The 226168-nt window shown below is 70.8% G+C and carries 212 protein-coding genes (2 of these 212 cut by a window edge); 105 read left to right on the plus strand and 107 right to left on the minus strand.

Going from position 1 to position 226168, the window contains the following annotated elements; all coding sequences use genetic code 11:
* Positions 1-116, plus strand: the 3' portion of a protein-coding gene (locus tag BLS95_RS08100; RefSeq protein ID WP_218135648.1) for a transglycosylase SLT domain-containing protein. The gene continues 976 nt to the left of window position 1, outside the view; the window shows 116 of its 1092 coding nt (coding positions 977-1092); its start codon lies off the left edge, out of view; its stop codon occupies positions 114-116.
* 25 nt (positions 117-141) lie between these two features.
* Here the strand turns inward: BLS95_RS08100 and BLS95_RS55480 are convergent, their stop codons facing one another.
* Positions 142-474: a hypothetical protein gene (locus BLS95_RS55480; protein WP_176993069.1), complete on the minus strand. Its 333-nt coding sequence runs from the start codon at positions 472-474 to the stop codon at positions 142-144.
* Between BLS95_RS55480 and BLS95_RS55485 the strand changes: the two genes are divergently transcribed.
* Genes BLS95_RS55485 through BLS95_RS08120 form a run of 4 tightly spaced genes read left to right on the plus strand, consistent with a single transcriptional unit; the run spans position 473 to position 2458 of the window.
* Positions 473-910 (plus strand): hypothetical protein, encoded by a 438-nt coding sequence (locus BLS95_RS55485; RefSeq protein WP_176993070.1) that lies wholly within the window; start codon positions 473-475, stop codon positions 908-910. The genes BLS95_RS55480 and BLS95_RS55485 overlap by 2 nt on opposite strands.
* A gap of 11 nt (positions 911-921) precedes the next feature.
* The gene (locus tag BLS95_RS08110) at positions 922-1767 is read left to right on the plus strand and encodes a hypothetical protein (RefSeq protein WP_090930250.1); all 846 of its coding nucleotides are present in this window, start codon (positions 922-924) and stop codon (positions 1765-1767) included.
* Entirely contained in the window at positions 1767-2156 is a 390-nt protein-coding gene (locus BLS95_RS08115) for a YbaB/EbfC family nucleoid-associated protein (RefSeq protein ID WP_143043632.1), read from the plus strand. Before BLS95_RS08110 ends, BLS95_RS08115 begins: the two co-directional genes overlap by 1 nt.
* A 2-nt stretch (positions 2157-2158) precedes the next feature.
* The gene (locus BLS95_RS08120; RefSeq protein ID WP_090930252.1) at positions 2159-2458 is read left to right on the plus strand and encodes a YbaB/EbfC family nucleoid-associated protein; all 300 of its coding nucleotides are present in this window, start codon (positions 2159-2161) and stop codon (positions 2456-2458) included.
* Between the two features lie 79 nt (positions 2459-2537).
* On the opposite strand, the gene BLS95_RS08125 is transcribed toward BLS95_RS08120, so the two are convergent.
* From BLS95_RS08125 to BLS95_RS08135, 3 genes are all read right to left on the minus strand, one after another.
* Positions 2538-4718: a serine/threonine protein kinase gene (locus tag BLS95_RS08125; protein WP_176993071.1), complete on the minus strand. Its 2181-nt coding sequence runs from the start codon at positions 4716-4718 to the stop codon at positions 2538-2540.
* Between the two features lie 168 nt (positions 4719-4886).
* The gene (locus BLS95_RS08130) at positions 4887-6032 is read right to left on the minus strand and encodes a S8 family serine peptidase (protein ID WP_090930254.1); all 1146 of its coding nucleotides are present in this window, start codon (positions 6030-6032) and stop codon (positions 4887-4889) included.
* An 89-nt stretch (positions 6033-6121) separates the two neighbouring features.
* The gene (locus BLS95_RS08135; protein WP_176993072.1) at positions 6122-6394 is read right to left on the minus strand and encodes a WXG100 family type VII secretion target; all 273 of its coding nucleotides are present in this window, start codon (positions 6392-6394) and stop codon (positions 6122-6124) included.
* Between the two features lie 127 nt (positions 6395-6521).
* Here BLS95_RS08135 and BLS95_RS08140 point away from each other — a divergent pair, with 127 nt between their 5' ends.
* The 4 genes from BLS95_RS08140 (at position 6522) to BLS95_RS08155 (ending at position 11363) form a co-directional block, all read left to right on the plus strand.
* Positions 6522-7241 (plus strand): SDR family NAD(P)-dependent oxidoreductase, encoded by a 720-nt coding sequence (locus tag BLS95_RS08140; protein WP_090930256.1) that lies wholly within the window; start codon positions 6522-6524, stop codon positions 7239-7241.
* Between the two features lie 39 nt (positions 7242-7280).
* Positions 7281-9029 carry an acetyl/propionyl/methylcrotonyl-CoA carboxylase subunit alpha gene (locus BLS95_RS08145; RefSeq protein ID WP_090930257.1) on the plus strand — a complete coding sequence of 583 codons (1749 nt, stop codon included), beginning with the start codon at positions 7281-7283 and terminating at the stop codon, positions 9027-9029.
* 178 nt (positions 9030-9207) lie between these two features.
* Entirely contained in the window at positions 9208-10548 is a 1341-nt protein-coding gene (locus BLS95_RS08150; protein ID WP_245764920.1) for a hypothetical protein, read from the plus strand.
* Between the two features lie 212 nt (positions 10549-10760).
* The gene (locus tag BLS95_RS08155) at positions 10761-11363 is read left to right on the plus strand and encodes a histidine phosphatase family protein (RefSeq protein ID WP_218135649.1); all 603 of its coding nucleotides are present in this window, start codon (positions 10761-10763) and stop codon (positions 11361-11363) included.
* A gap of 38 nt (positions 11364-11401) precedes the next feature.
* Here the strand turns inward: BLS95_RS08155 and BLS95_RS08160 are convergent, their stop codons facing one another.
* The 11 genes from BLS95_RS08160 to BLS95_RS08210 form a co-directional block, all read right to left on the minus strand.
* A complete protein-coding gene (locus BLS95_RS08160) occupies positions 11402-11692 on the minus strand; it encodes a gas vesicle protein K (RefSeq protein WP_090930259.1) in 291 nt (96 codons plus the stop codon).
* Positions 11692-11886, minus strand: coding sequence for a gas vesicle protein (locus tag BLS95_RS59780; RefSeq protein ID WP_425434704.1), 195 nt, complete (start codon positions 11884-11886; stop codon positions 11692-11694). The genes BLS95_RS08160 and BLS95_RS59780 overlap by 1 nt, the downstream gene beginning before the upstream one ends.
* On the minus strand, positions 11883-12635 hold the full coding sequence (locus tag BLS95_RS08170; protein WP_090930260.1) for a GvpL/GvpF family gas vesicle protein: 753 nt from the start codon (positions 12633-12635) through the stop codon (positions 11883-11885). The genes BLS95_RS59780 and BLS95_RS08170 overlap by 4 nt, the downstream gene beginning before the upstream one ends.
* A complete protein-coding gene (gene gvpJ, locus BLS95_RS08175) occupies positions 12628-12990 on the minus strand; it encodes a gas vesicle protein GvpJ (protein ID WP_090930261.1) in 363 nt (120 codons plus the stop codon). Before gvpJ (BLS95_RS08175) ends, BLS95_RS08170 begins: the two co-directional genes overlap by 8 nt.
* 11 nt (positions 12991-13001) lie before the next feature.
* A complete protein-coding gene (gene gvpO, locus BLS95_RS58940) occupies positions 13002-13529 on the minus strand; it encodes a gas vesicle protein GvpO (RefSeq protein ID WP_281249961.1) in 528 nt (175 codons plus the stop codon).
* A gap of 4 nt (positions 13530-13533) precedes the next feature.
* Entirely contained in the window at positions 13534-13770 is a 237-nt protein-coding gene (locus BLS95_RS08185; protein ID WP_090930262.1) for a gas vesicle protein GvpG, read from the minus strand.
* 4 nt (positions 13771-13774) lie between these two features.
* A complete protein-coding gene (locus BLS95_RS08190) occupies positions 13775-14584 on the minus strand; it encodes a GvpL/GvpF family gas vesicle protein (RefSeq protein ID WP_090930263.1) in 810 nt (269 codons plus the stop codon).
* Between the two features lie 4 nt (positions 14585-14588).
* Positions 14589-15032, minus strand: coding sequence for a gas vesicle protein GvpJ (gene gvpJ / locus BLS95_RS59785; RefSeq protein ID WP_090930264.1), 444 nt, complete (start codon positions 15030-15032; stop codon positions 14589-14591).
* Between the two features lie 133 nt (positions 15033-15165).
* Complete coding sequence (locus BLS95_RS08200; RefSeq protein ID WP_090930265.1) at positions 15166-16170, minus strand: LacI family DNA-binding transcriptional regulator; 1005 nt, start codon at positions 16168-16170, stop codon at positions 15166-15168.
* Positions 16167-18941 carry a glycoside hydrolase family 3 protein gene (locus tag BLS95_RS08205; protein WP_090930503.1) on the minus strand — a complete coding sequence of 925 codons (2775 nt, stop codon included), beginning with the start codon at positions 18939-18941 and terminating at the stop codon, positions 16167-16169. The genes BLS95_RS08200 and BLS95_RS08205 overlap by 4 nt, the downstream gene beginning before the upstream one ends.
* 104 nt (positions 18942-19045) lie before the next feature.
* Positions 19046-20257 carry an ROK family transcriptional regulator gene (locus BLS95_RS08210; RefSeq protein ID WP_090930266.1) on the minus strand — a complete coding sequence of 404 codons (1212 nt, stop codon included), beginning with the start codon at positions 20255-20257 and terminating at the stop codon, positions 19046-19048.
* A gap of 172 nt (positions 20258-20429) precedes the next feature.
* On the opposite strand from BLS95_RS08210, the gene BLS95_RS08215 reads away from it, so the two are divergent.
* From BLS95_RS08215 to BLS95_RS08255, 9 genes are all read left to right on the plus strand, one after another.
* Positions 20430-22070, plus strand: coding sequence for an extracellular solute-binding protein (locus BLS95_RS08215; RefSeq protein ID WP_090930267.1), 1641 nt, complete (start codon positions 20430-20432; stop codon positions 22068-22070).
* A gap of 1 nt (position 22071) precedes the next feature.
* Complete coding sequence (locus BLS95_RS08220) at positions 22072-23061, plus strand: ABC transporter permease (protein WP_090930268.1); 990 nt, start codon at positions 22072-22074, stop codon at positions 23059-23061.
* A complete protein-coding gene (locus BLS95_RS08225; RefSeq protein WP_090930269.1) occupies positions 23058-24008 on the plus strand; it encodes a carbohydrate ABC transporter permease in 951 nt (316 codons plus the stop codon). Before BLS95_RS08220 ends, BLS95_RS08225 begins: the two co-directional genes overlap by 4 nt.
* Positions 24009-24093: 85 nt before the next feature.
* Positions 24094-24864, plus strand: a complete 771-nt coding sequence (locus BLS95_RS08230) for a hypothetical protein (RefSeq protein WP_143043633.1) — start codon at positions 24094-24096, stop codon at positions 24862-24864.
* Between the two features lie 116 nt (positions 24865-24980).
* Positions 24981-25553 carry an RNA polymerase sigma factor gene (locus BLS95_RS08235; protein WP_090930271.1) on the plus strand — a complete coding sequence of 191 codons (573 nt, stop codon included), beginning with the start codon at positions 24981-24983 and terminating at the stop codon, positions 25551-25553.
* The gene (locus BLS95_RS08240; protein ID WP_090930272.1) at positions 25550-26338 is read left to right on the plus strand and encodes a zf-HC2 domain-containing protein; all 789 of its coding nucleotides are present in this window, start codon (positions 25550-25552) and stop codon (positions 26336-26338) included. The genes BLS95_RS08235 and BLS95_RS08240 overlap by 4 nt, the downstream gene beginning before the upstream one ends.
* Positions 26335-27171 carry an ABC transporter ATP-binding protein gene (locus BLS95_RS08245; protein WP_090930273.1) on the plus strand — a complete coding sequence of 279 codons (837 nt, stop codon included), beginning with the start codon at positions 26335-26337 and terminating at the stop codon, positions 27169-27171. The genes BLS95_RS08240 and BLS95_RS08245 overlap by 4 nt, the downstream gene beginning before the upstream one ends.
* 29 nt (positions 27172-27200) lie before the next feature.
* The gene (locus tag BLS95_RS08250) at positions 27201-28643 is read left to right on the plus strand and encodes a hypothetical protein (RefSeq protein WP_090930274.1); all 1443 of its coding nucleotides are present in this window, start codon (positions 27201-27203) and stop codon (positions 28641-28643) included.
* On the plus strand, positions 28634-29365 hold the full coding sequence (locus BLS95_RS08255) for a hypothetical protein (RefSeq protein WP_143043634.1): 732 nt from the start codon (positions 28634-28636) through the stop codon (positions 29363-29365). The genes BLS95_RS08250 and BLS95_RS08255 overlap by 10 nt, the downstream gene beginning before the upstream one ends.
* A 149-nt stretch (positions 29366-29514) precedes the next feature.
* Here the strand turns inward: BLS95_RS08255 and BLS95_RS08260 are convergent, their stop codons facing one another.
* Together BLS95_RS08260 and BLS95_RS08265 are read right to left on the minus strand one after the other, a co-directional pair.
* Complete coding sequence (locus BLS95_RS08260; protein ID WP_090930276.1) at positions 29515-30525, minus strand: nucleotidyl transferase AbiEii/AbiGii toxin family protein; 1011 nt, start codon at positions 30523-30525, stop codon at positions 29515-29517.
* Complete coding sequence (locus BLS95_RS08265) at positions 30522-31214, minus strand: hypothetical protein (RefSeq protein WP_218135650.1); 693 nt, start codon at positions 31212-31214, stop codon at positions 30522-30524. Before BLS95_RS08265 ends, BLS95_RS08260 begins: the two co-directional genes overlap by 4 nt.
* A gap of 122 nt (positions 31215-31336) precedes the next feature.
* On the opposite strand from BLS95_RS08265, the gene BLS95_RS08270 reads away from it, so the two are divergent.
* From BLS95_RS08270 to BLS95_RS08280, 3 genes are all read left to right on the plus strand, one after another.
* Positions 31337-31789 (plus strand): hypothetical protein, encoded by a 453-nt coding sequence (locus BLS95_RS08270; RefSeq protein WP_090930277.1) that lies wholly within the window; start codon positions 31337-31339, stop codon positions 31787-31789.
* Between the two features lie 57 nt (positions 31790-31846).
* Complete coding sequence (locus tag BLS95_RS08275; protein WP_090930278.1) at positions 31847-32959, plus strand: acetamidase/formamidase family protein; 1113 nt, start codon at positions 31847-31849, stop codon at positions 32957-32959.
* 79 nt (positions 32960-33038) lie between these two features.
* A complete protein-coding gene (locus BLS95_RS08280; RefSeq protein ID WP_176993073.1) occupies positions 33039-33608 on the plus strand; it encodes a hypothetical protein in 570 nt (189 codons plus the stop codon).
* 91 nt (positions 33609-33699) lie between these two features.
* Here the strand turns inward: BLS95_RS08280 and BLS95_RS08285 are convergent, their stop codons facing one another.
* Positions 33700-34221, minus strand: a complete 522-nt coding sequence (locus tag BLS95_RS08285; RefSeq protein ID WP_090930279.1) for a TetR/AcrR family transcriptional regulator — start codon at positions 34219-34221, stop codon at positions 33700-33702.
* Between the two features lie 12 nt (positions 34222-34233).
* Between BLS95_RS08285 and BLS95_RS08290 the strand changes: the two genes are divergently transcribed.
* The gene (locus BLS95_RS08290) at positions 34234-35637 is read left to right on the plus strand and encodes an ABC transporter ATP-binding protein (protein ID WP_342742680.1); all 1404 of its coding nucleotides are present in this window, start codon (positions 34234-34236) and stop codon (positions 35635-35637) included.
* A gap of 99 nt (positions 35638-35736) precedes the next feature.
* Here the strand turns inward: BLS95_RS08290 and BLS95_RS08295 are convergent, their stop codons facing one another.
* Positions 35737-38400 (minus strand): cellulose binding domain-containing protein, encoded by a 2664-nt coding sequence (locus BLS95_RS08295; protein ID WP_090930280.1) that lies wholly within the window; start codon positions 38398-38400, stop codon positions 35737-35739.
* Positions 38401-38591: 191 nt separating this feature from the next.
* Between BLS95_RS08295 and BLS95_RS08300 the strand changes: the two genes are divergently transcribed.
* Positions 38592-39362, plus strand: coding sequence for an SDR family NAD(P)-dependent oxidoreductase (locus BLS95_RS08300; protein ID WP_090930281.1), 771 nt, complete (start codon positions 38592-38594; stop codon positions 39360-39362).
* Between the two features lie 6 nt (positions 39363-39368).
* Here BLS95_RS08300 and BLS95_RS08305 read toward each other — a convergent pair whose 3' ends face one another.
* The 6 genes from BLS95_RS08305 to BLS95_RS08330 all read right to left on the minus strand — a co-directional run bounded on the left by BLS95_RS08305 (position 39369) and on the right by BLS95_RS08330 (position 49115).
* A complete protein-coding gene (locus BLS95_RS08305; protein ID WP_245764943.1) occupies positions 39369-42224 on the minus strand; it encodes a glycoside hydrolase family 3 protein in 2856 nt (951 codons plus the stop codon).
* A 37-nt stretch (positions 42225-42261) separates the two neighbouring features.
* Positions 42262-43083 (minus strand): carbohydrate ABC transporter permease, encoded by an 822-nt coding sequence (locus BLS95_RS08310; RefSeq protein ID WP_090930283.1) that lies wholly within the window; start codon positions 43081-43083, stop codon positions 42262-42264.
* The gene (locus tag BLS95_RS08315) at positions 43080-43943 is read right to left on the minus strand and encodes a carbohydrate ABC transporter permease (RefSeq protein WP_090930284.1); all 864 of its coding nucleotides are present in this window, start codon (positions 43941-43943) and stop codon (positions 43080-43082) included. The genes BLS95_RS08310 and BLS95_RS08315 overlap by 4 nt, the downstream gene beginning before the upstream one ends.
* A gap of 4 nt (positions 43944-43947) precedes the next feature.
* Entirely contained in the window at positions 43948-45252 is a 1305-nt protein-coding gene (locus tag BLS95_RS08320) for an ABC transporter substrate-binding protein (protein WP_090930285.1), read from the minus strand.
* Positions 45253-45269: 17 nt separating this feature from the next.
* Complete coding sequence (locus BLS95_RS08325) at positions 45270-47567, minus strand: TIM-barrel domain-containing protein (protein ID WP_090930286.1); 2298 nt, start codon at positions 47565-47567, stop codon at positions 45270-45272.
* A gap of 159 nt (positions 47568-47726) precedes the next feature.
* Positions 47727-49115 carry an NAD(P)H-quinone dehydrogenase gene (locus tag BLS95_RS08330; RefSeq protein ID WP_090930505.1) on the minus strand — a complete coding sequence of 463 codons (1389 nt, stop codon included), beginning with the start codon at positions 49113-49115 and terminating at the stop codon, positions 47727-47729.
* 206 nt (positions 49116-49321) lie between these two features.
* Here BLS95_RS08330 and BLS95_RS08335 point away from each other — a divergent pair, with 206 nt between their 5' ends.
* Positions 49322-49807 carry a gamma-glutamylcyclotransferase family protein gene (locus BLS95_RS08335; RefSeq protein WP_281249962.1) on the plus strand — a complete coding sequence of 162 codons (486 nt, stop codon included), beginning with the start codon at positions 49322-49324 and terminating at the stop codon, positions 49805-49807.
* Here the strand turns inward: BLS95_RS08335 and BLS95_RS08340 are convergent.
* Positions 49804-51108 (minus strand): MFS transporter, encoded by a 1305-nt coding sequence (locus tag BLS95_RS08340; protein WP_090930288.1) that lies wholly within the window; start codon positions 51106-51108, stop codon positions 49804-49806. The two genes, BLS95_RS08335 and BLS95_RS08340, sit on opposite strands and share 4 nt — an antisense overlap.
* A 111-nt stretch (positions 51109-51219) precedes the next feature.
* On the opposite strand from BLS95_RS08340, the gene BLS95_RS08345 reads away from it, so the two are divergent.
* Genes BLS95_RS08345 through BLS95_RS08360 form a run of 4 tightly spaced genes read left to right on the plus strand, consistent with a single transcriptional unit; the run spans position 51220 to position 55993 of the window.
* Complete coding sequence (locus BLS95_RS08345) at positions 51220-52212, plus strand: Lrp/AsnC family transcriptional regulator (RefSeq protein ID WP_090930289.1); 993 nt, start codon at positions 51220-51222, stop codon at positions 52210-52212.
* The gene (locus BLS95_RS08350; protein ID WP_090930290.1) at positions 52209-53513 is read left to right on the plus strand and encodes a M20/M25/M40 family metallo-hydrolase; all 1305 of its coding nucleotides are present in this window, start codon (positions 52209-52211) and stop codon (positions 53511-53513) included. Before BLS95_RS08345 ends, BLS95_RS08350 begins: the two co-directional genes overlap by 4 nt.
* Before the next feature lie 3 nt (positions 53514-53516).
* Positions 53517-54320 (plus strand): purine-nucleoside phosphorylase, encoded by an 804-nt coding sequence (locus BLS95_RS08355; protein ID WP_090930291.1) that lies wholly within the window; start codon positions 53517-53519, stop codon positions 54318-54320.
* The gene (locus BLS95_RS08360) at positions 54317-55993 is read left to right on the plus strand and encodes a phospho-sugar mutase (RefSeq protein ID WP_090930292.1); all 1677 of its coding nucleotides are present in this window, start codon (positions 54317-54319) and stop codon (positions 55991-55993) included. The genes BLS95_RS08355 and BLS95_RS08360 overlap by 4 nt, the downstream gene beginning before the upstream one ends.
* Before the next feature lie 110 nt (positions 55994-56103).
* Here the strand turns inward: BLS95_RS08360 and BLS95_RS08365 are convergent, their stop codons facing one another.
* From BLS95_RS08365 to BLS95_RS08375, 3 genes are read right to left on the minus strand one after another with little or no spacing between them, the layout of a single operon-like run.
* Positions 56104-56589 carry a GyrI-like domain-containing protein gene (locus tag BLS95_RS08365; RefSeq protein ID WP_090930293.1) on the minus strand — a complete coding sequence of 162 codons (486 nt, stop codon included), beginning with the start codon at positions 56587-56589 and terminating at the stop codon, positions 56104-56106.
* 21 nt (positions 56590-56610) lie between these two features.
* The gene (locus BLS95_RS08370) at positions 56611-57540 is read right to left on the minus strand and encodes a sigma-70 family RNA polymerase sigma factor (RefSeq protein WP_090930294.1); all 930 of its coding nucleotides are present in this window, start codon (positions 57538-57540) and stop codon (positions 56611-56613) included.
* The gene (locus BLS95_RS08375) at positions 57537-58358 is read right to left on the minus strand and encodes a MerR family transcriptional regulator (RefSeq protein ID WP_090930295.1); all 822 of its coding nucleotides are present in this window, start codon (positions 58356-58358) and stop codon (positions 57537-57539) included. Before BLS95_RS08375 ends, BLS95_RS08370 begins: the two co-directional genes overlap by 4 nt.
* A gap of 107 nt (positions 58359-58465) precedes the next feature.
* Here BLS95_RS08375 and BLS95_RS08380 point away from each other — a divergent pair, with 107 nt between their 5' ends.
* Together BLS95_RS08380 and BLS95_RS08385 are read left to right on the plus strand one after the other, a co-directional pair.
* Positions 58466-59959: a class I adenylate-forming enzyme family protein gene (locus BLS95_RS08380; protein ID WP_090930296.1), complete on the plus strand. Its 1494-nt coding sequence runs from the start codon at positions 58466-58468 to the stop codon at positions 59957-59959.
* Complete coding sequence (locus tag BLS95_RS08385) at positions 59956-60696, plus strand: enoyl-CoA hydratase/isomerase family protein (protein WP_090930297.1); 741 nt, start codon at positions 59956-59958, stop codon at positions 60694-60696. Before BLS95_RS08380 ends, BLS95_RS08385 begins: the two co-directional genes overlap by 4 nt.
* Here the strand turns inward: BLS95_RS08385 and BLS95_RS08390 are convergent.
* The 5 genes from BLS95_RS08390 to BLS95_RS08410 all read right to left on the minus strand — a co-directional run bounded on the left by BLS95_RS08390 (position 60693) and on the right by BLS95_RS08410 (position 65090).
* Positions 60693-61463: a PH domain-containing protein gene (locus BLS95_RS08390; RefSeq protein WP_176993076.1), complete on the minus strand. Its 771-nt coding sequence runs from the start codon at positions 61461-61463 to the stop codon at positions 60693-60695. The two genes, BLS95_RS08385 and BLS95_RS08390, sit on opposite strands and share 4 nt — an antisense overlap.
* On the minus strand, positions 61460-62536 hold the full coding sequence (locus BLS95_RS08395) for an adenosine deaminase (protein ID WP_090930299.1): 1077 nt from the start codon (positions 62534-62536) through the stop codon (positions 61460-61462). Before BLS95_RS08395 ends, BLS95_RS08390 begins: the two co-directional genes overlap by 4 nt.
* A 34-nt stretch (positions 62537-62570) precedes the next feature.
* Complete coding sequence (locus BLS95_RS08400) at positions 62571-62924, minus strand: cupin domain-containing protein (RefSeq protein WP_090930300.1); 354 nt, start codon at positions 62922-62924, stop codon at positions 62571-62573.
* 5 nt (positions 62925-62929) lie between these two features.
* Positions 62930-63562, minus strand: a complete 633-nt coding sequence (locus tag BLS95_RS08405) for an AMIN-like domain-containing (lipo)protein (RefSeq protein ID WP_090930301.1) — start codon at positions 63560-63562, stop codon at positions 62930-62932.
* Positions 63563-63674: 112 nt separating this feature from the next.
* Positions 63675-65090 carry an MFS transporter gene (locus BLS95_RS08410; RefSeq protein ID WP_090930302.1) on the minus strand — a complete coding sequence of 472 codons (1416 nt, stop codon included), beginning with the start codon at positions 65088-65090 and terminating at the stop codon, positions 63675-63677.
* An 86-nt stretch (positions 65091-65176) separates the two neighbouring features.
* On the opposite strand from BLS95_RS08410, the gene BLS95_RS08415 reads away from it, so the two are divergent.
* Positions 65177-65566: a MarR family winged helix-turn-helix transcriptional regulator gene (locus tag BLS95_RS08415; protein ID WP_090930303.1), complete on the plus strand. Its 390-nt coding sequence runs from the start codon at positions 65177-65179 to the stop codon at positions 65564-65566.
* Positions 65567-65714: 148 nt separating this feature from the next.
* On the opposite strand, the gene BLS95_RS08420 is transcribed toward BLS95_RS08415, so the two are convergent.
* The 6 genes from BLS95_RS08420 to BLS95_RS08445 form a co-directional block, all read right to left on the minus strand.
* Positions 65715-66992 (minus strand): thymidine phosphorylase, encoded by a 1278-nt coding sequence (locus BLS95_RS08420; protein WP_090930304.1) that lies wholly within the window; start codon positions 66990-66992, stop codon positions 65715-65717.
* The gene (locus tag BLS95_RS08425) at positions 66992-67399 is read right to left on the minus strand and encodes a cytidine deaminase (RefSeq protein WP_090930305.1); all 408 of its coding nucleotides are present in this window, start codon (positions 67397-67399) and stop codon (positions 66992-66994) included. Before BLS95_RS08425 ends, BLS95_RS08420 begins: the two co-directional genes overlap by 1 nt.
* Entirely contained in the window at positions 67396-68676 is a 1281-nt protein-coding gene (locus BLS95_RS08430; protein ID WP_090930306.1) for an ABC transporter permease, read from the minus strand. The genes BLS95_RS08425 and BLS95_RS08430 overlap by 4 nt, the downstream gene beginning before the upstream one ends.
* Positions 68673-69815, minus strand: a complete 1143-nt coding sequence (locus BLS95_RS08435) for an ABC transporter permease (RefSeq protein WP_090930307.1) — start codon at positions 69813-69815, stop codon at positions 68673-68675. Before BLS95_RS08435 ends, BLS95_RS08430 begins: the two co-directional genes overlap by 4 nt.
* A complete protein-coding gene (locus BLS95_RS08440) occupies positions 69815-71413 on the minus strand; it encodes an ABC transporter ATP-binding protein (RefSeq protein ID WP_090930308.1) in 1599 nt (532 codons plus the stop codon). The genes BLS95_RS08435 and BLS95_RS08440 overlap by 1 nt, the downstream gene beginning before the upstream one ends.
* An 81-nt stretch (positions 71414-71494) precedes the next feature.
* Entirely contained in the window at positions 71495-72565 is a 1071-nt protein-coding gene (locus BLS95_RS08445) for a BMP family lipoprotein (RefSeq protein WP_090930309.1), read from the minus strand.
* Between the two features lie 305 nt (positions 72566-72870).
* Between BLS95_RS08445 and BLS95_RS08450 the strand changes: the two genes are divergently transcribed.
* Positions 72871-74751 (plus strand): Xaa-Pro dipeptidyl-peptidase, encoded by a 1881-nt coding sequence (locus tag BLS95_RS08450; protein WP_090930310.1) that lies wholly within the window; start codon positions 72871-72873, stop codon positions 74749-74751.
* A 52-nt stretch (positions 74752-74803) separates the two neighbouring features.
* Here BLS95_RS08450 and BLS95_RS08455 read toward each other — a convergent pair whose 3' ends face one another.
* Positions 74804-76027, minus strand: a complete 1224-nt coding sequence (locus BLS95_RS08455) for a M20 family metallopeptidase (protein ID WP_090930311.1) — start codon at positions 76025-76027, stop codon at positions 74804-74806.
* Between the two features lie 489 nt (positions 76028-76516).
* Here BLS95_RS08455 and BLS95_RS08460 point away from each other — a divergent pair, with 489 nt between their 5' ends.
* Positions 76517-77908 carry a peptide ligase PGM1-related protein gene (locus BLS95_RS08460; protein ID WP_245764922.1) on the plus strand — a complete coding sequence of 464 codons (1392 nt, stop codon included), beginning with the start codon at positions 76517-76519 and terminating at the stop codon, positions 77906-77908.
* On the opposite strand, the gene BLS95_RS57700 is transcribed toward BLS95_RS08460, so the two are convergent.
* Positions 77880-78164 (minus strand): SCO4848 family membrane protein, encoded by a 285-nt coding sequence (locus BLS95_RS57700; protein WP_245764923.1) that lies wholly within the window; start codon positions 78162-78164, stop codon positions 77880-77882. The genes BLS95_RS08460 and BLS95_RS57700 overlap by 29 nt on opposite strands.
* Positions 78165-78262: 98 nt before the next feature.
* On the opposite strand from BLS95_RS57700, the gene BLS95_RS08470 reads away from it, so the two are divergent.
* Positions 78263-79366 carry a D-alanyl-D-alanine carboxypeptidase family protein gene (locus tag BLS95_RS08470; RefSeq protein WP_245764924.1) on the plus strand — a complete coding sequence of 368 codons (1104 nt, stop codon included), beginning with the start codon at positions 78263-78265 and terminating at the stop codon, positions 79364-79366.
* On the opposite strand, the gene BLS95_RS08475 is transcribed toward BLS95_RS08470, so the two are convergent.
* The gene (locus BLS95_RS08475) at positions 79355-80407 is read right to left on the minus strand and encodes a YihY/virulence factor BrkB family protein (protein WP_090930314.1); all 1053 of its coding nucleotides are present in this window, start codon (positions 80405-80407) and stop codon (positions 79355-79357) included. The genes BLS95_RS08470 and BLS95_RS08475 overlap by 12 nt on opposite strands.
* 46 nt (positions 80408-80453) lie before the next feature.
* Complete coding sequence (locus tag BLS95_RS08480; RefSeq protein ID WP_218135651.1) at positions 80454-81737, minus strand: amidohydrolase family protein; 1284 nt, start codon at positions 81735-81737, stop codon at positions 80454-80456.
* Positions 81738-81798: 61 nt separating this feature from the next.
* Between BLS95_RS08480 and BLS95_RS08485 the strand changes: the two genes are divergently transcribed.
* Entirely contained in the window at positions 81799-82305 is a 507-nt protein-coding gene (locus BLS95_RS08485; protein WP_176993077.1) for a MarR family winged helix-turn-helix transcriptional regulator, read from the plus strand.
* Between the two features lie 56 nt (positions 82306-82361).
* Here the strand turns inward: BLS95_RS08485 and BLS95_RS08490 are convergent, their stop codons facing one another.
* Positions 82362-83222 (minus strand): haloalkane dehalogenase, encoded by an 861-nt coding sequence (locus BLS95_RS08490; protein ID WP_090930317.1) that lies wholly within the window; start codon positions 83220-83222, stop codon positions 82362-82364.
* Positions 83223-83321: 99 nt separating this feature from the next.
* On the opposite strand from BLS95_RS08490, the gene BLS95_RS08495 reads away from it, so the two are divergent.
* From BLS95_RS08495 to BLS95_RS55495, 7 genes are all read left to right on the plus strand, one after another.
* A complete protein-coding gene (locus tag BLS95_RS08495; RefSeq protein ID WP_090930318.1) occupies positions 83322-83816 on the plus strand; it encodes a MarR family winged helix-turn-helix transcriptional regulator in 495 nt (164 codons plus the stop codon).
* 143 nt (positions 83817-83959) lie between these two features.
* Positions 83960-85150: a helix-turn-helix domain-containing protein gene (locus BLS95_RS08500; protein ID WP_176993078.1), complete on the plus strand. Its 1191-nt coding sequence runs from the start codon at positions 83960-83962 to the stop codon at positions 85148-85150.
* Between the two features lie 89 nt (positions 85151-85239).
* Entirely contained in the window at positions 85240-85434 is a 195-nt protein-coding gene (locus tag BLS95_RS53990; protein WP_143043636.1) for a hypothetical protein, read from the plus strand.
* 5 nt (positions 85435-85439) lie between these two features.
* Positions 85440-85727 carry a hypothetical protein gene (locus tag BLS95_RS08505; protein WP_143043637.1) on the plus strand — a complete coding sequence of 96 codons (288 nt, stop codon included), beginning with the start codon at positions 85440-85442 and terminating at the stop codon, positions 85725-85727.
* Positions 85728-85889: 162 nt separating this feature from the next.
* A complete protein-coding gene (locus tag BLS95_RS08510) occupies positions 85890-86975 on the plus strand; it encodes a sensor histidine kinase (RefSeq protein WP_176993079.1) in 1086 nt (361 codons plus the stop codon).
* A complete protein-coding gene (locus BLS95_RS08515) occupies positions 86972-87646 on the plus strand; it encodes a response regulator (RefSeq protein WP_090930322.1) in 675 nt (224 codons plus the stop codon). The genes BLS95_RS08510 and BLS95_RS08515 overlap by 4 nt, the downstream gene beginning before the upstream one ends.
* 449 nt (positions 87647-88095) lie before the next feature.
* Positions 88096-88899 carry a hypothetical protein gene (locus BLS95_RS55495; protein ID WP_176993080.1) on the plus strand — a complete coding sequence of 268 codons (804 nt, stop codon included), beginning with the start codon at positions 88096-88098 and terminating at the stop codon, positions 88897-88899.
* Positions 88900-88956: 57 nt separating this feature from the next.
* Here the strand turns inward: BLS95_RS55495 and trpS are convergent, their stop codons facing one another.
* Both trpS and BLS95_RS08530 read right to left on the minus strand, forming a co-directional pair.
* A complete protein-coding gene (gene trpS / locus BLS95_RS08525; protein WP_176993081.1) occupies positions 88957-89961 on the minus strand; it encodes a tryptophan--tRNA ligase in 1005 nt (334 codons plus the stop codon).
* A 14-nt stretch (positions 89962-89975) separates the two neighbouring features.
* Complete coding sequence (locus tag BLS95_RS08530; protein WP_090930325.1) at positions 89976-91289, minus strand: hemolysin family protein; 1314 nt, start codon at positions 91287-91289, stop codon at positions 89976-89978.
* A gap of 86 nt (positions 91290-91375) precedes the next feature.
* Between BLS95_RS08530 and galE (BLS95_RS08535) the strand changes: the two genes are divergently transcribed.
* Positions 91376-92326 (plus strand): UDP-glucose 4-epimerase GalE, encoded by a 951-nt coding sequence (galE, locus tag BLS95_RS08535; RefSeq protein WP_090930326.1) that lies wholly within the window; start codon positions 91376-91378, stop codon positions 92324-92326.
* 34 nt (positions 92327-92360) lie between these two features.
* Positions 92361-92546 carry a hypothetical protein gene (locus BLS95_RS08540; RefSeq protein WP_090930327.1) on the plus strand — a complete coding sequence of 62 codons (186 nt, stop codon included), beginning with the start codon at positions 92361-92363 and terminating at the stop codon, positions 92544-92546.
* 258 nt (positions 92547-92804) lie between these two features.
* On the opposite strand, the gene BLS95_RS08545 is transcribed toward BLS95_RS08540, so the two are convergent.
* The 6 genes from BLS95_RS08545 to BLS95_RS08570 all read right to left on the minus strand — a co-directional run bounded on the left by BLS95_RS08545 (position 92805) and on the right by BLS95_RS08570 (position 100263).
* Positions 92805-93791: a malate dehydrogenase gene (locus tag BLS95_RS08545; protein WP_090930328.1), complete on the minus strand. Its 987-nt coding sequence runs from the start codon at positions 93789-93791 to the stop codon at positions 92805-92807.
* A gap of 58 nt (positions 93792-93849) precedes the next feature.
* Complete coding sequence (locus BLS95_RS08550) at positions 93850-95991, minus strand: serine/threonine-protein kinase (RefSeq protein ID WP_090930329.1); 2142 nt, start codon at positions 95989-95991, stop codon at positions 93850-93852.
* 136 nt (positions 95992-96127) lie between these two features.
* Positions 96128-97159 (minus strand): polysaccharide deacetylase family protein, encoded by a 1032-nt coding sequence (locus BLS95_RS08555; protein WP_176993082.1) that lies wholly within the window; start codon positions 97157-97159, stop codon positions 96128-96130.
* A 347-nt stretch (positions 97160-97506) separates the two neighbouring features.
* A complete protein-coding gene (locus tag BLS95_RS08560) occupies positions 97507-98724 on the minus strand; it encodes an NADP-dependent isocitrate dehydrogenase (protein WP_090930330.1) in 1218 nt (405 codons plus the stop codon).
* 53 nt (positions 98725-98777) lie between these two features.
* The gene (locus BLS95_RS08565) at positions 98778-99077 is read right to left on the minus strand and encodes a DUF3017 domain-containing protein (protein ID WP_176993083.1); all 300 of its coding nucleotides are present in this window, start codon (positions 99075-99077) and stop codon (positions 98778-98780) included.
* 64 nt (positions 99078-99141) lie between these two features.
* Positions 99142-100263 carry a citrate/2-methylcitrate synthase gene (locus BLS95_RS08570; protein ID WP_090930332.1) on the minus strand — a complete coding sequence of 374 codons (1122 nt, stop codon included), beginning with the start codon at positions 100261-100263 and terminating at the stop codon, positions 99142-99144.
* A gap of 181 nt (positions 100264-100444) precedes the next feature.
* Between BLS95_RS08570 and BLS95_RS08575 the strand changes: the two genes are divergently transcribed.
* The gene (locus BLS95_RS08575; protein WP_090930333.1) at positions 100445-101092 is read left to right on the plus strand and encodes an FHA domain-containing protein; all 648 of its coding nucleotides are present in this window, start codon (positions 100445-100447) and stop codon (positions 101090-101092) included.
* A 334-nt stretch (positions 101093-101426) separates the two neighbouring features.
* Here the strand turns inward: BLS95_RS08575 and BLS95_RS08580 are convergent, their stop codons facing one another.
* A complete protein-coding gene (locus tag BLS95_RS08580) occupies positions 101427-102962 on the minus strand; it encodes a glycoside hydrolase family 10-like protein (protein ID WP_176993084.1) in 1536 nt (511 codons plus the stop codon).
* A gap of 88 nt (positions 102963-103050) precedes the next feature.
* On the opposite strand from BLS95_RS08580, the gene BLS95_RS08585 reads away from it, so the two are divergent.
* Positions 103051-104487 carry a glycoside hydrolase family 3 protein gene (locus BLS95_RS08585; protein WP_090930334.1) on the plus strand — a complete coding sequence of 479 codons (1437 nt, stop codon included), beginning with the start codon at positions 103051-103053 and terminating at the stop codon, positions 104485-104487.
* Entirely contained in the window at positions 104484-105344 is an 861-nt protein-coding gene (locus BLS95_RS08590; RefSeq protein ID WP_245764925.1) for a MurR/RpiR family transcriptional regulator, read from the plus strand. The genes BLS95_RS08585 and BLS95_RS08590 overlap by 4 nt, the downstream gene beginning before the upstream one ends.
* Positions 105345-105423: 79 nt before the next feature.
* Here the strand turns inward: BLS95_RS08590 and BLS95_RS08595 are convergent, their stop codons facing one another.
* Positions 105424-106194, minus strand: coding sequence for an IclR family transcriptional regulator domain-containing protein (locus BLS95_RS08595; protein WP_090930336.1), 771 nt, complete (start codon positions 106192-106194; stop codon positions 105424-105426).
* Between the two features lie 101 nt (positions 106195-106295).
* Here BLS95_RS08595 and BLS95_RS08600 point away from each other — a divergent pair, with 101 nt between their 5' ends.
* The 6 genes from BLS95_RS08600 to BLS95_RS08625 are packed head-to-tail and all read left to right on the plus strand — an operon-like array spanning position 106296 to position 112617.
* Positions 106296-107237, plus strand: a complete 942-nt coding sequence (locus tag BLS95_RS08600; RefSeq protein WP_090930337.1) for an ABC transporter substrate-binding protein — start codon at positions 106296-106298, stop codon at positions 107235-107237.
* Complete coding sequence (locus BLS95_RS08605; protein WP_245764926.1) at positions 107234-108019, plus strand: ABC transporter permease; 786 nt, start codon at positions 107234-107236, stop codon at positions 108017-108019. The genes BLS95_RS08600 and BLS95_RS08605 overlap by 4 nt, the downstream gene beginning before the upstream one ends.
* A complete protein-coding gene (locus BLS95_RS08610) occupies positions 108016-108765 on the plus strand; it encodes an ABC transporter permease (RefSeq protein WP_090930338.1) in 750 nt (249 codons plus the stop codon). The genes BLS95_RS08605 and BLS95_RS08610 overlap by 4 nt, the downstream gene beginning before the upstream one ends.
* On the plus strand, positions 108758-109528 hold the full coding sequence (locus BLS95_RS08615) for an ABC transporter ATP-binding protein (protein ID WP_090930509.1): 771 nt from the start codon (positions 108758-108760) through the stop codon (positions 109526-109528). The genes BLS95_RS08610 and BLS95_RS08615 overlap by 8 nt, the downstream gene beginning before the upstream one ends.
* Positions 109529-109559: 31 nt before the next feature.
* A complete protein-coding gene (locus tag BLS95_RS08620; protein WP_090930339.1) occupies positions 109560-111146 on the plus strand; it encodes a thiamine pyrophosphate-dependent enzyme in 1587 nt (528 codons plus the stop codon).
* A gap of 10 nt (positions 111147-111156) precedes the next feature.
* A complete protein-coding gene (locus BLS95_RS08625; RefSeq protein WP_090930340.1) occupies positions 111157-112617 on the plus strand; it encodes a benzaldehyde dehydrogenase in 1461 nt (486 codons plus the stop codon).
* On the opposite strand, the gene BLS95_RS08630 is transcribed toward BLS95_RS08625, so the two are convergent.
* The 3 genes from BLS95_RS08630 to BLS95_RS08640 form a co-directional block, all read right to left on the minus strand.
* Positions 112614-112844, minus strand: coding sequence for a hypothetical protein (locus tag BLS95_RS08630; RefSeq protein WP_090930341.1), 231 nt, complete (start codon positions 112842-112844; stop codon positions 112614-112616). The genes BLS95_RS08625 and BLS95_RS08630 overlap by 4 nt on opposite strands.
* A gap of 79 nt (positions 112845-112923) precedes the next feature.
* Complete coding sequence (locus BLS95_RS08635) at positions 112924-113781, minus strand: bifunctional methylenetetrahydrofolate dehydrogenase/methenyltetrahydrofolate cyclohydrolase (RefSeq protein ID WP_090930342.1); 858 nt, start codon at positions 113779-113781, stop codon at positions 112924-112926.
* 93 nt (positions 113782-113874) lie between these two features.
* Complete coding sequence (locus BLS95_RS08640; protein WP_090930343.1) at positions 113875-115233, minus strand: helix-turn-helix domain-containing protein; 1359 nt, start codon at positions 115231-115233, stop codon at positions 113875-113877.
* 87 nt (positions 115234-115320) lie between these two features.
* Here BLS95_RS08640 and BLS95_RS08645 point away from each other — a divergent pair, with 87 nt between their 5' ends.
* Both BLS95_RS08645 and BLS95_RS08650 read left to right on the plus strand, forming a co-directional pair.
* On the plus strand, positions 115321-115524 hold the full coding sequence (locus BLS95_RS08645; protein WP_090930344.1) for a hypothetical protein: 204 nt from the start codon (positions 115321-115323) through the stop codon (positions 115522-115524).
* 34 nt (positions 115525-115558) lie between these two features.
* The gene (locus tag BLS95_RS08650) at positions 115559-116362 is read left to right on the plus strand and encodes an isocitrate lyase/PEP mutase family protein (RefSeq protein WP_090930345.1); all 804 of its coding nucleotides are present in this window, start codon (positions 115559-115561) and stop codon (positions 116360-116362) included.
* A gap of 24 nt (positions 116363-116386) precedes the next feature.
* On the opposite strand, the gene BLS95_RS08655 is transcribed toward BLS95_RS08650, so the two are convergent.
* The 3 genes from BLS95_RS08655 to purN all read right to left on the minus strand — a co-directional run bounded on the left by BLS95_RS08655 (position 116387) and on the right by purN (position 118929).
* Complete coding sequence (locus tag BLS95_RS08655; protein ID WP_090930346.1) at positions 116387-116566, minus strand: hypothetical protein; 180 nt, start codon at positions 116564-116566, stop codon at positions 116387-116389.
* A 171-nt stretch (positions 116567-116737) separates the two neighbouring features.
* Positions 116738-118279 carry a bifunctional phosphoribosylaminoimidazolecarboxamide formyltransferase/IMP cyclohydrolase gene (purH, locus tag BLS95_RS08660; RefSeq protein WP_090930347.1) on the minus strand — a complete coding sequence of 514 codons (1542 nt, stop codon included), beginning with the start codon at positions 118277-118279 and terminating at the stop codon, positions 116738-116740.
* The gene (purN, locus tag BLS95_RS08665; RefSeq protein ID WP_218135652.1) at positions 118276-118929 is read right to left on the minus strand and encodes a phosphoribosylglycinamide formyltransferase; all 654 of its coding nucleotides are present in this window, start codon (positions 118927-118929) and stop codon (positions 118276-118278) included. Before purN ends, purH begins: the two co-directional genes overlap by 4 nt.
* Before the next feature lie 77 nt (positions 118930-119006).
* On the opposite strand from purN, the gene BLS95_RS08670 reads away from it, so the two are divergent.
* Positions 119007-119426, plus strand: a complete 420-nt coding sequence (locus BLS95_RS08670) for a hypothetical protein (protein WP_245764927.1) — start codon at positions 119007-119009, stop codon at positions 119424-119426.
* A 52-nt stretch (positions 119427-119478) separates the two neighbouring features.
* Here the strand turns inward: BLS95_RS08670 and BLS95_RS08675 are convergent, their stop codons facing one another.
* The 3 genes from BLS95_RS08675 to sucC form a co-directional block, all read right to left on the minus strand.
* Positions 119479-121110, minus strand: coding sequence for a cell division protein PerM (locus BLS95_RS08675; protein ID WP_090930350.1), 1632 nt, complete (start codon positions 121108-121110; stop codon positions 119479-119481).
* Between the two features lie 310 nt (positions 121111-121420).
* Entirely contained in the window at positions 121421-122296 is an 876-nt protein-coding gene (sucD, locus tag BLS95_RS08680; protein WP_090930351.1) for a succinate--CoA ligase subunit alpha, read from the minus strand.
* A gap of 3 nt (positions 122297-122299) precedes the next feature.
* The gene (gene sucC, locus BLS95_RS08685) at positions 122300-123481 is read right to left on the minus strand and encodes an ADP-forming succinate--CoA ligase subunit beta (protein ID WP_090930352.1); all 1182 of its coding nucleotides are present in this window, start codon (positions 123479-123481) and stop codon (positions 122300-122302) included.
* Positions 123482-123845: 364 nt separating this feature from the next.
* On the opposite strand from sucC, the gene BLS95_RS08690 reads away from it, so the two are divergent.
* Together BLS95_RS08690 and BLS95_RS08695 are read left to right on the plus strand one after the other, a co-directional pair.
* Complete coding sequence (locus tag BLS95_RS08690) at positions 123846-124661, plus strand: hypothetical protein (protein ID WP_143043638.1); 816 nt, start codon at positions 123846-123848, stop codon at positions 124659-124661.
* Positions 124662-124776: 115 nt separating this feature from the next.
* Positions 124777-125628 carry a hypothetical protein gene (locus BLS95_RS08695; protein ID WP_090930354.1) on the plus strand — a complete coding sequence of 284 codons (852 nt, stop codon included), beginning with the start codon at positions 124777-124779 and terminating at the stop codon, positions 125626-125628.
* Between the two features lie 106 nt (positions 125629-125734).
* Here BLS95_RS08695 and galE (BLS95_RS08700) read toward each other — a convergent pair whose 3' ends face one another.
* Positions 125735-126715 (minus strand): UDP-glucose 4-epimerase GalE, encoded by a 981-nt coding sequence (gene galE / locus BLS95_RS08700; RefSeq protein WP_090930355.1) that lies wholly within the window; start codon positions 126713-126715, stop codon positions 125735-125737.
* A gap of 9 nt (positions 126716-126724) precedes the next feature.
* Positions 126725-127831 carry an acyltransferase family protein gene (locus BLS95_RS08705; RefSeq protein ID WP_218135653.1) on the minus strand — a complete coding sequence of 369 codons (1107 nt, stop codon included), beginning with the start codon at positions 127829-127831 and terminating at the stop codon, positions 126725-126727.
* 203 nt (positions 127832-128034) lie between these two features.
* On the opposite strand from BLS95_RS08705, the gene BLS95_RS08710 reads away from it, so the two are divergent.
* From BLS95_RS08710 to BLS95_RS08735, 6 genes are all read left to right on the plus strand, one after another.
* Positions 128035-129486 carry a glutamate-cysteine ligase family protein gene (locus BLS95_RS08710; RefSeq protein ID WP_245764928.1) on the plus strand — a complete coding sequence of 484 codons (1452 nt, stop codon included), beginning with the start codon at positions 128035-128037 and terminating at the stop codon, positions 129484-129486.
* A 5-nt stretch (positions 129487-129491) separates the two neighbouring features.
* Positions 129492-130130: a neutral zinc metallopeptidase gene (locus tag BLS95_RS08715; RefSeq protein WP_245764929.1), complete on the plus strand. Its 639-nt coding sequence runs from the start codon at positions 129492-129494 to the stop codon at positions 130128-130130.
* Positions 130131-130227: 97 nt separating this feature from the next.
* Entirely contained in the window at positions 130228-130485 is a 258-nt protein-coding gene (locus BLS95_RS08720) for a WhiB family transcriptional regulator (protein ID WP_090930511.1), read from the plus strand.
* 639 nt (positions 130486-131124) lie between these two features.
* Complete coding sequence (locus BLS95_RS08725) at positions 131125-131808, plus strand: CPBP family intramembrane glutamic endopeptidase (RefSeq protein ID WP_090930358.1); 684 nt, start codon at positions 131125-131127, stop codon at positions 131806-131808.
* 343 nt (positions 131809-132151) lie between these two features.
* Positions 132152-132352: a type II toxin-antitoxin system VapB family antitoxin gene (locus BLS95_RS08730; protein WP_090930359.1), complete on the plus strand. Its 201-nt coding sequence runs from the start codon at positions 132152-132154 to the stop codon at positions 132350-132352.
* A complete protein-coding gene (locus tag BLS95_RS08735) occupies positions 132346-132777 on the plus strand; it encodes a PIN domain nuclease (protein WP_090930360.1) in 432 nt (143 codons plus the stop codon). The genes BLS95_RS08730 and BLS95_RS08735 overlap by 7 nt, the downstream gene beginning before the upstream one ends.
* Before the next feature lie 319 nt (positions 132778-133096).
* Here BLS95_RS08735 and BLS95_RS08740 read toward each other — a convergent pair whose 3' ends face one another.
* The gene (locus BLS95_RS08740; RefSeq protein WP_090930361.1) at positions 133097-133816 is read right to left on the minus strand and encodes a PIG-L deacetylase family protein; all 720 of its coding nucleotides are present in this window, start codon (positions 133814-133816) and stop codon (positions 133097-133099) included.
* A gap of 96 nt (positions 133817-133912) precedes the next feature.
* On the opposite strand from BLS95_RS08740, the gene pcrA reads away from it, so the two are divergent.
* On the plus strand, positions 133913-136171 hold the full coding sequence (gene pcrA, locus BLS95_RS08745) for a DNA helicase PcrA (protein WP_425434705.1): 2259 nt from the start codon (positions 133913-133915) through the stop codon (positions 136169-136171).
* Positions 136172-136595: 424 nt separating this feature from the next.
* Here pcrA and BLS95_RS08750 read toward each other — a convergent pair whose 3' ends face one another.
* The 3 genes from BLS95_RS08750 to BLS95_RS08760 form a co-directional block, all read right to left on the minus strand.
* Positions 136596-137588, minus strand: coding sequence for a L,D-transpeptidase (locus tag BLS95_RS08750; RefSeq protein ID WP_143043639.1), 993 nt, complete (start codon positions 137586-137588; stop codon positions 136596-136598).
* 135 nt (positions 137589-137723) lie between these two features.
* Positions 137724-138356 (minus strand): response regulator, encoded by a 633-nt coding sequence (locus BLS95_RS08755; RefSeq protein WP_090930363.1) that lies wholly within the window; start codon positions 138354-138356, stop codon positions 137724-137726.
* Positions 138353-139561, minus strand: coding sequence for an ATP-binding protein (locus BLS95_RS08760; protein ID WP_090930364.1), 1209 nt, complete (start codon positions 139559-139561; stop codon positions 138353-138355). Before BLS95_RS08760 ends, BLS95_RS08755 begins: the two co-directional genes overlap by 4 nt.
* Before the next feature lie 113 nt (positions 139562-139674).
* Here BLS95_RS08760 and BLS95_RS08765 point away from each other — a divergent pair, with 113 nt between their 5' ends.
* The 8 genes from BLS95_RS08765 (at position 139675) to BLS95_RS08800 (ending at position 149991) form a co-directional block, all read left to right on the plus strand.
* A complete protein-coding gene (locus tag BLS95_RS08765; protein ID WP_176993085.1) occupies positions 139675-141411 on the plus strand; it encodes a PspC domain-containing protein in 1737 nt (578 codons plus the stop codon).
* Positions 141401-141604 (plus strand): hypothetical protein, encoded by a 204-nt coding sequence (locus BLS95_RS08770; RefSeq protein WP_090930366.1) that lies wholly within the window; start codon positions 141401-141403, stop codon positions 141602-141604. Before BLS95_RS08765 ends, BLS95_RS08770 begins: the two co-directional genes overlap by 11 nt.
* A 71-nt stretch (positions 141605-141675) precedes the next feature.
* On the plus strand, positions 141676-142158 hold the full coding sequence (locus tag BLS95_RS08775; protein ID WP_090930367.1) for a (2Fe-2S)-binding protein: 483 nt from the start codon (positions 141676-141678) through the stop codon (positions 142156-142158).
* Positions 142155-144512, plus strand: a complete 2358-nt coding sequence (locus BLS95_RS08780; protein ID WP_090930368.1) for a xanthine dehydrogenase family protein molybdopterin-binding subunit — start codon at positions 142155-142157, stop codon at positions 144510-144512. The genes BLS95_RS08775 and BLS95_RS08780 overlap by 4 nt, the downstream gene beginning before the upstream one ends.
* Positions 144509-145363, plus strand: a complete 855-nt coding sequence (locus BLS95_RS08785; protein WP_090930369.1) for an FAD binding domain-containing protein — start codon at positions 144509-144511, stop codon at positions 145361-145363. Before BLS95_RS08780 ends, BLS95_RS08785 begins: the two co-directional genes overlap by 4 nt.
* Before the next feature lie 75 nt (positions 145364-145438).
* The gene (locus BLS95_RS08790) at positions 145439-146167 is read left to right on the plus strand and encodes an SRPBCC family protein (protein WP_090930370.1); all 729 of its coding nucleotides are present in this window, start codon (positions 145439-145441) and stop codon (positions 146165-146167) included.
* Positions 146168-146299: 132 nt separating this feature from the next.
* Positions 146300-148930: a bifunctional glycosyltransferase/CDP-glycerol:glycerophosphate glycerophosphotransferase gene (locus BLS95_RS08795; RefSeq protein WP_090930371.1), complete on the plus strand. Its 2631-nt coding sequence runs from the start codon at positions 146300-146302 to the stop codon at positions 148928-148930.
* The gene (locus BLS95_RS08800) at positions 148927-149991 is read left to right on the plus strand and encodes a glycosyltransferase (protein WP_090930372.1); all 1065 of its coding nucleotides are present in this window, start codon (positions 148927-148929) and stop codon (positions 149989-149991) included. Before BLS95_RS08795 ends, BLS95_RS08800 begins: the two co-directional genes overlap by 4 nt.
* 10 nt (positions 149992-150001) lie before the next feature.
* Here BLS95_RS08800 and BLS95_RS08805 read toward each other — a convergent pair whose 3' ends face one another.
* The 3 genes from BLS95_RS08805 to BLS95_RS08815 are packed head-to-tail and all read right to left on the minus strand — an operon-like array spanning position 150002 to position 153407.
* Positions 150002-151042: a sulfotransferase family protein gene (locus tag BLS95_RS08805; protein WP_090930373.1), complete on the minus strand. Its 1041-nt coding sequence runs from the start codon at positions 151040-151042 to the stop codon at positions 150002-150004.
* Positions 151043-151064: 22 nt separating this feature from the next.
* Entirely contained in the window at positions 151065-151913 is an 849-nt protein-coding gene (locus tag BLS95_RS08810) for a CDP-alcohol phosphatidyltransferase family protein (protein ID WP_245764930.1), read from the minus strand.
* A gap of 48 nt (positions 151914-151961) precedes the next feature.
* The gene (locus tag BLS95_RS08815; protein ID WP_176993087.1) at positions 151962-153407 is read right to left on the minus strand and encodes a glycosyltransferase family 2 protein; all 1446 of its coding nucleotides are present in this window, start codon (positions 153405-153407) and stop codon (positions 151962-151964) included.
* Positions 153408-153572: 165 nt separating this feature from the next.
* On the opposite strand from BLS95_RS08815, the gene BLS95_RS08820 reads away from it, so the two are divergent.
* Both BLS95_RS08820 and pseI read left to right on the plus strand, forming a co-directional pair.
* Positions 153573-154064, plus strand: a complete 492-nt coding sequence (locus tag BLS95_RS08820) for a GNAT family N-acetyltransferase (protein WP_218135654.1) — start codon at positions 153573-153575, stop codon at positions 154062-154064.
* Positions 154061-155104, plus strand: a complete 1044-nt coding sequence (gene pseI / locus BLS95_RS08825) for a pseudaminic acid synthase (RefSeq protein WP_090930376.1) — start codon at positions 154061-154063, stop codon at positions 155102-155104. The genes BLS95_RS08820 and pseI overlap by 4 nt, the downstream gene beginning before the upstream one ends.
* A gap of 4 nt (positions 155105-155108) precedes the next feature.
* On the opposite strand, the gene BLS95_RS08830 is transcribed toward pseI, so the two are convergent.
* Both BLS95_RS08830 and BLS95_RS08835 read right to left on the minus strand, forming a co-directional pair.
* Positions 155109-156083 carry a PseG/SpsG family protein gene (locus tag BLS95_RS08830; protein WP_090930377.1) on the minus strand — a complete coding sequence of 325 codons (975 nt, stop codon included), beginning with the start codon at positions 156081-156083 and terminating at the stop codon, positions 155109-155111.
* Entirely contained in the window at positions 156080-156808 is a 729-nt protein-coding gene (locus tag BLS95_RS08835; RefSeq protein WP_281249963.1) for a cytidylyltransferase domain-containing protein, read from the minus strand. The genes BLS95_RS08830 and BLS95_RS08835 overlap by 4 nt, the downstream gene beginning before the upstream one ends.
* Before the next feature lie 102 nt (positions 156809-156910).
* Between BLS95_RS08835 and pseB the strand changes: the two genes are divergently transcribed.
* A complete protein-coding gene (gene pseB, locus BLS95_RS08840) occupies positions 156911-157888 on the plus strand; it encodes a UDP-N-acetylglucosamine 4,6-dehydratase (inverting) (protein WP_090930379.1) in 978 nt (325 codons plus the stop codon).
* The gene (locus BLS95_RS08845) at positions 157888-159012 is read left to right on the plus strand and encodes an aminotransferase class V-fold PLP-dependent enzyme (protein WP_090930380.1); all 1125 of its coding nucleotides are present in this window, start codon (positions 157888-157890) and stop codon (positions 159010-159012) included. Before pseB ends, BLS95_RS08845 begins: the two co-directional genes overlap by 1 nt.
* A 3-nt stretch (positions 159013-159015) precedes the next feature.
* Here BLS95_RS08845 and BLS95_RS08850 read toward each other — a convergent pair whose 3' ends face one another.
* The 3 genes from BLS95_RS08850 to BLS95_RS08860 are packed head-to-tail and all read right to left on the minus strand — an operon-like array spanning position 159016 to position 163363.
* Complete coding sequence (locus BLS95_RS08850; protein ID WP_176993088.1) at positions 159016-160950, minus strand: glycosyltransferase family 2 protein; 1935 nt, start codon at positions 160948-160950, stop codon at positions 159016-159018.
* 35 nt (positions 160951-160985) lie between these two features.
* The gene (locus BLS95_RS08855; RefSeq protein ID WP_090930382.1) at positions 160986-162611 is read right to left on the minus strand and encodes a class I SAM-dependent methyltransferase; all 1626 of its coding nucleotides are present in this window, start codon (positions 162609-162611) and stop codon (positions 160986-160988) included.
* Positions 162608-163363 (minus strand): hypothetical protein, encoded by a 756-nt coding sequence (locus tag BLS95_RS08860; protein WP_245764931.1) that lies wholly within the window; start codon positions 163361-163363, stop codon positions 162608-162610. The genes BLS95_RS08855 and BLS95_RS08860 overlap by 4 nt, the downstream gene beginning before the upstream one ends.
* 343 nt (positions 163364-163706) lie before the next feature.
* Between BLS95_RS08860 and BLS95_RS08865 the strand changes: the two genes are divergently transcribed.
* The 10 genes from BLS95_RS08865 to BLS95_RS08910 all read left to right on the plus strand — a co-directional run bounded on the left by BLS95_RS08865 (position 163707) and on the right by BLS95_RS08910 (position 174658).
* Complete coding sequence (locus BLS95_RS08865; protein WP_090930514.1) at positions 163707-163955, plus strand: acyl carrier protein; 249 nt, start codon at positions 163707-163709, stop codon at positions 163953-163955.
* Complete coding sequence (locus tag BLS95_RS08870) at positions 163930-164688, plus strand: SDR family NAD(P)-dependent oxidoreductase (RefSeq protein WP_090930383.1); 759 nt, start codon at positions 163930-163932, stop codon at positions 164686-164688. The genes BLS95_RS08865 and BLS95_RS08870 overlap by 26 nt, the downstream gene beginning before the upstream one ends.
* Positions 164688-165998, plus strand: a complete 1311-nt coding sequence (locus BLS95_RS08875) for an AMP-binding protein (RefSeq protein WP_090930384.1) — start codon at positions 164688-164690, stop codon at positions 165996-165998. The genes BLS95_RS08870 and BLS95_RS08875 overlap by 1 nt, the downstream gene beginning before the upstream one ends.
* Complete coding sequence (locus BLS95_RS08880; RefSeq protein WP_090930385.1) at positions 165995-167020, plus strand: LuxE/PaaK family acyltransferase; 1026 nt, start codon at positions 165995-165997, stop codon at positions 167018-167020. The genes BLS95_RS08875 and BLS95_RS08880 overlap by 4 nt, the downstream gene beginning before the upstream one ends.
* The gene (locus BLS95_RS08885; protein ID WP_090930386.1) at positions 167020-168246 is read left to right on the plus strand and encodes an acyl-CoA reductase; all 1227 of its coding nucleotides are present in this window, start codon (positions 167020-167022) and stop codon (positions 168244-168246) included. The genes BLS95_RS08880 and BLS95_RS08885 overlap by 1 nt, the downstream gene beginning before the upstream one ends.
* A gap of 19 nt (positions 168247-168265) precedes the next feature.
* The gene (locus BLS95_RS08890) at positions 168266-170395 is read left to right on the plus strand and encodes a hypothetical protein (RefSeq protein WP_090930387.1); all 2130 of its coding nucleotides are present in this window, start codon (positions 168266-168268) and stop codon (positions 170393-170395) included.
* A 108-nt stretch (positions 170396-170503) separates the two neighbouring features.
* Positions 170504-171715 (plus strand): glycosyltransferase, encoded by a 1212-nt coding sequence (locus BLS95_RS08895; protein WP_090930388.1) that lies wholly within the window; start codon positions 170504-170506, stop codon positions 171713-171715.
* A gap of 5 nt (positions 171716-171720) precedes the next feature.
* Positions 171721-172419, plus strand: a complete 699-nt coding sequence (locus BLS95_RS08900) for a class I SAM-dependent methyltransferase (protein WP_090930389.1) — start codon at positions 171721-171723, stop codon at positions 172417-172419.
* A 65-nt stretch (positions 172420-172484) separates the two neighbouring features.
* Positions 172485-173168: a polysaccharide deacetylase family protein gene (locus BLS95_RS08905; protein WP_143043640.1), complete on the plus strand. Its 684-nt coding sequence runs from the start codon at positions 172485-172487 to the stop codon at positions 173166-173168.
* A 32-nt stretch (positions 173169-173200) separates the two neighbouring features.
* Complete coding sequence (locus BLS95_RS08910; protein WP_090930391.1) at positions 173201-174658, plus strand: hypothetical protein; 1458 nt, start codon at positions 173201-173203, stop codon at positions 174656-174658.
* Positions 174659-175046: 388 nt separating this feature from the next.
* Here BLS95_RS08910 and guaA read toward each other — a convergent pair whose 3' ends face one another.
* Complete coding sequence (gene guaA / locus BLS95_RS08915) at positions 175047-176594, minus strand: glutamine-hydrolyzing GMP synthase (protein ID WP_090930392.1); 1548 nt, start codon at positions 176592-176594, stop codon at positions 175047-175049.
* Positions 176595-176691: 97 nt separating this feature from the next.
* Here guaA and BLS95_RS08920 point away from each other — a divergent pair, with 97 nt between their 5' ends.
* Entirely contained in the window at positions 176692-177675 is a 984-nt protein-coding gene (locus tag BLS95_RS08920; protein ID WP_090930393.1) for a DUF2207 domain-containing protein, read from the plus strand.
* Here BLS95_RS08920 and BLS95_RS08925 read toward each other — a convergent pair.
* Together BLS95_RS08925 and BLS95_RS08930 are read right to left on the minus strand one after the other, a co-directional pair.
* Entirely contained in the window at positions 177666-178487 is an 822-nt protein-coding gene (locus BLS95_RS08925; protein ID WP_090930394.1) for an SDR family NAD(P)-dependent oxidoreductase, read from the minus strand. The genes BLS95_RS08920 and BLS95_RS08925 overlap by 10 nt on opposite strands.
* A gap of 45 nt (positions 178488-178532) precedes the next feature.
* A complete protein-coding gene (locus BLS95_RS08930) occupies positions 178533-180026 on the minus strand; it encodes a DUF885 family protein (protein WP_090930395.1) in 1494 nt (497 codons plus the stop codon).
* 75 nt (positions 180027-180101) lie between these two features.
* On the opposite strand from BLS95_RS08930, the gene BLS95_RS08935 reads away from it, so the two are divergent.
* Positions 180102-180845, plus strand: coding sequence for an N-acetyltransferase (locus tag BLS95_RS08935; protein ID WP_245764932.1), 744 nt, complete (start codon positions 180102-180104; stop codon positions 180843-180845).
* Positions 180846-180858: 13 nt separating this feature from the next.
* Here the strand turns inward: BLS95_RS08935 and BLS95_RS08940 are convergent, their stop codons facing one another.
* Positions 180859-182364 carry a succinic semialdehyde dehydrogenase gene (locus tag BLS95_RS08940; RefSeq protein WP_090930397.1) on the minus strand — a complete coding sequence of 502 codons (1506 nt, stop codon included), beginning with the start codon at positions 182362-182364 and terminating at the stop codon, positions 180859-180861.
* 73 nt (positions 182365-182437) lie between these two features.
* Here BLS95_RS08940 and BLS95_RS08945 point away from each other — a divergent pair, with 73 nt between their 5' ends.
* From BLS95_RS08945 to BLS95_RS58945, 4 genes are all read left to right on the plus strand, one after another.
* A complete protein-coding gene (locus BLS95_RS08945; RefSeq protein ID WP_090930398.1) occupies positions 182438-184636 on the plus strand; it encodes a WD40 repeat domain-containing serine/threonine protein kinase in 2199 nt (732 codons plus the stop codon).
* Positions 184637-184667: 31 nt separating this feature from the next.
* Entirely contained in the window at positions 184668-186656 is a 1989-nt protein-coding gene (locus tag BLS95_RS08950; protein ID WP_245764933.1) for a beta-propeller domain-containing protein, read from the plus strand.
* A 109-nt stretch (positions 186657-186765) separates the two neighbouring features.
* The gene (locus BLS95_RS08955) at positions 186766-187950 is read left to right on the plus strand and encodes a helix-turn-helix transcriptional regulator (protein ID WP_090930399.1); all 1185 of its coding nucleotides are present in this window, start codon (positions 186766-186768) and stop codon (positions 187948-187950) included.
* A 93-nt stretch (positions 187951-188043) separates the two neighbouring features.
* Positions 188044-189288 carry a S8 family peptidase gene (locus BLS95_RS58945; RefSeq protein ID WP_090930400.1) on the plus strand — a complete coding sequence of 415 codons (1245 nt, stop codon included), beginning with the start codon at positions 188044-188046 and terminating at the stop codon, positions 189286-189288.
* Positions 189289-189459: 171 nt separating this feature from the next.
* Here BLS95_RS58945 and BLS95_RS08965 read toward each other — a convergent pair whose 3' ends face one another.
* Together BLS95_RS08965 and BLS95_RS08970 are read right to left on the minus strand one after the other, a co-directional pair.
* Positions 189460-191196: a glycerol-3-phosphate dehydrogenase/oxidase gene (locus BLS95_RS08965; protein WP_090930401.1), complete on the minus strand. Its 1737-nt coding sequence runs from the start codon at positions 191194-191196 to the stop codon at positions 189460-189462.
* A 69-nt stretch (positions 191197-191265) separates the two neighbouring features.
* Entirely contained in the window at positions 191266-192036 is a 771-nt protein-coding gene (locus BLS95_RS08970) for a DeoR/GlpR family DNA-binding transcription regulator (RefSeq protein WP_090930516.1), read from the minus strand.
* Positions 192037-192162: 126 nt separating this feature from the next.
* On the opposite strand from BLS95_RS08970, the gene BLS95_RS08975 reads away from it, so the two are divergent.
* The 4 genes from BLS95_RS08975 to BLS95_RS08990 are packed head-to-tail and all read left to right on the plus strand — an operon-like array spanning position 192163 to position 195976.
* Positions 192163-193038, plus strand: coding sequence for an SIS domain-containing protein (locus BLS95_RS08975; RefSeq protein ID WP_090930517.1), 876 nt, complete (start codon positions 192163-192165; stop codon positions 193036-193038).
* The gene (nagA, locus tag BLS95_RS08980; RefSeq protein WP_090930402.1) at positions 193035-194171 is read left to right on the plus strand and encodes an N-acetylglucosamine-6-phosphate deacetylase; all 1137 of its coding nucleotides are present in this window, start codon (positions 193035-193037) and stop codon (positions 194169-194171) included. The genes BLS95_RS08975 and nagA overlap by 4 nt, the downstream gene beginning before the upstream one ends.
* On the plus strand, positions 194168-195139 hold the full coding sequence (locus tag BLS95_RS08985) for a 1-phosphofructokinase family hexose kinase (RefSeq protein WP_090930403.1): 972 nt from the start codon (positions 194168-194170) through the stop codon (positions 195137-195139). The genes nagA and BLS95_RS08985 overlap by 4 nt, the downstream gene beginning before the upstream one ends.
* 12 nt (positions 195140-195151) lie before the next feature.
* Positions 195152-195976 carry a class II fructose-bisphosphate aldolase gene (locus BLS95_RS08990; RefSeq protein WP_090930404.1) on the plus strand — a complete coding sequence of 275 codons (825 nt, stop codon included), beginning with the start codon at positions 195152-195154 and terminating at the stop codon, positions 195974-195976.
* On the opposite strand, the gene BLS95_RS56760 is transcribed toward BLS95_RS08990, so the two are convergent.
* From BLS95_RS56760 to BLS95_RS09000, 3 genes are all read right to left on the minus strand, one after another.
* Positions 195966-196400 carry a GNAT family N-acetyltransferase gene (locus BLS95_RS56760; RefSeq protein WP_218135657.1) on the minus strand — a complete coding sequence of 145 codons (435 nt, stop codon included), beginning with the start codon at positions 196398-196400 and terminating at the stop codon, positions 195966-195968. The two genes, BLS95_RS08990 and BLS95_RS56760, sit on opposite strands and share 11 nt — an antisense overlap.
* Positions 196397-197173, minus strand: coding sequence for a phosphotransferase family protein (locus BLS95_RS56765; protein WP_218135658.1), 777 nt, complete (start codon positions 197171-197173; stop codon positions 196397-196399). Before BLS95_RS56765 ends, BLS95_RS56760 begins: the two co-directional genes overlap by 4 nt.
* Positions 197174-197266: 93 nt before the next feature.
* Positions 197267-197686 carry a nuclear transport factor 2 family protein gene (locus BLS95_RS09000; RefSeq protein WP_090930405.1) on the minus strand — a complete coding sequence of 140 codons (420 nt, stop codon included), beginning with the start codon at positions 197684-197686 and terminating at the stop codon, positions 197267-197269.
* Between the two features lie 92 nt (positions 197687-197778).
* Here BLS95_RS09000 and BLS95_RS09005 point away from each other — a divergent pair, with 92 nt between their 5' ends.
* The gene (locus tag BLS95_RS09005) at positions 197779-198474 is read left to right on the plus strand and encodes a TetR/AcrR family transcriptional regulator (protein WP_090930406.1); all 696 of its coding nucleotides are present in this window, start codon (positions 197779-197781) and stop codon (positions 198472-198474) included.
* Positions 198475-198515: 41 nt separating this feature from the next.
* On the opposite strand, the gene BLS95_RS09010 is transcribed toward BLS95_RS09005, so the two are convergent.
* The 4 genes from BLS95_RS09010 to guaB all read right to left on the minus strand — a co-directional run bounded on the left by BLS95_RS09010 (position 198516) and on the right by guaB (position 202712).
* Positions 198516-199793 carry an RNA polymerase sigma factor gene (locus BLS95_RS09010; protein WP_090930407.1) on the minus strand — a complete coding sequence of 426 codons (1278 nt, stop codon included), beginning with the start codon at positions 199791-199793 and terminating at the stop codon, positions 198516-198518.
* Complete coding sequence (locus tag BLS95_RS09015) at positions 199793-200041, minus strand: hypothetical protein (RefSeq protein ID WP_090930408.1); 249 nt, start codon at positions 200039-200041, stop codon at positions 199793-199795. Before BLS95_RS09015 ends, BLS95_RS09010 begins: the two co-directional genes overlap by 1 nt.
* Before the next feature lie 63 nt (positions 200042-200104).
* The gene (locus BLS95_RS09020; RefSeq protein ID WP_245764934.1) at positions 200105-201226 is read right to left on the minus strand and encodes a GuaB3 family IMP dehydrogenase-related protein; all 1122 of its coding nucleotides are present in this window, start codon (positions 201224-201226) and stop codon (positions 200105-200107) included.
* 4 nt (positions 201227-201230) lie between these two features.
* The gene (gene guaB / locus BLS95_RS09025) at positions 201231-202712 is read right to left on the minus strand and encodes an IMP dehydrogenase (RefSeq protein WP_090930409.1); all 1482 of its coding nucleotides are present in this window, start codon (positions 202710-202712) and stop codon (positions 201231-201233) included.
* Between the two features lie 489 nt (positions 202713-203201).
* Here guaB and BLS95_RS09030 point away from each other — a divergent pair, with 489 nt between their 5' ends.
* Positions 203202-204191 (plus strand): helix-turn-helix transcriptional regulator, encoded by a 990-nt coding sequence (locus BLS95_RS09030; RefSeq protein WP_245764935.1) that lies wholly within the window; start codon positions 203202-203204, stop codon positions 204189-204191.
* Between the two features lie 142 nt (positions 204192-204333).
* Entirely contained in the window at positions 204334-204711 is a 378-nt protein-coding gene (locus BLS95_RS09035; protein WP_090930411.1) for a DUF5319 domain-containing protein, read from the plus strand.
* A 109-nt stretch (positions 204712-204820) separates the two neighbouring features.
* Here BLS95_RS09035 and BLS95_RS09040 read toward each other — a convergent pair whose 3' ends face one another.
* The 4 genes from BLS95_RS09040 to groES all read right to left on the minus strand — a co-directional run bounded on the left by BLS95_RS09040 (position 204821) and on the right by groES (position 209173).
* The gene (locus BLS95_RS09040; RefSeq protein ID WP_090930520.1) at positions 204821-205456 is read right to left on the minus strand and encodes a sigma-70 family RNA polymerase sigma factor; all 636 of its coding nucleotides are present in this window, start codon (positions 205454-205456) and stop codon (positions 204821-204823) included.
* Positions 205457-205864: 408 nt separating this feature from the next.
* Positions 205865-206452, minus strand: a complete 588-nt coding sequence (locus tag BLS95_RS09045; RefSeq protein ID WP_143043642.1) for a DUF7711 family protein — start codon at positions 206450-206452, stop codon at positions 205865-205867.
* 711 nt (positions 206453-207163) lie between these two features.
* Positions 207164-208789, minus strand: coding sequence for a chaperonin GroEL (groL, locus tag BLS95_RS09050; RefSeq protein WP_090930413.1), 1626 nt, complete (start codon positions 208787-208789; stop codon positions 207164-207166).
* A 72-nt stretch (positions 208790-208861) separates the two neighbouring features.
* Complete coding sequence (groES, locus tag BLS95_RS09055; RefSeq protein WP_043623565.1) at positions 208862-209173, minus strand: co-chaperone GroES; 312 nt, start codon at positions 209171-209173, stop codon at positions 208862-208864.
* Between the two features lie 262 nt (positions 209174-209435).
* Between groES and BLS95_RS56770 the strand changes: the two genes are divergently transcribed.
* Entirely contained in the window at positions 209436-210758 is a 1323-nt protein-coding gene (locus BLS95_RS56770) for a class I SAM-dependent methyltransferase (protein ID WP_218135659.1), read from the plus strand.
* A 195-nt stretch (positions 210759-210953) separates the two neighbouring features.
* On the plus strand, positions 210954-212741 hold the full coding sequence (locus tag BLS95_RS09065; RefSeq protein WP_090930414.1) for an apolipoprotein A1/A4/E domain-containing protein: 1788 nt from the start codon (positions 210954-210956) through the stop codon (positions 212739-212741).
* A gap of 118 nt (positions 212742-212859) precedes the next feature.
* On the opposite strand, the gene tsaD is transcribed toward BLS95_RS09065, so the two are convergent.
* From tsaD to BLS95_RS09125, 12 genes are all read right to left on the minus strand, one after another.
* The gene (gene tsaD, locus BLS95_RS09070; protein ID WP_090930415.1) at positions 212860-213891 is read right to left on the minus strand and encodes a tRNA (adenosine(37)-N6)-threonylcarbamoyltransferase complex transferase subunit TsaD; all 1032 of its coding nucleotides are present in this window, start codon (positions 213889-213891) and stop codon (positions 212860-212862) included.
* On the minus strand, positions 213884-214315 hold the full coding sequence (gene rimI, locus BLS95_RS09075) for a ribosomal protein S18-alanine N-acetyltransferase (RefSeq protein ID WP_090930416.1): 432 nt from the start codon (positions 214313-214315) through the stop codon (positions 213884-213886). The genes tsaD and rimI overlap by 8 nt, the downstream gene beginning before the upstream one ends.
* A gap of 11 nt (positions 214316-214326) precedes the next feature.
* Positions 214327-214974, minus strand: a complete 648-nt coding sequence (gene tsaB / locus BLS95_RS09080) for a tRNA (adenosine(37)-N6)-threonylcarbamoyltransferase complex dimerization subunit type 1 TsaB (protein ID WP_090930417.1) — start codon at positions 214972-214974, stop codon at positions 214327-214329.
* A 27-nt stretch (positions 214975-215001) separates the two neighbouring features.
* Positions 215002-215931 carry an aminoglycoside phosphotransferase family protein gene (locus tag BLS95_RS09085; protein ID WP_090930418.1) on the minus strand — a complete coding sequence of 310 codons (930 nt, stop codon included), beginning with the start codon at positions 215929-215931 and terminating at the stop codon, positions 215002-215004.
* Between the two features lie 33 nt (positions 215932-215964).
* Positions 215965-216504, minus strand: coding sequence for a class F sortase (locus BLS95_RS09090; protein WP_090930419.1), 540 nt, complete (start codon positions 216502-216504; stop codon positions 215965-215967).
* Between the two features lie 3 nt (positions 216505-216507).
* Positions 216508-217170 (minus strand): hypothetical protein, encoded by a 663-nt coding sequence (locus BLS95_RS09095; protein ID WP_143043643.1) that lies wholly within the window; start codon positions 217168-217170, stop codon positions 216508-216510.
* A gap of 167 nt (positions 217171-217337) precedes the next feature.
* Entirely contained in the window at positions 217338-217796 is a 459-nt protein-coding gene (gene tsaE, locus BLS95_RS09100; protein WP_090930421.1) for a tRNA (adenosine(37)-N6)-threonylcarbamoyltransferase complex ATPase subunit type 1 TsaE, read from the minus strand.
* Positions 217793-218911 (minus strand): alpha/beta fold hydrolase, encoded by a 1119-nt coding sequence (locus BLS95_RS09105; protein ID WP_090930422.1) that lies wholly within the window; start codon positions 218909-218911, stop codon positions 217793-217795. The genes tsaE and BLS95_RS09105 overlap by 4 nt, the downstream gene beginning before the upstream one ends.
* 46 nt (positions 218912-218957) lie before the next feature.
* The gene (gene alr, locus BLS95_RS09110) at positions 218958-220091 is read right to left on the minus strand and encodes an alanine racemase (RefSeq protein WP_090930423.1); all 1134 of its coding nucleotides are present in this window, start codon (positions 220089-220091) and stop codon (positions 218958-218960) included.
* Positions 220092-220223: 132 nt separating this feature from the next.
* On the minus strand, positions 220224-221675 hold the full coding sequence (locus BLS95_RS09115) for an NAD(P)H-hydrate dehydratase (protein WP_090930424.1): 1452 nt from the start codon (positions 221673-221675) through the stop codon (positions 220224-220226).
* Between the two features lie 9 nt (positions 221676-221684).
* Positions 221685-222035 carry a holo-ACP synthase gene (locus BLS95_RS09120; protein WP_090930425.1) on the minus strand — a complete coding sequence of 117 codons (351 nt, stop codon included), beginning with the start codon at positions 222033-222035 and terminating at the stop codon, positions 221685-221687.
* A 15-nt stretch (positions 222036-222050) separates the two neighbouring features.
* Positions 222051-223460, minus strand: a complete 1410-nt coding sequence (locus BLS95_RS09125) for a PhoX family protein (protein WP_090930426.1) — start codon at positions 223458-223460, stop codon at positions 222051-222053.
* Between the two features lie 131 nt (positions 223461-223591).
* Between BLS95_RS09125 and coaA the strand changes: the two genes are divergently transcribed.
* The 3 genes from coaA to BLS95_RS09140 form a co-directional block, all read left to right on the plus strand.
* The gene (gene coaA / locus BLS95_RS09130) at positions 223592-224545 is read left to right on the plus strand and encodes a type I pantothenate kinase (protein WP_176993091.1); all 954 of its coding nucleotides are present in this window, start codon (positions 223592-223594) and stop codon (positions 224543-224545) included.
* 319 nt (positions 224546-224864) lie between these two features.
* The gene (locus BLS95_RS09135; RefSeq protein WP_090930427.1) at positions 224865-225773 is read left to right on the plus strand and encodes an ABC transporter ATP-binding protein; all 909 of its coding nucleotides are present in this window, start codon (positions 224865-224867) and stop codon (positions 225771-225773) included.
* Positions 225766-226168 carry the beginning of an ABC-2 transporter permease gene (locus BLS95_RS09140; protein ID WP_090930428.1) on the plus strand. It continues 458 nt past the right edge of the window, so 403 of the gene's 861 nt are visible here — the first part of the coding sequence; it begins with the start codon at positions 225766-225768; its stop codon lies off the right edge, out of view. Before BLS95_RS09135 ends, BLS95_RS09140 begins: the two co-directional genes overlap by 8 nt.

Here is a 226168-nt window from a genome sequence, read left to right on the forward strand (position 1 = left end):
AGCCGGTGGACAACATCATCGCCGGCGTCCTGTACACCTACAGCCGCTACGGCGACCTGGCCCACCACCCGGGCATCCGCTCACTCGACAACGGGGGCGGCTACAAGCCCTACTGAGCCGTCGCCCCAGAAGAACTTTTGGTTACCAAAAACCCAAAAGTACCGGCACACTCACTGTCACCACCGGAAACATACGGATCTTTACGACACACCATTGGTACAAAGATCGCGTGTCGACCGATCCAACCACCAGCGCCTCCCCCTCGGGCAGCACGTCGCAGAGCCCTTCGACGTCCGTGCCGAGCGCGTCGCCGACCGGCACACCGACCACGTCAGCGTCGCCGACCGGCTCGCCCAGCACCTCGCCGTCACCGACCGGCTCGCCCACGACGTCACCTTCACCGACCGGCTCGCCGACGGCGTCGCCGTCCGCCACCGCGAACCCGTCAACGACGGCCAGTCCGCTGCCGAGCATGGTCAGCCCGTGCCCGCACACTCCCAAGTGCCCGCCGCCCGCGTGCCTTCCGCCGTCGCTGCGGCCCACGCCGACCACCACGACCAGCGCCCCGCCGAAACCCGGCGGCAACAACGGCAATTCCAGCGGCAGGTCGAACCTCCAGGGCTACGAGACCGAGCTGAAATATCTGGAGGGCTTCGCCGGGGTCATGGACGGCGCGGGCCAGGGCGTACACCAGGTCAACCAGCGGACGCCGCGTTTCGAGGGCTGGAACCTGGCGCCGCTCGTCGGTGTGCCGATCGTCGGCCTGTGGTTCGTCGGCCGCTACAACAACATCGCCGACACCTATCGCGACAGCGCCACCATCCTGGGCAACCTCCTCAAGAACGACAGCACCAAGCTCATCACGTCGGCGGCGAACTACCGGGCTGCGAACCCCGGCGGAACCAACTGAGAAGGACACGGATGTCGAACCCCTCGGACCCGCCGAAGCTGATCGTGCCCGGCCAGACCGCTCCTTCCCAGGTCCCCCAGCAGCTCCACATCGCCAACCGCGCCGGCGCCGTCCAGAAGACCGTGCAGGTGGCGCCCGCCGTCACCCGTACCGATCCCGGATTCTTCAAGCGCCTGGTCACCGGGCTCAACCCGCTGCGGCAGACCACCAGAGGGGCGATCATGATGTCCGGGCTCGGTGTCGCCGCGCTCGGTGTGGACATGCTGGCCACCCTCAACCTCGGCAACCCGTTCCTGTTCTACGACCGGCGGGAGACGTGGAAGGAGATGTCGGGCGCCCTGGAGGGCAACAGGTCGAACCTGTGGCGCGGGTACTTCGACGACATCTCGCCGCACTGGCAGGGCCAGGCGGCCGAGATGTTGCAGCAGTACGTCCGCTTCAACGTCAACGGCCTGTTCAGCCAGCTCGGCGGCATCGGCAAGGACATGAGCGGCGCCATGCACAGCCAGTACAAGGAGGTGCTGGAGTACGACCTGTCGGTGTTCGGCATGTACGCCACCACCGCGCCGATCCTGCGCACCCTGGCGAGCATGAGCGCTCACCCCATCGCCCGGGCCGCGCTGATGACCCAGGTCGGCCTCTTCATGACCGCGGGCGGCAACCTGGTCAAGCAGTTCGCCGACATCTACAACTCCTACGAGGGCGAGCTCAACAAGCTGGAGCTGAAGCTCAACGACCTGAAGGGCGCCTTCTACCAGTCCGGCGACCCCAACCAGGGACCGCGCGATCTGCAACTGTCGCCCACCATCTCCGACCCGCAGAGGTTGAGCAACATGTGGGTCCCGGCGGCGAAGTGATGAAGAACGTCAGAGACTTCGCGGAAGGCAGGGAAGGCGACGTCAACGGCCTGCTGCGCGAGGTGAACGAGTGGACGGGCGCGCTGGCCGGTGCGATGGAGGGCCTCTCCCGGGAGGAGCTGGAAGGGGTGGACGAGACAGGCGTCGTACACGTCAAGGTCTCCGGCGAGGGCCGCCTGCTCCGGCTGAACATCGATCCGCGCGGCCTGCGCGACCTGGACCACGTCCAGCTGGCCGCGGCCGTCAAGCAGGCGATCGGCGCGGCCCACACCGCGATGGGCGACCGGCTGACGGAGCTGACGGCCCATCTGACCGGTCCGCAGACGTCCGTGCCGGACGGCGGGGACCCGCTGGCGCCGCACATCGAGCGCCTGCTGCGGGAGGGGTGAGCATGCAGGAGATGTACGAGGCGATGGCGCGCCTGGACCAGCTGGTCGCGGCGGCCGGGCGGGCCGAGGAGATGGTGGCCGAGTGGAGCGCCCGCCAGTTCGTCGGCCGGGCCGACGAGGGCAGGATCGTGGCCACGACCGACGCCCTCGGCGCGCTGCTCACGCTGGAGATCAGCCCGCTGAGCAGGAAACGCCTGGACGCCCGGCGCCTGGCCGACGAGATCCTGGCGGCCGTCGTCAGGGCGGAGCAGGCCGCGGCGGCGTCCAAGGACGAGCTGATGACCGGCCTCCACCACCCCTGACCCCTACCGCTCGACCGGTCCCACCCGACGAGAAAACCCCCTCCGGACCACGTCCGGAGGGGGTTTCGTGCTTACCGGATCAGCCGCAGTTGGACCAGTTGGAGCTGGTCGAGCCCGAGCCGACGCTTCCGCGGAAGCGTACGCACTTGCCCTTGGCGGGCAGCTTGACCGGTCCCGCGTAGAACTCGTACGAGGCGCTGTCGGTCCGGCTCTCGCCACCCTGCACTTCGAGCGTGGCGCTGACCGGAGTGGACTTGCCCACGTCCACGGTCTTCATGGTGACGACGCAGTTCTCACCGGTGGAGCCGTTGTAGAGCAGGAACGTCTCACCACCGCGGAACGCCTGCTGACGCTGCACGGTGAAGCCCGGACCGCAGACCGCGACCGGATTCTTCGGGTTGCGCATCTCCGTCGGCGGGGTGCCGTTGGTGGGCTTGGCCGACGGCGTCAGCCCGAACGACGGCGTCGGCTTCGGCCTCGCGGTCGGCTTGACCGTCACCGTCACCGTCGGCTTGGCCGTCACGGTCACCGGCGGCTTGGCGGTCACCGTCACCGGCGGCTTCGCCGTCGCCGTCGGAGAGGGGGACACCGTCACCGTCGGCGTCGGGGTGTGCCTGTGCCTGTGCCGGGTCCTCGTCTCCGAGGGCGTGGGCGTGGCGGTCTCAGACGGAGTCGGGGTCCCGGTCTCCGTCGAGGTCTCCGTCGGCGTCGGCGTCTGCGTCGGGGGCGGCGACGGAGTGGGGGTGGTCTGTGTCGGCGTCACCGTCACCGTCGGGGTCGGCGTCACCGTCACCGTGGCCGGCACGGTGGCCGGCACCGCGGTCGGCTGCGCGGGAGGCGGCGTGACCGGCTGGTTGGGGATCTGCAGCGGCGTCGGCACGGTGCTCAGCTCCGGCGGCGTCGGCGACGTCCAGTCGGTCGGCAGCACCATCGGGCCGACGTCGTTCGGGTCGGCACTCGGCGTGGCCGCCCACGGCACGGTCACCTGGGGCTGGCCCTGCGCGGGCTGCTCGGGCTGCCCGCCCGAGTCGCCCGTTCCGCCGACCCCCGCGGCACCACCCTCGCTCGGGGGAGCGTCCACCGCCGCGGCGACCGGCTCGAAGCGCTGCGTGGTGGCGTAGTGGTTGGCTCCCCACAGCCCCACGCCGGACAGCAACGCCAGCGCCCCCACAGCCGCGGCAAGCCCCATCGGGAACGACTTACGCGGCGCGCGGGAGGACACCGTCTGCCCGGGGACCGACTGCAGCACCTGCGGCTGCGGCTGGTCCTGCGGCGGCCCCCACACAGGCGCGGGAGGCTGCATCGGCACGCCCTGCATGGGCCCGGGACCACCCGGCACCGGCGGCACGGGACCGATCTGCGGGGGACCGGGCGGCACCGGAGCGCCACCCTGCGGCATCGGCCCGGGCGGCACGGGTCCGCCCGGCACGGGCTCCTGCGGAACCTGCGGCCCCCACTGCGGCGGCCCGGCCACCGGAGACACGCCCTGGCCCGGCGCCCCCTGCACCGGCACGCCCTCGATCGGCGCGCCCGGCATGGACGGGACCTTCTGCGTCGCGATGGCGGCGGCCTCACCGCGCTTGTCACCGAGGAGCTGCAACAGCGCCGTGTACGTGGTCGGACGCTTGCCGACGTCCTTGGACAGCGCCAGCAGCACCACCCGGCGCAGGCGGTCGGGCAGGTCGCCGACCTCGGGCTCGCCGTCCAGCACCGCCTCGGGCGCCTGGCCGAACGGGGCCTTCCCGGTCGCGGCGAACACCACGATCGCGCCCCAGGCGAAGATGTCGGCGGACGGCCCGTAGCCCAGCCCTCTGATCTGCTCGGGCGCGCGGTACCCCACCTCGCCGGCGGGCTCGCCCAGGTCGACGTCGGTCACTCGGGGGCCGTCGGAAGCGACGATCACATTGTTCGGAGTGAGGCTCCGATGCGTGATCCCCGCCAGGTGCACCGCGGTCAACGCGGTGAGCACGCCCGTCGCCAGGCGCTCCAGCGAGTCGCCGTCGAGCGGGCCGTCCTCCGCCACGATCTCGGCGAGGCTCCGCCCCTCGACGTGCTCGCGCACCACGTACGGCTGGTCGCCGTGCATGCCATGCGCCAGCGTCCTGGCCACGTGCGAACTGGAGACGCTCTGCACCCGGGCGAACCGAGCGCTGTCGTCGCCGCCCGTCGCCGGGTCAGGGCGCAACAACTTGATCACTCTCAGCGGCAGGTCATCGGACTCCTTGCCGAGGTAGGCCACGCCACGCGGGCCCTCGGTCAAACGTCCAGAGATGACATGCGCACCCACATTCTCGGGATCACCCGGCTGCAGGGGGTGCATCTCCATCCCTTCACTTAAAGCATGATCTCGAAGGGACATTCAACCAAATCCGCCACATTTGCATCAGTGGTTTCAGTAGTGAATTGACATTTCATCATAAGGTCACATTCAGGACACGCGTCCGGCGCGCCAGCCGCGCCGCCGGCCCAGCGGAATGAGCAACGCGAACGCGCCCGCGACCATGATCACGATCAGCGTCCCTGCGGCCACCGCCAGGGAGACGCCGATGGCGGTCTCGTCACGCGGCGGGACCTTCGCGATGGCGCCGACCGGCAGCGGGGAGGGAGGGGGCTCGGCGACCACGGGCGCGTTCGCGGCCTCGTAGGGCAGCACGGCCGTGAGAGCGAGCATGGGGTTGACCATGCCCGCGCCGGTGCCGGCGCCGACCGTGCCGTCCGCCGTGGCGATGATGCGCTGGCGTACCTGCTCCCTGGTGAGGTCGGGGAAGCGGGCCCGTACCAGGGCGGCGGTGCCGGCCACGTACGGTGCGGCGAAGCTCGTGCCCTGCAGGCCCCGCATGTAGCTGCGCCCCGGCCAGGGCGCGGTGATGTCCGTGCCGGGGCCGAGCACGCTCACGGGCGTGGCGGCGTTGGAGGAGTCGGCGCGGCGCCCGTCGGGGGTGGCGGCGCCCACCGCCAGCACGCCCTCGTACGCGGCCGGATAGGCGGGCACGTCCTGGTCGTCGGGACCGGTGACGTTCCCGGCGGCGGCGACCACGAGGATGTCCTGATCCAGCGCCCGCTGGACGGCCGCCCTCAGCCCGGGGGTGTCGGAGGCGCGGACGGAGACGTTGATCACATCCGCCTTGGCCGCGACGGCGTCCTCGATCCCGCTGATCAGCTTGGCGACGTCGCCCTCGGACTTGTTGCTCTGCTTGATCATCACGAGCCTGGCGTCCGGCGCGACCCCGTGGAAGGGGACCCCCTCGATGTAGTGGGCGCCGATGATGCCCGAGACGGCGGTGCCGTGGCCCACGCAGTCGCGGTAACCGGTGTGCGTCTCGTCAATGATCTTGGAAAGCTGCACCTGCGGGTGGAGGTCCGCGCCGCTGTCGACGACGGCGACCGTGACCCCCGCGCCCATGGTGAGGCGCCAGGCGTTCTTGATGTCGAGCCGTTTCTGCGCCCACGGCTCGCTGGCGGGCAACTGCACCGTGCCCTTCTTCGGATTGCAGTCGTCGTCGGCCGCGGCCACCGCAGGCGCCGCGAGGGTGTGCAGGGCGAGCCCGCTCGCCAGTAAAACGCGACCGATCATGGGGAAAAGCGTAGCCTGCCCCGATTTGGCGACCTGCCCGGTTCAACAGAAGAAGCCCCGGCGCCCTTGCCAGGGCTTCCGTCCGTTGATCATTTGGTGGCGGACTCGATGTTCTGACGATAGGTGCCGATGACCCGCGAAGCCTCCTGCAGTTCTTCCGTCATCCGCTGGAAGGCGGTGCGGTAGTTCTGCCAGGCCTGCTGGAAACGCTGCGCTCCAGGACCGGTCCACGCGGTGCCGACCTTGGCGGCCTCGCGGTCGAGCGCGGTCATGGTCGTGCGCACCGCCTCGGACTGCTGATTGAACTGCGTGGACATTTGCTGCATTTCCGCGGGGTCGCCGCCGAGCATACTCTGGCTCATGCATCCTCCCTGAACCGTGTGAAAGCGCCCTCACCCTAAGGGGACCCACCGGCCGTCGCCCCCGTTATGCCGAGCGGCTATGGTCTATCCGGAGGATTGTTCGGCTTCAACCAGGAGCTTTCCGCCCATGCGCGAGGTTGTGATCACTGGCGGCGGCACAGGCATCGGCTATGCCGTGGCCGCGGCGTTCGTCTCGCTCGGCGACCACGTCACGATCACCGGCCGCCGCGAGCACGTGCTGAAGGAGGCCGCCTCCAAGCTCGGCTCGGACTGCGCGGCCTTCAACGCCGCCAGTCCGGTCGCCGTGAAGGAGGCCGTCGACGGCCTGCCGCCACGGGTGGACGTGCTGGTCAACAACGCGGGCGGCAACACCAACCTGGAGCGCAGGCAGTCGGACGACCTGATGGACGTGGCCGAGGCGTGGTGGGCCAACCTCAACGCCAACCTGATGTCCGCGGTGCTCGTCACGACCGCGCTGGCGCCCCGCATGGGCAGGGGCGGCCGGATCGTCACGATCGGCTCGCTCGCCGCCCGCGGCACGGGCTCCGGCTCGTACGGCGCCGCCAAGGCCGCCCTGGAGTCCTGGACCGCCGACCTGGCCGCCGAGCTGGGCCCCCAGGGCATCACCGCGAACGTCGTCTCCCCCGGGGTCGTCGTGGACACCGAGTTCTTCCGCGGCCGCCTGACGGAGGAGGGGATCAGGGCACGGGTGGAGAACACCCGCAACGGCCGCCCTGGCACTCCCTCTGACGTGGCGGATACCGTTCTCTTTCTGGCATCCGCGGGAGCCAGGCACATCACCGGGCAGGTGCTCCATGTGAACGGCGGCGCCTACTTGGGCCGCTGAGACAGGCCGCCGGTAAACAAGACAAGGAAGGACGGGCAGGTGCGGAAGGTTCTGATCGCCAACCGCGGCGAGATCGCCGTGCGGGTGGCCCGCGCGTGCAAGGATGCCGGGATCGGCAGCGTGGCCGTCTACGCCGACCAGGACCTCGACGCCCTGCACGTCAAGGTGGCGGACGAGGCCTACGCACTGGGCGGCCAGTCCCCCGCCGAGACCTATCTCGACATCGGGAAACTGCTCGACATCGCCGGGCGGGCCGGGGCGGACGCCGTGCATCCCGGCTACGGCTTCCTCGCCGAGAACGCCGCCTTCGCCCAGGCCGTCATCGACGCCGGCCTGGTCTGGATCGGGCCCCCACCGGCCGCCATCGCGGCGCTCGGGGACAAGGTGCAGGCCAGGCACATCGCCCAGAAGGTCGGCGCGCCGCTGGTCCCCGGCACCAAGGACCCGGTCTCCGGGGTCGCCGAGGTGGTGGCGTTCGCGGAGGAGCACGGGCTGCCCATCGCGATCAAGGCCGCGTACGGGGGCGGCGGGCGCGGCATCAAGGTGGCGCGCCGCATGGAGGAGGTCGCCGAGCTGTACGAGTCGGCGGTGCGCGAGGCGGTCGCGGCGTTCGGGCGCGGTGAGTGCTTCGTCGAGCGCTACCTCGACCGGCCGCGCCACGTCGAGACGCAGTGCCTGGCCGACCAGGCGGGCAACGTGGTCGTGGTGAGCACCCGTGACTGCTCGCTCCAGCGCCGCCACCAGAAGCTGGTGGAGGAGGCGCCGGCGCCGTTCCTGTCGCCCGAGCAGGTCGAGGTCCTGTACGCCAGCTCCAAGGCCATCCTCAAGGAGGCCGGCTACACCGGGGCGGGCACGTGCGAGTTCCTCGTCGGCCAGGACGGGACGATCTCCTTCCTGGAGGTCAACACCCGGCTGCAGGTCGAGCACCCGGTCACCGAGGAGGTGTCGGGGATCGACCTGGTGCGGGAGATGTTCCGGATCGCCGACGGGGAGACCCTCGGCTACGGCGACCCGGTGCTGCGCGGCCACTCGATCGAGTTCCGGATCAACGCCGAGGACGCGGGCCGCAACTTCCTGCCCGCGCCCGGCACGCTGACCGTCATGCGCGCACCCTCGGGGCCCGGGGTGCGGCTGGACGCCGGTTACGAGGCCGGGATGACGGTGCCGCAGACGTTCGACTCGCTGGTGGCCAAGCTGATCGTGACCGGGCGCACCCGGCAGGAGGCGCTGGAGCGCTCGGCGCGGGCGCTGGCGGAGTTCGAGATCTCGGGCATGCCGACCGTGCTGCCGTTCCACCGGGCCGTCGTCGCCGATCCCGCCTTCGCCTCCGCGCCGTTCGCCGTGCACACGCGGTGGATCGAGACCGAATGGGACAACACGGTCGCCCCGTACTCCGCGGAGCTCGCCGCGGACGAGGCCGGCGCGCGGGAGACGGTGACCGTCGAGGTCGGCGGCAAGCGCCTGGAGGTGGTCCTGCCCGCCGGGCTCGGCACCCCCACCGCTACGCCCAACGCGAACACCAAGGGGCCCCGGCGCCGCGGCGGCGGCTCGAAGAAGTCGGCGGCCGGCGGCGACGCGCTCGTCAGCCCGATGCAGGGCACGATCGTCAAGGTCGTGGCCTCGGACGGGGACGTGGTGAGCGAGGGCGACACGGTCGTCGTGCTGGAGGCCATGAAGATGGAGCAGCCGCTGACCGCCCACAAGTCGGGCACGATCACCGGACTGACCGCGGCGGTGGGCCAGACCGTGACGTCCGGGGCGACGATCTGCGAGATCAAGGACAGCTGACGACCCTCGGGCGGGCGTCGTGGGCCATTCCACGACCAGGATCTTCGGTGACACTACGCGCTCGCCCGGCCCTGGGCGGGTACCGTGCGCAGTGAGGAACTTTCCCGACCGCCCGTTCGTCCTCAAGGGCGAAGGAGGCTTGCTGCCAATGACCCAATCGCTGCGCCGAGCAGGGGCCGTGATTTCGGCTCTGATCGCCGGTCTAATCGTCGTTCTTGCGCTGTCCCCTGCCGCCCACGCGGCGGCTCCACCGGATCCGACCACGGTGGTGTCGAGCTGGCACAAGGGAGATCCACTGTTCGTGGTGTCCGGTTCCCCGCTGACGTCGGACCAGCAGAGTGAGATCCGTGACGCCTTGAAGGGGGCCGACAGCAAGATCTTCGCTGTGGCGCTTCCCGACGGCACCGTGAATGACTCCTCCATCGGGTCCTTCATGAACAGTCTGCACTCCACGATGGTCAGCCAGAGCGCCCCCTCGTCCACGATGGCGGTGCTGGACGGCACGACTCTTTACGCGGCCTCGACCTCGATCCGCCAGAGCGGGCTGGCGGGCCAGCTGTCCCGGCTCTCCACCACCGCCAACCCCGGTGACGTGGTGGCCGGGATGAAGGACTTCGCCAACCGGGTGGACAACGCCGTGGCGGGCAAGACCCGTACGTCGCTCGACCCCGGCAGCCAGGCCAACCCCGGCGCGGGCGGCACCGCCGCGCTGATCGGCCTGGGCGTGCTCGTGCTGGTCGGCGGCGGCGGCTACTTCCTCTACTCCAGCAACAAGAAGAAGAAGCGGGCCATCCAGGAGGCCAAGGACCTGGCCGCGGTCAAGCAGACCGTGGACGAGGACGTCACCAAGCTCGGCGAGGAGATCACCGCTCTCGACACCGACGTGACCCTCGCCGGCCAGGGCGGCACGCACATCGACGAGTGGCAGACGGCCCTCGACTCCTACGAGAAGGCCAAGACCCAGCTCGCCGCGGTGCAGCGCCCCGACCAGGTGCGCGAGGTCACCCAGACCCTTGAGGACGGCCGCTACGCGCTGGCCGTGGTGAAGGCCAAGGTCAACAACGACCCGGTCCCCGAGCGGCGCGCACCCTGCTTCTTCAACCCGCAGCACGGCCCCTCCGTCCGTGACGTGCGCTGGGCCCCGCAGGGTGGCGCGGTCCGCGACGTTCCCGCCTGCAAGATGGACGCCGAGGCCGTCGAGCGCGGCTTCGACCCGCAGATGCGCGAGGTCATGGTCGACGGCCAGCGCCGCCCCTACTACGACGCCGGCCCCGCCTACCAGCCGTACGCCTACGGCTACTACGGCGGTTTCGGCGACATCATGACCGGCATGTTCATCGGCACCATGATGGGCAGCATGATCGGCGGCTTCGGCTACGGCGGCTACGGCGCCGGCTACGCGGAGGGCTACGCCGACGGTGGCGGCGGCGACTTCGGCGGCGGTGACGCCGGTGGCTGGGGCGACTTCGGCGGCGGCGGTGACTTCGGCGGCGGCGATTTCGGCGGCGGTGACTGGTAAATCACCCGGCAGCCGGTAGTTCGCCTGGCGGCTGCCAGATCACCCGAAGCCAGGAGCGCTCCCCGGGAGGCCACAAAGACGGGCCTTCGCAGGGGAGCGCTCCGCGTTTGTCAGCAATGTCCGCCTCGGCTTTACGGCGGGATTCCACCACCTTTCGCCTGATCCCGGGGGTGGTGAGCCTTTCTGATCCGGGAGACTCGTAGGGTCCGAGTATGAGCGATCACGTTCGCCTGTTGTGCCTGCGCCATGCCGAGTCCGCGAACGCCGTCTCCTCGGCCACCGGGGCGCTCCCCCTGGCCCAGCTGACGGGGAGGGGGCGGGTGCAGGCAGGGCAGGCGGCACGGCGGCTGATCGGGGAGGGCATCACCAGGGTCTACGCCGGCGCCGCCGTCCCGCCGCGGCAGACCGCCCAGATCATCGCCCGTACGATCGGCCTCGACGGGGTCGCGACCCTGCCGGAGCTGGCCGAGTTCGGCATCGGCGGGCTGGAGGGCACGAGCGATCCGGCGGTGCGGGCGCGGGCCACCGAGGTGCTCCGCTCATGGGTCGTGGACGGGAAGCTGGACGAGGCGGTGGGGGACGGCGAGGACGGGCACGCGGTGACCGCGCGGGTGGTGGACGCGCTGACCTCGATCGCCGCGGCGCATCCCGGCGAGACCGTCGCCGTGGTGGGACACATCGGGAGCCTGACGGTGGGGCTCAGCGCCCTGTGCGGGCTGGGCGGGCGGGTGTGGGGAGCGCCGTTACCGCACGCCGTGCCGTTCGAGGTGGAGTGGGACGGGGACGCCTGGCGGTGCGAGACCTGGCCGGGTTGAGCGCCCTTCGCCTGGCGGTTCCCCGCGTGCGCGGGGTCTCACTCCGTGGGCAGCAGGGTGCCCAGCGGGCCGAGGTCGAGGTTGAGGTCCTCCGGGGTCAGGCCGAAGCGCTCGCACAGGTCCGTCATGGCCTCCTCGAGGCGCATCAGCGTGACCCCCAGCACCTCGATCTGCTCCTCCGTCAGGTCGCCCTGGTCCATCCGGCGTACGCACTGGCGCTCCACGAGCTGGCGGACCAGCTCGACCAGGGTGAGCACGAGGCGGGTCAGGTCGCGCTCGACCGTCTCGGAGTCGGCCTTGATCCGCCAGGCGGGCGATTCGGTCGCCATCACGGGCCCTCGAAGGGGCCGTCCACGGACGCGATGAGGGCCCGGAGCGAGATGCGTACGAGGTCCACGTCCGCGATGGTCAGGACCAGGTCGCCAGTCACCACGACGCCGCCCGCCAGCAGCCGGTCCAGCAGGTCCACCAGGGCCACCCGCTGGGCGGGCAGGCGATCGTCGGACAGTACGTCGCGTCTCAACCGGGCTCCAGCACCGTGAACGAGTAGGGCGCCCAGGGGCCGGTCAGGCGCACGTCCACGCCGTCGCCGCCGAGGCTGCCGACCAGGGCGGCGAACTCCTCGTCCCGGCCCACGTCGACGAGGTAGGCGCCGTTCAGCAGCATCCACTCGTCGTGGCCGGACAGCCGCGGGTCCTGGGCGCGGTGGCGGCGGCTGGCGACGGCCAGCCGCGACAGGCTGGCGTGGATGTGTTCCGCGCGAGTGACGGCGAGCCGGCGGGCCTGCTCCCGGCCGCGCAGGCTCTCCCGGCGGCGGCTCAGGTAGGAGGTCCCCGGTCTGCCGGGGTCGCCGCCGTTCACCGGGGTCGCCGCCGGGCCGGCCGCCTGCCCCGCGTACGCCTTGACACCCCACTCCCTGCGCCCGGTGACGTGGAACAGCACCGCCAGGAACTCCTCGCCGCGCCGGTCCAGCAGCTCGTGCACCTGGTCGTCATCCGCGTACACGGTGACGAGCCGGACCGGGGCCACCGGGACCCGCGCCGCCTCCTCCACGACGCGGTGGTGGGCGCGGGCGGTCTCGGCCAGCCAGTCCAGGTCCTCCAGGGAGTGGCGCAGCGGCTCCTCGCCGAACTCCGCCAGGGGCACGGTGCTCACGTAGGCGACGAGGGCGCCGCGGGTGAGCGTGCGTACGGGGGTGCCCGCCACGCCGGGCACGTCGACGGGCACGGACTCGCTCGCGACCGCGTACAGGTAGGTGCCGGAATCAGACATCGCGGTGCCCGGCCTCGCGGTGCCCGATATCGAGGTCCGCCGGTCCTTCCACGGCGGCCAGGCGGCGGCGCAGCCGGCGGTTCTCCTCCACCAGCTCGCGGTCCCGGCCGGAGAGCCAGGGGTCGTGCTCCCACCAGTCGATGCCCAGCTCCCTGGCCGTGTCCACCGACGCGATGAGCAGGCGTAGCTTGATCGTGAGCAGCTCGATGTCGAGCAGGTTCACCCGGATGTCGCCGGCGATCACGACGCCGCGGTCGAGCACCCGTTCCAGGATGTCGCCGAGGTTGGCGGGCTCGCGGCCGCCCGGGGGCGCCACCCCGTACGGCTGGCGGACGACGGGGCCGGACTGTGTCATTCGTTCCATGTCTACGCCTGTCCGAGGTCGGTGTTGGCCCGCCGATAGCGCCGGACCCGTCGATATGAGCGCAGGCTTCCGTCCCGGGCGAGCTGCACCTCGTAGATGGCGAGGATGTCGCCCGAGGACGGGACGCGGCGGTCCTCGACGACCTCGACGTCGACGACCCAGCCGTCCTCCGCCGGCTCCACGGACGTGACCCCCTCGATGGCCTTCGAGGTCAGCTCGTCGATGTGCCGGATCCCGGACTCCCCGGCCGTGGCCGCGTCCAGCCCGGCCGGCCGCGTCCGCTCCAGACGTGATCGCTCCTCACCGCGGAGCTCACCGCGGGGCTCACTGCGGGGCTCACTGCGGGGCCGCTCCTCGCCGCGGAGTCGCTCCTCGCCGCGGGATCGCTCCTCGCCCCGGAGTCGCTCCTCGCCGCGGGATCGCTCCTCGCCCCGGGGCCGGTCGTCGTAGGGCCGGTCGTCGCGGGGGCGTGGTTGGTCGACGTCGCTGCGTGGACGCCTTTCCGGCACGACGTGGCGTTTGACGGGCACAGGGTCACCTCCGGGTGGTCGCGGTCATGAGTTGCAGCACGCGCTCGACCGCCCGGTTCTGCTCCTCCTCGGAAATCTCCCCCGCCTCCCTGGCGGCCTCGATCTCCTCCAGGTGACGCCGGACCGAGGCGGGGTTGCGGGTCTCCATCTCGATCTGGTCCTGGAAGAGCTCGCCGAGCCAGATCAGCCCGCGCACCGGCACGACGAGCGGCCAGGCCAGGATCGTGGTCAGCAGGCCCACGCCCTCACACCTCCGCCTGCGCCGTGACGAAGTCGTAGGGGGCGAGCGGGCCCAGCAACCGCAGGTCGACGCGTCCCTCCCAGTCGTCGCCGACCTTGGTCAGGGCCCGCTCCAGGGCTCGCTGGTCGCCGGTCCTGACGAGCAGGGCCACGTGTACGGCGTCCTGCTCGTGCGTCGGCTCCCGGACGAGCGCCGTCGAGTAGATCGAGGAGAGGGCGTCGAGGACCAGGTTCGTGTCGTAGTCCCGTTTGGCCTCGATGGAGGCGGCGATGATCTCGCCGAGCCTGATGCGCTCGTTCCTGGTGGCCTCCGGCGGCAGGCCGCGGATGGCCTGCCGGAGCCCGGCGGCCTCGGGGTTCTCCGCGAGCACCTCGCCGAGCACCGTCGCCTCGACATAGCGGCCTCGGACGATGTATTCGGCCTGGTCGCCCAGGTCGTCCAGGGCGTCGAGGAAGTCGTCGTGGTGCGGTTCGAGCAGCTCGGTCACGACCGCGTCGGGGTCGGACAGCACCGCGCCGAACCGGAACGGGAGCACGGGCGAGCGGGCGGCCACGGAGTCCAGCAGCCGTTCGTAGGCCAGGTAGTCGCCGGGGCGGCCCAGCGGCTGGTCAGCGTCGATGTCGCTGGCCAGGGCGCCGATCTCGCCGTGCCGGATGATCTCGACCCGGCCGGCCGGCTCGCCCACCCCGAGCTCGTCCTGGTCGAGCTCCATGTCCGCGGGCACGATGCCGTAGACGTACGTGGCGAGGTTCTCGGTCAGGCGGGGCCGCTGCCTGGGTACGGAGGCCCTGGATTCCCTGGTCGATCGTGCCATCTCGTCACTCTTCCTCTGGCCGGCGCCGGCGGGGCGCTCTCTCGCGCCGCCTCGGCTCGGCGGCCTCGTCGGTGAAGTCGGTCAGCTCGTCCGCCCGTTCCACTTGCCCCTGGATCACGTCCTTCTCCGGCTCCAGGCCGGCCGCCTGCTTCTGTCCCAGGCCGCTCGCGCCCTTCGCCTGCGCCAGCACGTCGGGCAGGCCCTTCTCCCCGGTCTGTGCCATGTCGAGCCGGTTCGCGGCCTCGGCGAACCGGAGGTAGGTGTCGACGCTCGCCACGACGATGCGGGTGTCGATGGTCAGGATCTCGATGCCGACGAGCGAGACCCGGACGTAGGCGTCGATCACGAGCCCCTTGTCGAGGATCGTGTCGATCACGTCGGCCAGCCCCGTCGGTGACGGGCGTCCGGCCATCTGACCGGTTGCCGCCGGTTGCACAGACGTGCTCATAAGGATTCCCCCCTCGCCTAGGCGACCCTGCCCGATAAACCAGACACAGAATCACATAGGGGGAGAAATATCCCCAGACTTGACGTACGCAACTGGCCACCACCGGAAACTTTGGCCCCGGCGGCGTTTGCTCTCAGGTGCTCGCGCGGATCACCAGGAGCGGGCCAAGGAGGGTGGACGCGGGCACCGGGCGGCCCTCCAGCTTCTCCATCACCAGGCGTACGGCCTCCCTGCCGACCTCCTCGGCGGGGATCGGCACCGAGGTGAGGGGCGGGCTGGCCCGCTCGGCCACGTCGTCGGGGCAGATCGCCACCACGGCCACGTCGTGCGGCACCCGCCGGTCGAGCTGGCGCAGCGCGGCCAGCACGTGGCCGACCGCCGCCTCGTTGTGCACGACCAGGCCGGACAGGCCGGGGCGGTCGAGGAGCAGGTCGCGGACGGTCTCGTACACCTCGTCGAAGGTCTCCTCGCAGGGCAGCGCCACTCCCGTGAGCCCGTGGGCGTCCAGCGCCGCCACGAATCCCTCGCGGGTACGGTCGGCGAAACCGGTGCCCCGCTCGTACACCACCGAGGGCGCCCCGAGCAGGGCGATCTCCTCGTGGCCACGCTCGGCCAGGTGCTCGACGCAGCGCGCGCCCGCGGCGGCGAAGTCCAGGTCCACGCAGGTCAGGCCGGCCGGCGAGGCCGGGAAGCCGATGAGCACGCTCGGCTCGGCCAGCTCGCGCAGCAGCGGCACGCGCCGGTCGTCCAGCTCGACGTCCATCAGCACCAGCGCGTCCACCAGCGCGCTCGCGGCCACCCGCCGGATGCCCGCCGTGCCCTCGTCGGCGGTCAGCAGCAGCACGTCGTGGTCGAAGCGGCGGGCGGCCGTGACGACGGCGCTGGCGAAGCGCATCAGCACGGGCACGTGCATGCCCGCCCGCAGCGGCAGCACCAGCGCGATCACGTTGGAACGCTTGCTGGCCAGGGCGCGAGCGCCGGCGTTGGGGTGGTAGCCGAGCGCCGAGATGCTGTCGAGCACCCGCCGCCGGGTGTCGGCCGAGATCGTCCGCTTGCCGCTGAGCACGTAGGAGACCGTGCTGACGGCCACGCCCGCGTGCTTGGCGACCTCGGAGATCGTCACCGTCCGCCCGGTCAAGCCCCGGCTCCGAAGTCCAGCCTGGTCAGCGTCACGCCATCGTTCTCGAACACGACATAAAGATCGTGCACCCCGGTCACGGCCGCAAGCGGCGCCGTGACGGCGTGATAGGCGTGGCGATCCGTCCTCGGCACCGGGAACGTGGCCAGCGCCGGGCCGTAGAGAGGATCGCCGCGGCGGATGGTGATCATGCCGCCCTCCGCGCCACCCGCCGTGGCCACGCACCTCGTGCTGCCGGTGAGGTCCACCTGCCGGAACACGATCCAGGCGCCCTCCGCGTCCGACCTGACGGCCTCGCCGTCCGTCCTGGTCTCGTCCACGAGGGTGACCGCGTCGTACTCGTCGTGGTCGGCCGCGCGCAGCGGCCCGGACTGGGGCGGGATCGTCTCGCCCACGACCTCGAAGCGGGCGCTCAGGCGCACGTCGGTGGCGCTGCGGCCGACCATGAGCCGGTGCGGCGCGCTCTCCACGACGAACCTGCCCCGCGTCACGTCCCAGAACGCCAGCTCGGCGACGGGCAACCGCAGCGTGGCGGTACGGCTCTCGCCGGGCGCGAGGCGTACCTTCTCGAACCCGCGCAGGCGGCGCAGCGGCTGCTTGACCCGGGAACGCTGCTGGTGGGTGTAGAACTGCACGACCTCCACGCCCGGTCGCGGGCCGGTGTTCGTCACGGTGACCTCGGCCGTGACGGAGTCGCCGGTCACGTGCACGCGCAGGTTCGCGTACTCGAACGTGGTGTAGCTGAGGCCGTGCCCGAACGGATGCAGCGGCACGCCCCTGAAGTACAGGTACGTGGCGTCCGAGGCGATGATGTCGTAGTCGAGCAGGTCGGGCAGCTCCTGCTCGGAGCGGTACCAGGTCTGGGTCAGGCGGCCCTCCGGGTCGGCGTCGCCGAAGAGCACCTCGGCCAGGGCGTGGCCGTACTCCTGGCCGCCGTGCGCCGACCACAGCACCGCGGGCACCGCGTCGTCGGTCCAGGTCAGCGGGTAGCCGCTGGTGAGCACCAGGACCGTACGCGGGTTCGCCGCCCGTACGGCCGCGACCACGGCGTCCTGGGCGGGGGCCAGGGCCAGCGTCATGCGGTCCTCGGTCTCGCGGCCGTTCACCAGGGGGTGGTCGCCGGCCACCACGACCGCCACGTCCGCGGCGGCGGCGGCCCTGGCCGCCTGCTCGGTGCCGCTCCTGATCACCTCCATGGCCAGCCACACGGCCTGGTCGGCGTCGTCCACCAGGCGCAGCACGCCGTCGTCGGCCACGCCGACGTAGCAGCCGGTGGCGATGTGGCGCAGGGCGAGCGTGCCGCGCGGGCGCTCCTCCATCCGGAACGTCTGGCGCACCTCCCACCCGTTCGGCCCCGGCTGGTCGTTCACCAGGGTGAGGCCGTCCGCCGACACGAACCGGCCGGTGGCCACGGCCCGCAGCGCGTACGCGCCGCCACCCCAGTCGAACAGGTCGAACGCGCTCACCGCGGCCTGCCCGGACGGACCGCCCACGCTCAGCGGCCCGCCCGCGAGGTCGGCGGTCACCGGTCCGGCCTCGGCGGTGAGCGTCACCCGGTCCACAGCCTCGCAGAACACCGTCTCGCAGCGCTCGGCCAGCCCGGTGCGGGCGGTCACGGCGTAGGGCAGGGTGCCGCTGTACCAGTCCTCCAGCAGCGTGTCGCCGAGCTGGCCGATCACCGCGACCCGCCGCACCCCGGTCAGCGGCAGCAGCCCGTCGTTGCGCAGCAGCACGAACGCGCGCCGCGCCGCCTCCCTGGCCAGCGCCTGGTGCTCGGGGCAGTTGACCACGCTGTCGGTGACGTCGTCGTACGGCGTCGCCGGGTCGAACTCGCCGAGCCGGAACCTGATCGACAACGTGTGCCGTACCGCCCGGTCGATGTCGGCCTCGGCCAGCAGGCCCCGCTCCAGCGCCGCCCGCAGGTGGTCGAGGGTGTCCTGCGATCGGTCGTCGTCCTGGGTGAAGCTGTCGATCCCGGCCCTGACCGCGTGCGCGTACGCCTCGGGCAACGTGTCGTGGTAGCCCTGCAGGGCGGTGAGGTTGCCCGGCGCGTAGGCGTCGCTGACCACCAGCAGGTCGTCCGGCGCCCAGGCCCGCAGCACCTGTTCGATCAGCGGGCTGAGGTGCGCCGGGCGGCCGTTGACCAGGTTGTAGGAGGGCATCACGGCCACCGCCACGCCCTGCTCGACGGCCGGGCGGAAGGCGGGCAGCTCGTACTCGCGCAACACCCGGGGCGGCACGTTGCTGGAGGTCGTGCAGCGGTCGGTCTCGTGGTTGTAGGCGAGGAAGTGCTTGAGCGTGGGCGCGGTCTTGAGAATTTCGGGAGCGCTCCCACACAGGCCACGCGCATAGGCCGTGGCGATGACGCCGGTCAACCACGGATCTTCGGAGTAGCCCTCCTCGTTGCGGCCCCAGCGGGGGTCGCGCAGCGGGTTCACCACGGGGGCCCACACGTTGCGGCCCGCGCCGGCCGGGTCCTTGTGATGGAAGGCCAGCACCTCGTCGCCTGTCGCCTCCCCCACCCTGCGCACGAGGTCCGCGTCCCAGCTCGACGCCAGTCCCAGGGCCTGCGGGAACACGGTGGCCGGGCCGAGCCAGGCCAGGCCGTGCAGCGCCTCGGTGCCCGTGCGGAACGCGCCGACGCCCAGCCGCTCGACCGGGGCCTGGTACTGGTGCAGCAGGCCCACCTTCTCCTCCAGGGTGAGCCTGCGCAGCAGGTCGCCGATCCGGTCGGAGAGCGGGAGCGCAGGGTCGCGGAAGGGTTCGTGCATGATCATCCCTCTGAGAGTGTCGAAGCGCTTCGACGACCGGCCTGGGGAAGTTACGCGGACATTTCGGTGGGTTGACTGAAGGGTGCACGCCCCCGTGACCAAGGTCAAGGGATTCGCGCCAATCCTCCCGGCAATCTTCCCGAATCCACGGAATCGAGGATCCGCGCCGCGCCCCCGAGCGCCGCCGCGTCGTGGCCCAGCGTCGAGGCCACGACCTGGCATCCGCCGCCCTCCGCGGCGACGACCCGGTCGCGCAACTCCTCCTCCACCGCGGGCAGCAGCCAGGGCGCCAGCGGGACGTAGTAGCCGCCCAGCACCACCACCTCGGGATTGAGCAGGTTGGCCAGGATGGACACGCCTCTGCCCAGGCTCCGGCCCGCCGACTCCAGCGTGGCCAGAGTGCCGGGGTCGCCCGCCCGGGCCAGGCGCAGCGACTCCTCGATCTCGACCTGGATCTCCGCGGGCGAGGGGTCCTTGCGCAGCACGGCGCCGATGCCCGCCATGGCCTCCAGGCAGCCGCGCCGGCCGCAGTGGCACGCCGGGCCGTCGGGGTCGAGCTGGACGTGGCCGATCTCGCCGCTGTAGCCGAGCCCGCCGCGGCGCAGCCGCCCGTCCAGGATGATGCCCGCGCCCACACCCACCTCGCCGGTGAGGTAGACCAGGTCGGCGGCCCCCGCGTGCGCGCCGAAGCGCTGCTCGGCCAGGGCGGCGAGGTTGGCGTCGTTGTCGACCTGGATGGGGAAGCCGGGGTCGCGCAGCGCCTTGGCCAGGTCGCCGCCGATGTCGGCGTCGCGCCAGCCCAGGTTGGGCGCCAGGCGCACGGTGCCCTGCACGTCGACCAGCCCCGGCACGGCCACCGCCAGCCCCAGGATCTGGCGCTCCTCCTTGGCCATGCGGTTGACCACCCGCCGTACGATCGCGCCGACGGCGGCCACGCCCTGGTTGACGGAGTCGCCGGCGGAGAACGAGCGCCGCCACGTCAGCAGCCGCTCCCCCGCGAGATCGACGGCCACGGCCGACACGAAGTCCACGTTGATCTCGACCCCGATGGCCGCGTACGGCGAGCCGTCCAGGACGAGCATCGTGGCCGGCCGGCCCACCCGGTTTTCCGTCAATCCGGTCTCGCGCACCAGCCGCCGGTCGATGAGGTCGGCGACCAGGCTGGACACCGTCGCCTTGTTCAGCCCGGTGGAGGCCGCGATGTCGGCCCGCGAGCAGGGCGCGTGCTCGCGGACGAACCGCAGCACGACCGCCAGGTTGGTGGCCCGTACGTCGGCGAAGTCGGCCGGCTGCGGGCCGGTCGTAGAAGTGATCAAATCAGCCCCGTTCCCGCCAAGAGATGACCCCAGCATGCCGCATCGTGGCTTCCCTTCACCATTCTGTGACCGTTGCGATCCCTTGTGGCTGCGGTCACAGTCTACTAATTTGTTTGGTCGGAATACCAACTAATTTTGCTAGGCCATCCCCACTCGGAGAAGGGAGCGAGCCATGCCGGACAACACGACTCGTCGCGCATTCCTCGGCCTGGTCGGCGCGAGCGTTCTGGTGGCGGGCTGTGCCGAGAAGAAGGAGCTGTCCAGGGGCACGGCCGTGGCGGCCGACAAGCTCAAGGGCCTGGTGCCGGCGCGGATTCCGTTCGACATCCCCGGGCTCAAGCCGGACTTGCCCGGCGGCGAGTTCGTGGCGCCCGGTTTCCTGACCCGGCCCGCCTCCATGGTGCAGGCGGTCACCACCAAGCCGCTGACCAGCGGCAAGGAGGTCACCGCGATGACGCCGTTGTGGAACACGGTGCCGCCCGGGCTGGGTAGCAACTCCTACTACGACTCCGTCAACGAGCGGCTCGGTGGCGTCGTACGGTTCAACATCTCCGACGGCAACACCTACGGGCAGAAGATGAGCACCCTGCTGGCCAGCGGCGACGTGCCGGAGATGGTGCAGATCCCGAACTGGGAGATCGTCAAGCTCGCCCGCTTCACCGAGGCGGCCAACAAGCTGTTCGCCGACCTGTCCCCCTACCTGGCCGGGGACCGGGCCAAGGACTTCCCGCTGCTGGCCAACTACGACACCGCCGCCTGGCAGTACGGCGTCTTCGGCGGCATCCTGCAGGGCATCCCCTGGCAGAACGACCCGTTCCCGTTCGCCACCTTCGTCCGCCAGGACATCCTGGACGAGCTGGGCCTGCAGCAGCCAAGGAGCGGCGACGACCTGGTCGCGCTCGGCAAGGCGATCACCGACGCGAAGAAGAAGCGCTGGGCCTTCGGCGGCGGCATGGAGCAGGAGATGCAGCGCGCCTTCGGCGCTCCGCGCGAGTGGCGCAAGAAGAGCGACGGCACCCTTGAGTACAAGTACGAGACCGCCGAGTTCGCCGCCTCGATCGATTTCATGACCAAGCTCTTCGCGGCCGGCCAGGTGCACCCCGACATCGTGGCCAACCAGGACGCCGACAACAAGGGCATCTTCGGCAGCGGACAGCTGGTCATCTACCGGGACGGGCTCGGCGCCTGGCACGAGAACCTGGGCCGCTTCCAGCCCGACAACCCCAAGTTCGACCAGCAGATCGTCGCCCCGTACCCGGCGCGGCCCGGCGGCACGGCCATCATGTGGCGCAACGAGCCCGCCAGCATGTTCTGCTTCATCAGGAAGGGGCTCGGCGAGGCCCGCACGCGCGAGCTGCTGGCGCTGGCCAACTGGTGCTCGGCGCCGTTCGGCACGCAGGAGTACGAGCTGGTCAACAACGGCGTCGAGGGCAAGCACTACACGGTCGAGGACGGCAAGGTCCAGCAGACCGCGCTCGGGCGCAAGGAGGTCGCGCCGACGTACATGTTCCTGTCCGGGCGGCCGAACGCGAACGCGATGAGCCAGTACGAGGGACTCGTCCAGGGTCTGTACGACTGGTCGACGGGGGCCGCGAAGCTCCTGGAGAAGGACCCGTTCGTGGGGATCCGGGTGGAGGTGCCGTCGAAGATGGCGGGCCTGGCGAAGCCGACCGAGGACAAGATGCAGGAGATCTTCCGCGGCAAGCGGCCCGTCTCCGAGTGGCCGCGGATCCTCAAGGAGTGGCAGGAGCAGGGCGGGAACGAGGCGCGCGAGTTCTACATGAAGGTCGCCCGCGAGAACGGCCGGCTGTGACATGGGGGTGGTGACGGCGAAGCGGGGCGTGGACCGGCGCGGCGCTTCCCCGCCCGGCCGGGCCACGCCCCCTCCCCCGCTCCCCTGGCGGGCCAAGCTGCGCAGGGACTGGCCGCTGCTGGTGATGAACCTGCCGATGCTGGCGCTGGTCACGGTCTTCTGGTGGCTGCCCGCGCTGGGCAACGTCATCGCCTTCCAGGACTACAACCCCTTCACCGGCGGCATCCTGGGCAGTCCCGTCATCGGCTTCACCAACTTCGCGCTGCTCTTCCAGGACGCTCAGTTCCTGCGCGCGTTGCTGAACACGCTGTCGATCACGGCCTTCCAGCTCGTCTTCTACTTCCCCGTGCCGATCATGCTGGCGCTGCTGCTCAACAGCATCGTCTCGGCCCGGCTGCGGGCCTTCGTCCAGGGCGTGGTCTACCTGCCGTTCTTCTTCTCGTGGGTGCTGGTGGTGGCCATCTTCCAGCAGATGTTCGGCGGGGCGGGGCTGGTGGCGCAGATCCTGCGGGACAACGGCCGCGAAGCCATCGACTGGATGACGAACTCGGACACGTTCCTGCTGCTGATCACGTCCCAGACGATCTGGAAGGACGCGGGCTGGGGCGCGATCATCTTCCTGGCCGCGCTCAGCACCATCGACCCGAACCTGTACGAGGCCGCGGCCGTGGACGGTGCCCGCCGCTGGCGGCGCATGTGGCACATCACGTTGCCCGGGCTGCGGCCGGTGATCGTGCTGCTGCTGATCCTGCGCCTCGGCGACGCGCTCAACGTCGGCTTCGAGCAGTTCATGCTGCAACGGAGCGCGGTCGGCAGCGAGGCGTCCGAGGTGTTCGACACGTTCGTCTACTGGTCGGGGCTGCGTACCGGGGACCTCGGCTACGGGGCGGCGGCCGGGCTGTTCAAGGGCCTGGTCGGGCTGCTGCTCATCCTGGCGGCCAACCGGGTGGCGCACGCGCTCGGCGAGCGGGGGGTGTATTCGCGATCATGACGGCTCTGACCTCCGGAGACCAGCGGCGGAAGACCCGTAGAACGAGGCCGCGGCGCTCCCCGGCCGGGCTGGCGCCCTGGGAGGAACGTCCGTCGCCGGCCGGCCGCCTGGGCAAGGGCACGCTGCTGACGCTGATCGTGCTGATCGTGCTCGGCCCGCTCTACACGATCGTGCTGACCAGCCTGAGCTCCTCCGAGACGGTCAACCGGGTCGGAGGGCTGGTGCTGGTGCCCGACGGGATCACGTTCGAGGCCTACCGGCAGATCTTCTCCGACACCGTGGTCAGCCGGGCGGTGCTGGTCAGCACGCTGGTGACGCTCGCCGGAACGGCGGTCAGCACGGCGGTGAGCGTGCTGGGGGCGTATTCGCTGTCGCGGACCGGGTCGTTCCTGCACCGGCCGCTGCTGTTCAGCATTCTGCTGATGTTCGTCTTCTTCCCCGGCATCATCCCGGTGTACCTGATGGTGAGCGGCCTGGGCCTGAAGGACACCTACTGGTCGCTGATCCTGCCGACGGCGGTCTCGGCGTTCAACGTGGTGGTGCTGAGGTCGTTCTTCATGAACGTCCCCGGCGAGATCCTGGACAGCGCCCGCATCGACGGGGCCGGGGAGTTCCGCATCCTGTTCCGCATCGTGCTGCCGATGTCGAAAGCGGTCACCGCCGTAGTGGCGATGTTCTACGCGGTCGGCTACTGGAACGCCTGGTTCAACGCCATGCTCTACATCGACGACACCCGCAAGTGGCCCTTGGCCCTGATCCTGCGCCAGTACGTGGTGGACTCCAACCCACTCCCGAGCGCCACGGCCGGCGTGACAGGCGACGCACCCCCGACCCTCGCCATCAAAATGGCCATCGTCGTGATCGCCGTGATCCCCGCCCTCATCCTCTACCCCTTCGTCCAACGCCACTTCACCAAGGGCGTGATCGTGGGCGCCATCAAGGGCTGAAAAGCGCTTCGCCTTGAGCAGCGTTTCACCCACCCCCGGCCCAAGATCACCGATAGGGTTCGCCAGAAGCAAAGGAGCCCCTGGCGTGTCACCCTCAGCCCCTTTAGCCTGGATGGCGGCCCTCGCCGCGGCGGCCTACCCCACCTGGGACACCTGGAAGAGCTCGTTCGACTGGTCCTCCCTGTTCACGGCGTCCAGCCTGTCCGACGGGTACTACGCGAGGAGCTACGAGGGCTTCACCGAGGGCACCGTGCGCTGCGTACGCTTGTACGACTCGATCGACCGCTCGCCGTTCCTGCCGTTGCGCGACGACCTCACCACACTCACCGAACTCGCGACGACCTGGGCCGTGCCTGTACTGGCCGTGCTGGTCGCCCTCGTGCGGCGGCATTCGGCGACGGCGGGACCGCGTGCCGCCTGGGTGCTGGCGCTGATCGCGCTCGTCCGGCCGCTCTCGGCGGACTACCAGGGGGACGGCATCTGCTCCGGCTCGCTGCCCATGTTCAGCCCGGACTGGTTCGAGGCTCTGTCCGGCGGCTGGGGACTCTGGGAGCTGTGCCTGCTGGCGGCCGCCCTGCTGGTGCTGCTCGCGTCCGGCTCCCCGGCGCCACCGATCTCTGGGCGGCGCGCGCTGACGGCGGCCATGGACGCCCTGGTGGTGTACGGGCTGGTGGCCCTCGCCCCGCTCCTCACCGGGGACGAATCCCTGGGCGTCGGCCTGCTGCGTCAGCTCCGGTTCGACGACCTCCGCGACGACCCCGCCCAGCTACTGGTGCTCGTGCTGCCGATCGGCTACCTCCTGTTGAGACACCCTCCGCGGCCGCGGGATCGTTCCCCGTATCGCCCAACCGAGTAAGGGGAGTCCGGTCCGCGGGGTCGGGGCTCCACAAGCCTCCCCGTAGCTCTCCATCATGGACAGCCGTCCGGCTGGTCCGGAGAACCGATCAGTGGGGATCGTGCGATAGATACACCGTGAGACCGTTTCTCTTTCGGCGGCGCGCGGCGCCCGACGTCACCACGGAAAGCACCGACGTCGAGCTCGTCGCCGCCGTGGCCGCGCGGAGCACCGCCGCCCTGCGCATCCTCCACCAGCGCCACGCTCCCTGGCTGCGGGCCCGGCTGGCCCGCCGATGCGCCGACATGGACGTCGTCGACGACGCGCTGCAGGAGACGTTTCTGGCCGTCTGGCGTTCGGCGGGCGGCTTTCGCGGCGACAACCCGGCCGGCTGGTTGTGGACGATCGCCGTCCGCCGCCTGATCTCCGCTCTGCGCGGACGCGGCTCGCGCTGGATCGGCTCCGGCACCGAACCGGGCGACAGCTCGCCGATCGCCTCGGCCGAGGACGTGGTGCTGCTGAACGTGGAGCATGGCGACCTCGGCGCCGCCCTGACCAGGCTCTCCCCCGAGCTGCGGGCGGTCATCGAGGCGACCGTACTCGACGGCCTCACCACCAAGGAGGCCGCCGGCCTCCTTGGTATTCCGGAAGGCACGGTCAAAACCCGCGCGATGCGGGCCAGGGCCCGGTTGCGCGAGGAGCTGTCATGACCAGCTGGCACATCCCTGACGACCTGCGCGGGAGCTACCTGGAAGGCACGCTGGAACCGGCGCTGGCCATGTCCGTGGACGCGCATCTCGACCGTTGCGCTGAGTGCCGGGCAGCGGTGCCGTACGACAAGGACTGGCTCGAAGCGTCCTGGGCACGGCTGGAAACCAAGCTGGTCACGCCGCGCCCCGGCCTGTCCGAGCGGTTCCTATGGCACGTCGGAGTGCCCGACCATCTGGCCAGGCTGCTGTCGGCCACGCCGACGATGAGCCGGGCCTGGTTGGCCGCGGTGGTGGCGGTGCTGGCGTTCGCGGTGCTGGCGGCACGCGAGCAGGCCGAGTTCCTGCCCGCTTTCCTGATCGCCGCGCCGGTTCTGCCGCTGGCGGGCATCGCGCTCGCCTACGGGCCGCGCGTCGATCCCGTCCACGAACTGGTGGCCGCCACGCCCATGTCCGGACCGCGGCTGCTGCTGGCCCGGGCCACGGCGGTGCTCACGGTGTCGGTCGTGCTGGCCGGGATCGCCTCGCCGCTACTGCCCGCGCCGCCCGGGATGAGCGCCGCCTGGCTGCTGCCCGCGCTGGCCGCCGGCGCGGGCTGCCTGGCCCTGTCGAACCGGCTGCCCGTGCCGATCGCCGCCCTCGCCGTGGGCGGGGTGTGGCTGGCCATCGTCGGCGCGGGCCGCCTCTTCGGCGACTGGCCGGCCGTCTTCGGCCCCGCACCGCAGATCGGGTACGCCGCGGCCGCCCTCCTACTGATCTACCGCTTCCACAGATTGAGCACCAGATGATCCGGATCAAGCAACTGACCAAGACCTACGGCGCCAAGCGGGCGCTCGACGGCCTGGACCTGACGCTCGGCGCCGGCGTGACCGGCCTGCTCGGCCCGAACGGCGCCGGCAAGACCACCCTGCTCCGCTGTCTGGCCACCACCCTCGCTCCCGACGGCGGCGCGGTCGACGCCTTCGGCCTGGACCCCGCCGATCGCGAGCAGCGGACCACGCTGCGGCGCAGGCTCGGCTACCTCCCGCAGAACCCCGGCGCCTATCCGCATTTCACCGCCTTCGATCTCGTGGACTATGTGGCGATCCTCAAGGAGTTGACCGACCGCGAGCATCGGCACGCCGAGGTGCGCCGGGTGCTGGCCGAGGTGGGCCTCACCGATCAGGCCGCGACGAAGGTGCGCAGGCTGTCGGGCGGCATGCGCCAGCGGCTCGCGCTGGCCCAGGCCCTGCTGGGGGAGCCGGACCTGCTCATTCTCGACGAGCCGACCGTGGGACTCGATCCGGAGCAGCGGATGGTGTTCCGGGCGCTGGTCTCGCGGCTCGGCGAGAGCCGTACCGTCGTGTTGTCCACGCACCAGACCGAAGACGTCGCCGCCCTGTGCGAGCGGGTGGTTGTCATGCGGGACGGCCGGGCGGTCTTCGACGGCACGCCCGGCGAGCTCGCGGCCGTCGCGGACGGCCGGGTGTGGCTGTCCGACACGCCGCCCGCCACCTCGGAGCTGTTCTGGCGGACGGCCGACGGGCGTTATCGCACGCTCGGCGCGCCGCCACCGTCAGCGGACCCGACGGCGCCCGGCGTCGAGGACGGCTACCTCATGCTGCTCGGGGAGGCGGCGTGACGCGGACTCACGTTACTCGGGGAGGCGGCGTGACGCGGCGGCTGTTCCTGTTCGAGACGCGCAGGCTGGTGCGGCACCCGCTCGTGTGGGGCGCGACCGTCCTGGTGCTGGCGCTGCAGACCTTTCTCAGCTGGGACCAGCAGCCCGACCTTGCGATGGATCCGATCAACGCCACCGGGCTGGCCACCTGCCTGGCCGCGGCGGTCCTGGTCGTGGCGAGCCTGGCCGCCTCGCGCGACGGGCGGCACGGCATGCCCGAGAGCCTCGCGGGCCTGCCCGGGCGGGCTGAGCACCGGACGCGGGCCCTTTTGCTGGCCACACCACTGGTCGCGGGGCTCGCGGCGGCGGTGGCCGTGGGCGGCTACCTGGCGATCCGGCTGCTGAGCGGCCCCGCCGGAGGGCGGCTGGACGTGTGGGAGCCGCTGACGGCGGTGGCCGCCGCGGTCCTCGCCGCGACGCTCGGGGTGGCCGTCGGCCGCTGGTCACCGTGGCTCATCGCTGGGCCGCTGGTGGTGGCGGTGCTCGGCTTTCTCATTTACCAGAACCCGTTGAACGGGCAGGCTCGCTGGCTGCTGCCGGTGATGCAGGACCACCAGCCGGACTGGCCCGACCGCCCCTCGGCGGTCCACCTGGTGTACGTGCTCGCCGTCGCGGCGGCCTTCGGCGGGATCGCGCTGCTCAGGCACCGGGTACGGCCGGCGCCCGCTGTGGCGGTGGCGGCGGCGCTGGCCGTGGCGGTGCCCACGGGGGCCACCACCGCGTCCACCCGGCCACCGGTGGCGTTGCCCACGAACGTGGAGCTGACCGCCGGCCACGTGGACTCGCGTGTGCGCGAGCGCTACCTGGGTCCGGACGCCTACCGCTGCACGGTGCGGCAGGGCCTCACCTACTGCGCCTTTCCGGGCTACGAACCGTGGATCCCGCTCTGGGAACAGGCGATCCAGCCGGTCGTGGCGATGCTGCCCGCCGCGCTCCGAACCCGGGCGCCCCAGGTGCGGCAGATCAGCCCGACCTGGGGCTTCGCCGCCTGGGATACCCGCATGATCCGGACGCCCATGAGCTGGGGGCATCCCGACCAGCGCAGGATGCTGGCCGAGGACATGGCCTTCCTGGCGACCGGCCTGTACGACTCGGCCGCGGAGCACCACGACGCGCGCCGCGAAGTGCTCTGCGACGTGCGCGGCCAGGCCCGCACGGTGGTGGCGCACTGGCTCATCGGCCAGGTCTCCCCTCCCGGGCCCCGGCGCGAGCTCTACACCGACCGTAACCAGGGGCGCCTGATCGGCCTGGACTGGGGCCCGGCCGAGATCGGCTACGCCAAGCTGCTGCTGGCCTCCCCCGGCGCCCGGGAGAGAATTCAGGCCCACTGGGACACGCTCATGAAGCCCACCACCACGATCGACCAGGCCTTGCCTCTGCTCGGGCTGGAACGCAAGTTCAACGCACCCATGGGAGCCACCCCATGCATGTGACGCCGCCCGCCCGCCAAGTGTCCGTCGTTCCCGCCGCCGTCAGGTCCGCCGCGCCACCGTCCCGCCTGCGGGTGGCTCTCCTGCTGGCGCGCCCCCTCTCCCGGGCCATCGACTGGGCGCCGCTGGTCGTGGTCGCCGTGTTCGTCACGGGGGTCGTGAGCCTGGTGCGGTACGGGGAGGAACTGTCCGGGAGCAACGCGCTCGTACTCATGCGTATCTGTGGCACCCTGCTCGGCGCGGCGGCGGCCTTCGGGCTGGTCGACGCCATGGCCGCCGACCTCGGAGCCGCCGCCGTCCCCCGATGGGTACGGCAGGCGCTGCGTTGCCTGCTGCCCGGTGGCGCCGCGATCGCGATCTGGCTGGCCGCCTTCTCCTACATCCTGACCCGGCTGCCGGAAGGCTCCCTGTTCCCGGTCGGCGACCTGCTCATCGAGGTGGGCGTCTGCCTCGGCATCGCGCTGGCGGCCGCTGCGACCGCTGTGCGGTTCACGCCCGGCCGGCAGGCCGCCATGGCCGCCGTAGTGGTCCAGCTGGCGATGGTGCTGGGGACCATCCTGCTTCCGCAGCAACTCCGGCTCTGGCCGCCGACCTGCGGGTTCGGGTACTGGGACCAGGCACACCTGTTCTGGCTGGCGATGCTGCCCCTGCCCTACCTCTGGCTGATCCTCGCGGGTCTCGACCTGCGGCGGAGCAGGTGGCGGCGGGCTACCCGGACCAGGTAGCACGGATACCCCGCCGGATCGGCATACGGTGATCGGTGACAGCGCCCAACGCCCTGTCGCCACTGGTCGGGCAGTGGCCAGAGGCGAACTGCCCACCACGACAGGACGGGAGCTGCTCGCGGAGGCACCGGCGGGAGAATGTCAGGCCGTCACGATCCCGATCCGAGCACCGGGCGGAGGGCCTTGGCGAGTCGTTCCTTCCAGGTCCGCCCGTCTCCTTCGATCTGCGGATATTCCGCCTGGAACTCGGGCCAGTCGACCTCCAGCAACCGTAACTTGTCCTCGTCGAACGCGGCCCCGTATCCGTCGCCCAGTTCCTTGTCCAGCACCTGGTGCAGGAGCTCCCGTGGCGGGGTGACCCGTTCGGCGAGCAGGACCGCGTCGTAGAGGTCCTTGCCCATGGGATAGGCGTCGGAGGCCAGCCAGAGGATCTTCCAGACCAGGGACAGCTCGGGGGTGGCGGCCTGAACGAGTGTGGGGTCGCCGCCGCCGGCGCGCGGGATGAGCGCGGTTGTCGGCGGCATCGGCATCTCCTCGTTGAAGACGAAGTCGAGTTGCACGGTTCCCGGCGGTAGGCCCTCGGTGCGCCAGGGGAAGACCAGGCGGCGGCCGGGGGCGCGTTCGTAGGTCCAGATGTCGTCGACGGCGATGTCGCCGGCATCGACCAGCACCGGGGCGTCGATGCCGGCGACGGTTCCGGTGGTCTCGGGCACGGCCGCCACGGTGGCGATGATGCCCCTGAACATCGCCACCGTCGGCGGACGCTCCAGCTTGAGGCTCGCCGGCACCACCACCCAGTCCAGGTCGCCGGGGTCGCGGGCTTGCTCGCCGATCCAGGACTCCAGCAGCAGGCTGCCACGCAGTACGAGGTTCTCGGCCCACGGGGATTCCGCGACGATGCGGACCAGGTGGTCCATGGCCATCCGGCGGGCCCGCCGCCAGCGCCGTCCCACGTCCAGGTCCTCGAAGAGCGGCTCGCCCGCCCGGAAGGCGTGGGGGATGTGTTTCAGGGCGGGATCGAAGATCGGCGGTTGGTGCATTCCGTCGCCGCGCACCTCCGGCACGTACGTCGACGGGAAGTCGACGGCCCCGCGCTCGGGGAACTTCGATCGCCGCCGCGGCCCCTGCCACTCCTGGTACTGCTCCCAGGCCGTTGTCATCGCTCCTCGATCCAGCCCTTGTCGATCTGCGGATTGCTGTCGTACACCACGAACTCCCGCTCGGTCTCCAGCACGGCGAAGCCGCACGATCGCAACTCCGTCACGAGCGCGTCGAAACGCCGTCCTGCCTCGGACAGCCCGATGTCCCGGCAGCGCTGCGTGACGAACCGCTCCGCCGAGCCGTCGTCACACTCGCGCCTGGCGTTGCGCGACACGTGCGCCGAGTGCCGCTGGGCGATCTCGGCCAACTGCGCGATCCCGGCCGGCGGGGTCACGTCGTCGCGGACGACGACCTTGACGTGATGCTCGAAGTAACACCCGGTCAGCGCTACCGCCGCGGCGGCACTCCGCGGTACGTCCTCGTTCCACGGGGCCGCCTCGATCTTGACGCGTACGACGTCGAAGCCCTCGTCGCGCAGCCGGTCTACACAGGTGGCGGCGACGGCCCGCTGCCGGGTCAGGGTGCCGCGGCCGGCGAGCGTGAGCATCGGCTGCGAGCGCACCGCGCCCCGGGCGAGCACGATGTGCGTGAGCTTCACCGCGTTGCCCGTCGCCCAGCGGGCGAGACGCCCGACGCCGTCATCGGCGGCAGCGGTGGTATCGGTCGCGGTGATGGTCGCGTCCATGGCGACGGTCACGTGTATGTCGAAGACGCCCGCGAACTCCGGCCCGTCCCGCCTGTCCGCCATGCCAGGACCCTCTTCCCCATGACATGGAGATGGTTCCAGCTATCGGCAGGCGTTTCGACCGAATATCGCCCTTTCGGCTGAGGGCGGGCGTGCGTTGGGGTTGTGAGGGTAGCGGTCGGCCTATGCACAGACTCGCAGCAGGGCTGGTCGCGGGTGCGGTCGGGACCAGTGCGCTCAACGTCGCTACCTATCTCGACATGGTGATACGGGCTCGCGGGGCCAGCAGCACGCCGGAGCAGGCCGTGGAGAAGATGACGAACCTCGCGGACGTCGATCTCGGGGACGGTGAGCGGGCCGAGAACCGCAAGCAGGCGCTGGGAGCGCTGCTCGGGTACGCCACCGGCGCCGGAGCGGCCCTCACCTACGGGCTGTTGTCCGGTCGGCGGCGGCCGTCGTGGCCGGTGGGGGTGCTGGCGCTGACGGCTATGGCCATGGCGGGCTCCGACGCGCCGCTGACGTTGGCGGGCGTCACGGATCCGCGGCGGTGGTCGGTGACCGACTGGGTCTCGGACGTCGTTCCGCACCTGGCGTATGGGATCACGGCTTATGCGGCGTACGAGCTGTTGAGGTCTTGACAGGTCGGATGGGCGGGCGAACCGTGGCGATCACAACGCGTACGCGAGGAGATCGCCATGGCCTTGCACGAGATCCGCATCGATCCGACCCTCCCCCTTCGCGAGCAGCCCGGAACCGGACACAATCGCTGGCACCCCGACATCCCACCCGTCGTACGGTGTGATCCCGGCGACGAGGTCGTCATGGAGACCCGGGACGCGTTCGACGGCCAGATGGGCCCGAACGCCACCCTCAAGACCGTCGAGGCGCCCGACCTGGACGTCGTACACCCGCTGACCGGCCCCGTGCACGTCGAAGGGGCGCAGCCGGGTGACCTGCTGGAGATCGAGATCCTGGAGATCGTGCCCGACAGTTACGGGTTCACCGTGCAGGTGCCCGGGTTCGGTTTCCTGCGGGACGTGTTCCCGGAGCCGTTCATCGTGCGCTGGCAGTTGGCCGACGGGTGGGCGACCTCCGACGACCTGCCGGGGGTGCGGATTCCGGCGGCGCCGTTCATGGGGACCATCGGGTTGTCGCCGGGGCACGAGTCACTGGCCAGGATCACGGCCAGGGAGCAGGCGGCGCTGGAGCGCGGCGGGTTCGTGCTGCCGCCGTCGCCGGACGGCGCGGTGCCGGGCGGCGTGGCCGGCGCCACCGGCTTACGTACGATCCCGCCCAGGGAGCAGGCGGGGAACGTGGACATCAAGCAACTCGGGGCCGGAACGCGGCTGTACATCCCGGTGGACACGCCGGGTGCGCTGTTCTCGGCCGGGGACGCGCACTTCGCCCAGGGTGACTGCGAGGCCTGCGGGACGGCGATCGAGATGGCCGCCACGCTGCGGGTGCGCTTCACCGTGCACCCTGGCGAGGCCGCGGAGAAGGGGATCAGGGCACCGCGCTTCGCGCGTTCCGACTACTGGGTGGCGGCGCCGTTCGCGGCCCCCCGCAGGTTCTACGCGACGACCGGGATGTCGGTGAGCCGGGACGGCGAGGTGGCGGCCGAGGACGCCACCCTGGCGGCGCGCAACGCGCTGCTCGACATGATCGACCACCTCGGGGAGCGCGGGTGGAGCCCGCAGCAGGCGTACGCGATCTGCAGCGTCGCCGTGGACCTCAAGGTGAGCCAGCTGGTGGACGTGCCCAGCTTCCTGGTGTCGGCGTTCCTGCCGGAGGACATCTTCACCGGGTAGCGGGCCCGGGCGCCCGAGGTTGAAGTCCTCGCATGGCTCGCTCATCACGCTTCGGGGTCGGGTGAGTAAATTACGCGCTATGCAACGTATGACCGGTCTGTTGGTCGGTGCACTGTTTGGGGCGGTCTTTGTGATCGCCAATGCCCATGATCCGCTCAATCCGGTGGCCGTCACCATCGCGCGCGCCGCCGCCGCGCTCGGGCTGTGCGGGGTCGTCGTGCTGGGAAGGCGGGCACGAGCCGCCGCCACCGGACAGGCTCGACCGGCCGCCGGGCGGGGTCCGAGGAACATGTTCGGCCGGGGTTACTGGCTGGTCGTGGCCGCTGAGGCCATCCTCCTCTTTGGCGGGATCGCACTGTTGCGCGCCTGGGGACAGCCGGAGGAGGCGAACGTCGCCTGGATCGCGGTCATCGTCGGCATCCACTTCGTCGTGCTGGCCCCGGTGTGGAGGCAGCCGAGCATCGCCGTGCCGGGCGTGCTGCTCACCGTGGTCGGGGTCGCCGGGCTCGTGATGGCCCAGACCTCCGCCGTCGCGTGGACGCCTGTCGTCGCCGGCGTCCTGTCCGGTGTGACGCTGCTGGTGTCGTGCATCGCCGCGGCCTGGTCGGGGTCACGGAGCGGCAGCGCCTCCCCGAAGCGCGCCGCCTGAGCCGAGGAGCGCCGCCTGAGCCGAGGGGCGCCGTGTCCGTCCGCCCGTCCGTCCAGTGAGTCGGCGTGGGGGCAGTGGGCTTGGGGGTGCGTCAGGGTGTGCGTGGGTGGCTGTCGGTCATCACGGCTCGTCTGAGGGAGTGCAGGCACAGGTTGAGTGACGTGTGCTTGGACGCGGCGTTCGCGTGGACGTGCTGCCAGGCGGCGTAGAGCATCGCCCACAGCACCTCCGCCACCCACGCCACCGGTTGCTCAGGATCGAGGGTGCCGTCGGCGTGGCCCCGCTCGACGAGCCGGGTCAGTGCCCGGTCGGCCGCCGTCTCGGTCTCCCAGTCGACCCAGCTCGAAATCTGCGGGTTGTCGTAGGCGAACCGGAGAGCGTCACCGAGCTCGAAGTATTCCTGGCAGACCCGCTCCAGCGCCTCCGCCGCCGTGCCCTCGTCCAGGCGGGCGCGTTCGGTCGCCAACTCGATCTGCTCCAGCAGGTGGTTCCCGATCCCGGTCAGCAGGTCGGAGCGCTCGGGGAAGTAGCGATGGATGGTGGTGCGCCCCACCCCGGCCGCGGCCGCGATCTCCGTCAGCGACGCGCCTGAGTTCTTCGAGAGCACCACCACGGCGTCACCAGGGTGACCTCCGACACGGTGCTGCTGCGCGAGGCGGCGACCTCCAGCGTGATCGGCCTCATCAACGGGGTCGTCATGCTGGTCGGGACGCTGGTGCTGATGAGCGTGCTGGACCTGGTCCTCACGGGCGTGACCGTGGCCGCCGTGCTGGTGGTCATTGCCCTGTTCGGCTGGCTCATGCCCGGGATCGCCACGGCCCAGGCGCGGGCTCAGGAGCAGGTCGGGCGGCTCGGCGGAGTGCTGGAGGGCGCGCTGCGGGCGATCAGGACCGTGAAGGTGAGCCGCGCCGAGGACCGCCAGGCCGAGCGCGTCCTCGTCCACGCACGCTCCTCGGCCGAGCACGGGATCAGCGCGGTACGGGCCGAGGCGACGGCCTGGACCATCGCGTGGTCGGGCATCCAGCTCGCGATCATCCTGATCCTGGGCATCGGGGCCTGGCGGGTGAGCCTCCAACAACTGGAGGTGTCCAGCCTCATCGCGTTCCTGCTGTACGCGTTCGGCCTGATGGATCCCATCACCGAGCTCTCCCAGAACCTCACCGCCCTGCAGTCGGGCGTCGCCGCCGCCGAACGCATCCGCGAGGTCGACGCCATGGAGGCCGAGCCCGCCGGGAGCCGCACCTCCGCCGCGAGCGGTCCCGGCGGCGGCCGGAGCAGCGGCCCGGTCATCGAGTTGCGGGGCGTCACGGCCTCCTACCGGCCATCGGCCGCGCCCGCGGTGCGTGGCATCGACCTGGCGATCCCACGGCGAGGCCACCTCGCGATCGTCGGCCCCTCGGGGGCGGGCAAGACGACCTTGTACTCGCTCATCCTGGGCTTCCTGGAGCCCCAGCACGGCACCTTGTTCCTGGACGGCCGCCCCTACCGGCAGCACACCCGTGACGAGATCAGGGCACGGCTGGCGTACGTGGAGCAGGACACGCCGATCGTGCCCGGTACGATCCGCGACAACCTGCTCTTCTCCCACCCGGACGCCTCGGAGGAGGAGCTGGCCCGGGTGCTCGACGAGGTTCAGCTGGCCGAGAAGGTCGCCATGCTGGAGGAGGGACTGGACACATCGCTGTCCTCCAGCCAGATCTCCGGCGGGGAGCGGCAACGCATCGCGCTGGGCCGGGCGCTGCTCGGCACGCCGGACGTCCTGCTGCTCGACGAGGCCACCGCGCAGCTCGACGCGCTGACGGAGGCCGCCGTCCACAACTGCCTCCGTGACCGGGCCGCCGCCGGGGCGGTCGTCACGATCGCGCACCGGCTGTCCACCGTGATCGACGCGGACGACATCGTCGTCATGGAGAACGGCCTGATCCGGGCCCGGGGCGATCACGAGAGCCTGCTGGAGACCGACCGGCTCTACCGCGAACTCGTCGCCGCCCTGCGGATCGCCCACGACACCGCCCCTGCCGGCCGCTGAGAACGCGGGGCGTTGGAAGAGCGCGGGGGCCGGGCGGGATCGGACCGCGGGCCCGGGGAGGGGCCGGGGCGTGGGTGGCGCCCTCCCCGGGAGGGTGGGTCAGGTCGGGGTGCAGGTGAGGGTGGCGGGTGGGGTGTTGGTGCCGGAGTAGCCGCCGTTGAAGCCGAACGACGTCGTCGCGCCGGGTGCCAGGTTGCCGTTGTAGCCGGCGTTCGCGACGCTCACGTTGGCGCCCGTCTGGGTGGGGGTGCCGCCCCACATCTGGGTGATCCGCTGGTCACCCGCCCAGGTCCAGGTGACGCGCCAGCCCGTGATGGCCGAGCTCCCGGTGTTGCTGACCGTGACGTCCGCCTGGAAGCCGCCCGGCCACCCGTTTCCGGGGCGGTAGGCCGCCGAGCAGCCACTACCCGCGGTGGGGGTCACGGTCGGGGTCACCGTGGGGGTGATCGTGGGAGTGGCCGTGGAGGTCACCGTGGGGGGAACCGAGCCGCCCGTGCGGTCGCCGTACAGGATGCCGCGGCCGTTGGTGCCGACGTACACCCGGCCGTACACGCGCGGGTCGCCCGTGAGCGCCTCGCCCATGTTGCCCCACTGGTGCTTGTCGTCGTTGATGCGCAGCCAGCTCGCCCCGGCGTTGTCCGAGCGGTACAGGCCGGTGACCCCGTCGATCGTGGCGACCGTGAACAGGGCCATGTACGTCTGCCCTGGCGCCGCCCGGCCGAAGCCCACGTTGACCGCGTTCGTGATGCCCGCGACCTTGGTGAACGACGTGCCGCTGTTCGTCGAGTGCCACAGGCCGCCCTGGCCGGCCAGCCAGAGGTCGCCCTCCCGGCCGGGCATGGCCTTGAACTTGCCGGTGGTGGGCAGGCCGGTGGCGGCGGTGGCGGTGAAGGACTGGCCGCCGTTCGTGCTGACGTAGAGGCGGCCGCCGCTCAGGCCGTAGAACTTCGCCGGGTTGACCCGGTCGGACTCCACGATCGCCTCGGTGGGCAGGCCGGAGACCTGCTGCCAGGAGTTGCCGTAGCCGACCGAGTAGACCGGCGTCACGCCGCGCGGCGCCCAGACGAAGCGGGAGCCGTCGGCCGCCGCGGCCACTGTGCCGCCCTCGTTGACGCCGCCGGGCTCCGTGCCCTGGAACCAGTTGGCGCCACCGTCGGTGGAGAAGGCCACGTGGCTGTCGTTGGGGCGGTCGGCGTCGGTGAAGTTGCCGGCCCTCACCATGATCGACGGTGTCCGCTCCGCGTAGTCGAGGCTGGTGGTGGAGGTGAAGGCGGGCGAGGTGAACATCATCGGCGGCACGTTGTCCAGATTCGCGTGCCGGAAGCCGGCGATGTCGCCCAGGCCGCTGACCAGGGGCGCGCCGCTGGGCGGGCTGATCAGGTCGAGTACGGCCGTCTCCTCCAGCCCCCTGGCCATGGGCCGGATGGTGAACTGGCCGCCCGAGTCCCACTGGGTCAGGTTCTCGGTGCCGTAGATCGTGGCGCCGGTGCCGTACATCATCCGGTTGGAGTCGAACGGGTCGATCTCCAGCGACTCGGTCATCCAGCCGAGCTTGGGCGTGACCTCGGGAGGCTGCGGGTTGCCGCCGAAGGTCAGCCACGGGTTCTCGGTGATGTCCATCCGGTAGCGGAAGCCGCGGTTCGGGTACGACGTCCAGTCCCAGACCCGGGTCCAGGTGGCGCCGGAGTCCGTGGACCTGAAGAAGATCACGTCCGGCCACCAGGAGATCTGGGTGGCCACCATGAGCGTGCCCGGCCGCTGCCGGTCGATGGTCAGGCCGCTGTAGCCGAAATAGTCGTCGGCGCTGGACGACGGGATGGGGCTGATCTGGGTCCAGGTGCCGGTCGCGGTGGCGTAGCGCCACACGTCGCCCTTGGCGCCGTCGTAGGGGCCGCCGGTGTCGCTCGTGGCGATGTAGAGGTAGCCGTTGACCGTGTCGAGCACGCCCTTGTGCGGCAGGTAGCCGGTCGGCTGCCCGGCCAGGCGGGTCCAGGTGGCGCCCGCGTCCGTGCTGCGGTAGATGCTGTTCTGTTTGTCGGCCACGCCCACGTAGATGGTCCTGGTGGTGGTGCCCCTGGTGGACGAGCGCGGGTCGTAGGTCACCCAGAGCACGCCGGGCCGGTGGCTGAGGTAGCCGTTGGGGTCGTTCGGGTCCTGGGCGTAGTTGCCGGCGTTGGGGAAGCTCGCCACCCTGGCCCAGGTCGCGCCGAAGTCGGTGCTGCGCCACAGCCCGTTGCCGTTGGGCGCGCCGAAGTACAGGACGCCGTTGTTGTTCGGGTCCACGGAGAGCGCCTCGCCCATGCCCCGGCCGGGCATGTTGCCGCCCAGCTTGAACGGCAGCGGCGTGACCTGCCAGTTGGCGCCCCGGTCGGTCGAACGCAGGATCGCGCCGTTGTTGGGGTCCCAGCTGTTGGTGTACATGCCGACGGCGGCGTACACCCGGTTGGTCTGCACCGGGTCGGTGGCCAGGCTGATGACGCCGTTGTAGCCCCACCTGTCCCAGCCGACCCAGTCGAGCAGCGGGGCCCACGACCTGGTGGACTGGTTCCACCGGTACGCGCCGCCGATGTCGGTACGGGCGTAGATGAGGTTACGTTCGGTGGGGTTGAAGATGATGCCTGGCACGAAGCCGCCGCCGTCGATCCGTACGTTCTTGTACAGGTACGGATCCGAGGCCACGGCCGACACCGGCGTCATCCGCACGACCGCCACCGCGAGCAGGACGGTGGCGACCGAGAGCATCACCAATAATCTTTTTCGCATGCGCGGCTCTTCCTTTCCAGGTGCGCCGGCGGGCGCCCCAAAGGCTTCAGGTGACCGCCATGCACGAGCAGAGTGCAGGACCCTGACCGTCGCCGCGCCTTCGCGCATGAGCTCACCAGCAGGCTCACACACCGCGTATCGGCGGTCAATAGTTTGGATAGACAACGAATTAATAGGCCCAGGAGGCTGATGTGACACCCTTTCCCGAATTCCGGGTGGACGGCAAGATCGCCCTGGTCACGGGCGCGGCCCGAGGGCTGGGCCAGGCGATCTCGCTGGCCCTGGCGCATGCCGGCGCCGACGTCGCACTGGGCCTACGGGACGTCAAGGCCGACGCGGGGCTGGCCGACGAGATCGCCGCGCTCGGCCGGACCGCGCTGCCGTTGCAGATGGACATGACCGATCCCGGGCAGATCGCCCGGTCGGTGCAGGACGTGCTGGACCGGTTCGGCCGGATCGACATCCTGGTGAACAACGCGGGGATCGCCCCGGGCAGCCCGGCCGAGGACTTCCCGGAGGACGACTTCGACCGCACGCTGCAGATCAACCTGAAGGGCACGTTCCTGGCCAGTCAGGCGGCGGGACGAGCCATGATCAAGCAGGGGCGGGGCACGATCGTCAACCTGGGCTCGCAGGCGGGCGAGGTGGCCCTGCCCGGCGAATCCGTCTATTGCATGACCAAGGCCGCGATCGCCCACCTCACCCGCTGCCTCGCCGTCGAATGGGGCCCGCACGGCGTCACCGTGAACAACGTCGCCCCCACCTTCATCCGCACGCCGGGCACCTCCGAGGTGTTGGCGGACCCGGCGTTCGAGGCGGACGTGGTCGAGCGGATCGCGGCCCTGCACCGCATCGGCGAGCCCATGGACGTCGCCGGTGCGGTGCTCTTCCTGGTCTCACCGGCCGCCTCGCTGGTCACCGGCCACACCCTGGTGGTGGACGGCGGCTGGACGGTCCGGTGAGTCCCGCTACCTGGCCAGGGCGAAGTCCCTGATCCGCAGGTCGCCCTTGAAGACGAGGTAGAGGTCGCCCTTGCCCGCCTTCAGCGTCGCGCCCGCCGTACCCCACTGGTAGATCCCGCCGGTGGCGGGCACCTGAAGGGTGGTCAGCAGCGCGCCGGTCGGCGAGCCGGCGCGCACCTCGACGGCGCCACCGCTCACCGAGGACACCCCGGCGGTGAGGCGGGAGCCGTAGGAGGCGTCGGTGAAGGAGATCCACCCGCCCGCCGTCCCGGCCACGACCTCGCCACCGGCCTTCGTCTCGTCCGCGAACTGGACGCCCGAGTAACCGTCGAAGTCCATCGCCCGCGTGGTCCTGGTCAGGTCGCGTACGGGGATGGTCTCGCCGGAGACCCGCAGGGTGGTGGACAGGCGGATCCGGTCGGAGGCCGAGCCGAGGAGGACGTCGTGGGTGGCGTTCTCGACGGCCCACCTGCCGCGGGTGTGGTCCCAGACGGCCAGGTCCGACTTCTTCAGGGTGAACGTGACCGTGCGCGACTCGCCCGGGTTCAGGGTGACGCGCTGGAAGCCACGCAGTTGCTTGACCGGCTGCTGGAAGCGGGAGTCGCGCTGGTGGGTGTAGAGCTGGACCACCTCGTCGCCCCTGACCCTGCCGGTGTTGGTGACCTTCACGCTCACCGTCTCGCCCCGCACGGTCAGCCCCTGGTAGCCGAACGAGGTGTAGCTCAGCCCGTGGCCGAAGGCGTAGAGCGGCTTGGTCCTCCCGTACAGGTACGTCATCCCGGTCCTGGCCAGGTCGTAGTCCAGGATGCTGGGCAGCGCGTCGGTGCCCGGCCAGGTCTGGGTGAGCCGGCCGGCCGGGTTGACGTCGCCGAAGAGCACGTCGGCCACGGCGTGCCCAGTCTCCGCGCCCGCGTGCGTGGTCCACAGCAGCGTCGGGGCGTCCACGATCACCGGATAGCCGGTCTCCAGGACCACGACGGTACGCGGGTTCGCCTTGCGCACGGCCTCGATCAGCCGCCGCTGGCCCGCGCCGAGCTGCAGATCGTCCCGGTCGTGGAACTCGCGCCCGGCCACGAACGGGTGGCTGCCCACCACCACGACCGCGACCTCGGCCCGGGCCGCCTGCGCGGCGGCCGCGGCCACGCCGTCCACGACGATCTCCTTGCCGAACCTGGACGCCTGCGCCTTGGGCGCCAGGCCGAGCGTGCCGTCGGCGGCGACGCTCACGTACGGGTCGGGCAGGGCGAACCAGCTCTCGACGGCCTCGTAGCCGGCGTACCTGATGAGGTGACTGCCGTCGGGCTGGCGTTCCAGGGCGAACTGCTGGGAGACGTACCAGCCGTCGGGGTCGGCGTCGTCGGTGTCGAGCGAGCGCCAGTCGCCGCCGAGCAGCCGGCCGTTGCCCGCGTTGCGCAGCGTGGACACCCCGCCGGTCCAGTCGGTCAGGTCCCACTGGGAGGCCGCGGTGGGAGCCGTGTCGAGGAGGGCCGCGTTGTCGTCCGGGCCGGTGCCGGTGGCGGTGAGGTATTTGCCGGAGTCCAGGTGCTTGAGCGCGATCCGTTCCAGCCCCTGGCCGGTGGTCACGTCGCTCACCCGCTCCTTGATCCCGTCGAGCGGCGTCACCTGGTACGGCAGCTGCCCCGAGTACCAGTCCCGGTACAACTTCCCGGCCAGCGGCCCCACCACGGCCGCCGACCTCGGCCCGGCCAGCGGCAGCACCCCGGAGTTACGCAGCAGCACGGCCGCCTTGCCCGCGGTCTCGCGGTTGAGCCGCTGGTGGGCCGGGCTGTTGATGACGTCCTTGGTGATCTTCTTGTACGGCCCGCCGTCGGGGTCGAAGTGCCCCAGCCGGGTACGGATGGTCAGCGCGCCGCGCACCGCCTCGTCCACGTCGGCCTCGGTGATGAGCCCCCGGTCCAGCGCGGCGGTGAGGTGCTGCGTCATCGGCCCGCCGTCGCTGTTGTCGATGGTGTAGCTGTCCAGCCCCGCCTTGAGCACGGCGGCGAACGCCTCGGGCTTGTTGTCGTAGTACCTCTCCAGGTCGGTGAGCGCGTGCGGCCCCCAGGCGTCGCTGACGTTGTAGAGCCGCTTGCCGGTCCACGACCTGACCTCGGCGTCCAGGTCGGGGTTGACGTGGTTCGGCCGCCCGTTGACCAGGTTGTACGACGCCATGACCCCGGTCGCGGCGTCCGCCGAGATGGCCGCCCTGAAGGCGGGCTCGTAGTACTCGTGCTTGAGCTTGGGCGTCAGGTTGGAGGAGGTGAGGCTGCGATCGACCTCGTTGTTGTAGGCCAGGTAGTGCTTCAGCACGGGCGCCGTCTTCAGGTAGGAGGGGTCGTCGCCCTGCAGCCCCTTGCCGTAGGCGGTCGAGATCGCCCCGGTCAGGTGCGGGTCCTCGGAGTAGCCCTCCTCGTTACGGCCGGCCCGCGGATCGCGCAGCAGGTCCACCACCGGGGACCACACCTGGAGCCCCCACAGGATCGGGTCCACGGCGTTGTAACCGCGTACCTCGTCGCCCACGGCGGAGCCGACCTTCTTGATCAGCTCCGGGTCCCAGGTGCTGGCCAGCCCCACGGCCTGCGGGAACACCGTCCCGCTGGCGAACTTCTGGTTCCAGTTGTCGTTGAGGTGGTTGGACCAGGCGACGCCGTGCAGGGCCTCGGTGCCGTTCTTGTGGTAGGCGATGCCCAGCCGGGGGATGGCCGGTTGCGACTGGTGCAGCAGGCTGAGCTTCTCCTGCAGGGTGAGCCGCCCGAGCAGGTCCTCGACCCGCCGCTCCACCGGCAGCCGGGGATTCTGGAACGGATGATCGGCGGCCTGCGCGGCAGGAGCGGCGAGCGCGGAGGCCGCCAGCGTTAACACAGCCAATAACGGGATTTTTCGCATAAGGGGGTCTCCATCACTTGATGGCGCCGACCGTCACACCTCGGGTCAGCGTGCGCTGGAAGATCAGGAAGAACGCGACCGCCGGCACGATGCCGAGCAGGGCCGAGGCGCTGGACGTGGTGGCGTCCATGAACTTCTCGCCCTGCAGGACCCCGAGCGCGACGGGCACCGTCTGGGTGTCGTTCGAGATCAGGAAGATCAGCGGCAGGAAGAACTCGTTCCAGGTCCAGATGAAGAAGAAGATCAGCAGGACGTTGAGCGTGGGCCGGCTGATCGGCACCACGATCCGCCACAACGAGCGCAGCCGCCCCGCGCCGTCGATCGCCGCCGCCTCCAGGATCTCCTTCGGGAACTGGCCCAGGACCGCGCTCAGCAGGTACGTGCCGAACGCCGCCTGGATCACCGTCATGACGATGATCACCGCGAGCTGGGTGTCGTACAGCCCGACGGCCTTGGCCAGGTAATAGAGCGGGTAGGCCAGTGCCTCCTGCGGCAGCGTGTTGGCCACCAGGAACAGCACGAGGATCGACAGCCGGCCGCGCACCCTGCCGATGCCCAGCGCGTACGCGTTGAGCACCGACAGCACCACGGCGAGCACCGACACGGAAGCGCTGATCAGGAAGCTGTTCCAGAGCTTCGTGCCGAACTCGACCCGGTTCCAGAAGTCGACCATCCCCTGCAGATAGAGCCCGTCGGGCAGGCTCAGCGGCCCGTGCGAGCCGTAGTCGGCCGGCGACTTGACCGCGTTGATCGCCACGATCACGAACGGGAACACCATCACGACCGCCAGCACGACCAGCGCGAGCAGCACCGCCCAGCGTCCTGGCCCTCTCATGACTCACGCTCCTGCACCCGCAGGAACAGGAACGTCACCACGATGATGATCAGCGCCAGCACCGTGGCGACGGCCGAGCCGTACCCGACGTTGCTCTTCTGGAAGAAGTTCAGGTACGAGAAGTACGACGGGACCATCGTGGCGTTCCCCGGCCCGCCCCGGGTCAGTACGAAGATCGGCCCGAACACCTTCAACGCGGCGATCGTGCATGTCAGCATGACCACGAAGATCTCCGGCCGGATCTGCGGGATCGTGATGTGCCAGAACTTCCGCCACCAGGAGGCCCCGTCGATCTCGGCCGCCTCGTAGTAGGCCGGGTCCACCCGCTGCAGCCCCGCCATGAAGATCACCACCGGGTAGCCGAGCTGGAACCACACCATGACCGCCATGACGGTGGCCAGCGCCAGGTCGGGATCGCCCAGCCAGTCCAGGTCCAGCCCGAGGATCTGGTTGACCGCCCCGTAGGACGGGTGCAGCATCCAGCCCCACACCACGCCGGCCACCGCCACCGGCAGCACCTGCGGCAGGTAGTACATGGCCCGCAGCGCGGAGGCCGTACGCGCCCCGAACCGCCGGCCGATGTAGTCGAACAGGGCCGCCGCCAGCACGAGGCCGATCGCGGTCGGCACCACGGCCATGGCCACGATCAGGCCCACGTTGTGCTGGAACGACTCCCAGAACCGCTCGTCGACCAGCAGCCTGCGGTAGTTCTCCAGCCCGATCCAGCGCGGCGTGCCGACTCCCGACCAGCGGGTGAAGCTCGCTCCGACGTTCATCAGGAACGGCACCACGATGACGCCCAGGAACAACAGCAGGCTGGGGAGCAGGTAGAGCCAGTATCCCTTCGTCCGTGCTCTCATTTAGTCAGTTGCCGATGTCGGCGAGGTTGTCCTCGTACGGCCCGGCGATCTCGTCCAGCACCTGCGTGGGTGTCTTGCTGCCGTTGATGAGGTTCTGGACCCCGGCCACCAGCACGTCGTAGTAGCCGGGGGCGGGCCAGTCGGGGTAGAAGGCCAGGCCGTCGGCGGTGGTCAGCTTGTTGAAGGTCTCGATGAGCTCCTTGGCCTTGGGATCGGTGATCGCGGCCGGGTCGGCGGCCACGGGCACGCCGCCGGAGTTGCCCAGCAGGTTCTGGACGTCCTTGCTCATCGTGAGGTCGATGAAGTCGTAGGCCAGGTCCTTGTTCCGCGACCTCTCCGGTACGACCCAGATGTTCCCGCTGGAACCGGGCGCCATCGTGGCGCCGGGGAAGAGGAAGTGGCCCCACTCGAAGTCCTTGACCGTCGAGGCGACGCGGCCGTACCACCAGCTGCCGCTGATCATCATGGGGAACTCGCCGTTCATGAACGCCACGCCCATGTCCTCGGCCTTGAGCCCGGCCGAGTTCTTGGCCAGGTAGCCCTTCTTCACCCAGTCGGCGAACGTGTCGGCGCCGTAGGTGAACTCGGGGCCGTGGAAGTCGACCTTGCCCTGGTAGGACTGGAACGCCTGCAACCACGGCTTCTGCGCCTTGGTCAGCGCGAGCTGGTAGAAGATCTGCTGGGCCGGGTATTCGGCGCCCGCGTTGGCGATCGGGGTCACGCCGGCCTTGACGAAGGTGTCGAGCGCCGCCGTGAGCTCCTCGTACGTGGTCGGGACCTTGACCTTGTGCTGGTCGAACAGGTCCTTGTTGTAGTAGACCATCACGAACTCGCCGTAGTTCGGCACGCCGTACCACTTGCCGGAGCCCATGACGCCCCGGTCGTCATATTTGGCGGTGGTCTGCAGGCCGCCCGGTAACAGCTTGTCCCAGCCGCGCCTCGCGGCCTCCTCGCTGAGGTCGGTGAGCAGGCCCTGCTTGGACAGCAGCCCCGCGGTGGCGTTGCCCTTGTTGTACTCCATGAGGTCGGGCGCCTCGTCGGAGTTGAGCACCATGCCGGCCGTCTTCTGGATCTGCTCGAAGCCCTTCTCCTCGAACTTGACGGTCACGTTCGGGTGCGACGCCTCGAACTTCTTGATCGCCTCGGCCCACGCCTTGCCCATGGCGCTGTCGGCGGTCTCGTAGTGCCACAGCTTGAGCACGCGCGGCTGGTCACCCTGGGCGCTGGGCGGGCTCTCCCCTCCCGAACCGCAGGCCGACAGGGCGAGCGCGGCGGCGGCCAGCACCGCCACGCCTCTCATTCTGACCATGATCCCTCCATGGGGTGTTACGAGATGACGGCCCGCGCGGGAGCTCCGGCCACCGGGGCGATCTCGACCCCCGTGACCCGCTTCGGGCCGGTGACGGCGACACGCAGCACGTCGCCGTCCCTGCTGGCGACGGCGACCGTCACGCCGTCGGCGTCGTGGATCTCCACGGTCCCGTCGCCACCCCCGAAGGCGACGAGGGCGATCTCGGCCGGCACGTCCACCGTGTCCAGCTGGTGCCCGGCCGGAGTGACCGGGATGAGCGCGCCGTACCGGACGAAGAGGGGGATCTGGTCGAGCGGCTTGGCGACCTCCACGTAGCAGGGGCCGGCGAGCACCTCGCCGGTCCAGTAGTCGGCCCACTCGCCGCGCGGCAGGTAGACCCGGCGCACGCCCTCGGGTGCCGTCATGGGGGCGACGAGCAGATCGCGGCCGAGCAGGTACTGCAGGTCGGCCTGCCAGGCCACGGGGTCGTCCGGGTGGTCCACGCACAGCGCCCGCAGCATCGGCGCGCCGGTGCGCGCGGCCTCGACGGCCGCCGAGTAGAGGTAGGGCATCAGCCGGTAGCGCAGCCGTAACGCCTGGACGGCCATCTCCTCGACGGCCGGGAACTCCCAGGGCTCGCGGGTCGTGGTGCCGTGCAGGCGCAGCAGCGGGGAGAGCGCGCCGAACTGGGTCCAGCGCACGTACAGGTCGTCGGTGGGCCGGCCGGTGAACCCGCCGGCGTCGTGGCTCCAGAACGGCACGCCGGACAGGCCGTGCGCGAGCCCGCCCCTGAGCGTGCTGCCCATGGCGGCGTAGCTGGTGTAGGTGTCGCCGCTCCACTGGGCGCTGTGGCGCTGGCCGCCCAGGAACGACGAGCGCGCCCAGACCAGGTCGTGCCCGTTGACCTCGCGGGTGACGGCGGCGACCGCGTCGTTGAACAGCAGCGTGTAGACGTTGTGCAGGTCGGTGCCGGTCATGCCGTTGGACGCGACCGCGTCGCTCGGCACGCCCTCGGCGAAGTCGGTCTTGAACGCGGCCACGCCCTGCCGTAGCAGCCCGCGCAGCAGGCCCTGGAACCATTCGACGGCGGCCGGATTGGTGAGGTCGACGATGCCGCAGGGCGGGAAGGAGCCGTGCCAGCAGTCGGCGACGTAGGTCTCCCCCGCCTTATTTTTCAAGAAATATCCGGCATCGGCGGCCGCGCCGAAGTCGGGGCTCAGATGGGAGACGTACGGGTTCATCCACAGGCAGACCTGGAAGCCCATCCCCGCCAGCTCGGCCAGCATGCCCTCCGGGTCGGGGAAGTTCACCGGATCCCAGCGCAGGTCCGACCAGTGCCCGGCCGTCTGCCAGTAGGTGTCCAGATGCAGCACGTCGCACGGGATGCCGCGCTCCCTGATCGTGCGCGCCCTGGCCAGCACCCGCTCCTGGCTGTCCACGCAGAACCCGGAGGAGATCCAGGTCCCGAACGCCCATTTCGGCGGCAGCGCGGGCCGGCAGGTCAGCCGGTCATAACGGTCCAGTACGGCGGCGGGCCCGGGCCCGGCGATCACGTAGTAGTCCAGGACGTCGTCGGGCACCACGATCTGCACGGCGCTGTGCGTGGACTGGCACACGTCGAACTCCGTCGGGGCCCCGCTGTCGACCAGGACCCCGTACCCCTTGCTGGACACGTACAGGGGCACGTTCTTGTAGGCGCGCTGGGACTCGGCCCCGAAGGCGTCGTAGTTCCACATCACGGGCCGCTGGCCGCGTTTGTCCAGCCGGGTGCACGACTCGCCGAAACCGGCGAAGGCCTCGTCGGGGGCGGCGGCGAAGCTCTCGTGGTAGGCCACGGCCTGGCCGGACGCGCTGGAGCGGCCGAACGGCAGCGTACGCAGCCGCCCGGAGATGTCGGTGTGCCCGCGATCCTGCTCGACCAGGGTGAGGCCGGCGGCGTCGGTGAAGCGCAGATGCCACGGCGCGAGCGTGATCTCGGCCCGCAGCGAGCCGGCGTCGATCACGATCGGCTCCCCCGGGGCCGCCCCGGCACGTGCCCCGCGATACGCGCCGGAGGGCGACACCAGCGAGATGGCCGCCGCCGAGCGCGGCCTGGCGTTCGGGTCCTCCGACAGCCGCACCCGGATGACCCCCTCGCCCGCCACCCCGATCTGGACGACCAGCGTCTCCTCCGCCGTGGTGAGCGCCTTGAGCATCACCTCGGCGCCGTCGGCCGCGACGAACTCGGCAGCGGTCACCGCCGACAGGCCACCCTCGCCGCGCGCGCGAACCGGCAGCTCGGGCGGATCCGCGACGAAGTACTCGTGCGCGACCAGTGGGGGGCGGTAGGGCATGGAAGCTCCTTCGAACGGCTGCGCCAACTCCTGAATTAGTTTGGTTGGCATACCAACAAAGGTCAACCATGGATGTGCCACTGCGACGGCCCACGACCGTGATGAGGACGCGCGGAAGGGGACCAAGGCCCCGCGCGGGGCCGTGGTCAGAGGGGTGCGCTAGATGGCCATGCCCGGCTGCATGAGGCGGCGGGCGGCCTCCGTGATGGAGCCCGACAACGACGGGTAGACCGCGAACGTGTGCGCGAGCTGGTCGACCGTCAGCCGCTGCTGCACCGCCACCGACACCGCCAGGATCAGCTCCGAGGCCCGCGGCGCCACCACGACCCCGCCCAGCACGATCTGGGTGTGCGGGCGGCAGAACAGCTTGACGAACCCGTCGTTGAAGCCCTGCATCTTGGCCCGGGCGTTGGTGGCCAGCGGCAGCTTGACGACGTTGGCCTCGATCTCGCCGGCCTCGATGGCCTGCTGCGAGACGCCGACCGCGGCGATCTCCGGGTCGGTGAAGATGTTGGAGGCCACCGTGGACAGCCGCAGCGGCTGCACGGCCTCCCCGAGCGCGTGCCAGACCGCGATCCTGCCCTGCATGGCCGCGACCGAGGCGAGCATGAGCACTCCGGTGCAGTCACCGGCCGCGTAGACGCCGGGCGCGGAGGTGCGCGAGACCTTGTCGACCTTGACGAAACCGCCCTGGTCGACCTGGACCCCGGCCTCCTCCAGGCCGATGCCGGAGGTGTTGGGGATCATGCCGACGGTCATCAGCGCGTGCGACCCCTCGGCCGTGCGGCCGTCCTCCAGGGTCACCACCACGCCGTCGGAGGTGCGCTTGACGGAGGCGGCCCGGGAGCGGCCCATGACGTTCATCCCGCGGCGGCGGTAGACCTCTTCGAGCACCTCGGCGCCGTCGGCGTCCTCGTTGGGCATCATCCTGGCGCGGCTGGAGACCAGCGTGACCTCCGACCCGAGCGAGCGGTAGGCGCCGGCGAACTCGGCCCCGGTCACCCCCGAGCCGATCACGATCAGGTGCTCGGGCAACTCGTCCAGGTCGTAGAGCTGGCGCCAGTTGAGGATGCGCTCGCCGTCGGGCTCGGCGCCGGGCAGCACCCGCGGCGTCGCGCCGGTGGCCACGAGCACGACGTCGGCCCGGATCGTACGGTCGCCCGCCCGCACCACCTGCGGATCCACCAGCCGCCCGCGCGCCTTGACGATCTCGACGCCCTCGGCCGCCACCCGCGTGGCGATGTCCGCGGACTGGGCCTGGGCCAGCTCCTTGACCCGCTTGTTGACCAGCGGCAGATCGACGCCCACCACGCCGACGTCACCGTCGGGACCCCCGGTGAACGACACGCCCAGCGACGGGGCGTCGAGCAGGGCCTGCTTGCGGACGGAGGTCGCGATCAGCGTCTTGGACGGCACGCAGTCGGTCAGCACGCAGGCGCCCCCCGGGCCGTCCTGCTCCACCATCGTGACCTGCGCGCCGAGCTGGGCGGCCACCAGCGCAGCCTCATAGCCACCGGGTCCGCCACCAATGATCACGATCCTCGTCACGTGTCCCATTGTCCCGCATCCCAGCAGCAAGACCGCAACCGGGCCACTGCTCACGCCCTCCTCGTGCCCGTCGAAGGGTCGTCGTCCGCACCCTGCCGGGACACGTCCGACCCGCAGTGCGGCCTGTTGGACCGGCGGGGCCACTCAGCGTGGCAGGATGGCGCGGTAGCTGGATGTTGAGCGGCACCCGGCGAGAGGGGTGGATCGTGGCGTGGCTCTCAGATCAGTCAGGGAAGCCGAGTGAGCTCAGGCTCTACGGCGCCTACGGCTCCAACATGGACCCTGAGCAGATGGCCATGCGCGCCCCGCACTCCCCGGTCTGGGGGGTGGGCTGGCTGCCCGGCTGGCGGCTCACGTTCGGGGGCATGGACCTGGCCTGGGAGGGCGCGGTCGCCACGATCGTGGAGGATCCCGACGAGCACGTGTTCGTCGTGCTCTACGACGTGCCCGACTGGGAGGAGACCTCGCTCGACCAGTGGGAGGGCGCGGTCCGCGGCGCCTACCACAAGGTGCGGCTGCGGGTGCAGACGCTCCAGGGGGAGACCGTGGCCTGGTTCTACGTGCTCGACGGTTACGAGGGCGGCCTGCCGTCGGCCCGCTATCTCGGCAGCCTGGCCGACGCGGCCGAGCGCGCGGGCGCTCCCGACGACTACGTCAAGGAGTTGCGGGAGCGCCCCTGCAACACGGTCTAACTCAGCGGCTGGTCCTTGGTCTCGCGCAGCACGAAGACGTAGACCAGCGTGGAGATGAGCGCCAGCGCCGACATGTAGTAGGGAAAGAACCCGACGTTGCCCGCGTCCTGCAGCGCGGTGCCGATGAGCGGGGCGGTGCCGCCGAACAGGGCCACGGTCAGCGAATACGGGAAGCCCGCGCCGGCCGCCCGCACCCTGGTCGGGAAGAGCTCGGAGTTCACCGCGGCGGAGATCGAGGTGAAGCAGCCGAGGAACACCATGCCGACCAACTGCACGGCCAGCAGGCTGCCGAACGAGTCGGAGATCAGGCTGAGCAGCGGCACCGGCAGGATCAGGAAGCCGAGCCCGAAGGCGATCAGCATCGGCTTGCGCCCCACGCGGTCCGACAGCATGCCGAGCAGCGGCTGCAGGATCATGAAGAAGAACAGCGCCACCGTGCCGGCCTGCAGCGACGTCGCCGGGTCGAGGTCGACGGTGATCTGCGCGTAGATCGGCAGGAAGCTCGTCCAGGTGTAGTACGCCACGGTGCCCGCGAGCGTGACGCCGACGATCGTGGCCGACGCCCTCGGATGCCGCTGCAGGAACTCGAACATCCCCGGCCGCTGGACCTCACCGCGCTGGATCTCCTCCGCCACGGCCGAGGTCTCGTCGGCGCCCTTGCGGATCCACAGGCCCACGAGGCTGATCACCGCGCCCACGATGAACGGGATGCGCCAGCCGTAGGAGTCCATGTCCGCCTTGGCCAGGCCGGAGGCGAGCAGCGCGGCCAGTCCGGAGGCGATGAGCTGGCCGATGGTGGTGCTGACGTACTGGAAACTGGAGAACAGGCCGCGGCGGCCGGGCGGGGCCGACTCCACCAGGAAGGTGGTCGCGGCGGCGAACTCGCCGCCCACGGACAGCCCCTGGACCAGCCTGGCCAGGGTCAGGATGATCGGCGACAGGATGCCCACGGCCTCATAGGTCGGCGTCAGGCCCAGCAACAACGACCCGGCACCCATCAGCACGATCGTGAACGTCATAGCGGCCTTGCGCCCGAACCTGTCGGCGAACGCGCCGACCAGCAGACCGCCCAGGGGGCGCATGAAGAAGCCGACGGCGAACACTCCGTAGGTGCTCAACAGCGGCACCAGGCTGTTGCCCGTGTCACTGGGGAAGACCTGCGCGGAGAAGTAGGTCGCCAGAAAGGTGTAGGCATACCAGTCGTACCATTCGACCACGTTGCCGATGCTGGCCGCCATGAGCTGGCGGACCCGGCTCTTGGGGATGCCGAGGGGGGATTCAGCTACAGGAGAGGTCGCCACCGGGGACTCCTTTGCTGGGAGGTGTGGTGATGGCTTACTGTGCAGCTGTAAGACTTAAACAGTCAAATGTCTCGGCGTATATTTACAAACCCGACACAGAAACGGCTCCAGGTGGATGTTCTCGACCGGCGCCTCGTCGCCGCGCTGCAAGTCAGCCCGCGGGCGTCGTGGGGTGAGCTCGGCAGAGCCGTGGGCGAGCACGAGCGCACGGTCGCGCGCCGGTTGCAGCGGCTGTTCGCCGAGGGCATGGTGCGGGTCACCGCCATCTACGACGATCTGCGCACCGGGCACGGGCGCCCGGCCCACGTGCACGTCCAGGTGCGGCCCGGCACGGCCGGCGAGGTGGCGCTGGCGCTGGCCGGCCGGCGCGACACCCGCTCGGTCTACGCCCTGACCGGCGCCGCCGACCTCGCCTGCGAGCTGGTCTCCCCGTCCAGGGAGGACCTGCACCGGGTCCTCACCGCCGATCTCACGGCCATCGACGGGGTCCTGCAGACGCAGACCCAGGTGGTGCTGCACACGTTCAGGACCGTGGCCGAGTGGCACGCCCCCTACCTCGGCGAGACGGAGCTGGCCGAGCTGCGGCCGACGCCGCTCCCCGGGGGCCTGCCCGACGAGGAAGGGCTGTCGCCGCTGGAGGAGGAGATCGCCGAGTTGCTGGTCGCCGACGGCAGGATCGCCTTCACCGCGGTCGCCGAGCGGCTGGACATCTCCGTGCCCACCGCCCGCCGGCGGGTGACCTCGCTGATCGAGCGGCGCCTGCTGCTCCCGCGCGCCGAGGTCGAGCCCGCGCTGCTCGGGCTGGAGGTTGAGGCCGTGCTCTGCCTGAAGGTCCGCCCGTACGGGCTCGACCTGGTCGGCCAGCGGCTGGCCGCGCACCCGTCCGTCCGCTACTGCGCCGCCACCTCGGGCACCTATTCGCTGAACGTGCAGGTCGTGACGGCGAACGAGGCCGACCTGTACCGGTTCATGACCCAGGTCGTCGGCGGCTACGACGAGATCACCGACGTGGACCTCACCCTGATCACCCGTGCCTACAAGCGCGGTCACCTGCACAAGTCCGGATTGCTGACGCTGGATCACCGTTGGGAGAAAACGCCATGACACCCGCCGAGAAAGAAGTCGCCGACCTTTGCGTGGAGCTGATCCGCGCCGACAGCAGCAACTACGGGGACGGCACCGGCACCGGTGAGCGGGCCGCCGCCGAGGTCGTCATGTCCAGGCTGGCCGAGGTCGGGATCGACTACGAGTACATCGAGAGCGAGCCGGGGCGCGGCAACGTGATCACCCGGGTGGCGGGCAGCGACCCGTCGCTGCCCGCGCTGCTGGTGCACGGTCACCTCGACGTGGTGCCCGCCAACGCCGCCGACTGGTCGGTGGACCCGTTCGCGGGCGAGGTGCGCGACGGCTACATCTGGGGCCGCGGCGCGGTGGACATGAAGGACATGGACGCGATGATGCTGGCCCTGATCCGCCAGCTCAAGCGCGAGGGGCGGCAGCCGCGCCGGGACCTCGTCTTCGCGTGGGTGGCCGACGAGGAGGCCGGCGGCGTCTATGGCGCCAAATACCTCACCGCCCACCACCGCGACCTGTTCGAGGGCGTGACCGAGGCGATCAGCGAGGTCGGCGGCTACTCGCTGGAGGTGGACCCGTCGCTGCGCCTCTACCTGATCGAGACGGCGCAGAAGGGCCTGGCCTGGATGAAGCTGACCGCCGACGGCACGGCGGGTCACGGCTCGATGCTCAACTCCGACAACGCGGTCACCGAGATCGCCAGGGCGGTGGCCAGGATCGGCGAGCACGACTGGCCGCTGACGTACACGCCGACCGTGCGGCGGTTCCTCACCGAGGTCGCGAGCGCGTTCGAGATCGAGTTCGACGAGGACGACCCGCAGCCGGTGCTGGACCGGATCGGGCCGCTCGTCCGCTTCGTCGGCGCGACACTGCGGCACACCACGAACCCCACCCAGCTCGGCGCCGGCTACAAGTCGAACGTCATCCCCGGCCAGGCCACGGCGGTGATCGACGGGCGGTTCCTGCCCGGGTTCGAGGAGGACTTCTTCAAGACCGTCGACTCGCTGCTCGGGCCGAAGGTGCGGCGCGAGTTCGTGCACCACGACATCGCGCTGGAGACCTCGTTCGACGGTGACCTGGTGGAGTCGATGATCGCGGCGATCAAGGCCGAGGACCCGGCCGCTCGGGCGATCCCGTACTGCATGTCCGGTGGCACCGACAACAAGACGTTCTTCGCGGACATGGGGGTGCGCGGGTTCGGGTTCGTGCCGCTGCGGCTGCCCGGGGACATGGACTTCGCGTCGATGTTCCACGGCGTGGACGAGCGGGTGCCGGTCGACGCCCTGCACTTCGGCGTGCGGGTGCTGGAGAGGCTGCTCGTAAACTACTGAGGCGTGACCAAAGACGCATACACCCTCGCCCGCGAGGCCGCCACGGCCTTGCGGGCCGCGGCCGGCATCGACAACTTCGACGTGGCGCTCGTCATGGGGTCGGGGTGGGTGCCCGCCGCCGACGCGATCGGCGCGGCGGTCCGCGAAATACCGTTCACCGACCTGCCCGGCTTCCAGGCTCCCGCGGTGGCCGGGCACGGCGGCAGGATCCGCGTCGTGCGCACGGCGGCGGGGCGGCACGCGCTGGTGTTCCTCGGGCGTACGCACCTCTACGAGGGGCTCGGGGTGGACACCGTCGTGCACGGCGTACGGACGGCGGCCGCGGCCGGGGTCCGCACCCTCGTGCTCACCAACGCGGCCGGCGGCCTGCGCCCCGAGACGCAGAGCGTCGGCGACCCGGTCCTGATCAGCGACCACATCAACCTGACCGGGGCCAACCCGATCACCGGGACCACGTTCCTGGACCTCACGGAGGTCTACTCGGGCCGCCTGCGCGCCCTGGCCCGCGAGGTCGACCCGAGCCTGGCCGAGGGGGTGTACGTCGCCTTCCGCGGGCCGACGTACGAGACGCCGGCCGAGATCCGCATGCTCCGGGCGCTGGGCGGCGACATGGTCGGCATGTCCACCGTGCTGGAGGCCATCGCCGCCCGCGAGGCGGGTCTCGACGTGCTGGGCCTGTCCCTGGTCACCAACCCCGGCGCGGGCCTGTCGGGCGAGCCGCTCAACCACGAGGAGGTCCTGGAGGTCGGCCGCACCACGGCCGCCCGCATGGGCGTCCTCCTGGCCAAGGTGGTGGACCGGCTGTGACCGGGACCGGCGGAGGGCAGGGCGGCGGTGACCTCCTGGCGGAGGCCCGCGGGTGGCTGGCCCAGGACCCCGACCCCGACACCCGTGCCGAGCTGTCCGAGCTGATCGACCGCGGTGACCTGGCCGCGCTCGAAGACCGCTTCCGTACCAAGCTGGAGTTCGGCACGGCGGGCCTGCGCGGCGAGTTGGGCGCGGGCCCCAACCGGATGAACCGCGTCACCGTCATGCGCGCCGCCGCGGGCCTCGCCGCGGTGCTCGGGCCGGGCCGGCACGTGGTCATCGGCTACGACGCCCGCTACAAGTCCGACGTCTTCGCCCGGGACACGGCCGCCGTCCTGACCGGCGCGGGCCTGCACGCCTCGCTGCTGCCGCATCCGCTGCCGACGCCCGTACTGGCCTTCGCCGTACGCCACCTCGGCGCGGACGCCGGGGTGACCGTCACCGCCAGCCACAACCCGCCGCGCGACAACGGCTACAAGGTCTACTGGGGCGACGGCTCGCAGATCGTGCCGCCGGTCGACGCCGAGATCTCGGCCGCGATCGACGCCGTCGGTCCCGTGGACCGGCTCCCGCTGCACGCCCCCGGCACGCTGACGGAGCTGGGCGAGGAGGTCGTCGCCGCCTACCTCGCCGCCGTGACGTCGCTCCCCCTGGGCGAGGCACGTGACCTGCGGGTGGCCTACACGCCGCTGCACGGGGTGGGCGCCGCCACGCTGGACGCCGCGTTCCGGGCGGCCGGGTTCGAGCCCCCGGTGGCCGTCGTCGAGCAGCGCGATCCCGATCCCCGCTTCCCCACGGTGTCCTTCCCCAACCCGGAGGAGCCGGGCGCGATGGACCTGGCCGTCGCCCTGGCCGCCAAGCTGCGGGCGGACCTGGTGCTGGCCAACGACCCTGACGCCGACCGGTGCGCGGTGGGCGTACCGCTGCCTGACGGCACGTGCCGCATGCTGACCGGCGACGAGGTCGGGGGCCTGCTGGCCGAGCACGTGATCACGCACACCACCGGGGACCGCATGGTGGCCACCACCATCGTCTCCTCGACCCTGCTCGGCAAGATCGCCCAGGCGCACGGCGTCCGCTACGGCGAGACGCTGACCGGCTTCAAGTGGATCATCAGAGCCGGCCCCGGCCTGGTCTTCGGCTACGAGGAGGCCATCGGCTACAGCATCGGCGCCGACGCAGGCGCTGGCGCTGACGCCAGGCTCCCGGTCCGGGACAAGGACGGCATCGGTGCGGCGCTGACGGTGGCGGCCATCGCGGCGACCGCCAAGCGCACCGGCCGTACCCTGCTGGACCTGCTCGACGACCAGGCCCGCCGCTACGGCCTGCACGCCACCTCCCAGCTCTCCTTCCGGGTGGCCGACCTCTCCCTGATCACCGCCGCCATGTCGCGCCTGCGCGCCACCCCGCCCACCACCCTCGGCGGCCGGGCGGTGACCCGGGCGGACGACCTGGCCAGAGGCGACGGCGGCCTGCCCACGACCGACGGCCTGCGCTACCACCTGGCAGGCGACGCCCGCGTGGTGATCCGCCCCTCGGGCACCGAACCCAAACTCAAGTGCTACCTGGAGGTCGTGATACCGGCCCCGGACGACGTCCCCACGGCCCGCACTAACGCCACCGCAACCCTCGACACCCTGAAAACCGACCTGACGACCCTCCTGGCCCTGTAGAAGACAACCGAATTCGGTTGCTTCCGGGGAGCCGAGAGCTGGTTCCGTGAAGTGGCTTGAGAACGGCGCTAGGGACCTCGCCGCGGGTTGGGCGAGGTCCCGGTTGGCGGTCAGGCCAGGCGGAACTGCAGGTCGATGTCCCAGTCGTTGGGGTCGGGGGCATCCAGCGGGTTCGTCGGGTAGAGCTCCAGGCGGCAGCCCCAGTGCTCCGTCCCGTCCTTGCGCGTCATGTCCCACTCCAGGCCCTGCGCCTCGGCCCACTTCAGCATCGTGTCGATGACGCCGGGGAGCTGGTCCGGGTGGCCGTGGTGGGTGGTGGTGACGAAGCGGCCGGCCGGGAGCACGTCGGTGAACATGTCGCCGTCGGGCTCCACGGGCACGCCGATCGGCACGCCCACCTGCACCACCAGCCGGTCCGCCGCCATGTCGATGGAGTCGTACCGGAAGAACGGGGCGCCGGTGAGGGCCACGCCGCGTTCGGCGAGCCAGCCGATCATCCCGGCGATACGGTCTCCGACCACGCCGAAGGTGGTCATGGTGATGGTCTTGCGAATCCCGAGGTAGGGACGCTCGGGGAATTCGACGATCTGTGGCATGTGGATTTCCTCCTTCACCCCTCAGTACGCAGCGCGGGCCTCGAACTCATCGGCGGGGCGCGCTTTTGATCCGTCGATGCCGAAGAGCGGGAACAACTCGGGGTCCAGGTAGGTGGTGACGTTCGTGATGCGGTCGCCGCCCTCGATGACGACCAGGGCGAACGGCTCGCCGTTCAGGTACTGAGCGAAGGCCGGGCAGCCGTTGGCCCGCGTCGGCACCAGCCGGGAGCCCGCGCACGGCGCGTCGGCCGCCCGCATGACCGCGTGGATGCTCTCCCGCCCGCGCAGCCACCACGCGAAGGGCGGCATGGACTCCGTCGCGTCCTCGTGCAGCAGCGACACCAACGCATCGACGTCGTAGCACTCGAAAGCGGCCACGTACTGGCTCAGCAGGTCCTCGTCCACCTCACCGGCGGGCGGGTCGGTGGCGGGGAGTTTGGCCCTGGCGCGTTGCAGGGTGCTGTTGACCGACGTGACGGTGGTGGACAGCAGGGTCGCCGTCTCGGCGGCGGTCCACTTCAGCACGTCGCGCAGGATGAGGACGGCCCGCTGCCGGGGCGCCAGGTGCTGCAGGGCCGCGATGAAGGCCAGGCGGACGGTCTCCTTCGCCACCGCCAGCTCCGCGGGGTCGAGGCGGTCGTCCGGGATGGGGTAGACCCAGCGCTCGCGCGGGAGCGGGGCGCCGAGGCCGGCGCCGGGGGTCACGGCGGGGCCGAGGTCCATGGCGCGGGCGCGGCGCTGGGGGCCGCGCAGCATGTCGAGGCAGACGTTCGTGGCCAGGTGGAACAGCCACGGCCGCAGCGGGCCGCGTGCGGCGTCGTACGTACGCCACGCCCGCACGAACGTCTCCTGCACCGCGTCCTCGGCCTCGAACCCCGAGCCCAGCATGCGGTAGCAGTAGCCCGTCAGCTCGGCCCGGTGGGGTTCGAGGTGCTCGTGGAGCTCGGTCACTGGGCCGGGACCACTTCCATCTGGAGCTCGGTCACCCATTCGTCCAGGTTCTCCGGGCAGTGCAGGGAGATCTCCCTGGCCAGGGCGCGCGAGTGGTAGCCGTTCTCCTCGATCCAGTGGGCCAGCGCCTGGAACGTAGGCCCCACCTGCTCCATCGACCCGTGGTGGATGATCGTGGCCGCCGTATCGATGGCGGGCAGGTCGACCACCGCGAAGTCGTGGCCCTCCCGGGACTCCAGGGCGGCCGGCATGCAGGCGTGCACCATGACCGAGCCGTCGTCCTCCGCCACGTAGTAGGCCAGGCCGGGCCCGGTGATCCGGGCGGAGGCCGCTTCCAGCCGCCGGCAGAGCTCGGTGAAGAGCGGCTGGATGACGGGGCCGATGTCCTCGCCGTCGTAGCTGGCCGCCCGGGCGCTGAGCTCGGCGACCCTGACCGGCTCCACCCTCTTGAGCACGACCTCGGCAGTACGCATGTAACCCTCCTTCTCGATCGTCCGCAGACGCGCCTCGACGCTCCGCAGCCTGGCGAGGTCGGCGCTGATCCGGGCCTCCAACTGGGCGCGGCGCAGGCGTACCATGCCGTGCAGTTCCTCCGTGCTCACCTTCTCGTCGAGGATCGCCCTGACCTGCTCCAGCGTGAAGCCGAGGTCCTTGATCGCGACGATGCGGTTGAGCCTGGACAACTGCGCGGCCTGGTAGGAGCGATATCCGCTGACCGGGTCCACGTGCGCGGGGCGCAGCAGACCGATCGCGTCGTAGTGCCGCAACATGCGTACGGACACCAGCCCCAGCCTGGCGAAATCTCCGATGCTGAACATTGCGGCTCCAGATCTACCGGCTGACACGGTGTCAGGGTCAACCTATGGTGATTTGGGATGACATGGGGCCTTTTCCGGGCCCCTGGATCTGCCATGGGAGCCGCTGGATGCCCGAAACGATCCCCGACTTACTACGGCAAGCCGCCAGAACGTACGGCGCACGAGAGTTCCTCCGCTGCCCCGACGCCACGCTCACCTTCGCCGAGGCCGACGAGCAGTCCGACCTGCTGGCCCGGGGCCTGGTGGCCTGGGGCGTGCGACCCGGCGACCGGGTCGCGATCATGCTGGACAACACCTCCGGCTGGCCGCTGAGCTGGTTCGGGGTGCTGAAGGCCGGGGCCGTCGCCGTCCCGGTGAACGTCCGTTACCAGGCCGCCGACCTGGCGCACGTCCTGCGGGACTCCGGCGCCACCCGGATCATCACCCACCTCGATCACGCCGGCCTCGCCGACTGCGGCACCCCCGGCTTCCTGATGGACGAGCAGAGCCGCCTGACCCCCGACGTGCCCACCGAACACCACGATGTAGCGAATTTTCAGTACACATCGGGCACCACGGGCTTCCCCAAGGCCTGCATGCTCACCCACGACTACTGGCTCAGAACCGCTCAGATCATCGCCGACCAGGTGAACCTCCGCGACGACGACGTCCTGCTCATGGTGCAGGCCTACTCCTACCTGGACCCCCAGTGGGCCACCCTGGTCTGCCTGATCGGCGGCATCCCGCTCGTCCTGCTCCCCCGCTTCTCCGCCTCCGGCTTCTGGCCCTCGGTCAGGGAGCACGGCGCGACGCTCACGTACGTCCTGGGTTCCATGCCCCTGCTGCTGCACAAGCAGCCGCCGCACCCGCACGACCGCGACCACCGCATGCGGCTGGTGATCTGCTCGGGCATCCAGCCCGACCTGCACCGGACGTTCGAGGAGCGCTGGGGCGCCCCCTGGCGCGAGCTGTACGGCTCCACGGAGAGCGGCCCCGACCTGGTCGTGCCCGAGGACGCGGCCGAGACGGTCGGCACCGGCGCCATGGGCCTGCCGCCGCCGGGCAAGGAGGTCAAGCTGGACGAGACCGGCGAGATCCTGGTCAGGGGCGTGCCCATGATGCGGGGCTACTGGAACCACCCGGAGGCCACCGCCCAGGTCTTCAGAGACGGCTGGTACCACACGGGCGACCTCGGCTTCCGCGACGACCGCGGCTACCTGCACCACACCGGGCGGATCAAGGACATGGTCCGCAGGGGCGGCGAGAACATCTCGTGCGCCGAGGTGGAACGCGTGCTCACCCAGCACCCGGCGGTGCTGCAGGCGGCCCTGGTGCCCATCCCCGACGAGCTGTCCGGCGAGCTGCCCAAGGCGTTCCTGCAACTCCGCCCCGGCCACGAGCCCGGCGTCGACCTGGCCATGAGCGTGGTCGAGCACGCCAGGCAGCGCCTGGCCAGGTTCAAGGTCCCGGCGTACGTGGAGTTCGTCGAGACGTTCTCGCTGACCCCCTCGGCCCGCATCGAGAAGCGCCACCTCCTCACCCCGGAGCGCGACCAGCGCGCCGCCCCCGCCATCGCGACCGACACCCCCCGCCGGGAAACGGCAGCAAAGGAGCACTCATGATCGACGTGACCGAGCGCGACGAGGTGGCGGTGATCACGATCTCCCGCCCGGAGAAGCTGAACGCCCTCACCAGCGCCATGCGCGCGGACCTGGCGGCCGCGGTGCGCGAGCACGGCAAGAGCGCCAGGGGCGTCGTGGTCACCGGCACCGGCCGGGCCTTCTCGGCCGGCGAGGACCTGCACGAGGCCGTGGGCAAGTCGCTGGTGGCCGAGGTGGAGACCTTCCACGACATGACCAGGGCCGTACTGGAGACCCAGGTGCCGGTCGTGGCGGCGGTCAACGGCCTGGCCGTGGGCGGGGCCGCCGAATGGACGCTCTGCTTCGACCTCCGCCTCGGCACCCCGGAGGCCGGCTATTTCCTGCCGGAGAACCACCTCGGCCTGTCGATCTCCAACGCCAGCAGCTATCTGCTCCCCCGTCTGGTGGGTGCCAGGGCGCTGCGGCTGGTGCTCGATTCCACCCGCGTGACCGCCGCGAAGGCGCACGCCCTCGGCCTGCTGGACGAGATCGTCGCCCCGGAGGCGCTGCTGGACACGGCCGTCGCCCGCGTGCGCCACTGGACCGCCCCGGGCACGGCCACGCCCGTGCACCTCGCGCTGCTGCGCCCGTCCCTGGAGGAGGTGGAGCGCGCGTTCAGGGCGGAGACGGAGGCCGCCGTCCAGGTGGAGGAGTCGGGCATCGCCCAGGCGGGCATGTCCCGGTTCGTCAACCGGGGCGACCGGAGCGACCGGGACTAGGCGGCGACGACGGCCACGACCACCAGCACCACCGCCACCAGCAGCACGGCGATGGAGTCGTAGGACCAGGTGACCCGGGCGGCCTCCGCCGCCGCCCGGGGCTCCACCGCCCCGGACCCGGCCGCCGCATCCGGCTCCGCCGCCCCGGACCCGGCCGCCACTCCATCCTGGGCCGCCGCTTCCGGCTCCGCCGCCGTGGACTTCGCCTCCGTTTTCGGCTTGGCCGTCCGGGCCAGGGCCGACGCCTGGGCGCGACGCCTGGCCGCCTCGGCGCGCTCGCGGATCTGCTCCCCCACCCAGTCGGCGTGCGTCTTGCCGGCGAATGCCTCCTGCGCCGCCTGCTCACCCTTGGACAGCTTGGGCGGCTCGGCCGTGAACCGCCCGCGCCGCTCCGTCTTGGGCGTCGCGCGCCGCTGGGCCTTGGCCCGCTCCCGCGCGCTGCTCATCGGCGTCCACAGCCGCAGCACGCGCTCGTCACCGTGCCGCACGTTGATGGTGTGCGACACCGTCACGTCCTCGATCGACGCCCACGGCAGGAACGTCGTGCGGAACGGGTTACGCCCCACCAGCCCCGCCTCCGTGAACACGGTGGCCGGGCGCAGCGCGATCGCGTAGACCAGCGCCGTCAGCGCCCCGAGCACGGCCAGCGCCACCAGCGACGGCGAGCCGCTGTAGTGGACGATCAGATCCCAGACGTTGAACGCGACGAACACCAGCCACACCCAGCCGAGCACGAACGCCGTCTTCGACCGGTAGGTCTGCTTCACAGCGGCTGCCACTTCAGCTGGGCGAACCCCGGTTTGATCACCCCGTTGATCAGCGCCAGCCGCTCATCGAACGGGAGGAAGGCCGACTTCATCGCGTTGACCGTGAACCACTGCAGGTCATCCCATCCGTAGCCGAACGCCTCCACCAGTTTGCTGAACTCCAGCGACACGTTCGTCGAGCTCATCAGCCGGTTGTCGGTGTTGACCGTGACCCGGAAGTGCAGGCGCCGCAGCAGCCCGATCGGGTGCTCGGCGATCGACGCGGCGGCCCCGGTCTGCAGGTTGGAGCTGGGGCACATCTCCAGCGGGATGCGCTTGTCGCGCACGTAGGCGGCCAGCCGCCCCAGCTTGGCGACCCCGTCGCCGCCCACGGTGATGTCGTCGATGATGCGCACGCCGTGCCCGAGCCGGTCGGCGCCGCACCACTGGATGGCCTGCCAGATGGACGGCAGTCCGAACGCCTCGCCGGCGTGGATGGTGAAGTGCGCGTTTTCCCGCTGCAGGTATTCGAACGCGTCGAGGTGCCTGGTGGGCGGGTATCCCGCCTCGGCCCCCGCGATGTCGAAGCCCACCACGCCGACGTCGCGGTAGCGCACCGCGAGCTCGGCGATCTCCATGGACCTCGCCTGGTGCCGCATGGCCGTGAGCAGCGTGCCGACGCGGATGCCGCGCCCCTGCGAGCCCTGGCGGAACCCCTCCAGCACGGCCTCCACCACCTGGTCGAGGGTCAGGCCCCGGGTGGTGTGCTGCTCGGGCGCGAACCGCACCTCCGCGTAGACCACCCCGTCCTCGGCCAGGTCCTGGGCGCACTCGGCGGCCACGCGGACGAGCGACTCGCGCGTCTGCATGACCCCGACCGTGTGCGCGAACGTCTCCAGGTAACGTTCGAGCGAGCCCGAGTCGGACGCCGCCGCGAACCACTCTCGGAGGTTGTCGGGGTCGTCGGCGGGCAGCCGATCGTAGCCGGTCTCCCTGGCGAGCTCCACGATCGTCTCGGCGCGGAGCCCGCCGTCGAGGTGATCGTGCAGCAACACCTTGGGAGCCCGCCGGATCTCTTCAAGCGTGGGGCTCATCTCGCCATGATATGAGCAGCGCCCGCTCCGCCCGCTACGGCTCCCGGCCCGCTGTTTCCGGCGAGAAGGCGGGCAGGCACACCGCGATGTACTCGGCGCCCTCGGGCCCGGCGCTGTAACGCACCTTCTCCCCCGGCGCCGTCACCACCGACTGCCCGGCCGCGACCTCCGTCACGCCCTCGTCGTGCTCCACGATCACCATGCCGCGCAGGACCACCGTGTATTCGGTGAAGGCCGGCGCCTGGGGCGGCTCGGCCCACCCCGGCGGCGCGGTCATGTGCGCGATGGAGATCTCCTCGTCGCCGCTGCTGACGCGGCCGACGTGCTCGTCAATGAGCTTTCCACCAGGTACGGGAATGCGGGCCGGGCCCTCGATCCTTCTCACCACGACCGTCAGTGTGCCACGTCCAGGATCAGCCGGTCGCCCCGCTGTATGACCTGGAAGCCCGACTGCCGGTTGAGCACCAGCGCGATGCCCACCCGGCCCTCGAAGTCGCCGGTGCGTACGACGTCGGTGAGGTTGCGCAGGCCGGCCCGGTAGACCGGGCCACCGGTCCAGGTGGACCTGCCGTCCTCGTCGTGGGCGTGCGCGGGGAAGAGCGTGAGCTGCAGGTATGCCCCGCCGCGCACGTCGATCCGCTTGCCGGACCCGTCCTGTACGAGCTTGTCCACCCACGTGACGTCGTATCCGGGGGAGCCGCCCCGCAGGTCGACCACCACCCGGTCATAGCCCTGGTGGGCGGCGTACCGCACGGCCGTCACGAGGGCGGGCTCGCCGCCGCCGTTGTCGACGTGCACCTCGCTGCTGCTCGTCGAGCCCTCGGTGTCGAGGCCGGCGTCCGGCGGCGCTCCGACGTCCGGACCGCCACCGGACGGCGACTCCAGGGACGAGCCGCCGGTGGACGGGCCGCCCGCCGACGGCGTCCCCACGGGCGGGCGCTCCGGCTGGACGGTCTGGGGGGCGGTGCCGCACGCGGTGAGCACGGCGGCGACGCAGGCGAGCGGAACGGCGGCACGAGAGCGCATGCCGGGTAGATTCCCAGCCCCACCGGCTCGCAAGCGGCATCACGCCAGATCAGCACGGGTTTCCCCGGCGGAAGGGCCCCGCCGGTCACCGGCGGGGCCGCACAGGACCGGGTCAGAGGGTCTCGTAGACGGCGGCCGGGCTCTCCTGCTCGGCCGCCGTCACCGCCTTGCGGGAACGCAGGCCGGCCGCCGAGACCACCAGGCCGACCAGGGCCAGCACCAGCGACACGACGATGGCCGCGCGCATGGACGCGATGGAAAGCGTCTCACCGCCGCCCGACGTGAGCACGGCGGTCACCACGGCCAGCACGATGGCACCGCCCACCTGGCCGGACGTGTTGAGCAGCCCGGAGGCCAGACCCTGCTCGTCGTCGTGCACGCCGTTGGTCGCCTGGATGTTCAGCGAGGGGAACGACAGCGCGAACGCGATGCCCAGCAGGATCATGCCGGGGATCACCATGCCGCCCAGGCTGGGCGTGCGGTCGATGCCGAGGAACATCGCGTATCCGCCGGCCAGCGCGGCGGCGCCGACGACGATCAGCTTGCCGGTGCCGAAGCGGTCGGCGAAGTCGCCCATCTTGGTCGAGGTGACCGCGACGAGCAGGCCGGCGGGCAGGAACGCCAGGGCGGTGCCGAGCGCCGACCAGCCCAGCAGGTTCTGGAAGTACTGCATGGCCACGAACTGGAAGGCCACGTACGAGCCCATCAGGATGAGCAGCCCCAGGTTGGCCCGTACGAGCGAGCCCGAGCGCAGGATGCCCAGCCGGACCAGCGGGTGCCGCATCCGGCGCTCGGCCACCACGAACAGCAGGAGCAGCACGGCGACCGCCACCAGCGAGCCGATCGTCCGCAAGGAGGCCCAGCCGGCCTCGGGCGCCTGCACCACCGTGAACACCAGCAGCAGCATGGAGGCCGTGATCAGCACCGCGCCGACCAGGTCGTGCCCGCCCTCGGCGCGCTCCTCCCGGCCGCTCGGCAGCACCTTCAGCGCGGCGACCAGGGCGATGACCGCGACCGGCACCGGCATCAACAGTGTCCAGCGCCAGCCGATCTCGGTGAGCAGGCCGGACAGCACCAGGCCGAGCGAATAGCCGCTGGCGCCGCAGGCGGTGAAGATGCTCAACGCCCGGTTGCGCTCCGGCCCCTCGGGAAAGGTCGTCGTGATGATCGACAAGGCCGCGGGCGCGGTGAAGGCGGCGGCCACGCCCTTGACGAACCGGGCCGCGATCAGCAACCCGCCGTCGTCCACCACGCCACCGAGCAATGACGCCACGGCGAAGACCGCCAGTGCGACCAGGAACACCCTGCGCCGCCCCAGCAGGTCGGCGGTCCTGCCCCCGAGCAGTAGAAGACCGCCGTAGCCGAGCACGTAGCCGCTGACCACCCATTGCAAAGAGGAAGTGCTGAGGCCCAGGTCGTGCTGGATGGCGGGCAGGGCCACGCCCACCATCGAAACATCCAGGGCGTCAAGGAATATCACTGTGCAGAGCACGGCAAGCGCGCCCCAACGGGATGACAAGGAGGACATGCCTCAGAACAATACATGCACCTGCATCTAATGCAAGGGAATTTAATGCCGTTGCATATTTATTGGCCGGATGGTAGCCTCTCGACATGGACGACGAGTTCGCGGTCGACACCTGGCACTATGTCCTGGCCAAGCACGCCAAGGGGATGTGCGCGCTGGAGCGCGAGCTGGGTGACCGCCATGACCTGGGGCCCAGCGAGTTCGAGGTGCTGGACCGGATCGTCCGCCACGACAGGAAGCTGCGCATTCAGGAGCTCTGCGACGAGGTCCACCTGAGCCAGAGCGCGCTGTCCCGGGTGGTGGCCCGGCTGGAGAAGGCCGCGCTGGTGTCACGCTGCGCCTGTGACGACGACCGGCGCGGCGTCTTCGTCCACATCACCGACGAGGGCCGCGCCCGCCACGCCGAAGCGGCCCCGACGCACCGGGCCGTCCTGCGGGAGATCTTCGCCGACACCCCGGCCCTGACCCCTCAATGACGGCCGGGGCGCCCGCCCCGCTCACCACCGGCACGCGCCTCGCTCACCACCGGCACGCGCCTCCGGCTCACCGCCGGCTCCGGCGCTCCGTTCGCTGCGGACGCCGGCCCCGGCGCGGCCGCCGGGGCTGCGGTGCGGGCCGCCGACGCTACGTCGCGGTGACGCGGTCGATGATCAGCGGTAGCTGGTCCTCGCTCACCGTGCCCACCGCGTAGCCACCCTCCAAGGCCGCGAGCGCGCGCTCGAAGCGGGCCGTCTCGTCGGCGTGCAGCGTCAGCAGCGGCTGGCCAGCCCGCACCAGATCGCCCGGCTTGGCGTGCAGCGTGACGCCCGCCCCGAAGGACACCGGGTCCTCCTTGCGCGCCCGCCCGGCGCCCAGTCGCCACGCCGCCAGCCCCACCGCGTACGCGTCCAGCCGGGTCAGCACGCCCGACTCCGGCACCTCCACGGTCAAGGTCTCGGCCGCCCTGGGCAGCAGCGCGTCCGGATCGCCGCCCTGCGCGGCCACCATGCGCCGCCAGGCGTCCATCGCCGACCCGTCCACCAGCGCCTTGGCCGGGTCCTTGCCCGAGATCCCGGCGGCCTCCAGCATCTCTTGCGCCAGCCGTACGGTCAGCTCCACTACGTCCTCGGGGCCGCCGCCGGCCAGCACCTCGACCGACTCCTCGACCTCCAGCGCGTTGCCCACGGTCCGCCCGAGCGGCCGGTCCATCGCCGTCAGCAGCGCGACCGTGCGCACGCCCGCGTCCGTCCCGAGCGCGACCATGGTCTCGGCGAGCTCCCTGGCCGTCTCAGGCGTCTTCATGAACGCCCCGGAGCCCACCTTCACGTCGAGGACGAGCGCCCCGGTGCCCTCGGCGATCTTCTTCGACATGATCGACGAGGCGATCAGCGGGATCGACTCGACGGTGCCGGTGACGTCGCGCAGGGCGTACAGCTTCTTGTCGGCCGGGGCGAGCCCGGAGCCGGCGGCGCAGACGACCGCTCCCGCCGAGCGCAGGACGCCCAGCATCTCGCCGTTGGACAGCGAGGCCCGCCAGCCGGGGATCGACTCCAGCTTGTCCAGCGTGCCGCCGGTGTGGCCGAGGCCGCGCCCGGACAGTTGCGGCACGTACGCGCCGCACGCCGCCACCACAGGGGCCAGCGGCAACGTGATCTTGTCGCCCACGCCGCCCGTCGAGTGCTTGTCGGCCGTGGCCCGGTCGAGCCCCGACCAGTCCATGCGCTCGCCGGAGCGGATCATGGCCTGCGTCCAGTCGGCGATCTCGCGCCGGTTCATGCCGTTGAGCAGGATCGCCATGGCCAGCGCGGACATCTGCTCGTCGGCCACCTCACCCCGGGTGTAGGCGTCGATCACCCAGTCGATCTGCCCGGTCGTGAGCTCGCCGGCGTCGCGCTTGGCGCGGATGACCTCGATCGCGTCCATCATGCGCTCTTGTCGAGGTCGTCGGGTCCGAACGCGTACGGCAGGAGCTCCCCCATCGGCCTGGGCCCGTCCACGGTCTCGACCAGCAGGTCCTCACCGCCGAACTCGAACAGGAGCTGGCGGCAGCGCCCGCAGGGCATCAGCAGCTCGCCGTGGCCGTCCACACAGGTGAAGGCCACCAGCCGGCCGCCACCGGAGAGCTGCAGCGCCGACACCAGCCCGCACTCCGCGCACAACGCGAGCCCGTAGGAGGCGTTCTCGACGTTGCAGCCGGTGACGATCCGGCCGTCGTCGACCAGCGCCGCCGCCCCCACGGGGAACTTCGAATAAGGCGCGTACGCGCTGCGCATGGCCTCCGTGGCCGCGGCCCGCAGCCCGTCCCAGTCGACATCCCTGCCGCTGCTCAATGTTGCTCCCCCCGGCGATAGCGCACGCCGTCGGCCTTGGGCATCCGCAACCGCTGCGAAGCCACCAGCAGCACGAGCAGCGTGAGCACGTGTGGTGTGATGAAGACGAACTCGTTAGGGAGCTGGTCGACCGTCAGCCAGAGCCAGAACAGCACGACCATGCCCGCGGCGGCGACCGCCATCAGGGTGTACTCTCTGCCGCCCCGGGCCGCCAGCTCGGCCGGCCGGTCGGACGCGGTGAGCCGGCGCACCTGGACCCCCAGGTAGACCAGCAGCAGCACCGCACCGAACAGGAAGAACGACGTGACCGCCCCCGAGCTGCGCAGCTGCAGGCCGTCGGCATAGCCGAACAGCGCCGCCCCGGCCGCGAGCCCGCCGGGCCGCCAGTTGCCGAAGATCATCGCGGCCAGGCCGATGAAACCTCGCCCGGCCGTCTGCCCTTCCACGTACTTGGTGGAGACGAAGACCAGGAACACGCCGCCCAGCCCGGCGAACGCGCCCGAGATGACGACGGCGATGTATTTGATCCGGTAGACGTTGACGCCCAGCGACTCGGCCGCCCACGGATTCTCCCCCGCCGAACGCAGCCGCAGGCCGAAGGCGGTGTGCCAGAGCACGAAGAACGTCAGCGGGAGCAGCAGCACGGCCAGGATCACCAGCACGCTCACATTGTGGGTGAGGCCGCGCAGAATGCCCGCCAGGTCGGACAGCAGGAACCAGTGCGTGTTCTCCAGCGCGCCCAGGAGGTCCGGCCCTTGGGAGAGCAGCGGCAGGCTGATCTCCGGCGGCGGCGAGCTGATCGCGGGCGAGGTGGTGATGCCGGCGCCCGCCTCGGCCGCCGGTGTGCCCTCCTTGTAGAGCACCTCGGACAGGAAGCGGGTGACGCCCGGCCCGAGCAGGTTGATCGCGACGCCGCTGATGATGTGGTCGACGCCGAAGGACACGGTGGCGATCGCGTGGATGAGCCCGCCGAGCGCGCCACCGAGCAGCCCGGCGAGCAGCGCGGCCACCGGGCCCCACTGGTAACCGGCCCAGCCGGCGAACCAGGTGCCGAGCACCATCATGCCTTCGAGGCCGATGTTGACCACGCCGGCCCGCTCGGCCCACAACCCGCCCAGCCCGGCCAGGCCGATCGGCACCGCCAGCAGCAGCGCGGCGGCGAACGTACCGGAGGAGGTGATGTCGTTCTGGCCCGACACGACGCGCACCAGCGACATCAGCAGGATCAGCGCGGCAACGCCGATGAGAGCCACGTGGTACTTGCCGACCCTGCTCATGCTGCCACCTCAACCGGAGCGTTCCTGCCGAGCTGCTGCGCGGCCCGCCGTTCTTCGAGTCTGAGGGCGAACCGGTTGGTCACCTCGTTCGCCACGACGACCAGCAGCACGATCATTCCCTGGATGATCGTGATGACGGACGCGGGGACATCCGCGAACTGCAACGCGCCCTGCGCCCGGTCGAGGAAGGCGAACAGCAGGGCGGCGAACGCGATGCCGACCGGCTTGTTCCGGCCGAGCAGCGCCACCGCGATGCCGAGGAAGCCCAGTCCGGCGGTGAAGGTGGAGGTGTAGGCGCCCTTGTCGCCGAGCAGCTCCGGCAGGCTGATGAGCCCGGCGATCGCCCCGGAGAGCACCATGGCCGCGATGATCATCTTCTTCGGGTTGACGCCCGAGGCGGCCGCGGCCGGGCCGTTGAGCCCGCTGGCCTTGATCTCGAAGCCGAAGCGGGTGCGCTCCAGCACCGCCCAGACCAGCACGCCCAGCACCACCGCCGCGATCAGGAACCCCCACACGCCTCCCCCGCGGGTGGGCTCGGGCTGCCCGAACCAGTCGAAGATGAAGTTGAGGTTGGGGAACATGGCCGACTCGGGCAGCTCGGGCGTGGTCGTGTTGAGCGCCCCCTCGGCGCGCTGTCCGGAGAACGGCCCGCGTACGAGATAGGACGCCAGGTTGATCGCGACGTAGTTGAGCATGATCGTGGCGATGACCTCGTTCACGCCCCTGGTGACCTTCATGATCGCGGGGATCAGCGCGTAGAGGCCGCCGACGGCCGCCGCCACCACGATGATCACGGCGATCTGGATCGGCGCGGGCGCGGTGAACGTCGAGCCCACGTACGCCGCGACGATGGCCGCGAGCCGGTACTGGCCCTCCACGCCGATGTTGAAGAGGTTCATGCGGAAGCCGACGGCCACCGCCAGCCCGGCGATGAACAGCGGCACCGCCCGGTTGAGGAAGGTCGCGATGCCGTTGGCCACCGTCCGCGGCGAGGAGCCGAAGTCGAAGAACGCGCCGAGCGCGGCGAGCGGGCTGGCCCCCGCCGCCGTGATGGCCACGCTGGAGATCGCGATGGCCAGGACGATGGCGATGACAGCGCCGATGACGGTGAGCAGCGCCCGGTTGAGCCCGGCGGGCATCACGACTCCTCAGTGCCGGCGATGGCGCCGGTCATGTAGCCGCCCAGCCGCTCGGGCGTGATGTCGGAAGGGTCGAGCGCGGCCACGAGCCGTCCCCGGTAGATCACCCGCAACGAGTCGGACAGGCCGATCAGCTCGTCGAGGTCGGCGGAGATGAGCAGCACGGCCAGCCCGGCGGCCCTCGCCTCGCGCAGGTGGTCCCAGATGGCGGCCTGCGCGCCGACGTCCACGCCCCGGGTGGGGTGGGCGGCGATGAGCAGCTTGGGCTCGCCGCTCATCTCGCGTCCGACGATCAGCTTCTGCTGGTTGCCGCCGGACAGGGCCAGTGCCAGGGTGTCCACGCTCGGCGTACGTACGTCGTAGTCCTTGACGATGCGCTGGGTGTCGGCCCTGGCGGCCCGCCGGTTGACCCAGATGCCGCGCCGCGCCGGGGACCTGGTCTGGTGGCCGAGCACCCGGTTCTCCCACAGCGACGCCTCCAGCAGCAGGCCCTGCCGGTGGCGGTCCTCCGGGATATAGCCGATGCCCGACTCCCTGCGCTTGAGCGTGGACCAGCCGCTGATGTCCCGGCCGCCCAGCTCCACGCTGCCGTGCGCGGGGCGGATGCCCATGATCGCTTCGATCAGCTCGGACTGGCCGTTGCCCTCGACCCCGGCGATGCCGAGGATCTCGCCCTCGTGGATCTCGAACGACACGTCGTCGAGCAGCAGCCGCGCGCCTTCCGCGCGGAGCCGGTCGAGGTAGGTGGCGTCGTTCGCGGCCGGGCGGTGGCCGTCGGCCTCCATGGTGACGCCCGCGACCGTCAGCGCCACCCGGTCGGTCACCGTGGACTCGCGGGTCTCCGGCGTGGGCAGCTCGCTGCCGACCATGAGCTCGGCGAGCTGGCGCGCGGTGACGTCGGCGGGGTTCACGCTGGCGACCGTGGTGCCGCGGCGGATCACGGTGATCGCGTCGGCGATGCCGAGCACCTCGTCGAGCTTGTGGGAGATGAAGATGACGGTCAGGCCATCGGACTTGAGCTCGCGCAGGTTCTGGAAGAGCTCCTCGACCTCCTGGGGGACGAGCACCGCCGTGGGCTCGTCGAGGATGAGGATGCGCGCGCCGCGGTAGAGCACCTTGAGGATCTCCACCCGCTGGCGGTCGCCCACGCCGAGGTCCTCCACCAGCCGGTCGGGATCGACCCGCAGCCCGTGGGTCTGGGCCAGCTCGGTGATGCGCGTCCTGGCCGCGGCCGTGTCGAGCAGGCCGAGCTTCTTCGGCTCGGCGCCGAGGACGATGTTCTCCAGAACGGTGAGGTTGTCGGCCAGCATGAAGTGCTGGTGCACCATGCCGATGCCGACGCCGATGGCGTCGCTGGGGGTGCGGAAGCTGACCTCCGCGCCATCGACCTTGATCGTGCCCTCGTCCGGCTTCTGCATGCCGTAGAGGATCTTCATCAATGTGGACTTGCCCGCGCCGTTCTCCCCCACGATGGCGTGCACCGTGCCCGGTCGGACAGTGATGCGGATGTCGTGGTTCGCGACGACGCCGGGGAAACGCTTGGTGATGCCCTCCAGCTCTACGGCGGGTTTCGCCGTGGCCAGGGTGTCAGCACTCATCTCGCCTCTCCTACGGAGGGGCTGGATAGACGAAAGGCCCGAAGCTGTGAACTCCGGGCCCTTGGTCGAGTCCCGCCCAGGTTACGGCTTGGCCGGAACCGTGATCTTGCCGTCGACGATGTCCTGCTTGGCAGCGTCGATCTTGTCCTTGATGTCGTCGATCTCGCCGCCGGTGGTGGACAGGCCCACCCCGTCGACCTTCAGGTCGTAGGTGACGTCGGTGCCGCCCTTGGCGCCGCCCTGGAAGGCCTTGATGTACTCGAAGACGCCGACGTCGACGCGCTTGAGCATCGAGGTCATGATGACCGGCTGGAGATCGGTCTCCTTGATCGTCTGGCGCTGGTCGGAGTCGACGCCGATGGCCTTCTTCTTGGCCGCGGCCGCCGCCTGGAAGACGCCCAGGCCCGAGTCGCCGGCCGCGTGGTAGACGATGTCCGCACCGTCCTGGAACATCTTTTCGGCCGCGACCTTGCCCTTGTCAGGGGCGCGGAAGCCGCTGAAGTCGCCGTCGGGCGTGAGGTATTTGATGTCGACCTTGATGTCCGGCTTGACCGACTTCGCACCGGCCACGAAGCCCGCCTCGAACTTCCTGATCAGGTCGCTCTCGACACCGCCGACGAAGCCGAGGTGGTTGGCCGTGGTCTTGTTCGCCGCGGCGACGCCCGCCAGGTAGGAGCCCTGCTCCTCGGCGAACAGCAGGCCGGTCACGTTGGGCGCGTTGGAGGCGGAGTCGACCACCGCGAACTGGAGGTCGGGGTATTCCTCCGCGACCTTCTTGACGTCCTCGGCATAGGCGAAGCCGACCGCGACGATCGGGTTGTAGTCGGCGTCGGCCAGCTGGCGCAGCAGGTCGCCCCGGTTGGAGCCGTCGGAGCTGGGGCTCAGCTCCTTGATCTCGGCGCCGAGCTCCGTGTGGGCCTTCTCCAGGCCGGCGTAGGCGGCGTCGTTGAACGACTTGTCACCGCGCCCACCGACGTCGAACGCGAGCCCGACCTTGAGCGCGCCCTTCGGTGCCTCGCTGCTCGCCGCGCTCGGCGCCTCGCTGGCCGTGGTGCCCCCACCGGTGCCACCGCCGCCACAGGCGGTCGCTGCCATGAGCATGACGCCGACGACCGAGCCGAACGCCATCCTGTTGAATCGCTTGCCGAGCAAGGCGACTCCCTTCCTTTTCCCCGCCGTCTTCCTCCGCCGTCAAGAAGCTTCGTCGCAGGCGCGAAGAAACGTACGGCACCTGCACGGAAGATAGTTGCTTGACCAGGGCAGACCAAACCTTGGAGCAGGGTCGCAACCGCTCCGTTATCGACATCAGTCGCGTCTGTGACCTGAAGCTGGCTTCAGGCGGTGGTCTCGTCTGCGGAAAGATTTGTCCAATTTCGGCACTCCCCCACCCCTTGCCGAGAGCCCGATCTTGGACAAGATTCCCAACCATCAGATGACTTTTCGTATCGGAGCCCCGCATGCACCCTTGGAAGGCCTTAGCCGTGCCCTTGGCCGCGCTGCTCGTCGCGACCATGACCGGCGCCACCCCGGCCACGGCCGACACCCCGGCCATCAAGATCGAGAACAACGCCACCCAGCCCGTCTTCTCCCGCGCCGACGCCATCATGCAGACCGTGTTCGTCGAGGTGGCGGGAACCGACAGCGACAACGACGGCCGGCCGGACCGGGTCGCCGTGGACATCCTGCGGCCCAAGGAGACCGACCAGGGCCTCAAAGTCCCGGTGATCATGGAGGCGAGCCCCTACTTCGCCGGCGGCAACGACGTCGCCAACCACCCCGTGGACGTGGACGAGAACGGCAACCCGCTGCCCACCCTGCGCGCGCAGATCAACAAGCTCGCCGCGGAGCCGTTCGACGGCTACTACGACAACTACTTCGTCCCCCGCGGCTACGCCGTCGCGCTGGTGGAGAACCTCGGCAGCGGCCGTGCCACCGGCTGCCCGACCTCCGGCGACGTCAACGAGACGGCCGGCCCGAAGGCCGCCATCGACTGGCTGAACGGCCGCGCCAGAGGCTTCGACGCCGACGGCAACCCGGTCGAGGCCACCTGGTCCACCGGCAAGGTCGGCATGATCGGCGTCTCCTACAACGGCACGCTGCCGAACGCGGTCGCCGCGACCGGCGTCAAGGGCCTGGAGACGATCGTCCCGATCGCCGCCATCTCCAGCTGGTACGACTACTACCGCGCCAACGGCGGCGTCCTGGCCCCCGGCGGCTACCAGGGCGAGGACCTGGACGTGCTCGCCAAATACGTGCTGACCAGGGAGAACGGCCAGGAGGCCTGCGGCGCCCTGATCGACCAGATCGCCGCCACCCAGGACCGGATCACCGGCGACTACAGCCCGTTCTGGGACGCCCGCAACTACATGAACGACGTTCGCAAGGTCAAGGCCAGCGTCTTCCTGGTGCACGGGCTCAACGACTGGAACGTCAAGACCAAGCAGTTCGCCCAGTGGTGGTACGCCCTGGCCAAGCAGAAGGTGCCGCGCAAGATCTGGCTGCACCAGGGCACTCACATGAACCCCTTCAACCTGCGTACGGTCGAGTGGCTGCGCCAGCTCCACGGCTGGTTCGACTACTGGCTGCACGGCATCGACTCGGGCATCATGCGTGAGCCGCAGGCCGACGTGGAGATCGCGGCCGGCCAGTGGGAGCGGCACGCCTCCTGGCCGCTGCCCGGCACCGCCACCGTGCCGCTCTTCCCGGGCTCGGGCTCGAAGCTGAACCTGCTGCCCCGGCCGCTGTCGCCCAAGGAGTCCTTCGTGGACCAGAAGGCCCGCACCGCCGAGGAACTGGTGGAGGCCACCGGCCAGGACCCGAACCGGCTGGCGTACACGACCGGGGCCCTGCCCACCGACGTGCGGATCTCCGGCACGCCGACGGTCTCGGTACGGGCCTCGTTCAAGGACGGCGCGTCACCGTACCTGACGGCCCTGCTGGTGGACTACGGCACCGACGTCCGGCCGACGGGCAGCCTGGTCTCGACCGGCCAGAACTACTGCTACGGCCAGGGCATCCCGGGTGACACGGGCTGCACCACGCTCAGGACGCTCGGCACCGCCACCACGCCCTACAAGATCGTCACCCGGGGCTGGCTGGACGTGCGCAACCGCAACCACGAGGACCGGACCGAGCCGCTGCGCGCGGGCAAGGACTACAGCTTCACCTGGGACTTCCAGCCGACGGACTATCTGTTCAAGAAGGGCCACCGGCTGGGCCTGGTGATCATGTCGACCGACTACGACTACACCCTGCGCTATCCGCCGGGCACCAAGATCACGGTCTCGCCGGGGCATTCGTCCCTGCGGCTGCCCGTGACCTTCGGCAGGCTGCACTAGCAGCCGGACGGCCCGCCGCCTCAGTGCGGCGGGCCCGTGCGGCGGGCCCGCCTCAGGCCAGGGCTGAGGTGATCGAGTCGAGCGGGCCGACCTCCCACAGGGCGGTCAGCGCGGTGGCGGCCATGACCCGCACCCCTGTCGCGATCGCCCGCTCGTCCACGTCGAACGTGCCCTGGTGGATGTCATGGGTGAGGCCGTCGGGCGAGCGGGTGCCCAGGCGGCCGAACGCGCCGGGGATCGACTCCAGATACCAGGCGAAGTCCTCGCCGCCGAGCGACTGCTGCGTGGTGACCACGGCGTTCGAGCCCAGCACCCGCTCGGTGGCCTCGGCCAGCATCTCGACGCTGACCTCGTCGTTGACCACCGGCGGCACGCCGCGCGTGTAGTCCATCGTGGCGTCCACGCCGTAGGCGCTCGCCACCGACTCCAGCAGGGACTTGATCAGGTCGGGGGCGGCGTGCCAGGCGTTCTCGTCGAGGCAGCGGACCGTCCCCTCGGCGATGCCGCCGTCAGGGATCGCGTTGGCCGCCGAACCCGCCTCGACCCGGCCCCAGACCAGGCTGAGCGAGGAACGCGGGTCGATGCGGCGCGACAGCGCGGCGGGCAGCTCGGTGAGGATCTTGGCGAGCGCGAAGACCAGGTCGGCGGTCAGGTGGGGGCGGGCCGTGTGGCCGCCGGGACCGGACACCCGGACGGCCAGCCGGTCGCAGGCCGAGGTGATCGGGCCGGACTTGAGCCCGACCTGGCCGACGTCCACCCGCGGGTCGCAGTGGAGGCCGAAGATGCGGTCGACGCCGCTGATGCCGCCGTGCGCCATGACCTCCAGGGCGCCGCCGGGCAGCTCCTCGGCGGGCTGGAAGATCAGCCGCACCCGGCCGGGCAGCAGACCGGCCTCCGCCTGCTGGGCCAGGAAGAGCGAGGTGCCGAGCAGCACCGTGGTGTGCACGTCGTGCCCGCAGGCGTGGCAGGCCCCGGCGACCGTCGAACGGTAGGGCACGTCCTTCTCGTCATGGAGAGGCAGCGCGTCGATGTCGGCACGCAGCGCGACGGCGGGACCGTCGCCGTTGCCGACCTCGCAGATCAGCCCGGTGCCCCGAGGGAGCACCGAAGGAGTCAACCCGGCGGCGGTGAGCCGCTCGGCGATCCGCTCGGTCGTGCGGTATTCGGCGAAGGCCAGCTCAGGATGCATGTGGAGGTCACGACGAAACGCCACGAGGTCCTGCTCGGTCTCCGCTAGGAACGCGTCGAGTTCCCCCCGAAGCTCACGTCCCCGCATATGTCACCATCCCGTCCCATGCCGCGCGCATCATATGTCCTGACCATCGCGGCTCAAGCGCATTAGAAACTCATCACCCGCGGTGGCCACCCGGTGGAGCGGCCGCTCGGCGAATCCAAAGACACACCGGGTGGTGCGGTGCGCGAGATCGTCAGCACGGGCTTGCGTTCATCGGTCGCGAGGCCGCTGCAGCCGGGAGCACAGCGGTGGCCGTGAGCCCGATGGCGATGCTTCGACTTTATCGCCCCCGCGCGTCCCCTCGCCGACAGATACTCCAGAAGTTAGCCCTCGGGCTGTCCATAACTGCAGGTGGCTACGGTCCGTGAAGGCCCATCTGATCCGGAAATAGTCACAAGGGATCATTAGATCGTGACCCGATGTCGCCACTTCCAAACGTGGTCAGCGATTCCGAATCCTGTCACCTTCCGTCATGGTCATGACACTTCCGCGATGGCTGCATTTGAGAAGAATGCGTGTTTCACTCGCTATATGATCACTGATATCCCGTTCGGGGAGAAGTGTGCTGGGTTGAGCATCTTCGAGCCGAGCGAGGGGACCCTGGTGGTCGTGCCCTCGCTCTCCCTGCCGCAGGATGAGCTCCGCCGGATCACGGCAGCTAGATCGTACGAGGAACGCCTGTTGTTCCTGTTGCTCTCGCTCCGCGAGCCCGGCGTCAAGGTGATCTACCTCTCGTCCGCGCCCATCGATCCCGACATCATCGACTACTACTTCGGCTTCCTCCCCGACCCGGACGACGCCGCCAAGCGGCTGACGCTCATCAGCCTCGACGACCCCTGGTCCCAGCCGCTGACCAGGACGCTGCTCGCCCGCCCCGACGCCATCGAGCGGCTACGCTCCGCCATCGACGGTGACGCTCTGCTCGTGCCGTTCGTCCTGAGCGAGCTGGAGGAGGAGCTGGCCTCGTTACTCAGCGTTCCCCTCTACGGTCCCGCCACGTCCCTTTCCTATTACGGCTCCAAGAGCGGGGCCCGCGAGGTGGGCCACGAGGCGGGGGTGCCGATGCCGCGCGGCTTCGGCGACGTGCGGACGGCGCTGGAGATCGAGGAGGCGATCGAGGCGCTTCCGGGCGAGCGGGTGATCGTCAAGCTCAATGACGGCTACTCCGGCCTCGGCAACGCGATCGTCACCAAGGCCGACCGGGCGCTGACCAGCTTCTCGATGGCGGGCGAGACCTGGAGCACCTTCACCGGGAAGATCAGGGACCGGGGAGGCGTGGTCGAGGAGTACATCGAGCACCGGCCGCTCTACTACCCGAGCGCGCTGGCCTGCATCACGCCCGACGGCCAGGCCCGGGTGCTGGCCACGCACGACCAGGTGCTCGGCGGTCCCAATGGGCAGGTCTACCAGGGCTGCACGTTCCCGGCCGCGCCCGAGTACCGCTCCGAGGTGGGCGGCTCGGCCGAGCGGATCGCGCAGGTGCTGGCGGAGCGGGGAGTGGTCGGGCTGTTCGGGATGGACTTCTTCGCGCTGAAGGCCGACGCCGGGTACGCGGCGCTGCTGTGCGAGATCAACCTGCGCATCGGCGGGACCACGCATCCGTTCGGCGCCGCCGTGATGACGACCGGGGCGACGTACGATCCGGCGACCGGCCTCCTCATGTCCGGAAATCAGCCGAAGTACTACACCGCGACCGACAACTGTGCTTCGGCATGCCTACGCGGGTGCAGCCCGGGCGAGGTCATGCGCTCGGCCGACCGGCTGGGGATCGGATTCGACGCCGAGCGGCGTACCGGCAACGTGTTCCATCTGCTCGGGGCCATCCCCGAGCACGGCAAGCTGGGCTTCACCTCGATCGGCGACTCCCGCGAGGAGGCGGACGAGCTGCACGCCCTCACCCGGCGTCTCCTTTGCGGCCCCTGACGGACGAGGCGCCGCCGGAAGAGCCGCTGGCAGCAGCGTCGCTGCCAGCAGAGCCACCGGCCGAAGCGCCGCGCAGGCCACGCCAGCCGATGACTCCCAGCACGACGGCGAGGATGATGTTCACGGCGATCAGGATGCCGTGCACCACGTAAAAGCTGGTTGGATGGCCGTCGGCCAAGTTAAACCCGAGATTGACCCACTCGAAGATCATGAACACGCCGAGGACGATGAGGAATCCGGCGATCTTTCGTGACATGAATGCCTCTCTGCTATCGAAGGTGGATCATCGGGGCATGTGTCGCCACATGGGCATTCACCCGGAGCTACTCTGAGACCGCCATGTGGACGAAAATCGTGCCAATCGCAGCACTCCTCGCCTCGGCCTCGCTCACCAGCGGGGCCGCATATGCCGCGCCGACAACGCCGGTCGGCGGTGAGGCACTGGGCAGCCGCGGCCTGGTGGCGCCCCCGGGCGTCAAGAAGCCGCCCAAGACCAAGGCTACTTCGTATGTCGTCGCGGACGTCACCACGGGCGAGGTGCTCGCGGCGAAGGACGCCCACGGCCGCTACCTGCCGGCCAGCACGCTGAAGACGCTGACCGCGGTCACGCTCATCCCCAAGCTCGACAAGGACCGGACGATCAGGCCCAGCCAGAACGCCTGCAATCAGGAGGGCAGCGCGGTCGGCCTCTCGGTCAAGGCCAAGTACAAGATCGACGATCTGTTCAACGGCCTGATGATGTCGTCCGGCAACGACGCCGCCATGGCCCTGGCCGAGATCAACGGCGGTCTCGACAAGACCATGCGCGACATGAACGCCGAGGCCAAGCGGCTGCAGGCGTACGACACGGTGGCCAAGACGCCCAGCGGCCTGGACAAGCCCGGCCAGAGCAGCTCCGCCTACGACCTGGCGCTGATCGCCCGCGCCGGCCTGGCCAACCCCGAGTTCCGCCGGTACATCAGCACCAAGACCGCCGACTTCCCGGCCCCGAAGGGCAAGCACTACGAGATCAGCAACCACAACAAGCTGCTCTGGCGCTACGAGGGAATGATCGGCGTCAAGAACGGCTGGACCTCCAAGGCGCTCGGCAGCTTCGTGGGCGCGGCCACCCGCGGCGGCCACACGATCGTGGTGAGCATCATGCGGCACGAGGGCGGCTTCTGGGACGAGGTGGCCCAGCTGCTCGACTGGGGCTTCGAGGTCAGGGGCCGGACCACGGCGATCGGCAAGCTCGTGGACCCGCTCCCCGTGGCGCGGCCCGCGCCGCAGCCGGCGGGGTCCGCGCCGGTCACCAAGGTCACGCCGGCCGTCCAGCCGCCGCTGCTGGGCACGGCCGCCTCGAAGCAGACCGACTCCAGCAGGACGGTCGGGATGGCGGTGATCGGCGGCGGGCTGCTGTTCGGGCTGGTCTGGCTCGGCTTCGGGATCCGCCGCCGGCGCCGCGGCTCACGCTCCTGACGCCCTGCCCCGCTCGCCCTCCGAGGCCGCGCCCGAGTCGTCCTCGGGTGCCCGGTCCCGGTCGCCGGCGGACGCCCGGTCCCCGGCATCACCGGGCGCCCCGTCGGTATCGCTCCCGGGCGCCTCGCCCGAGGACGGGATCGGCGACGGGGACGGCGGTGGGCAGAACCCGGTGGTGGCCGTCCAGGCGGCGACGTAGAGCACGAGCCTGGCCGAGACGTTGATCCAGACGAGCAGTCCGACGATGACGGCGAAGGCCCCGTAGAGCAGATTGCCCACCGTGTGCCCGAGCACCAGCGTGGCCACCTGCTTGAGCAGCCCGAAGCCGATGGCGCCGAGCAGCGCCCCCTTGGCGATCACCCGGAACGGCTGAGCCGTCCTGGCCACCCACGCCAGCAGGATCAGGAACAGCAGCCAGTCGGCCGCCACGCTCGCCGCCACCCCGACCGCCCTCAGCCCGAGGTTGCCCAGGGACGCCCCGCCGACGGAGTCCACGACCTTGTCCGTGGCGCTGGTGGCGAACCCGGCGACCGGCACCGACACGATCAGCGTCGCCCCGATCATGAGGAGCGTCGCCAGGTCGCGCAGCTTGCCGGCGAAGAAGCCGAGCGGCGGCGTGGTGGTCATCGACATCTCGCGCAACGCCCCGCGCAGCGCGTCGATCGCGCCGAGCCCGGCGTAGAGGAGACCGAGCAGGCCGACGATCCCCGCGGCCTCCTTGGACCTGGCGATGGCATCCAGGTTGAGGCCGTCGGCGATCACCGGCAGCCGCTCGACGATGGCCAGCTTCAGGTCGTTCCTGACTACCTCGCTGGTCTCCACCATGAACCCGAGCACCGCGTACGCCAGCGCCACCAGCGGGAAGAACGACAGGAACGCGAAATAGGTGACCGCGCCCGCCAGCCGGTCGCCGTGCTGCACCTGATAGCGGCCCACCGCCCTGATCAGGTGGTCGATCGACAGCCTGCGGACCCGCCAGTAGTCCACCTTGCGCCGACCCCAGGACTTCACCGACCCGATCCGCCGTGCCAGACCCGCCATCGCACTCTCCCTCGGCGGACCCCCTACCCCCGAGCCGGGCCGACGATCAGGCCTTCACCACCGCGCCGGCCGTTTCCGCCAGATCGGCGAGCACCGCGGGCAGGTCGTGGCGGAGCAGCCGCCCGCCACGCTTGACCGGACGCCCCGCGACCAGGACCGTCTCCACCGAGCTCGGGTCGGCGTTCAGCACGACGGCGCCGATCGGGTCGTGCGCCGCCGCCATGCCGAGCGTGTCCGTACGCAGCAGCACCAGGTCGGCCTGCTTGCCCGGCCGCAGCGACCCGACGACGTCGGCCAGCCCGACCACCTGCGCGCCCTCGATGGTGGCCATGCGCAGGACGTCGCGCGTGGTGAAGCCGAGCCCGGCGCCCTCGGGACGGCCGCGCTCAAGGAGGTGGGCGGTCCGCATCTGGCTGAACATGTCACCGGACGAGCACACGACCGTGTCGGCGCTCAGCCCGGTCGGGATCCCCGCCGCCCGGGCGCGCCCGGTGGTCGGGTAGCCGAGCCCCAGGTTCATCTCGTCCACCGGCGAGACCGAGACGCTGCCGCCGGCCGCGGCGATGCGCTTGAACTCCTCGTCGGTGTAGTGCAGGGCGTGCACGAAGGTGGTCGGGGTGGCCAGCAGCCCGTTCTCCTCCAGGAACGCCAGCCCCCGCTGGGCGCTCTCCCGTCCGTGCCCGCCCAGGTGCGCGGTGACCGGCAGGCCGAGGTCCGCGGCCAGCCGCCACTCCGCCAGCGCGCGCTCCTCGCCGGCGATCTCCGGCCCCAGTGCGGCGATCACCATGGTGACCAGCCCATCGCTGGTGTCGAAGAGCTGCTCGCGCACCCCCTTGGTCGCCACCGCCAGCTCCTCGACCGGGCCCGGGTAGCAGTAGCCGAACACGGCCCGGATGCCGGACTCGTGCAGCGCCCGTACCGCTGCGTCCGTGTGGGCCGGGCTGTTCTGGATGTGCGACCAGTCGAGGAGCGTGGTGATGCCGCTGTCCAGGCATTCCAGCGCGCCGGCGAGGTTGCCGGCGTGGACGTCCCGGGGGCGGTGGCGCGGAGCGAGCTCGCCGAGCACCCGCCGCAGGTATTCACCGAAGGTGATGTCGGGCGCGACGGCCCTGATTCCGGCCTGCCAGGTGTGCCGGTGCGTGTCCACGAACCCCGGCAGCACGATCCGCCCGGTCGCGTCGATCACCTCCGCACCCGGCCCGGCGGGCAGGTCCGGGCCCACCTCCGCAATGGTGTCGCCCTCGATCCGCACGTCCACCCGGCCCAGCACGACGGGCTCCGGCTCGGTGTCGATGACGACGCCGTTCTTGATCAGAGTCATGATTGTCATGGCCGAAAGCTTATTGAGAAGCTTTTCAGAAAGCAATATGCCGCTGGGTATCCTCAAGAGCGTGAAACCGGATGAGATCGACGCCCTGGCCTCGCTGTGGGAGGAGGCCGGCATGCCGTCGTCCCTCATCGCCGCCCTGGCGCTCAGCAAGCGCCTGTCGCGGATCAACCTGCTGTTCGAGCAGGCGATCAAGGCGGAGCTGGCGGAGCTGGGGCTGACCTACGCCGAGTTCGACGTGCTGGCCGCGCTCAACCGGGCGGCGCCACCGCACCGGATGAAGCCGAGCGAGTTGTCGAAGTCGCTGTTCCTCACCTCGGGAGGGATCAGCAACGTGCTGCAGCGGCTGACAACGGCCGGATATGTGGAGCGCGAGGCCAATCCCGGCGACGCGCGCAGCCGCTGGGTGCAGCTCACGGAGGAGGGGCGGCGCATGGCGAAGGCCGCGCAGCAGGCCTCCGTGGAGGCGCACTCCGCCCTGATGGCCGGGGTGCCGGAGGAGGCCACCCGGCAGGCGGCCGACGCGCTGCGCGAGATCCTCGCCCACGTGGGGCGCCGCCGCTACCGCTGACCCCGCCGGGGTCCGGCGGCCCGCGATCGGGCCGGTCCCGGACGCCGGAGGAGCCGTCAGGCCCCAAGACGGCGGGACGCCCACCCGGCGACGGCGGCCGCGATGGCCTCGGGCCGGTCCTCCTGCGCGTGGTGACCCGCCGCGCCGCAGTGCGCGATCTCCAGGGCGGCGATGTGCTCGGCGCACCAGGCCGCCATCTCCTCCTTGATCAGCAGCGTCGGGGAGGTGTCGAAGGTGAGCAGCAGCTTGGGAACGTCGTCGCTGGTCTCCAGCCACTTGCGGTAGCCGTCGATCCGTTCGACCATGTCGGCGGGCTCGCCGTCGAGCGGGAACGAGCGCGCCCACTCCAGCAGCGGGCGGCGGCTCTCGCGCGTGGGGTAGGGCGCCAGGTAGGGCGCCATTTCCTCCTCGCTCAGGCTGGTCAACACCCCTCCCGTGAACGCCGTCCGTACCAGGTAGTCCTGGTCGAGCGCCAGTGTCTCCCCCTCGGGGCCGCGCAGGGCCAGGGAGCGGGCACGTGCGCCCTCGCCCAACTCGTCCCAGCTCAGCGTGCGGACGAACGTCTCCATGAACGCCACACCCCGGACCCGCCCCGGGTGCCGGGCCGCCCAGTCGAACGCGAGCACGCCGCCCCAGTCGTGCCCCACGAGCACGACCTCCTCCAGCCCCAGCGCGTCGAACCAGGCGTCGAGGTAGCGGGTGTGGTCGCCGATCCGGTACGGCACGCCGGGCTTGCCCGAGCGGCCCATGCCGATGAGGTCGGGGGCGAGCAGGCGGCGACCGGGCCCGCGGACCCCCGGCAGCACCCCGCGCCAGACATGTGACGAGGCCGGGTTGCCGTGCAGGAAGACGTAGGGGACTCCGTCACCGGAGTCCTCGTAGTAGATGGTCGAGTCGAGCACGTCGATGGTGGGCATACGATCATCCTTCACAATTTGTTGGTGCCACTAACGTTCGTGGCACTAACGGATGCTACATCGTTAGTCGGACTAACGCCAACCGATAGGATCGCCGTCATGACGGACGCCATGGACGAGCAGGACACCTCCGCCCCGCTGCGGCTGCCGCCCAGCCGGATGTTGTCGCTGGTCGCCATGCACGCCGACCGGCTGGTGAGCGAAGGGCTGGCCCGCGAGGGCGCGCGCAAGTGGCACTACGCGGCGCTCATGGCGCTGCACCAGGCCGGATCGATGAGCCAGGCGGCGCTGAGCAGGCTCACCGGCGTCTACCGCAGCGACCTGGTTTCGGTCATCAACGAGTTGGCGGAGCGCGGCTTCGTCGAGCGCGCCCCCGACGCCGCCGACCGCCGCCGCAACGTCGTCACCATCACCCCGCGGGGCCGCGAGCACCTGCGGCGGCTGTACACGCTGGTGACGGAGCTCCAGGACGAGGTGTTCGCCCCCCTGACCGGACAGGAGCGGGAACAGCTGACCGGCCTGCTGATCCGCCTCATGGAGCACCACTCGCCGCACGGCCCTTCCTGGAGCTCCAGCCGCCCGCCGACGTCCTGATCTCACGACCCTCCTGGAGCCCCAGCATTCGGCCCTCCTTCCGACCGGCCCGACCCTTCTGAGCTGCACGGAAACCCATGCGGGCGATCCTTACAAGCCCTAGCCTTTGCATGTCAGGACCGAACCAGGAGGCGCCGCCCCCCATGGCCGAAATCAGCACCGGGCAGATGGTCAGGCTCCAGCGCGAGCGGCGGGGCATGAGCACCACCGCACTCGCCACGCAGGCCGGTTGCACCCCCAGGCACATCGAGCTGATCGAGCACGGAAAACGCACTCCCTCGCTGCCCCTGCTGCGGGAGATCGCCAAGGTGCTGGGCGTGCGTACGGCCGTGCTGCTGGGAGAGACCCCGCGCGACTCCCACGAGCCCAGCAGGCCGCAGATCAGCGACATCGAGCGCGCGTTGTTCACCTGCCGATCGGCGGCGCCCGACCTCGAACCGCCGGACGCCGAGCAGCTCTCCGAACGGGTGGCCGCGGCCCGCAACGCCTGGTTCACCTCGGCGCGCCGCTACACGATCCTGATGGCCGCCCTGCCCTCCCTGGTCACCGACGCGGAGAACCTCGTACTGGAGCGTACGCCGGACGCCTACAGCGTGGCCACGGACGCGTACCTGCTGGCCAGGGGGGTGCTCAAGCACCTGCGGCGGGTGGACCTCGCGCACCTGGCCGCCGACCGCGCGATGCGCTTCGCCGAGGAGTCCGCCGATCCGCTGATGACCGCCTGGGCCTGCTGGTCCCTCGGGCAGTCGATGCTGTCGGACGACATGCACCAGATCGCCTACGACGTCGCCCGGCGCGGCATCGAGGTGCTCCAACCGCACGTCGCCGACGGCGACCAGCGCCACCTCAAGGCCCTGGGCGCGCTTCACCTGCTCGCCGCCATCGGCGCGGCCCGCTCGGGAGACGAGGACGAGGCCAGGGAGACGATCAGCGGCCCGGCCGCGCAGCTCGCCGAGCGCGTGGACGACTCCTCGGGCGGCTACGACCTGGCCTTCTTCGGCCCCACCAACGTCGCCATCCACATGGCCAGCCTGGAGAACGACACCGGCCGCCCGGAGGCGGTGCTGCGCATCGCCGACGACATCGACCTGCGCCGCACGCCGTCCATCGAGCGTCGCACCACGCACCTGTGGCACGTCGCCCGCGCCTGCGAGGACCTCGGCGACGACGCCGCGAGCCTGCTCCACCTGCTGCGCATCGAGCGCGAGTGCCCGGAGGAGCTGGACCACAAGCTGCTGCTACGGGAGATGGTACGCTCCCTGGCCCGGCGTGCCCGCCCGTCGTGGGCCCCGGAGGTCCGCCAGCTCGCCGAGCGCCACGACATCCCGATCTGACCTGCGAACTCAGAGTTCGGCCGGGGCGAACATTGAGATCCGTCGCCCGAGTTCGTCACGGAACGGGGTTTCGGTGCCACGCTGCGTCCATGAGCAACGCGCCAACTGCCGATCTCGTCATGCAACGACTCCTACAGGAGGCCATCAGGGAGTTTCCCGGATGGTCGTTCGAACGGGACCACTCCGGCTGGACCGCCACCCGCGGCGAGACCCGGCTCACCAGGTCGAGCCTGGCCGCTCTGCGGGCACTGCTGCGGGTCCACCGGCCGACACGACGGAGGTGACCTGGATGCCGTTCGAGGGCAGGGCCGCTTCGCCGCCCGACGACGACGGCCGGTTCGTGGGACGGCAGCTCGACGTGCTGCGTACCACCTATCCGGCGTGGGAGATCCGCCTGGGCGTCGACGGGTTGGGGGCCGCCCGGTGGACGGCCGAACTGCGGCGGCCGGTGACGGCGCAGCTGCTGGCCGCCGGGGTCCGTGAACGCGTCGCGGGCCCCGACGCCGTCACGCTCGCCTCTGCCCTGGCCCACCAGATGTACCTGCTCCACCGGAGAGCCCGCCCCTGGGCCGGCTGACCTCGTCGGAGGTCCGGGCCACCGGGCGGGCTGACCTCGCCGGAGATCCAGGCCACTGGGACGGCCGGCCCGGGGGGCGGATAAGCCGGGCGATTGCCCACAGGTCGCGACTTGTGGTGCATTGGACGCATGATCGCCACGACCTGGAAGTTCCCTCCCTGGGTGGCAGATGTCACACCGGCGGTGGGGGTGCTGGCGGCGGAGCTCGGCATGCCCACCTCGGGCCTGAGCGTCGAGGTCGTGCTGTACGCGGTGATCGCCGCGGGACTGATCCTGGTGCGGCGCCGCTCGCCCCTCGTCGTGGCCGGGCTCGTCGGGGTGCTCTGTGCGGTGAGCTTCCAGTCGGCCCCGTACGACGCGCCGGTCAGCGCCATGCTCGTCGCCCTCTACACCGTGGGGCGGCACACCGCCGCGCTGCCCTCGACCGCCACGGCGATGCTGGCCGCGGGGGCCTACTGGCTGGCCGCCGGCACGGCATCGACCGGCGAGCCCTCGGTGGTCGCGGCCATCGTGCTGGCCCCGGCGCTGCCGGTGGCGGCCGGGCACATCGTGCGCCTGCGCGGGGAGTTGTCCAGGCGGCGCGAGCAGCAGGCCGCCGAGTACGCGGTACGCGAGGAACGCCGCCGCATCGCCCGCGAGCTGCACGACGTGATCGCCCACCACGTCAGCGTGGTCGGCCTCTACATGGGCGTGGCCAGGCGGACGATCCCGGCCGACCCCGAGCGGGCTCAGGCCGCCCTGCTCACCGGTGAGGAGACCGCCCGCCAGGCGATGACGGAGATGCGCCGCCTGCTGGACGTGCTGCGTACCGACGGCGAGTCGATCGAGAACCAGGCGGGCGTCGGGGTGGCGCGGCTGCCCGAGCTGGTCGCCGAGTCGGGCAACGCGATGCTGGAGGTCACGGGCGAGGCCGTCGAGCTGCCGACGACCGTGGACCACGCCGTCTACCGCATCGTCCAGGAGGCGCTCACCAACACCCGCAAGCACGCTGCCGGGGCCCGGTCCCGGGTCCGACTGGCGTACCTGCCCGAGCTGGTCGAGGTGGAGGTCGACGACGACGGGCGGGCACGTTCCGGGGACGCCGGGCCGTGGCGTGGGCGGGCGCGTTCCGGTGAGATCGGGCTGGGGCTCGGGCTGGCGGGGATGGCCGAGCGGGTGTCGATGTGCGGTGGCGAGTTACGCGCCGGGCCCTCCCCCGCCGGAGGCTTCACCGTGCACGCCCGCATCCCGCTGCTGGAGAAGACGTGATCAAGGTACTGCTGGTGGACGACCACGCGGTGGTCCGCGTGGGCTTGCGACTGCTGCTCGACACCGCGCCGGAGCTGACCACCGTGGGCGAGGCCGCCGACGGGCTCGACGCGGTACGCCTGAGCCACGAGCTGCGCCCCGACGTCGTGCTCATGGACCTGCACCTGCCGGGCGTGGACGGGGTGGCCGCCACCGAGCGGATCGTCACCGAGCTGCCGGAGGTCAGGGTGCTCGCGTTGAGCACGTTCGACCTGGAGGAGCACGTGGTCGCGGCGCTGCGGGCCGGAGCCTCCGGCTTCCTGCCCAAGGACGTGTCCCCGGAGGAGCTGATCGAGGGCATCAAGATCGTGCACCGGGGCGAGGCCACGGTGGCGCCCCGGTTGCTGCTGGGGTTGATCGGCACCTTCGTCCGCCCGCTCCGCCCGGGCCGCCCGCGGGCCGTCGTGCCGCCCGCCGACCTGTCAAGGCTGAGCGAACGCGAGCTGCGGGTGCTGGCGCTCATCGCACGCGGGCTCTCCAACGCGCAGATCGCCGAGGTGGTGGGGCTGTCGGTGTCGACGGTGAAGAACCGGGTGAGCGACCTGTTCGCCAAGCTCGAAGTACGCGACCGGGCCCAGGCGGTGATCGTCGCCTACGAGGCGGGACTGGTGACACCGGGCGACGGGCGTTGACGGCGGAACACCGGTTTACTCCGGCCGCCGTCGCAGCCACTCAGAAATTGCACTAAGGTCCATAACTGGGACAGACCAGGCCCCTGCCCATCCGTGGGCAGGGGCTCTTTTCTTTGCCGGGTTCGGGAATCTGACAGCGGATCGGGCACTCCCGTTCCTTTTCACATGGACCACCGGGTCTTGACGCTTTTTCACCGGCTCTTTCCCGGTTACGGGGAGTACGACTTCGGCGTGGCGTTGTGGTGTGGCTCGTGCCGAGTGTAAGCATCGTACCGGTCTTGTTGGCTCGCTCAGCGGGCAAGGTACCGGCCGCAATACGGCTTGCGAGGCGATTCGCAGCAATGAGCCGCATTCCGAAAGGAACATATATGTTCACGCCAATTCCCCGGACAAATGCCGCAGCCGCTCCCGCCCGGCCCAAGGCGCGTCACTCGATGAGGAGAATGGCGGTGTCCACCCTGCGCGGCTCTCTCGCGGTGGCCCTGGTCGCCGTCACGGCTCCGGCGGCACGCGCGGAAGACGAATACGACTGGTTCGACTCCGTGCCCGACCATCCGACCGCACATCCCACTCCGACCCAGAAGGCGCGGAAGACCCCGACGCCCACCCCGAAGCCCACGCGCACCCCCACGCCGACCCCGACCGAGACCGAGACCCCCGCCGCCTCAGGGGCGTCGGCCGAGGCCGACACCACGGCCAGGGGCCCCTTCTTCCGGCGGCTCCGCCCCCGCCTCAATGTCCACCTCGGCGACGGACGCTGCGACGAGCGCCTCTTCTACAAGGTCAACCATCTCTCGCCGATGAACTTCTTCCTGCCCCGCACCCGCTACATCGACGGCCCCGGCGGTTCGATGACGGTGACCGTCACGCGGGAGCACGAAGTGACCGCGTTCCTGGAGACCGAGAGCGAGCGGCAGGACTCGATCAGCAGGCCGCTGATCGTCACCCCGACGATCACCGCCGGCGAACTGGTCCGCAACCTGCGCCGGCTGGGACTGCCCCACCTCGAAGAGCGGCATATGGTCTTCTCCGGGCACGAATACACCCGGGATATCACCGAGAACAAATACGGCAATATGTGGTACCGCGTCTTTGGTTACCGGGTTGGCTGGTCGGCGTGGTCGGTGCTCGGCACGTGCCGCCATGTGCTGATCGACAAGGGGCTCGCCAACATTCCCTCCCGGGTGGAGGGCTGGCGTTACTGGGAGACCGACCGTCCCCGCTTCAAGGGCCGCGTGTTGTCGCAGAAGTGAATGCCGACGGGCTCCCGTTGTTTCGGTACATGCAACGGGAGCCTGCTTTTTCCCGGTTTACAGCTTGGGCAGGAAACCCACGCGTTCCCGTACTGTCGCCATCGTGCGGCGGGCCACCTCGGACGCGCGCTCGGCGCCGATGGCCAGCAGCCGGTCGAGCTCCTTCTCGTCCGACAGCAGCTTCTCCGTGCGCTCCCTGATCGGCGCGAACGTCTCCACCACCGCCTCCGCCACGTCCTTCTTGAACGTGCCGTAGCCCTGGCCCTCGTAGCGGGCCACCAGGTCGGGGATCGGGGTGCCGGTCAGCGCCGACTGGATGCGCAGCAGGTTGCTGACGCCCGGCTTGTTCTCCTCGTCGAAGAGCACCTCCGAGCCGGTGTCCGTCACCGCCCGCATGACCTTCTTCCGCAGCGGCCCCGGCTGCTCCAGCACGTCGAGGATGCCCGCGGGGCTGGAGGACGACTTCGACATCTTCGCCGTCGGGTTCTGGAGGTCGGTGATCTTCTCGACCTCCTTGGGGATGAACGGCTCCGGCAGCGTGAACGTCTCGCCGAATCGGTGGTTGAAGCGCTGCCCCAGATCCCTGGTCAGCTCCACGTGCTGCTTCTGGTCCACGCCCACCGGGACCTGGTTGGCCTGGTAGAGCAGGATGTCGGCGGCCTGAAGGATCGGGTAGGTGAACAGGCCGACACTGGCCGCGCTCTCCCCGAACTTGGCGGCCTTGTCCTTGAACTGCGTCATCCGCGCCGCCTCACCCATCCCGGTGAGGCAGATCAGCACCCAGGCGAGCTCCGTGTGCTCGCGCACGTGCGACTGCACGAAGACGGTGGACTGCTCGGGGTCGAGCCCGCAGGCGAAGAGCTGGGCGGCGGCCACGCGGCTGCGGCGGCGCAGCGCGTCGGGCTCGGTGGGCACGGTGATCGCGTGGAGATCGACCACGCAGTAGAAGGCGTCGTGGGTCTCCTGCATAGCTACCCACTGACGCACGGCACCCAGGTAGTTGCCCAGATGGAATGAGTCCGCCGTGGGCTGGATGCCGGAGAGTACACGAGGTCTGGCCATAGCAGGCAATTGTGTCAGGAATCCTGGTCGAGCGGCGACTCGGCCAGAGGTCGGCGTTTCACCCTGACCCGGGCGATCCGCCGGCCGTCCAACTCGGTGACCGCCAGCTCGAACCCCGAGAAATCGACTTTCTCGCCGACGGCGGGAACGTGCCCCAGCATCGCCATGACGAACCCGGCCAGCGTCTCGTAGGGCCCGTCGGGCAGCCTGATGCCGGTCTCCGTGGAGAAGTCGTTCAGGTTGGTCAGGCCGTCGATCTCGATCTCCCCCGCGGGCAGGATCACGACGTCCTCCTCGACGTCGTACTCGTCCCTGATGTCCCCGATCAGTTCCTCGACGAGATCCTCCAGGGTGACGATGCCGGCCGTGCCGCCGTACTCGTCCACCACGATGGCCAGGTGCTGCCCCTCGTCGCGCATCTCGTTGAGCGTGGTGAGCAGCCGCTTGGACGCGGGCACGAACTTGGCCGCCCGGATCGGCACGACCGCGCTGATCGGCTCGGTCCGGCCGGTCAGCTCGGGGTCGAGCAGGTCGCGTACGTGAATGAAGCCGACGATCTCATCGTATGACTCGCGATAGACCGGGAAGCGCGAGTGCGGGAGCGCGGCGGCCAGCCGCGCGGCCGCGTCCAGCGGCGTCTCGGCGTCCATGAACTCCACCTCGGTACGCGGCAACATCACCTCCCTGAGCTGCCGTTTCCCGGCCGCGAAGACCTCGTTGATCAGCTTGCGCTCGTCGGCGGTCAGATCGGTGTGCCCGACCACCATGTCCCGCAGCTCCTCGGTGGTGACCTCCTCCCGGTCGGCCGCCGGGTTGCCGCCGAGCAGCTTCACCACGACGTCGGTGGACTTGGACAACATCCAGATGATCGGCCGCGACAGGACCGCGATCCGGTCCAGGAACGGGGCCACGACCAGCGAGAGCCCCTCGGCCCGCTGCAGTGCCAGCCGCTTGGGGGCCAGCTCCCCCAGCACCAGCGACACGTACGAGATCGCCAGCGTCACGAGCACCAGCGCGAGCACGGGCGCTACGGCGGCGGGCACCTGCCAGCTCTCCAGCAAGGGTATGAGCTGCGTGGCCAGCCGGTCGGCGCCGAACGCGGCGGACAGCATGGTGGCGACGGTGACGCCGATCTGGACGGCGGACAGGAAGCGGTTGGGGTCTCGGGCCAGCTTGGCCACGCGCTCGCCTCTACGGCCCTTCTTGGAGAGCTTGCGGACCTGGCTGTCCCGCAGGGAGACCATGGCCATTTCGGCGCCCGCGAAGAAACCCCCGATGAGAATGAACAGCAGGACCAGGGCGATGTTGGCCGCGACGGTGTCAAACATGGTGGTTGGCAGCGTACTCGGCGGCTTTCCCGCGTATGCTGAACGGCAAGCCGTACAAAATGAAACATATTTGCACAGGAGTGCACATGAGGCTACTGGTCACCGGCGGGGCCGGATATGTCGGGAGTGTTGTCGCGGCACAACTCGTCGAGGCGGGACACGAGGTGACGGTACTCGACGACCTGTCAACGGGACATCAGGACGCGGTCCCGGAAGGTGCCCGATTTGTCCAAAAGTGCATCACGGAGGCCCGCGACGAGCTCGACGGCATGGACGCGGTGCTGCACTTCGCGGCCAAGTCGCTGGTGGGCGAGTCGGTGGCCGAGCCGGGGCTCTACTGGTCCAACAACCTGGGTGGCACGCTGGCCCTGCTCGACGCCATGCGCGAGCGGGGCGTGGGCCGGATCGTGTTCTCCTCGACGGCGGCCACGTACGGGGAGCCCGAGCGCTCGCCCATCGAGGAGAGCGACCCCACCCGCCCGACCAACCCCTACGGCGCCACCAAGCTGGCCGTGGACACGGCCCTGACCGCGTTCGCGCGGGTTCGCGAGCTGGGGGCGGTGAGCCTGCGCTACTTCAACGTGGCCGGCGCCTACGGCCGCTACCGCGAGCGGCACATGGTCGAGACCCACCTCATCCCCAACGTGCTCAAGGTCGCGACCGGCGAGCGCGAGTCGGTCAGTGTGTTCGGCACCGACTACCCGACGGCCGACGGCACGTGCGTGCGCGACTACATCCACGTCTCCGACCTGGCCAGGGCCCACCTGCTGGCGCTCGCCGCGATCGAGCCCGGCGAGCACCGGATCTACAACCTGGGCAGCGGCACCGGTTTCTCCGTGCAGGAGGTGATCTCGGTCTGCCGCGAGGTCACCGGTCACGAGATCCCCGCCGTCGTGGGCGAGCGGCGCCCCGGCGACCCGGCCGTGCTGGTCGCCTCGTCCGCCCGGATCGAGCGCGAGCTGGGCTGGAAGGCCGAACGGCCGGCGCTGCGCGACATCGTCTCCGATGCCTGGCAGGCGCTTTCGGGAAAAGCGTGATATGTGAGCCGGAAGTGTGCTGTGATACGCGAATGTGAGGAGATTTTCACCAAGGGTCACGAAGCTGCTCTTCGGTGCCCTCATCGCGGCAGGTAGCCTGGTCGCCGCCGCTGCCGTGATCTTCGTCACCCCTCAGCCCGCCCCGGCCGTCCAGCCGGTGACGTGCCCGGAGACGGCGAGCCCCGACGAGTACACCCGCCCCGAGACGGCCAGTCCTTGACTCCGGCGGCCGCACGTCCATAGCCGGGAGACCGTGACCCCCTGGCCAGGACACCGTGATTCCCTGGCCGGAGACCGACACCGTGATTCCCTGGCCGGAGACCGTGACCCCGGCCGCGAGGCTGTGAGCGTCCCTGGCCGTCCCTCGCCGTCCCTGGTCGCCCCACGCCGTCCCTGGGCGTCCTTCACCCGGAAGCGTGAACGCGCGCCCCTTCGAGAGGGACGCGCGCTCACAGGGTGGTCAGGCGGGCACCGGCCCTCAGATGAGGCCCAGCTCCTTGACCGCGTCGCGCTCCTCGGTCAGCTCGCGCACGCTGGCGTCGATGCGCTCGCGCGAGAAGGCGTCGATCTCCAGGCCCTGGATAATCTCGAACTTGCCGTCCGCCGCGCGAACCGGGAAGGACGAGACGAGCCCCTCGGGCACCCCGTACGAGCCATCGGAGACCACGGCGGCCGAGGTCCAGTCGGTGCCGTGGATCCAGTCGTAGACGTGGTCGATCGCCGCGTTGGCGGCCGAGGCGGCCGAGGAGGCGCCCCGGGCGTCGATGATGGCGGCACCGCGCTTGGCAACCGTCGGGATGAACGTCTCCCGCAGCCACTCGGCGTCCACCTGCTCGGCCGCGATCTTCCCGCCCACCTCGGCATGGAACAGGTCGGGGTACTGCGTGGCGGAGTGGTTGCCCCAGATCGTCATCTTCTTGATCTCGGTCACCGGGACCTGCAGCTTGGCCGCGAGCTGCGACAGCGCGCGGTTGTGGTCGAGCCTGGTCATCGCGGTGAAGCGGTCGGCCGGCACGTCGGGCGCGTGCTGCTGGGCGATGAGGGCGTTGGTGTTGGCCGGGTTGCCCACCACCAGGACCCTGATGTCGTCGGCGGCGTGGTCGTTGATCGCCTTGCCCTGGGGGCCGAAGATGCCGCCGTTGGCGCCGAGCAGGTCGCCCCGCTCCATGCCCGCCTTACGCGGCATCGCGCCGACCAGCAGGGCGATGTTGGCGCCGGCGAAGGCGACGTCGGGGTTGTCGGTGATCTCGATGCCGGACAGCAGCGGGAACGCGCAGTCGTCCAGCTCCATGGCCGTGCCCTCGGCCGCCTTCACCGCGGCCGGGATCTCCAGCAGGCTGAGCTTGACCGGAACGTCGGCGCCGAGCAGTTGCCCCGACGCGATGCGGAACAGCAACGCGTAGCCGATCTGGCCGGCGGCTCCGGTGACGGTGACCTTGACGGGCGCAGTGGCCGACGACGCCATGGCCTTCCCCTAACTCGCAGGATGAATCATTGACCTTCGGGATGTTACCCGCTCGTCATCAGCAGGTTTCCATCGCGGGCACTTTTCGCTCCATTTCGAAGTCGACGTTGCCGAAATACGTGTTCAGGAGCTTGTCCATGGCGCCGGTCCGGTAGAGGTCGGCGATGATCGCCTTGACCGCCTTGCAGGTCGTCACGTCGCCGTCCCTGATGCCCACGGCGTAGCGCTCGTTGCTGAGCTTGGCGCCAAGGATCTTGTAACGCAGATTTTCCCGGCCGGCGAACCCGGCCAGGATCAGGTCGTCGCCGGGGACCGCGTCGACCTTGCCGCTCCTGAGCAGGTCCATGCATGCGGCGTAGTCGCCGGCCGCCACCGGCACGACCTTCACCTCGTCCTGGACCGTGCCCACGGCCGGGATGTCGAGCGCGCAGATCCGCTTGCCCCGGAGGTCGTCGAGGGAATCGATGCCGCTGCCCGCGTGTACCAGGATGTCCTGGTGCGCCAGGTAGTAGGGGCCCGCGAACTGTGTGCGGCTCTTGTCGATCGAGTAGGTGGCGACGACGAGGTCGACCTTGCCCTCGGCCAGCGCGGTGGCCCTCTCGTTACCGCTGACGCCGACGAAGTCCGTCTCCTTGGCGCCTAACCCGGCGGCCACGAGCTTGGCGACCTCGACGTCGAAGCCCGCGAAGCCGTCGCCGTCGCGCAGCCCGACGCGGGGCAGGTCACCCTTCACGCCGACCACGATCCGCCCGCTCTCGGCCGCCTTGTCCACCACGGAGGAGTATGAGGGCGGGATCTCCTGCTCGGCCGTCCTGGTGGGCCCGATCGCCCCGCCGAGGGCCAGCGGCGGCCAGCCGGTCCGGACCAGCGCGATCGCCGCCGCGGCGAGCAGGACGACCACGGTGACCAGCACGACCCACGTCCGCGCCCGCCCGCGCCGCCGTACGGGCACGGCGGGCCCGGTCGCCTGGTACGGTGGCCCGCCCCCGTCCGCCGGCGCCATCGGGTCCAGTGGCGCCGGCTGCCCGGTCCCGCCCGGCACCACGGCCCCCTGCCCGGACCGCGCCGCAGAGCCCTGACCGGTCGTCGTCGAGCCCTGCCCACCGGTCGTCCCGGAACCCTGGCCGGTCGTCCCGGAACCATGCCCACCGGTCGTCCCGGAGCCCTGGCCGGTCGTCGTGGAGCCCTGCCCACCCGGCGCCACGGAGCCCTGGCCGCTGGGCACCACGGAACTCGGCCCGGTCGGCACGGAGCCCTGCCCAGACGGCGCCAGGGAGCTCTGTCCCGTCTTGTCGGTGATCGACCCTGCCGAGACCCTCAGGAACGGCTTGGTGTCGTCGCTGGCGACCTGTACGCCCCGGGTGAGCACCGCCGTGGACGCCCCCACCGTCGACGACTGCCCCAGCAGCCGCAGCAGGATCTGGTCGGCCGACGGCCGCTCGGCCGGCGACTTGGCCAGCGCGGAGCGCACCACGCTCTGCAGCGGCTCCGCCATCATGCTGACGTCGACTTCGTGGTTGAGGATGCGGTTGAGCACCATCGCGATGGACTTGCCGTCGAAGGCGGCCTTCCCCGTCGCCGCGAAGGCGATGGTGGCCCCCCAGGAGAACACGTCGGTATAGGGCCCGATGTCGTCGCCGGCGATCTGCTCGGGCGCCATGTAGGCCGGGGTGCCGATGGCCCGGCTGGTGATCGTGCCGGTGGAGTCGATGATCCTGGCGATCCCGAAGTCCACCACGCGCGGCCCGTCGGCGGCGATCAGCACGTTGTCGGGCTTGAAGTCCCGGTGCACGATCGAGGCGTGGTGGATCGCGGTGAGCGCCGTGGCGGTGCCGATGGCCAGCCGGTCGAGCGCCGTGCCGGTGAGCGGCCCGTCGGTGTCGACCAGGTCACGCAGCGCCCGCCCGTCGATGTACTCGCTGGCGATGTAGGGCGTGTCGCCTTCGAGATCGGCCTCGATCACCCGGGCCGTGCAGAACGAGGCCACCCGCTGCGCCGCCTTCAACTCCCTGGCGAACCGCGACCGGGCGATGGTGTCACCGCTGAACTTCACGTGCAGCAGCTTGATCGCCGCACGCTCCCCCTGATCGTTGACACCCAGGTAGACGATGCCCTGACCGCCTTCACCGACCCGTCCTGACAACCGGAACGACCCCAGCTCGGTGGGATCGCCGGTGACCAGCGGCGAGATCTGCGGCATTCCTCATCCCCACGTTTGCTGAACCCCAACGAGGCAAACTTTACGACGCTCAGCAACTTCACAGGGATCCGTTAAAGGTTCGTGACGTCACGGTTTGCCGCGTTCTCCGGGCCGGCGTGGGTCCGGCCAGGAGAAACTAGTAGGCGAGGCTCCACGTGGCGTAGCTCTTGCGCAGGTACGGATTCTTGTACTTCGGATACGCCACCGTCCTGACGTCACCGTCGGACGTGTACCGCATGTCCGGATTGTTCTTGAGCCAGTCGAGCCAGGCCGCCGAGCAGAACTGGGCGCAGTCGCCCTTCTTCTCCATGACCTTGATGCGCGGGATGCCGGCCGGGTCGTACGACTTGCTGAACGGCGACGCGGCGGGCGTGTAACCGGCGAGGAAGGCGCCCTTGTGGTTGTAGAGCTTGCCGCGCAGGGCCCACTCCTTCTTGCTCGGCTGGTTGCCGTACGGCAGGGCGATCGTGGTCGGGTTGGTGTAGGACAGGCCGCTGATCTGCTGGGCGATCGAGCCGATCTGCTCCTCGACCTCCTTCTGCGAGCGTCCCCGCAGGTTGTGGTGGTCGCGGGTGTGGTTGCCGATCTCGAACCCGTTGTCCTTCAGCCACAGCAGGTACTGTGCCTGCTCCTCGCGGGTGGTCTTGCCGAACATGTCGCGCGTCACGTAGAACGTGGCGGCCGGGCGGAACCCCGGGTGCTTGGCGGCCACGTCCTTGAGGATCTGGACGGCGGTGTCCTTCTGGGGCACGCCCATCTCGTTCAGGGTGAGCTGGGACGGGGAGGAGTCGTCGAAGGTCAGCACCACGGGGTGCTTGCCGGCCGGGATGTCGATCTTGCCGGCCACCAGCTCGGCGGCCGTGATCGGCACGTAGTCCTCCCGGATCAGCCTCTCCAGCTCCGCCCTGAACTGCTGCGGCGACCGGTCGTCCGTCGTGGCCGGCTTGGGCACGATCCGGTGGAACATCAGCACCGGGATCTGTCCCAGCTCGTTGGCCTTGACCTTGGCGGCCGCCTTGAGCTTGGCGGCCCGGCTCTCCTTGAGCTTCGCCGCGGCGTCGGCCTTGGTGTTGGTCAGCTTGGCCGATTCGGGCTCCGAGTTGCAGCCGGTCAGGATCGCGGCGGCGATCAGCCCCATTCCGGAACCGAGCAAAATTCCCAGTCGCATCCGAACCCCCCCGAGTCACGTACGACCGTTACGAGGTGGCTCTTACCCAACTGATCAACTGCACCACGCTGCCGGGAAGTCAAAAGATGGCCGGAAAATACGAAAGGACCGTCCCGGTGCCCTGCAAACTGACCCGATCAGCCTATTTACCGATCGGTATGCTGGGAGCCCGGCGTCCCAGGTCACCGCCACCGCGCCGACCCCAGCCCGCTCACCACCCGCGAATCGCCGGCGAGATCCTTATCGCAATACGCACCGGGCCGAAAATGGCAATTCCGGTTCAGAACCGGGTACCTGCGAAACGGCCCCTACCTCGCGGCGTGACCGCGGGTAAGGGCCATATTCGACTAGGCGGACATCTTCTTCTTGAGGTTCTCGTCCAGCGCCGCCAGGAAGTCCTGAGTGGTCAGCCACTCGGCGTCGCCACCGACCAGGAGCGCCAGGTCCTTGGTCATCTGGCCGCCCTCGACGGTCTCGATGCAGACCTCCTCCAGCTTGTTCGCGAAGTCGGTCACGGCGGGGGTGCCGTCGAGCTTGCCGCGGTGCGCCAGCCCGCGGGTCCACGCGAAGATGGAGGCGATGGGGTTGGTGGAGGTGGGCTTGCCCTGCTGGTGCTGACGGTAGTGACGGGTCACCGTGCCGTGCGCGGCCTCGGCCTCGACCGTCTGGCCGTCGGGGGTCATCAGGACCGAGGTCATCAGGCCGAGCGAGCCGAAGCCCTGGGCCACCGTGTCCGACTGCACGTCGCCGTCGTAGTTCTTCGCGGCCCAGACGTAACCGCCCTCCCACTTCAGCGCCGCGGCGACCATGTCGTCGATGAGGCGGTGCTCGTACGTGAGCCCGGCCTGCTCGAAGTCGGCCTTGAATTCCGTCTCGTACACCTCGGCGAAGATGTCCTTGAAGCGGCCGTCGTACGCCTTGAGGATGGTGTTCTTCGTCGAGAGGTAGACCGGGTAGTTGCGGGCCAGGCCGTAGCGCATCGACGCCCTGGCGAAGTCGCGGATCGACTCGTCCAGGTTGTACATCGCCAGTGCGACGCCGCTGCCGGGGAAGTCGTACACGTCGAGCTCGATCGGCTCGGAGCCGTCCTTCGGCGTGTACGTGAGGGTGAGCGTGCCCTCGCCGGGGATCTTCAGGTCGGTCGCGCGATACTGGTCGCCGAAGGCGTGACGGCCGACGACGATCGGCTTGGTCCAGCCCGGGACGAGCCGCGGCACGTTCGACATGATGATCGGCTCGCGGAAGATGACGCCGCCGAGGATGTTGCGGATGGTCCCGTTGGGGGACTTCCACATCTTCTTGAGGCCGAACTCCTCGACCCGCGCCTCGTCCGGCGTGATGGTGGCGCATTTCACGCCGACGCCGTGCTTCTTGATGGCGTTGGCCGCGTCGATGGTGACCTGGTCGTCCGTGGCGTCGCGGTGCTCGATGCCGAGGTCGTAATACTTCAGGTCGACATCGAGGTAGGGCAGGATCAGCTGGTCCTTGATGAACTGCCAGATGATCCGGGTCATCTCGTCGCCGTCAAGCTCGACGACGGGGCCCTCCACCTTGATCTTGGGCATGCGAATGGTTCCCCTTCGATGAATTGATGCGTTGAGGCTATCGGACCGTCAGGTCAACCGCCCAAAAGGGACAGGATCAGGGCCTTGAGCTCGTTGTTGTAGAGCAACAACGAGGTCAGGACCAACACGAATCCGAACCCTGCCAGCGTGATGACGTCGCTCACCTTGCTGCGCACGGCCATGGCCCCGCCGTATCCGGCGAAGCGCAGGGCGGCGGCGACCATGATGACGGCGCCCAGCGTGAACCCGCCCCAGCGCGGGTCCACGACGAAGGTCACGAGCACGCCGATGACCGCACCCGCCAGGATCAGCGGGTACGGCCCCCAGCTCTCACGTTCGGTCCGATCGCTCAACGCGCCTGGCCGCATTCGCTACGGGCCTGCGTCGGCATCGCTCTCACTCTCTCCAACCTCGAGCTCATCGCTCGTCGATCGGCTTCCACTTCTGGTCGGTCTCGCCGATGTACTCGCTGTCCGGGCGGATCAGCCGGTTGTCGGCGTGCTGCTCGATGACGTGGGCCGTCCAGCCCGACATGCGGCTGATCGAGAAGACCGGCGTGAACAGGTCGGTCGGGATGCCCAGGTAGTGGTAGACCGAGGCCGCGTAGAAGTCGACGTTCGGGTAGAGGCCCTTCGTCTCGAAGACGACCTCCTCCATTTCCTTGGACATCCGATAGTAGGCGTCATCGCCACTGCTCTCGCCCAGTTCGGCGGACATCCTGCGCAGGTGGGTAGCGCGGGGGTCCTCCGTCTTGTAGACGCGGTGGCCGAAGCCCATGATCTTCTCGCCCGCGGCCAGCTTGTCGCGTACGGCCTGGGCCACACCACCCGGGGACAGCGACTCCAGGGTCTTCATGACCTGCTCGTTCGCTCCGCCGTGCAGCGGGCCCTTGAGGGTGCCGATGGCGGCGACGATGGCGGAGTGCATGTCCGACAGCGTCGCGGCGCAGACCCGGGCGGCGAAGGTGGAGGCGTTCATGGTGTGGTCGGCGTGCAGCACCAGGCACTCGTCGAAGATCTCGACCTCGCGGGGGTCGGGCGTGCGCCCGGTGACCTGCAGCAGGAAGTTCGCGGCGATGCTCAGTGAGGGATCGGGGGCGGGGACCTCGCCACCTGTCCTGGCGGCGTGGTAGCGGGCGACCAACAGAGGTTGCTGCGCGGTCAGCCTGGCGGCCTTGCGCAGGTTGGCGTCGGGGGCGATGGAGTCCTTGTCCGGGTCGTCGGCAGCCGACAGCGAGACCAGAGAGCGCAGTGCCTCCATGGGTTTCTGTTTCTCGGCGATTTCCGCGATGTTCGCCGACACCAGGGCACCCAGCTCCCTGCCCCGCGCCAGCTCCGCGCCGTAGGCGTCCAGCTCGGAGCGGGTGGGCAGCTTGCCGTGCTGGAGCAGGTGTGCGGTCTCTTCGAACGTCGCGCGGCCGGCCAGGTCGTGGATGTCGTATCCGCGGTAGAACAGGCGACCGGCCTTTCCGTCAATGTCGCTCAGCGCTGTGGACGCCGCGACGACATCGGCCAGACCTTTCGTGGGCTTGTCCGCCATGAGTGTTTCCTCCGCTTATCTTCGTCCGAAGTCTACCCGTGAGCAGGCAAAACCGTCCGCAAAGGTCCAGACCAATTTCACGCCGGATTCTCCTTTCGGCAAAGGCGATTCCGCATCCCCTCGTTTGGGTAAGCCGGAGCTGTAGTAATAGTTACGGCGGGCTACCTGGGGAGGAACTGCCGTGGAGGGGCCGTTCATACGCATCGAGGACACTGGTGAGGTGGTCCCGTTGCGCCCCGAGATCACGACGGTCGGGAGAGGCCGAGGTGTCGACATCCGGCTCACCGATCCCAGCGTGTCTCGACTCCATGCCGAGTTCGTCAGACGAGGACCCTACCTGTATGTCGTCGACCTGGGGCTGTCCAGGAACGGCACGCGGGTGAACGGCAGGCCGATCGCCCGGAGGGTTCTCGACGACGGCGACGTCGTCTCGTTCGGCGCGGCGCGGGGTCGCATCGGTGGAGTCCCCCGTGAGGACTTCACCCCCGAGGTCGAGCTGCGCAGGGCGGCCGCGCCCGAGCTGACCAGACGCGAGGTCGACGTGCTGACCTCGCTCTGCAGGCCGGCGCTGTCGGACGAGGCGTTCGTCGCCCCGGCGACGGCACGCGAGATCGCCGACGACCTGGTCGTGACGGAGGCCGCGGTCAAGCAGCATCTCCTGCGGCTCTACCAGAAGTTCAGGATTCCCGAGGGCACCAACCGGCGCACGCGCCTCGCCAACGAGGTCGTCGCGCTCGGCCTGGTCCGCCCGACCCCCGTGGTGCCGCCACAGAGGTCGTCGGGAGCCGCCGCCGAGCAGCCTTCGACTGCTGGACGTAGGGCTTCGTAGGCACGGGAGACCGCGGCCGGGTGGCGGACCGCCGAGCGCGGCCCACCACGAGACCAGTTCGCGACCGGGGCTTCGGCGAGGGGTTCCGGCAGCGTCCAGAGCCTGGACCTGACCGTGCTCGTCACCGTGCTCATCACCGTGCCCGCCCCCGGGCACGGTGACGAGCGGGGTGCGCACCCGGCACGGTGACGAGCGAGTGCGCATCAACCGGCGCGCTCACTCGGCACCGTGACGAGCGCGGTCCACGCATCACCTGGGCGCGCCGGGCTCGTCACCGGCCGGGAAAGCGGCCGGCGACGCGGGCGGGCGCAGCCTGCCCGGCGACCGGATGCGGTCAGATCACCCGGAAGGCGTTGCTGGGCTCGCTGGTCCGGTTGGCGCGGTCCACCGCCACCGCGTAATAGTGGTGACCACGCCCGCCGTCGGGGTCCGTCCAGCGGACCTGCCGGTCGCCGGGCACCACGGCCACCAGGTTGCGGGCGTCGGCGAAGGCGCCGGCGGGCGCGTGCCCGTCGAACCGGTGGATGGCGAACAGGAACGGCTCGTCCCTGCCGGTGGCCACGGCCCGCACCTCGACCCCGCCGGAGCGGCGCAGCGCGTACGCCAGCACCGGGCGCCGGGGCGGCTCCCCGTCGGCCAGCCGGGGCAGCACGGGCGCCAGCGCGGGCCGCTGGTAGTGGTCGCGGACCGCGGTCGAGACCGAGCCGAGCCGGTCCACCCTGACGTCGTTGGCGTTGTACCAGATGTCCCCGCCGATCTCGGGGTGGTTCCGGTTGAGGGTCAGGTGCCTGGACAGCTCGCCCGGGACCTGCCACTCGGCCGCCTGCGCGGGATCGCCCGCCTTGTACGCGGCCTGCCCGATCCACAGCAGCGTCTTCGTGCCGCTGGCCACGTCGGACCACCACGGGACCAGCTTGGAGTAGTCGGCCGGCGGCTGACCGATGTACCAGTAGAGCTGCGGCGCGATGTAGTCCAGCCAGCCCTGCTTGACCCAGCCGCGGGTGTCGGCGTGCAGGTTGTCGTACGACTGCCCGCCGTTGGTGTCGGAGCCGAGCGGGTCGGTGCCCTTGTTGCGCCAGATGCCCGACGGGCTGATGCCCCAGGCGATGTCCGGCTTGGCCGCGCGCACGCGCTGCTGCATCTCCCGCACCATGAGGTCGACGTTGTTCCGCCGCCAGGCGGCCAGGTCGGGGAAGCCCGCCCCGTACCGGGCGAACGCGGCGCTGTCGTCGAAGGCCGTGGTGTTGACCGGGTAGAAGTAGTCGTCGAAGTGCAGGCCGTCGATGTCGTAGCGGGTGACCGCGTCCATCATCGCGTCCTGGCAGAACTTCCGCACCTCCGGCAGGCCGGGGTTGTAGTAGAGCTTCCCGCCGAACGGCACGATCCAGTCAGGATGCCGGCGTCCCGGGTGGTCGGGGTGCAGCTGGGCCGGGTCGCCCTGCATCGAGACCCGGTACGGGTTGAACCACCCGTGGAAGGCCAGCCCCCGCCTGTGCGCCTCCGACACGGCGAACCCGAGCGGGTCGTACCCGGGATCCTGCCCCTGGGTGCCGGTCAGATACTGTGACCAGGGCTCGAACGGCGACGGCCAGAACGCGTCCGCCGTCGGCCTGATCTGCACGAACACCGAGTTGAGCCGGCGCTGCACGGCCAGGTCCAGCCAGGCGAGATATTCGGCCTTCTGCTGGTCGGCGGACAACCCGGGCCTCGACGGCCAGTTGATGTTGGCCACGGAGGCGATCCACATGCCCCGCATCTGGTGCAGCGGCGGGGCGTCGTCGCCGGCGTCGGCGGCGTAGGCGGGCAGCGGGACCGCGGTGGTGGCGGCGGCGAGGGCGAGACCCTTCAGGAGAGTCCTTCTGCTGGGCATGGGGGGTGGCCTCTCGAAAGCAGTTGTGTCGAGGGCGACGATGACAGAAAATTACCTTCATATCAACAACCGTGAAGGAAACTGCCGAATGACCAGTGACCTGGACAGACTGGCGACAACCGTCCTGCATCCCGGCTTCGACGGTACGTCCGTCCCCGACTGGATGCGCAGGGCTCTCGGCGAGGGCCTCGGCGGTGTCGTCCTGTTCGCCCGCAACGCCATCGACGAGCGACTCGTACGGTCTGTCCGGGCCGAGCACCCGGGCGCGGTGATCGCGATCGACGAGGAGGGCGGGTCCGTCACCCGGCTGGAGGTCGAGGCGGGCAGTTCCTTCCCCGGCAACCGGGCACTGGGCGTGGTGGACGACGTCGAGCTCACCCGCCGGGTCGGCCGCCAGATCGGCCGGATGCTCGGCGAGCTGGACATCACGCTGGACTACGCCCCCTCCGCCGACGTGAACTCCAACCCGGCCAACCCCGTGATCGGCGTGCGCTCGTTCGGCCCGGATCCCGGCCTGGTCGCCCGGCACACCGTCGCCTTCGTGGACGGGGTGCAGGGGGCGGGCGTGGCCGCCTGCGCCAAGCACTTTCCCGGCCACGGCGACACGGTCACCGACTCCCATCTGGCGCTCCCGACCGTACACGCCTCCCGCGAGGTGCTCTTCGAGCGTGACCTGCCGCCGTTCAGGGCCGCGATCGACGCCGGGGTGCGTGCCGTCATGTCCGGCCACCTGCTCATCCCCGCGCTCGATCCGGAGCTGCCGGCGACGCTGAGCCGTACCGCCATGACCGAGCTCCTGAGGGGCGAACTCGGCTTCGACGGGATGCTCGTCACCGACGCGATCGAGATGCGGGCGGTGGCCGCCATGTTCGCCCCCGGCGAGATCGTGGTGCGGGCGCTCAACGCGGGCGTGGACGCCGTCTGCGTGGGGCTGACCAGCGAGGACGGCCTGCGCGAGATGCGCGACGCGATCGTGACGGCGGTCCGCGCCGGGGTCCTGCCCGAGGAGCGGCTGGCGGAGGCGGCCACGCGGGTGCGCGAGCTGTCCAGCTGGTACGCCGGCCAGTCCGCGCTGCGTGACAAGGCCCGCGCCGACCTCGACGAGGGCGTGGGCCTGGCGGTGGCCAGGGCGGCGCTGACCGCGACCGGCACCGCCGCGCTCGGCGGCCGGGCGCCGCTCGTGATCGAGGTCAACACCCGTCTGAGCCAGGCCGTGGACCCCGCCACGCCGACCGGCGTCACGGCTGCCCTGACCGCGCTGCTCCCGGGCACCGCCAGGGTTCGGATGGAGCCGGACGGCGAGCTGCCGGAGCTCGCCGGCGAGCGGCCCGTGGTGCTGGTGGTGCACGACGCCGCCCGGCACGCGTGGGTGCGCGAAGCCGTGGCCGGGGCGGTGGCCCGCCGGCCTGACGTCATCGTGGTCGACACCGGCATCCCGGACGAGCCGTCCGGTGCGGCGCACGTGGCCACCCACGGGATCTCCCGGGTGTCCGCGCGGGCGGCGGCCGAATGGCTGACCCGGTGACGAACGAGCCGGCCAGTCCCGTCGCCGCCGTACGCGCCGTGCTGCCCTCGCTCACCCCGGCGGCGCAGTCCATCGCCCGCATCATCCTCGACGATCCCGGCGTGGTGGTGCGCAGCACGATCACCGAGTTCAGCGCGGTGGCGGGGACGAGCGAGGCGACGATCGTACGGGCCGCCAGGGCGCTCGGCTTCACCGGATACTCGCAGATGCGCTTCGCGCTGGCCGCGGCCGTGGCCAAGGAGCCGGAACGCCTGGTGCCCGGGGACCTCGCGCCCGACGACCCGCTGACCGACGTGATCGCCAAGGTGGCGCGGGCCGAGTCGGAGGCGCTGGCCGACACGGCGGCGCAGCTCGATCCCGACCGGCTGGGCGACGTGGTGAAGGCCATCTCGGTGGCGCGGCGGGTGGACGTGTACGGGGTGGCGGCCTCGGGGCTGGTGGCGGCGGACATGTCGCAGAAGCTGCTGCGGATCGGGCTGTCCAGCCATCCGTTCAGCGACGCCCACCTGGCCCTGACCAGCGCCGCGCTGCTCCGGGACGGGGACGTGGCGGTGGCGATCAGCTGCAGCGGGGAGACGCCGGACGTGCTGGTCCCGGCCCGGACTGCGGCGGAGGCGGGGGCACTGGTCGTGGGGATCACGAACAATCCGCGGTCCTCGCTGGCCGAGCTGGCCGATCACACGCTGGTGTCGGCGGGGCGGGAGACGGCCTTCCGGCCGGGGGCGCTGGCCAGCCGGATCAGCCAGTTGCTGATCGTGGACTGCATCTTCGTGGGGTTGGCGCAGCGGACGTATGAGCGGGCGGACGCGGCCATCCGGGCGACGCGGGACGCCACTGAGCGGTATAGCCGCCGCTGACACCGGATTCCGCCGTAGGTGGTCGCGGTCCTTCGCAAGGGAAGGGCAGGTGGGTCAGGCGCGCGGTGGAGCGGGTGGGTCAGCCGCGGGCGGTGGAGAGGGAGGCGAGGTCGGCTTCGATCTTGGCGGCGGTGGCGAGGAGCGCGGGGAGCAGGTCGCGGCGGGCGGCCTGGAGGGTGGTGCGGCTGGCGTGGGTCGAGACGTTGACGGCCGCCACCGTACGGCCCGCGCGGTCGCGGATCGGCGCGGCGATCGAGCGCAGGCCCTCCTCCAGCTCCTGGTCCACCATCGCCCATCCGAGGTGGCGCACCCTTTCCAGCTCCGCCCGCAGCGCGGCGGGCAGGACGATGGTGTGGGAGGTGAGCCGCCGCAGGCCGGCCCGCTCCAGGTACGCCTCCAGCGCGTCCTGGGGCAGGGCGGCCAGCAGCACCCGGCCCATTGACGTGCAGTAGGCCGGGAAGCGGGTCCCGATGTTGATCGTCACCCGCATGATCCGGGCCGTCGCCACCCGGGCCACGTAGACGACGTCCTCCCCGTCCAGCACCGCGACCGAGGCTGACTCGCGCACCTCGGCCGCCAGCCGTTCCAGGTGCGGGTCCGCCACCTCGGGCAGCGACAGGCTGGACAGGTAGGCGTACCCGAGCTCCAGCACCCGCGGCGTGAGCGCGAACAGCCGCCCGTCGCTGCGCACGTAGCCGAGGTCGGCGAGCGTGATCAGGAAGCGCCTGGCCGCCGCCCTGCTGAGCCCCGTCGCACGGGCCACCTGACTGAGCGTCAGCTCAGGCTCCTCGGCGCTGAACGCCCGGATCACCGCGAGCCCGCGGGCCAGCGACTGCACATGATCGACCATCAAGATCCCCTTGACAGAAGACGGCAATAGCGTAGTTTGCGCGATACGGGGTTGTTCGGCCAGAGAATACATGTGCGCAGAGCGAACAACTAGGAGCAGTCGTGCGTCGTGCTCTCATTCTTCTAGGCGCCTTACTCGTGACGGCCTGCGGCGGCGGCACCCAGTCGCCGGCACCCGGGCAGGCCCAGGGCAGGACCAAGGTCAACGCCGGGGTGATCGCGATCGTCGACACCGCCCCGATCCATCTGGGCAAGGCCAAGGGCTTCTTCGGCGAGCAGAACATCGACCTCACCATCACCCCCGTCCAGGGCGGCGCGGCCAGCATCTCGGGTGCGGTGAGCGGGCAGTTCCAGTTCGCCTTCGCCAACACCACCTCGTTGCTGACCGCCAGGCAGCAGGGTCTGGACGTGAAGGTGGTGGCCAACGGCGTCTCCTCGACCGGCGAGCAGGGCAAGGACTTCAGCGCGGTGCTGGTCAAGCCCGACAGCCCGATCAGGACCGCCAAGGACCTGGCGGGCAAGAAGATCTCGGTCAACCAGCTCAAGAACATCGGCGACACGACCGTACGCGCCTCCGTACGCAACGCCGGCGGTGACCCGAGCGGCATCGAGTTCGTGGAGCTGGCCTTCCCCGACGCGCCTGCCGCGCTGCAGACCGACCGGGTGGACGCCATCTGGGTGGTCGAGCCGTTCGTCAGCCAGGCGATCAGCCAGGGGGCCCGCCCCGTGGCCTGGAACTACGCCGACGCCGCCCCCGGCCTGACCGTCGCCATGTACTTCACCACCGGCCGGACCGACGCCGACCTGACCAAGCGGTTCGCGGCGGCGATGAACAAGTCGCTGGAATACGCCGACACGCATCCCGACGAGGTCAGGGAGGTGCTGAAGACGTACACCAAGATCGCGCCCGAGGTGATCGCGAAGATCCACCTGCCGAAGTGGCCGGTCCAGGTGAACAGGGCGTCCGTGCAGACCGTGGCCGACCTGGCGCTGGCCGACGGGATCCTCACCCAGAAGGCCGACGTCGCGGCGCTGGTGCCGTGACCCGTACCGGTTCCCTGGGAAGGCTCGGGTACGGGCTGGCCGGGCTCGGCGGGCTGCTGGTGCTGATGGAGGCCGTGCCCCGGCTGGGCCTGGTCGACGCGCGCTTCCTGCCGCCGGCCTCGGAGATCCTGGGCACGCTGGCCGGGCAGCTGGTCACCCCTGAGTTGTGGATCGCGCTGGGCGAGACCATGCGCGGCTGGGCGCTGGGGCTGGCGCTGGCGTTCTGGGCGGCGGTGGTGCTCGGAGTGGTCATCGGGATCGTGCCGGGCCTGCGCGGGCTGACCAGCTCCACCGTCGAGTTCCTGCGCCCCATCCCGTCGGTCGCGCTGGTGCCGCTCGCGACCCTGCTGTTCGGGCCGTCGCTCGGCTCGACCCTGATGCTCGTGGTGTACGCCTCGTTCTGGCAGGTACTCATCCAGGTCCTGTACGGGGTCGCGGCCGTGGACTCCGTGGCCTTCGACACCGCCAGGTCCTACGGGCTGTCCGCCTGGTCACGGGTCAGGCATCTGGTGTGGCCGACCGCGCTGCCGTACGTCATGACCGGGCTCAGGCTGGCGGCGGCGGTGGCGTTCATCCTGGCGGTGACGGCCGAGCTGGTGATCGGCAGCCCGGGGCTGGGCGCCGAGATCCAGGTGGCGCAGAGCAGCGGGGCCGTACCCGCCGTGTACGCGCTGATCGTGCTGGCCGGGCTGGTCGGCATCGGGGTCAACGCGGCCGTACGGCTGCTGGAGCGCAGGGTGCTGGCCTGGCATCCGGCCGTGCGTTCGGAGGTGGCCGCGTGAGAGTCGTCAGGTTGCTGGCCCTGCCGGTGCTGCTGGTGCTGGCCTGGTGGGCGGTCAGCGGCAGCTCGTTCTACCTGCCGAGCCCGGACCGGGTCGGGCGGGCCTTCGCCGAGACGTGGTTCTCCGAGCGGCTGGTCCTGGACGTGCTGCCGAGCGTGGGCCGGCTGCTGGCCGGCTATGTGCTGGCGGGGCTGCTGGGCGTGGGCCTGGGGGTGCTGATCGGGCTGTCCCGGCGGCTGCGGGCCACGCTGGAGCCGGTGCTGGAGTTCTTCAGGGCCATCCCGCCGCCCGTACTGGTGCCGTTGATCATGCTGCTGGCCGGGATCGACACCCCGATGAAGGTACTGGTCATCGTCTCCGGCTGCGTGTGGCCGATCCTGCTGAACACCGTCGAGGGCGTACGGGCCCTGGACGAGGTGCTGTCCGACACCTGCCGCATGTACGGCGTGCGCGGGGCCTCCAGGATGCGGCGGTTCGTGCTGCGCGGGGCCAGCCCGCAGATCATGGCCGGGCTGCGGCAGGCGCTGTCGATCGGGATCATCCTCATGGTCATCAGCGAGATGTTCGCCAGCTCCAGCGGGCTGGGGTTCACGATCGTGCTGTTCCAGCGGCAGTTCCAGATCGCCGAGATGTGGAGCGGCATCCTGCTGCTGGGCCTGCTCGGACTGGCCCTGTCGGTCCTCTTCCGCGGCGTCGAGCGGCGGGTGTTGTCCTGGTACTACGGCAGTGGAGCCGAGCGTGCTTGAGATCTCCTCGTTGGGCAAGGTCTACGAGAGCCGGGGGCGCCGGGTGGAGGCGATCGGCTCGATCACCTTCGGCGTCGGCTCCGGGGAGCTGGTGTGCGTGGTGGGGCCGTCCGGGTGCGGCAAGACCACCCTGTTGCGCTGCATCGCCGGGCTGCTGCCGGCGAGCGCGGGCGAGGTGCGGGTGGCCGGCGTGCCCGTCACCGGGCCGCCGCCGAACATGGCCGTGGTCTTCCAGGAATACGGCCGCAGCCTGTTCCCGTGGATGACCGTGCGGGAGAACGTCGAGCTGCCGCTGAAGGAGAAGCGGCTGCCCGCCGGGCGGCGGCGCGAGCTGGTCGGGGAGTCGCTGACCGCCGTCGGGCTCATCGAGGCGGCCGAGGCCCATCCCTGGCAGCTCTCCGGGGGCATGCAGCAGCGGGTGGCCATCGCGCGGGCGGTGGCGTACGAGCCGCAGGTGCTGCTCATGGACGAGCCGTTCGCCGCCGTGGACGCGCAGACCAGGGCCGACCTGGAGGACCTGATCCTGCGGTTGTGGCGGGACCTCGGGGTGACCACGCTGTTCGTCACCCACGACATCGACGAGGCCGTCTACCTGGGGCAGCGGGTCATCGTGCTGTCCTCCTCGCCCACCACGGTCATGGAGGACCTGAAGATCGACCTGCCCGCCGAGCGCGACCAGGTGGCGACGCGGTCGCTGCCCCGGTTCGGGGAGCTGCGCGGGCACGTCTACCGGCAGATCCAGCGGGCACGGGGGACTCGATGAACACGACCGTTCACACGGTAAGGAGAGCACGGTGACGACGGTCAGGGATGCCGCGTTCGAGGTCATGCGGCGGCACGGACTCACCACGATCTTCGGCAATCCCGGCTCCACCGAGGTGTCGCTGCTGACCCGGCTGCCGGACGACCTGCGGTTCGTGCTGGCGCTGCACGAGGGGTCCGTGGTGGGCATGGCCACCGGGTGGGCGATCGGCCACGAGGCCCCCGCGCTGGCCGTGCTGCACACCACCGCCGGGCTGGGCAACGCCGTCGCCGCCATCGCCACCGCCCGCTCGAACCGGGTGCCGCTCGTGATCCTGGTCGGGCAGCAGGACCGGCGGCACCTGGCGCTGGAGCCGTTCCTGGCCGGGCGGCTGAGCGGGCTGGCCGGGGACTACCCGGTGTGGGTCGGCCGGCCCGAGCGGGCCCAGGACGTGCCGGGCGCCCTGGCGCGGGCCTGCCACGAGGCGACCACGTTCCGGGGGCCGGCGCTGGTGGTGGTGCCGATGGACGACTGGGAGGCGCCCTTCGAGGGCGAGGTCCTGGCCGCGCCCGTACGGGTGCTGCGGCCGGTCGCGGTGACCGACTCCGAGCTGCGGCCGCTGGTGGAGCTGCTGGCCGGGGCGCGCTCGGCGGCGATCGTGGCGGGCGCGGGAGCGGACTGGGACTCCCTGGTCGCGCTGGCCGAGCGGCTCGGTTGCCCGGTGTTCCAGGAGCCGTTCGGGTCCCGGGCCGGGTTCCCCCAGGACCATCCCCTGTACGCGGGCGTGCTGCCCGCCGACCGGACGCGGCTGCGGGCGGCGCTGGCCGGCCATGATGTCGTGCTCGCGGTCGGCGCTCCCGTCTTCCGCCAGTACGCGTACGCGCCCGGACCCCTCGTCCCGCCCGGGACGTCGGTCGCGCTGGTCACCGACGACCCGGCCGAGGCGCATCGGAGCCCCGCCGACCTGGCCTACCTCGCGGCGCCCTCGGCGGTCTGCGCCCGGCTGGCGGCCCTGGTCCCGGAGCGCCCCGAAGCCGCCACCCCCGCGCGACCTTCCGGGGTTCCGGCTGCGCCCGCCGAGGGACGGCCGTTGCGCGCCGCCCACGTGCTGCACGAGCTGGCCGCGCGCCTGCCCCACGACATCGTGCTCGTCGAGGAGACCCCGTCCTCCCGCCCCGACCTGCACCGGCTCGTGCCCGCCAGGACCCCGCTGGGCTTCGTGGCGGCGGCCATGGGCGGGCTGGGGTTCGCCGTGCCCGCCGCGGTCGGCCTGCGGATGGCGCTCCCCGGCCGGCCCGTGGTGGCCGTCGTGGGCGACGGGGCGGCGCTCTACGGGGTGCAGGCCCTCTGGAGCGCCGCGCACTACCGGGTGGGCGCGCTGTTCGTCGTGCTGGCCAACGGCCGCTACGCGATCTTGGATCGGCTGGCCGAGCAGCAGGGCACGAAGGCGCCCTGGCCGCCGTTCACCGAGGTGGACATGGGTGGCCTGGCCAGGTCGCTGGGGTGCCCGGCCCGGCGGGTGGACTCGTACGAGGAGCTGACGGCGGCGCTCGACGACGTGCTGCCCACGCTCGCCGCCCGCGAGGAACCCCTGTTGCTTGAGGTGACCGTGACCGTGGATCCGGATTACCAGCCCTGAGGAGGCACCCATGACGTTCCTTGACCCCAAGATCTGGACGGGCTCGATCTTCGACGGCGGCTGGACGGCCGCGCGGGCCGGGAGCGCGCCGGTGGTCGAGCCCGCCACCGGCAACGAGCTCGGCCAGGCGGGCGTCGCCGGGGCCGACGACGTGGCGGCCGCCGCCGTACGGGCGCGGCAGGAGCAGCGGGCGTGGGCGGCGACCCCGTACGAGGAGCGGGCGGCGCTGCTGCGGCGGGCGGGGCGGCTGTTCGAGGAGCACGCGCAGGAGATCCAGGACTGGATCGTCCGCGAGTCCGGGGGCGTGCCGGGCAAGGCCGCGTTCGAGACGCATGTGGCGGCGCAGGAGTGCTACGAGGCGGCGGCGCTGGCCTCGCAGCCGCTCGGCGAGGTGCTGCCGACCTCCCGCAGGCGCCTCAGCTTCGCCCGCCGGGTGCCCGCCGGGGTGGTCGGGGTGATCGCGCCGTTCAACTTCCCGCTGATCCTCGGCATCAGGTCGGTGGCCCCGGCACTGGCGCTGGGGAACGCGGTCGTGTTCAAACCGGACCAGCGCACCGCCGTCTGCGGCGGGTTCTCGATCGCCCGGGTCTTCGAGGAGGCCGGGCTGCCGAGCGGCCTGCTGCACGTGGTGCCCGGCGGCCCGGACACGGGCCAGGCCCTGGTCGCCGACCCGAACATCCCGGTGATCTCCTTCACCGGCTCCACCGCCGCCGGGCGCAAGGTCGGCGAGGCCGGGGCACGCCTGCTCAAGCGGGTGCACCTGGAGCTGGGCGGGAACTCGGCGCTGGTCGTGTTCGACGACGCCGAGCTCGGACCGGCCGCGGCGGCGGGCGCGTGGGCGTCGTTCTTCCACCAGGGGCAGATCTGCATGACCACCGGCCGTCACCTCGTGCACGAGGCCGTCGCGGAGGAGTACGTGGAGCGCCTGGCCGCCAAGGCCGCCGGGCTGCCGGTCGGCGACCCGGCCACCGGGCAGGTCGCGCTCGGCCCGCTCATCGACGCCCGGCAGCGCGACCGGGTGCACCGGCTGGTCACCGAGAGCGTGTCGGCCGGGGCCAGGCTGGCGACGGGCGGCACGTACGAGGGGCTGTTCTACCGGCCGACCGTGCTGGCGGAGGTGCCGGTGGCCGCGCCCGCGTACGCGGAGGAGGTGTTCGGGCCGGTGGCGCCGGTGACGACGTTCTCCACGCTGGAAGAGGCGGCGGCGCTGGCCGCGGACTCCGAGTACGGCCTGTCGCTCGGCGTCCTGACCCGTGACGTCATGAAGGGGATGGCGCTGGCGGACCTGGTGCCGACGGGCATCGTGCACATCAATGACCAGACCGTGGACGACGAGGCCGTGGCGCCGTTCGGCGGGATGGGCGCCTCGGGGACGGGCACGCGGTTCGGCGGGACCGGCGCGAACGTCGACGCCTTCACCGAGACACAGTGGATCACCATGCAGGGGGACATCGCCGCGTACCCGTTCTAGCGCCGTCCGCGAGGCACGTCGCGCAGCATGTAGTCGATGTCGTCCAGGAAGTTGCCGAACACGCTCGCCGGACCGCGCAGCCCCGGCAGGGTCCCGATGTCCGTCCGCAGGTATTCGAACTGCGGGTAGTCGTCGAGCGACCACGACACCGGCAGCTCGACGGGATAGGTGTCCATGGTGTGCCCGGGGATGAAGAAGGTCGCGGTGTGCCCTGAACGTCCCGCCACACCTTCCTTCATGCCCGCTCGGGAAGGCGGGAGGCTCAGGGACTCCCGCCCGAACGGGACCGTGGCGGAACGCCGGGGCTCAGCGGAGGCCGTGCTGGAGCTCGGCGGCTTCGACGACGTTGGACAGCAGCAGGGCCCGGGTCATGGGGCCGACGCCGCCCGGGTTGGGAGCGACGAACCCGGCGACCTCCGCCACGTCCAGCGCCACGTCACCGACGATCTTGCCGTTTACCCGGGAGACCCCCACGTCGAGCACGGCCGCGCCGGGCTTGACCATGTCGCGCGTGATCAGCTCGGGCACGCCGGCCGCCGCCACCACGATGTCCGCGCGGCGCACGTGGGCGGCCAGGTCCTGGGTGCCGGTGTGGCAGAGGGTCACGGTCGCGTTTTCGCTGCGGCGGGTCAGCAGCAGGCCGAGCGAGCGGCCCACGGTGATGCCGCGCCCGACCACGACCACGTCCGCGCCCTTGATCGGCACGCCGTATTCCTGCAGGAGCAGCACGATGCCGTGCGGGGTGCACGGGAGCGGCGCGTCGACCATGTGGACGAGGCGGCCCAGGTTGACCGGGTGCAGGCCGTCGGCGTCCTTGGCCGGGTCGATGCGCTCAAGCAGGGCCATCGTGTCGAGGTGCTTGGGCAGGGGCAACTGGACGATGTAGCCGGTGCAGGCCGGGGAGACGTTGAGCTCGTCGATGGCCGCCTCGACGTCGGCCTGGCCGGCGGTCGCCGGGAGGTCGACGCGGATGGAGGCGATGCCCACCTCGGCGCAGTCGCGGTGCTTGCCCGCGACGTAGATCTGACTGCCGGGGTCGTCGCCGACGAGCACGGTGCCGAGGCCGGGAGTGACGCCGCGTTCCTTGAGCGCGGCCACCCGCGTCTTGAGATCTGCCTTGATCTTGGCGGCGGTGGCCTTGCCATCGAGTTTCAATGCGCTCATGCTCGCAATCCTTCCATGCCTGACGTGGGCTTCCGCACCCCCTCCCGTCGCTACCACGGTCGGAGGCGGGGTGCTCGCCCCTGGCGGAAAGCGTCACAGGGTGCCGCCGTGCGCCATGAGGTGGGCCGCCGCCAGGGCCTGCCAGGGGCGCCACCGGTCCGGGGCGGTGGGGTCGAGCCCGAGGCCGGCGAGCGCGGCGCGGACTTCCGGGTCGCCGGCGGGGAACGCCTCCCGGTGCCCCAGCCGGAAGGCCAGCTCCTGTCGCAGGTCGTGGCCGGCATAGGGCAGGGCGGCGAGCGCGTCCCGGCTCGTGCCGTGGCCGAGAGCGGGGTGCCCGCGTCCGGCGTCGGCCGCCAGCGCCCCGAGGACCTCCGCCTCGCCCTCCCCCAGCCCCGTCGCGCGGAGGGCGGCCGGCGTCAGGGCCGCGGGCTCGGGGAAGGTGTGGGTGAGGCCGCCGGGCAGGCCGGGCACGTACGCACCCAGCTTGGCCACCAGCGCCCCCATCAGCGCTGTTGCCCGCCCGTGCTCCTCGGCACCGCGCCCCACGACCGCCCGGACCCCGGCTTCCAGGGCATTCCACGCCCCCGGCACCGCCAGGCCGGGCCGTTTGCGCACCAGCGGCCCCAGTACGGGATCACCGGACAGCGCGGCCACCCCGGCGGCGTGGTCGGTGTCGGCGCCGAGCATCCGCCCGGCCTGCCCCACCACGTGGATCAACCCCTCCCAGTACGGCAGATGCGCCCGCACCAGCAGGGACCCGTCCTGGCCCGGTGCCACCTCCAGCACCCCCGGAGCGCCGTCCACCGTGATCGTGCGCCGATAGACGTCCCCGTCCACTTCCTCCACCCCGGGCACCGCCCGCGCCGCGAGCAGACCTCGTACGGCCCCCCAGTCGTATCCGGGCACACACGGCACCCGCAGCACCAGCCCGCCGTCGGCGGCCGGCCGGTCGGAGCGGTGCCGCCGGTCGCGCAGGTCGCTCGGCGAGGCGCGGAAGATCTCCCGCATGACCCGGTTGAACTGCCGCAGGCTCCCGAACCCGGACGCGAACGCCACGTCCAGGACCGTCAGGTCGGTGTCGTCCAGCAGCCGCCGCGCGAAGTGGGCCCGCCGCGACCGGGCCAGCTGGTCGGGCGTGGCCCCGAGATGCCGCAGGAACAGCCGGCGCAGGTGCCGCGGCGACAGGCCCACCCGCTCGGCCAGTGCCGCCTCGGTGCCGCCGTCCAACGCCCCGTCGATGATGAGCTGCCAGGTCCGGCACACCAGCTCGGGCGCGTCGGCCGCGATCGGCGCCGCCACCCGGTACGGACGGCAGCGCAGGCACGCCCGGAACCCGGCGGCCTCGGCGGCGGCCGGATGCTCATACGTACGCGTGTTCCTGAGCAGCGGCCTGGCCCCGCACCCCGGACGGCAGTAGATGCCGGTGGTCACAACAGCGGAATACGTGGTCATGTCCTACGTCTACGCCACCCGCGGCCCGTCCACCGGCCATATTCGGACACGATGGGCGGCGGCCTATCCCGTTGGTGATGTCCGAATATGGCCAGACACGCCGGTGCCGCGCGGGCCATCCTCTGGTCTCGGCGAACACGCAACCACCTGGTCGCGGCGGCCGGGAGCGTCGTCCAGGAGTTCGCGCCGAAGGGTCCGGCGCGGGAGGACCGGACGCTGTCCTCCCGGGTCTACCGGGACCCGGCCAACCGCGACCCGTTGCCCAATGACCCGCGACACGCACACCTCTGACCCGCGACACCCCGCACCGCGAAGGGACCTCACCATGACCGATCGAACGACGTTGTTCCGCGCCCTGCACCAAGGCCCGGTGCTCGTGCTGCCCAACGCCTGGGACGCCGCCTCCGCCGCCCTGGTCGAGGCCGCGGGAGCCCGGGCGATCGCGACGACGAGCGCCGGAGTCTCCTGGGCGAACGGCGCCCCGGACGGCCACGGGCTCAGCAAGGAGCGGATGATCGCCGCGGTCGCCGGCATCGTGGCGGCCGTCGGCGTACCCGTCACCGCCGACATCGAGGGCGGGTACGGCGACGTCGCCGCCACCGTACGGGCGGTGATCGAGGCGGGCGCGGTGGGCGTCAACCTGGAGGACTCCCCCGGGCCGGACGGCGCGCCCCTGCTGTCACCTGGCGACCAGGCCCGGCGCATCGCGGCGGCGCGGGAGGCGGCCACGGCCGCCGGGGTGGACCTGTTCATCAACGCCCGCACCGACGTGTACCTGTCCGGCGTCCCCGGTGACCGGCTCGCCGACGTCGAGGAGCGGGCGCGGGTCTACGCCGACGCGGGCGCGGACGGGCTGTTCGTCCCCGGCCTGCTCGACCTGGACGGCATCGCCCGCCTGGCGGGCGGGCCACTGCCGCTGAACGTGATGGCCGGGCCCGGTGCGCCGCCCGTGTCCGAGCTGGCGGCGGCCGGGGTGGCCAGGGTCAGCGTGGGCAGCGCGATCGCCCAGTCCGCGTACGCCATCGCCGCGCGGGCGGCCGCCGAACTGCTGGCCGGCGGCACGTACGAACTGCTCGCGGACGGCCTGGACTACGGCACGCTCAACGCGGCGTTGACCGCGAAGGCGTGAGCAGGGGGTGCTCGGCCGGGGCCCTCAGTCGCGTTCGGTGGCGGCCTGGGCCTCGCGGCGCTCGATGATGCGACGGGTGAACGGGACGACCTCCACGATGCGGATGCCGAGGTAGGCACCGCAGAAGGCGAGCGCCAGGAGGACGAAGGGGCTGGTGGCGAGGCCGTTCATGGTCACGAAGGCGCGCAGGATCGCGTCGAGCAAGGGGCACTCCGGGGGCAAAGGCGAAGGGGAGTTTTCAGAGTAACCGGACTCGACGGATGCTCACCGCCAAAAACCGCAAAGGGCGACATGATCGTAAATGTCGCCCTTTGCGGCTTATCGCCGGATGAGTCGGCCGGTGATCGGTGAACGATCAGCGGTGATGAGTGGTGATCAGTGGAAGAAGTGGCGGGTGCCGGTGAAGTAGAGGGTGATGCCCGCCTTCTCCGCCGCCTCGATGACCTCCTGGTCACGGATGGAGCCGCCGGGCTCGACGATCGCGCGCACCCCGGCCTCGATGAGCACCTGCGGCCCGTCGGGGAACGGGAAGAACGCGTCTGAGGCCGCCACCGAGCCGGTCGCCCGCTCGCCCGCCCTGGTGACCGCCAGGCGGCAGGAGTCCACCCGGTTCACCTGGCCCATGCCCACGCCCACGGTGGCCCCGCCCGCGGCCAGCAGGATGGCGTTGGACTTCACCGAGCGGCAGGCCCGCCAGGCGAACTCCAGATCGGCCAGCAGCTCCGGCGAGGCGGGCGTACCGGTCTTGAGCTCCCACTGCGCGGGATCGTCGCCGGGCGCGTCCACGCGGTCCACCGACTGCACCAGCAGACCGCCGTCGATCTTGCGGAACTCCGTCGGCTGCGCCGGCCGCTCCGGGCAGCGCAGCAGGCGCAGGCTCTTCTTGGCCCGCAGCACCTCCAGCGCCTCCGCGTCGTAGTCCGGGGCCACCACGACCTCCGTGAACACGTCCGCGATCTGCCTGGCCAGCTCCACCGTCACCGTGCGGTTGACCGCGATCACGCCACCGTAGGCCGAGACGGGGTCGCAGGCGTGCGCCTTGCGGTGCGCCTCGGCCACGTCGGCGCCGATCGCGATGCCGCACGGGTTCTGGTGCTTGATGATGGCCACGCAGGGGTCGGCGAAGTCCCAGGCGGCCCGCCAGGCGGCGTCGGAGTCGAGGTAGTTGTTGTAGGACATCTCCTTGCCGTGCAACTGCTCGGCGTTGGCCAGGCCGCCCGGGGCGCCGGTGTAGAGGGCGGCGCGCTGGTGCGGATTCTCGCCGTAGCGCAGGGTGGCCTTGCGCTGGTAGGCGGTGCCGGTGAACTCGGGCAACTCCTCCTCGTTCCCGTACCGGCTCGCGAACCAGTTCGCCACGGCCACGTCGTACGAGGCCGTGTGGGCATACGCGACCCCGGCCAGCCGCCGCCGCTCGGCGAGCGTGAAGCCGCCCGCGGCCACCGCGTCGAGCACGTCGCCGTAGAAGGCGGGATCGACCACGACGGCGCAGGTGTTGTGGTTCTTCGCGGCGCCCCGGATCATGGCGGGCCCGCCGATGTCGATCTGCTCGACGCACTCCTCGTCGGACGCGCCGGAGGCCACCGTCTCCTGGAACGGATAGAGGTTGACCACCACGAGCTGGAACGGGTCGATCTCCAGCTCCTCCAGCTGGGCCACGTGGTGCGGCTTGGTGATGTCGGCCAGCAGGCCCGCGTGCACGCGCGGGTGCAGCGTCTTGACCCGCCCGTCCAGGCACTCGGGGAACCCGGTGAGCTGCTCGACCTTCGTCACCGGGATCCCGTACGAGGAGATCGCGGCCGCGGTGCCGCCGGTCGAGACGATCTCCACCCCCGCGCCGTCGAGGGCCCGGGCCAGCTCCTCCAGGCCGGATTTGTCGTAAACGGCGATCAGCGCGCGCCGGATGGCGATGCGAGTCACGTGGATTCCCCTCCTGATTGGTTGCCGGTGCGGACGATAGGTCCGGTGCCGAGGTGGACGATGCGTCCGGTGACCGTCCAGCCCTCGCGGACCATCCGGCCGACGATGTCGACGAGCAGGCGGCGCTCGACGGTCTTGATGCGCTCGTGCAGGACGGCCTCGTCGTCGTCCGGCAGCACGGGCACCGCCTCCTGCGCGATGATCGGCCCGGTGTCCACCCCCGAGTCGGCCAGCATCACGGTGCAGCCGGTCACCTTGACCCCGTGGGCCAGCGCGTCACGGACGCCGTGCGCGCCGGGGAACGACGGCAGCAGCGCCGGATGGGTGTTGAGCACCGGGAAGGCGTCCAGCGTGGGCGCACCCAGAATCTTCATGAAACCCGCCGACACGACCAGGTCCGGCTCGTACGCCGCGATCCGGGCCGCGATGGCGGCATCCCACTCAGCGCGTGTCCCATAATCACGCAGTTTCTCGACAAATGTCGGAATTTGAGCCTTCGTCGCCCTGGCCAGCCCCTCGATCCCCTCCCGGTCGGCGCCGACGGCTACCACGCGGGCCCCGTACGACGGGTCGGTGGAAGCGTCCAGCAGGGCCTGTAGGTTGGTTCCAGAGCCGGAGACGAGGACGACGAGTCGCCCAGCCTTTGACACGCGCACTCTCCAAAGAGGAAACAAGGGTGGGGGTGTCAGCGTATCCGTTCCTCGTCCGCCGACGCAGAGGAGGTCAGGTGTCCACACCGGTGAAGGCACCGGCAGGTCAGCAGCCCGCGGACTCAGCGGGTCGCCGAGCGATCTGGTTGTCCATCGCAGCGCTGGCCATGACGTTCATGTTGCCGCTCGCCGGCCTGGTCATGGCGCTGTTCGCGCTGATGGCCGGGATCCGGGCGCTGCCACTGCTGAAAGCCGAGGGCAGGCCCACAGGAGTGGCGGCCGGGGGCATCACCATTTCCTCGGTCGCGCTGGTGCTGTCCACCATGGCCGCCGGGATGCAGCTCTACCTGATGGACGAATACACCGCATATCAGGAGTGCTTGAAGGGCGCGGGCACGGTGTCGTCGCAGGGCGAGTGCTTCGTCCAGTTCCGCGACGCGGCCCAGCGCAAGCTTCCCGCCGACGTCCTCGACATGCTAGGCACCATGCAGTCGTGACCCCCTCGCTCCCGTCCGGGGCGCGCGCGTCGAGGGCGGGATCGAGGACTGGTCAGTCGCGGTCCCAGGCGTAGGGATCCACGTAGATCACGTGCCCGCCGCGGTCGTCCGACTCGTCCACGATGTCCTTGCGGGGTGGCCGGGCCGGTTCGGGGCGGGGCGGGCGGGGGCGGGCCTGGGCCAGCGTCTCCGCCTCCGCCGAGGCGTGCTCGTCCTGCCAGTCGTCCCTGATGACCGGGATCTCCTGGGTGTCGGCCTCGGTGGCGTCCATCCAGTGGCCGGGCAGCGGGCGCGGGTCCGACTCGGCCAGCCCCACCCTGCTCGCCGCCTTCGCGAGCGCGGCTCCCGCCTTGCGCACGGGGGCGGCCGCCTTGTCCAGCGGCGTACGGGCTCGTTTGTTGAGCAGCAGCAGGTTGGTCACGCCGGCGGAGATGCCCGCGGCGACCCCCACCTCCAGCGCCACCGACAGTGCCACCTCCCAGGGCGACGGCCCGACCGCCGCCAGCCGCCCGCCGCCGATGGGCCCGCCGGACAACGCCGCCAGCACCCCCGCCGCCAGCCCGGCCGCGACCCCGGTGAGGAACCCCCACAACGGCGCGGCCTCATACGACGGCGACGGCGAGATCCTGGCGACCATCACCCCGGCCACCGCCCCGGCGGCGAACGGCACCGCGATCACCGCCATCATCCACACCGGCACCGGCCCGCTCTCCGGCAGCGCCCCCAGCAGCGGCAGGCTCGGCACCGTGCCCAACTGCACGCCGGTGGGCGCGACCAGGGTGTCCGCACCGACGGCGAACCCGGGTCCGGCGATGTAGGAGAAGGCCCAGATGACGGCGTTCAGCAGGTAGAGCAGTTGCAGCAGCAACAGCAGCACCCCGCCCACGAACCCGGGCGCGAGCACCTCCGACAGCTCCTTGACCTGCCCGAAGTTCAGCACGACGGCGATCAGCACGAGCACCAGCCCGGCCACGAGCAGCACCGCCGTGGCGACGGCCGTACCCACGGTGAGGGCGCGCACCCGCTCGGGCAGCAGCCGCAGCATCGCCCGCCATGGCCCGATCGTGCGCGCCGTGGCCAGCGCGCCCGCCAGGAACGCCAGCACGAAGTGGCTGAGCAGCGCCTCGCCGATGAACGGCTGCGTGATCTCGTTGCTCGCGACGATCGCGATCAGCCCCGCCAGCATCGCGTACGGGGCCGCCAGCGAGACCCCGGCCTGCCCCACCAGGATGAGCTGCGCCCGGCGCCGGGCCTGGGCCTGCTCCTTGGGGCTGTTCTTCGGCAACCGGGCAGGCAGCCGGAGCCGCAGGTCGGCGTCGCGCGCCATCCATCGCCCGGCCCGGTAGAGCAGCACGGCGGGCAGGATCGTCAGCCCCAGCGGCAGCAGCCCGACCCGCCCGCCCGGAATGGCGAACCCGGCGTGGTGCGCGGCCAGCCAGAGCTGCGCCGCCGTACGGAACACGCCCGGCAGCCCCGTGCCCAGCGTGCCACGCGGCGCGGCGATCCAGCCGACCAGCGTCAGTGTGGTGAGCGCGGCCAAGCCGACGCCCAGGGTGAGAGCGGCGGCGAGCATGCCCGACACGGGCAGCGGCCGTCTCGACTCGTCGTCGTCGCTCGAACCCCCGGGCAGCTTGCCGAGCACAGACCGGGGGGCAGTACGCAACTGGTCGAGAATCGCCGTCACAGTAGGCGATTTTCTCAAGCTTTCCCGACCAGCGCTTGGTTGACGCGCCGCCGCCCCGCACTTTATGAATCTCGCTGTCTCTTCGGAACACGGGGTGACCGCCGCATCCGGCGGGACATGGGTCTACGAGTTCACCACGGACGCGGCCCACAGGGCGGCGTAACGGCGAAGTACCGCTGACCGGTTCAGCCGGCGTCTCCCTGGACAGAGCCCAGCTAGGGTCGGCGGGTGGGGAGACCCCGGCGCAGCGTACGAGAGGAAAAAAGGAAAAACCCCCGCGCGGAGAGACACGCGGGGGTTTCAGAACGGGTCAGCGGGACTGCATGATTTCGCGCATGAGCTGGGCCGTCTCGGAGGGGGTCTTGCCGACGCGGACGCCGACCTTCTCCAGGGCCTCCTTCTTGGCCTGGGCGGTCCCCGCGGAGCCCGACACGATGGCACCCGCGTGCCCCATCGTCTTGCCCTCGGGCGCGGTGAACCCCGCCACGTAGGCCACGACCGGCTTGGTGACGTGCTGCTCGATGTAGGCGGCGGCCCGCTCCTCGGCGTCGCCGCCGATCTCACCGATCATCACGATCGCGTCGGTGCCCGGGTCCTCCTGGAACGCCTTGAGCGCGTCGATGTGCGTGGTGCCGATGACGGGGTCGCCACCGATGCCCACGGCGGTCGAGAAGCCGAAGTCACGCAGCTCATACATCAGCTGGTAGGTGAGCGTGCCCGACTTGGAGACCAGGCCGATGCGGCCGGCGGTGGTGATGTCGGCGGGGATGATGCCGGCGTTGGAGGCGCCGGGAGAGGCGATGCCGGGGCAGTTCGGCCCGATGATGCGGGTCTTGTTGCCCTTCTCCACCGCATACGCCCAGAACTCGGTGGAGTCGTGCACCGGCACGCCCTCGGTGATCACGACGCAGAGCGGGATCTCGGCGTCGATGGCCTCCTTGACCGCGTCCTTGGTGAACGCCGGCGGCACGAACACGACCGACACGTCCGCGCCGGTCTGCTCGATGGCCTCCTTCACCGTCCCGAACACGGGCAGGCCCTCGTGCGTGGTGTTCGCCTTGCGGGCGTTGACGCCGCCGACGACGCGGGCGCCGGAGGCCAGCATGCGGCGGGTGTGCTTGGTGCCCTCACCACCGGTCATGCCCTGAACGATGATCTTGCTGTTCTCGGTCAGCCAGATAGCCATGAGTCACACACCTGCCGCAGCGAGCTCGGCGGCCCGCTTGGCCGCGTCGTCCATCGTGTCCACCAGCTCGACCCGCGGAAGCGCGGCGTCGGCCAAAATCTGCCGCCCGAGCAGGGCGTTGTTGCCGTCGAGGCGGACCACCAGCGGGTGGCGAACGGCCTCGCCCCGGCCCTCCAGCAACTTGAACGCCGACACGATGCCGTTGGCGACGGCGTCGCAGGCGGTGATGCCGCCGAAGACGTTCACGAAGATGGACTTGACGCTCGGGTCGGACAGGATGATCTCCAGACCCGCCGCCATGACCTCGGCGGACGCGCCGCCGCCGATGTCCAGGAAGTTCGCGGAGGACGGCTTGCCGGGGAACGCCTCGCCGGCGTAGGCCACCACGTCGAGGGTGGACATGACCAGGCCGGCGCCGTTGCCGATGATGCCGACGTTGCCGTCGAGCTTGACGTAGTTGAGGTCCTTCTCCTTGGCCGCGGCCTCCAGCGGGTCCTCGGCCGACTTGTCGGCGAGCGCCTCGTGGTCGGCCTGGCGGAAGGAGGCGTTGTCGTCGAGCGTGACCTTGCCGTCGAGGGCCTTCACCTGGCCGTCAGCCGACAGGATCATGGGGTTGACCTCGACGAGCGTGGCGTCCTCGTCGACGAAGCAGCACCAGAGCTTCTCGATGAGCTCGGCCGCGCCGTCGAGCGACTTCTCCGGCAGGCCGCCGGCCGCCGCGATCTCGCGGGCCGTGGCGCGGTCGACACCCGTCAGCGCCGAGACCGGGACCTTGGCCACCTTCTCGGGCGCGGTGTGGGCGACCTCTTCGATGTCCATGCCGCCGGCGGCGGAGCAGATCGCGAGGAACGTACGGTTGGCGCGGTCGAGCAGGAAGGAGAAGTAGTATTCCTCCGCGATCGCGCTGGCCTCCTCCACGAGCACTTTGTGCACCGTGTGGCCCTTGATGTCCATGCCCAGGATGGCCTCGGCCTTCGCGACGGCGTCGGCGGCGTCGTCGGCCACCTTCACGCCACCGGCCTTGCCTCGACCACCGGTCTTGACCTGGGCCTTGACGACAACGCGGCCGGTCAGCTCGGTGGCGGCCGACCGCACCTCCTCCACGGTGTGGGCGACGATGCCGCGCGGCACCGGGATGCCGTAGTCAGCGAAGAGCTCCTTCGCCTGATGTTCGAACAGGTCCACGAGGGTCCGTCCTCTTTCCTTGGTCGCTCGCCCTCGTCACTCGCGTCGTGGACTGCCGCGCTCGTCGGCCTTCCGCTCCGCTCGTTCTGTCGGGTTCGCTCCATGCTTTCCGACTGGTGTACGACGGCCCGGGCAACCCCCTGCGTGCCGGGCGTTTCCGCCAGTGAAGCCTAGCCCGAAGCTTGACCAACCCAGGTCATCGGGTCGTGGTTCTCCCACTCTGTGACGCTGATCTCACTTCTCTACCACGCCACTGCACGAAAAATGCACAGATTTGGCATCACTAGCCCCACTGGTCGATATACGGTCGTGATCTCCAATCGGCAGGCTTACCCTTCCTTGCCCTTAATGTAGAAGGAAATCCATGAAGCGAATTCTCGCGGGCGTGGCGCTGGCGGCTTCGGCCGCCCTCCTGACCGCCGTGCCGGCGCAGGCCGCGTCCGCCGATCCGGTCAAAGCGCTGCGCAAGCAGTTCGTGGCCGGGCACGGGGTGCGGATCTCGGAGACCGCTCGTAGTCTGCTGGGCGGAAAGCCCAATGGCACCACGACTACGACGGGCGTCTATGGGTTCGGCAAAACTGGAGTTGTCGCCGCGGATGTGCGTACTCGGGTGGTGGGCGGCGAATCCGACAAACTACCGGCGCCGCCGCGGGTCATCACCGTGGGTGACAGCACTTATGCCGAGGGCGGGCTGTTCAGCGAGAAACTGCCCGAGGGCAAGAAGTGGGTCCGGTACGCGATGGCGGGCGACCCGCGCTCGGGCAGCCAGCCGCTCGACGTCTTCGACCCCGAGGTGCTGAAGGCGCTCGTCTCGCAGGCCAAGAGCTCCAAGGGGGGCACGTACCGCGGCTCCATCGCCTTCGGCGCCCTGGGCAGGATCTACGGGGAGAAGGTCCACAAGGAGCTCAGCAAGGTCAGCATCGGCTACACGCTGGACCTGAACTCCAAGGGCCTGGTCACCCGGGTCCGCAGCGAATACTCGCTGGACTTCGGCCTGCTCGGTAAGACCACGTCCGTCGTCGACACCCGTTTCACGGGCTGGGGCAGCAAGGTCACGATCAAGGCTCCCGCCGCCGACACGGTCATCGACCTCGAAGAGATCGACGACAGCGGGACGGACGCCGAAGTCCTGCAGGAGATCCCCGGCAACTCCCTGAACTCGCTGGGCGGCATCCGCTAGCCCCGAGCTCCGCCGGGCTCCATCCCGAGGCCGTCACCCGGCCTCACCACCGAGGCCGCGTTTCCGGCTTCGGCGCAAGTGAGCAAGAACTTCCCTTCCAACAAAGGAAACGAACATGAAGCGCATCCTGACCGGCGTGGCGTTAGCCACCACGGCCGCCCTGGTGACCGCCACCCCCGCGCTCGCCGCGGCCCCCAAGGACCCGGTCGTGGCCGTCAAGAAGCAGCTCGTCCCCGGCAAGGGGGTGAAGTTCACCGAGCGCATCACCCAGATCGCCGGCCGCTCGCGCGAGATCGTGACGCGGAGCAGCGGCACCCTGCAGTTCAGCAAGACGGGACTCGCGGCCTCGGACATCAGCGGCAAGTTCAACTTCCCGGCGACCGACCAGGACGAGATCCCCGAGGGCGAGCTCGGGGACATGCTCAAGGCGATCACCGCGCCGGAGCGCACCATCAGGATCGGCACCACGTCCTACCTGTCCGGCGGCATCTGGGCGAGCATGTTGCCGGAGGGCAAGACCTGGTTCAAGGCGCCCAACGGCCCGCCCGCCGGCATCACCGGCGTCTTCGGCCAGCCCTTCAACGTGGCGGAGGTGGCCACACTCAAGACCCTGCTCAAGGGCGCCAAGCCCGTCAGCGGCGGCTACGCGGGCAAGATCAAGCGAGGCGACGCCTGGAAGGCCTCCCGCTGGATGCGCGCCTCCCTGCCCGTCAAGCCCTCCGCGAAGGAGGCGAAGGGCGTGATCTCCTGGCGGCTCACCGTGAACTCGGCGGGCCTGCCGACCCGGCTGGTGTCCACGTTCTCGCTCGGCGACGACGTCTCCGTGAGCGTGGACACGAGGTACACCGACTGGGGCTCCTCCGTGTCGATCAAGCCGCCGGCGGTGGGTGACACCTCGAGGGTGTTCTCGGACGGCAGCGACGAGGTCCCGCCGCTGGACACGCCGCTGCTCGGCCTGGGCGACTGACGGCACACCACCTTGTGAACCGAACCTCCGCGCTGCCGGAGGTTCGGTCCTGGTGAGCCCTCTCCCGTCCTACCGGGAGAGGGCTCCCTCTTCGGCGTCCTCCGGCTCAGTCGCCGAGCCGGGAGTCGCGCAGGGCCGCCCATTCGAGGGAGTGCCTGATGCCCTGCTCGACGGAGTGGCCGGCCTTCCAGTTGAGCAGCCTGCGGGCGCGGTCACTGCGGGTGTAGGCGCCGGCCACGTCGCCGGGGCGGGCGGGAGCCTCGACGACCTCGATCGGGCGGTCGACAACCCGGTTGAACGCCTCCACCAGTTCGCGCACGGTCGTGCCGGTGCCGGTGCCCAGGTTGATCACGTCGGTGTCCAGCGCGTCGAACCTGCGTAGGGCCGCCACGTGCGCGGTGGCCAGGTCCCAGACGTGGATGTAGTCGCGGATGCCGGAGCCGTCGCGGGTCGGGTAGCCGGTGCCGGTGATCTGGAAGGGCACGCGGTCCTCGTACGCCTCGATCATCTTGCCCAGGGCGTGGCTGGGACGGCGCAACTGCAGGCCGGTACGCATCTTGGGGTCGGCGCCGATCGGGTTGAAGTAGCGCAGCGAGAGGATCCTGATCGGGCGGCCGGCGGCGATGTCGGCGAACATGGCCTCGCACACCGCCTTGGTCCGCGCGTAGGGGCTCTGGGGAGCCAGCGGGGAGTCCTCGTCGACGGTGTGGTCGTCGCCCGCGCGGTAGATGGACGCGGAGGAGCTGAAGATCATCCGCTCGCAGCCGTTGCGGATCAGGTGGTCGACGAACTCAAGGCTCTTGGAGACGTTCGCACGGTAGTAGCCGACGGGGTCGGCCACGGAATCAGGCACGACGATGAGCGCGGCACAGTGAACGACAACCTCGATATCCGGATTTTCCCCGAATATCTTGTCAATCAATGGCCCGTCGCTGATATCTCCCTCATAGAACGTCCTTCCTTCGGCGAACTCCCGCCGCCCCGTCACGAGACTGTCGAGAATCACCGGCTCGATCCCGGCATCCAGGCACGCCGACGCGACCGTGCTCCCGATATATCCGGCCCCACCAGTAATCAACACACGCATCCCAGCACCTTAACTGCGCGCAGCCCTTTGAGCCCTCCTCACGACGGCTTCCGCGCTGAGGGCGTTCTTGAGGCGGGGGCCGAAGGGGCGCTCTATCAACCGGTGGATGGCCCAGGCGAGGAGCAGCATGACAAGCACGGTCAGAGCGAACGTGGCACGGGCGGAGAGCATCAGTTGTTGGTGGAGGACTTCGATGACCGCCCACCCGAGATGCTCGTGGATCAGGTAGAAGGGGTAGGTCAGGGCGCCGGCGACGGTCAGCCAGCGCCAGTTCGCCCGCTCCAGCCGGCCGAGGGCGACGGCCGCCACGGCGAGATAGCCGAGAGTGACGACCATAATGACGATCCACGCGGAGCGCTGGTGGAACGTTCCCGTGGCGGCCGGGCTCACCAGGGTTTCCACCGCCTGATACTGGCCCAGGCTCCAGCTGAAGATCACGATCGACCAGAGAGTGAGATCGCCGCCGAACCGGTGCACCAGGAACAGGGCCAGGCCGCCGATGAAGAAGGGGGCGTACTGGGGCATGACCACCTCATCCACGGCCGGCACGTTCATGGCGGCGGCCACGACGGCGGCGACCAGCCACAGCACGCAGAAGGTCACGCAGCGGAGGTAGGTCGCCCCCCGCCACACGATCAGGGCGAACAGCAGGTAGAAGCGTGCCTCCACCCACAGCGTCCAGCACACGCCGAGGACGCGGTCGGCGCCCATCGGCAGTTGGGCCATGGTGAGGTTGACCAGGACGTCCTGGATCGGCAGCGGATCGGCGATCACCGGGCGGACCACGAACGTCGCGGTCACCAGCAGGACGGCGCACCAGTAGGCCGGATACAGCCGGGCGACCCGGGAGGCGGCGAAATCCCGCAGGGGACGATCCCACGCGCTCATGCAGATGACGAAGCCGCTGATGACGAAGAAGATCTGCACGCCCAGGCAGCCGTAGGAGAAGGCGGCGTACAGGCTGGGGAACAGCTGCTTGGGAGAGGCGCCCCAGGCCTCCTGCACGGAGCCGCCCCGGCCGGCGTAGTGGTAGAGGCACACCATCAGCGCCGCGACCAGCCGCAACCCGTCAAGGGCCCGTAGCCGTCCCGCGGGCCGTCTTCCCCGCGGAGTCATGTCCGTCATCGGGTGGGCGGGGGCGGCTCTGTGCCGGGCTCTCACCATTCGCGTCCGTGCGTCGTCATCCACGCACTGATGACCCCCTCGGTGCCGCGAATGGTTGCTTCGCCACCGGCAATCGAGTTCCCTCCGCCCCGGACCGCCGGCTGCTCTGGTCTTGGGCGCTCTCGCGTGCGACATTTTCGGTTATGGGCAGGGACGTGCCAGTCGTCGTGTTCAGCCGGGACGACCGCCGCAAGTACCGCGAAAAGGTGCGGCGATGCCTCGACGTCTTCGCCCAGATGCTGCGCGAGTCCCGCTTCGAGCTCGAACGCCCCCTCGCCGGGCTGGAGATCGAGCTCAACATCGTGGACGCGCGCGGCGAGGCGGCCATGCGCAACGCCCAGGTGCTGGCCGCGATCGAGGAGCCGGACTGGGCGACGGAGCTGGGCCAGTTCAACATCGAGATCAACGTCGAACCCCAGGAACTGGGCGGCGACGGCGTCCTCCGCCTGGAGAACGACGTCCGCGACCGGCTCAACCACGCCGAGGAACGCGCACACTCGCAGGGCGGCCACCTGGTCCTGATCGGCATCCTGCCCACGCTGCGCGAACAGGACCTCGGCGAGGGCACGCTCTCCGCGAACCCCCGCTACCGCCTGCTCAACGAGCAGATCTTCGCGGCCCGCGGTGAGGACCTGCACCTGTGCATCGAAGGCGTCGAACGCCTCGACACGCACGCCGACAGCGTCGCTCCCGAGGCCGCCTGCACCAGCGTCCAACTGCACCTCCAGGTCAGCCCCGAGGCGTTCGCCTCCCACTGGAACGCGGCCCAGGCCATCGCGGGCGCCCAGGTCGCCGTGGCGGCCAACTCCCCGTACCTGTTCGGCAAGGAGTTGCACCGCGAGACCAGGATCGCGCTGTTCGAGCAGGCCACCGACACCCGTCCGGCGGAGCTGAAGACGCAGGGGGTGCGGCCGCGCGTGTGGTTCGGGGAGCGGTGGATCACGAGCGTTTTCGACCTGTTCGAGGAGAACGTCAGCTACTACCCCGCCCTGCTGCCCCTCTGCGAGCCCGAGGACCCGCGTTCGGAGCTCGAACAGGGCCGGATCCCCCACCTCCACGAGCTGACCCTGCACAACGGCACGATCTACCGGTGGAACCGGCCGGTCTACGCGGTGGTGAACGGAATGCCGCACCTGCGTGTGGAGAACCGCGTCCTGCCCGCCGGGCCCTCCGTGTCGGACATCGCGGCCAACGCCGCCTTCTACTACGGGCTGATGCGGAAGCTCCCGTACGCCGAGCGGCCGATCTGGAGCCAGATGTCGTTCCAGGCGGCGGAGGACAACCTGGGCGCCGCGGCCAGGCAGGGGCTGGAGGCCCGGCTGTACTGGCCGGGGATGGGCGAGGTGCCGGCCGCGGAGCTGATCCTGCGCCGCCTGCTGCCGCTGGCGCACGAGGGCCTGGCCGAATGGGGCGTGTCCGGGCCCGTCGCCGACCGGCTGCTCGCCATCATCGAGGGCCGCTGCCTCACCGGCCGTACGGGGGCGAGTTGGCAGGTGGAACGGGTGCGCGCGCACGGCGGGGAGCGGCACGAGGCGCTGCGTGCCATGACCGTCGACTACATCGAACGCATGCACAGCAACATGCCTGTGCACATTTGGGATATGTGAAGCCGGTGACCCGTGCCCTGATTCTCGCTCTCACCCTCCTGCTGGTCGCCTCCTGTGGCCTCGTCAGGCCGCCCTCCATGGACTCCCAGGGGGGTGACACGTTCGAGGACGACGTCCGTGGAGCGCGTACGCTGACGGAGGCCTTCTGGCAGCAGCAGTTCGCGCAGTCGGGGCGGACTTATCGCCCTGTTTCCGATTTCATCGCCTACTCGGGCGACTCCGGCCCGAGCTGCGGCAACCAGCCCGCCGTCCCGAACAACGCCTTCTACTGCCCCCTCGGCCATTTCATCGCCTACGACCAGACGTGGATGGATTCGCTGTGGAACGAGATGGGGGACGGTTCGGTCTATCTGATCATCCCGCACGAGTTCGGGCACGCCATCCAGGCCCAGCTCCAGACCGACTTCCAACTGAACATACAGATGGAGCTCCAGGCTGACTGCTACGCGGGCGGCACCCTGTCGGCCCTGGTCAGCTCCGGAGCGCTGGGGGCGGAACCGGGCGACGAGGGCGAGCTGTTCGCCAGCCTGGAGGCCGCCGGAGACCCCACGGACGACTGGCTGAACCCTGCCGCCCACGGCACCGCCGAACAGCGCCAGCAGTTCTTCGTCAAGGGCTTCCGGAACGGGGTCGGCTCCTGCTGACGTGGCAGTGGCAGGCGCATATCGAACCTGGGGATGTATACCAAGGTCAACCCATAGGATGATGTGCGCGATCACGCCGACGTTCTACCTTGGATCCATGTCATTGGAGGAGATCGGCTGGCTGCGCCGGGGCGCATGCAAATCCAGCGACCCTGACCTCTTCTTCCCGCTCGCCCCCACCCCCATGCAGGAGGCCCGGGCCAAGGCAGTGTGCGCGAGCTGCCAGGTCATCCAGGAGTGCCGCGCATACGCATTACGCTCAGGCGAGTCGGAGGGCATCTGGGGCGGCCTCACCCCGGAAGAACGCCGCCGCAGCCGCTTCCCCACCAACTGGCGCCGCCCCGCCGCCTCCTGACGCCCACACCCCAACCCGTCCGGCATACGCCAGCTCGCCACGCCTTGCCGCAAGGCGCAAAGGCAAGCCGACGGAACGAAACGTCGGGACAACACCGGGGGAAGCCGCGAAACGCCGGAATCGGCGGAACCGGCCAAAGTGGCGAAAGCGGCGAACTTGGCACCGCCTATCACGCGCGCGTGAGACCGCCACGAGCCTCACACGGCAGCCCGCCGTGCACGGAGAACCCTCATACGCGGAGCCCGCCACACCCGGCAGCCTCTCGGCACCGTGACCAGGCCACACGTGGCGGGCCCACCGTGGGCCCGCCGGCCACCAAGCGCCGTGAGCCCACCACGCGCCGGCCACGAGCTGCTGTGGGGTCGCCCCGCGCCATGGGCCTCCAGGCACCGTGGGGCCACCACGCGCCGTGAGGCCGCCACGCGCCATGGGGCTACCACGCGCCGTGAGGCCGCCACGCGCCACACCACGCGCCATGGGGCCACCATGCGCCGTGGGGCCAGCTCCAGGCACCGTGAGGCCCGCCCTGGGGTCAGCTGTGGGCGGGGCGGCGTCAGGCGGCAGCGTCGGATGGGCGCTGCCGATGATGGTTCGGCCGAGAGGGGGCCCGCGAGGCGGCGAGCGACGTAGCCTGCAAGGGTGCTGCTTCGCTCGATCGCCGTTCTTGCCGCCGCCAACGTCATGAACAACAAGGTCGCACCTCGGCTGGGACCCGTGACGTCCGTCGCCGCGACGGCCGCTCTCGTGGCGATGGCCCGGAGGTCCGGCCTGTCATGGGAGGAGATCGGCTTCGAGCACGGCCGCCGTGGGGCGATCGCGGGAGGCGCCTTAGCGGCTGCCGTGGCCGCCGTCTACACGGTCGGCATCTCCCACCCGCGCACCAAGCCGCTCTTCCACGACGAGCGCGCCCTGTCGCTCTCGCGCGCCCGGGTGCTGGAGGAGGCCCTGGTCCAGGTTCCGCTGGGCACGGTCCTGCTGGAGGAGGTCGGTTTCAGAGGAGCCCTGTACGCCATGGTGCGCCAGCGGCGCGGCACGGTGGCCGCGACGGCGATCTCCTCGACCCTGTTCGGCCTCTGGCACATCCTTCCCGCCATCGACATGGCCCGTGCCAACCCGGCCCTCGGCGCCCTGACAGCAGGCGAGTCCCCTGGCCACCTGGACACCGCCAGGGTGGTGGCGGGCAGCGTGGTGTCCACGACGGCGGCCGGCGTGCTGTTCTGCGAGCTGCGCCGTCGCGGCGGCCTCCTGGCCCCGGCCATGCTGCACCTCGCCACCAACTCGTTCGGCTACCTCTTCGCCCGCATCGCCGCCAAACGCAAGTAAGCACTCCCCGGCGGCGAGGACTGACTCCCCGATGGGATGTCAAGTACCGCCAGCCAGGCCGCCATCGCCGCTGGTATGAGGCATTCGCCCTATGCCGGATGGGTTTTCGCCACGCAGCGTGAGCATGCCGCCTTGAGCCGGGCGGATCATCGACAGCCCAGGAGCGAAAGATTTCACACCTCGGTTGAGGATTCTTTACCGATCATTGGACCGTTCCGAAACACTCTCACCTCGCTGCCCTAACGTCTGCCGGGAGCGCTTCGCGAGATCGGTTCATCATGCGAAGCGCGTATATCAAGATCACCAACTCTGATATATCGTGGAGGTACGGAGGGGATGTTGTATGCGTACAGTTATCGACATCGACAAGGATCTCCTGGAGCTCGCTCAGCACGAACTGGGGACGTCGACCATGAAAGAGACCGTCAACGCTGCCCTCAAGGAGATCGCCGAGAGGGCCAAGCGGCGCGAAGCCTTCGAGTACTGGCGTACCCGGGACAATACCGACCTCCTGGATTCGGACATCCAAAGGCATGCGTGGTAGCCACGGGCGTGGTCTACCTCATCGACAAGAGCGCGCTGGCGCGCATGCCGCACCCGACGGTCCACCAGGCACTCGAACCGCTCATGCTCGACAAGCAGCTGGCCATCTGCGAGGTCACGCAACTCGAGGTCCTCTTCAGCGCACGCGATCCCGAGGGCTACGAGCGGGACCTCTACCACCTGCGCGAGGACTTCCGTCTCCTGTCCACCCAGGGCAGGGAGGTGGGTGCCCGAGCCGTGGACGTTCAGGCGATGCTCGCGCGCAAGTCACGTCACCGGGCGGTCGGAGCCAACGATCTGCTGGTCGCGGCCTGTGCCGAGGTGCACGGGGCGACGATCCTGCACTATGACCGCGACTTCGACATCATCTCCGAGGTCACGGGGCAACCGTCGCTCTGGGTGGTCCCGCCTGGATCCGTGCCCTGAGCCCGAGCCTCGATGATCGACCTCCATGGCCGCGCCCCATGGAGGCGTCCCGTTGCCGCGTCCCAGGGCCAGGTGGCCGCGTCCCAGGGCCATGCGCCTGAGAGTCTCGTGTCCTGAGGCCGGCGAGCCTCCGGGGCCGTGTCGGGGGCCACCCAAGGTCCTGTGCTCCAAGCGGACGAACGTGCCCCGCTTGGGCCGGGCGTCCACCCGGGCCTGGGCAGGGCGCGCCTCCGGGGCCGGTCCCGGGAGCACGGGCTGGGGTCGGGGCGAAAGTGCGGTCGGGAGAGTGGGATGAGGGTTCGGGAAGTGGGGCTGGGGGTCAGGCTGTGGTGACGACCTGGAAGCCCTCCGCGTAGTGGCCCTCGTCGAGGCCGGCCTGTTCGGCCCAGGCGGCGAAGCGGGACTTCACGAAGTCGAGGAAGCCTTCCACGTGGGAGATCTGGCTGCCATGCGACTGCAGGGCCGCGAGCTTGCGGTCCATGGCCTCCGTGATGTCCACCCAGTGGTTGGGGGTCGAGCCGCCGTTCAGCCACACCTCCCGTACGGTCCACGCCTCCAGGCCCTCGTCCTTGACCAGTTCGGGGAACGCGTAGGGGTTACGGGCGTCCGGGTAGACCGCGTCGAGGGCGGCGCCGCCCACCGCTCGGTGGTCGGGGTGGCTGGGGGCGACGTGCTGGTAGTTGCGATCCGGATGGTGGGTGATGACCAGGTCGGGACGTACCTGGCGGATCACTCTGGCGATGTCGCGGCGCAGGTCGAGCGAGACCGTCACCTGACCGTCCGGATAGCCCAGGAAGCGTACGTCCGTGACGCCGACCGCCTTGGCGGCGGCCAGTTGTTCGGTCCGGCGGAGCTCGGCCATGCCGGAATTGTCCAGGGTGCGCTCGTTACCGCCCGCGTCGCCGTCCGTGACCAGCAGGTAGGTGACCTCCACCCCCTTGTCGACGAACAACGCCACGCTCCCCGCCGAACCGAAATCGACGTCGTCCGGGTGGGCTGTCACGACGAGAACCCGGTTGATCTCGGTTTCCGGCAGCATGGTTCCCCTTTCCTGAACTTTGCTTTCAGCACAACCTCCGCACCGACGACGGCATTCCGGGCGCCGACTGTCGGTGGGGCGTCTTAACCTAGGTAGGTGCCGACCCAAGTCTCTGTAGACCACCCCCTGCTCGACGGTCTCAACCCGCAGCAGCGCGAGGCCGTGATCCATCACGGCAGTCCGCTGCTCATCGTGGCCGGGGCGGGATCAGGCAAGACGCGGGTGCTGACCCATCGCATCGCCTACCTGCTGGCCGAGCGCAAGGTGCATCCGGGCGAGATCCTGGCGATCACCTTCACCAACAAGGCCGCCCGCGAGATGAAGGAGCGCATCGACAAGCTGGTCGGGCCGCGTTCCAAGGCGATGTGGGTGATGACGTTCCACAGCGCGTGCATGCGCATCCTGCGGCGGGAGGCCAAGCGGCTGGGGTTCCCGTCCAGCTTCTCGATCTACGATCAGGCCGACTCGCAGCGGCTCATGGCGATGGTCTGCCGGGAGATGGACCTCGATCCGAAGCGCTATCCGCCGCGCTCGTTCTCGGCCCAGGTCAGCAACTTCAAGAACGAGCTGATCGACTACGAGACCGCGATCGACAAGGCGGGCTCGCATCTGGAGAAGACGCTCGCGCAGGCGTACAAGGCCTATCAGCTCAAGCTGACCGAGGCCGGCGCGATGGACTTCGACGACATCATCATGAACACGGTGACGTTGTTCCAGCTCTTCCCCGAGGTGGCCGAGCACTACCGGATGCGGTTCAGGCACGTGCTGGTCGACGAATACCAGGACACCAACCACGCCCAATACATCCTGATCAGAGAGCTCGTCGGGCATCCGGAGCTGCGCACGACCGACGGCGACGTGGTGCGGGCGGGGGCCGACCAGTCGGAGCTCTGCGTGGTGGGCGACGCCGACCAGTCGATCTACGCGTTCCGGGGCGCGACGATCCGCAACATCCTGGAGTTCGAGCGGGACTACCCGGACGCCCGGACCATCCTGCTGGAGCAGAACTACCGCTCCACTCAGAACATCCTGGCCGCCGCCAACGCCGTGATCGCCCGCAACGAGTCGCGCAAGCCCAAGAACCTCTGGTCCGACCAGGGCGACGGCGCCAAGATCGTCGGCTACGTCGCCGACAACGAGCACGACGAGGCCATGTTCGTGGCCCAGGAGGTCGATCGGCTCAGCGACGAGGAGGACGTCAAGGCGGGCGACGTCGCGGTGTTCTACCGGACCAACGCCGCTTCCCGGGTGTTCGAGGAGATCTTCATCCGCACCGGGCTGCCCTACAAGGTCGTCGGCGGCGTGCGGTTCTACGAGCGCAGAGAGGTCAAGGACCTGCTGGCCTACCTGCGCGTGCTCGCCAACCCGGCCGACGTGGTGTCGCTGCGGCGCATCCTCAACGTGCCCAAGCGCGGCATCGGCGAGCGGGCCGAGGCGATGATCGAGGCGCTGTCGTCGCGCGAGCGCATCTCGTTCTGGGACGCGTTGCGGCGGGCCGACGAGGCGCACGGGATGGCCACGCGCTCGCTCAATGCCGTACGCGAGTTCGTCGCGCTGCTGGAGGAGCTGATCGACAAGGCGGCGGGCATGCCGCCGTCCGCGCTGGCCGAGGAGGTGCTGGTGGCCACCGGCTACCGTGCCGAGCTGGAGGCCTCCGAGGATCCACAGGACGAGTCCCGGCTGGAAAACCTCAACGAGCTGATCTCCGTGGCGTCCGAGTTCGAGGAGGCCAATCCGGAGGGGACGCTGGTGGAGTTCCTGGAGCAGGTCTCGCTCGTGGCCGACGCCGACCAGATTCCCGACCAGGACGGCGGGCAGGGGGTCGTCACGCTGATGACCCTGCACACGGCCAAGGGGCTGGAGTTCCCCGTGGTGTTCCTGACGGCCATGGAGGACGGTGTGTTCCCGCACATCCGCTCGCTCGGGGAGCCGAAGGAGCTGGAGGAGGAGCGGCGGCTGGCCTATGTCGGGATCACCCGGGCCCAGCAGCGGCTCTACATCACCCGGGCGGCCGTGCGCAGCTCGTGGGGGGCACCCTCGTTCAATCCCGCCTCGCGCTTCGTGAACGAGGTGCCGGGCAAGCTCATCGACTGGCGTACCGATCCGGAGAAGTCCGCCTGGAGTGCCGCGACGCGACGGGAGCCCGCGCCGCGTGCGGCCGCCGCTCCGAAGGCGGCCGGCGGGCGCACTGTGCCCTCGCTGACGCCCGGGGACCGGGTCACGCACGACGCGTTCGGGCTGGGCACGGTGGTGTCCGTGGACGGGGTCGCGGAGAAGACCAAGGTCAAGATCGACTTCGGTAGTGGCGGGGAGAAGACGCTACTGCTGGCCTACGCCCCACTCGAAAAGCTCTGACGACCGAGCCGTTGGCAGCCCGACCGTGCCCGGTTTAGCTCGCGCCGTGCCCGCTTAGCCCGGCCCGTGCCCGGTTAGGCCGTGGCGTGTCGGGTTGGGTCGGGCCGGGTTGGGTCGGGCCGGGTTGGGCCGGTGCCCGATGGGACGCTCTGATTGCGCTGCTGGCGGCTGTGCCCCGCTGAAGAGGCTCCGGGCCTGGCCCGATTCGCCGAGGTGCCCCGGTTCTCCGAGGCGGTTGGGTGAAGGGCTGCCGAATCGCCCCGCCGTGCAAGCGGGCACAGGCGCGGAGTGGGCGCGGGCGCGGAACAAGCGTGGGCGTGGCGCAGGCGCGGGCGCGGAGCGGGCACGGGCGCGGAACAAGTGCGGGCGTGGGGTGGGGTGGGGCCGCCCCCTCCAGGACGAGGGCGGCCCCGCGTTAGGGAGGTCAGCTCTTGAGTGCGCTGCCCTTCTTCCACTCGGTCCAGTTGAGCTGCCAGTAGCTCCAGCCGTTGGTCCAGTCCAGCTTGCGCTTGGTGCCGGTGATCTTGACGACGTCACCGCGCTGGGCGATGCCGTAGAACCACTTGGCGCCAGCCGGGGTGGCCCGTACGCAGCCGTGGCTCATGTTGGAGCGGCCCAGGTACTGGTAGTAGCCGGCGCTCTGGTGGACGTACTCGCCGCTGTCGGAGATGCGGACCGCCCAGGGGATCTGCTCCTTGTAGTAGCGCGGGTCCTTGGGATCCGTCACGCCCATCCAGCCGGAGGTCATGGTCTCCATGGCCTTCTTGCCCATGGTGAGGTGCACGCCGCTGGTGGTGAGGAAGACGTCCACGCCGTTCTTGACCATGCCGCCGCTGCCGGCGCTGATCGGGATCTTCTTGGCGATCTTGCCGTCGCGGTAGACCTTCATCTGGTGCTTGCGGGTGTCGACGACGGAGATGTTGGAGGTGCCGACGGCGAAGCGGCGGGAGACGTCCTTGCCGCCGGTGTTGCCGGGTAGTTGTGACAGGCGCGCGGTGAAGAGGACCTTCTGGTGGGGCTTCCAGTACGTCTTCGTCCGGTAGATGACCTTGCGTGCCGACACCCACCGCCAGGCGCCCTCGACCGGCTTGTCCGCCTGCACGTCCAGCAGGGCCTCCACGTCGGCCCTGGCCTTGACGTCACGATCGAACGTGACGATGATCGGGAAGCCCACGCCGACCTTCTCGGTCTTCTCCCCCATCGGGGTGATGTCGGCGATCTTGAGCGTGACCTTCTTCGCCGGGGCACTGGGGACGGGCGTCGCCGGGGGCGTGGTGGCCGGCGCCGCGACGCCGGCCGCGGCGACCGCCCGGGCCGGGGCGGCTGAACTCAGGGGTACGGGGGCGGTCTCCGCCGCGCAGGCCGTCATGGCGACCAGCGCGACCAGGGCAGGCAGCATCCGTGGGACGCGGTTCAAGGGGGTTACTCCTGGGCTATGTATTTATCTCCTTAGAGTTTGACAATGGGGATCATCCTTTTGTCGGCGCAGAAGGGATAACGTTCCCGTAACGTTCCAAATACGCCCAGTACCCCCTGATCCAGGGGAGTCGTACTAGACCAGGCGGCGGGCCGTGGCCCAGCGGGACAGCTCGTGCCGGTTGGAGAGCTGGAGCTTGCGCAAGACCGACGACACGTGCGTCTCCACGGTCTTGACGGAGATGAAGAGCTCCTTGGCGATCTCCTTGTACGCGTAGCCGCGCGCGATCAGCCGCAGCACCTCCCGCTCCCGCTGCGTCAGCGAGTCGAGCTCCGGGTCGATCGACGGCGCCTCCGACGAGGCGAACGCGTCCAGCACGAATCCCGCCAGCCGCGGCGAGAAGACCGCGTCCCCCTCGGCCACCCGGCGGATGGCGTCGGTCAGCTCCTTGCCACTGATGTTCTTGGTCACGTAGCCGCGGGCACCGCCCCTGATCACGCCGATCACGTCCTCGGCGGCGTCGGAGACCGACAGCGCCAGGAAGCGGACCTGGGAGCCCGCGCCCAGCACCCGGCGCAGCACCTCCTGGCCGCCGCCCCCAGGCATGTGCACGTCCAGCAGGACCACGTCGGGCCGGTGCTCGGCGATCGCCTTGACGGCCGTCTCCACGTCCTCGGCCTCGCCCACCACCTCGATCGAGTCGCCCAGCTCAGCGCGTACGCCGGAGCGGAACAGCCGGTGGTCGTCGACGATCAGTACGCGGGTCATGCCTTCTCCACTTTCATGGTCAACATCACTTCCGTGCCCTCACCGGGCGAGGTACGCACCCTGGCCACGCCTCCGTGACGCTCCATCCGCCCGATGATGGACTCACGGATCCCCATCCTGTCGAGCGGCACCGTCTCAAGGTCGAAGCCCTTGCCCCGATCCTTCACGAAAATCGTGATCTCTTCACCCTCAACTTCGGCGTACACGGAAATGGACGGACTCTCAGAGTATTTGGCCGCGTTGACCATCGCCTGCCTGGCCGCCTTCAGGGTGGCGCCCAGCTTGCCCGCCGAGTCCAGGGCGATGTCCCCGACGCAGACGACCTCGATCGGGACGCCGTGCGCGTCCTCCTCCTCGGCCGCGATCCTGCGTACGGCGGCCGCCAGCGTCGCGTCGGCGTCCTGGGCCGGCTGGTAGAGCCAGTTGCGCAGCTCGCGTTCCTGGGAGCGGGCCAGGCGGGCGACCTCGCGCGGGTCGTGCGCGACGCGCTGGATCAACGTGAGCGTGTGCAGCACCGAGTCGTGCACCATGGCGGCCACCTCCGCCCGCTCCTCCTGCCTGATGCGCTCGCGCCGCTCCAGCTGCAGTTCCTTCCACAGCCCGGCGAGCCAGGGCGCGGCGATGACCGCCAGGCCGCCCACCACCACGATCGTGAACACCAGGCCGGGCCGGGCCTGGTCGAGCTCGCCCTGGGCGGCCAGGAACCCGATCGCGCCGATGACGACGAGGACGACGCCGATCAGCGTGCGGACGCGGTTCTTCCTGATGCTGAGCGTCGCGCCGCTCATCCAGCTCTTGCGGCGTTCCGGGTCGGCCTGCTGCCAGAGGATCAGCGCGCCGATTCCGCCGACAGCGAACGGCAGCATGCCGATCCCGCCCTTCGACGCACCCGTCAGCCAGCCGAACGCGAGCAACGCCATGCCGACCGCGCTGAACGCGGCAAGCTGGCTCCAGTCCCGCTGCGGCGGCTGTCCCGCGTACGGCTGCCGCGGCGTGACCATCCACAACACCGCGTACGCCACGACGCCCACGCCGTCGACGACACTGAGCAGCACGAACATCAGCCTGATCACCACGGGATCAAGCGAGAGCTGCGCCGCCAGCCCTTGAGCCACGCCTCCGAGCAGGCGGCCCTCCATGGGGCGCGTCATCCGGCGATAGGGCAGGTCGCCGGTGGGCTCGGCAAGAGTCTTCTGGTCAGCCATAACATGGCCATAGTCACACGTGCAGGACGTCTCGGGCATCAGGGAACGACCCCCGGGTCAGGTCAGGGGTCTCCCGGATGCGGACCCGTCGCCCCCCGGTCCACCATGGTTGTATGACAGAAGCTCCGCCCAGGCAACCGGCCGCTCCCCCCAGAGCTCTGAGACGCAGTGACGAGGGACGCATCCTCACGGGCGTCTGCGCCGGGCTCGGGCGGCGCACCGGCATCGATCCCGTGGTGTTCCGCGTCGGCTTCGGCGTGCTCCTGCTCGGCTCCGGAATCGGGCTGTTCCTCTACATAGCTGCCTTCCTGCTGATGAAGGACCCGAGCGGCAAGCCGGGGATCATCGAGCTCTGGACCCGCCGGGACTTCGACGACGAGACCGTGATGGCGCTGCTGACGGCGGTGCTGGGCTTCGGGCTGGCGATCAACCTGGCGACGGTGTGGATCGACTCCGGCACGCTCGTGGTGGGCGTGACCCTGGCCGTGTCGCTGCTCGCCGCGCACGCGAGCGGGGTGGATCTGCGTGCGCTGGTGCGGTCGCTGCCGGAGCGCCTGATGCGGAGAAGGGACGAGGACCCGCTGGCCGCCGCCTTCGCGCAGCCGCCGTCCTCGGTCCGGCAGGACGCCCCCGCACCCTCAATGCGGGTGAACTCTCCCGCACCGCCGATGCCACCGAACTCTCCCACGGCCCCGGTGCCGCCCAACGCCCCTACGCCGCCGGTGCCGCCCAACGCCCCTGAGCCGCCGGTCCGGCCCGTGCCCACGCCCGCAGCCACCCCGGAACCGGTCCCGGCCGCAGAGACGGCTGCCGAAGCCACGGAGCCGGCCGCCGAAGACTCGGAGACGGCTGCGGAACTGGCCGCCGCGGCCGAGGCGATCATGGCTCAGCATGCGGCCGAGGCGGTCACGGCTCAGCACCAGGCCGAGACGACCACGGCCCGGCACGAGGCCGAGGCGGTGTCGGCCCAGAATGCGGCCGAGGCGTCCGAACGCGCCGACGCGGCCGCAGCCGCCCAGGCCGACGCGGTGACCGCACAGCACGACGTCCCGCCCTCGTACCCGCCACCCCCGTACCGCCCCCAGCCGAAGACCGCCGTCGACTACACCCCCTACGGCCGGCCCTTCGCGCCGAACGGCCCCTACCAGCCACTGGATCCGGCCAGGAGAGCGGGCTACTCCCCGTACGACCCCATCTACTACGATCGCCCGTTCCCCAGGACGGAGCGCCGGCGGCGGCCGCGGTCGTTCATCGGCGTCATCACCATCCTGCTGGCATTCATCATTGGAGGCATCGTCATGGCGGTCCAGGCCAGGTCGGCCGCCGGAGTGAGCCCGACCATCGTCGGCGGGGCCATGCTCATCACCATCGGCGCCGGTCTGCTGGTCGCCGCCTGGTGGGGCCGCGGCGCGGGGCTGGTGGCCGCGGCCACCACGATCGCGCTGCTGGTGGCCGTGGGGCTGATGCTCGGCGGCGTGCCGGCCAACGTCGGGCAGTCCGAGTGGACCCCGACCACCGTCAAGGAGGCGAACGCCCGCTACGACGTCGGGGTCGGCGACGGCCGGCTGGACCTGTCGGAACTGGAGCTGACACCGGGGACGAGCGTGACGTTCAACGCCTCCGTCACCGTGGGCGAGCTGGTGGTGATCGTGCCACCGACGGCCAGGGTGGAGGTGCACGCCACCAACAAGGTCGGCGACATCAAGCTCGACCAGTCCCTCAAGGGCGGCGTGGACGTACGGCTGGACCGGGTGCTGGAGCCCGAGCTCAAGCCCGACGAGGAGGTCTCCACCATCGTGCTCCACCTGAAGGGCGGCATGGGCGACATGGAGGTGCGGCGTGCCGCGTGACGTCGAGCGGGCGCGCCGCCTGCACAGGACGGACTGGATGGCCCTGCTCAGTGGCGTGCTCTTCATCGTTCTGGGCATATTGGTTGTGACACGAGCGATCACGGATTGGCTGGTCCTGGGCGGCGTGACGGTGCTGGGGCTGGCCTTCGCGGGGTTGGTGGCGATCATCGCGAGGGCAGTCCGGGGCAAGTAACCCTTGACCGGGAAAAACACGGGCGTAGGTTCGGGTGTGTCCGCCTTTCCCCTGCTCCTGAGGGAGGACGTATGCCCCGAATCACCGTCACTGTCGACGGGGTCAAATACGAGGAGGACGTCGAGCCGCGACTCCTGCTCGTCCACCTACTGAGAGAACGGCTGGGCAGGACCGGTACGCCGGTCGGATGCGACACCAGCAACTGCGGCGCCTGCACGATCATGCTCGACGGCAAGAGCGCCAAGAGCTGCTCCGTGCTCGCCGTACAGGCCGACGGTTGTGACATCCTCACGATCGAGGGCCTCAGCGAGGGCGGCCGGATGCATCCCATGCAGCGGGCCTTCCACGAAGAGCACGCGCTGCAGTGCGGCTACTGCACGCCCGGCATGGTCATGGCCGCGATAGACCTCCTGCGGGAGGACCCCGACCCGTCCGAGGAGACGATCAGGCACGGGCTGGAGGGCAACCTCTGCAGGTGCACCGGATACTGCAACATCGTGCGCGCGGTACGCAGGGGCGCGCAGGAGATGGGGCAGGCGGTGAACACGCCATGACCATCCAGGAGATAGGCCGGCCGCGTAAGCGCAAGGAGGACGCCAAGCTGCTGACGGGGCGCACGCAGTGGACGGACAACCTCGCGCGCCCTGGCCTGCTGCACGTGATGTTCCTGCGCAGCCCGATGGCGCACGCCAGGATCACCAGGGTCGACGTGTCGGGGGCGCGTGACCTGCCGGGGGTCGTGGCGGCGTTCAGCGGCCAGGACCTCGCCGCCGAGCAGGGCAGCCTGCCGTGCGCGTGGCCGGTGACCGAGGACATCGTCATCCCGGACCACCCGCCGATGGCGGTCTCCGAGGTGCGGTACGTCGGCGAGGCCGTGGCCTGCGTGATCGCGACCGACCGCTACCGCGCGGCCGACGCGCTGGAGGCCATCGACATCGAGTACGAGCAGCTTCCCGCGGTGCTCGACATGAACGAGGCCCTCGCCCCGGACAGCCCGAAGGTGCACGAGTCGGGCAACCAGGCGTACTCCGTCAAGATCAACTCGGGTGACATCGAGGCCGCGTTCAGGGACGCGCCGGTGGTCGTCGACCGGACCTACATCCAGCAGCGCCTCATCCCGAGCGCCATGGAGCCCAGGGCCGTGCTGGCCGACACCGACGGCGAGTCGTTCACCCTGTGGTCGTCCACGCAGATCCCGCACGTCCTGCGGGTCATGCTCGCGGTGGTGACCGGCATCCCCGAGCACAGGCTCCGCGTGATCGCCCCCGACGTGGGCGGCGGCTTCGGCTCGAAGTTGCAGGTCACCGCGGAAGAGGTGCTCTGCCTGCTGCTCACCCGCAGGCTCGGCAGGCCGGTCAAGTGGACCGAGTCGCGCTCCGAGGGCAACCTGACGGTGCACCACGGCCGCGACCAGATCCAGCACGTACGGCTGGCCGCCGACGCCGACGGCCGCATCCGCGGGCTGCGGGTCAGTCTGCTGGCCGACATGGGCGCCTACCTGATGCTGCTCACGCCGGGCGTGCCGACGCTGGGCGGGCCGATGTTCAACGCGATCTACAAGATGGACGCGTACGAGTTCGCCTGCACGGGTGTCTTCACCACCAAGATGCCCACGGACGCCTACCGCGGCGCGGGCCGTCCGGAGGCGACGTTCGGCATCGAGCGCACGATCGACGAGCTGGCCGCCGAGCTCGGCATGGACCCGGTGGAGCTGCGTAAGCGCAACTGGATCAGGCACGAGGAGTTCCCGTACACCACCGTCTCGGGCCTGACGTACGACTCCGGCAACTACGAGGCGGCGACCGAGCGGGCGATGTCCCTGTTCGGCTACGACAAGTTGCGGGCCGAACAGGTCGACCGCCGTGACAGGGGCGACCCGGTGCAGCTCGGGATCGGCGTCAGCACGTACACGGAGATGTGCGGGCTGGCCCCGTCCAGGTGGCTCGGTGAGGCCAACTTCGGCGCGGGCGGCTGGGAGCACGCCTCGGTGCGCATGCTGCCGACGGGCAAGGTGGAGGTCATCACCGGCAGCTCGCCGCACGGGCAGGGCCACGTGACGTCGTGGAGCCAGATCGCGGCCGACGCGCTCGGCGTGCCGTTCGACGACATCACGGTGCTGCACGGCGACACCGCCGTGGCGCACAAGGGCATGGACACCTACGGCTCGCGTTCGCTGGTCATCGGCGGCATGGCCGTGCTCAAGGCGTGCGACAAGGTCAAGGAGAAGGCCCGCAAGCTCGCCGCGCACGCGCTGGAGTGCTCCCCCGACGACCTGGAGTTCGAGGCGGGGGCGTTCAAGGTGCGGGGCACGGACTCGCAGAAGACCATCCAGGAGCTGGCCTTCGCCGCGTTCACGGCGCACGACCTGCCCGAGGGGATGGAGCCGAGGCTCGACTCCGACGTCACCTTCGACCCGGAGAACTACTCCTTCCCGCACGGCACCCACCTGTGCGCGATGGAGGTGGACACCGAGACGGGCATGGTGAAGATCCGCTCGTACGTGGCGGTCGACGACATCGGCAAGGTCATCAACCCGCTGATCGTCGAGGGCCAGCTGCACGGCGGCATCGCCCAGGGCATCGCGCAGGCGCTGTACGAGGAGGCCGTGTACGACGCCGACGGCAACCTGCTGACCACCACGATGGCCGACTACCTGCTGCCCTCGGCGGCGGACCTGCCGTCGTTCGTCCTCGACCGGACCGAGTCGCCCGCCACCAGCAACCCGCTGGGCGTCAAGGGCGTCGGCGAGGCCGGCACGATCGCCTCCACCCCGGCCGTGGTGAACGCCATCGTGGACGCCCTGCGCCCGCTCGGCGTCCGTGACGTCCAGATGCCGTGCTCGCCGGAACGCGTCTGGCGAGCCCTCCAGGCGGCACGACAGGGGACCAGGGAAGGAGCAGGACGATGATTCCCGCACCGTTCGATTACGTGCGCCCGGATTCGCTGGCCGAGGCCTGCCAGGCCCTCGCCGCCGACGAGGAGGCCAAGGTCCTGGCCGGCGGGCAGTCGCTGATGCCGCTGCTGCGGCTGCGGCTGGCCTACCCGTCGCGGCTGGTGGACATCGGGCGGCTGCCCGAGCTGAAGGGCGTGCACGACCGCGGCGATCACGTCTTCATCGGCGCGATGGCCACGCACGACGAGGTCATGCGCTCCCACGTGGTGAACGCCGACTGCCCGCTGATAGCGCTGGCCACCGCGACGGTGGCGGACCCGGCGATCCGGCACCGGGGCACGTTCGGCGGCTCGCTGGCCCACGCTGACCCGGCCGGCGACCTGCCGGCCGTGGTGCTGGCGCTGGAGGGCGTGTTCGTGACCAGGTCGGAGCAGGGCGAGCGGGAGATCCCGGCGGCCGAGTTCTTCGTCGACTACCTGGAGTCCGCGCTGCGGACCGCCGAGGTCCTGGTCGGGGTGAAGATCCCCAAGCTGGGGCCGGGGTGGGGCTTCCACTACGAGAAGTTCCGCAGGACCGCGCAGGCGTGGGCGATCGTCGGCGTGGCGGCGGCCGTCAGGCGCGCCAACGGCTCGATCGCCGAGGCCAGGATCGGGTTGTCGAACATGGGGCCGACGCCCGTGCGCGCCCACGCGGCCGAGGCCGGTCTGCGTGACGCGGAGCTGGGCGACCAGGTGCGGCAGGCGTGCGAGCAGGCGGCGGCCGACACCTCGCCGTCGTCCGACCTGCACGCCCAGGCGGACTACCGCCGCCATCTGGCCAGGGTGCTGACCCATCGCGCGGTACGCGCCGCGGCCGGATCGCCCTGACCCCGTCGCGGGGGCGCCTCTTCCGGGGCGCCCCCGTGCGGACGTAGTGTCGATAGTGGGAGAAGGAGCGGATCGATGGCGATGCGGTTCGAGCACGAGTTCACTGTTCCCGTTCCGATCGAGCAGGCCTGGGCGGTGTTGCTCGATGTCGAACGGGTGGCGCCGTGCCTGCCCGGGGCGACGCTCGACCTCTTCGAGGACGACGAGTTCACCGGCAGGATGAAGGTCAAGGTCGGCCCGATCACGGTGACCTATCGCGGCTCGGCCAGGTTCGAGGACGTGGACAAGGACTCCTCCTCACTCACGATCAAGGCGTCCGGCAAGGAGGCCCGGGGCTCCGGCACGGCCTCGGCCACGGTCAAGGCGCGGATGGTGCCGCGCGGGGAGGCCACGGCGGTGACCGTGGAGACCTCGTTCAACGTGACCGGGCGGCCCGCCCAGTTCGGGCGGGGGGTGATGGCCGAGGTCGGTGGCAAGCTCATCGAGAAGTTCGCGGCCAACCTGGCCGCGCTGCTCACCGAGTCCACCGTGGAGCCCGCCCCGGCCGCCGCTCCGGCGGCCCCCCAGAAGGACGCCGGCCGGGCGACGGCACAGGACGAGCGGCATCTCAGCGCCGTGCCCGCGCCGCCGGCGCAGGAGGCTCGCCCGGTGGGGACGTTGCGCACGTCGCGCACGGCGGACGAGGAGGCGCTGGACCTGCTGGAGATCGCCGGGCAGCCGCTGCTGAAGCGGCTGGCGCCGGTGGCGGGGGCGCTCGCGGCGCTGCTGGTCATCGTATGGGTGATCCGCCGGCTGATCCGCTGAACCGCACGCTCCTTTTATTGACTTCTCGGACTTTGGGCTGATTTCGGACAATAGTCCATCAAGTCCGGACACTTCCCTCGGCCCGGGGGAAGTGCTTCCCGCAGGTGATTGGACCAGCGGGGGGATCTTGCCATGCCGGACTGCACCGTTGTCGTCATCTCCTACAACGACGCCGGCCGCCTGCCCAGGGCCGTACGTTCCGTGCTGCGCCAGTCGCTGCGCGACGTCGAGGTGGTCATCGCCGACGACGCCAGCACGGACGCCACGCCCGAGGTCGCCGCCCGGCTCATGAAGAGCGACCCGCGGGTGCGCTACCTTCGCAGGCACACCAACAGCGGGCACTGCGGGGCGCCCAGGAACGACGGCGTCGAGGCCGCCCGCTCCCCCTACGTGATGTTCCTCGACAGCGACGACGAGCTGCCCAGGCACGCGTGCAAGAGCCTGCTGGCCGAGATCGAGCGCACCGGGGCCGACTTCGTCTCGGGGCAGATCTCGCGGCTGTTCGAGTCGGACGGCCGGCTGCAGCCGTACTATCCCACCCTGTTCGCCCGGCGGCGGGTGGTGGCCGGCATCAGGCAGGAGCCGGAGCTGTTCCTGGACTCCTTCAGCACGAACAAGCTCTACAGCCTGGCCTTCCTGCACGACAACCTGCTGCGCTTCCCCGAGGACGTCCACTACGAGGACCACGTCTTCACGGCCGAGCTGTACGCGCTGTCGCGCCGGTTCGCGGTGGTGCCCTGGGTGGTCTACCACTGGCACCGGGCCCGCTCGAACGACTCGATCTCGCTGAGCATCGAGGACCTGGAGAACGTGCGGCAGCGGGTGGCCGCGGCCCGCCTGAGCGACGACATCCTGCGCGCCCACGAGGCCGGCGACCTGGTGCCGCACCGGCAGCGCCGGTTCCTGGTGCAGGACCTGCGGGTCTACCTGAACCCGCTGCCCACCAGGGACCTGGTGTGGGCCAAGGAGTTCGCCTCGATCGTGCGGCCGTACATGGAGGAGATCCCGGCCGAGGTGCTGGAAGGGATGGAGCCGCTGGACCGGGTCTGCTGCCAGCTCATCCTCGACGACAGGATCGAGGACCTGCGGACGGCCGCGGGCTCGCTCACCGGGCCGCGGGCCGCCCCACGGGCGGCGGTCCAGCTCGACGGGCGTACGTACTGGGGGACCCGCGTGTCGCCGGGCCTGGACATCACCCGGCTGCGGCTGGCCGAGCTGCCGTTCTCGGCCTCCCGGCTGCGGCACGAGGTGGCGGCGCTGGTCCCGGACGGCGAGCGGGTGCGGATGACCGTGCGCACCTACGACCCCTTCGGCGTGCTGCCGCAGGAGTGGGCGGCGTTCCTGGGGCTGGGCAGGCAGCGGGTGCCCATCGCGCCGGAGCCGTCCGGCGAGGGCGGGTACGTCAGCGAGGTCACCTTCACCCCGGCGGGCAAGTGCGATCCGGTCATCGGCTTCATCCGGACTGCGGACGGCCACATCACGACCGACCGGCTCATCGTCGATCCGCACCTGGAGCCGATCGAGCTGCCGGGGGGCACCGTGCGGGCCGAGGGGTACGCGGCCTACCTGTGCGTACGCCCCGTCCCCGGCCGGGCGTCGGTGACCCGGCGGGTGCGGCAGCGGCTGATGAAGCGCTTCAACACGCCCCAGAACAAGCTGCGGGCCTACAAGGTGCTGATCAAGGTGCTCCCCCGGCGCGAGAACCTGGCCCTGTTCGAGTCCGACGTCGGCAGGAGCTGCAGCGGCAGCCCACGGGCCCTCTACGAGGAGCTGCGCCGGCGCGACCTGCCGATCGACGTGGTCTGGTCGGTGGCCAAGGACCGCAAGAACTTCCCCCCGGGCGTGACGCTCGTGCGCCGGGGAAGCTGGCGTCACCTCTGGACGATGGCCCGCGCCGGGTTCTGGGTGGACAGCCACGGGTTCCCGCTGGACTACCCCAAGCCGCGCGGCACCCGCTACCTGCAGACCTGGCACGGCCAGGGGATCAAGTCGATCGGGTTCGACGCGCCCGACCTGCGCGGCGACTTCGACAAGCCGCGCGCCCAGTGGCGGGCCGCCGTCGCCCGCTGGGACGCGCTGGTCTCGCCCAGCGCGGAGTTCTCCCGGGTGTTCCCGCCGGCGAACGGGTACACGGGGCGGGTCTACCGGTTCGGCACGCCGCGGTGCGACGCGCTGATCAGGGGCGAGGTCACGGATGACGTGGCCGCCCGGCTGGAGATCCCGGCCGGGCAGAAGGTCCTGCTCTACGCGCCCACCTACCGGGACCGGGTCAAGGGCAGCGGCCAGTCCGTCCGGGTGGACCTGGAGCTGCTGGCCGACGCGCTGGCCGAGGAATGGGTGCTGCTGCTGCGTACGCACCCGGTGGAGCGCTACACCGCGCCCGAGCACCTGAGGCACTTCGTCCGCCCGGCCGGGTCCTATCCCGAGATCAACGACCTGATCCTGGCCTCGGACGCGCTGCTGACGGACTACTCGTCGGTGATGTGCGACTACGCGATCACCGGCAAGCCCATGCTGTTCTACATCGACGACTGGGACGAATACCGCCTGTCGGAGCGCGGGGTCTACCACGACCTGCCCGCCATCGCGCCGGGGCCGTGCGTCTCGACGACCGAGGACCTGGTGGCGGCGATCCGCGACCTGGCCGCCGACCACGCGGCCCACGCCGAGCGGTACGCGGCCTTCCGCGAGCTGTGGTGCGCCGAGGAGCGGGGGGATGCGGCCGCCCGGATCGTCAGCGACTTCTTCGAGGGGCGCCGATGAGCGTCGTCTTCACCTGCCTGGACGCCGACACGCTCGGCGGCGTCCAGCAGGTCACGCACACCCTGGCCCAGGGGCTGGCCGGGCGCGGGCACGAGGTGCACGTGATCGGGCTGCACCTGTCCGCCGCGCCCTTCCAGTACGTGGACCGGCCGCGCTACCACCGCCACGTGATCGGCGGGCCGCCCGTGGAGGCGGAGCGCCGCCGCGCCCGACGGCGGGCCGACGAGCGGGTGAAGGAGCTGCTCGGCGAGATCGGGCCCGGTTACGCGGTGATGACCTCGCCGTCCGTGGTGGCCCGGCTGTCGGGGCTGCTGCCCGCGCGCCTGCGGCCGATCGGCCAGTACCACGGCTCGTACGACCACGCCCGCGGCTGCTGGCACCTCGGCTCGATCAGGCGCCACTACCCCGCGCTCGACCAGGCCGTCTTCCTCAGCGAGGACGACGCGTGGTCGTTCTCCGAGCACGCGCTGCTGCCCAACGCCTGGTCGCTGCCGAACCCCCTGGCCGCCTGGCCCGAGCACACCGCCGCCCTGGAAGCGCCGAGAGTGCTGGGAGTGGGCCGGCTGGAGGGGGTCAAGCGGTTCGACCGGCTCATCAGCGCGTTCGCCCGCGCGGGCGCGCCACCGCCGTGGGAGCTGCACCTGATCGGGGACGGCGACGAGCTGGAGCGGCTGCGCGAGCATGCCGCCGGGGAGGGCGTCGCCGACCGGGTGGTCTTCCGGGGGCTGGTGCCCGCCGCGCGGATGTCGCGGGAATACCTGGACGCCTCGATCCTGGGGCTGACCAGCGAGCACGAGGGGCTGCCGATCGTGCTGCTGGAGTCGGGGGCGCACGGGGTGCCGGCGGTGGCGTTCGACGTGTCGGGCGGGGTTCGCTCCGCGGGGCCCGTCCTGGTGCCGCCGGGGGACGTGGCGGCGTTCGCCACCGTGCTGGCCCGGCTCATGGACTCGGCGGAGGAGCGGCGGCGTCTGGGGGCCGCGGCCCGCGCACGGGCCGAGGCCTTCCGCCTCGACCTCGTGCTGGACCGCTGGGAGGAGCTGTTCGCCCACATCGAGCGCTAGGCACGGCGGGCTAGAGCGCGGGTTCGCTCATCTCCGGCCGCTGCTGCGGGATGCCGGCCAGGGAACGCTGGGTGGTGGTCAGCATCGCGGCCACCGGGCTGGGCTCCCGCAGCCGGTTGATCCGGTCGCGCATGCCCTTGCGCATGCGGCTGGCCTTGCGCTTCTGCATGGTCTTCTGGGCGGCGGTCACGTGCTCCTTGGCCGGCTTGGGAGCGCCGGTCAGCTCGTAGCCCATGGATTCCAGGCGGTCGCCGAGCATGTGCTCGCACAGCGCGATCTCCCAGTCGTCCAGCCGGTCCGCCCAGCTCCCGACGCGGCTGCGGGTGACCTCGCCGTGCGTGTTGCTGTGCCAGACCTTGTGCTGAGGCACGGCGTGGATGGCGGCCTCGCGCGGCGAGATCATCGACGGGGAGAAGTCCTCCTCCAGGAAGTGGCAGAGCTTCTTCAGCTCCGTCATCGGGTCGTCGGTGAGGTCCTCGTAACGCAGCTCGTAGTAGGTGTCCGCGGGCAGCGTGCGCCGCAGCCTGCCGCCCGCGTCGATGGCCTCGGCCCAGGTCGAGACGGCGTGGAAGGAGTCCAGCGTGTACCAGGGCATCTCCTTCAGCGAGGCCACGCAGTCGCGGCCGTCCCTGATGAGGTGCACGAACTGGGCGTCGGGGAAGAGCCGCAGCAGCAGGTCAACCTGCTTGACGTAGCTCGGCCGCTTGTCGCCCCAGCGGGCCTTGTCGAAGCGGTCGGCGTACATGCGGAACGCGGTGCCGATCACCGAGCCCAGCGAGCCGGGGGCGTCCACGGCCTCCCGGATGAACTCGTCCTTGTCGAGCTTGAGCTCGCGGAACTTGGTGCTGCGGTCGGTCGCGATCCACTGCGCCAGCGCCCGGCGGCGGTGGTCGAGCCGCAGGTCGCCCCAGGTGCGGCGGCGGTAGTACGCGGGAATGAGGAAACGCGTCTCCGGCGGCACCGAGATGCGCGGATGCGAGTGGAGCATGAGCTGGAGCATCGTGGTGCCGGAGCGCGGGCATCCGATGACGAAGATTGGCCTGTCGGACATGTCGTACTAACCCCCGAAAAACTTAGACGAGAACGTGCTCTCGGCTCTCCTGAGAGGAGGCCACGCGGTGCCTGCGCGTGAAGCGCCACATCCTGTAGACAAGGAAGATCTCGTTGACCAGCAGCATCGCCCCGGACGCCGTAGCGAGTGGGATCAGCGCCCATGCCCCCGCAAGGGGCGCGACCACGAACACCGCGGCATGGAACTCGATGCCGCTGATCAGGTGCGAGCGAACCCGGTGCCGCGCCAGGAACCGGTTGAACCGCTTGGGGAGACTCCGCCCCCGCGGCAGGCGATCGGCCTCCGAACGCCGAACCCGCTCCAAACGCTCCGGATCCATCGGGTCGGGCACCAGCGGAGCCGGCACCAGGGGCTCCAGCTCCTGGCGCTCCTCCCTGACGGCCTCGCGTACCCGCTTCATCTGCGGCGCGTTGACGTATCGGAACAGGTCCAGCACGGCCACCGCCGCACCGAGCACGACGTAAGTGACCTCGCCGGTCAGCGCGTACTGCCCGTACGCCAGCCCGCCGGCGCACATGACCACCCTGATCCGGTCCCCCACGTAGTCGAGCCAGAGGCCGAAGGGCGTCCCCGTGCCCTTGAGCCGGGCGATTTTGCCGTCCACGCAGTCGATCATGAAGCTCAGATAGAAGAAGCAGGCGCCCGCTACGAGCTGGTTCATCGCGAAACAGCCCGCCGACACCAGCCCGAGGACCAGTGAGAACACCGTGAGGCCGTTCGGCGTCAGGGACGTGCGATTGGCCACGGCGAGGGCGACCCGGCAGGCGGCCGGGTCCACGAAATACACGGTCCACCAGGAGTCTCTCCGCTTGCGTGTCTCGTGGACGTCATCGAGCGAATAGGTCCTCATGCATCCCAGCATGAACACGAGACGCGCCCGAGCGATTACTGTCTGGAACTACTGGGTGATGTCCATGCCGCTTCTTGACCAACCCGGCACGCTGAACCGCCACGCGGAGTTGGCCTCACCGTCCCTGAACCAGCCCTTGAGCACGAAACCGCGGGTCTCGGCCCGTACGCCGAGGCGCCAGACCGGCCCGCCGCCCTTCAGCCGCGCGGGATCGACGGCGGCCAGCACGCCGTGGCGGCCCGCGCGCCGCACCTCCAGCGGGACCCGGCGCCGGCCGTCGCTGAGCCACACGTTCACCTTGCCGACCTTGCGGTCCACGCGGTGCAGCGACACGTGGCCACGGATCCGGTACTCGGCGCCGGCCCACTCGCATCCCTCGACCCGGGCGATCAGCTTGAGCTCGTCGCGGGCGTCGTACACGTCGTCGGGGATGCGGAGCCGCCGGTTGCGGAAGAAGGGGTAGTCGCCGTACCAGTTGGTGTTGCGCAGCCCGCGCGGCACGATGCGGGCGCCGTCCTCGCGGGTCCGCCGGAACTCGCGGATCGCGCGCAGCTCCGCGACCAGGCCGCGGCCGAGCAGGTGCAGCTCCAGGCGGCGCAGGGACGGCGCCGTGGCCAGCACGTTCGCGCCCAGCGCGGACACCCACGCGTTGGACAGCTCCAGCAGCGGCCCCGGGTCGTCCTCACACGCCTCCAGCGCCTGGAACAGGAAGACGATGTCCTTCTCCAGCACCAGCGCGTCGAAGCCGTCGAGCAGCTCGGGCGCGCGCTCGTCGAGGAAGGCGCGGACCGCGCGGATGGCCGTCAGCCGCTCCCACAGGTTGGACAGCTCGTTGCGGCGCTGGGTGATCGAGGTCGCCCCCTCGTCGCGCTTGCGCCAGTGGTAGACCACCTCGCCCACCATGTCCACGCTGGTGGCCAGCACGTGCGCCTGCATGGCGACGGGCACATCTTCGTAGATGCCCGCGGGGAACCGCAGGCCGTGGCGCTCCCAGAAGTCGCGCCGGTAGACCTTGTTCCACACCGTACGGTCGCGGATGAGCACCTGCCTGTCGGTGATGTGGGTGCACAGCTCGGGCCGCCTGAACACCTTCTCGTGCAGGATCGACTCCTCCAGCTCGCCGTCCACCAGCCGCCGCACCGCGCCGCACGCGAGGTCCGAGCCGGTTTCGGCGAGCCTGGCGACGAGCGTCTCGTACGCCCTCGGCGGCACGACGTCGTCGCTGTCAGCGAAGGCCAGATAGGTGCCGCGGGCCTGTTTGACGCCTTCGTTACGAGCCGGCCCTGGACCGTGGTTGAGCTGCTTGATCACGACGAACCGGTCGTCCTTGGCCGCGAACTCCTCGGCCACGCGCCCGCTGCCGTCCTGCGAGCCGTCGTCGACCAGGATGACCTCCAGGTCGTCCAGGGTCTGGGCGGCCAGCGACCTCAGGCACTCGGCGATGTACGGCTCCACGTTGTAGACCGGGACGACGACGCTGAGCAGGGGGATCATGGGAAAGTCGCTCCTTGCTTCCGGGATCACGGGAGAGCTAGAGGGCAGCATGCCGCGATCGCCGGGCGGATTCCGCGCCCGATACCCGTCCCTGATGAGCTCTTTACCGGACGCAGTAATCCGCTACGTTGTGCAATGGCTCGATCGCGATCGGTAGGGGGAGCTGTGCTGAGGAGCGTCCAGGACGACGATCTGCCGGTGATGCGGCGGTGGCGCAACCACCCGCGGGTGCGCGCGGCCAGCTTCACCACGCACGAGATCGCCGAGGACGAGCACGCCCGCTGGTGGGCGGCCATCCGGGCGGACGCCGACAGGCTCGTGCTGATCTACGACCACGAAGGCGCCGCCGCCGGGGTGGTGACGTACTCGGGGCTTTGCACTGGCACCGCCACCTGGGGCTTCTACCTGGACCACGACGGGCTGGAGGGGTCGGGGCGGCTGCTGCGGGCCTGGATCGGCCTGGAGCGGGCGGCCATCGAGCACGCCTTCGGGCCGCTCGGGGTGACGGCCCTGCGCGGCATGGTGCTGGCCGAGAACGAGCCGGTCAGGCTGCTGCACAGGCGGTTCGGGTTCGTGGAGGTCGGCACCTACCAGCGGGAGGTGGACGGGGTGCCGCGCGACGTCGTGGCCATCCAGCTGAGGAAGGGGCAGGCATGATCTCCATCGCGGGGCGGCCGATCGGGGCCGGGCATCCGCCGTACGTCGTGGCCGAGCTGTCGGGCAACCACAACGGGAGCCTGGAGCGGGCGCTGGCCATCGTGGACGCGGTCGCCGCCGCCGGGGCGCACGCGCTGAAGCTGCAGACCTACCGGCCCGACACGCTGACCGTCGACTGCGACGCGCCCGCGTTCCGGATCGGCGAAGGGCACGCGCTGTGGGGCGGGGAGACCCTCTACCGGCTCTTCGAGCGGGCCCACACGCCGTGGGAGTGGCACGAGCCGATCTTCGAGCGGGCGCGCTCGCACGGGCTCACCGCCTTCTCCTCGCCGTTCGACCCGACCGCCGTCGAGCTGCTGGAGAAGCTCGGCGTGCCGGCGTACAAGATCGCGTCGTCGGAGATCGTGGACCTGCCGCTCATCAGGCTGGCCGCGGCGACCGGCAAGCCGCTGATCATCTCCACCGGGATGGCCTCGGCCGCGGAGATCCACGAGGCGGTGACCGCCGCCCGCGAGGCGGGTTGCACCCAGCTCGCCGTGCTGTCGTGCACGGCCTCCTACCCGGCCGCGCCCGAGGAGAGCAACCTGCGGGCGCTGCCGCTGCTGGCGGCGCTCACCGGGGAGGTCGTCGGGCTCTCCGACCACACGCCGGGGCTGGGCGCCGCGCTGGCCGGGGTGGCACTCGGGGCCTGCCTGATCGAGAAACACGTCACCGCCTCGCGGGCGGACGGCGGGGTGGACGCGGCCTTCTCGCTGGAGCCGGACGAGCTGGCGGCGCTGGTGGTGGAGAGCGAGCGGGCCTGGCGGTCGCTGGGCGACCCGGTGCTCGGGCCGCGCGCCTCCGAGCGCGAGGGCCTGCGCTTCCGCCGCTCCCTTCACGTCGTACGGGACGTACGCGCGGGCGACCAGGTGACCCCGGAGAACGTCCGCTCGATCCGCCCGGCCGGCGGCCTGCCCCCCGAGGCCGCCGCCCACGTGATGGGCCGGCACTTCACCAGGGACGCGCCCCTCGGCACCCCGCTGAGCTGGGACCTGATCTAGCGGGTCACGACCGGGCCAGCGCGAGCAGGGCGTCGGCGACGCGTTCCCTGCCCCGGCCGTCCACCAGGCCGCCGCCCCGCCTGCCGTGCTCCTCGCGGACGGCGGGGTCGGCGAGCAGCCGGGCGAGCAGGGCCACGGCCCGCGCGTCGGCGGCCCGCCCGAGCCCGGCCGCGGCCCCCCGGTCCACCAGCTCTCGATAGCCGACGAGCTGGTTGTCGGCCACCCAGCTCAGCGCCGCGGGCACCCCCAGGTAGAGCAGCTCCCAGACGGCCGAGCCGGCCGCGGTGACCACGAGGTCGGCGCCGGCCATGAGCTCGGGCAGCCGGTCCGTCGGCGGGATCACGGCGATCGGCCCGCCCGCCGCGAACGGCGTCGGGCTGACGACCGTCCCCCTGAACGGCACTCCGGTGGCCAGCAGCGCCGCCGCCCAGGCGGGAGCGACGCCGGCGCTGTCGGTGCCGCCGAAGAAGCACAACACGTGAGGCACCGGCCCGGGATCCGGGGCCCGCCTGTGCCGCCGCACGCTGTCGCGCAGCAACACGTAACGCGCCCCCGCCAGCCGGCGGGCAGGCCCGGAGAAGGGGCGGCGCTCGGCGCCCAGGTTCTGGTCCAGATAGAGGTCGGCCTGCTGGCCCGGCGGGTCGCCGTCCACGATCGCCAGCACCGGGAAGCCCGCCTCCCGCAGCACCGCCCCGGTCTCCGCGGGCAGGTCGTAGGAGTCGAGCACCACGGCGTCCAGGCGCAGCTCGCAGGCCAGTGCCGCCAGGCGCGGCGCGGACGCGGGCGCGGCCACCAGCGGGAACCCGCGCTCACGCAGCTGCGCCCTGGCCCACTCCGACCCGTGCACCGCGCCGAGGAAGACCGCCTCGACGCCCCTGCCGCGCAGCTCCTCGGCCAGCGCCACGCAGCGCACCAGATGGCCCACCCCGCTGCCGACCCCGGCGTCGCAGCGGAAACCCACCCGTGCCATCGCCCTCACGCGTCCTGCAGCGCCTTCTGCCGCACGTGGGCGTTGAGCCCGCACACTTCGGGCCGGGCCCGCAGCCACTCCACCAGCGTCCTGACCGGCACGCACCGGTCACCGAACTCCTCCGCCACCCGGGAGATGAGCCGCCAGTCGTCCTCGGTGTCGAGCGTGACCCGCAGGTCGTCGGCGACCGGCCGGTAGGACAGCCCGAGCAGCCGCGCGTCGCCCGGATGCTCGTAGACGTAGGAGGTCACGTGGGTGCGGTGGAAGGAGGTCGCCTCCGCGTCGGCCCGCTCCAGCGCCGCCCGGCCCACGATCTCCACGTCCAGCCCGCGCGGCAGCGTGCGGGTCAGGCTCGTGCTCAGGTAGTCGAGCCCGGGAACGGCGCGGAAGACCAGCGCCGCCTCCCTGATCACGGCGGGGTCGAGCAGCGGGCAGTCCGCCGTGAACCTCATCACGGCCCGCGCCCGCCGCCCCGCCGCCGCCTGCACGAACCGGGTCAGCACGTCGTCCACGGGCCCCCGGTGCCAGGCCACGCCGAGCCGGCGGCACTCGGCCACCACGGCGTCGTCGGCGGCCTCCGTCGTGGTGGCGACCACGAGATCGTCCAGCGCGCCCGCCTCCCGCGCGGCCCGGACCACCCACCCCAGCACGGAACGGCCGCGCAGCTCCCGCAGCACCTTCCCCGGCAGGCGCGTCGAGCCCATGCGAGCCTGAACAATCCCGACAATACGCACCAAAGCCCCATTCCCCCGTGCGACTCTGCGTCATTGAACGATCGCGCTATGCTACCGCCTGCTTGAACGACTACAGCGTGTAAGCGCGACTCAGGGGGCCACGTGAGCATTCTCAGTGGATCGTCCATCCTCGTCACCGGCGGCACGGGGTCCTTCGGCAAGTCCTTCATCCGCCACGCGCTCGACTCCCTCGGGGTGCGGCGGCTCGTGATCTTCTCCCGCGACGAGCTCAAGCAGTACGAGCTCAGGCAACTCTTCCACGACGACGAGCGGCTGCGCTGGTTCATCGGCGACGTCAGGGACCGCGACCGGCTGACCCGCGCCATGCACGGAGTCGAGCACGTGGTCCACGCGGCGGCGCTCAAGCAGGTGGACACGGCCGAGTACAACCCGTTCGAATACGTCCGCACCAACATCGCCGGATCACAGAACGTCGTGGAGGCCGCGATCGACTCCGGCGTGCGCAAGGTGGTCGCGCTCTCCACCGACAAGGCCTCCAGCCCGATCAACCTGTACGGCGCCACGAAGCTGGTCGCCGACAAGCTGTTCGTGTCGGCCAACCACTACGCCGCCGCGCACGAGACCCGCTTCGCCGTCGTCCGCTACGGCAACGTCGTCGGCAGCCGGGGCTCGGTGGTGCCGTTCTTCCAGCGGCTGGCCGCGCAGGGCGGCAGCCTGCCGATCACCGACAAGCGCATGACCAGGTTCTGGATCACGCTGGAGCAGGCCGTCAGGTTCGTCGTCGACTCCTTCGACCTGATGCAGGGCGGCGAGCTCTACGTGCCGCGCATCCCCAGCATGCGCATCACCGACCTGGCCGAGGCCCTGGCCCCGGACAACTCGATCTACGAGATCGGCGTCCGGCCGGGCGAGAAGCTGCACGAGGAGATGATCGCGCCGGACGACGCCCGCAGGACGCTGTGCCTGGCCGACCGCTACGTGGTCCAGCCCACCATCGCGACCTGGGGCTACGTGCCGCCGTGCGGCGGCGAGCAGATGCCGGACGGCTTCGCCTACCGCTCCGACACCAACGACCGGTGGCTCTCGGTGGAGGAGCTGCGCGAGATGGTGTCCGGCTGATGCTCCCCTACGGCCGGCAGTCGATCGCGGACTCCGACGTCGAGGCGGTGGCCGAGGTGCTGCGCGGCGACTGGCTCACGACCGGCCCCGCGGTCGGCGTGTTCGAGGCCGAGCTGTCCCGCTGGACGGGCGGCGTGCCGTGCGTGTCGGTCACCTCGGGCACCGCGGCGCTGCACGTGGCCTACGTGGCGGCGGGGGTGCGGGCCGGTGACGAGGTGGTGACCTCGCCGCTGACGTTCGTGGCCACGGCCGCCACGGCGGCGCTGCTGGGCGCGCGGGTGCGCTTCGCCGACGTGCAGCCCGACACCGGCAACCTCGATCCCGGCGCCGCCGCGGCGCTGGTCACGGCCAGGACGCGGGTGGTCACGGCGGTGGACTACGCCGGCCATCCGGCCGACTACGACGAGCTGCGCGCGGTCTGCGAGCGCGCCGGCGCGAGGCTCATGAGCGACGCCGCGCACTCGATCGGGGCGGCCTACAAGGACCGGCCGGTGGGCGCGGTGGCGGACCTGACGACGTTCTCGTTCTTCCCGACCAAGACCGTGACGACGGCCGAGGGCGGGGCGGTGGCCGCGGCCGATCCCGGCCTGCACGCGCGGGCCGCCCGCTTCCGCAACCACGGCCTGGTCAGGGAGCCCGCCGAGCAGCGCGACCCCGGCGAGGGCGGCTGGCACCAGGAGGTGCACGAGTTCGGGCTGAACTACCGGCTGCCCGACGTGCTCTGCGCGCTCGGCCTCAGCCAGTTGCGCCGGCTGGAGCGGTTCAGGGCGCGCCGGGCCGAGCTGGTCGCACGCTACGACCTGCTGCTGCGCGACGTGCCCGGGCTCGGGCTGCCGGCCAGGCGGGCGTACGTGACGCCGAGCTGGCACCTCTATCCCGTCAGGATCCGCGACGGCCGCCGGCGCGAGGTCTACGAACGCATGCGGGCCGCCGGGATCGGGGTGCAGGTCAACTACCTGCCCGCGTACCGGCATCCGGTGTTCGAGGACCTGGGCTACCGGCGCGGGCTCTGCCCGCTGGCGGAGGCGTACTATGCCGAGCAGTTGTCGCTGCCGCTCTTCCCCGCCCTGTCCGACGCCCAGCAGGACCGGGTCGTGGAGACGCTGACCGGCATCCTGGCGTGACCCTCAGCGTCTCCTGCGGACGCCCGGCAGGCGTTTGGCGCCGTCGCCCGGCAGGCGTTCGGCCACCAGCAGGCAGCCGTCCTCGGCCCGGTCGACGAGGAAGCGCCGGTCGGCGACGGTCGCTACCGGCCGCTGCCGGGTGCGCACCAGCGGCCTGATGGGCTTGCCCTGGTCGATGACCACCTCCCAGCACGACACGGTCCCGACGCTCTCGTCGATGTCGGCCAGCGGCACGCGGGCGTGGAAGTCCTGGCCCGCCAGCGCCACCGGGAAGTACATCTCCTCGCCGTCGCTCCTGCGCCGCAGCCTGAGCACCGGATCGCCGTCGCCCACGTCGGAGATCTCCCCCGAGAACACCAGGTCACCGTCATCCACCCGGCACTCGCCGATGACCGCCTGGGCCGTGCGCAGCCGCAGTCCCCAGACGCCGCGGAAATTGCGCACCGGCACCAGCCACACGCCCGCCCGCCGCCGCGGCGCCGGGATCAGCGGCGGCGACCAGCGCGGCCCGGCCACCCTGCCGTCCAGCTTCAGCCCCCGCCCCCGGAGCTGGACGTACAGGTCCCAGTGGCCGCGCCGGGCGAGCTGCGCGGCCGAGAGCATCGCCGGGTCGAACGCGAACCTGAACGGGAACGCGTGCTCCGCCACCGGGGCTCCGCCCTCCCGCTCGACGCTCTCCCAGGTGGGCCTGGTCTCCGCCGCCGAGAGCCGGACGATCTCGCCTGTCTTGCGCTCGCGCATCCACACGCGCACACGCAGCCGGCGCAGCTCGCCCACGTCGAACCTGCCGACGGCCACCCGGCCCACGCCGGTGAGCACGCCGTCGCGCCAGTCGAGGCTCACCAGGCGGGCCGCCACGCCCAGCTCGTCGGACACCTCCGACAGGTCCGACGGCAGCCACGGGTGGCGGCCGTACCAGCGCCTGCGCAGGACCCCGGTCGCGCTGACCCGGGGCTGCAGCCGCCCGTCGCGGGCCTGGCGGAAGGCGTCGGCCAGCTCGTCCAGGCGGCGCCGGTGCAGCAGGTGGACCTGGAGGCGGTGCTCGAACGGGATGCTCTGCCACGCCTCGCGCGACACGCCGTCGAGATAGCGGACGATCAGGTCGATCAGCCCCGGGTCCGCCGCCGGCCCCATCGCGGCCACGGCCTCCACGGCGACGGCCATGTCGATGTCCAGCGTGTCGCGGTCGAAGTCCGGCTTGAGCCTGGGCGCTCCCTTCTCCAGCAGCGCCGACGTCTCCAGCACCGACAGCAGGCGGTCGCGCAGGTTGCCCGGCTCCAGGCAGCGCTGGGTGATCGAGGTGCCCGGCTCGTCGCGTTGCCGCCAGTGGTAGACGACCCTGGCCAGCACGTCCACGGCACGCGCTCCGACGTGGGCGGCCATGGCCACCGGCTGGTCCTCGTACATGCGCTCGGGGAAGCTCAGGCCGAGGCCGTCCCAGAAGGAACGGCGGTAGACCTTGTTCCACAACATGCGGTCGCGGATCAGCAGGGGATGGCGGGTGATGTGGGTGGCCACGATCGGCCGGGCGAAGGCCTGCCGGTGCGCCCACGAGGGCACCAGCAGGTTGTTGTGCAGGCGCATGACGTTTCCGCAGGCCAGGTCGGAGCCGCTGGACTCCAGCGAGGACACCAGGCGCCGGAACGCGTCGCGCGGGACGGTGTCGTCACCGTCCACGAACGCCAGATAGCGGCCCCCCGCCCGGCTCACGCCGACGTTGCGGGCCCGGCCGACCCCATGGTTGGGCTGCCTGACGAGGCTGATCCGGGGGTCGTCTGCCTGCCTGGCCAGGACCAGGTCGGGACCGCCGTCGGCGCTCCCGTCGTCCACGCAGATCACCTCCAGGTCCGCCAGCGTCTGGGCGGCGATGGAGTCCAGGCAGGGCCCGATGTACTTCTCGACGTTGTAGAACGGGACGATCACCGAAAGAACCGGCACATGCACTCCTCATCGTTGGGGCAGCCATCGTTGGGTCAGCCGGACAGCAGGCGTATGACGCGGCGGGCGACCTTGCCGGGGCGGGCCAGGCGGCGGGAGAGGCGGTATCCGAGCGTTCTGCGGTAGGCGGCGGCCTTGCGCTGGATCCTGCGGAGTTTGGACTTCGCCCTGACCAGCTCGCGTTCCCGGTAGGAGAGCTTGGTCTCCAGGCGCGAGATCCTGGCCAGCGCGGCGGTGAGCTGGTCGGCCAGGCGGTCACGGGAGCTCAGCAGGTCGCGGTAGGTGGGCGGCTGCTCGGCCAGCTCGGCGGGCTGGCCCAGCTCGGCGTCGAGCTTGCGGGCCAGGTCGAGGTCGCCGGGGTCGCACGGGCGGCCCGCCATGCCGCACAGCGTCAGCGTGAGCTGGTCGGCCTCCAGTGGCCAGGGCCACGGGTGGTGGTGCCCGGCCATCTGCAGCCTGACCGCGAAGCGCCACAGGATCCGGCACAGCACGACGCGCGGGTCCGGCGTCGTGGCCGGGGGCGCCGCCGGGCCGATGGCCGCGAACCGCTCGCCGTCGTAGACCAGGCTGTCGGTCGCGGCCGACACGTCGCCGCCCGCCTCCAGCCAGGCGGCCAGCTCGCCGAGCAGCTCGCGTACGGTTCGTACGTCCTCGCGGGCGCATGCCTCGACCAGGATCTCCTCGACCACCCGGCCGGCCGGGACAGGGCGCTCGTCCCCGTCGGGCAGCCGTTTGACGCCTGCCGGGGTGAGCTCGTACAGGGAGGCGCCCTCCTCGATGAGCCCGAGCGGCAGGTCGTCGGGGGCGGTGTCGTACGCGGCCTCGTGGGGCGGGCGGGTGGCGATGGCCAGCCAGAGGGGGGCGAGCTGCTCGCCCAGGCGGTGCCTGAACACCAGGCGGGTCAGCCGCAGCGGGTCGGCCACCAGCATCCGGTCGCCGCCCCTGGCGCTCAGCGGGAACGTGATCGCGTCCGGCAGCTCGCGGGCCAGCGCCTCGCGGGACAGCAACGCCCGGGGCGCCTGCCGGCCGGGATAGGCCGCGTAGCAGCGCCGCACGCTCAGCCCGGCCGACTCCAGCCCGCGATCCAGCGCCTGCGGGCCGCTGGGGTAGCTGGGGTCGAAGCCGTGCGGCGCCCACTGGTCGTCGCCGCCCTCCCGGTCGGCCGGCCGCGCCTCCTGGAAGCGGTCGACGCCCAGGTCGTTACGCACTCCAAGGACCAGCCGCCCGCCGTAGGCGACCAGCGCGGCCAGCGCGTCGAGCGACTCGATCCAGGCCGCGGCCGGGGCCTCGGCGGAGTGTGTGCGCAGCAGGCCGTCGAGCGCCAGCACCAGGTCGTACGGCTGCTCCGCCTCGAACACCTCCAGCCGACCGCAGAAGACCGCGAGCCCCGGATGCCGCTCGCCGAGCGCGCAGGCGTCGGGGTAGGAGCGGAGCAGCACGGCGGGGTCGCTGGCCCGCTCGACCACGTCGTCCACCAGCAACTGCGGATGCGGCCCGACCAGCAGCACCCTGCCGCTCTCCGGGATCATCCGCCTGACCAGATCCAGTGCCGCGACCCGCCAGTCCGTGACACCCCCCATGGTCGACATGTCGGACCACAGCAGCATCTCCCCGCCGATCAACCGGACGTTCTCGGGGGCCTCGCTCGTGCGCGTGTTCATGGCCTCGCTCCCAGGGGCGGGCTCGGTCGCCCGGACGCCGTCGCCTTCCCCCGCCGCTCCGGCCGCTTGAGTCCCGCCGCTCCCCCGCCGGGCGGTGGCGCCCCCACGCGGGTCCGCTTCCATCCGAACATTCGCTGTAGCTCCTCCGGTGTCGCCTGATACTCGAATCCCAGCTCGCGCCGCGCCACCTCCGCCGCCAGCCCGGGATCGACGCTCGTGCCGTGCATCTCGGGCCAGAGCCGCAGGCGGCGGGCCGTGCCGCCGTATTCGGGGCGCTCGTCCTCGTACTGCATCGGGTCTCCGTACACGGCCACCTCGCAGCCCACCGACGCGCCGTAGAACAGCGCGCTGCCGAGCCGGTTGGAGGCCACCCTGCGGTGGCGCCGCAACTGGACCAACTGCTTGTAGAGGAAATCGCGCCCCTTTCCCTCCCAGCGGGATCCGCGCTCGCCATGACAGATGACCCGGAATCCCCTCGATTCGTACGCTCGCCGAATGTCCGGATTCGCGAATTCCAGCCAGTAAAGGCAGACGGTGACGGGATCAGTCTCGACATTTCGGATTTCATCGGCGAGCTGGGCGTGGTCACCGCTGACGGAATACTTCTCCCAGCCGTGGAAGGGATACCAGATCGTACCCTTGCGCTCGCGTACCTTGCCCAGCTCTGGTTCGAGGTAAAGCAGGTAAATCCAGGGCGCCCCGACCAGGTACTGGCCCCGGCGACCCATCGACCAGCCCCGGCGACGTAGCACGTCGGACCAGAGGAAGCGGGGATAACCAGGGCTGCACCAATGGTCATTCGGGGGAAATCCATGCAGATAGTTCCATCCATGCTGAAGGAAGCCCTGGATTCGCCGTGGCGCCTCGTCCGGAAGGCCGCAGTATCTGCCGAGTATGCGAGAGTGCCCGTACCAGTGATTGGATTCGTCCATCATTTCCCCCGTACGGTTGTCGTGTCCCTGGCGACATTCCCAGCCCGCCACAGGCGCCACTCGTCGTTATACGGTTCCATTACCCGGCACGGGGCCTTGGTTTCTCATGCCACGCGATTCCCGCTACACTGCGTCATGCCTTAAGGACAGAGAGTGAGTGATCATGAGTCATCTCGATCGCCTGCGGGCCGTCTTCCGCATGGCGCTCAACCTTCCCGCCGACGCCGGCGTCGACGGCCTCGAATACCGTGCCATCCCCCAGTGGGACTCCCTGGCGCACATGGCGTTGATCGCCGCGATGGAGGACGAGTTCTCCGTCCTGATCGACACCGACGAGATGATCGACATGAGCTCGTTCGCGAAAGCGGCCGGGCTGCTGGAGAAGCATGGCATCGGCGCCGCCGCCGTCTGAGGCCAGGGTCGCGCTGGTCACGGGCTCGACCTCGGGCATCGGGCGGGCCGTCGCGACCAGGCTGGCCGCGACGGGCCACGCCGTGGTGCTGCACGGGCGCGGCGAGGAGCGCACCGCGAAGGCCGCCGCCGAGGTGGCGGCCGAGACCGGCGGGCAGACCGACTCCGTGCACGGCGACGTGGCCGACGCCGGGGTGGTCGCCGCCATGATGCGGCAGATCTACCAGCGGCACGGCCGGCTCGACTCGCTCGTGATCAACGCCGGCGTCCACGCGGCCGGCCTGCTCGGCCTGGTCCACCAGGACACGATCAGCAGGCTCTTCGAGGTCAACGCCATGGGCGCCACCCACACCCTGCAGGCCGCGCTGCGGCTGCTGCGCCGGGGCACCGACCCCGCCGTGGTCGTCGTCTCCTCGATCATGGGCCGCGCGGGCGGGCCCGGGCAGACGGTCTACTCCGCCACCAAGGCCGCGGTCCTCGGCCTCACCCTGGCCGCCGCCAAGGAGCTGGGCCCGGCCGGGATCAGGGTCAACGCCGTCGCCCCCGGCTACATCCAGACCGACATGCTCTCCACGCTCGACGACGAGGCCCGCGCTGCCACGATCGCGGCGACCCCGCTCGGCCGCCTGGGCAGGGCCGACGACGTCGCCCGCGCCGCCGCGTTCCTGCTCTCCGCCGAGGCGGGTTTCATCACCGGCCAGGTCATCGGGGTGGACGGCGGGCTGGTGCTGTGATGTCGTTCCCGCACCCGCAGGCCAGGCTCGTCGTCGCCGGCGAGCCTGGCGGCCTCACCGGCGACGAGCTGTCCGACCACGTCACCCGCGCCGCGGAGGCCCTGAGCCGGCTGCGCCCCGGGCCGCTGTTCTGCGGGATGCGCAACAACCTCACGTCGGTGTTGCGCTATCTCGCCGCCTGGCGGTCGGAGCGGCCGATCGCGCTGCTCGATCCCGACCTGTCCGCCGGGGCGCTGGCCGAGCTGGTGGCGCGTTTCCGGCCGGCCGCGCTGCTGGGGTTCACGCACGCGAGCGACGGCTCCCCGCCGCCGCGCCGGGAGCTGCCGGCGCCCCATCCCGACCTGGCCGTGCTGCTGGCCACGTCGGGTTCGACGGGCAATCCCCGGCTCGTCCGGCTCTCCCGCCGCGCCGTGCTGGCCAACGCCACCGCCATCGTCACGGCGCTGTCGGTGCGGCCCGGCGACATCTCGCCGACGAGTCTGCCGCTGCACTACAGCTACGGCCTGTCGGTGCTCAACAGTCATTTGGCGGCGGGCGCGACCGTGGTGCTGACGGAGGCCGGGCTGCTGGAGCGCTCGTTCTGGACCCACCTCGACGCTCACCGGTGCACGTCGCTGGCCGCCGTCCCCTACCAGTACGAGATGCTGCGCCGGCTGCGCTTCGACCGCTCCGAGCACCCGGCGCTGACCACGCTCACGCAGGCCGGCGGCAGGCTGAGCCCCGAGCTGGTCACGCAGTTCGCCGGGCAGGCCGACCGGTTCTACGTCATGTACGGGCAGACGGAGGCCACGGCCCGCATCGCCGTCCTGCCCCCCGGCCTGCTGGCCGCCAAACCCGGCTCCGTCGGGCCGGCGATCCCGGGCGGGCGGCTGTCCGTCGACGACGGGGAGATCGTCTACCACGGTCCCAACGTCATGATGGGCTACGCCGAGACGGCCGCCGACCTGGCACGGGGTGACGACCTGGGCGGGGTGCTGCGCACCGGCGACCTCGGGCGGCTCGACTCCGACGGGTTCCTCTACATCACCGGGCGGCTCAAGCGCATCGCCAAGATCTTCGGTGTCCGGGTCAACCTCGACGACGTGGAGCTGCTGCTGCGCGACACCGGGCCGGTGGCGGCCACCAGCGGCGACGACCGGGTGACGGTGTGGGCCGAGGGGCTCAACGCTGCCGGGTGCGCGGGGCTGGCCCGGCGGCTGGGGGCCGAGTTGCGGGTGCACTGGAGCGGGTTCGACGTGCGGGGCATCGACCGCCTGCCGCTGCTGGCCACCGGCAAGGTCGACTACCGGGCGCTGGAGTCACGTACATGACCGTTTTCGGTCTGAAGGCGGCTGAGCGAGAAGCGGTGCTGGTGGAGCGGCTGGCGGAGCTGACCGAGCACCATCGTGCGGCCTGCCCGCCCTACCGGGGGATTCTCGACGCCATCGGCGCGGCGCCCCCTTACGAGCACGTGGCCGACCTGCCGTGGTTGCCGGTGCGGCTGTTCAAGACACACGAGTTGCGCAGCGTGCCCGCCGAGCGGGTGTTCCGGGTGCTGACCTCCAGCGGGACCACCGGGCAGCGGCCGAGCCGGGTCCACCTCGACCGGGAGGCGGCGGCGGCGCAGACGCGGATGCTGGCGGCCACGCTGCGGGTGGTGCTGGGCGAGCGGCGGTTGCCGATGCTGGTCGTCGACAGCCGCTCCGTCGTGCGCGACCCCGCCCTGAGCGCTCGCGGGGCCGGCGTTCTCGGCATGATGAACCTCGGCCGCGACCACACCTTCGTCCTCGACGAGCAGGGGCGGGTCGACGCGGAGGCGGTCAAGTGCTTCCTGGCGCGGCACGGCAGCGAGCGGTTCCTGATCTTCGGGTTCACCTTCATGGTCTGGCTCTACCTGCGCGACCTCGGGGCCGACCTGGCCCATGGCGTTCTGATCCACTCCGGCGGGTGGAAGCGGCTGGCCGAGCAGGCGGTGGACAACGCCGAGTTCCGGCGGCGGCTGGCCGCTGAGTGCGGGCTGAGCAGGGTGCACAACTTCTACGGGATGGTCGAGCAGATCGGGACCATCTTCCTGGAGGGGCCCGGCGGGGACGGGCTCTACTGCCCCGATTTCGCTGATGTCGTGATTCGTGATCCGGAGACCTGGGCGGAGGCGCCGCCCGGGGAGCCGGGGCTGATCGAGGTGGTCAGCACCTTGCCCACGTCCTACCCGGGCCACGTGCTGCTGACCGAGGACCTCGGGGTGGTGCGGGGCGTGGACGACGGCTGCTGGCCGGGCAAGCGGTTCGAGGTGCTCGGCAGGTTGCCGCGGGCCGAGGCACGGGGTTGCGGCGACACGTTCGGGCGGGGCTGATGGAAGACGGTCCCGCGCTGGAGGTGAGGTTCCCGGCCGCCACGGCCGTGCTCGTGGCCGGGCTGCTGGCGCAGCTGGGTGACGGCGAGCCTCTGCTGGTGGGTGACGAGCGGGTGCGCGCGTTCCTGGCGGCGTTCGGCAGGCGGCTGCTGCGGCCGGCGTCGGCGCGGCGGCATCCCGAGCTGGGATCGCTCGGCTTCTTCCTGCGGCCCAGCGAGCTGACCCGCACGGTCGAAGCGCTCGGCGGCGCGCACATCCGCGTCCCGCGCGGCCTGGTCTTCCACATCCCGCCCGCCAACGTGGACACGGTCTTCGTCTACTCCTGGGCCCTGTCGGCCCTGATGGGCAACCGCAACGTCGTACGCCTCTCGCCCCGCGCGGGCGTGGTCACCGAGGTCATCCTCGACACGCTGCACGAGGCGCTGGCCGAGGCCGACCCGGTGATCGGCGCCACGCAGCGGATCGTCTCCTACGACCGCTCCGACGCCGTCACCGCCGCGCTCTCGGCGGCCTGCGACCTGCGGGTGGTGTGGGGCGGGGACGGCAGCGTGCGGGAGATCCGGCGGCATCCGCTCGCCCCGCACGCCAGGGACCTGACCTTCCCCGACCGTTCCTCGTTCGCCGTGGTGCGGGCGGCGGCCTGGCTGGGCGCGCCGCGGGCGGCGCGGGTCGGCGCGGCCGAGGGGTTCGTCAACGACGGCTACTGGTTCGACCAGGCCGCCTGCTCGTCGCCGCGGACCGTGTTCTGGGTGGGGACCCACGGCGAGTGCGACAGCGCCAGGGGCGACTTCACCGATCACGTGGAGCGGGTGGTGGCCGGGCGGGGGTGGACGGTGGACGCGGCGATGGCCGTGGAGAAGCGGGTCGCCACCTACGGGCTGGCCGTCGACGGGGTGGCCGAGCGGATCGAGTTCCGGGGCAACGCGCTGGCCAGCGTGACGCTGACCGACCCGGCCGCCGCGCCCCGGCGGTGGCTGGGGGCCGGGACGTTCGCGCACGCCAGGCTCGGCGGGCTGGCCGAGCTGGTCCCGCTGGTCGAGCGGCGGGACCAGACGATGACGCATTTCGGGTTCGGCAGGGACGAGCTGGAGGAGCTGGCCAGGGGGCTGGCCGGGCGCGGGGTCGACCGCATGGTGCCGATGGGCGGCGCGTTGAGCTTTCACCGGGTGTGGGACGGGGTGGATCTGCCGGTCGAGTTCACACGTCTGGTGACCGTGACCGGCTGACCGTGATCGGACGGCTCGGATGACGTTCGTGACGCGCCTGCTCGCCCGTCCTGTGGCGAAGGGGTGGGGCCGCTCCGGGTGGGTGCCCGCCGCGCTGGTGTTCGCCGGGGCGGTGGCCGTGTTCCTGTGGTGCGGGGTATCCGTTCGCGACGTGGCCGCGTTCGTGGCGTACGTCGGGGGTGCGGTGGCGCTGCCCGGGACGCTGGTGTGGCGGGCGCTGGCCGGGGGCGGGCGGTCGCCGGCGGAGGACGTCGCGGCGGGGCTGGCCCTGGGATACGCGATCGAGGTGCTCGCCTACATTCCGGCGCGGGCGGTGGGGGCGCCGCTGCTGGTCCTGGTGCCGCCGGTGGTGGTGATCGGGATCTTCGTCGCGGTGCCCGGGTTGCGGCGGCACTGGCGGGGGGACCGCTCCGGGGAGCGGATGCCGGGGTGGTGTGCCTGGGCGCTCGCGGGCGTGGTCGGCTATCTGATCATCTGGAGCACGATCCACCTGTATCGGGTGCCGGTGACCGCCGCGTACGTGGACATGCCGTATCACCTGGCGCTGGTCGGCGAGGTCAAGAACCACATGCCGCCCACGATGCCGACCGTGCTGGGCGAGCGGCTGGCGTATCACTGGTTCGTCTACGCCGACCTGGCCGCCACCAGCTGGGTCACCGGGATCGAGCCCGTGACGTTGGTCTACCGGCTGTCCACGTTGCCGATGACGGCGGCCATGGTGGTGCTGGTGGCGGCGATCGGGAGGCGGGCCGGGGGGTGGTGGGGGGCCGGGGTCGCGGCGGTCGGGGTCGCGTACTTCCTGTTCGGGCCGGTGCTGCACGAGGACGTGGTCTTTCCGACGCGCTCGATGTTCACGGCCTGGGCCAGTCCGACGCAGACGTTCGGGGCCCTGCTGTTCGCTCCCGTGGTGCTGCTGCTCGTCGGCGGGCGGCGGCCCTGGGCGGTGCTGGGGGTGCTGCTGCTGGCGCTGACCGGGGCCAAGGCCACCTTCCTGCCGCTGCTGCTGGCGGGGCTGGTGGTGGTGATGGCGGTGCAGGCGGTGCGGCGGGGGCCGTGGCGGGAGTGGGTGGGGCCGGCGGCGATGACGTCGGGGTGCCTGCTGATCGCGCACGTGGTGGTGTTCGGGCGGGGGGCGCACGGGACGGTCGTCGCGCCGTTCGCGACCATGCGGGACTTGTGGGGGGTGGTGGCGGGGGTCGGGATGCCGGAGCTGGCCTCCGTGTCGGCTGTGCCGCTGCTGGTGCTGACCGTCGTGCACCTGTTCTGCCTGGCGTGCGTGTGGGGCGGCGTGGCCGGGCTGGGGAGGCGGGTGCTGGAGCCGCCCGTGCTGCTGTTGCTGGGGATGGGGCTGGCCGGGATCGGCGCGGTGGTGGTGCTGGGGCATCCGGCGGCCTCCCAGCTGTACTTCCTCGAAGGGGTGCGGCCCTACCTGTCGATCGCGGCCGTGTGCGGGGCGCTGGCGGCGTGGCGGCCGGCGGTGCCGGGGGGCATGGTGGCGCTGGGAGCGGGGGGCGCCCTGCTGGCCTGGGTGGTCGAGGTGCCCGGGGGGCCGCTGGTCAGGGTCGTGGTGCCGTACCTGGTGCTCGGGGTGGCTGCGGCGGTGGTGGCGTGGCGGCGCCGGCACGTGCTGGCCGTGGTGGCGTTGCTGGCGGGGTACGCCGTGCCCGCCTCCGCGTGGGAGGTGGTGGGGCATGTCCTGCCGGATGAGGACAGGCGGGAGCGGCTGATTCCCGCGGGGGCGCGGGCGGCGGGCCGGTGGTTGCGCGAGCACTCCGCGCCCGGCGACGTCGTGGCCACCGACCTGCACTGCCGGTATCCGCAGTGGCGGACGTGCGACAGCAGGCATCACTGGGTGTCGGGGTTCAGTGAGCGGCGGGTGCTGGTGGAGGGGTGGGCGTACGCCGAGAGCACGCAGTCGCGGACCGAGCTGTTCGTGACCTCCTATCTCGGGGTGCCGTTCGCGGACCCGGCGCGGCTGGCGGCGAACGACGCGGTGTTCCGGGCGCCGTCGGCGGAGAACGTCCAACACCTCGCCCAGAAATATGGCGTTAAATGGCTTTTCACCGGCCTAAATCCGAAATTGGGGAGATTTGCTCAATTGCGGTTCCGGAACGGCACCTCCGCCGTTTATCGGATCCCCGAACGGTAAAGATCTTTCACTCCCATGTAATCTTGCGGAAAAGTGGCACGCGCCTCGCTGGACGTCCCCTGCACCATTTCCATGGACCCACGGCCACGAACAAAATCAGGGGATTCTATGGACACGCGTGCCGCCACGGCGCCGAGCCCCCGCATCCTCGACATCGGCGCCGGACCGGCGAGCGTCGACATCGTCATCCCCGTGCTCAACGAGGAGCGTGCCCTGCCCGGCTGCGTACGCACGCTGACCGCCTTCCTCGACACCGCCTTCCCGCTCCCCTGGCGCATCACGATCGTGGACAACGGCAGCACCGACGCCACCTGGCCGGTCGCCGCCGGGCTGGCCAGGCAGTTCGAACGGGTGCACGCCCGCAGGCTCGACATCCGCGGCCGGGGCGCGGCCCTGCGCGCGGCGTGGCAGGACAGCCCGGCCGGCATCGTCGCGTACATGGACGTCGATCTCTCCACCGACCTCGGCGCCCTGTTCCCGCTGGTGGCGTCGGTGGCCAGCGGGCATTCCGAGCTCGCCATCGGCACCCGGCTGGCGCACGGCGCGCGTACCCGCCGCTCGCTGCGCCGCGAGGTGGTCTCGCGCGGCTACAACGCCCTGCTCAGGTACGGCTTCGGAGCGCGCTTCACCGACGCCCAGTGCGGCTTCAAGGCGGCCAGGACCGACGTGGTCAGGCCGTTGATGGCGAAGGTCGAGGACGACTCGTGGTTCTTCGACACCGAGTTGCTCCTGCTGGCCGAGCACAACGGCCTGCGTGTGCACGAGGTGCCCGTCGACTGGATCGAGGACGTCGACTCCCGGGTGAGGATCGTCCGTACGGCGTTCGACGACCTGAAGGGGCTGGCCAGGGTCGCCTGGGCATTGGCGATGGGCCGAGGCCGGGTCGAGGTGGCCAGGCCGGAGCCCACGCCCACGCATCCGGACGCCGTGGTCACCCGGCCCCGGGCGGTGCCGGTGACGAGATTCGTATCGTTCGCCGTGATCGGCGCCATTTCCGCAATCCTGTACGCGCTCATCTACCTTCCGCTACGGGGCAGCTGGTCGCCGGAAATGACCAATCTCGGGGCGCTCGTCCTGGCCGGGATCATCAACATCGAGGCGAACCGCCGGTGGACCTTCAAAAGGCGCACCACCCCGCATTTCCGTGCGGCGATGCTCTTCATGGTCAATTTCCCGCTCACCACCCTGGCCGTGCATGCCGTGCCCCCGGGCGCCGGGCGGGCGGCGGAGGTGGGCGCGGTCGTGGCCACGTACTGCCTGCTCACCCTGATCCACTTCGCCGCCCTGGACCGCTGGGTCCTCTCCCGTACGAGGTACTGACATCGATGGACAGCTCTGACATCCGCCACCTGGTCGCGCTGGAGGACAGCCACTGGTGGTACCGCGAGCGCCGGGCCATCCTGCGCAGGGAGCTGCGCGAGCTGGGCCGGCCCGGGCGGGCGCTGGACGTCGGCGCGGCGGGCGGCGGGAACACGCGGGTGCTGGTCGAGGCGGGCTGGGACGCGACGGCGACCGACCACTCCCAGGCGGCGGTGGACCTGGCCAGGGAGCGCGGGCTCAAGGCCGTGCGGGCGGACGCCCGGGCGCTGCCGTTCGAGCCGGGCAGCATGGACCTGGTGACCGCGTTCGACGTGCTGGAGCACATTCGCGAGGACCACCTGGTCGCCGAGGAGATCGCCAGGGTGCTGGCGCCGGGCGGCCATGCCCTGATCGCGGTGCCGTGCGACATGGCGCTGTGGTCCGCCCACGACGACGCCGTCGGCCATGTACGCCGCTACGGCCGCGAGTCGCTGACCATCGTCGTGGAGAAGGCCGGGCTGAAGGTCGATCGCGTCTGGAGCTGGAACGTGCTGCTCCGCCCGCTCGTGGAGCTGCACCGGCGCCGCTCCCAGGGCAGTGACCTGCGCAGAACGCCATTCCTGGTGAACGCGGGCCTGTCGGCCGTCGTACGGGCCGAGCGATATCTGCCGGTTAAATCGCTCAAAGGCGTGACATTGTTCCTACGTGCTCGTCTCGGTAGATAACAGTGTTCAGAACGAGATGTAAAGCGCGCACCTAACGGGATGGTCGTGGCTTTAAGCTATAGCCCGTGGTGATTAATGCCCTGATCGCGGCCTCGCTGGCCCTTACCTCGACAATGGCCCCGACCACCGCCGCCCCGGCGAGCGTGGACTGCGCCCGGGTCAAATGTCTGGCCCTGACCTTCGACGACGGACCGGGCGAGCACACGCCCACCCTGCTCAAGCTGCTCAAGAAGGAAAAGGTCAAGGCCACCTTCTTCCTGGTGGGCAAGCGGGTGGTGCAGCGCCCTGCGCTCGCCAGGCAGGCGCTCGCGGAGGGGCACGCGATCGGCAACCACACCTACTCCCACGCCTCGCTCCCCACCCGCCTGGACAACGAGATCCTCGACGAGCTCAAGGTGAACCAGGAGGTCATCGAGAAGGCCACGGGCTATCGGCCGACGATGTACCGCCCGCCGTACGGGCACACCGACCAGCGGGTGCTCACCCTGGCCAACCAGGTGAACCTCGCCGAGATCCTGTGGACCGGCACGACGCTCGACTGGAGCCTGAAGGACGCCGCGAAGATCAAGGCGGCGGCGCTCAAGCTGGCCAAGCGCGACGGTGTGATCCTCATGCACGACACCGAGCCGGCCACCGTCAAGGCCATGCCCGGCATCATCAAGGAGCTGAAGAAGCAGGGCTACCACCTCGTCACGGTGCCGACGCTGCTGCGGGGCAAGGGCCCGATGGCAGGAACGAGCTACTTCTAGCGGATCCCTCGGTAAATCCGGGATCGTGAACCATGCGCGAGTCCATTACCGCTGTCCGGCCGAGACCATGGGCCGCGCTCGCGACCTTCCTGACCCTGCAGGCGGTGCTCGCATGCTGGTGGGCGGCGTTCTACCCCGGCCTGTTCAGCCGTGACTCGGTCCTGTACCTGAGTCACACGCTGGCCGGGCCGTGGGTGAGCGACCATTCCGTGCTCTACGACGCCCTGTTGTGGCTGAGCTTCACCAGGACGGGGGACCTGGGCGCGGTCACGTTCGCCCAGACGACGGCCATGGCGCTGGCGCTGACGTACCTGGCGCGGTCGCTCATCGCGCTCGGCGCGCCACGCCTGCTCACGACCGTCGTCGCCGTGCTCATGCCGGTGGCGCCGCCGGTGGGCGCGTTCGCGGTGACCTTGTGGAAGGACGTGCCGTTCACGATCTGCGCGGTGGCGCTGGCCGGGGTGTGCGCGCGGATCGCGGTCCGGCGGGCCGTGACCGGGCCGGCGCTGGCCGGGCTCGGGGTGCTCATGACGGCGCTGGGGTTGTTCCGTGCGAACGGCTTCCTCGTCGTCGGCGTCGCGGTGGTGGCGCTTGTGGTGATCGTCACGGCCCTGCGAGTCCGCGTGCTGCTCGTCGGCACCGTCGCCGCCGCCGTGCCGCTGCTGCTCACCGAGCTGGTGTTCCCCCGGTTCGGGATCCGGCCGCCGTCCAGGACGTACGTCTATCACACCGCCTTCGGGGACATCGCGGTCGCCTACCGGGATCGTCCTGAGCTGTTCAGCGAGCAGGACAAGGCACTCCTGGCCTCCGTCGCGCCGTTGACGCGCTGGTGGGAAGGGGGGACCTGCCACACGATCAATCCGCTGATCTGGCGGGGGGACTTCAGCTGGCAGGCGGCGGACGCGCACGCCGGGGAGCTGCTGGCCCTGTGGCGGCGGCTGCTGGTGTCCGCACCCGGGACGATCGTGGACACCCGGCTGTGCCGGGGCGCCATCGCGTGGCGGCCGGTGCAGGACGAGCAGGCCGTCGGCGGGATGACATACCGGTTCTCCCTGCGGCCGAACGCCGACACCTACGTGGGTCCCACCAAGGTGCCCGACTTCCCGGGGCGGTGGGTCTTCTCGCTGCGGCCGCTGTCGCAGGAGCTGTACTTGGTGGCCACCGCGTGGCTGACGGGCTCGCTGGCTCCCCGCTACGACTGGGCGCTGTGGCGGGGGGCCGGGTGGGCGTACCTGTCGTACCTGGCGGTGGGGGCGGCCGCGTGGGCACTGCGCAACCGGTACGTGCTGGCGGTGGCCGCCGTGGTGGCTGGGCAACAACTGGCGATCCTGGCCAACATCTCGGCCCAGGACTTCCGATACATGGCCTCACCAATCCTCATCGGGGCACTGCTGGTGCCGTTGCTGGCGGGGGCTGTGGGGCGATCGGGTGCCCGGCTCGTACGGCTCGCCCGGCGAACGCCCGTGGACCCTCGGCCCGAGCAAGCGTGAGACCGCAACAGTCCGTCCGGTGCTCACTCTGGACATTCCCTACGGGGACAAGGCCGCACTTTCCTTCGACGAACACCGCTCATCGTCGAGATCGCCAGCCCGGGTACGTAGTCAGGACGGCCCCGCGCCGGCGTTCATACCACCCAGCCGGTAAAGAAGGCGCCGTTGCGGCGGCCCGCCACGTGCGGGTCAGCCGGCGTCACCCTGGAGGCGCTGTGCCCCGTACGGCGGGTGGCGTGCCGTTGGCTCCGCCGTACGAGATGGGGGTTTTCACCACGAAAGAGCCCGCACGGGCGCCATGAGAGCAACCCATGCGGGACCAATGGGGGTTTTCACCACGAAAGAACCCGCACGGGCGCCATGAGGGCAACCCATGCGGGACCAAAAATCACTCCCACTCGATGGTGCCCGGGGGCTTGCTGGTCACGTCCAGGACTACGCGGTTGACCTCGGGGACCTCGTTGGTGATGCGGGTCGAGATGCGTGACAGCACGTCGTAGGGCACCCGCGCCCAGTCCGCCGTCATCGCGTCCTCGGAGGTCACGGGACGCAGCACGACCGGGTGACCGTAGGTGCGGCCGTCGCCCTGCACCCCGACCGAACGCACGTCGGCCAGCAGCACCACCGGGCACTGCCAAATCTGCCGGTCCAGGCCCGCCCGCGACAGCTCCTCCCTGGCGATGGCGTCGGCCTCGCGCAGCAGTGACAGCCGCTCGCGGGTCACCTCGCCGACGATGCGGATCGCCAGGCCGGGGCCGGGGAACGGCTGGCGCCAGACCATCGCGGCCGGCAGCCCCAGCTCCTCGCCCGCCCGCCGGACCTCGTCCTTGAACAGCGCCCGCAGCGGCTCGACCAGCTTGAACCGCAGGTCGTCCGGCAGGCCGCCGACGTTGTGGTGGGACTTGATGTTGGCCGTGCCGGTGCCGCCGCCGGACTCCACCACGTCGGGGTAGAGAGTGCCCTGGACCAGGAACTCCACGGGCCGGTCGGCCATGATGGCGCGCTGCTCGTCCTCGAAGACGCGGATGAACTCGCGGCCGATGATCTTCCGCTTCTCCTCAGGGTCGGAGACGCCTTCGAGGGCCTTCAGGAAGCGGTCGGCGGCGTCAACGACGCGCAGCTTGACGCCCGTGGCGGCCACGAAGTCGCGCTCGACCTGCTCGGCCTCGCCCTTGCGCAGCAGCCCGTGGTCGACGAAGACGCAGGTCAGCCGGTCGCCGATGGCCCGCTGCACGATCGCGGCGGCCACCGCCGAGTCGACCCCGCCCGACAGCGCGCAGATGGCGTGGCCGTCGCCGACCTGGCGGCGCACGGCCGTGACGGAGTCTTCGACGATGTTGAGCATCGTCCACGACGGGCGGCAGCCGGCCGCATCGAGGAAGTGCTTGAGCACCGCGTGGCCGTGCTCGGAGTGCAGCACCTCGGGATGGAACTGCACGCCGTAGAGGCCGCGCCCGGTGTCCTCGAAGGCGGCGACCGGCGTCTGGTGGGTCGAGGCGGTCACCGTGAAGCCGTCGGGAGCGACGGCGACGCTGTCGCCGTGGGACATCCAGACGGTCTGGCTGGCCGGCAGCCCCGCGAAGATGACGCCCTCCGCGAGCACGTCCAGCGCCGTGCCGCCGTATTCGGCCACGCCGGTGCGGGCGACCTCGCCGCCCAGCGCCTGCGCCATGGCCTGGAAGCCGTAGCAGATGCCGAACGTCGGCACGCCCGTGGCGAACAGCCCCTGCGGCACCGGCGGTGCGCCCTCGGCGTAGACGGACGAGGGGCCGCCGGACAGGATGATCGCCTTCGGGTTTTTGGCCACCATCTCCTCGACCGGCATCGACGAGGGCACGATTTCGGAGTAGACATGGCACTCGCGCACCCGCCGGGCGATGAGCTGCGCGTATTGCGCGCCGAAGTCGACCACCAGCACCGTGTCGAATTCAGACACCGAGAGAACCCCCCAAAAGGCATATGCGGTAGGGACAGTCTATCGGCCCTGCGCATTACACCTGGCCTGGCGGCTGGAGTCGTGCTAACACAGAAAGATGGATCTTGTCTGGCCGGCGACGGCGTGGGCGCTCTGGGTCGCCACGCTGGCCGCCGCCTTCAAGTTGTCCAGCAGGGGCAGGGCCGTGCGGGCCCCCGAGCTCCCGGCGCCCCCGCCGGTCGCCGAGCTTTTACGCGGTATGCGGGCTCAGGAGGTGTTCCACGCGGCGCTGTTCGACCTGGCCGAGCGCGGGTGGGTGACGATCGAGGGCGACCGCCTGTCCCTGGTCGACCTGCCGGAGGAGCCCCGAAGCCAGGGGACGGAGGAGCTGCCGGCGTACGAGCGGTGGGTGCTGGCGCGGGTCACCGCGCTGCTGTCCGGTGCCCCGCACGCGCCGGTGACCGCCCTCATGCCCGAGGGCGCCGACCTGGAGCGTGGTTTCCTCCCCCTGGTACGCGAGAGCGCCATCGACCTCGGCCTGGCCCGGCGGCGCTGGCCGACGCTGATCGTGCCGGTGCTGCTGGCCGCCGCGCTCGCCGTCCCCTGGTACGCCACCGTGTCGGCGGCCGGCCTGTCATGGCCCGGGATGATCGCCACGATGGTGTCCCTGGTGGCCGGGCCGGGGCTGCTGCTGGCCGGGCGGGGGTTCGTACCGACCGCCCGTGGCAGGCAGGTCGCCGGGTCGGGACCCGCGCCGGCGGACCCGCGGCACGAGTGGATCTACACGGGCAGCGGCTGGCCGGGGGTGGAGATCGAGCCCGCCGCCACGCCGGGGCCGGGGCGGCGGGAGGTCGCCGGGCACGTGGTCAAGCGCTGGGTCGAGGGGACGCCCGCCGAGCCGTATCAGGGCGTCAAGGAGGACGCGGGGGCCTCGCCCGGCTACTACATCGCGCTGCACGACGGCCGCTCACCGGCGGCCACGGCGTTCTCGGTCGAGCCCGGCCTCTACCGGGACGTGCTGCCGGGCGACTCCGTACGGCTGCTGGTCAGGCCGCGAAGCGGCGCGGTGGTGCGGGTGCTGGCCCACGAACGTCACTGGTAGTCCGGCAGGTCCCCGGTCAGCAGGGACTCGGTCCGCAGGCGCAGCCGGTCGGCGTACGTGGGGTCGGTCAGGAGCAGGAACCGCTCCTCGCGGATCGCCTCCACGACCATGCCCGCGACCTCGGAGGGCTCGATGCCGCGCGCGGCCGCCCGGCCGACCGAGGCGTGGATTTCCCGTTCGTCCGGGGTCGGGGTGCTCGCCAGACCGGGCGGGCGGGTCCTGGCGGAGTCGGCGATGCGGGTCCTGACCGCTCCGGGGCAGAGGGCGGTCACCCGCAGCTTGGCCCCGATGGCGGCCAGGTCCTGGGCGAGCGCCTGGGAGGCGGCCAGCGCGGCGTGCTTGGCGACCGCGTACGCGCCCGCCCCCGGCCTGGCGAACAGCCCGGCCACCGACACCGTGTTGACGATGTGCCCCTCGGTGTCCTGCTCGATCATGCGTGGCACGAACTCGTGGATGCCGTGCAGCACGCCCCACAGGTTCACGCCGAGCAGCCAGGCGAAGTCCTCCTCGCTCCGGGTCCACATGTGGCCGCCCTGGAAGACGCCGGCGTTGTTGCACAACACGTGTACGGCGCCTAACTCCCCGAAACACCGGTTGGCCAGGTGCCGCACCGAGGCCGCGTCGGAGACGTCGGTGATCTGCGTGAGCACCCTGGCGTCCCCGGCCAGCCCGGCCGTCTCCGCGAGGCCCCCGTGATCGACGTCGGCGAGCATCAACGTCATGCCCTCCGCCGCGAACCTGAGGGCCAGCGCCCGCCCGATGCCACTGGCCGCGCCCGTCACCACGGCGACCTTCCCGGAGAGCTCGCGCACTGGATTGACCTCCTCGCTCCCCGAACGTCACACCTGTTACAACCTCTACAGGATCGCGCCGATCATGCCCAGAGGCGGCGAGCCGAGATCGAGCAGCGCCTTGTGGAACCGCTTGAGGCTGAAGCCGGCGCCCCACTCCGCGCGTGCCTGCTCCCGCAGGTCCTGGATGAGCAGTTTGCCCCAGGTGTAACGCCCATAGGTGGGGTCGAACGAGGCCCGCCTGGCCTCCGACAGCGCGGCCGGGCCCGCCAGGTGGGTGTCGGCGGCGAAGCGCCTGGCCCCCTCCTCGACCGCCATCTGGCCGGTGTGCACGCCGATCGCGCAGGCCAGCCGGGTGACCCGGATCAGCGCCTCCACCCAGACGCCGATCTCGAAGCGCGGGTCGCCGGCCTCGAAGCCCTCCTCGACGCACAGTTCCTCGGCGTAGTGCGCCCAGCCCTCGACGAACGCCATCGACTGCAGCAGCCGCCGCACGTCCGACGGGGCCCGCCGCAGCGCCCTGGCGTGCGAGAAGTGCCCGGGGGCGACCTCGTGCACGTTGATCGCCGGCAGCGTCGTGTTGCTGAAGACCTCCAGCCACTCCTCCTGCGCCTGCTCGGGCCAGGACGGCTCGGGAGGCGTGATGTAGTACCAGGAGGGCCCCTCGGCCTCGCCTGGCGCGTTCCACGCCATCATGGCCATCGCCCAGCGGCGCGACTCCGGCGCCAGCCCGACCAGGCACTCGCCGTCGTGGTAGGGCACGAGATCCTTCTCGCGGGTGAACGCGATGGCCTTCTCCGTGCCGATCCTGGCGGCCTCGATCACCCCGTCGGCGTCCGGGTGGTCCTTGACCAGCTCCCGTACCACGTCCAGCGGCGCCCGGTCGCGCTCGCCCAGCTTGGCGCAGGACTCGGCGAGCAGCGCCAGCAGCCGGTCGCGCTCGGCGTCGGCCCGCTCGGCCAGCTTGCCCAGGTCCACCGGCAGCCCCTCGGCCGTGCCCATGAGCCGGGCCAGCGCCTGGCCGCCGAGCGCCGCGTCGGGGTCCCCGTCGGCGGCGGCCTGTTCGAGGTGGGCGACGAGCCTGCCGTGGGCCGCCAGCGCGGCCTCGTCGGTGATCCCGGCGGCCAGCCCCCTGACGGCGCCGAGCAGGGAGTCGGCGACGGGCGCCGCGACCTGGTCGAGCGAGTCGATCGCCTGGCCCACGGCGTCCGGCCAGTGCGCGAGGTGGGCCTTCCTGGCGGTGGCGCGTTCCTCGGCGGGGGCGTAGTCGCGGTCGTAGCAGGCGAGGTCGAGGTTGTCCAGGTGGATCAGCGGGTTCCTGCGATGCAGCTCCAACTCGCCGAACCGGTAGCGCAGGCTCTCCTCGAACACCTCCAGGTGCCTGGCGTCATGCGGGTCCGCGGGCGCCGGCCCGGCGCCGAGCCGCGCCAGCCCCGCTTGTACGCCGCCGGGTGACAGGTCCTGGATCCGGCCGTCGTACTCGTGTCTGCCGCCGCCCTCGCGCGCCTCGGCCACGGTCAAGTCGGTGATCGCGCGCAGCCTGGCGTCAAGTTGTGTCATGGCCTGACCGTAGCGCAAGCATTTGTGGATTAAACGATACACATACCAGTCGGTCGGAATGTGAGAATGACCCGCATGGCCCTGCAGATCACGACGCTCGCGGAGCGTCCAGAGTTCGCGCCGTCGTTGTGGGACATGGACCATACGTGGCAGGAGTTCATGCTGAACGATCCGATCGCGGACCTGTTCTATGCGATCGCCACCACGGACTACACCGAGTACGTCCTGGTCGCCGACGACGACGCGGACCCCGGCGTGCTGGTGGCGCGGGCGTGCATGATCCCGTTCGTCTCGGAGGGGGCCGAGCTGCCCGACGACGGCTGGGACGGGGTGATCCGCTCCGGCTGGCTGGCCCGCCACCGGGGCACGCCGCCCGACGGCATCTCGGCCCTGGAGATCAGCGTGCGCCGCGACCTCCAGGGCACGGGGTTGTCCGCCCGGATGGTGGCGGCCATGCGCGACCACGCCGCTCACCTCGGCTACGCCGAACTGGTAGCGCCGGTCCGGCCCAGCCGCAAACACCTCGAACCGCACACCCCCATGACCGAGTACGCCTTCAGGACCCGCCCCGACGGCCTGCCCCACGACCCCTGGCTGCGGGTGCACGTACGGGCCGGCGGGAAGATCGTCAAGGTGGCGCCGCGCTCGATGGTGGTGGCGGGCACGCTGGAGGAGTGGCGGAGCTGGACGGATCTGCCGTTCGACCGCTCCGGGGCGATCGAGGTGCCCGGCGCCCTCAGCCCGGTCCACTGCGACGTGGAGCACGACCACGCCGTCTACGTCGAGCCGAACGTCTGGGTCGTCCACTCCCTGACCTGAGGGCAGGGCCCTCTCACTTGAGCCTGAGCCTGCGCATGGTCTTGAGGGTGGTGACCAGGGTGCCGGCCCACTTCTCGTACGGCAGCCCGAACGGCGGCTCGAACCCCAGCCAGCCCGCCTGCGCGGCCACGGTCTTGGACTCCGTGTAACGCAGCAGGCCCTCCGCGCCGTGCCGGCGGCCCAGCCCGGAGGCCTTCATGCCGCCCATGGGGGCGTCGTAGGAGGCGTAGGCGGAGGCGTACCCCTCGTTGATGTTGACCGTGCCGGCCTTGACACGGGCGGCGAGCGCGCGGCCGCGCGCCCGGCTGGAGGTCCAGATGGAGGCGTTGAGGCCGTAGATGGTGTCGTTGGCCAGCTCCACCACCTCGTCGTCGGAGGTGAACGGATAGAGCGCCACCACCGGCCCGAACGTCTCGTTGCGGCACAGTTGCATGTCCTCGCCGACGCCGGTGAGCACGGTCGGCTCGTAGAACAGCGGCCCCAGGTCCGGTCTGGCCCGGCCGCCGGTCAGCACCGTCGCGCCCTTGGCCACGGCGTCCTCCACGTGCGCGCTGACCGTGTCGAGCTGGCGCTGTGAGGTCAGCGAGCCCATCTGCACCGACCAGTCGTGGCCCGCGCCGAGCTTGAGCGCGGCGACCTGCCCGGTGAAGCGCTCGGCGAACGTGTCGAACACCGAGGCGTGCACGTAGAGGCGCTCGATGGATAGGCAGAGCTGCCCGGCGTTGGCGAAGCAGGCGCGGATGGCACCCTGTACGGCCACGTCCAGGTCGGCGTCGTCGAGCACCACCATCGGGTTCTTGCCGCCGAGCTCCAGCGAGCAGCCGATGAGCCGCTTGGCCGCCTCCTCGGCGATCTTCCGGCCGCCGCGCGTGGAGCCGGTGAAGGCCACGTAGTCGGCGTGGTCCAGCAGCGCGTCGCCGATCTCGGCCGGCTCGCCGAGCACGACCTGCCAGATCTCGCGCGGCATGCCCAGCTCGGCCAGCAGGTCGATGGTCCACAGCGTGGACAGGCAGGTCTGGGTGTCGGGCTTGTGCACGATGGCGTTGCCGGCCAGCAGCGCGGGCACCGCGTCGGTGACGCCGAGCGCCAGCGGGTAGTTCCAGGGGGAGATCAGCGCGACCACGCCCTTGGGCTGGCGCAGCTCCACCACCCGGGTGGCGCCGGGGAAGATGCCCTTGCGCGCGCGGGGGGCGAGCAGGCCGGGCGCGCGGCGGGCGTAGTAGAGGCCGCAGCCGGCGACGTCGAGCACCTCTTCGAAGGCGTGCTTGCGGGCCTTGCCGGTCTCGTTCTGGACGATGTCCAGGATCTCGCTCCTGCGGTCCAGGATCGCGTCGTGCAGCAGCAGGAAGGGTTTCGCCCGCGCGGCGGCCGATCGCGCCGACCACTCGAGCTGGGCGGCCCTGGCTTTCTCATATGCCCGGCGAACGTCATCAGCGTCCGATATGGGGAGCTCGGCAAGATTTTCGCCGGTAAATGGGGCGGTGATGTGCCGTGTCCTACCGCTGGTCGTCACGTGCATGGCAGAAGGATATTCCGCGAAGATACTCGTAGGTAGTTTTTACGGATGCTCGGCGTAGGGCCAGAATCCCTACATGGCATCCTTCGCTCCGCTACGACCCGGAGATCCACAGCGGCTCGGGGGCCTGGAACTCCAAGGCAGGCTCGGAGAGGGCGGCCAGGGCGTCGTCTACCTCGGCAAGGACCCCGCCGGCACGCACCTGGCCGTCAAGTGGCTGCGCCCCGATCTGTCGGGTGACCAGGTGAGCGTCGAGCGGTTCCTGCGCGAGGTCCAGGTGGCCCAGCAGGTGGCGCCCTTCTGCACCGCGGCAGTTGTGGGGACCGGGGTCGAGCAGGACCGACCGTACATCGTCAGCGAGTTCATCGAAGGACCCTCGTTACACAAGATCGTGCAGGAGGAGGGGCCGCGCACCGGGTCCGTCCTGCACCGGCTGGCCATCGGCACCGCCACCGCGCTGGCCGCCATCCACCAGGCCGGGATCGTGCACCGCGACTTCAAACCGGCCAACGTGATCATCGGCGCCGACGGGCCCAGGGTGATCGACTTCGGCATCGCGCGGGCGCTCAACGCCACCGCGACGATCAGCAGCATGGTCGTGGGGACGCCCGCGTACATGGCGCCCGAGCAGATCATGGGCGAGACCGTCGGGCCGGCCGCCGACATGTTCTCGTGGGGCAGCGCGATGGTCTTCGCGGCCTGCGGCCGGGCGCCGTTCGGCAGCGACACGATGCCCGCGGTGATCAACCGGGTGCTCAACCAGCAGCCCGACCTCGACGTGCTGGACGGGCAGCTACGTGACGTCGTGGCCGCCTGCCTGGCCAAGGATCCGGCGCAGCGGCCCACCGCCGAGCAGGTGATCATGCGCCTGCTGCAGCGCCCCGAGCCGAACTCCGGCATGCTGGCCCAGGCCGCCGCCGAGGCCGCTCCCAGCCCGCCCTTCGGCCCACCGCCCGGGCCCGCGCCGCACTCGGGGCCGGCGGCCTACCACGGGCACGCACCGCACTCCGGGCCCGTGCCGCACCACTCGGGGGGTGTCCCGTACCCGGGTCCGGCCCAGCATCCCGGGCATCCCGGCCCCGTCCCGCGCACCGGCGCCGTCGCGCCGCACCCCCACGGCCAGTGGACACCGCCCGGGCCGCCCCCGCAGCCGACCTATCCGACCCACCACCCGCCGTCGCGGAGGAGCCGGGGCCCGCTGATCGCGGGTGCCGCGATCGCGGTCGCGCTGCTGGTGCTCGCGGGCGTGGTCGTGATCATCCAGATCGACAAGTCGACGCTGGCGGACCCGCCCGCGAAGTCCAGCAGGACACCGAGCAGCATTCGATCCCCCAGACCGTCCGCGACGGCGGCGGCCGTGCCGAGAACGGGCACGAAGAAGGCGCTGCCCGGCGCCGACATCTCCCTCTACGAGAACCCGGCCGACGCCATCGTGCTGACCTCGTACGAGGTCTTCGACAAGAAGGGCGACGACTGGGTCGACTACGCCAGGGGCGCACTTCACGGCACTTTCACGAAATATGCCGGCAACTGGGAGTCGATGGTCTCCCCCGACGGCCGCTACCTCGCGACCCGGGGCCGCAGCTACAGCTCCGACAACTTCGACTTCATCGTGATCACCGATCGTGACACGGGCGAGAGGACCACGATCAAGACCGTGAAGAAACCGCTGATCAGCAGCATCAGGGCCTGGTCGAATGACGGTGGCAAGATCCTGCTGAACATCGAGCGGAAGGACGGCGACGACTGGGTCTACCCCGGCTTCGTCCTCGTGGACGTGCTCGGGAAGGACTCCACCACGGTCAACGTGTCCGACGATTCCATCCGGCAGACGGCCTTCGGCTTCGACGGCTCCTACGAGGGCACGGTCAACGTCTACGGCGACGAGAAGAACCGGGGCCTGCGCTTCTTCGACGCCGAGGGCAAGGCCACCCACTCCGTGCCGGGCATCGGCACGCTGTCGGCCGGCACGCAGGACATCTTCTCCCCCTCCGGCAAGGCGTTCGTCACCAACTGCCCCAACGGCGGCGACGGCGACCACTGCGTCTGGGACTCGGCCACGGGCGAGCGCCTGCGCAAGTTCTCCTCCGACTGCGACAAGGTCCTCGGCTGGTACGACGAGAGCCACCTCTACTGCTGGGAACAGGACAACAACGCCAACGACGAGGTCCAGGTCGTCGACTTCAACGGAAAGCTGGTACGCAAGCTGCTGGAGGTCCCCGACGAGATCGACTTCAGCCCGGCCTTCACCGTCAACCCCAACAGGGGCTCCTGAACCGTACGGACCGGGCAGCCGTCAAGAGGTCATGAGGACGCTGATCCGAACGGCCGTGACCGCCACCGCACTCGTGGCGGTCACGGCCGCCTGCACCGCTTCGCCGGGAGGCACGGCGCCACCCCCGAAGGCCGGCCTCGGCGCCGTCCGCCTGGTGGCCTACGACAGCTGCGAGGAGTTGCTGTCCGGCCTGCGCGAGCACACCGCCCGCAACGTCACCCCGTACGGCCTCGGCTCCAGCAACCCCATGATGGCCATGGAGGACAGCAGGGCGGCGGTACTCCCGAACCAGCGCACGGCGACCACCCCCGAGCACTCCACCACGAACGTCCACGAAGCCGGCGTGGACGAGCCGGACCTGGTGAAGACGGACGGCGACCGCGTCATCACGGTCACCGACGGCACCCTGCGGATCATCGACACCGCCACCAGGAAGATCACCGCCACGCTGGAGCTGGCGAAAGCGAACACCGGCGTGGTGGCCCCCTCCGACCTGCTGGTCGCGGGCGACCGGGCGCTGGTCCTGCTGCACGACGGCGGCATGATGGCGGCCCGTACGTTCGCGCCGAGCGGCGACACCCGATACGTGCTGGTCGACCTGGCCGCCGAGCCCAGAATCCTCAGCTCGGTCCGGGCGGAGGGCACCTACCTGGACGCCAGGATGGTCGGCTCCACGGTCAGGCTCGTGATCCGCAACCAGCCGGAGATCATGTTCCCGCAGTGGCAGGAAGGCTTCGTGGACACCGAGCAGCTCAAGGTGAACCGGGCCGCGGTCCTGCGGGCCCCGATCGAGTCCTGGCTGCCCGAGTTCGAGATCACGGACGCGTCCGGCGCCGTCACGAAGCACACCGTCGACTGCGAGCGGGTCAGCCACCCCGCCGACTACACCGGCACCTCGCTGCTGACCGTGCACACCATCGACCTGGCGCGGGGCCTCACCGCCGCGGGCACCGACCCGATCAGCCTGGCGGCCGACGGCGACATCGTGTACGGCACCGGCACCAGCCTCTACGTGGCCAGCAACCCGCGCTGGTGGCTGCCGATCATCCTCCGGCAGCCGATCGAGGACACGCCCGCCACGAGCGACGCGCCCCCGGCCGCCGATCCCACGCCGACAGACCCCTCCGTCACCGCCACCGCAACGCCCTTGGACACCGCCACGCCCAGCCCGGAGCCGTCGATCCCGCCGGAGGAGACCGAGGTGCACCGGTTCGACATCGCCGCGCCGGGCCCGCCCGCCTACGTGGCCTCGGGCAAGGTGCCGGGACGGCTGCTGAACCAGTACTCCCTGTCGGAGTACGAGGGCCACCTCCGCGTCGCCACCACCCTCAACTCCCCTGACGGCCGCTCCAGCTCCAGCACCGTCCACGTGCTCAGGGCCGACACCCTGGCCAAGACGGGCGAGGTCAGTGGCCTGGGTGAGGGCGAGCGCATCTACTCGGTCAGGTTCATCGGCGCGGTCGGCTACTGCGTGACGTTCCGGCAGGTGGACCCGCTCTACACGCTCGACCTGCGCGACCCGGCGGCGCCCAGGGTGACGGGCGAGCTGAAGATCACCGGCTACTCCGCCTACCTGCACCCCGGCGCCTCCGGCCGGCTGATCGGCATCGGCCAGGAGGCCAGCGAGCAGGGCAGGACGCTGGGCACGCAGGTCTCGCTGTTCGACGTGAGCGACCCGGCCGCCCCGCGCAGGTTGTCGCAGTTCTTCCAGAAGGAGTCGGGCTCGGAGGCCGAGTGGGACCCGCACGCGTTCCTGTACTGGCCCAAGACCGGCCTGGCGGTGATCCCGCTGACGCAGGCGTCCGAGTCGGGCGCGCTCGTGCTGCGGATCGACGACTCGGGCGTGTCGCGGCTCGGCATGATCCGGCATCCGGCGCAGCGGCAGGAGGGCGACCCCTACCAGCCGGGCATCCAGCGCTCGCTGGTCATCGGTGACGAGCTGTGGACGGTCTCGCACGGGGGCATCCAGGTCAACGACGCCACCACGCTCGCCGAACGGGCCTGGATTCCGAACCGCTAATTACTCCGCGATTGCTCATTTGCCGCGAACCAGCACCCTTCTATGGACACACTCCCACAAATAATGAAAAATCACCTGACAATGTGTTGTCGGATCAGGTGGGTGCGTCATGCCTTTTGTGGGGCGAGAGCGCGAACTCCGTCAGCTCAACGACACTCTCGCGCGCCCACCGGTCATCGTCCTCATCGAGGGCGAGGCGGGCGTCGGCAAGACGCGGCTGCTGCGTGAGCTGGACGGGCACCCCATGCTGTCCGGGAGCTGCCATCCCATGCGCTTCCCGTACGGGCCGATCGTGGAGGCACTGCGCGCGGCCCGCCCGCCCCGGGGCCTCAACCCGGTCACCGGCGCGCTGCGCCCGTTGCTGCCGGAGTGCGCCCACCTCCTCCCGCCCGCGCCGCCCCCGCTGCACAACGCCCAGGTCGAGCGGCACCGGCTGTTCAGGGGCGTGCTCTCGCTGCTCGACGCGCTGCGCCCGATCACCCTGGTGGTGGAGGACGTGCACTGGGTGGACCAGGACACCAGGGAGCTGCTGGGGTTCCTGGCCCGCTGCCTGCCCGAGGCGGTCAACCTCGTGCTCACCTACCGTGCCGAGGACCTGTGCCACCCGGTGACCGAGCTGATCGCGCACCTGCCGCCGCACATCGACCACGTGGAGCTGGCCCTGGCGCCGCTCACCGCCGAGGAGACCGAGCTGCTGGCCAAGCACCTGCTGCCGGGCTCGGCCGACCTGTGGCCGCTCACCGGCGGCCTGCCGCTGGCGATCGAGGAGCTGGCCCGCATGCTGGCCCAGGGCATGGAGCCGGGCACGCCGCCCGCGCTCCGCGACGCCTTACGGCTCAGGCTGGACGCGCTGCCGCCCGTGGCGCGCAGGATCGTGCAGGCCGCGGCCATGCTGGAGGAGCCGGCCTGCCTGCACACGCTGACGACCGTCGCGGGCATGCTGCCCGAGCAGGGCGAGCGCGGGCTCGCCGAGGCCGTCAGACGCGGCCTGCTACGCGAGTGGACCCCCGGCACGTACGGCCTGCGCCAGCCCCTGGCCAGGCAGGCCGTGCGCGAGTCGATCACCCCCACCATCAGGCGCCGGCTGAGCCGCCGCATCGAGGCCCCCACGCAGCCGGTCGGCGTCCTGTCGCCCCGGGAGGAGCAGGTGATCGGGCTGGCCGCGGACGGGCTCACGAACAGGGAGATCGCCGAGAGCCTCTTCCTGTCGCGGCGGACGGTCGAAGTGCACGTGGCCAACGCCCTGCGCAAGCTCGGACTCACTTCACGGCGGCAGCTCAGCAAGGCTAAGTAGTCGCTTACGTATCAGATACGTATGGCGGTGGGCCTGATCGTGCCTCATGTTTCAAGAGTCCGCACCATGCAGGCACCAGAAAGGCGCAGCTGTATGCGATCACGCACCCCCCTGCTCGCGTTACTCGTGACCGCGCTGGCGTTAGCCGCGGCGCCCCCGCCCGTCTCCGCCGTCGCGGCACCAGAGGAAGAGACCTACATCGTCGAGCTCAACCCGCGGCTGCGCAGCACGGCGCAGGAGAACGCCCAGGCCCAGGTGAACCGCCTGAACGGCCGGCTGATCGGCGTCTACGAGCACGCCTTCAAGGGCTACACCGCCCGCCTGACCCCGGCCGCCGCCGAGGAGCTCAGGAAGACCCCGAACGTGCTCAGCGTCGAGCCCGACGCCGTGGTCTCCGCCTTCCCGCAGACGGTCCCCACCGGCATCCGGCGGATCTTCGCCCCGCCGAACCCGAACCTGGACATCGACTCCACCGACGACGTACGCATCAACGTGGACGTGGCGGTCGTCGACACCGGCGTGGACAACACCCACCCCGACCTGAACGTGGTCGCCCGCGCCAACTGCGTGACCGGCGTGTGCGTGAACAACTCCGGCGTCGACGACAACGGCCACGGCTCGCACGTCGCCGGCACCGTCGGCGCGCTCGACAACAGCATCGGCCCGGTCGGCGTCGCGCCCGGCGCCCGCATCCACGGCGTGAAGGTGCTCAACGCGGCCGGCTCGGGCAGCCTGGCCGGCATCGCCGCCGGCATCAACTGGGTGGTGGCACGCGCCTCCACCATCGAGGTGATCAACCTCAGCCTCGGTTGCGCCGGCTGCAGCAGCAGCGCCATCAGCAACGCGATCACGAACGCCGTCAACGCCGGCATCGTGGTCGTCGTGGCCGCGGGCAACAGCAACGCGAACACCTCCACGTTCTTCCCCGCCAACCACCCCGACGTGGTCACCGTCTCGGCCCTGACCGACAACGACGGCCTGCCCGGCGGCGCGGGCGGCAACGTGCTGTCCTGCCGCAGCGAAAGGGACCAGGACGACACCTCGGCCTTCTACTCCAACTACGGGTCCACCGTCGAGATCACCGCGCCGGGCACCTGCATCTACTCGACCTACATGAACGGCGGCTACGCCACGATCAGCGGCACCTCGATGGCCAGCCCGCACGTGGCCGGCGCGGCCGGCGTGCTCACCGCGGGCACCCGCAAGCCGACGACCAGGGCCGGCTCCCTGGCCGTACGTAGCACGCTGATCGCCACGGGCAACTTCAACTGGACCGACGAATCCGGCGACGGCGTCAAGGAGCCGCTGCTCGACGTGCACGACGCCACGCGGTATTAGCCCGACCCCGTGACGCCCCTGACGTCCGGGCACGGCCCCTCGGGGCGGTGCCCGGACGTTTGCTCACGGCTCGATGGGTAGATCTGTCCCCACATGACCCTCCAGGAAAGGGCGGTCCGTGGATCCCGCAGCGCCGCGGGCCGCCCATTCACACCGGCGGGACCCCTGCCGTCATGAGTGCTCCGGCGCCACCACGGGGACGATCTCCGGCGCGCCGAGCCTGATCGCGTCGGCCTCCTGGTCGGAGTCCTGCTCCTGGGAGCGGCGCTCGGCCTCCACCCGCTTGGTGAAGTATTCGACCTCCCGCTTGACCTGCTCGCCGTCCCAGCCGAGCGGCTCGGCCAGCAGCTCGGCGGCCTCCTGCGCGACCGCCTGCCCGCGGTGGAAGGTCTCGATGGAGATGTGCGTACGCCTGGTCAGCACGTCGTTGAGATGCCGGGCTCCCTCGTGGGTGGCGGCGTAGACGATCTCGGCCCGCAGATAGTCGTCGGCCCCCGACAGCGGCCTGGCCAGCGCCGGGTCCTGCTCGACCAGCTCCAGCACCTCGTCGATCAGCGAGCCGTAGCGCTGGAGCAGGTGCTCGATCCTGGCCACGTGCAGCCCGGAGCGCTGGGCGATCCGGTGCCGGGAGTTCCACAGCGCCTGGTAGCCCTCGGCGCCGGCGAGCGGGATCCGGTCGGTGCATGAGCGCGGCACCCGCTGGTCGAGCCCGTGCGCCACGGCGTTGACGGCGTCCTCGGCCATGACGCGATAAGTCGTGTATTTTCCTCCGGCGATCATCACCAGGCCCGGCACCGGGTGGGCCACCACGTGCTCCCTGGACAGCTTGGACGTCTCGTCGGACTCACCCGACAGCAGCGGGCGCAGCCCCGCGTAGACGCCCTCGACGTCGTCGCGGGTCAGCGGCACCGACAGGACGGCGTTGACGTGGTCGAGCAGATAGTCGATGTCGGCCCGGGAGGCGGCGGGGTGGACCTTGTCGAGCGTCCACTCGGTGTCGGTGGTGCCGATGATCCAGTGCCGGCCCCACGGGATCACGAACAGCACCGACTTCTCCGTACGCAGGATGATGCCGGTCAGCGAGTGGATCCGGTCCCTGGGCACCACCAGGTGGATGCCCTTGGAGGCGCGTACGTGGATCTGCCCGCGTCCGCCGACGAGCTCCTGGATGTCGTCGGTCCAGACGCCGGTGGCGTTGACGACCTGCTGGGCGCGTACTTCGAAGCGGTGGCCGTTCTCCTGGTCGCGCACGCGCACGCCGGTGACCCGCTCCCCCTCCCGCAGGAACCCCACCACCTGCGCCCGCGGCGCCACCAGGGCACCGTAGGTGGCCGCGGTGCGCAGCATCGTCATCACGTAGCGGGCGTCGTCGACCTGCGCGTCCCAGTACTGGATGGCGCCCGTGAACGCGGTCCGCTTCAGCGCCGGGGACAGCCGCAACGCCCGCGAGCGCGACAGGTGCCGGTGAGCCGGCACCCCCCGGGTGAGCCCGGCGGCGAAGCCGAGCGAGTCGTAGAGCGCCACGCCCGCGCCGACGTAGGGCCGCTCCCAGACGTAGTGGGTCATCGGGAACAGGAACGGCACCGGCCGGACGAGGTGCGGCGCGATCCGCTGCAGCAGCAGCGCCCGCTCCCGCAGGGCCTCGCGCACCAGCTCGAAGTTGAGCTGCTCCAGGTAACGCAGGCCGCCGTGGATGAGCTTGGACGAGCGTGAGGAGGTGCCGGAGGCGAAGTCCCTGGCCTCGACCAGGGCCACGGCGAGCCCGCGGGTCGCGGCGTCCAGGGCGACCCCCGCCCCCACGACGCCGCCGCCGACCACGACCACGTCGAGCTCCTGCCCGGACATGCCCTCCAGCGCCTCGGCCCGCTCCGCGGGACCGAGTCGGGCCACACTCCTTCCCGACGTCATGACTCCCCCTGGGATCGGCTGCCCTCCATACCTACCCGCCGCGGGCTGGACCTGTAACGCCTGGGGCCCTCAAGCGCGTACGACCTTGACCCCCGCGTCGGCGAGCCGGTCGGCCTCGGAATCGGGCAGCTCGGTGTCGGTGACCAGCGTGTCGATCCGCTGGATCGGGCAGATCCGGGAGAAGGCCCGCTTGCCCACCTTGGAGGAGTCGGCCACCACCACGACCTGGTCGGCCCGGCTGATGAGCAGGTTGTTGACGCTCGCCTCGCCCTCGTGGTGAGCCGAGGCGCCGAGATCGACGTCCAGCGCGTCGACCCCGAGGAAGGCCACGTCCAGCGTCACCTGCTCCAGCACCCCGGTCGCCAGCGGCCCGATGAGCTCGTAAGACTGCTGCCTGGCCACCCCGCCGGTCACCACGATCTTGACGTGCCGGCGCACGGTGAGCTCGGCGGCGATGTTGAGCGCGTTGGTGACGACCGTGAAGCCGCTCTCCAGGGAGGACTGCGTGGCCAGGGTGCGCGCGAGCTCGGAGGTGGTGGTGCCGCCGTTGAGCCCGACCACGGCGCCGGGCGTGACCAGCTCGGCCGCGGCGGCCGCGATGCGGTGCTTCTCGCCGGCGTGCCTGGCCGTCTTGTAACGCAGCGGCAGGTCGTAGCTGACGCTCTGCGCGACCGCGCCGCCCCGCGTGCGCATGAGCATCTGCTGCTGGGCGAGCTGATCGAAGTCACGCCGGATCGTCGCGGTGGACACGTCGAGCGCCTGAGAGGCCTCCTCCACCGACAGCCTGCCCTCCTGGGCCAGCAGCTCCAGGATGCCGTTCCAACGGTCGTAGCGGGACACGAGGGCCTCCCTGGGGACGGTCGAGAGGTAAGCGTGGCACAACCGGGAGTGCCAGGCCAACGGTGTTCATAAGTGCGCTTTCTTGGTATAAAAACAGCACAAACAATCAATCACGGGAGGCACGTGGTGACCACCACTCACACCGAGGCCGAGATCGCGTCCCAGCCGGAGTGCTGGCGCCGCGCCGTCGCGAACGTCCCCGCCGACGTGCTGCCGCGCCGGGGCGAGCGGGTCGCCGTCGTCGGCTGCGGGACGTCGTGGTTCATCGCGATGGCGTACGCGGCGCTGCGGGAGCGGGCCGGGCACGGCGAGACCGACGCGTTCGCCGCCTCCGAGGCCCCGATCGACCGCCGCTACGACCGGGTGCTCGCGCTCAGCCGTTCCGGCACCACGACCGAGGTGCTGGAGCTGCTGGCCGGGACCACCACGAGGACCACGGCCATCACCGCCGACCCTGACACGCCGATCATGACGGCCGCCGACGAGGTCGTCGTGCTCGACTACGCCGACGAGCGCTCGGTCGTGCAGACCAGGTTCGCCACCACGCAGCTGGCCCTGCTGCGCGCGTCGCTCGGCGAGGACCTGACCCAGGCGATCGACGACGCCGAGCAGGCCGTGGCCGTGCCGCTGCCCGAGGCGCTGGTCAACGCCGAGCAGTTCAGCTTCCTCGGCACCGGCTGGTCGGTGGGCCTGGCCCAGGAGGCCGCGCTGAAGATGCGCGAGGCGTCCCGCTCGTGGACGGAGGCGTACCCGGCGATGGAATACCGGCACGGGCCGATCAGCATCGCCGCCCCCGGGCGGGTGACCTGGATGCTCGGCACCGCGCCGGAGGGCCTGCGCGCTCAGGTCGAGGAGACCGGCGCCACGTTCTTCGAGAGCGGGCTCGACCCGATGGCCGAGCTGATCCGCGCCCAGCGGGTCGCCGTGGCCCGGGCCTTCGCCCGCGGCCTGAACCCCGACGAGCCCATGCACCTCACCCGATCTGTGATCCTTTCCTCATGAGCCTTACTCTTGCCGACGCCAGGATCGTGACCCCCGAGGGAGTTCACGAGGGGTGGCTGACCATCGAAGACGGCCGCATCACGCATGTCGGCCACGGATCGGCCCCGGGTCCCGGCCTGAGCGTGGGCGGCCGGCACGTGGTGCCGGGGTTCGTGGACATCCACAACCACGGGGGCGCGGGCGGCTCCTTCCCGACCGGCGAGCAGGACAAGGCACGCGAGGCGGTGGCGCTGCACCGCCGCCACGGCACCACGACCATGATGGCCAGCCTGGTCACCGACTCGATCGACGGGCTCGCCAGGGCCGCCGCCTCGCTGTCCGAGCTGTGCGAGGAGGGGCTGCTGGCCGGGATCCACTTCGAGGGGCCGTACATCGCCAAGGCCCGCTGCGGCGCGCACGACCCGACGCTGCTGCGCGAGCCGTCGCCGCGGGAGCTGGCGGAGCTGATCAAGGCCGGGCGCGGGCAGGTGCGCATGGTGACCGTCGCCGCCGAGCTGCCGGGGGCGCTCGACACGATCCGCCTGGCCGCCGCCGAGGGCGTCATCGCAGCGGTGGGGCACAGCGACGCCGACTACGAGCAGACGCTGGCGGGCGTCGAGGCCGGCGCGAGCGTGGCCACGCATCTCTACAACGCGATGCCGCCGCTGGGGCACCGCGCCCCTGGGCCGGTGGCGGCGCTGCTGGAGGACGAGCGGGTGACGGTCGAGCTGATCAACGACGGGGTGCACGTGCATCCGGCGATGCTGCGGCTGGCGTACGAGGTGGCCGGGCCCGGCAGGACCGCGCTGATCACGGACGCGATGTCGGCCACCGGCCTGGGCGACGGCGACTACGTGCTCGGCCCCATGCGGGTACGGGTGGCCGACGGCGTGGCCCGGCTGGTCGAGGGCGGGTCCATCGCGGGATCCACGCTGACCATGGACGTCGCGTTCCGGCGCAGCGTCCGGGAAGTGGGCCTGTCCATGCCCGAGGCGGTCCAGGTGGCCTCGCTGACGCCCGCCCGGGTGCTCGGCCTGGCCGACCGGATCGGCTCGATCGCCGTCGGCAAGGCGGCGGACCTGGTGGTGCTGTCCGACACGCTGGAGGTGACCGGAGTGATGAAGGACGGCGGCTGGGTCACGGAGCCGCGATGATCCTCACCGTGACGCTCAACGCCGCGCTCGACGTCACCTACCAGGTGCCCGCCGTGGACTGGAACGGGGTCAACCGGGTCGGCGCGGTGCACCGGCGGGCCGGTGGCAAGGGTGTCAACGTGGCCAGGGTGCTCGCAGCGCTCGGGCAGGACGTGCTGGTCAGCGGGCTGGTGGGCGGGCCCACCGGCCAGGCGATCGAGGCGGACCTGCGAGCGGCGGGCCTGCCCAGCGCGCTGACCGGCATCGCCGCCGACTCCCGCACGACGCTGGCGGTCTCCGAGACGCCCGGCTCCCATGCGGACGGCACGATTAGCTCCCGTGCGGACGGCGGCGGGCGGGCGGGCGGTGCGTCCGGGCGTACGGCGCTGTTCAACGAGCCGGGTCCCGAGGTCACGCCGGTCGAGCTGGCGGACTTCACCCGGCACTACACCTCGTTGGTGGCCGCCGCCGACGTGGTGGTCATCTCGGGCAGCCTGCCGCGCGGCGTCCCGGTGGACACCTACGCCGCCCTGGCCGCCATCGCCGCCGACCGGGGCGTGCCCGCCATAGTGGACGCCGACGGCGAGCCGCTGCGCCACGCGCCAGAGGGCCGGCCCGCCGTGGTCAAGCCCAACGCGGAGGAGCTGGCCAGGGCCGTGCCCGGCGGCACCCCGGCCGAGGGCGCCCAGGCGCTGCGCGACCGGGGCGCGGACTCGGTGGTGGTCTCCATGGGCGCCGCCGGGCTGCTGGCCGTGACCGGGGAGGGAACCTTCCGGGCGCGGATGCCGTACGAGGTGGCGGGAAACCCGACCGGCGCCGGCGACTCGCTGGTCGCGGGGCTGGCGCTGGGCCTGGTCGAGTCGGCGCCGTGGCCGGAGCGGCTGCGGCGGGCGGCGGCGCTGGGCGCGGCCGCCGTGGCCGCGCCGGTGGCCGGCGACTTCGACCGGGACGTGTACGCCGACATCCACCCCCAGATCATCATCACGTAAGGAGCACACGCCATGCCCCTCGCCGCCCTCGGCGACATCATCGGCACGTCACCCACCGGGGTGGGGGCGTTCAACGTGATCCACCTCGAACACGCCACCGCCATCGTCTCCGGCGCCGAGGCCCTGGGCCTGCCGGTCGTGCTGCAGATCAGCGAAAACTGCGTGCGCTACCACGGCGCGCTGGAGCCCCTCGCGCTGGCCGCGCTCGCCGTCGCCAGGCGCGCCGAGGTGCCGGTCGCCGTGCACCTCGACCATGCCACCGGCCGCCCGCTCGTGGAGGAGGCGGTGGAGCTGGGGCTGGGCTCGGTGATGTACGACGCCTCGGCGCTGCCGGACGAGGAGAACGTCCTCACCACCGCGGAGGTGGCCGCCTGGTGCCACGAGCGCGGCGTGTGGGTGGAGGCCGAACTGGGCGAGGTCGGGGGCAAGGACGGGGTGCACGCGCCCGGAGCGCGTACCAAGCCGCACGAGGCGGTCGACTACGTGGCCAGGACCGGCGTGGACGCGCTGGCCGTGGCCGTGGGCACCTCCCACGCCATGACCACCAAGGACGCGGTGCTGGACCTGGAGCTCGTCGCCGAGCTGCATGCCGCCGTGCCGGTGCCGCTGGTGCTGCACGGCTCGTCGGGGGTGCCGGACGACGTGCTGCGGGAGGCCGTACGGCACGGCATGAAGAAGATCAACATCGCGACCCACCTGAACAAGGCGTTCACCGGCGCGATCCGCGACTACCTGGTCCACGACGAGCGGGTGGTCGATCCGCGCAAATATGTCAAGGCGGGCCGGGACGCCGTGGCCAGGGAGGTCACCCACCTGCTCGGCGTGCTCACGGGCTGAGCCGCTTGCGCATCAGCACGGCCGAGCGGCCCTCGATCCCCGTTCGGCCGGTCTCCACGTAGCCGAGCGACTCGTACAGGGCGATGTTGGAGGTCATCTTCACGTTCGTGTAGAGGCGCAGGTCGGGCAGGCCCAGCCGGCGCGCCTCCCGCTCGGCGTGGGCCATCAGCCCGCGCCCGATGCCCCGGCCGTGCCGGTCGGGGCGTACGGCGACGTTCTCGACCAGCAGCACGCCGTCCTCGGGCACGAGCACGATGAGCCCGTCGAGCTCGTCGGTCACGTGCACGTGGCCGGCGGCGATGAGCGCGGCGTAGTCGGCCTCCATCGGCAGCGGCCGCATGCCGATGACCTCCACCCACGGGGTGTAGGCGGCGTGCACCAGCCGCTCGACGTCGGGTCTGTCTTCAGGGCGCGCGAGTCTCACGCGCCCAATGTTGCCAGGACCCGTTCGACCTGCCGGTGGAAGGTCCCCGGCGGATTGCGCGGGTGCTCGTGCGAGAGCAGGAACATCCAGACGAGCGCCTGCACCTTCCGGCACTCGCGCATCCGCCGCTCCTCGTGCGGGCTCAGCTCGAACCGGCGGGCGATCTCCACCTCGCCGTCCACCCACATCGACACGTGCTCGGCCAGCTCGGCCAGCTCGAACGCCAGGTCGCTGCGGCCGGAGTCCTCGAAGTCGACGATCCGGACGCGGTGGCCGTCCCACAGGAAGTTGGCCAGGTTGCCGTCCCCGGCTCCGAACACGGGGGTGATCCCCGACTCGCCCGGCGACCACCGCTCCAGCCAGCGCAGGCCCTCCTTCACGGCCCGGTCCGACAGCGGGTCCCGTGGCTGCCAGCCGGCGCCCCGGCGGCGCACCCAGTCCACGACCGCCTGGCGCTGCCAGGGGCGCACCGGGACGGTCCGCAGGACCTCGGGCGGCACGGCGGCGTGCAGCTCGGCCAGCGCGTCGGCCATGGCCGCGACGTGCACGCCGCCCACGAACAGCCCGCGCAGCGGCACCCCGGCGATCCGCGACATCCGCACGGCGCCGCCCTCGAACGCGATCGGCTCCGGCGCCAGCCCGGGGGCGTGCTCCGCCAGCAGGGTGAGCGCCCGCCATTCACGCTCGGCGGCGCCCGGTTTGCTGTCCACGAACCGCTTGGTCACGACGTCGTCGTCGTAAGCCAGGTCGTGGGTGTGCTGGAGATCGGCCATGTCCGCATGCTAGGTCACGAGCCGGCCCGCCATTCGCTCGACGACGCTGGTCAGAGGCATGTGGATCTCCCCGCCCGGCCGGGAGCGGGCGATCTAAACCTGCTCGGACCGCAGCGCCCGCACGAGCTCCTCCCGGAACTCGGCCGTGGCCAGCGGGTTGCCGTAGTCCCGCGAGTGCACGATCAGCCCGTCCCGCACGCGCATCACCATGATGTACGAGAGCACGACCGGCCGGCCCGAACCCAGGAGCGTGCCGTGCAGGTCGTATTCGAGGACGACCACCTCGGGATCGGCGGTCTCGTGGATCACCACGTTGTCGGTCCTGTCGCGACGGATGACCTTCGCCGAAAGCTCGAACCTCTCCCGGTGCCCCTGCCTCCCCTCGAACCTGGTCGGCACTCCCTCCGGCGCGAAGGGGATCTCGATCACCGAGTCCTCCGCGTACAGGTCGGCGAGCCCGCCGCCGATCACCGCGTCCAGGAAACGCTCGGCCACCTCACGCGCAGACGACATCTCATACCTCCGGTTGACCTAGAATACGGAACGAACTATCCGTTTAGACGTTACGGAACACCGGTTCCGCTTGTCAATCCGGGAGCCACCACATGACCGTCACGGGCCGCGCGGACGCCCGCCGCAACCGCGCACAACTCCTGGCGGCGGCGCAGGCCGCGTTCGCCGAGGAGGGGCTGTCGGTGCCGCTCGACGCCATTGCCCGCCGGGCCGGCGTGGGGGCGGGCACCGTCTACCGGCACTTCCCGAACAAGGAGGCGCTGTTCGCGGCGGTGGTGAGCGAGCGGGTCGGGCTGCTGGTCGAGGAGATCGCCGCCCTCGCGGGCACCATAGGCCGCGCCGACCCGGGCGCCGCCTTCTTCGCGGCCTTCGAGCGGTCGGTCGAGCAGGTGGCCTACAACAAGGCGCTGTGCGAGTCGCTGGCCTCGGACGCGCGGGCCAGGGTCGCGCCGGACGCCCGCGATCGCTACCGGGCGGCGCTGGCCGCGCTGCTGTCGCGCGCCCAGGAGGCCGGGGCTGTCCGCCCTGACGTGACGGCGGCCGAGGTGACGAGCCTGGTCGCGGGCTGCGCCGCCATGGCCGGCTTCACCACCGCCGGGTCAGGGCGCACCACGTCCATCGTCATGGACGGACTCAGACCCGCCTCGGCCACCGTAACGAAACCTAACGAAATCTGTTGCGCGGAATGCGGTGCTCCGGTCCCTGCCGCCGGCACCGGCCGCCCGGCCCGCTACTGCGGCAATGCCTGCCGCCAGCGAGCCCACCGCCGCCGCCACACCCCCGCCTGACCATCACGGCATCCCGGTCCTGGGCGACGGGCCGCGAGTCCTCACAATCTCCCTCTCAGGAACTCCCGCTCCACCTCGTTGCCAGTCCGGCTGATCGCCGCCTCGTACGCCTCCGCCGCCTCGGCGTCCTTTCCCAGCCGCCGCAGCAGATCCGCCCGTACAGCGTGGAACAGGTAGTAATCCCCCAGCTCCAGCCCCTCGACCAGCCGCAACCCCGCCACCGGCCCCTCTTCCTCCGCCACCGCCACCGCCCGGTGCAGCGCCACCACCGGGCTCGGGTCGAACGTCAGCAGCAGGTCGTAGAGCCGTACGATCTGCCGCCAGTCCGTGTCCCGTGCGCTCTCCGCGTCGCTGTGCACGGCGTTGACGGCGGCCTGGACCTGGTAGGGGCCGGGCTGGTCACGCCGCAGGCACCACCTGACGATGGCCTGCCCCTCCTCGATCAACCCGCTGTCCCACGACCGCCGGTCCTGCTCGGCCAGCGGCACCAGCTCGCCCGCCCGGGACGTACGCGCCGGGCGCCGCGCCTCGATCAGCAGCATGAGCGCCAGCAACCCCATGACCTCGGGCTCGTCGGGCATCAGCGCGGCGAGCACCCGCCCGAGCCTGATCGCCTCGGCGCAGAGGTCCTCGCGCACCAGCCGATCCCCGGAACTGGCCGTGTACCCCTCGTTGAAGATCAGATAGACCACGGCCAGCACCGCACGCAGCCGCCCGGGCAGGTCATCCCGCTCAGGAACCCGGTACGGGATCCCCGCGTCCCGGATCTTGGCCTTGGCTCGCACCAGCCGCTGCGCCATCGTCGACTCGGAGACCAGGAACGCCCGGGCGATCTCGGCGGTCGTGAGCCCGCCGAGCAACCGCAGGGTGAGGGCCACCCGCGCGGGAACGGCCAGCGCGGGATGGCAGCAGGTGAAGATCAACCGGAGCCGGTCGTCCGGCACGGCCCCCTGCTCGACAGGATCCCCGGGCGCGTGCAACAGCGCGGCCTGCGCGTGCTTGTCGCTCCGCGCCGCCTCCCTGCGCAGCCGATCGATGGCCCGGTTGCGCGCGGTCGTGATGATCCACCCGGCCGGGCTGGGCGGCGTCCCGTCACGGGGCCACTGCCGCACCGCCACGGTGAAGGCCTCCTGCACGGCCTCCTCGGCGAGGTCGATGTCCCCGAAGACGCGCACCAGCACGGCGACCGCCCGCCCGTACTCCGCGCGGAAGACCCGCTCGACCTCCCCCGCCGAAGCACCACCCGGCACCCCGGAACCCACGGACCCCGGCGCCACCGCCCCCGCCTCCGGCGCCGTCGGCCGCGCGCTCCGGGGCATCAGCCGCGTGCCTCGCGCGCCATCGTGTCGACCGCCTGCTTGGCCGCGAGCAGCGACGCCCCGGTCGCCTCCCGATAGATCTTGATCGCGGTGACCTTCTTCCCGGCGCGCAACGCGGTGAAGAACTCCGGCGGCAGGCGAGGCCTCTCCGGCCGGACCGCGACGAGCGCGGAATCGACACCGAGGTGCCGTTGCAGGGATGCGACCTGTTCCTCGAGCCGGGCGACTCTCTCCTCAAGGGATTCCATGTCCGGATAGCTTACCTTCGCCCCCGGGCGGCCCTCCGGCACGGACGGGCCGCCCCCGGGTGGTCAGCGCTGGATCGGCGCGACCACGACCTCCACCCGCTGGAACTCCTTGATGTCGGAGTAGCCGGTCGAGGCCATCGTCCGCCGGAGCGCCCCCATGAGGTTCATCGAGCCGTCCGCCACGCTCGACGGTCCGTGCAGGATCTGCTCCAGCGTGCCCACCGTGCCGAACTCGACCCGCCGTCCCCGCGGCAGGTCCGGGTGGTGCGCCTCGGAGCCCCAATGGAACCCGTGCCCCGGCGCCTCGGCCGCCCGCGCCAGCGGCGAGCCCACCATCACGGCGTCGGCGCCGCACGCGATGGCCTTGGCGATGTCGCCCGACGTGCCCATGCCGCCGTCGGCGATCACGTGCACGTAGCGCCCGCCCGACTCGTCCATGTAGTCGCGTCGCGCCGCCGCCACGTCCGAGATGGCCGTGGCCATCGGCACGGCCACGCCCAGCACGGTACGGGTCGTGTGCGAGGCTCCGCCGCCGAAGCCGACCAGCACCCCCGCCGCGCCCGTGCGCATGAGGTGCAGGGCGGCGGTGTAGGTGGCGCAGCCGCCCACGATGACCGGCACGTCGAGCTCGTAGATGAACTGCTTGAGGTTGAGCGGCTCGGCCCGCCCCGACACGTGCTCGGCGGAGACCGTGGTGCCGCGGATGACGAAGATGTCCACACCCGCGTCGATCACGGCCTTGTGGTACTGGACGGTGCGCTGCGGCGACAGCCGCACGGCCGTGGTGACCCCGGAGGCGCGGATCTCCTCGATCCGCTGCCCGATCAGGTCCTCCTTGATCGGGGCGGCGTAGATCTCCTGGAGCCGCTTGGTGGCCGCCGCCGCGTCGAGGGTGGCGCACTCCTCCAGCAGCGGCGACGGGTTCTCGTAACGGGTCCAGAGCCCTTCGAGGTCGAGCGGCGCGAGCCCGCCGAGGCGGCCGATCTCGATCGCGGTGGCGGGTGAGACCACGCTGTCCATGGGCGCGACGACCAGGGGCAGCTCGAACCGGTAGGCGTCGATCTGCCAGGCGATCGAGACCTCTTCCGGGTCGCGGGTGCGCCTGGACGGAACCAGGCCGATCTCGTCAAGCGCGTACGCCCGCCGCCCGGTCTTCCCCCGGCCGATCTCCACCTGCTGAGTCATGAAGTTACCTTCTGTGATAGTTCGGAGCTTCCACGGTCATCTGGATGTCGTGGGGGTGGCTCTCCTTGAGCCCGGCCGCCGTGATCGGCATGAGCTCGCAGTCGGTGTGCATCTGCGCGATCGTGCGGCAGCCCGCGTACCACATGCCCTGGCGCAGCCCGCCGACGAGCTGGTGCGCCACGGCCGCGACCGGGCCACGGTAGGGCACCTGACCCTCGATGCCCTCCGGGATGTACTTGTCCTCGCCGCCCACCTCGGCCTGCGCGTAGCGGTCCTTGCTGAAGGAGGTGCCGCCGCGCTCGCGGTTGCGTACGGCGCCCAGCGACCCCATCCCCCGGTACGACTTGAACTGCTTGCCGTTGATGAAGATCAGCTCTCCGGGCGACTCCTCGCAGCCCGCGAGCAACGAGCCCAGCATGACCGTGTCCGCCCCGGCAGCGATGGCCTTGACGATGTCACCGGAGTATTGCAGCCCGCCGTCGCCGATGACCGGGATCCCGGCCGGCGCGCACGCCTTGGCGGCCTCGAAGATGGCCGTGACCTGCGGCGCCCCGACCCCGGCCACCACCCGGGTGGTGCAGATGGAGCCCGGCCCGACGCCGACCTTGACCGCGTCGACCCCGGCGTCGACCAGCATCTGGGCGCCGGCCCTGGTCGCGATGTTGCCGCCGATGACCTCGACCTTGCTGTTGGCCTTGACCTTCGCGATCATGTCGGCCAGCCCCTTGGAGTGCCCGTGGGCCACGTCCACGACCACCACGTCCACCCCGGCCTCGATCAGCGCCTTGGCCCTGATCTCGGCGTCGCCGCCGACGCCCACGGCCGCGCCCACGATGAGACGGCCGTCGGCGTCCTTGGTGGAAAGCGGGTATTGCTCGCTCTTGGTGAAGTCTTTGACCGTGATCAGCCCGCGCAGCCGGCCGTCAGCGTCGACCAGCGGCAGCTTCTCGATCTTGTTCTGTCTGAGCAGGGCGAAGGCGTCGTCGCGCGACACCCCCACCCGCGCGGTCACCAGGGGCATCTTGGTCATGACCTCGCGTACGGGCCGCGACTGGTCGGTCTCGAAGCGCATGTCGCGATTGGTCACGATGCCCACCAGCGTGCCGGACTCGTCCGTCACCGGCACACCCGAGATCCGGTAGGTCGCGCACAGCCGCTCGACATCGGCCAGCGTGTCGTCCGGGCTGCAGGTCACCGGGTTGGTGACCATCCCGGCCTCCGAGCGCTTGACCAGGTCGACCTGCTGGGCCTGCTCCTCGACCGACAGGTTGCGGTGCAGGATGCCGATGCCGCCCTGGCGTGCCATGGCGACCGCCATGCGGGCCTCGGTGACGGTGTCCATGGCCGCGGAGACGAGCGGGATGGACAGCGTGATGCCGCGTGACAGGCGCGACCCGGTGTCGGCCTCACCTGGCTGGAGATCTGAATAGGCCGGCACCAGCAGCACGTCGTCGAAGGTCAATCCCACCTCGGTGAACTTGGACATGCGGCGGCCCCTCCTGCCATCTGTGCTGATTGAGCTAAGTCTAGGGCCTGCCGCCAAACGCATCCCCAGCGCCTCGCCCCCCGCGAGCCGGGCTGGGCCGGGCACTCCGCGAGCCGGATGCCGGGAGCACGATGACCCCCACGGCCCGTCGTACCCCCGGCACCAAAAAGTGCCGGGGGATGGGACGGTTGGTGATCCGTCCCATCCCCCGGCCACCGGCATCCGGGCGCGGCGGCGTGGAACGCCACCGAACCCCCCTCCGCGTTCTGATGGCCCGCTCCGCCGTGCCCTTCCGGGATGCCGACGCTAGGTAAAGCCTGCGTTACTCAACGGAACAACGCAATGTGCAAACGTGCAACTGCACGAAGTTGCATTACGAGCCGACGAGTCATAGCAACCTGAGGACACGGGAGTAATGCGGGGTTATCCTCGCGGCACGCCCGTGTCCCCCCAACGGAGCCGCCCATAATGCGCAACGAGCCCCGAACCGTGTCCGATCCCTTCGAGACGCTGGGTCTCGACCCTGCCCAGACCGCGCTGTACACGGCGGTTCTCCGGCTGCACCGGGCCACGCGCACCGACCTCGCGCTGGCCATGGACAACCCGGTGGAGCAGGTCGGCGCCCAGCTCGACGACCTCGTCAAGCTGGGCGTGATCGACGAGCGGTCCGGCCATTACCTGGCCAGACATCCCGCGGCGGCGCTCGGGCGGGTGATCGCCGAGCGGCTCGACCGGCTGGCCGAGGAAAGCCGAATGATCGACTCGGCGTTCGGCTCGATCCGGGGCCTGATTCGCGACTACGACGCCGGGCGCGACTATCAGAGTGGCTCTTTCATGGTGGAGATGGCCAGCGGGGCCGATGTGCTGTATGAGAGCGTCGTCGGCATAGCCGTTCAATCACCGCCGATGACATTAGTGACCGGCATTCCCGACGAACGCACCATGACCGATTTTGCCCGCAAATTTGCGGATCCCTGGGTTGATGCTCAGGAACGAAATCTTCTTACCGTTCATGCCATCGTCCCGGTCTCGACTCTCATGCTGCCCGGCGTCCGCGACCAGCTCACCCGCCTGCTGGAGACCGGCGGCAAAGTACGCACGCTGGACCGGGTGCCGAGCTGGTTCATGACCGTGGGCCCCGAGGTCGCCGGCCTGCCCTCCGTGTGGGGCGGCAACCTGCCCGACAACGCCTACAACTTCTACCTCGTACGCACCCCCGTCGTCGTGGGCGTGCTGCGGGCGCTGTTCGAGGAGTTGTGGGCCAGGGCCGTACCCCTGCCCTGGGGCCGCAGGGGCGACGGGATGATCCAGGTGCTGCGCCTGGCCGCGCAGGGCATGTGCGACGAGTCCATAGCCCGCCAGCTGGGGGTCTCGGTGCGGACGATCCGCGCCAGATTCGCCGACGCCATGGCCGAACTGGGCGCCCAGTCCCGCTTCCACGCGGGTGTGGAGGCGGCCAGGCGCGGCTGGCTCCGCTGACCCCGTACCCCGCGGAAACAGCGCGCGGAGCAGGGCGGGAAGCCCGAAAACGCGCGAGTGGGACGGCCGGAAAGCGGGCAGCCGGCCGCAGGGCCTGAGCTATAACCCACCGCTCGGGCCGCTTCGGTCATATGGTGGGAAGGTGCTGGAAGACGTCCCCCGCGACCCGTTCGCGGACGACCCGAACGATCCTTCCTCGGCGATGGGGGCACTCGACGACGCCGAGCCACTCACCGCGGCCGAACGTGACGAGGCCATCACCGACCTCGCCGACGTCGAGGTCTTTCGCTCCCTGCTCGAACCACAGGGGGTGCTGGGCCTCGTGCTCGACTGCCCCGAATGCGGCGAGCAGCACTTCTTCGACTGGGAGCTGCTGCGCGGCAACCTGAGGCAAATGATCGAGAAGGGCCAGCCTCAGGTCCACGAGCCGGCCTTTCACCCTGACCCGGCCGACTATGTCAGCTGGGAGTACGCCAGAGGCTATGTCGATGGCGTCATCGACACGGAGGAACGCCGCTGACCGACATCATCGAGCAGCACGGCCAGCAACCGCACCGCTGGATCGGCTGAATCAGGCATCTCCCCGCGACCGAGCGCGTCGAGCAGCGCGTCGGTCTCTTCCTCTGGCGTCAAGCTGACTCCAGCTCCGCCATCTGCCGCAATCTGGCCAGCGCCCGATGCTGGGCGACGCGGACCGCACCTGGTGACATACCGAGTACATTACCGGTCTCCTCGGCCGACAGCCCCGACACCACCCGCAACAGCAGCAACTCCCGCTGGTTGTCGGGCAGCCGGGCCAGCAGCCTGCGCGCGTGCTCGACCTCGATGTAGCGGACCACCGTCTCCTCCGGCCCCGGCCCATCGTCCGGCCCGTCGGGCAGATCCTGGGTCGGTACGGCCGAGCGCACCGAACTCCGCAACGCATCGGCCACTTTGTGCGAGGCGATCCCGAACACGAAGGAGGCGAACGGCCGTCCCATGTCCCGGTATCGCGGCAGCGCGGACAGGACCGCGATGCACACCTCCTGGGCTACGTCATCGGCAATGTGATATTGCCCTGAAACCCTGCCCAGCCTGGCGCGACAATAGCGCACCACCATCGGACGCAACTCACCGAGCAGGGATTCGATCGCACTGCGATCTCCCTGCACGGCGAGGCTCGTCAGTTCCCTAAGGTCGGAGTCATCCGTCCGTGCCGGAAGTCTCGACGCGAGCCTTACCCCAATTTTGGCGTCGGCGACGCTTCCCTCGCTCACGATAGGCATGATGCCCGCACTGATCCGGCCTGTCGTCATAGCGAACGGCTACGGATTGGTCACATTGAAGCGACGATAACCATCAGTAATCAAATGACCACACTAAGCCTTAACTGCTGACATAATGTTTCACCCCATAACCCGGAATGCACGACAATTGCCAGCCCACAGACGCTTATCTGCCACTTCCGGTTTACTCCAGCAATCCACCTTTCCCCCCATTTCCCCCCAGAAGCCGCCACCCCTCGAAACACGCCCCCTGCCCTGACCCCGTCCGCCGGCCGCCATCGAGGAACCCCAACCGGCGAACGAGCAGGCCGACCCGCGGGCGATCGGCCGGCCCGAGCACCTCGCGCTCGCTCACCACCTCGATCTACGCCGCTCGCGGACCGCCACCACCGGCCCGCGCCAGTGCCCCTAGTCATCCTGTACGTCGAGCAACTCCAGATACCCCTGGACGGCCTCCCACAGGTGGTGCTCGGGATACCGGCCCACCCCGCGATGCTCCCTGCGCCACCGCCGGTCCCAGTACGAGTCGTGCACCGCCCGCAGATGCTCCAGCGCCGTCCTGAGCTCCCCGGCGGCCCGGGCCGGCTCATCCTCGGGCTCCGCCCCGCGCACAAGGTCGAACCGGCGCGCCTCCAGGGCATCGAGCACGGCCTTCTCGGGCCCGTCCAGCGACCAGAACCGGATCGGCCCGCGGATGAACGGGTTTGCCACCGGATCCCGCCGGGAGCGCCACCAGTAGGCCACCCCGCCCTGGTCCAGCCGCAGGAAGTCCACCAGCCAGGCGGTGCCGGGCGGATGAGACCCCCAGGCCACCTCCTCCGGCGGCAGGTTCAGTACGAAGACGACCTCGATCTCCTCGATCGGATCGGCCCCGTCCAGCAACTTCCCGAAGACGTACGCCTCCCGCAGGAACGGCTCGTCCACCGGCACCCGCCTGGTCTGCTCGCACGCCTCGGCGAGCATCCGCAACCGATCCACCGCCCGCCCATACCGCACGCCCACTCCCTCCTCCCGTCCCACCACTCCACAAGCCGCCCGCCCCAGCGGCTTGCCCAGTGCCACCGGATTCCCCGACCACCCGAAGCACCTCCCAACGCCCAGCGGCCCCCCTCGACCCGGCCTCCTCGACCTGACCCGCTGGACCCGGCCCGCTGGACCCAGCCTGCTCGACCCGGCCTGCTCGACCCGGCCTGCTCGACCCGGCCTGCTCGACCCAGCCTGCTCGACCCAGCCTGCTCGACCCAGCCTGCTCGACCCAGCCTGCTCGACCCAGCCTGCTCGACCCAGCCTGCTCGACCCAGCCTGTTCCACCAAGCGCCCGGCGAAATGGCCGACTTGACCCGGCGGGCTCGGGCAGTGGCAGGCGTCGTCGGCCTCCCCTGTTCGAGCCCCCAGGCAGGCGGTGCCGGCCCGCCCACCGCAGGGCGCTGGTGCGGCTGAGGTGGGCGAATCGTATCGGCCAACGGGTAGTGATGCGCAGCCCGCCGACGCTCGCCATGGCCCGGGGACGGCGCTCCGGGTCCCCGCGCCCGCAGGAGGAGGTCGGTGGCTCGCCACCGCCCGCGGCTTCGAGTGTGGTCCAGCTCCCGCTCCAGGTTCGCCACATCGTCCCGGAGAGCCCAGTTGGCGTACTCAGCCGGGACGAACCCCACAAAAGCCACACGGCCCGCATCCTTTCAAGGATGCAGGCCGTGACGGGCAGGAAGGTCAGTGGCCGTGGCCGTGGCCGTGACCGTGACCCTGGCCGGCGGCCGGGGCCTCCTCCTCGGGCTTGTCCACCACGAGCGCCTCGGTGGTGAGCAGCATGCCCGCGATCGACGCCGCGTTCTGCACGGCCGACCGCGTCACCTTCACCGGGTCGATGACGCCCTGGTCGAGCAGGTTGCCGTATTCGCCGGTCGCGGCGTTGAGGCCGTGACCCGCCTCAAGCTCGGCGATCTTGTGCGTGACCACGTAGCCCTCAAGGCCGGCGTTCTCGGCGATCCAGCGGGCCGGCTCGACCAGCGAGCGGCGCACGATGGCGACGCCGGTGGCCTCGTCACCCGACAGGCCGAGGTCGTCGAGCTCCTTGGAGACGTGGATCAGCGCGGTGCCGCCGCCGGAGACGATGCCCTCCTCGATGGCGGCGCGCGTCGCGGAGATCGCGTCCTCCAGGCGGTGCTTCTTCTCCTTCAGCTCCACCTCGGTGGCGGCGCCGACCCGCAGCACGCACACACCGCCGGCCAGCTTGGCCAGGCGCTCCTGCAGCTTCTCGCGGTCCCAGTCGGAGTCGGACTGCTCGATGGCAATCTTGATCTCCTTGACCCGGTCCTCGATGGCCTGCGCGTCGCCGGCGCCGTCGACGATGGTCGTGTTGTCCTTGGTGACCACGACGCGGCGGGCCGTGCCGAGCACCTCGAGACCGACGTGCTCCAGCTTGAGGCCGACCTCCTCGCTGACGACCTGGCCGCCGGTGAGGATGGCCATGTCCTGCAGCATCGCCTTGCGGCGGTCGCCGAAGCCCGGAGCCTTGACGGCCACGGAGGTGAACGTGCCGCGGATCTTGTTGGTGACCAGGACGGCCAGGGCCTCGCCCTCGACGTCCTCGGCGACCACGAGCAGCGGCTTCTTGGTCTGGGCGACCTTCTCCAGCAGCGGCAGGAAGTCCGCGATGGAGGAGATCTTGCTCTGCGTGAGCAGGATGTAGGCGTCCTCGAGCACCGACTCCATGCGCTCGGGGTCGGTCACCATGTAAGCCGACAGGTAGCCCTTGTCGAACTGCATGCCCTCGGTGAACTCGAGCTCCATGCCCATGGCGTTGGACTCTTCGACGGTGAGCACACCGTCCTTGCCCACCTTGTCGAACGCCTCGGCGATCAGGTCGCCGATCTGCGCGTCCTGAGCGGAGATCGTCGCGACATTGGCGATCTCCTTCTTGTCCTCGACCGCGCGGGCGCTGGCGAGCAGCTTGTCGCTGATCTCCTTGGCGGCCTTGTCGATGCCGCGCTTGAGCGACAGCGGCGAGGCGCCGGCGGCCACGTTGCGCAGGCCCTCGCGGACCATGGCCTGGGCCAGGACGGTCGCGGTGGTGGTGCCGTCGCCCGCGATGTCGTTGGTCTTGGTGGCAACTTCCTTGGCGAGCTGGGCGCCGAGGTTTTCGTAGCGCTCCTCCAGCTCGATCTCACGAGCGATGGTCACACCGTCGTTCGTGATCGTCGGAGCACCGAACTTCTTGTCGATGACGACGTTGCGGCCACGGGGGCCGAGGGTAACCTTCACGGCGTCCGCGAGGGCGTTCACGCCACGCTCGAGCGCGCGGCGGGCGTCCTCGTTGAACTCCAGGATCTTCGCCATTGCTGAAAGTCCTCTCCTAGCGTCGAAAGCCCCGGCCGCCCACATGAGCGCCCGGGGCTCGACACATCCGACTTACTTCTCGATGATCGCGAGAACGTCGCGGGCGGAGAGCACGAGGTACTCCTCGCCGCCGTACTTGACCTCGGTGCCGCCGTACTTGCTGTAGAGGACGATGTCGCCCTCCGAGACGTCGAGCGGAATCCGCTTGTCGCCGTCCTCGTCCCAGTTGCCCGGGCCCACCGCGAGGACCTTGCCCTCTTGCGGCTTCTCCTTGGCAGTGTCCGGGATGACCAGGCCGGAAGCGGTGGTCTGCTCGGCCTCAAGCGGCTGAACCACAATGCGGTCGCCGAGCGGCTTAACGGGAACCTTGGTGGCGGTCGTCACGATCGGACCTCCCCTTCAGATTTGAATGATCTAGAAGAGGCGACCAGCTGGGCCTGCCGTCGCGGGTGTCAGACCTGCCTCGTCGCACGTTGGCACTCTCAAGGGGAGAGTGCCAACAGGAAACATATGCAAGAGGGGCTTGACAGTCAACACGAACGCGTCTGCTGTGAGCGATCAGGCCGGGAAACCCCGGCCCCGGCGGCCTCCCGATCCGTTACGACGCGCCGGTTCGAGCGCTCGACCAGGGCGATAACGTCGTTCCGTGGACCTCGAAGCCTTCGCCGACCTGCTGACGCCGCGTGGGCAGCGGGCGCTCGCCGAGGCCGGGGAGCTCATCGGCGCCGACCCGGTCGCCGCCGCCACGAGGCTCCGCAGGACGTACGACGCCGCGCTCACCTCCGCAGCGCTCACCCAGGCGGGGCTCAGGGAGCGCGCCAGGGCCAAGTTCGGCGCGGACGCCGAGCGGATGTACTTCACGCCGCACGGCCTGGAGCAGGCCACCCGGGCGGAGGTCGCCGCCCACCGCGCCCACCGCATCGCCACCTGGCCCGACCCGGGCACCCCCGTGACCCAGCAGGACCCGCACACCCCCGCGGCATCGCCAGACCTGGCCACCCCCGCGACCCAGCAGGCCCCGGGCACCCCGGCGGCACGGCACGGCCCGGACGCCGCCGCCACCCGGCGGGAGGCGGGCGTTCCCGCCGCCGGTGGGCTCCGGGTCGTGGATGCCTGCTGCGGCATCGGCGGCGACCTGCTGGCGCTGGCCCGCGCCGGCTGCATCGTGACCGCCGTGGACACCGACCCGCTCACCGTGGCCGTGGCCAGGGCCAACGCCGAGGCGTTCGGACTGGCGGCCGAGGTGTGCGTGGCGGATGCGGCGAGCGTCCGCCCGGAGGACCACGACGTCCTGTTCGCCGACCCGGCACGGCGGACGAGCAGGGGCCGGACGTTCGACCCCATGGCCTACTCCCCGCCCTGGCCCGTGGTGCTCGACCTGCTCGCCCGAGCCCGCAGGGCGTGCCTCAAGGTCGCCCCCGGCATCCCGTACGAGTTCATCCCCGCCGACGCCGAGGCCGAGTGGGTCTCCTACAAGGGCGAGGTCAAGGAGGCCACTCTGTGGACGGGCGGGGCGGGCGGCGGGCGGCGGGCCACCCTGCTGCCCGGCGGGCACACCCTCACGGCCACCGGCACCCGGGCCCCCGTCGGCCCGGTCGGGCGCTACCTCTACGAGCCCGACGGCGCCGCCATCCGGGCACATCTCGTCGGCGAGGTGGCCGCTCTGGTCAACGGCCGCCTGCCGGACCCGATGATCGCGTATATCACCGGTGACACCGCCAAGGACACTCCATGGGCGGCGAGATACGAAATAAACGACGTCCTGCCGTTTTCCCTGAAAAAGCTGCGCGCGGAGCTCCGCAGGCGACATGTCGGCAATGTCACCATCAAGAAGCGCGGTTCGGCCATCGATATCGAACGCCTCCGAACGGACCTCCGACTGAACGGCGACAATTCCGCGGTAATCATCCTGACCCGGATTCTCGATAAACCATCGGTCCTCATCTGTAACCCCTCATCAGCTGCCTGAACACCGCCAAATCGGCCATTACCCCGTTAACCACGATCTTTCACTTCACCCCTGCCGGACCTTGATCGAGAGGCTAAGGTGGGCGGGCGGGAGTTCTCCCCCTAATGCGGTTATCCGTGTTCTCGCTCTTTCATCTGCAAACCGGACCTATCCCAATGCTGCGCGGCAGACCGTCGGCGAGCGAAGGAGCTTTCGGTGGACAATTCCAACCACACCACCCTTCTTCAGGCAGGCGGCCACCAGGCCATCTCCGAGAGAATGCGAGACCTGCTCAACCGCGCCGCCCAGGACCACGTCTACGAGCAGCGCACGCAGGGAGCCGTGCTCGACGAGATCCGCCAGCGGCTCGAAGGCATGGAGTGGCTGCTGCGCGAGGTGCGCGAGCGCGAGCTCGGCGGGCTCAGCGGCACCTTGGAGGCGGTCAGCGGCAGGCTGGACGACATCACCGCCAAGCCGCCGATGTGGGCCGAGGGGCTGGCCCAGCACGTGGAGGCCGTACGCGACCATGTGGACGCCGTCGGCGACCGGGTGAGCCTCGTGGACGCGCACGTGGCCCCGGTCGGCGAGTTGCCGAACCTCTGGGCCGACCTCGGCACCGTGGGCGAGAGCGTGGACGAAGCCCTCAAACGGCTGCAGTCCGTGCTGGACACCACCGATGGCATCACTAAGGGAATGTCCGACTTCGCCGCCCAGCTGGCCGGCCTCAACTCCAGCATGGAGGCCGCCGCCAGCCGGTTCACCAGGCTCGACAAGTCCATGACCGAGCTGGCCGGCCGTACCGACCGGGTCGAGCTCGTGGTCAACGACCTGTCGGAGGGCATCGGCGCCCGCCTGGCCGAGACCGACCAGCGGCTGTCCGCGCGCCTGGACGGCACCGACCAGCGCCTGTCCACCCGGCTCGACGAGACCGACCAGCGCCTCACACGCCGGCTCGACGAGACGGACCAGCGGCTGGCCACGAGTCTCGTCGAGGCGGACGAGCGGCTCGTCACCCGGCTCAGGGAGGCCGACGAGCAGCTCGCCACCCGCCTGACCGATACCGAGCAGCGCCTGGCCGCCCGCCTGGACGAGACCGACCGCCACCTCGCCGTCCAGGTCGGCGAGAGCGAGCAGCGTCTGACGGCCCGGCTCAGCGGCGTGGACGCCCGGCTCGACAGGGCCGAGGGCAAGCTCGCCGGCCTCGACACCAGGCTCACCGGCTTCGACAGCCGCCTGGAGTCCGCCGACGAGTGCCTGGCCGACATCGACACCAGGCTGGACGGCATCGACAGCCGGGTGGGCAGCGTGGACAAGCGGCTCACGTCGATGGACGGCCAGCTCAGCGGGTTCACCAAGCGGCTGAGCACCGTGGACGGCCACCTCGGCAGGCACGACGACCGTTTCGACGCCCTCGACGTACGCATCGACGCCCGCTTCACCGCGCTCGACGAGCGCATGGCCGGCACGGAGCAGCGCCTCACCGAGGGCACCACCCGCAACGAGGGCCGCTTCAACAAGCTCGACACCCAGCTGGACTCCATCGACGAGCGGCTGGTCGAGACCGAGGAGCACCTGATCGGCCGCCTCGACGCGGTGGACGGCCAGTTCGGCACGCTCGACAGCCGATTCAACGGCCTCGACACCCACCTGAACGGCCTGGCCACCCGCGCCCAGCAGGCCGGCGAGCACCTGGAGGCGGTGGACGACCGCATCGAGGCCGTCAATCAGCGGATGGGCCAGCTGCCCGCCGCCCTGGCCCTTCCCGAACGGATCGGCGAGCTGGTCCGCTCGCAGGCCGACGACCAGGCCGAGCGCCTGACCGCCGCCGCAGAGACCCTCACCGAGCTCGTACGTTCCCGCCCCGACCGCGACCAGATCACCGAGGCGGTCAGCGGCATCGTCCAGCCCGCCACCGACGACCTGAACAGGCGCCTCAGCGCCCTGGAGGAGACCATGCTGGCCCTGGCCGAGGCCCTGCTGCGCCCGATCAGGGCCAAGGACTGAACGGGCGGCTGAGAGGCCCTGAGGGGCGTCTCACGCCACCCGCAGGACCGGCTCCTGGTCCTGCGCCTGCGCGGGCGGGCAGGCGAGCGCCAGAAGTCCCCGCCCGAGCGGGCCGGGGTCACACGTGGATGGTGGTGATCGGCAGGGAGGAGTCTGCCGGGATCTCCAGGCTGGACGGGGTGACCCCGGCCGACACCAGGTCGGAGCCGAGGGCGGCGACCATCGCGCCGTTGTCGGTGCACAACCCGGGCCTGGGCACCCGCAGCCGTACGCCGGCCGCGTCGCACCGCTCCTGGGCCAGCGCCCGCAGCCGGGAGTTGGCCGCCACGCCGCCACCGATCAGCAGGTCGTGCACGTCGTAGCGCTTGCACGCCTGCAACGCCTTACGGGTCAGCACGTCGACCACGGCCTCCTGGAAGGAGGCGGCCACGTCGGGCACGTGGATGGTCTCGCCCCCGGCCTCGCGGGCCTCGACCCAGCGGGCCACGGCCGTCTTGAGCCCGGAGAAGGAGAAGTCGAGCGTGCCGTCGTCGATCTTGCCCCGGGGGAAGGCGACGGCCGTGCCGGAGCCGTCGCGGGCGGCCCGGTCGATGTGCGGCCCGCCCGGGAACGGCAGCCCGAGCACCCGCGCCACCTTGTCGAACGCCTCACCCGCCGCGTCGTCCACGGTGGAGCCGAGCGAGATCACGTCCGCGGCCACGTCGGGCACCAGCAGCAGCGAGGAGTGGCCGCCCGACACCAGCAGGGCGATGCACGGCTTGGGCAGCGGCCCGTGCTCCAGCTGGTCGACGGCGACGTGGGCGGCCAGGTGGTTGACGCCGTAGAGAGGCAGCCCGAGGCCGAGCGCGTAGGACTTGGCGGCGGCCACGCCCACCAGCAGCGCCCCGGCCAGCCCAGGACCGGCGGTGACCGCGATGGCGTCGAGGTCGGTGAGCTTGAGCCCGGCGGCGGCCAGCGCGGCCTCCACGGTCGGCGTCATGGCCTCCAGGTGGGCGCGGGAGGCCACCTCGGGCACCACACCGCCGAACCGGGCGTGCTCCTCCATGCTGGAGGCGATCGTGTTGGCCAGCAGGGTGTGGCCCCTGACGATGCCGATGCCGGTCTCGTCGCAGGACGTCTCGATCCCCAGGACCAGGGGTTCGTCAGTCATCGAGCTTCCTTCTCATCATGATCGCGTCGGTGCCGTCGTCGTAGTAGCGGCGGCGGGTGCCGATGTCCTCGAACCCGAAATGCCGGTAGACGGCCTGCGCCCGCGGATTGTCGGAGCGTACTTCCAGGAAGATCTCCCGCGCTCCCCTGCGGCGCGCCTCGCTCAGCAGCTCGGTCAGCATCGCGCTGCCGATGCCGGTGCCCTGGTGCTTGTCCAGCACCGCGATGGTCTGCACGTCGGCCTGGTCGGCGGCGGCGGCGAGCCCGGCGTATGCCACGATCTCCTCCTCCACCAGGGCCACCACGTAATGCCGGGTGCGCGGCATGTCGGCCAGCTCGCCGCGCATCATGCCCTCGCTCCAGGCGTCCAGCGGGAACGTGGCCCGCTCGATCGCCATGACCGCCGGCAGATCGGCCATGGTCATCGGCCGGAGTTTCACGCCGTCACCCGCTTGGGCGCGCCCGGCACCACGGCGTCGGGCCTGCGCAGGTAGATCGGGCGGGGCGGGTCGAGCGGCGTGCCCTCGGCGAGCCGCTCGGCCGCCAGCGCGGCCAGGGCGCCCGCGAACGGGTAGGGCGGGACGTCACCTCGGTGCCCGAGGATCTCCGGATAGAGGGCGGCCCCGGCCCCCACGACCGGCACCCCCTGGACCGGCACCTCGGCCGGCCGGTCCACGAACGGCCCGGCGACCCGGGTGCGCATGTCCGCGTATCGCGCCCAGAACACCTCTTTGCGCCGCGCGTCGGTGGCCACCAGGAACGGCTCGCCGAGCCCGCTGCCGTAGGCGATCGCGTCGAGCGTGCACACGCCGTACGCCGGCGCTCCCAGCGTGGTGGCCAGGCCCTGCGCGGTCATCAGCCCGACGCGCAGCCCGGTGTAGGGACCGGGGCCGCTGCCCGCCACGATGGCGGTCACGTCGCGCAGCGCGGCGCCCGACTCGCTCAGCACGAGCTCGATGGTGGGGACGAGCAGCTCACCATGTCGCCGGGCGTCGATCGTCGTGGATTCGGCGAGCACGCGCTCACCGTCGTGGAGTGCCGCGGTGACGGCGGGCGTCGCGGTGTCAAAGGCCAGGACCAGCACGACTGTTTAGCCTACCCGCCGGAAGGGTCACACCCAGCCGGTACGGTGTTTCAGCCACTCGAGCGCGACCGCGCCCTGGGCCCGCTGGAAGGCCCGCACCGTGGGCAGGCCCGGCGGATCCGGCTGCCGGCCGTTCCAGAGGAAATAACCGGTGAGCCCGGCGAGGAAGGCGGTCACCGCCGGATCGGGGTCGGCGAACACCTCCTGCGGGCGCGGCCCGCCCTGCATCCCGACCGACGGCAGCATGCTCACCAGATCGACCCAGGGCGCGCCCACGCAGGCCCACGGCCAGTCCACGACATAGACCCGGTCGCCGGCCAGCAGGATGTTGTCGGCCCGCAGGTCACCGTGGACGAGGGTGTCGCCCGCGGCCCCCTCGGCCCAGCCGGACTCCAGCTCGGCCAGCTCGCCGAGGTGCCGCGCCGCCCACGGGTCGAGCCCGTCTGCGCGCTCCTTCAGCAGCTCGCGCCAGCCGCGGAAGGACGGCTCCAGGATGTCGCCGATCGCCGGCGCGTCGATCGGCGAGGGGGTGAGCGTCGCCGCCATCCGGTCGATGGCGGCCAGCACCAGGTCGAGCTGGTCGCGCCGCCACGGCATCGCCGGGTGACCGCCCTCGACGTCCTCGAAGACGAGCGCCACCCAGCCCGCCACCTCCACCCCGGTCAGCAGCCGGGGCGCGGGCACCGACTCCGGCAGGGCCGCGGCGATCCTGAGCTCGTCGCGGTAGATGCGCACGCTGTCGGGATTGGGCTCGGGGCCGACGGCCTTGACGAAGGCACGCCGGCCGCCCTCCGTGCGCACCCGGACGGCCGCCGCCGGGGAGAATCCGCCCGGCTGGGTGCGGGCCTCGACGACGGGGCCGCCGAGGAACTCCGCCACCGCCGCGCGCACCAGGGGATGCACGTCCTGCCAGGGGACACGGACCCCGGACGCGGGCGGGTTGGTGTCAACGCTCATGTCTCCATCGTCCCGCCTGGCTCAAGCGGTTTTTCACACCTCGGAGGCGTACACGATGATGTTGTCCAGGTATTCGCCGTTGGCATAGTCGAACTTGCCGCCGCAGGTGACCAGTTTGAGGCCGTCCTCCAGGTAGACGCGCTCGCTCGGGAAGCGGTCCTTGTGCACCTGCTCGACCTCGTCCACCTTGAACCGCACGACCTTGCCGTCGCTGCGCCCGACCTCGAAGGTCTCGCCCTTGCGTAACTGCCTGAGCTTGTAGAACACGGCGGGGGCGGTCTTGGTGTCGACGTGGCCGATGATCACCGAGGCGCCCTTCTCGCCGGGCACGGAGCTGCCGGTGTACCAGCCGGCGACCTTCGGCTTCTCGTAGGGGGGCAGCTCGACCTCGCCGTTCTTGGTCAGGCCGAGCTTCATCAGCGGGGCGTCCACCTCGATCGAGGGGATGTCGATGCTCTCGGGCACGACGTTCGCGACCGGGGTGGTGGTGCTGGTCTGCATTCCCCGGCCGAACACCACCAGCAGCAGGCCCGTCACGGCGCCGGCGAGCACCACCCGTCCTGGGCGGGCCATACGCTACGACCGGCGACGCTTGAGCACCACGCCGACGCCGACGGCCAGCCCCAGCCCGACCAGGGCGGCCGCGGGGCCGATCGGGACCGAGGAGTCCTCCTCGACGTCCTGCGCGTATGTGCCGCCGCCACCGGCCCTGGGCGCCCTGGTGGGCACCCGCGTGGGCTCCGTGTCGACCGCGACGACCCTGAGCGTGGCCCGGCCCATGTCGTTGGTGCCGTCGCACTTGACGTCGACCCGGTAGGAGCCGCGCCGGACCGTTCCCGAGACCCGGGCCTCGCCGCGCACCCAGGGGGAGCCGCCGCTCACGCCGGTCGGGGTCGGGCTGGCCTCCCGCTGCGCGGGAACCGGGTTGAGCGTGACGCCGCTGACGAACGCCCTGGAGGTGGCGGTGCCGGTGTGCGTGGGGCCGCCGGTCGGGACCGGGCAGTTGGCCAGGATCCACACGGTGGACGTCTCACCCGCGTTGACGCGGTCGGGGTTGAGCTGGACCTGGATGGTAGGCCTGGTGGCGGCCCGGGGGCTGACGGTGGCGGTGGGTGCGCCCGTGGCGGTGGCGGTCGGGGACGAGGTGGGTGTCGCCTCGCTATCCGCCGAGGCCGTGCAGCCGGTCAAGCCGACCATGACGATGGCTCCCGCGTACGCGACTCGCCTGACCTTGAGCACCGGCCGCACCCCACTTTGCCGTCCTGCACCAAGCATCCACCAAAAATGTGGACGTCGCCCCTCCTGATACCCAGAAATTCTGGGCGAATCCCATGCCAACGATCATGATTCATATCCTTGGCCTGGTGCGTCAAGGGTGCCAGCTCTATCGGGAAATGGCGGAGGTTTTAATCTTCTGGCGGATCAGACGGCGTGTCGGCCCACCGCGCGCCCACGGCGCGCAGGGTCACGAGGCGGGCCTCGTCGCCTGCCTCGCGATCGATGTGGATCTCCAGCCGGTCTTCGGACAGCCCTTCGACCAGCCCCTCGCCCCACTCCACGACGGTCACGGACTCCTCCAGCGAGGCGTCCAGGTCGAGGTCGTCCACCTCCAGGTCGCCGCCCAGCCGGTAGGCGTCCGCGTGCACGAGCGGCGGGCCCTGGTGCAGCGAGGGGTGCACGCGGGCGATCACGAAGGTGGGCGAGGTGATCGGGCCGCGCACTTTGAGCCCTTCGGCGATGCCCTGCACGAGCGTGGTCTTGCCGGCGCCGAGCGGGCCGGACAGCACGAGCAGGTCCCCCGGGCGCAGCAGGGCGGCCAGGCGGGCGCCGTACGCGCGGGTGTCCTCGGCGGTCGCGAGCCTCACTCCTGCTCCACCCGCTTGATCAGGTCGCGCAGCGCGTCGTTGACCACGCCGGGACGCTCCAGCTGGATCAGGTGCGAGGTGTCGGGCACCTCGGTGAGCTGGGCCTTGGGCAGCGCCGAGGAGATGGCCCTGCTGTGCTCGGGCGGGGTCAGCCAGTCGCGCTCGCCCACCATGATCGCGGTGGGCACGTCGTCGAGCACGTGCAGCGCGGAGAGCTTGTCGTGGTTCATCAGCGCGGGGTAGAAGTCGGCGACCACCTCGGTCGGCGTCGCCCTGATCATCGACTCGGCGAAGTCGACCACGGTCGGGCTGACGTTCTTGGAGTCGCCGAAGCCCATGTAACGGGTGATCAGGAAGGCGATGTCGCTGCCCGCGTTGCGGGTCCTGTCGACCAGCGCGCCGCCCTTGCCGAGCATCGAGACCGTGGCGGGGGCGACCTTGTGCACGACCTTCGACACCATCGCGGGCAGGCCCAGCGTGAGCTCGGCCAGCTTGCCCGCCGAGGTCGCGATCAGCGCCACCGCGCGGATCCGGTCGCCGAACAGCTCGGGGTGGCGGTCGGCCAGCGCCATGATCGTCATGCCGCCCATGGAGTGGCCGACCAGCACGCACGGGCCTGGCACGAACCTCTCGATCACCTCGGCCAGGTCGTCGCCCAGCCGGTCGATCGTGCTCTCCTCGGCGCTCACGCGCTGCGAGCGGCCGTGCGAGCGCTGGTCCCACAGCACCATGCGGTAGTTTTCGCGCAGGTCCTTGCGCTGGTAGTGCCAGGACTCCAGGCTGAGACAGTAGCCGTGGCAGAACACGACGGTCAGCGGCTCCTCGTCCCCCTGGTCGGGATCGCCGGCGGCGTCGCTCCCGCGCTCTCCCGCCGGTCTCCTTCGCTCCTCGGGGCCGTCGATCTCCACATGGAGCGCCTTGCCGTCGGAGGTGACGAGAGTGCGCTCCCTGCCTCGCAACTCGCCGAACGGCTCGCTCGCCTCGGCGTCGTGACGCAGCCTGATCCTGCCCACCGCGTAGCGCTTGGCCAGCGCCGCCGCCGCGACACCGGCGGAAGCCGCACCGACGAGCGCGCCGGCGATCCCTACCCTGCGCCGTGTTGTCGTCGTCGTCATCTCCCCGATCCTTGGTCCGCTCATGGCCGCCGCGACGTGCCCTTCGTCACCCGGAGCTCCTTCGCTCGTAGACTCGCGGCACGCGCGAGCCGATCCTCGTCACGATCTCATGCGTGATCGTGCCGAGAGTATCCGCCCACTCCTGAGCGGTCGGCTCGCCCCCGTCACCCGGCCCGAACAGCACCACCTCGTCACCCGCCGACAGTGGGTCGTCGCCCATGTCGATCATGAACTGGTCCATGCACACCCGGCCGGCGATCGTCCTGCGGCGGCCGCCCGCCAGCACCTCGGCCCGGCCGGTCGCGTGCCGCAGGATGCCGTCGGCGTAGCCGAGCGGGACGAGCCCGAGCGTGGTCTCCCGCTCGGTGGTGTAGAGGTGGGCGTAGGAGACTCCCGAGCCCTCGGGCACCCGCTTGACCAGGCCGGCCCGGGCGACCAGCGTCATCGCCTGCCTGAGGCCGAAGTCGCCCAGCTCGGGGATGGGGCTCAGGCCGTACATCGCGATGCCCGGCCTGACCAGGTCGTAGCGGGCGGCGGGCAGGGTCATGATGGCGGCGGAGTTGGCGATGTGCCTGATCACGTGGGATCCGGCGGCGCCCACCTGCTCGGCCAGCTTGAGCGCCGTCTCGAACTCCTCCAGCTGCCGCCCGATCGACGGATGGCCGGGGATGTCGGCGCAGGCGAAGTGGGACCAGAGACCGACGATCTCGACGACGCCCTCGGCCCGCAGCTCCAGCGCCGCGTCCAGGAGCTCCGGCCACCCGGCGAGCGGGCAGCCGCCCCTGCTCATGCCGGTGTCGGCCTCCAGATGCAGTTTCGCGGTGATCCCCGTGCGCCGGGCCGCGGCGGCGATCTCGCCGAGCAGCCCCGGGTCGGAGGCGGACAGCTCGACGTCGGCCCTGAGCGCCTCGTCGAGCGGCTCGTCCGGGGTGAGCAGCCAGGACAGGATCGGCGCGGTCACGCCGCCGGCCCGCAGCGCCAGGGCCTCCCTGACGAACGCGGTGCCCAGCCGGCTCGCGCCCCCTTCCAGCACCGCCCCGGCCGCCGGGACCAGCCCGTGTCCGTAGGCGTCGGCCTTGACGGCCCCCATCAGCTCCGCACCGCGGGCCCGCTCCTTGAGCATGGCCACGTTGAACCTGATCGCGTCCAGGTCGATGCGGGCCTGTGCCGGGGTCGCCATCGGGGAGTACATCCTTCCAGTGTGGCAGCTCACAGCTGTGGTCGAGCATGATTCTCACCGTCCGCCCCCAGGTCGGCGATGACTTTCCGGCCTTCTGGAGGCGCGACCGCCGACCGTGTCAGGGGCCGTGGCCTATGCGCTGTCGGCGCGCAGCGCGCGGATGGCGGCCGGTACGGCCTCGGCCACGTCGGCGGCCGCCAGCGGGGCGCCACCGGCGGCCAGCCGCCCGGCGAGCCCGTGCACGTAGGCTCCGCACGAGGCGGCGTCGTAGCAGCTCAGCCCCTGGGCGAGCAGCGCCCCCGCGACGCCCGACAAGACGTCCCCGGTGCCCCCGGTGGCCAGCCAGGACGTGCCGGTGGTGTTGACCCGCACCGGCCTGGAGTCCTCGGCCACCACCGTGGTCGAGCCCTTGAGCAGCACGGTCACGCCCAGCTCGGCCGCCGCGCGGCGGCTGTGCTCCAGCCGGGCCGCCTCGATGTCGTCCCGGTCGGCCCTGATCAGCCGGGCCAGCTCCCCGGCGTGCGGCGTGATCAGCACCGGCGCGCTCCGCCGCAGCAGCGACCGGTCCCTGGCCACCAGCGTCAGCCCGTCGGCGTCGATCAGCACGGGAACGTCCGAGGCGAGCACCCTGGCCGCCAGCTCGTGCGACCAGTCGCCGGTGCCGAGCCCCGGCCCGAGCACCCAGGCCTGAACCCGCCCGACCCCGTCGAGCGAGGGCCGGTCCAGCTCGGTGATCACCGCCTCCGGCCAGCGCGCCCGCACCTGCGCCACCGGCGCGGCCGGCCCGGCGTAGCGCACCAGGCCCGCCCCGGCCCGCAGGGCGCCGCCCACGGCCAGCACGGCGGCGCCGGTGAACTCGTCGCTCCCGGCCGCCACCCCCAGCACTCCCCTGCGGTATTTGTCCGACTCGTCGCCCGGGCGCGGCAGCAGGTCGTCCACGTCGCCGCCGGTCAGCGCCGCGACGTCGGGATCGGGCAGATGGGCTCCCAGCCCGATGTCCACCAGCGTCAGCGTCCCGGTGTGGCCCGCGCCGGGATCCACCAGCAGCCCCGTCTTGCAGGCTCCCATGGTCACGGTGACCCGGGCGCGCACGGCCACCCCCGGCACCCGCCCGGTGCTCGCTTCCACCCCGCTCGGCACGTCGACCGCGACGATGGGGGCGCGGGCCGAGTTCGCCGCCCGGACGACCGACACGTAGGGCTCCCGCAACGCCCCCGTCGCCCCGATGCCCACGAGCCCGTCCACGATCAGGTCGGCCCGCTCGATCTCCTCCTGGCCGACCACCCGCCCGCCGGCCTCGCGCAGCGCCCGCAGCCCGGCCTCGTGCGTTCTGGACCCGGCCAGTACGGCTCCCACCCAGGCTCCCCGCCTGGCCAGGCGCTCGCCCGCGTACAGGGCGTCCCCGCCGTTGTCGCCGCTGCCCACGAGCAGCACGACGCGCCTGCCGTACACCCTGCCGAGCAGGTCGGCGCAGACGGCGGCGAGGCCGACGGCGGCCCGTTGCATGAGCGTGCCCTCGGGCAGCCGTGCCATGAGCTCGTGCTCGGCGGCCCGGATCTGGTCGGCGGTGTAGGCGGTACGCATGATCCGAAGCTATCCCTCCGCGATCACGTAGGCCACGGCGACTCCCGCGTCATGGCTGAGCGAGATGTGCCAGCGTTTGACGCCGAGCCCGTAGGCGACCTCCGCGACCTTGCCCGTCACGCGCAGCTCGGGTTTGCCCAGGTCGTCGCAGCGCACCTCGGCCTCCAGGTGCGCCAGCCCCGGCGGCGCGCCGAGCGCCTTGGCCACGGCCTCCTTGGCCGCGAACCTGGCGGCCAGCGACCGCGTCGGCAGGGGTTTCTCGATCTCGGTGAACAGCCGGTCGCGGAGCCGCGGTGTGCGCTCCAGCGTCGCCTCGAAGCGGGCGATGTCCACGACGTCCACGCCGATACCCAGGATCACATCACCCAAGGGTACTCAGAACAGGCCGCGCTCCCAGGGACCCCAGATCGCGATGGAGGTGCCCCGCTTGGCCTGGACGTTGACGTACAGTGTCCGGCCGCCGGGCCCGAACGTGGCGCCCGCGAACTCCGCGCCCGGGTCGTCGTCGATCGGCCGCAGCCGGCAGAAGTCGAACAGCTCGCCGGTCCTCGTGAGCCCGCGCAGGTAGTTGTCGCCGTCGCCGTCCTCGCACAGCACCAGCGTGCCGCGGCTGCTGACCGTCACGTTGTCCGGCAGGTCGAGGGTCGAGGAGCGGGGCGACTCGTAGACGAGCCTGAGCCGCCCGCCACCCGTGTCGTACGCCCACACCTGCCCCCGCCCCTGCCCGAACCCCGCGGGCAGCCGGTCCCCCTCCGCGGTGGCCCCGCCCTGGGTGGAGACGAAGTAGACCGTGCCCTGGTGGCAGACCGCTCCCTCCAGCCGGGAGAAGATCGCCGCACCCGCCTCGCGGCCCTGCCTGCCCACGGCCTGGACCGCCTCGTCGTTGGCCGGGCGCCCGGTGAACGACGGATCAGGGTCGTCGATGTCCACCCAGGTGGTGGCGTACGTGGCCGCCGGCGGCTGGCCTACGGAGAGGTCCTTGCGCGGGGCGTCCTCGACGGCGAGCATCTGCAGCCGGCCGCCGTCGAGCAGCCGCCCGGCCTGGACGGGGTGCCGGGGCGGCAGGTAGCGGTAGCAGCCGGACGGATAGCCGAAGTTGTCCTCGGTGAGGTAGAGCGCGCCCGTCGCGGGGTCGAACGCCGCCGCCTCGTGCGCGAACCGGCCCGCCGACCTGATCGGCCTGGCACCGGCCGCGCGGCCGACCGGCACCTCGAAGAGGTAGCCGTGCTTCTCCCTGAGCTTGGAGTTGTCTCCGCCGGAGAAGTCGTCGCCCACGTCGGGGCCATTGACCGTCTCCTCGCAGCTCACCCAGGCCCGCCACGGCATGGGGCCGCCCGAGCAGTTCATCATGGTGCCGTTGAGCGAGGGGGCGCTCTCCAGCACCTCCCCGTGGAGGGTGACGCGCAGGGTCGAGGTGCCGCCCCCGGCCATCGGGTCGTAGGCCCTGTCCTTGTCGCCGAACGCGCCGACCGGGCCGTTGACCTCGTGGTTGCGGACCAGGATGACCGTGCCGCCGGGCCCGGGGAAGGCCGCCATGCCGTCGTGCCTGCCCGGCACGGTGGAGCCGTCGCTGAACTCGTCACCGGCGGCGCTGAACGAGCGGTAGTGGAACCCGTCCGGCAGGTGCAGCCGGATTTCCCCGTCCCGCAGGTCGCGTACGGGCCGCGGCGGCCCGTAGCCACCGGGCACCGGCCTCGCGCCGCCCCGCGAGCCCGCGCACGCCACCCCCGCGAACGGCCCGGCGAGGCCCGCGGCCATGGCGGAGATGAAGCGACGACGGTCCACGAGACCTCCCCGCCCCGAATCCCCCCAGCGACAGAAATGCATTCTTTCCCCGAACTGAGTCTCGGTAATCCCCGACTTTATCCACAGGCTGTGGACTTCCGGGGGTCCTGACGGCCGAGGGGTCCCCGGCCATGATCGAGCGAGCCGGGGATCGTTACGCTGCCAAGGTGAACAACGGCTACGTGGAACTGAGCAGGGAGCGGTGGAGCGAGCTCCGCAAGAACACGCCCTTGACTCTCACCGCAGACGAGCTGGAAGAGCTACGCGGTGTCGACGACCCCATCGACCTCACCGAAGTCACCGACATCTACCTCCCCCTGACCCGGCTGCTCAACCTGCACTACACCGGGTCCAAACAACGCAGCAGCGTGCTGAGCGCGTTCCTCGGGCATCCCGGGGAGCGGGTCCCGTACATCCTGGGCATCGCGGGCAGCGTCGCGGTCGGGAAGTCGACCACGGCGCGGTTGCTGCACACGCTGCTGGCCCGCTGGCCCGAGCATCCGCACGTGGAGCTGGTCACCACCGACAGCTTCCTCTACCCCAACGCCGTGCTGGAGGCCAAGGGGATCATGCATCGCAAGGGTTTCCCGGAGAGCTATGACCGGCGGGCGCTGGTCAGGTTCGTGGCGGAGGTGAAGGCCGGCACGCCGGAGGCGTACGCACCGGTCTACAGCCACCTCGAATACGACATAGTCCCCGGCGCAACTCAATCCGTGAAAAATCCAGACATCTTGATCATCGAAGGACTGAACGTCCTCCAACCCGCCCCGCCCACCTCCCTCGCGGTCAACGACTACTTCGACTTCTCCATCTACGTCGACGCCAAGGTCGAGGACATCCGCACCTGGTACGTCGAACGTTTCCACAAGCTCCGCCGGACCGCCTTCGAAGACCCGAAGTCGTACTTCCGGCACATCGCGGAGCTCTCCTACGACGAGGCCACCACCTTCGCGGTCAACGTCTGGCGCGACATCAACGAACGCAACCTGATCGAGAACATCGCCCCCACCAGGGGACGCGCCGATCTCGTCCTGCAGAAGGACGCCGATCACTCCGTCCGTAGGGTACGGCTCCGCCGGAGCTGAACGCCTCCTCCGCCAGATAACGCCCCAATCTGCCCCCGCACTCCTGATCGTCGATATCGGCGAACCAGCACTCCACACCGTCGTCGTGACACCTGAACCGAATCATGTGAGGCACCCTCGCGTATCGGTGTCAAAAACGCGTCAACGTCGGATGGACGGCGACGTGCCCCCGCGGCCGACCGGTCCGGTGGCACGGCGCGTACCAGTGAGCGACGACGGTGTCGGCCTCCGGTCCGGCTCGAACCATGGCCGAAAGGAGGACGCCGTTCATCCGTCTGAACGAGGCCAGGCCCCTGGTGCGGCGGGTAGGGTCCGGCACATGCACATCCTCGCCACCGAGGGGCTGACCAAACGTTTCCCCACCGTCACCGCGGTCGACCAGCTCACGGTCACCGTGGGTTCCGGCGTCACAGGGCTGGTGGGGGCCAACGGCGCGGGCAAGTCGACGCTGATCAAGATCCTGCTGGGGCTGCTGCCGCCCACCGGCGGCACCGCCAAGGTGCTCGATCTGGACGTGACCGCGCAAGGGGCCGAGATCCGCAGGCTCGTCGGCTACATGCCCGAGCACGAGTGCCTCCCGCCCGACGTCTCCGCCACGGAGTTAGTCGTCCACCTCGCACAGATGTCCGGGCTGCCGCGCACGGCCGCCCGCGAGCGCGCCGCCGACGTGCTGCGTCACGTCGGCCTGGCCGAAGAGCGCTATCGTGCCGTGGGCGGTTACTCCACGGGCATGAAGCAGCGCGTCAAGCTGGCCCAGGCCCTGGTCCACGACCCCAAGCTGATCTTCCTCGACGAGCCCACCAACGGGCTCGACCCCCGGGGCCGCGACGAGATGCTGACGCTGATCAGGCGCATCGGCACCGAGTTCGGCATCAGCGTGCTGGTCACCTCCCACCTGCTGGGCGAGCTGGAGCGCATCTGCGACCACGTGATCGTCATCGACGCCGGGCGGCTGCTGCGCTCGTCCGCGATCGGGGAGTTCACCCAGGCCACGCAGACCGTCACGGTCGAGGTCGACGAGGGGCTGGAGCCGCTGGCCGCCCGCCTGACCGCCGACGGGCAGACCGTCTCGCGGCAGGGCCGCATGCTGGTGGTCAAGGTGGCGGGGGCGGAGACGTACGACGTGATCCGCGACGCCGCCGTCGACCTGGACCTCTGCCTCATCCGCCTGGAGCAGGGACGTCACCGCATCGAGGACGTCTTCCGGGAGGAGGTCGCCAGTGTCTGAGATCTACGACATCGGCTACCGGCACTATGACGGGCCCCGGCTGGGGCGCGGCTACGCCACCCGAGCGCTGGCCGTGCACAGCCTGCGCGGCGTCTTCGGCCTCGGGCGCACCGCACGCAGCAAGATCGTGCCGTTCTCCCTGGCCGCCATCATGCTCCTGCCGGCGATCGTGTCCATCGCGCTGATGGCGCTGGCCAAGCAGCGCGGCATCCCCTACAGCGGGTTCGCGGTCATCATGCAGGCCGTGGTGGCCACCTTCCTGGCCTCGCAGGCGCCCACCGTGGTCGCGCCCGACCTGCGCCACCGCGTGCTGCCCCTCTACCTGTCCCGGCCCGTCGCCGTCGTCGAATACGTCACCGCCAAGGTCGCGGCGATGACCGTGGCGCTGTTCCTGC

The sequence above is a fragment of the Nonomuraea jiangxiensis genome (assembly GCF_900099965.1).
Classification (GTDB): Bacteria; Actinomycetota; Actinomycetes; order Streptosporangiales; family Streptosporangiaceae; genus Nonomuraea; species Nonomuraea jiangxiensis.

What these genes read in the sequence shown, in the direction of transcription:
- BLS95_RS08480 (WP_218135651.1), bottom strand. Translation starts at nt 81,737, where the DNA reads ATGACAATCATGACTCTGATCAAGAACGGCGTCGTCATCGACACCGAG.
- BLS95_RS08505 (WP_143043637.1), top strand. Translation starts at nt 85,440, where the DNA reads ATGCCGTTCGAGGGCAGGGCCGCTTCGCCGCCCGACGACGACGGCCGG.
- BLS95_RS09040 (WP_090930520.1), bottom strand. Translation starts at nt 205,456, where the DNA reads ATGCCTATCGTGAGCGAGGGAAGCGTCGCCGACGCCAAAATTGGGGTA.
- BLS95_RS08595 (WP_090930336.1), bottom strand. Translation starts at nt 106,194, where the DNA reads ATGGTCGATCATGTGCAGTCGCTGGCCCGCGGGCTCGCGGTGATCCGG.
- BLS95_RS08800 (WP_090930372.1), top strand. Translation starts at nt 148,927, where the DNA reads ATGAGCGTCGTCTTCACCTGCCTGGACGCCGACACGCTCGGCGGCGTC.
- BLS95_RS08645 (WP_090930344.1), top strand. Translation starts at nt 115,321, where the DNA reads ATGGCCAGACACGCCGGTGCCGCGCGGGCCATCCTCTGGTCTCGGCGA.
- BLS95_RS08405 (WP_090930301.1), bottom strand. Translation starts at nt 63,562, where the DNA reads ATGCGCTCTCGTGCCGCCGTTCCGCTCGCCTGCGTCGCCGCCGTGCTC.
- pseI (WP_090930376.1), top strand. Translation starts at nt 154,061, where the DNA reads ATGATCTCCATCGCGGGGCGGCCGATCGGGGCCGGGCATCCGCCGTAC.
- BLS95_RS08920 (WP_090930393.1), top strand. Translation starts at nt 176,692, where the DNA reads ATGGATCTTGTCTGGCCGGCGACGGCGTGGGCGCTCTGGGTCGCCACG.
- BLS95_RS08320 (WP_090930285.1), bottom strand. Translation starts at nt 45,252, where the DNA reads ATGGTCAGAATGAGAGGCGTGGCGGTGCTGGCCGCCGCCGCGCTCGCC.
- BLS95_RS08775 (WP_090930367.1), top strand. Translation starts at nt 141,676, where the DNA reads ATGCCCCGAATCACCGTCACTGTCGACGGGGTCAAATACGAGGAGGAC.
- BLS95_RS08805 (WP_090930373.1), bottom strand. Translation starts at nt 151,042, where the DNA reads ATGTCCGACAGGCCAATCTTCGTCATCGGATGCCCGCGCTCCGGCACC.
- BLS95_RS08740 (WP_090930361.1), bottom strand. Translation starts at nt 133,816, where the DNA reads ATGCTGCCGGAAACCGAGATCAACCGGGTTCTCGTCGTGACAGCCCAC.
- BLS95_RS08810 (WP_245764930.1), bottom strand. Translation starts at nt 151,913, where the DNA reads ATGAGGACCTATTCGCTCGATGACGTCCACGAGACACGCAAGCGGAGA.
- BLS95_RS08865 (WP_090930514.1), top strand. Translation starts at nt 163,707, where the DNA reads ATGAGTCATCTCGATCGCCTGCGGGCCGTCTTCCGCATGGCGCTCAAC.
- BLS95_RS09135 (WP_090930427.1), top strand. Translation starts at nt 224,865, where the DNA reads ATGCACATCCTCGCCACCGAGGGGCTGACCAAACGTTTCCCCACCGTC.
- BLS95_RS08790 (WP_090930370.1), top strand. Translation starts at nt 145,439, where the DNA reads ATGGCGATGCGGTTCGAGCACGAGTTCACTGTTCCCGTTCCGATCGAG.
- BLS95_RS08585 (WP_090930334.1), top strand. Translation starts at nt 103,051, where the DNA reads ATGACCAGTGACCTGGACAGACTGGCGACAACCGTCCTGCATCCCGGC.
- BLS95_RS08580 (WP_176993084.1), bottom strand. Translation starts at nt 102,962, where the DNA reads ATGCCCAGCAGAAGGACTCTCCTGAAGGGTCTCGCCCTCGCCGCCGCC.
- BLS95_RS08870 (WP_090930383.1), top strand. Translation starts at nt 163,930, where the DNA reads ATGGCATCGGCGCCGCCGCCGTCTGAGGCCAGGGTCGCGCTGGTCACG.
- BLS95_RS08140 (WP_090930256.1), top strand. Translation starts at nt 6,522, where the DNA reads ATGCGCGAGGTTGTGATCACTGGCGGCGGCACAGGCATCGGCTATGCC.
- BLS95_RS08225 (WP_090930269.1), top strand. Translation starts at nt 23,058, where the DNA reads ATGACGGCTCTGACCTCCGGAGACCAGCGGCGGAAGACCCGTAGAACG.
- BLS95_RS08375 (WP_090930295.1), bottom strand. Translation starts at nt 58,358, where the DNA reads ATGTTCAGCATCGGAGATTTCGCCAGGCTGGGGCTGGTGTCCGTACGC.
- BLS95_RS08780 (WP_090930368.1), top strand. Translation starts at nt 142,155, where the DNA reads ATGACCATCCAGGAGATAGGCCGGCCGCGTAAGCGCAAGGAGGACGCC.
- BLS95_RS08705 (WP_218135653.1), bottom strand. Translation starts at nt 127,831, where the DNA reads ATGACTCCGCGGGGAAGACGGCCCGCGGGACGGCTACGGGCCCTTGAC.
- BLS95_RS08880 (WP_090930385.1), top strand. Translation starts at nt 165,995, where the DNA reads ATGACCGTTTTCGGTCTGAAGGCGGCTGAGCGAGAAGCGGTGCTGGTG.
- sucD (WP_090930351.1), bottom strand. Translation starts at nt 122,296, where the DNA reads ATGGCTATCTGGCTGACCGAGAACAGCAAGATCATCGTTCAGGGCATG.
- BLS95_RS08110 (WP_090930250.1), top strand. Translation starts at nt 922, where the DNA reads ATGTCGAACCCCTCGGACCCGCCGAAGCTGATCGTGCCCGGCCAGACC.
- BLS95_RS08720 (WP_090930511.1), top strand. Translation starts at nt 130,228, where the DNA reads ATGTCATTGGAGGAGATCGGCTGGCTGCGCCGGGGCGCATGCAAATCC.
- BLS95_RS08115 (WP_143043632.1), top strand. Translation starts at nt 1,767, where the DNA reads ATGAAGAACGTCAGAGACTTCGCGGAAGGCAGGGAAGGCGACGTCAAC.
- BLS95_RS08690 (WP_143043638.1), top strand. Translation starts at nt 123,846, where the DNA reads ATGAAGCGAATTCTCGCGGGCGTGGCGCTGGCGGCTTCGGCCGCCCTC.
- BLS95_RS08570 (WP_090930332.1), bottom strand. Translation starts at nt 100,263, where the DNA reads ATGGCGGACAAGCCCACGAAAGGTCTGGCCGATGTCGTCGCGGCGTCC.
- BLS95_RS08625 (WP_090930340.1), top strand. Translation starts at nt 111,157, where the DNA reads ATGACGTTCCTTGACCCCAAGATCTGGACGGGCTCGATCTTCGACGGC.
- BLS95_RS55485 (WP_176993070.1), top strand. Translation starts at nt 473, where the DNA reads ATGGTCAGCCCGTGCCCGCACACTCCCAAGTGCCCGCCGCCCGCGTGC.
- BLS95_RS08325 (WP_090930286.1), bottom strand. Translation starts at nt 47,567, where the DNA reads ATGCCCTACCGCCCCCCACTGGTCGCGCACGAGTACTTCGTCGCGGAT.
- BLS95_RS08155 (WP_218135649.1), top strand. Translation starts at nt 10,761, where the DNA reads ATGAGCGATCACGTTCGCCTGTTGTGCCTGCGCCATGCCGAGTCCGCG.
- BLS95_RS08160 (WP_090930259.1), bottom strand. Translation starts at nt 11,692, where the DNA reads ATGGCGACCGAATCGCCCGCCTGGCGGATCAAGGCCGACTCCGAGACG.
- BLS95_RS08795 (WP_090930371.1), top strand. Translation starts at nt 146,300, where the DNA reads ATGCCGGACTGCACCGTTGTCGTCATCTCCTACAACGACGCCGGCCGC.
- BLS95_RS08935 (WP_245764932.1), top strand. Translation starts at nt 180,102, where the DNA reads ATGGCCCTGCAGATCACGACGCTCGCGGAGCGTCCAGAGTTCGCGCCG.
- BLS95_RS57700 (WP_245764923.1), bottom strand. Translation starts at nt 78,164, where the DNA reads ATGTCACGAAAGATCGCCGGATTCCTCATCGTCCTCGGCGTGTTCATG.
- BLS95_RS08435 (WP_090930307.1), bottom strand. Translation starts at nt 69,815, where the DNA reads ATGCCCGCCGGGCTCAACCGGGCGCTGCTCACCGTCATCGGCGCTGTC.
- coaA (WP_176993091.1), top strand. Translation starts at nt 223,592, where the DNA reads ATGATCGAGCGAGCCGGGGATCGTTACGCTGCCAAGGTGAACAACGGC.
- BLS95_RS08420 (WP_090930304.1), bottom strand. Translation starts at nt 66,992, where the DNA reads ATGGACGCGATCGAGGTCATCCGCGCCAAGCGCGACGCCGGCGAGCTC.
- BLS95_RS08415 (WP_090930303.1), top strand. Translation starts at nt 65,177, where the DNA reads ATGGACGACGAGTTCGCGGTCGACACCTGGCACTATGTCCTGGCCAAG.
- BLS95_RS08965 (WP_090930401.1), bottom strand. Translation starts at nt 191,196, where the DNA reads ATGACGTCGGGAAGGAGTGTGGCCCGACTCGGTCCCGCGGAGCGGGCC.
- BLS95_RS08295 (WP_090930280.1), bottom strand. Translation starts at nt 38,400, where the DNA reads ATGCGAAAAAGATTATTGGTGATGCTCTCGGTCGCCACCGTCCTGCTC.
- BLS95_RS08495 (WP_090930318.1), top strand. Translation starts at nt 83,322, where the DNA reads ATGACGGACGCCATGGACGAGCAGGACACCTCCGCCCCGCTGCGGCTG.
- BLS95_RS08990 (WP_090930404.1), top strand. Translation starts at nt 195,152, where the DNA reads ATGCCCCTCGCCGCCCTCGGCGACATCATCGGCACGTCACCCACCGGG.
- BLS95_RS08255 (WP_143043634.1), top strand. Translation starts at nt 28,634, where the DNA reads ATGCATGTGACGCCGCCCGCCCGCCAAGTGTCCGTCGTTCCCGCCGCC.
- BLS95_RS08460 (WP_245764922.1), top strand. Translation starts at nt 76,517, where the DNA reads ATGATCACTGATATCCCGTTCGGGGAGAAGTGTGCTGGGTTGAGCATC.
- BLS95_RS08215 (WP_090930267.1), top strand. Translation starts at nt 20,430, where the DNA reads ATGCCGGACAACACGACTCGTCGCGCATTCCTCGGCCTGGTCGGCGCG.
- BLS95_RS08555 (WP_176993082.1), bottom strand. Translation starts at nt 97,159, where the DNA reads ATGCGACTGGGAATTTTGCTCGGTTCCGGAATGGGGCTGATCGCCGCC.
- BLS95_RS08900 (WP_090930389.1), top strand. Translation starts at nt 171,721, where the DNA reads ATGGACAGCTCTGACATCCGCCACCTGGTCGCGCTGGAGGACAGCCAC.
- BLS95_RS09000 (WP_090930405.1), bottom strand. Translation starts at nt 197,686, where the DNA reads ATGTCGTCTGCGCGTGAGGTGGCCGAGCGTTTCCTGGACGCGGTGATC.
- gvpJ (WP_090930264.1), bottom strand. Translation starts at nt 15,032, where the DNA reads ATGAGCACGTCTGTGCAACCGGCGGCAACCGGTCAGATGGCCGGACGC.
- BLS95_RS08785 (WP_090930369.1), top strand. Translation starts at nt 144,509, where the DNA reads ATGATTCCCGCACCGTTCGATTACGTGCGCCCGGATTCGCTGGCCGAG.
- BLS95_RS09020 (WP_245764934.1), bottom strand. Translation starts at nt 201,226, where the DNA reads ATGACTCAGCAGGTGGAGATCGGCCGGGGGAAGACCGGGCGGCGGGCG.
- BLS95_RS08450 (WP_090930310.1), top strand. Translation starts at nt 72,871, where the DNA reads ATGCACCCTTGGAAGGCCTTAGCCGTGCCCTTGGCCGCGCTGCTCGTC.
- gvpJ (WP_090930261.1), bottom strand. Translation starts at nt 12,990, where the DNA reads ATGACACAGTCCGGCCCCGTCGTCCGCCAGCCGTACGGGGTGGCGCCC.
- galE (WP_090930326.1), top strand. Translation starts at nt 91,376, where the DNA reads ATGAGGCTACTGGTCACCGGCGGGGCCGGATATGTCGGGAGTGTTGTC.
- BLS95_RS08380 (WP_090930296.1), top strand. Translation starts at nt 58,466, where the DNA reads ATGCCCGAAACGATCCCCGACTTACTACGGCAAGCCGCCAGAACGTAC.
- BLS95_RS08765 (WP_176993085.1), top strand. Translation starts at nt 139,675, where the DNA reads ATGACAGAAGCTCCGCCCAGGCAACCGGCCGCTCCCCCCAGAGCTCTG.
- BLS95_RS08430 (WP_090930306.1), bottom strand. Translation starts at nt 68,676, where the DNA reads ATGAGCAGGGTCGGCAAGTACCACGTGGCTCTCATCGGCGTTGCCGCG.
- BLS95_RS08310 (WP_090930283.1), bottom strand. Translation starts at nt 43,083, where the DNA reads ATGAGAGGGCCAGGACGCTGGGCGGTGCTGCTCGCGCTGGTCGTGCTG.
- BLS95_RS08260 (WP_090930276.1), bottom strand. Translation starts at nt 30,525, where the DNA reads ATGACAACGGCCTGGGAGCAGTACCAGGAGTGGCAGGGGCCGCGGCGG.
- BLS95_RS08500 (WP_176993078.1), top strand. Translation starts at nt 83,960, where the DNA reads ATGGCCGAAATCAGCACCGGGCAGATGGTCAGGCTCCAGCGCGAGCGG.
- BLS95_RS09115 (WP_090930424.1), bottom strand. Translation starts at nt 221,675, where the DNA reads ATGCGTACCGCCTACACCGCCGACCAGATCCGGGCCGCCGAGCACGAG.
- BLS95_RS08885 (WP_090930386.1), top strand. Translation starts at nt 167,020, where the DNA reads ATGGAAGACGGTCCCGCGCTGGAGGTGAGGTTCCCGGCCGCCACGGCC.
- BLS95_RS09015 (WP_090930408.1), bottom strand. Translation starts at nt 200,041, where the DNA reads ATGGAATCCCTTGAGGAGAGAGTCGCCCGGCTCGAGGAACAGGTCGCA.
- BLS95_RS08845 (WP_090930380.1), top strand. Translation starts at nt 157,888, where the DNA reads ATGCTCCCCTACGGCCGGCAGTCGATCGCGGACTCCGACGTCGAGGCG.
- BLS95_RS08545 (WP_090930328.1), bottom strand. Translation starts at nt 93,791, where the DNA reads ATGGCGTCGTCGGCCACTGCGCCCGTCAAGGTCACCGTCACCGGAGCC.
- BLS95_RS08945 (WP_090930398.1), top strand. Translation starts at nt 182,438, where the DNA reads ATGGCATCCTTCGCTCCGCTACGACCCGGAGATCCACAGCGGCTCGGG.
- BLS95_RS08940 (WP_090930397.1), bottom strand. Translation starts at nt 182,364, where the DNA reads ATGCACGTGACGACCAGCGGTAGGACACGGCACATCACCGCCCCATTT.
- BLS95_RS09105 (WP_090930422.1), bottom strand. Translation starts at nt 218,911, where the DNA reads ATGACGACGACGACAACACGGCGCAGGGTAGGGATCGCCGGCGCGCTC.
- BLS95_RS08855 (WP_090930382.1), bottom strand. Translation starts at nt 162,611, where the DNA reads ATGAACACGCGCACGAGCGAGGCCCCCGAGAACGTCCGGTTGATCGGC.
- BLS95_RS08475 (WP_090930314.1), bottom strand. Translation starts at nt 80,407, where the DNA reads ATGGCGGGTCTGGCACGGCGGATCGGGTCGGTGAAGTCCTGGGGTCGG.
- BLS95_RS53990 (WP_143043636.1), top strand. Translation starts at nt 85,240, where the DNA reads ATGAGCAACGCGCCAACTGCCGATCTCGTCATGCAACGACTCCTACAG.
- BLS95_RS08120 (WP_090930252.1), top strand. Translation starts at nt 2,159, where the DNA reads ATGCAGGAGATGTACGAGGCGATGGCGCGCCTGGACCAGCTGGTCGCG.
- BLS95_RS08395 (WP_090930299.1), bottom strand. Translation starts at nt 62,536, where the DNA reads ATGAGCCCCACGCTTGAAGAGATCCGGCGGGCTCCCAAGGTGTTGCTG.
- BLS95_RS08440 (WP_090930308.1), bottom strand. Translation starts at nt 71,413, where the DNA reads ATGAGTGCTGACACCCTGGCCACGGCGAAACCCGCCGTAGAGCTGGAG.
- BLS95_RS56765 (WP_218135658.1), bottom strand. Translation starts at nt 197,173, where the DNA reads ATGGCCGATCTCCAGCACACCCACGACCTGGCTTACGACGACGACGTC.
- guaB (WP_090930409.1), bottom strand. Translation starts at nt 202,712, where the DNA reads ATGTCCAAGTTCACCGAGGTGGGATTGACCTTCGACGACGTGCTGCTG.
- BLS95_RS08315 (WP_090930284.1), bottom strand. Translation starts at nt 43,943, where the DNA reads ATGAGAGCACGGACGAAGGGATACTGGCTCTACCTGCTCCCCAGCCTG.
- trpS (WP_176993081.1), bottom strand. Translation starts at nt 89,961, where the DNA reads ATGGCCAGACCTCGTGTACTCTCCGGCATCCAGCCCACGGCGGACTCA.
- BLS95_RS08895 (WP_090930388.1), top strand. Translation starts at nt 170,504, where the DNA reads ATGGACACGCGTGCCGCCACGGCGCCGAGCCCCCGCATCCTCGACATC.
- BLS95_RS08240 (WP_090930272.1), top strand. Translation starts at nt 25,550, where the DNA reads ATGACCAGCTGGCACATCCCTGACGACCTGCGCGGGAGCTACCTGGAA.
- BLS95_RS08640 (WP_090930343.1), bottom strand. Translation starts at nt 115,233, where the DNA reads ATGACCACGTATTCCGCTGTTGTGACCACCGGCATCTACTGCCGTCCG.
- BLS95_RS08275 (WP_090930278.1), top strand. Translation starts at nt 31,847, where the DNA reads ATGGCCTTGCACGAGATCCGCATCGATCCGACCCTCCCCCTTCGCGAG.
- nagA (WP_090930402.1), top strand. Translation starts at nt 193,035, where the DNA reads ATGAGCCTTACTCTTGCCGACGCCAGGATCGTGACCCCCGAGGGAGTT.
- BLS95_RS08875 (WP_090930384.1), top strand. Translation starts at nt 164,688, where the DNA reads ATGTCGTTCCCGCACCCGCAGGCCAGGCTCGTCGTCGCCGGCGAGCCT.
- BLS95_RS09085 (WP_090930418.1), bottom strand. Translation starts at nt 215,931, where the DNA reads ATGAGCGTTGACACCAACCCGCCCGCGTCCGGGGTCCGTGTCCCCTGG.
- BLS95_RS08270 (WP_090930277.1), top strand. Translation starts at nt 31,337, where the DNA reads ATGCACAGACTCGCAGCAGGGCTGGTCGCGGGTGCGGTCGGGACCAGT.
- BLS95_RS08490 (WP_090930317.1), bottom strand. Translation starts at nt 83,222, where the DNA reads ATGCCCACCATCGACGTGCTCGACTCGACCATCTACTACGAGGACTCC.
- BLS95_RS08130 (WP_090930254.1), bottom strand. Translation starts at nt 6,032, where the DNA reads ATGATCGGTCGCGTTTTACTGGCGAGCGGGCTCGCCCTGCACACCCTC.
- BLS95_RS08985 (WP_090930403.1), top strand. Translation starts at nt 194,168, where the DNA reads ATGATCCTCACCGTGACGCTCAACGCCGCGCTCGACGTCACCTACCAG.
- BLS95_RS08170 (WP_090930260.1), bottom strand. Translation starts at nt 12,635, where the DNA reads ATGTCTGATTCCGGCACCTACCTGTACGCGGTCGCGAGCGAGTCCGTG.
- BLS95_RS08365 (WP_090930293.1), bottom strand. Translation starts at nt 56,589, where the DNA reads ATGCCACAGATCGTCGAATTCCCCGAGCGTCCCTACCTCGGGATTCGC.
- tsaD (WP_090930415.1), bottom strand. Translation starts at nt 213,891, where the DNA reads ATGACTGACGAACCCCTGGTCCTGGGGATCGAGACGTCCTGCGACGAG.
- BLS95_RS08265 (WP_218135650.1), bottom strand. Translation starts at nt 31,214, where the DNA reads ATGGCGGACAGGCGGGACGGGCCGGAGTTCGCGGGCGTCTTCGACATA.
- BLS95_RS58945 (WP_090930400.1), top strand. Translation starts at nt 188,044, where the DNA reads ATGCGATCACGCACCCCCCTGCTCGCGTTACTCGTGACCGCGCTGGCG.
- BLS95_RS09090 (WP_090930419.1), bottom strand. Translation starts at nt 216,504, where the DNA reads ATGGCCCGCCCAGGACGGGTGGTGCTCGCCGGCGCCGTGACGGGCCTG.
- BLS95_RS08910 (WP_090930391.1), top strand. Translation starts at nt 173,201, where the DNA reads ATGCGCGAGTCCATTACCGCTGTCCGGCCGAGACCATGGGCCGCGCTC.
- BLS95_RS08530 (WP_090930325.1), bottom strand. Translation starts at nt 91,289, where the DNA reads ATGTTTGACACCGTCGCGGCCAACATCGCCCTGGTCCTGCTGTTCATT.
- BLS95_RS08350 (WP_090930290.1), top strand. Translation starts at nt 52,209, where the DNA reads ATGACACCCGCCGAGAAAGAAGTCGCCGACCTTTGCGTGGAGCTGATC.
- alr (WP_090930423.1), bottom strand. Translation starts at nt 220,091, where the DNA reads ATGGCGACCCCGGCACAGGCCCGCATCGACCTGGACGCGATCAGGTTC.
- BLS95_RS08205 (WP_090930503.1), bottom strand. Translation starts at nt 18,941, where the DNA reads ATGCACGAACCCTTCCGCGACCCTGCGCTCCCGCTCTCCGACCGGATC.
- BLS95_RS08190 (WP_090930263.1), bottom strand. Translation starts at nt 14,584, where the DNA reads ATGGCACGATCGACCAGGGAATCCAGGGCCTCCGTACCCAGGCAGCGG.
- BLS95_RS08760 (WP_090930364.1), bottom strand. Translation starts at nt 139,561, where the DNA reads ATGGCTGACCAGAAGACTCTTGCCGAGCCCACCGGCGACCTGCCCTAT.
- BLS95_RS08890 (WP_090930387.1), top strand. Translation starts at nt 168,266, where the DNA reads ATGACGTTCGTGACGCGCCTGCTCGCCCGTCCTGTGGCGAAGGGGTGG.
- BLS95_RS08135 (WP_176993072.1), bottom strand. Translation starts at nt 6,394, where the DNA reads ATGAGCCAGAGTATGCTCGGCGGCGACCCCGCGGAAATGCAGCAAATG.
- BLS95_RS08695 (WP_090930354.1), top strand. Translation starts at nt 124,777, where the DNA reads ATGAAGCGCATCCTGACCGGCGTGGCGTTAGCCACCACGGCCGCCCTG.
- BLS95_RS08550 (WP_090930329.1), bottom strand. Translation starts at nt 95,991, where the DNA reads ATGCCGCAGATCTCGCCGCTGGTCACCGGCGATCCCACCGAGCTGGGG.
- rimI (WP_090930416.1), bottom strand. Translation starts at nt 214,315, where the DNA reads ATGACCATGGCCGATCTGCCGGCGGTCATGGCGATCGAGCGGGCCACG.
- BLS95_RS08560 (WP_090930330.1), bottom strand. Translation starts at nt 98,724, where the DNA reads ATGCCCAAGATCAAGGTGGAGGGCCCCGTCGTCGAGCTTGACGGCGAC.
- BLS95_RS08410 (WP_090930302.1), bottom strand. Translation starts at nt 65,090, where the DNA reads ATGTCCTCCTTGTCATCCCGTTGGGGCGCGCTTGCCGTGCTCTGCACA.
- galE (WP_090930355.1), bottom strand. Translation starts at nt 126,715, where the DNA reads ATGCGTGTGTTGATTACTGGTGGGGCCGGATATATCGGGAGCACGGTC.
- BLS95_RS08815 (WP_176993087.1), bottom strand. Translation starts at nt 153,407, where the DNA reads ATGATCCCCCTGCTCAGCGTCGTCGTCCCGGTCTACAACGTGGAGCCG.
- BLS95_RS08755 (WP_090930363.1), bottom strand. Translation starts at nt 138,356, where the DNA reads ATGACCCGCGTACTGATCGTCGACGACCACCGGCTGTTCCGCTCCGGC.
- groL (WP_090930413.1), bottom strand. Translation starts at nt 208,789, where the DNA reads ATGGCGAAGATCCTGGAGTTCAACGAGGACGCCCGCCGCGCGCTCGAG.
- BLS95_RS09010 (WP_090930407.1), bottom strand. Translation starts at nt 199,793, where the DNA reads ATGCCCCGGAGCGCGCGGCCGACGGCGCCGGAGGCGGGGGCGGTGGCG.
- BLS95_RS08385 (WP_090930297.1), top strand. Translation starts at nt 59,956, where the DNA reads ATGATCGACGTGACCGAGCGCGACGAGGTGGCGGTGATCACGATCTCC.
- BLS95_RS08955 (WP_090930399.1), top strand. Translation starts at nt 186,766, where the DNA reads ATGCCTTTTGTGGGGCGAGAGCGCGAACTCCGTCAGCTCAACGACACT.
- BLS95_RS08245 (WP_090930273.1), top strand. Translation starts at nt 26,335, where the DNA reads ATGATCCGGATCAAGCAACTGACCAAGACCTACGGCGCCAAGCGGGCG.
- BLS95_RS08280 (WP_176993073.1), top strand. Translation starts at nt 33,039, where the DNA reads ATGCAACGTATGACCGGTCTGTTGGTCGGTGCACTGTTTGGGGCGGTC.
- BLS95_RS08220 (WP_090930268.1), top strand. Translation starts at nt 22,072, where the DNA reads ATGGGGGTGGTGACGGCGAAGCGGGGCGTGGACCGGCGCGGCGCTTCC.
- BLS95_RS09005 (WP_090930406.1), top strand. Translation starts at nt 197,779, where the DNA reads ATGACCGTCACGGGCCGCGCGGACGCCCGCCGCAACCGCGCACAACTC.
- BLS95_RS55480 (WP_176993069.1), bottom strand. Translation starts at nt 474, where the DNA reads ATGCTCGGCAGCGGACTGGCCGTCGTTGACGGGTTCGCGGTGGCGGAC.
- BLS95_RS08930 (WP_090930395.1), bottom strand. Translation starts at nt 180,026, where the DNA reads ATGACACAACTTGACGCCAGGCTGCGCGCGATCACCGACTTGACCGTG.
- BLS95_RS08455 (WP_090930311.1), bottom strand. Translation starts at nt 76,027, where the DNA reads ATGCGGGGACGTGAGCTTCGGGGGGAACTCGACGCGTTCCTAGCGGAG.
- BLS95_RS08650 (WP_090930345.1), top strand. Translation starts at nt 115,559, where the DNA reads ATGACCGATCGAACGACGTTGTTCCGCGCCCTGCACCAAGGCCCGGTG.
- BLS95_RS08730 (WP_090930359.1), top strand. Translation starts at nt 132,152, where the DNA reads ATGCGTACAGTTATCGACATCGACAAGGATCTCCTGGAGCTCGCTCAG.
- BLS95_RS08635 (WP_090930342.1), bottom strand. Translation starts at nt 113,781, where the DNA reads ATGAGCGCATTGAAACTCGATGGCAAGGCCACCGCCGCCAAGATCAAG.
- BLS95_RS08950 (WP_245764933.1), top strand. Translation starts at nt 184,668, where the DNA reads ATGAGGACGCTGATCCGAACGGCCGTGACCGCCACCGCACTCGTGGCG.